The 230,686-nt window shown below is 62.9% G+C and carries 198 protein-coding genes, 1 pseudogene and 1 riboswitch (2 of these 200 running past the window's edge); of the genes and pseudogenes, 91 read left to right on the top strand and 108 right to left on the bottom strand.

The features are described 5' to 3' along the window. On the bottom strand, positions 1-92 hold the beginning of the coding sequence (locus E8L03_RS09965) for an Hsp20/alpha crystallin family protein (RefSeq protein ID WP_144305912.1). The gene continues 316 nt to the left of window position 1, outside the view; only the first 92 of its 408 coding nucleotides appear in the window; it begins with the start codon at positions 90-92; its stop codon lies beyond the left edge, outside the window. A gap of 368 nt (positions 93-460) precedes the next feature. Here E8L03_RS09965 and E8L03_RS09960 point away from each other — a divergent pair, with 368 nt between their 5' ends. The 9 genes from E8L03_RS09960 to E8L03_RS09920 all read left to right on the top strand — a co-directional run bounded on the left by E8L03_RS09960 (position 461) and on the right by E8L03_RS09920 (position 9,940). Next, a complete protein-coding gene (locus E8L03_RS09960) occupies positions 461-2,026 on the top strand; it encodes a PAS domain-containing sensor histidine kinase (protein ID WP_171267255.1) in 1,566 nt (521 codons plus the stop codon). 100 nt (positions 2,027-2,126) lie between these two features. Continuing rightward, positions 2,127-2,771 (top strand): hypothetical protein, encoded by a 645-nt coding sequence (locus E8L03_RS09955; RefSeq protein WP_171267254.1) that lies wholly within the window; start codon positions 2,127-2,129, stop codon positions 2,769-2,771. 2 nt (positions 2,772-2,773) lie between these two features. Beyond that, a complete protein-coding gene (locus E8L03_RS09950; protein WP_144305909.1) occupies positions 2,774-3,346 on the top strand; it encodes a DUF2764 family protein in 573 nt (190 codons plus the stop codon). Beyond that, the gene (locus E8L03_RS09945; RefSeq protein ID WP_244963714.1) at positions 3,343-5,343 is read left to right on the top strand and encodes a V-type ATP synthase subunit A; all 2,001 of its coding nucleotides are present in this window, start codon (positions 3,343-3,345) and stop codon (positions 5,341-5,343) included. Before E8L03_RS09950 ends, E8L03_RS09945 begins: the two co-directional genes overlap by 4 nt. Beyond that, complete coding sequence (locus E8L03_RS09940) at positions 5,336-6,640, top strand: V-type ATP synthase subunit B (protein ID WP_144305908.1); 1,305 nt, start codon at positions 5,336-5,338, stop codon at positions 6,638-6,640. Before E8L03_RS09945 ends, E8L03_RS09940 begins: the two co-directional genes overlap by 8 nt. Positions 6,641-6,657: 17 nt before the next feature. Then, positions 6,658-7,263: a V-type ATP synthase subunit D gene (locus E8L03_RS09935; RefSeq protein ID WP_171267253.1), complete on the top strand. Its 606-nt coding sequence runs from the start codon at positions 6,658-6,660 to the stop codon at positions 7,261-7,263. Next, the gene (locus tag E8L03_RS09930) at positions 7,260-9,092 is read left to right on the top strand and encodes a V-type ATP synthase subunit I (protein ID WP_171267252.1); all 1,833 of its coding nucleotides are present in this window, start codon (positions 7,260-7,262) and stop codon (positions 9,090-9,092) included. The genes E8L03_RS09935 and E8L03_RS09930 overlap by 4 nt, the downstream gene beginning before the upstream one ends. Before the next feature lie 49 nt (positions 9,093-9,141). Beyond that, on the top strand, positions 9,142-9,639 hold the full coding sequence (locus E8L03_RS09925) for a V-type ATP synthase subunit K (RefSeq protein ID WP_144305905.1): 498 nt from the start codon (positions 9,142-9,144) through the stop codon (positions 9,637-9,639). Positions 9,640-9,757: 118 nt separating this feature from the next. Further along, positions 9,758-9,940 (top strand): hypothetical protein, encoded by a 183-nt coding sequence (locus tag E8L03_RS09920; protein ID WP_144305904.1) that lies wholly within the window; start codon positions 9,758-9,760, stop codon positions 9,938-9,940. 104 nt (positions 9,941-10,044) lie between these two features. On the opposite strand, the gene E8L03_RS09915 is transcribed toward E8L03_RS09920, so the two are convergent. Both E8L03_RS09915 and E8L03_RS09910 read right to left on the bottom strand, forming a co-directional pair. Next, positions 10,045-11,097: a GDP-L-fucose synthase family protein gene (locus E8L03_RS09915; protein WP_171267251.1), complete on the bottom strand. Its 1,053-nt coding sequence runs from the start codon at positions 11,095-11,097 to the stop codon at positions 10,045-10,047. Positions 11,098-11,276: 179 nt separating this feature from the next. Next, complete coding sequence (locus E8L03_RS09910; RefSeq protein WP_171267250.1) at positions 11,277-11,693, bottom strand: secondary thiamine-phosphate synthase enzyme YjbQ; 417 nt, start codon at positions 11,691-11,693, stop codon at positions 11,277-11,279. 284 nt (positions 11,694-11,977) lie between these two features. Here E8L03_RS09910 and E8L03_RS09905 point away from each other — a divergent pair, with 284 nt between their 5' ends. Next, positions 11,978-12,679 (top strand): OmpH family outer membrane protein, encoded by a 702-nt coding sequence (locus tag E8L03_RS09905; RefSeq protein WP_171267249.1) that lies wholly within the window; start codon positions 11,978-11,980, stop codon positions 12,677-12,679. 175 nt (positions 12,680-12,854) lie between these two features. Here E8L03_RS09905 and E8L03_RS09900 read toward each other — a convergent pair whose 3' ends face one another. The 14 genes from E8L03_RS09900 to E8L03_RS09835 form a co-directional block, all read right to left on the bottom strand. Further along, positions 12,855-13,085: a FeoB-associated Cys-rich membrane protein gene (locus tag E8L03_RS09900; RefSeq protein ID WP_171267248.1), complete on the bottom strand. Its 231-nt coding sequence runs from the start codon at positions 13,083-13,085 to the stop codon at positions 12,855-12,857. A 156-nt stretch (positions 13,086-13,241) separates the two neighbouring features. After that, positions 13,242-13,724, bottom strand: coding sequence for an HAD family hydrolase (locus tag E8L03_RS09895; protein WP_144233386.1), 483 nt, complete (start codon positions 13,722-13,724; stop codon positions 13,242-13,244). Positions 13,725-13,897: 173 nt separating this feature from the next. Continuing rightward, positions 13,898-15,199 carry a phenylacetate--CoA ligase family protein gene (locus tag E8L03_RS09890; RefSeq protein ID WP_171267247.1) on the bottom strand — a complete coding sequence of 434 codons (1,302 nt, stop codon included), beginning with the start codon at positions 15,197-15,199 and terminating at the stop codon, positions 13,898-13,900. A gap of 12 nt (positions 15,200-15,211) precedes the next feature. After that, positions 15,212-15,952, bottom strand: a complete 741-nt coding sequence (locus E8L03_RS09885) for an ABC transporter ATP-binding protein (protein WP_144233388.1) — start codon at positions 15,950-15,952, stop codon at positions 15,212-15,214. After that, a complete protein-coding gene (locus tag E8L03_RS09880) occupies positions 15,949-16,761 on the bottom strand; it encodes an ABC transporter ATP-binding protein (protein ID WP_144233389.1) in 813 nt (270 codons plus the stop codon). Before E8L03_RS09880 ends, E8L03_RS09885 begins: the two co-directional genes overlap by 4 nt. Then, positions 16,754-17,722 (bottom strand): branched-chain amino acid ABC transporter permease, encoded by a 969-nt coding sequence (locus E8L03_RS09875; RefSeq protein WP_144233390.1) that lies wholly within the window; start codon positions 17,720-17,722, stop codon positions 16,754-16,756. The genes E8L03_RS09880 and E8L03_RS09875 overlap by 8 nt, the downstream gene beginning before the upstream one ends. Positions 17,723-17,726: 4 nt before the next feature. Next, a complete protein-coding gene (locus tag E8L03_RS09870; RefSeq protein WP_144233391.1) occupies positions 17,727-18,602 on the bottom strand; it encodes a branched-chain amino acid ABC transporter permease in 876 nt (291 codons plus the stop codon). Between the two features lie 265 nt (positions 18,603-18,867). Continuing rightward, positions 18,868-20,004: an ABC transporter substrate-binding protein gene (locus tag E8L03_RS09865; protein ID WP_171267246.1), complete on the bottom strand. Its 1,137-nt coding sequence runs from the start codon at positions 20,002-20,004 to the stop codon at positions 18,868-18,870. Between the two features lie 324 nt (positions 20,005-20,328). Then, positions 20,329-21,486 carry an ABC transporter substrate-binding protein gene (locus tag E8L03_RS09860; RefSeq protein ID WP_171267245.1) on the bottom strand — a complete coding sequence of 386 codons (1,158 nt, stop codon included), beginning with the start codon at positions 21,484-21,486 and terminating at the stop codon, positions 20,329-20,331. Positions 21,487-21,733: 247 nt separating this feature from the next. Beyond that, positions 21,734-22,204, bottom strand: a complete 471-nt coding sequence (gene rnhA / locus E8L03_RS09855) for a ribonuclease HI (RefSeq protein WP_144233394.1) — start codon at positions 22,202-22,204, stop codon at positions 21,734-21,736. A 61-nt stretch (positions 22,205-22,265) separates the two neighbouring features. After that, the gene (locus E8L03_RS09850; RefSeq protein WP_144233395.1) at positions 22,266-22,859 is read right to left on the bottom strand and encodes a TPM domain-containing protein; all 594 of its coding nucleotides are present in this window, start codon (positions 22,857-22,859) and stop codon (positions 22,266-22,268) included. A gap of 15 nt (positions 22,860-22,874) precedes the next feature. Beyond that, entirely contained in the window at positions 22,875-24,116 is a 1,242-nt protein-coding gene (locus tag E8L03_RS09845) for an ABC transporter permease (RefSeq protein WP_144233396.1), read from the bottom strand. 120 nt (positions 24,117-24,236) lie between these two features. Then, complete coding sequence (locus E8L03_RS09840; protein ID WP_235896468.1) at positions 24,237-24,989, bottom strand: ABC transporter ATP-binding protein; 753 nt, start codon at positions 24,987-24,989, stop codon at positions 24,237-24,239. Continuing rightward, complete coding sequence (locus E8L03_RS09835; RefSeq protein ID WP_171267244.1) at positions 24,986-26,101, bottom strand: efflux RND transporter periplasmic adaptor subunit; 1,116 nt, start codon at positions 26,099-26,101, stop codon at positions 24,986-24,988. The genes E8L03_RS09840 and E8L03_RS09835 overlap by 4 nt, the downstream gene beginning before the upstream one ends. 177 nt (positions 26,102-26,278) lie before the next feature. On the opposite strand from E8L03_RS09835, the gene ffh reads away from it, so the two are divergent. The 20 genes from ffh (at position 26,279) to E8L03_RS09735 (ending at position 45,256) form a co-directional block, all read left to right on the top strand. Next, on the top strand, positions 26,279-27,799 hold the full coding sequence (ffh, locus tag E8L03_RS09830) for a signal recognition particle protein (protein ID WP_144233398.1): 1,521 nt from the start codon (positions 26,279-26,281) through the stop codon (positions 27,797-27,799). A gap of 84 nt (positions 27,800-27,883) precedes the next feature. Then, on the top strand, positions 27,884-28,129 hold the full coding sequence (gene rpsP / locus E8L03_RS09825) for a 30S ribosomal protein S16 (RefSeq protein ID WP_144233399.1): 246 nt from the start codon (positions 27,884-27,886) through the stop codon (positions 28,127-28,129). 93 nt (positions 28,130-28,222) lie between these two features. Beyond that, a complete protein-coding gene (locus E8L03_RS09820; RefSeq protein WP_144233400.1) occupies positions 28,223-28,456 on the top strand; it encodes a KH domain-containing protein in 234 nt (77 codons plus the stop codon). A gap of 221 nt (positions 28,457-28,677) precedes the next feature. Continuing rightward, positions 28,678-29,310 carry a ribosome maturation factor RimM gene (rimM, locus tag E8L03_RS09815; protein ID WP_171267243.1) on the top strand — a complete coding sequence of 211 codons (633 nt, stop codon included), beginning with the start codon at positions 28,678-28,680 and terminating at the stop codon, positions 29,308-29,310. A 41-nt stretch (positions 29,311-29,351) separates the two neighbouring features. Continuing rightward, positions 29,352-30,710 carry a tRNA (guanosine(37)-N1)-methyltransferase TrmD gene (gene trmD, locus E8L03_RS09810; protein WP_171267242.1) on the top strand — a complete coding sequence of 453 codons (1,359 nt, stop codon included), beginning with the start codon at positions 29,352-29,354 and terminating at the stop codon, positions 30,708-30,710. A gap of 159 nt (positions 30,711-30,869) precedes the next feature. After that, positions 30,870-31,229 carry a 50S ribosomal protein L19 gene (gene rplS / locus E8L03_RS09805; protein WP_144233403.1) on the top strand — a complete coding sequence of 120 codons (360 nt, stop codon included), beginning with the start codon at positions 30,870-30,872 and terminating at the stop codon, positions 31,227-31,229. Positions 31,230-31,238: 9 nt separating this feature from the next. After that, on the top strand, positions 31,239-31,988 hold the full coding sequence (locus E8L03_RS09800) for a ribonuclease HII (protein WP_144233404.1): 750 nt from the start codon (positions 31,239-31,241) through the stop codon (positions 31,986-31,988). Beyond that, complete coding sequence (locus E8L03_RS09795) at positions 31,970-32,374, top strand: YraN family protein (RefSeq protein WP_144233405.1); 405 nt, start codon at positions 31,970-31,972, stop codon at positions 32,372-32,374. The genes E8L03_RS09800 and E8L03_RS09795 overlap by 19 nt, the downstream gene beginning before the upstream one ends. Further along, positions 32,316-33,143: a 16S rRNA (cytidine(1402)-2'-O)-methyltransferase gene (gene rsmI, locus E8L03_RS09790; protein WP_171267241.1), complete on the top strand. Its 828-nt coding sequence runs from the start codon at positions 32,316-32,318 to the stop codon at positions 33,141-33,143. The genes E8L03_RS09795 and rsmI overlap by 59 nt, the downstream gene beginning before the upstream one ends. After that, positions 33,121-33,906 (top strand): PTS system mannose/fructose/sorbose family transporter subunit IID, encoded by a 786-nt coding sequence (locus E8L03_RS09785; RefSeq protein ID WP_171267240.1) that lies wholly within the window; start codon positions 33,121-33,123, stop codon positions 33,904-33,906. Before rsmI ends, E8L03_RS09785 begins: the two co-directional genes overlap by 23 nt. 26 nt (positions 33,907-33,932) lie before the next feature. Then, positions 33,933-34,253: an HPr family phosphocarrier protein gene (locus tag E8L03_RS09780; protein ID WP_144233407.1), complete on the top strand. Its 321-nt coding sequence runs from the start codon at positions 33,933-33,935 to the stop codon at positions 34,251-34,253. A gap of 189 nt (positions 34,254-34,442) precedes the next feature. Further along, positions 34,443-36,236, top strand: a complete 1,794-nt coding sequence (gene ptsP, locus E8L03_RS09775; RefSeq protein ID WP_144233408.1) for a phosphoenolpyruvate--protein phosphotransferase — start codon at positions 34,443-34,445, stop codon at positions 36,234-36,236. A gap of 45 nt (positions 36,237-36,281) precedes the next feature. Beyond that, entirely contained in the window at positions 36,282-36,755 is a 474-nt protein-coding gene (gene smpB, locus E8L03_RS09770; protein WP_144233409.1) for an SsrA-binding protein SmpB, read from the top strand. Between the two features lie 84 nt (positions 36,756-36,839). Further along, positions 36,840-38,237 carry an FAD-binding oxidoreductase gene (locus tag E8L03_RS09765; RefSeq protein WP_144233410.1) on the top strand — a complete coding sequence of 466 codons (1,398 nt, stop codon included), beginning with the start codon at positions 36,840-36,842 and terminating at the stop codon, positions 38,235-38,237. 58 nt (positions 38,238-38,295) lie between these two features. After that, a complete protein-coding gene (locus E8L03_RS09760; protein WP_171267239.1) occupies positions 38,296-39,489 on the top strand; it encodes a (Fe-S)-binding protein in 1,194 nt (397 codons plus the stop codon). Between the two features lie 129 nt (positions 39,490-39,618). Beyond that, positions 39,619-42,138 (top strand): preprotein translocase subunit SecA, encoded by a 2,520-nt coding sequence (gene secA, locus E8L03_RS09755; protein WP_171267238.1) that lies wholly within the window; start codon positions 39,619-39,621, stop codon positions 42,136-42,138. A gap of 84 nt (positions 42,139-42,222) precedes the next feature. Next, a complete protein-coding gene (argJ, locus tag E8L03_RS09750; protein WP_171267237.1) occupies positions 42,223-43,419 on the top strand; it encodes a bifunctional glutamate N-acetyltransferase/amino-acid acetyltransferase ArgJ in 1,197 nt (398 codons plus the stop codon). Positions 43,420-43,447: 28 nt separating this feature from the next. Further along, complete coding sequence (locus E8L03_RS09745; RefSeq protein WP_144233908.1) at positions 43,448-44,074, top strand: HD domain-containing protein; 627 nt, start codon at positions 43,448-43,450, stop codon at positions 44,072-44,074. Positions 44,075-44,104: 30 nt separating this feature from the next. Beyond that, positions 44,105-44,596: a metallophosphoesterase family protein gene (locus E8L03_RS09740; protein ID WP_171267236.1), complete on the top strand. Its 492-nt coding sequence runs from the start codon at positions 44,105-44,107 to the stop codon at positions 44,594-44,596. 120 nt (positions 44,597-44,716) lie between these two features. Next, positions 44,717-45,256: an AAA family ATPase gene (locus E8L03_RS09735; RefSeq protein WP_171267235.1), complete on the top strand. Its 540-nt coding sequence runs from the start codon at positions 44,717-44,719 to the stop codon at positions 45,254-45,256. Positions 45,257-45,447: 191 nt separating this feature from the next. Here E8L03_RS09735 and E8L03_RS09730 read toward each other — a convergent pair whose 3' ends face one another. The 5 genes from E8L03_RS09730 to sat form a co-directional block, all read right to left on the bottom strand. Beyond that, positions 45,448-47,340, bottom strand: coding sequence for a SurA N-terminal domain-containing protein (locus tag E8L03_RS09730; protein ID WP_144233416.1), 1,893 nt, complete (start codon positions 47,338-47,340; stop codon positions 45,448-45,450). A gap of 22 nt (positions 47,341-47,362) precedes the next feature. After that, positions 47,363-49,312: an aconitate hydratase gene (locus tag E8L03_RS09725; protein WP_171267234.1), complete on the bottom strand. Its 1,950-nt coding sequence runs from the start codon at positions 49,310-49,312 to the stop codon at positions 47,363-47,365. 15 nt (positions 49,313-49,327) lie between these two features. Beyond that, positions 49,328-49,618: a hypothetical protein gene (locus E8L03_RS09720; RefSeq protein ID WP_144233418.1), complete on the bottom strand. Its 291-nt coding sequence runs from the start codon at positions 49,616-49,618 to the stop codon at positions 49,328-49,330. Next, entirely contained in the window at positions 49,572-51,260 is a 1,689-nt protein-coding gene (locus E8L03_RS09715; RefSeq protein WP_171267233.1) for a 3-phosphoshikimate 1-carboxyvinyltransferase, read from the bottom strand. Before E8L03_RS09715 ends, E8L03_RS09720 begins: the two co-directional genes overlap by 47 nt. 167 nt (positions 51,261-51,427) lie before the next feature. Then, positions 51,428-52,714, bottom strand: a complete 1,287-nt coding sequence (gene sat, locus E8L03_RS09710) for a sulfate adenylyltransferase (RefSeq protein WP_144233420.1) — start codon at positions 52,712-52,714, stop codon at positions 51,428-51,430. Positions 52,715-53,672: 958 nt separating this feature from the next. Here sat and aprB point away from each other — a divergent pair. From aprB to E8L03_RS09680, 6 genes are all read left to right on the top strand, one after another. Next, positions 53,673-54,176, top strand: a complete 504-nt coding sequence (aprB, locus tag E8L03_RS09705) for an adenylyl-sulfate reductase subunit beta (RefSeq protein WP_144233421.1) — start codon at positions 53,673-53,675, stop codon at positions 54,174-54,176. Positions 54,177-54,246: 70 nt separating this feature from the next. Further along, positions 54,247-56,241 carry an adenylyl-sulfate reductase subunit alpha gene (aprA, locus tag E8L03_RS09700; protein WP_144233422.1) on the top strand — a complete coding sequence of 665 codons (1,995 nt, stop codon included), beginning with the start codon at positions 54,247-54,249 and terminating at the stop codon, positions 56,239-56,241. 157 nt (positions 56,242-56,398) lie between these two features. After that, complete coding sequence (locus E8L03_RS09695) at positions 56,399-57,634, top strand: CoB--CoM heterodisulfide reductase iron-sulfur subunit A family protein (RefSeq protein ID WP_144233423.1); 1,236 nt, start codon at positions 56,399-56,401, stop codon at positions 57,632-57,634. Positions 57,635-57,640: 6 nt separating this feature from the next. Beyond that, a complete protein-coding gene (locus tag E8L03_RS09690; RefSeq protein WP_171267232.1) occupies positions 57,641-59,941 on the top strand; it encodes a hydrogenase iron-sulfur subunit in 2,301 nt (766 codons plus the stop codon). 12 nt (positions 59,942-59,953) lie between these two features. Next, a complete protein-coding gene (gene qmoC / locus E8L03_RS09685) occupies positions 59,954-61,132 on the top strand; it encodes a quinone-interacting membrane-bound oxidoreductase complex subunit QmoC (RefSeq protein ID WP_144233425.1) in 1,179 nt (392 codons plus the stop codon). A 47-nt stretch (positions 61,133-61,179) separates the two neighbouring features. After that, a complete protein-coding gene (locus tag E8L03_RS09680; protein ID WP_171267231.1) occupies positions 61,180-61,923 on the top strand; it encodes a hypothetical protein in 744 nt (247 codons plus the stop codon). A 315-nt stretch (positions 61,924-62,238) separates the two neighbouring features. Here E8L03_RS09680 and ahbA read toward each other — a convergent pair whose 3' ends face one another. The 27 genes and pseudogenes from ahbA to E8L03_RS09545 form a co-directional block, all read right to left on the bottom strand. Beyond that, the gene (gene ahbA / locus E8L03_RS09675) at positions 62,239-62,697 is read right to left on the bottom strand and encodes a siroheme decarboxylase subunit alpha (RefSeq protein ID WP_144233427.1); all 459 of its coding nucleotides are present in this window, start codon (positions 62,695-62,697) and stop codon (positions 62,239-62,241) included. Positions 62,698-62,780: 83 nt separating this feature from the next. Further along, complete coding sequence (gene ahbD / locus E8L03_RS09670) at positions 62,781-63,989, bottom strand: heme b synthase (RefSeq protein ID WP_171267230.1); 1,209 nt, start codon at positions 63,987-63,989, stop codon at positions 62,781-62,783. 3 nt (positions 63,990-63,992) lie between these two features. After that, positions 63,993-64,982, bottom strand: coding sequence for a porphobilinogen synthase (gene hemB, locus E8L03_RS09665; protein WP_144233429.1), 990 nt, complete (start codon positions 64,980-64,982; stop codon positions 63,993-63,995). Between the two features lie 2 nt (positions 64,983-64,984). Further along, positions 64,985-66,172, bottom strand: a complete 1,188-nt coding sequence (ahbC, locus tag E8L03_RS09660) for a 12,18-didecarboxysiroheme deacetylase (RefSeq protein WP_144233430.1) — start codon at positions 66,170-66,172, stop codon at positions 64,985-64,987. A gap of 445 nt (positions 66,173-66,617) precedes the next feature. Beyond that, entirely contained in the window at positions 66,618-67,409 is a 792-nt protein-coding gene (locus tag E8L03_RS09655) for a hypothetical protein (protein ID WP_216367959.1), read from the bottom strand. A gap of 127 nt (positions 67,410-67,536) precedes the next feature. After that, positions 67,537-67,872: a hypothetical protein gene (locus E8L03_RS09650; protein ID WP_144233432.1), complete on the bottom strand. Its 336-nt coding sequence runs from the start codon at positions 67,870-67,872 to the stop codon at positions 67,537-67,539. A 16-nt stretch (positions 67,873-67,888) separates the two neighbouring features. After that, entirely contained in the window at positions 67,889-69,004 is a 1,116-nt protein-coding gene (locus E8L03_RS09645; protein ID WP_144233433.1) for a zinc-ribbon domain-containing protein, read from the bottom strand. Between the two features lie 107 nt (positions 69,005-69,111). Then, positions 69,112-69,921: a nitrilase-related carbon-nitrogen hydrolase gene (locus tag E8L03_RS09640; RefSeq protein WP_171267228.1), complete on the bottom strand. Its 810-nt coding sequence runs from the start codon at positions 69,919-69,921 to the stop codon at positions 69,112-69,114. Positions 69,922-69,956: 35 nt separating this feature from the next. Next, a complete protein-coding gene (locus E8L03_RS09635) occupies positions 69,957-71,066 on the bottom strand; it encodes a glycosyl transferase family 2 (protein WP_171267227.1) in 1,110 nt (369 codons plus the stop codon). Positions 71,067-71,454: 388 nt separating this feature from the next. After that, positions 71,455-73,308, bottom strand: a complete 1,854-nt coding sequence (locus E8L03_RS09630) for an autotransporter outer membrane beta-barrel domain-containing protein (RefSeq protein ID WP_171267226.1) — start codon at positions 73,306-73,308, stop codon at positions 71,455-71,457. A 96-nt stretch (positions 73,309-73,404) separates the two neighbouring features. Then, entirely contained in the window at positions 73,405-74,220 is an 816-nt protein-coding gene (gene fliS / locus E8L03_RS09625; RefSeq protein WP_171267225.1) for a flagellar export chaperone FliS, read from the bottom strand. A 24-nt stretch (positions 74,221-74,244) separates the two neighbouring features. Beyond that, a complete protein-coding gene (gene fliD / locus E8L03_RS09620; RefSeq protein WP_171267224.1) occupies positions 74,245-75,960 on the bottom strand; it encodes a flagellar filament capping protein FliD in 1,716 nt (571 codons plus the stop codon). A 150-nt stretch (positions 75,961-76,110) separates the two neighbouring features. Further along, the gene (locus E8L03_RS09615) at positions 76,111-77,004 is read right to left on the bottom strand and encodes a flagellin N-terminal helical domain-containing protein (RefSeq protein WP_144233439.1); all 894 of its coding nucleotides are present in this window, start codon (positions 77,002-77,004) and stop codon (positions 76,111-76,113) included. Between the two features lie 187 nt (positions 77,005-77,191). Then, complete coding sequence (gene tsaB / locus E8L03_RS09610) at positions 77,192-78,028, bottom strand: tRNA (adenosine(37)-N6)-threonylcarbamoyltransferase complex dimerization subunit type 1 TsaB (protein ID WP_171267223.1); 837 nt, start codon at positions 78,026-78,028, stop codon at positions 77,192-77,194. Next, positions 77,997-79,067 carry an RIP metalloprotease RseP gene (rseP, locus tag E8L03_RS09605; RefSeq protein WP_144233441.1) on the bottom strand — a complete coding sequence of 357 codons (1,071 nt, stop codon included), beginning with the start codon at positions 79,065-79,067 and terminating at the stop codon, positions 77,997-77,999. Before rseP ends, tsaB begins: the two co-directional genes overlap by 32 nt. A gap of 51 nt (positions 79,068-79,118) precedes the next feature. Further along, positions 79,119-80,348, bottom strand: coding sequence for a 1-deoxy-D-xylulose-5-phosphate reductoisomerase (gene dxr / locus E8L03_RS09600; protein ID WP_171267222.1), 1,230 nt, complete (start codon positions 80,346-80,348; stop codon positions 79,119-79,121). 16 nt (positions 80,349-80,364) lie between these two features. After that, positions 80,365-81,216, bottom strand: coding sequence for a phosphatidate cytidylyltransferase (locus E8L03_RS09595; protein WP_171267221.1), 852 nt, complete (start codon positions 81,214-81,216; stop codon positions 80,365-80,367). Between the two features lie 3 nt (positions 81,217-81,219). Next, on the bottom strand, positions 81,220-81,900 hold the full coding sequence (gene uppS, locus E8L03_RS09590; RefSeq protein WP_244963712.1) for a polyprenyl diphosphate synthase: 681 nt from the start codon (positions 81,898-81,900) through the stop codon (positions 81,220-81,222). A gap of 43 nt (positions 81,901-81,943) precedes the next feature. Continuing rightward, positions 81,944-82,498 carry a ribosome recycling factor gene (gene frr / locus E8L03_RS21005; RefSeq protein ID WP_144233445.1) on the bottom strand — a complete coding sequence of 185 codons (555 nt, stop codon included), beginning with the start codon at positions 82,496-82,498 and terminating at the stop codon, positions 81,944-81,946. A gap of 3 nt (positions 82,499-82,501) precedes the next feature. Continuing rightward, the gene (pyrH, locus tag E8L03_RS09580) at positions 82,502-83,221 is read right to left on the bottom strand and encodes a UMP kinase (RefSeq protein ID WP_171267220.1); all 720 of its coding nucleotides are present in this window, start codon (positions 83,219-83,221) and stop codon (positions 82,502-82,504) included. A gap of 79 nt (positions 83,222-83,300) precedes the next feature. Continuing rightward, positions 83,301-84,212 (bottom strand): translation elongation factor Ts, encoded by a 912-nt coding sequence (gene tsf, locus E8L03_RS09575; protein WP_144233447.1) that lies wholly within the window; start codon positions 84,210-84,212, stop codon positions 83,301-83,303. 122 nt (positions 84,213-84,334) lie between these two features. Beyond that, positions 84,335-85,180 (bottom strand): annotated as a pseudogene (gene rpsB / locus E8L03_RS09570) (30S ribosomal protein S2); the annotation flags it as partial. A gap of 165 nt (positions 85,181-85,345) precedes the next feature. Next, a complete protein-coding gene (locus tag E8L03_RS09565) occupies positions 85,346-87,004 on the bottom strand; it encodes a ribonuclease J (RefSeq protein ID WP_171267219.1) in 1,659 nt (552 codons plus the stop codon). Next, a complete protein-coding gene (locus E8L03_RS09560) occupies positions 87,001-87,744 on the bottom strand; it encodes a lysophospholipid acyltransferase family protein (RefSeq protein WP_171267218.1) in 744 nt (247 codons plus the stop codon). The genes E8L03_RS09565 and E8L03_RS09560 overlap by 4 nt, the downstream gene beginning before the upstream one ends. A 292-nt stretch (positions 87,745-88,036) precedes the next feature. Beyond that, positions 88,037-90,097: an elongation factor G gene (fusA, locus tag E8L03_RS09555; RefSeq protein WP_144233451.1), complete on the bottom strand. Its 2,061-nt coding sequence runs from the start codon at positions 90,095-90,097 to the stop codon at positions 88,037-88,039. 675 nt (positions 90,098-90,772) lie between these two features. Next, positions 90,773-91,747, bottom strand: a complete 975-nt coding sequence (locus E8L03_RS09550) for a TraB/GumN family protein (RefSeq protein ID WP_171267217.1) — start codon at positions 91,745-91,747, stop codon at positions 90,773-90,775. Positions 91,748-91,762: 15 nt separating this feature from the next. Continuing rightward, the gene (locus tag E8L03_RS09545) at positions 91,763-92,224 is read right to left on the bottom strand and encodes a cyclic nucleotide-binding domain-containing protein (protein ID WP_144233453.1); all 462 of its coding nucleotides are present in this window, start codon (positions 92,222-92,224) and stop codon (positions 91,763-91,765) included. Positions 92,225-92,589: 365 nt separating this feature from the next. Here E8L03_RS09545 and E8L03_RS09540 point away from each other — a divergent pair, with 365 nt between their 5' ends. Continuing rightward, the gene (locus E8L03_RS09540) at positions 92,590-92,832 is read left to right on the top strand and encodes a hypothetical protein (protein WP_144233454.1); all 243 of its coding nucleotides are present in this window, start codon (positions 92,590-92,592) and stop codon (positions 92,830-92,832) included. 74 nt (positions 92,833-92,906) lie between these two features. Here the strand turns inward: E8L03_RS09540 and E8L03_RS09535 are convergent, their stop codons facing one another. Further along, positions 92,907-93,665, bottom strand: a complete 759-nt coding sequence (locus tag E8L03_RS09535; protein WP_171267216.1) for an SDR family NAD(P)-dependent oxidoreductase — start codon at positions 93,663-93,665, stop codon at positions 92,907-92,909. 97 nt (positions 93,666-93,762) lie between these two features. Between E8L03_RS09535 and E8L03_RS09530 the strand changes: the two genes are divergently transcribed. Genes E8L03_RS09530 through E8L03_RS09515 form a run of 4 tightly spaced genes read left to right on the top strand, consistent with a single transcriptional unit; the run spans position 93,763 to position 100,583 of the window. Further along, the gene (locus E8L03_RS09530; protein ID WP_171267215.1) at positions 93,763-96,720 is read left to right on the top strand and encodes an insulinase family protein; all 2,958 of its coding nucleotides are present in this window, start codon (positions 93,763-93,765) and stop codon (positions 96,718-96,720) included. 10 nt (positions 96,721-96,730) lie between these two features. Next, positions 96,731-97,528: a DUF362 domain-containing protein gene (locus E8L03_RS09525; protein ID WP_171267214.1), complete on the top strand. Its 798-nt coding sequence runs from the start codon at positions 96,731-96,733 to the stop codon at positions 97,526-97,528. Positions 97,529-97,572: 44 nt separating this feature from the next. Next, positions 97,573-99,720, top strand: coding sequence for a M1 family metallopeptidase (locus E8L03_RS09520; RefSeq protein ID WP_171267213.1), 2,148 nt, complete (start codon positions 97,573-97,575; stop codon positions 99,718-99,720). Between the two features lie 2 nt (positions 99,721-99,722). Beyond that, entirely contained in the window at positions 99,723-100,583 is an 861-nt protein-coding gene (locus tag E8L03_RS09515; RefSeq protein ID WP_171267212.1) for a ChaN family lipoprotein, read from the top strand. A gap of 6 nt (positions 100,584-100,589) precedes the next feature. On the opposite strand, the gene E8L03_RS09510 is transcribed toward E8L03_RS09515, so the two are convergent. Continuing rightward, complete coding sequence (locus tag E8L03_RS09510; RefSeq protein ID WP_171267211.1) at positions 100,590-101,177, bottom strand: hypothetical protein; 588 nt, start codon at positions 101,175-101,177, stop codon at positions 100,590-100,592. 192 nt (positions 101,178-101,369) lie between these two features. On the opposite strand from E8L03_RS09510, the gene E8L03_RS09505 reads away from it, so the two are divergent. The 4 genes from E8L03_RS09505 (at position 101,370) to E8L03_RS09490 (ending at position 103,913) form a co-directional block, all read left to right on the top strand. After that, entirely contained in the window at positions 101,370-102,062 is a 693-nt protein-coding gene (locus E8L03_RS09505) for an outer membrane beta-barrel protein (RefSeq protein ID WP_144233461.1), read from the top strand. Positions 102,063-102,433: 371 nt separating this feature from the next. Continuing rightward, positions 102,434-102,775, top strand: a complete 342-nt coding sequence (locus tag E8L03_RS09500) for a TraR/DksA family transcriptional regulator (RefSeq protein ID WP_171267210.1) — start codon at positions 102,434-102,436, stop codon at positions 102,773-102,775. Positions 102,776-102,822: 47 nt separating this feature from the next. Continuing rightward, on the top strand, positions 102,823-103,011 hold the full coding sequence (locus E8L03_RS09495; protein WP_144233463.1) for a Nif11 family protein: 189 nt from the start codon (positions 102,823-102,825) through the stop codon (positions 103,009-103,011). 245 nt (positions 103,012-103,256) lie between these two features. Further along, on the top strand, positions 103,257-103,913 hold the full coding sequence (locus tag E8L03_RS09490) for an NAD(P)/FAD-dependent oxidoreductase (protein WP_171267209.1): 657 nt from the start codon (positions 103,257-103,259) through the stop codon (positions 103,911-103,913). 67 nt (positions 103,914-103,980) lie between these two features. Here the strand turns inward: E8L03_RS09490 and E8L03_RS09485 are convergent, their stop codons facing one another. The 5 genes from E8L03_RS09485 to alaC form a co-directional block, all read right to left on the bottom strand. After that, a complete protein-coding gene (locus E8L03_RS09485) occupies positions 103,981-104,928 on the bottom strand; it encodes an amidohydrolase family protein (protein WP_171267208.1) in 948 nt (315 codons plus the stop codon). Beyond that, positions 104,921-105,349 (bottom strand): acyl-CoA thioesterase, encoded by a 429-nt coding sequence (locus E8L03_RS09480; protein ID WP_144233466.1) that lies wholly within the window; start codon positions 105,347-105,349, stop codon positions 104,921-104,923. Before E8L03_RS09480 ends, E8L03_RS09485 begins: the two co-directional genes overlap by 8 nt. Next, the gene (locus tag E8L03_RS09475; protein WP_144233467.1) at positions 105,346-106,581 is read right to left on the bottom strand and encodes a cofactor-independent phosphoglycerate mutase; all 1,236 of its coding nucleotides are present in this window, start codon (positions 106,579-106,581) and stop codon (positions 105,346-105,348) included. Before E8L03_RS09475 ends, E8L03_RS09480 begins: the two co-directional genes overlap by 4 nt. Positions 106,582-106,758: 177 nt before the next feature. After that, positions 106,759-108,021, bottom strand: a complete 1,263-nt coding sequence (locus E8L03_RS09470; protein WP_412973794.1) for a homoserine dehydrogenase — start codon at positions 108,019-108,021, stop codon at positions 106,759-106,761. Between the two features lie 16 nt (positions 108,022-108,037). After that, positions 108,038-109,234 carry an alanine transaminase gene (gene alaC / locus E8L03_RS09465; RefSeq protein WP_144233469.1) on the bottom strand — a complete coding sequence of 399 codons (1,197 nt, stop codon included), beginning with the start codon at positions 109,232-109,234 and terminating at the stop codon, positions 108,038-108,040. Between the two features lie 365 nt (positions 109,235-109,599). Between alaC and groES the strand changes: the two genes are divergently transcribed. Next, the gene (groES, locus tag E8L03_RS09460) at positions 109,600-109,887 is read left to right on the top strand and encodes a co-chaperone GroES (protein WP_144233470.1); all 288 of its coding nucleotides are present in this window, start codon (positions 109,600-109,602) and stop codon (positions 109,885-109,887) included. A gap of 72 nt (positions 109,888-109,959) precedes the next feature. Beyond that, entirely contained in the window at positions 109,960-111,606 is a 1,647-nt protein-coding gene (gene groL / locus E8L03_RS09455) for a chaperonin GroEL (protein ID WP_144233471.1), read from the top strand. Positions 111,607-111,703: 97 nt separating this feature from the next. Here groL and E8L03_RS09450 read toward each other — a convergent pair whose 3' ends face one another. Next, positions 111,704-112,981, bottom strand: a complete 1,278-nt coding sequence (locus E8L03_RS09450; RefSeq protein ID WP_171267206.1) for a RelA/SpoT domain-containing protein — start codon at positions 112,979-112,981, stop codon at positions 111,704-111,706. Positions 112,982-113,234: 253 nt separating this feature from the next. Further along, on the bottom strand, positions 113,235-114,119 hold the full coding sequence (locus E8L03_RS09445; protein ID WP_171267205.1) for a LysR substrate-binding domain-containing protein: 885 nt from the start codon (positions 114,117-114,119) through the stop codon (positions 113,235-113,237). Between the two features lie 115 nt (positions 114,120-114,234). Between E8L03_RS09445 and E8L03_RS09440 the strand changes: the two genes are divergently transcribed. Then, a complete protein-coding gene (locus tag E8L03_RS09440) occupies positions 114,235-115,314 on the top strand; it encodes a YeiH family protein (protein ID WP_171267204.1) in 1,080 nt (359 codons plus the stop codon). A gap of 175 nt (positions 115,315-115,489) precedes the next feature. On the opposite strand, the gene E8L03_RS09435 is transcribed toward E8L03_RS09440, so the two are convergent. Further along, positions 115,490-116,284: a DNA translocase FtsK 4TM domain-containing protein gene (locus E8L03_RS09435; protein ID WP_171267203.1), complete on the bottom strand. Its 795-nt coding sequence runs from the start codon at positions 116,282-116,284 to the stop codon at positions 115,490-115,492. 95 nt (positions 116,285-116,379) lie between these two features. Further along, positions 116,380-117,786: a mechanosensitive ion channel family protein gene (locus E8L03_RS09430; protein ID WP_171267202.1), complete on the bottom strand. Its 1,407-nt coding sequence runs from the start codon at positions 117,784-117,786 to the stop codon at positions 116,380-116,382. A gap of 155 nt (positions 117,787-117,941) precedes the next feature. On the opposite strand from E8L03_RS09430, the gene purU reads away from it, so the two are divergent. After that, positions 117,942-118,799: a formyltetrahydrofolate deformylase gene (purU, locus tag E8L03_RS09425; RefSeq protein WP_144233477.1), complete on the top strand. Its 858-nt coding sequence runs from the start codon at positions 117,942-117,944 to the stop codon at positions 118,797-118,799. A gap of 137 nt (positions 118,800-118,936) precedes the next feature. On the opposite strand, the gene E8L03_RS09420 is transcribed toward purU, so the two are convergent. The 3 genes from E8L03_RS09420 to E8L03_RS09410 form a co-directional block, all read right to left on the bottom strand. Beyond that, positions 118,937-121,117 carry a PAS domain-containing sensor histidine kinase gene (locus E8L03_RS09420; RefSeq protein ID WP_171267201.1) on the bottom strand — a complete coding sequence of 727 codons (2,181 nt, stop codon included), beginning with the start codon at positions 121,115-121,117 and terminating at the stop codon, positions 118,937-118,939. Between the two features lie 159 nt (positions 121,118-121,276). Next, positions 121,277-121,438 carry a YqaE/Pmp3 family membrane protein gene (locus E8L03_RS09415; RefSeq protein WP_144233479.1) on the bottom strand — a complete coding sequence of 54 codons (162 nt, stop codon included), beginning with the start codon at positions 121,436-121,438 and terminating at the stop codon, positions 121,277-121,279. 133 nt (positions 121,439-121,571) lie between these two features. After that, complete coding sequence (locus E8L03_RS09410) at positions 121,572-123,689, bottom strand: methyl-accepting chemotaxis protein (protein ID WP_171267200.1); 2,118 nt, start codon at positions 123,687-123,689, stop codon at positions 121,572-121,574. A gap of 195 nt (positions 123,690-123,884) precedes the next feature. Here E8L03_RS09410 and E8L03_RS09405 point away from each other — a divergent pair, with 195 nt between their 5' ends. Next, positions 123,885-124,379 (top strand): hypothetical protein, encoded by a 495-nt coding sequence (locus E8L03_RS09405; protein ID WP_171267199.1) that lies wholly within the window; start codon positions 123,885-123,887, stop codon positions 124,377-124,379. Positions 124,380-124,489: 110 nt separating this feature from the next. Then, complete coding sequence (gene ilvB, locus E8L03_RS09400) at positions 124,490-126,229, top strand: biosynthetic-type acetolactate synthase large subunit (RefSeq protein WP_244963710.1); 1,740 nt, start codon at positions 124,490-124,492, stop codon at positions 126,227-126,229. Between the two features lie 15 nt (positions 126,230-126,244). On the opposite strand, the gene E8L03_RS09395 is transcribed toward ilvB, so the two are convergent. The 3 genes from E8L03_RS09395 to E8L03_RS09385 all read right to left on the bottom strand — a co-directional run bounded on the left by E8L03_RS09395 (position 126,245) and on the right by E8L03_RS09385 (position 128,040). Beyond that, a complete protein-coding gene (locus E8L03_RS09395; protein WP_171267198.1) occupies positions 126,245-126,781 on the bottom strand; it encodes a YeeE/YedE thiosulfate transporter family protein in 537 nt (178 codons plus the stop codon). A gap of 2 nt (positions 126,782-126,783) precedes the next feature. Further along, entirely contained in the window at positions 126,784-127,293 is a 510-nt protein-coding gene (locus tag E8L03_RS09390) for a YeeE/YedE thiosulfate transporter family protein (protein ID WP_144233482.1), read from the bottom strand. Between the two features lie 96 nt (positions 127,294-127,389). Further along, complete coding sequence (locus tag E8L03_RS09385) at positions 127,390-128,040, bottom strand: peroxiredoxin (RefSeq protein ID WP_144233483.1); 651 nt, start codon at positions 128,038-128,040, stop codon at positions 127,390-127,392. Between the two features lie 184 nt (positions 128,041-128,224). Here E8L03_RS09385 and murJ point away from each other — a divergent pair, with 184 nt between their 5' ends. Next, positions 128,225-129,817, top strand: a complete 1,593-nt coding sequence (gene murJ, locus E8L03_RS09380; RefSeq protein ID WP_171267197.1) for a murein biosynthesis integral membrane protein MurJ — start codon at positions 128,225-128,227, stop codon at positions 129,815-129,817. Between the two features lie 286 nt (positions 129,818-130,103). Here murJ and E8L03_RS09375 read toward each other — a convergent pair whose 3' ends face one another. From E8L03_RS09375 to E8L03_RS09350, 6 genes are all read right to left on the bottom strand, one after another. Continuing rightward, positions 130,104-131,348, bottom strand: a complete 1,245-nt coding sequence (locus E8L03_RS09375) for an EAL and HDOD domain-containing protein (protein WP_144233485.1) — start codon at positions 131,346-131,348, stop codon at positions 130,104-130,106. Positions 131,349-131,506: 158 nt separating this feature from the next. Then, positions 131,507-131,581, bottom strand: a riboswitch (cyclic di-GMP riboswitch). 143 nt (positions 131,582-131,724) lie between these two features. Then, on the bottom strand, positions 131,725-133,131 hold the full coding sequence (gltX, locus tag E8L03_RS09370) for a glutamate--tRNA ligase (protein WP_171267196.1): 1,407 nt from the start codon (positions 133,129-133,131) through the stop codon (positions 131,725-131,727). Between the two features lie 68 nt (positions 133,132-133,199). Next, positions 133,200-133,421: a NifU family protein gene (locus E8L03_RS09365; RefSeq protein ID WP_144233487.1), complete on the bottom strand. Its 222-nt coding sequence runs from the start codon at positions 133,419-133,421 to the stop codon at positions 133,200-133,202. 147 nt (positions 133,422-133,568) lie between these two features. Next, positions 133,569-134,681, bottom strand: a complete 1,113-nt coding sequence (locus E8L03_RS09360; protein WP_171267195.1) for a glycosyltransferase — start codon at positions 134,679-134,681, stop codon at positions 133,569-133,571. Between the two features lie 4 nt (positions 134,682-134,685). Beyond that, entirely contained in the window at positions 134,686-135,600 is a 915-nt protein-coding gene (locus E8L03_RS09355) for a DUF2156 domain-containing protein (protein WP_144233489.1), read from the bottom strand. A gap of 2 nt (positions 135,601-135,602) precedes the next feature. Continuing rightward, a complete protein-coding gene (locus E8L03_RS09350; protein WP_144233490.1) occupies positions 135,603-136,991 on the bottom strand; it encodes an MATE family efflux transporter in 1,389 nt (462 codons plus the stop codon). Between the two features lie 394 nt (positions 136,992-137,385). Between E8L03_RS09350 and E8L03_RS09345 the strand changes: the two genes are divergently transcribed. After that, on the top strand, positions 137,386-137,682 hold the full coding sequence (locus tag E8L03_RS09345; RefSeq protein ID WP_144233491.1) for a hypothetical protein: 297 nt from the start codon (positions 137,386-137,388) through the stop codon (positions 137,680-137,682). 54 nt (positions 137,683-137,736) lie between these two features. After that, entirely contained in the window at positions 137,737-138,168 is a 432-nt protein-coding gene (locus tag E8L03_RS09340; RefSeq protein WP_144233492.1) for an amphi-Trp domain-containing protein, read from the top strand. Positions 138,169-138,262: 94 nt separating this feature from the next. On the opposite strand, the gene E8L03_RS09335 is transcribed toward E8L03_RS09340, so the two are convergent. Beyond that, the gene (locus E8L03_RS09335) at positions 138,263-140,575 is read right to left on the bottom strand and encodes a cysteine synthase (protein WP_171267194.1); all 2,313 of its coding nucleotides are present in this window, start codon (positions 140,573-140,575) and stop codon (positions 138,263-138,265) included. Between the two features lie 143 nt (positions 140,576-140,718). Between E8L03_RS09335 and E8L03_RS09330 the strand changes: the two genes are divergently transcribed. Further along, positions 140,719-142,506, top strand: a complete 1,788-nt coding sequence (locus E8L03_RS09330) for a motility associated factor glycosyltransferase family protein (protein ID WP_171267193.1) — start codon at positions 140,719-140,721, stop codon at positions 142,504-142,506. 185 nt (positions 142,507-142,691) lie between these two features. On the opposite strand, the gene E8L03_RS09325 is transcribed toward E8L03_RS09330, so the two are convergent. The 3 genes from E8L03_RS09325 to E8L03_RS09315 all read right to left on the bottom strand — a co-directional run bounded on the left by E8L03_RS09325 (position 142,692) and on the right by E8L03_RS09315 (position 145,422). Further along, a complete protein-coding gene (locus tag E8L03_RS09325) occupies positions 142,692-143,087 on the bottom strand; it encodes an Hsp20/alpha crystallin family protein (protein ID WP_235896470.1) in 396 nt (131 codons plus the stop codon). A gap of 293 nt (positions 143,088-143,380) precedes the next feature. Next, the gene (locus tag E8L03_RS09320; RefSeq protein WP_171267192.1) at positions 143,381-144,133 is read right to left on the bottom strand and encodes a hypothetical protein; all 753 of its coding nucleotides are present in this window, start codon (positions 144,131-144,133) and stop codon (positions 143,381-143,383) included. 74 nt (positions 144,134-144,207) lie between these two features. Then, the gene (locus E8L03_RS09315; RefSeq protein ID WP_171267191.1) at positions 144,208-145,422 is read right to left on the bottom strand and encodes an ABC transporter permease; all 1,215 of its coding nucleotides are present in this window, start codon (positions 145,420-145,422) and stop codon (positions 144,208-144,210) included. Between the two features lie 154 nt (positions 145,423-145,576). On the opposite strand from E8L03_RS09315, the gene E8L03_RS09310 reads away from it, so the two are divergent. From E8L03_RS09310 to E8L03_RS09285, 6 genes are read left to right on the top strand one after another with little or no spacing between them, the layout of a single operon-like run. Next, positions 145,577-146,158 (top strand): RNA polymerase sigma factor, encoded by a 582-nt coding sequence (locus E8L03_RS09310; protein ID WP_171267190.1) that lies wholly within the window; start codon positions 145,577-145,579, stop codon positions 146,156-146,158. 55 nt (positions 146,159-146,213) lie between these two features. After that, positions 146,214-146,864 (top strand): hypothetical protein, encoded by a 651-nt coding sequence (locus E8L03_RS09305; RefSeq protein WP_144233499.1) that lies wholly within the window; start codon positions 146,214-146,216, stop codon positions 146,862-146,864. Next, complete coding sequence (locus E8L03_RS09300) at positions 146,861-147,355, top strand: pilus assembly FimT family protein (RefSeq protein ID WP_167512285.1); 495 nt, start codon at positions 146,861-146,863, stop codon at positions 147,353-147,355. Before E8L03_RS09305 ends, E8L03_RS09300 begins: the two co-directional genes overlap by 4 nt. After that, complete coding sequence (locus E8L03_RS09295) at positions 147,352-147,891, top strand: type IV pilin protein (RefSeq protein ID WP_144233501.1); 540 nt, start codon at positions 147,352-147,354, stop codon at positions 147,889-147,891. Before E8L03_RS09300 ends, E8L03_RS09295 begins: the two co-directional genes overlap by 4 nt. 20 nt (positions 147,892-147,911) lie before the next feature. Beyond that, positions 147,912-148,445 carry a prepilin-type N-terminal cleavage/methylation domain-containing protein gene (locus E8L03_RS09290; RefSeq protein ID WP_235896496.1) on the top strand — a complete coding sequence of 178 codons (534 nt, stop codon included), beginning with the start codon at positions 147,912-147,914 and terminating at the stop codon, positions 148,443-148,445. Positions 148,446-148,491: 46 nt separating this feature from the next. Next, on the top strand, positions 148,492-150,822 hold the full coding sequence (locus tag E8L03_RS09285) for a type IV pilus modification PilV family protein (protein ID WP_171267189.1): 2,331 nt from the start codon (positions 148,492-148,494) through the stop codon (positions 150,820-150,822). A gap of 325 nt (positions 150,823-151,147) precedes the next feature. Here E8L03_RS09285 and E8L03_RS09280 read toward each other — a convergent pair whose 3' ends face one another. The 5 genes from E8L03_RS09280 to E8L03_RS09260 all read right to left on the bottom strand — a co-directional run bounded on the left by E8L03_RS09280 (position 151,148) and on the right by E8L03_RS09260 (position 155,934). Next, complete coding sequence (locus E8L03_RS09280; protein ID WP_144233504.1) at positions 151,148-152,080, bottom strand: formylglycine-generating enzyme family protein; 933 nt, start codon at positions 152,078-152,080, stop codon at positions 151,148-151,150. A gap of 354 nt (positions 152,081-152,434) precedes the next feature. Then, complete coding sequence (locus E8L03_RS09275) at positions 152,435-154,492, bottom strand: IPT/TIG domain-containing protein (RefSeq protein ID WP_144233505.1); 2,058 nt, start codon at positions 154,490-154,492, stop codon at positions 152,435-152,437. A 9-nt stretch (positions 154,493-154,501) separates the two neighbouring features. After that, the gene (locus tag E8L03_RS09270; RefSeq protein WP_171267188.1) at positions 154,502-155,023 is read right to left on the bottom strand and encodes a type II secretion system protein; all 522 of its coding nucleotides are present in this window, start codon (positions 155,021-155,023) and stop codon (positions 154,502-154,504) included. Between the two features lie 9 nt (positions 155,024-155,032). Then, positions 155,033-155,470 carry a type II secretion system protein gene (locus E8L03_RS09265; protein WP_171267187.1) on the bottom strand — a complete coding sequence of 146 codons (438 nt, stop codon included), beginning with the start codon at positions 155,468-155,470 and terminating at the stop codon, positions 155,033-155,035. Beyond that, entirely contained in the window at positions 155,467-155,934 is a 468-nt protein-coding gene (locus E8L03_RS09260; RefSeq protein ID WP_144233508.1) for a prepilin-type N-terminal cleavage/methylation domain-containing protein, read from the bottom strand. Before E8L03_RS09260 ends, E8L03_RS09265 begins: the two co-directional genes overlap by 4 nt. A gap of 346 nt (positions 155,935-156,280) precedes the next feature. On the opposite strand from E8L03_RS09260, the gene E8L03_RS09255 reads away from it, so the two are divergent. Next, on the top strand, positions 156,281-157,048 hold the full coding sequence (locus E8L03_RS09255; protein ID WP_171267186.1) for a hypothetical protein: 768 nt from the start codon (positions 156,281-156,283) through the stop codon (positions 157,046-157,048). Between the two features lie 20 nt (positions 157,049-157,068). After that, positions 157,069-159,606: a DUF3859 domain-containing protein gene (locus E8L03_RS09250; RefSeq protein ID WP_171267185.1), complete on the top strand. Its 2,538-nt coding sequence runs from the start codon at positions 157,069-157,071 to the stop codon at positions 159,604-159,606. 201 nt (positions 159,607-159,807) lie between these two features. Here the strand turns inward: E8L03_RS09250 and E8L03_RS09245 are convergent, their stop codons facing one another. From E8L03_RS09245 to E8L03_RS09235, 3 genes are read right to left on the bottom strand one after another with little or no spacing between them, the layout of a single operon-like run. After that, positions 159,808-160,179, bottom strand: a complete 372-nt coding sequence (locus E8L03_RS09245) for a response regulator (protein ID WP_171267184.1) — start codon at positions 160,177-160,179, stop codon at positions 159,808-159,810. An 11-nt stretch (positions 160,180-160,190) separates the two neighbouring features. Next, positions 160,191-160,559 carry a response regulator gene (locus tag E8L03_RS09240; protein ID WP_144233512.1) on the bottom strand — a complete coding sequence of 123 codons (369 nt, stop codon included), beginning with the start codon at positions 160,557-160,559 and terminating at the stop codon, positions 160,191-160,193. Positions 160,560-160,570: 11 nt separating this feature from the next. After that, positions 160,571-163,483, bottom strand: a complete 2,913-nt coding sequence (locus tag E8L03_RS09235) for a hybrid sensor histidine kinase/response regulator (RefSeq protein ID WP_144233513.1) — start codon at positions 163,481-163,483, stop codon at positions 160,571-160,573. Positions 163,484-163,685: 202 nt separating this feature from the next. Between E8L03_RS09235 and E8L03_RS09230 the strand changes: the two genes are divergently transcribed. The 3 genes from E8L03_RS09230 to E8L03_RS09220 all read left to right on the top strand — a co-directional run bounded on the left by E8L03_RS09230 (position 163,686) and on the right by E8L03_RS09220 (position 166,171). After that, complete coding sequence (locus tag E8L03_RS09230) at positions 163,686-164,474, top strand: tetratricopeptide repeat protein (protein WP_144233514.1); 789 nt, start codon at positions 163,686-163,688, stop codon at positions 164,472-164,474. A gap of 12 nt (positions 164,475-164,486) precedes the next feature. Continuing rightward, entirely contained in the window at positions 164,487-165,359 is an 873-nt protein-coding gene (locus tag E8L03_RS09225; protein ID WP_171267183.1) for a hypothetical protein, read from the top strand. A gap of 62 nt (positions 165,360-165,421) precedes the next feature. Beyond that, on the top strand, positions 165,422-166,171 hold the full coding sequence (locus E8L03_RS09220; RefSeq protein ID WP_171267182.1) for a tetratricopeptide repeat protein: 750 nt from the start codon (positions 165,422-165,424) through the stop codon (positions 166,169-166,171). A 94-nt stretch (positions 166,172-166,265) separates the two neighbouring features. Here E8L03_RS09220 and trmFO read toward each other — a convergent pair whose 3' ends face one another. After that, a complete protein-coding gene (gene trmFO, locus E8L03_RS09215) occupies positions 166,266-167,642 on the bottom strand; it encodes a methylenetetrahydrofolate--tRNA-(uracil(54)-C(5))-methyltransferase (FADH(2)-oxidizing) TrmFO (RefSeq protein WP_171267181.1) in 1,377 nt (458 codons plus the stop codon). 620 nt (positions 167,643-168,262) lie between these two features. Between trmFO and E8L03_RS09210 the strand changes: the two genes are divergently transcribed. Both E8L03_RS09210 and E8L03_RS09205 read left to right on the top strand, forming a co-directional pair. Then, positions 168,263-170,794 carry a glycogen/starch/alpha-glucan phosphorylase gene (locus E8L03_RS09210; RefSeq protein WP_144233519.1) on the top strand — a complete coding sequence of 844 codons (2,532 nt, stop codon included), beginning with the start codon at positions 168,263-168,265 and terminating at the stop codon, positions 170,792-170,794. A gap of 171 nt (positions 170,795-170,965) precedes the next feature. Then, positions 170,966-172,594, top strand: coding sequence for an alginate O-acetyltransferase AlgX-related protein (locus E8L03_RS09205; protein WP_171267180.1), 1,629 nt, complete (start codon positions 170,966-170,968; stop codon positions 172,592-172,594). 45 nt (positions 172,595-172,639) lie between these two features. Here the strand turns inward: E8L03_RS09205 and E8L03_RS09200 are convergent, their stop codons facing one another. After that, on the bottom strand, positions 172,640-173,425 hold the full coding sequence (locus E8L03_RS09200) for an MBL fold metallo-hydrolase (protein ID WP_171267179.1): 786 nt from the start codon (positions 173,423-173,425) through the stop codon (positions 172,640-172,642). Between the two features lie 161 nt (positions 173,426-173,586). Here E8L03_RS09200 and E8L03_RS09195 point away from each other — a divergent pair, with 161 nt between their 5' ends. From E8L03_RS09195 to E8L03_RS09185, 3 genes are all read left to right on the top strand, one after another. Further along, positions 173,587-176,673 (top strand): EAL domain-containing protein, encoded by a 3,087-nt coding sequence (locus E8L03_RS09195; protein WP_144233522.1) that lies wholly within the window; start codon positions 173,587-173,589, stop codon positions 176,671-176,673. A 23-nt stretch (positions 176,674-176,696) separates the two neighbouring features. Continuing rightward, complete coding sequence (locus E8L03_RS09190) at positions 176,697-177,350, top strand: response regulator (RefSeq protein WP_144233523.1); 654 nt, start codon at positions 176,697-176,699, stop codon at positions 177,348-177,350. Between the two features lie 61 nt (positions 177,351-177,411). Further along, entirely contained in the window at positions 177,412-180,732 is a 3,321-nt protein-coding gene (locus tag E8L03_RS09185; protein WP_171267178.1) for an AsmA family protein, read from the top strand. Positions 180,733-180,896: 164 nt separating this feature from the next. Here the strand turns inward: E8L03_RS09185 and E8L03_RS09180 are convergent, their stop codons facing one another. Next, on the bottom strand, positions 180,897-182,132 hold the full coding sequence (locus E8L03_RS09180) for a quaternary amine ABC transporter ATP-binding protein (RefSeq protein WP_144233525.1): 1,236 nt from the start codon (positions 182,130-182,132) through the stop codon (positions 180,897-180,899). 620 nt (positions 182,133-182,752) lie between these two features. Between E8L03_RS09180 and E8L03_RS09175 the strand changes: the two genes are divergently transcribed. Genes E8L03_RS09175 through E8L03_RS09135 form a run of 9 tightly spaced genes read left to right on the top strand, consistent with a single transcriptional unit; the run spans position 182,753 to position 194,754 of the window. Beyond that, a complete protein-coding gene (locus E8L03_RS09175; RefSeq protein ID WP_171267177.1) occupies positions 182,753-183,289 on the top strand; it encodes a chemotaxis protein CheW in 537 nt (178 codons plus the stop codon). Further along, positions 183,286-184,830 (top strand): CheR family methyltransferase, encoded by a 1,545-nt coding sequence (locus E8L03_RS09170; RefSeq protein ID WP_171267176.1) that lies wholly within the window; start codon positions 183,286-183,288, stop codon positions 184,828-184,830. The genes E8L03_RS09175 and E8L03_RS09170 overlap by 4 nt, the downstream gene beginning before the upstream one ends. Positions 184,831-184,875: 45 nt before the next feature. After that, a complete protein-coding gene (locus E8L03_RS09165) occupies positions 184,876-185,472 on the top strand; it encodes a chemotaxis protein CheW (RefSeq protein ID WP_171267175.1) in 597 nt (198 codons plus the stop codon). Between the two features lie 47 nt (positions 185,473-185,519). Further along, positions 185,520-187,268 carry a methyl-accepting chemotaxis protein gene (locus tag E8L03_RS09160; protein ID WP_171267174.1) on the top strand — a complete coding sequence of 583 codons (1,749 nt, stop codon included), beginning with the start codon at positions 185,520-185,522 and terminating at the stop codon, positions 187,266-187,268. 9 nt (positions 187,269-187,277) lie between these two features. Continuing rightward, entirely contained in the window at positions 187,278-189,773 is a 2,496-nt protein-coding gene (locus E8L03_RS09155; RefSeq protein WP_171267173.1) for a hybrid sensor histidine kinase/response regulator, read from the top strand. A gap of 14 nt (positions 189,774-189,787) precedes the next feature. Continuing rightward, positions 189,788-190,876 carry a chemotaxis-specific protein-glutamate methyltransferase CheB gene (gene cheB / locus E8L03_RS09150; protein WP_171267172.1) on the top strand — a complete coding sequence of 363 codons (1,089 nt, stop codon included), beginning with the start codon at positions 189,788-189,790 and terminating at the stop codon, positions 190,874-190,876. Between the two features lies 1 nt (position 190,877). Further along, entirely contained in the window at positions 190,878-193,904 is a 3,027-nt protein-coding gene (locus tag E8L03_RS09145; RefSeq protein ID WP_171267171.1) for a response regulator, read from the top strand. 10 nt (positions 193,905-193,914) lie between these two features. After that, the gene (locus E8L03_RS09140; protein WP_171267170.1) at positions 193,915-194,214 is read left to right on the top strand and encodes an STAS domain-containing protein; all 300 of its coding nucleotides are present in this window, start codon (positions 193,915-193,917) and stop codon (positions 194,212-194,214) included. Positions 194,215-194,220: 6 nt separating this feature from the next. Further along, positions 194,221-194,754, top strand: coding sequence for a chemotaxis protein CheD (locus tag E8L03_RS09135; protein ID WP_144233534.1), 534 nt, complete (start codon positions 194,221-194,223; stop codon positions 194,752-194,754). Between the two features lie 89 nt (positions 194,755-194,843). Here the strand turns inward: E8L03_RS09135 and E8L03_RS09130 are convergent, their stop codons facing one another. From E8L03_RS09130 to E8L03_RS09115, 4 genes are all read right to left on the bottom strand, one after another. Continuing rightward, positions 194,844-195,701 carry a zinc metalloprotease HtpX gene (locus E8L03_RS09130; protein ID WP_171267169.1) on the bottom strand — a complete coding sequence of 286 codons (858 nt, stop codon included), beginning with the start codon at positions 195,699-195,701 and terminating at the stop codon, positions 194,844-194,846. A 190-nt stretch (positions 195,702-195,891) separates the two neighbouring features. Further along, on the bottom strand, positions 195,892-197,073 hold the full coding sequence (locus E8L03_RS09125) for an ABC transporter substrate-binding protein (protein ID WP_144233536.1): 1,182 nt from the start codon (positions 197,071-197,073) through the stop codon (positions 195,892-195,894). Positions 197,074-197,209: 136 nt separating this feature from the next. Further along, positions 197,210-198,295 (bottom strand): alanine racemase, encoded by a 1,086-nt coding sequence (locus E8L03_RS09120; protein ID WP_171267168.1) that lies wholly within the window; start codon positions 198,293-198,295, stop codon positions 197,210-197,212. A 7-nt stretch (positions 198,296-198,302) separates the two neighbouring features. Beyond that, positions 198,303-200,354: a SpoIIE family protein phosphatase gene (locus E8L03_RS09115; RefSeq protein WP_171267167.1), complete on the bottom strand. Its 2,052-nt coding sequence runs from the start codon at positions 200,352-200,354 to the stop codon at positions 198,303-198,305. A 196-nt stretch (positions 200,355-200,550) separates the two neighbouring features. On the opposite strand from E8L03_RS09115, the gene E8L03_RS09110 reads away from it, so the two are divergent. Beyond that, positions 200,551-201,276 (top strand): PP2C family protein-serine/threonine phosphatase, encoded by a 726-nt coding sequence (locus E8L03_RS09110; RefSeq protein WP_171267166.1) that lies wholly within the window; start codon positions 200,551-200,553, stop codon positions 201,274-201,276. Positions 201,277-201,343: 67 nt separating this feature from the next. Here E8L03_RS09110 and E8L03_RS09105 read toward each other — a convergent pair whose 3' ends face one another. Together E8L03_RS09105 and E8L03_RS09100 are read right to left on the bottom strand one after the other, a co-directional pair. Then, positions 201,344-202,168 (bottom strand): alpha/beta fold hydrolase, encoded by an 825-nt coding sequence (locus tag E8L03_RS09105; protein WP_171267165.1) that lies wholly within the window; start codon positions 202,166-202,168, stop codon positions 201,344-201,346. 319 nt (positions 202,169-202,487) lie between these two features. Further along, a complete protein-coding gene (locus E8L03_RS09100; protein ID WP_144233541.1) occupies positions 202,488-202,922 on the bottom strand; it encodes a hypothetical protein in 435 nt (144 codons plus the stop codon). A gap of 293 nt (positions 202,923-203,215) precedes the next feature. Here E8L03_RS09100 and E8L03_RS09095 point away from each other — a divergent pair, with 293 nt between their 5' ends. After that, positions 203,216-203,620: a response regulator gene (locus tag E8L03_RS09095; protein ID WP_144233542.1), complete on the top strand. Its 405-nt coding sequence runs from the start codon at positions 203,216-203,218 to the stop codon at positions 203,618-203,620. A 40-nt stretch (positions 203,621-203,660) separates the two neighbouring features. Here the strand turns inward: E8L03_RS09095 and E8L03_RS09090 are convergent, their stop codons facing one another. Next, on the bottom strand, positions 203,661-204,752 hold the full coding sequence (locus E8L03_RS09090; RefSeq protein ID WP_171267164.1) for a two-component system sensor histidine kinase NtrB: 1,092 nt from the start codon (positions 204,750-204,752) through the stop codon (positions 203,661-203,663). Positions 204,753-204,970: 218 nt separating this feature from the next. Between E8L03_RS09090 and E8L03_RS09085 the strand changes: the two genes are divergently transcribed. From E8L03_RS09085 to E8L03_RS09070, 4 genes are all read left to right on the top strand, one after another. Further along, on the top strand, positions 204,971-205,795 hold the full coding sequence (locus E8L03_RS09085; protein ID WP_167512289.1) for a histidinol-phosphatase: 825 nt from the start codon (positions 204,971-204,973) through the stop codon (positions 205,793-205,795). Positions 205,796-205,997: 202 nt separating this feature from the next. Beyond that, positions 205,998-207,869, top strand: coding sequence for a bifunctional lysophospholipid acyltransferase family protein/GNAT family N-acetyltransferase (locus tag E8L03_RS09080; protein ID WP_171267163.1), 1,872 nt, complete (start codon positions 205,998-206,000; stop codon positions 207,867-207,869). 119 nt (positions 207,870-207,988) lie between these two features. Continuing rightward, positions 207,989-209,569 carry an ATP-binding cassette domain-containing protein gene (locus E8L03_RS09075; RefSeq protein WP_171267162.1) on the top strand — a complete coding sequence of 527 codons (1,581 nt, stop codon included), beginning with the start codon at positions 207,989-207,991 and terminating at the stop codon, positions 209,567-209,569. Between the two features lie 185 nt (positions 209,570-209,754). Further along, a complete protein-coding gene (locus E8L03_RS09070) occupies positions 209,755-210,447 on the top strand; it encodes a phosphoribosylanthranilate isomerase (RefSeq protein ID WP_244963707.1) in 693 nt (230 codons plus the stop codon). Positions 210,448-210,892: 445 nt separating this feature from the next. Here the strand turns inward: E8L03_RS09070 and E8L03_RS09065 are convergent, their stop codons facing one another. The 4 genes from E8L03_RS09065 to E8L03_RS09050 form a co-directional block, all read right to left on the bottom strand. Then, entirely contained in the window at positions 210,893-211,282 is a 390-nt protein-coding gene (locus E8L03_RS09065) for a hypothetical protein (protein WP_171267160.1), read from the bottom strand. Between the two features lie 203 nt (positions 211,283-211,485). Continuing rightward, positions 211,486-211,923 (bottom strand): sll1863 family stress response protein, encoded by a 438-nt coding sequence (locus tag E8L03_RS09060; RefSeq protein WP_171267159.1) that lies wholly within the window; start codon positions 211,921-211,923, stop codon positions 211,486-211,488. A gap of 469 nt (positions 211,924-212,392) precedes the next feature. Beyond that, positions 212,393-213,184 carry a 6-hydroxymethylpterin diphosphokinase MptE-like protein gene (locus E8L03_RS09055; RefSeq protein WP_171267158.1) on the bottom strand — a complete coding sequence of 264 codons (792 nt, stop codon included), beginning with the start codon at positions 213,182-213,184 and terminating at the stop codon, positions 212,393-212,395. Next, positions 213,181-213,864 carry an acylneuraminate cytidylyltransferase family protein gene (locus tag E8L03_RS09050; RefSeq protein WP_171267157.1) on the bottom strand — a complete coding sequence of 228 codons (684 nt, stop codon included), beginning with the start codon at positions 213,862-213,864 and terminating at the stop codon, positions 213,181-213,183. Before E8L03_RS09050 ends, E8L03_RS09055 begins: the two co-directional genes overlap by 4 nt. Before the next feature lie 156 nt (positions 213,865-214,020). Here E8L03_RS09050 and E8L03_RS09045 point away from each other — a divergent pair, with 156 nt between their 5' ends. After that, the gene (locus E8L03_RS09045) at positions 214,021-214,803 is read left to right on the top strand and encodes an HpcH/HpaI aldolase family protein (RefSeq protein ID WP_171267156.1); all 783 of its coding nucleotides are present in this window, start codon (positions 214,021-214,023) and stop codon (positions 214,801-214,803) included. A gap of 116 nt (positions 214,804-214,919) precedes the next feature. On the opposite strand, the gene E8L03_RS09040 is transcribed toward E8L03_RS09045, so the two are convergent. Genes E8L03_RS09040 through cysC form a run of 4 tightly spaced genes read right to left on the bottom strand, consistent with a single transcriptional unit; the run spans position 214,920 to position 218,075 of the window. Then, on the bottom strand, positions 214,920-215,570 hold the full coding sequence (locus E8L03_RS09040) for an HAD family hydrolase (protein ID WP_171267155.1): 651 nt from the start codon (positions 215,568-215,570) through the stop codon (positions 214,920-214,922). Beyond that, a complete protein-coding gene (locus E8L03_RS09035; protein ID WP_244963705.1) occupies positions 215,567-216,490 on the bottom strand; it encodes an NAD-dependent epimerase/dehydratase family protein in 924 nt (307 codons plus the stop codon). The genes E8L03_RS09040 and E8L03_RS09035 overlap by 4 nt, the downstream gene beginning before the upstream one ends. Further along, positions 216,480-217,406, bottom strand: coding sequence for a phosphoglycerate dehydrogenase (locus E8L03_RS09030; RefSeq protein WP_171267154.1), 927 nt, complete (start codon positions 217,404-217,406; stop codon positions 216,480-216,482). Before E8L03_RS09030 ends, E8L03_RS09035 begins: the two co-directional genes overlap by 11 nt. A 21-nt stretch (positions 217,407-217,427) precedes the next feature. Beyond that, positions 217,428-218,075, bottom strand: a complete 648-nt coding sequence (cysC, locus tag E8L03_RS09025; protein ID WP_208738180.1) for an adenylyl-sulfate kinase — start codon at positions 218,073-218,075, stop codon at positions 217,428-217,430. 297 nt (positions 218,076-218,372) lie between these two features. On the opposite strand from cysC, the gene E8L03_RS09020 reads away from it, so the two are divergent. From E8L03_RS09020 to E8L03_RS09010, 3 genes are read left to right on the top strand one after another with little or no spacing between them, the layout of a single operon-like run. After that, positions 218,373-219,062, top strand: a complete 690-nt coding sequence (locus E8L03_RS09020; protein WP_171267152.1) for a DUF3426 domain-containing protein — start codon at positions 218,373-218,375, stop codon at positions 219,060-219,062. A gap of 15 nt (positions 219,063-219,077) precedes the next feature. Continuing rightward, on the top strand, positions 219,078-220,055 hold the full coding sequence (locus E8L03_RS09015; RefSeq protein ID WP_244963703.1) for a nitroreductase family protein: 978 nt from the start codon (positions 219,078-219,080) through the stop codon (positions 220,053-220,055). A 2-nt stretch (positions 220,056-220,057) separates the two neighbouring features. Continuing rightward, a complete protein-coding gene (locus E8L03_RS09010) occupies positions 220,058-220,507 on the top strand; it encodes a DUF1499 domain-containing protein (RefSeq protein ID WP_144233556.1) in 450 nt (149 codons plus the stop codon). A gap of 66 nt (positions 220,508-220,573) precedes the next feature. On the opposite strand, the gene E8L03_RS09005 is transcribed toward E8L03_RS09010, so the two are convergent. From E8L03_RS09005 to uvrC, 6 genes are all read right to left on the bottom strand, one after another. Continuing rightward, a complete protein-coding gene (locus tag E8L03_RS09005) occupies positions 220,574-221,953 on the bottom strand; it encodes a glycosyltransferase family 4 protein (RefSeq protein ID WP_167512291.1) in 1,380 nt (459 codons plus the stop codon). Between the two features lie 501 nt (positions 221,954-222,454). Further along, entirely contained in the window at positions 222,455-225,220 is a 2,766-nt protein-coding gene (locus E8L03_RS09000) for a hypothetical protein (protein WP_171267151.1), read from the bottom strand. A 230-nt stretch (positions 225,221-225,450) separates the two neighbouring features. Next, positions 225,451-226,005, bottom strand: a complete 555-nt coding sequence (locus E8L03_RS08995; RefSeq protein WP_171267150.1) for a hypothetical protein — start codon at positions 226,003-226,005, stop codon at positions 225,451-225,453. After that, a complete protein-coding gene (locus E8L03_RS08990; RefSeq protein WP_144233560.1) occupies positions 226,002-226,394 on the bottom strand; it encodes a hypothetical protein in 393 nt (130 codons plus the stop codon). Before E8L03_RS08990 ends, E8L03_RS08995 begins: the two co-directional genes overlap by 4 nt. Continuing rightward, positions 226,394-227,944, bottom strand: a complete 1,551-nt coding sequence (locus E8L03_RS08985; RefSeq protein ID WP_167512292.1) for a glycosyltransferase family 39 protein — start codon at positions 227,942-227,944, stop codon at positions 226,394-226,396. The genes E8L03_RS08990 and E8L03_RS08985 overlap by 1 nt, the downstream gene beginning before the upstream one ends. 260 nt (positions 227,945-228,204) lie before the next feature. Next, the gene (gene uvrC / locus E8L03_RS08980) at positions 228,205-230,286 is read right to left on the bottom strand and encodes an excinuclease ABC subunit UvrC (protein WP_171267149.1); all 2,082 of its coding nucleotides are present in this window, start codon (positions 230,284-230,286) and stop codon (positions 228,205-228,207) included. Positions 230,287-230,610: 324 nt separating this feature from the next. On the opposite strand from uvrC, the gene E8L03_RS08975 reads away from it, so the two are divergent. Next, positions 230,611-230,686, top strand: the beginning of a protein-coding gene (locus tag E8L03_RS08975; RefSeq protein WP_144233563.1) for an outer membrane homotrimeric porin. 1,529 nt of this gene lie beyond the right edge of the window; only the first 76 of its 1,605 coding nucleotides appear in the window; its start codon is at positions 230,611-230,613; its stop codon lies beyond the right edge, outside the window.

Below are 230,686 nucleotides of genomic sequence, written 5' to 3'. Positions count from 1 at the left end.
CCGCGAGACCCGCCGGCAGGACTCCATACATCGCTCAGCAACTTGTCGATGTTCTTGTGAAAATCGTAGAAGGGGCTGAAATCGATGACCATCGTCGGACCTCCTGCAAAAAATGGAATGATACGGTGTATTGTATATTCAGATAAAAATCAGTCAATAACCTTATTCAGTCTTTTCCATGGACCGGGACAACGGCTTGCAGCATGTGTTGAGAGTAGATACATAGGAGATAGTGGAGGAAGCGCCTGGTGTTAACAACCGGGGCCGCGTTTCTGTGGACCGCTCGGTGTGGCAGAAGGCGCTCCGTCCGGATGGTGGCCAGCCCGGATGGTGCTCCACCGGTTTGCACAGACGCCGTGGGCCGTGTGGAACGAGCCGGGCGTCCGCGCCGATGCGTAACGAGCAAGCACGACGTTCCGGCCGGACCGCATCCCGGCAGCATATCGTCGGATTGAATAGAATGACCATGAACGGCTTCGAACCCTCGATGATGGATCAGGTAGCGGCGGCGCTGGAAGCGATGCAGAGCGGCGCCGAGCCCGAATCGCTGGAAGAACCCGCAGACGCCGACACGGCGACGGTTCGCGCCATCCGCGCGATCAACAAGCTGTGCGATGAGCTGGCGGGCATGCGCCTGTGCGCGCAGAATCTTTCCCGCGGCGAGCTCGGCGTGGCGTACCCGGCCGGCTGTGGGCCGAGCGTTCCCCTCAAGGGGCTTGACGCCGTGATCCGGGAGTTTGCGCAGCAGCTTGACAGCATCGCGTCCGGCAACGGGTTCACCCCGGGCGAAGTGGAGGGCGAGTACGGCCGGCTGCTGTGCGCCCTGGACGAAACGCTCAACGAGCGCCAGAGCTGCAGCGATGAGGCCCACCGCCGGCTCGACGCCCTGTTCGATACCATTCCCGGCTTCATCATCACCCTGGACCGCGATCTCATTATCACGGATATCAACGGAAACATGCTCTCTGCGTACGGCCTGAGCGATCGTCCCGAGCTCATCGGCCGTCCGTGCCACGAGGTCATCTACGGCCGGGATACACCATGCGACATGTGCATCGTCGAAGAAATGTTCCGCACGGAACGGCCTACCGAGCGTTACTCCACGGCCGAGGAAGAGGCGCGCACCGGCAAGTCGTACAGGTTCCGTGCAGGGCCTGTTCGTGACGGGTCCGGTGCGGTTGTCGGCGCCATCAAGATCGGCCTGGACATTACGGATCTCAAGGAAACGCAGCAGGCCCTGAGTGCTGCGCGTGACGAGGCCGAAAGCGCCAACCGCGTCAAAAGCGAGTTCCTGGCGAACATGAGCCACGAAATCCGCACGCCCATGAACGGCATCCTGGGCATGACAGAGCTGGTGCTCGACATGGAGCTGACCGACGAGCAGCGGGAGTATCTGGGGGCGGCGCGCGACTCCGCCGTCAACCTCATGCGCATCATCGATGACATTCTCGCACTCTCCAAGATTGAGGCGGGGAGCGCGCCCGCAATCGCCGAACCGTTCAGTCTGTCGAGCCTGCTCCGTCTGGTGTGCGATTCTTACTCCGATAAGGCCTGCGAGCGAGGAAACAGCCTGAGCTTCACCATCCACTCCAGCGTGCCGGGTCTGGTGGTCGGCGATCCGGACCATCTGCGACAGGTGCTCTCCCGGATCATCTCCAACGCCATCAAGTTCACCCGCAATGGCCGGGTGGAGGTGGAGGTACGCGCTTACGGTATTGTGGATGGCGAGCACAACCACAACGCCGAGGGCATCCACCTTCTCTTCATCGTCAGGGACACGGGCATCGGCATCGCGCCGGACAAGGTTGCCTCGATATTCGACACCTTTTCACAGGTGGACGGCTCCTTCACCCGCGAGTACAGCGGCACCGGCCTGGGGCTCTCCATTGCCCGCCGGCTGGTGCAACGCATGGGCGGGAACATCTGGGTGGAGTCGGTGGAAAACGAGGGCAGCTCTTTCTACTTCACGGTGCCCTTCGCCTCCTATTTCGACGATTCCCCGGCTTGCAATTTCAACGAGCCGTAGACTTTTTTTCGGCTCGCCATTCCCATTTGTTGCGGAAGCGGGTAGCGTAGGATTTTGAAAGTGAACGTACGTTATCAAAGCGCCGCAAGGAGCTGGCTTTATGTCAGAATCGTTAGAACATCTCATATCGCGACTGCAGCAGGAGGCTGTGCAGGAGGCCGAGTCCAAGGCCCGGGTCATTGTCTCCAACGCGCAGGAAAAAGCCGCCGCAATACTGGAGCAGGCCGAGCAGGAAAAGGCTGCGATAATTCAGAACGGCCAGGAAGAAGCCGCCGCCTATGCCGAGCGGGCCGATGCCCAGCTCCAGCAGTCGGCGCGCGATGTGCTCATCTCCGTACGCCGGGGTATTGAAAACATTTTGAAGCAGCTCGTGGCCGAGGCCGTGGATGAGGCCATGACCATCGACGTGCTCCAGCAGATGCTGGCCGGCATGGCGCAGTCCTGTGCGGATCGCTCCGGCGACCACCGCCTGGAGTTTCTGCTGAGCCCACGGGACAAGGAAAAGCTCGTGGCCTTCTTTGCCTCGCGCTACCGCGAGAAGATGGCCTCGGGCGTGAAGATTCGCGTGGACCGGGATATCGAGCAGGGCTTCAAGGTCGCGTTCAAGGAAGGCGAGGTCTACCTGGACTTCACCAACGACGCGGTGGCCGAGGCCCTCTCCCTGTACCTGCGACCGCGTCTGGCCGAGATCGTCAAGACCGCGGCAACGGGCAAAGGCGAGTCCGGCTCGTCCGGGAGCGCGTGACCATGGCCGATTACTACTATCTGCTCGCCTCCATGCCGCTGCTCACACCGGGCAAGACGCCGGCCGTGACGTCCGGGGGCTTTCTCGCTGCGGCGGTCACGGCGCTGCCGCAGCGTCTGTACGAGGTTGTGGAGCGGGTCATGCGCGAAGAAGAGAGCGCCGGGGATCATCCCTTTCTGGCCGCCGTGGCCGACACCGAGGCGCAGATCAGGAACGCGGAGGCCGAGCGCCGCGCTGAAAAGCGGGGCACTGAGCCGGGACCGCACCTGCCGTTCGCACATGTGGACCTCTCCGTAGCGCACGGCGTGGAGCAGGCGTTCCAGGCGGACAGCCCTCTGCACAGGCAACGCGAGCTCGTGGCCCTGCGCTTCGGCGCTCTCGATGACATGCTCGTGGTCAGACCATACGGCGAGGAAGCCGTGCTCGCATACGCCCTCAAGCTGCGGCTGGCGCTGCGTCTGGCGAACATCGATCCGGAAGAGGGCCGGGAAACATTTCGGGATCTGGCCGACCGCGCCGTGCGCGCCGCCATGGACGGACGGCCGAACGACGATCAGCCAAGGAGTGACGCGTGAACGGCAATGGCCCCAACGAACCACACGCCGGCAAGCCGAGCGACGAGACCGGCGAGATGAACGACCAGAGCACGGCGCCGGAGGAACCCGCCGCGCAGTCGGCCGATGCGGCGGACAACGAGGTCCTGCCCGAGGCGGAGCAGGGAGGTCCCTCGCGCTGGGAGGGCGTGCCTTCCGACGACCTTTACGCCAACGAGGCCCGCGTAGTGGGCGTCAACGGCAACCTGCTCACCGTGGAGTTCGAGCTCCCCGTGATCCAGAACGAGGTGGCCTACGCCATCCTGCGCACGCCAGAGGGTGAGCTCGACCTCAAGGCCGAGGTCATCCGGGTGCGCGGCCGCTACGCCGATCTCCAGGTCTTCGAGGACACCGGCGGTCTGGCCGTGGGCGACCGCGTGCGCTTCACGGGAGAGCTGCTTTCCGTGGAGCTGGGACCCGGCCTGCTTGCACGCATCTTTGACGGGCTCCAGAACCCCCTGGAGGACATGGCCGCGGAGCTGGGATTCTTCCTGGGCCGGGGGCGCTACTTCAAGCCGTTGGACCGGCAGAAGCTGTGGGACTTTACGCCCGTGGCCAAACCCGGTGACATGCTGCGGCCCGGCGACACCATCGGCACCGTGCCGGAGTCCGTGTTCGACCACCGCATCATGGTGCCGTTCTCCTTCGAGGCAGGCGAGGACGACGGCAACTACCGCCTGGTGGAGATCAAGCCCGCCGGTTCCTACACCGTAAACCAGAACATGGCCGTGCTGGAGGACGAACACGGCGAGCGCCGCACTATATCCATGATTCAGACGTGGCCGGTGAAGATTCCCCTGCGCGGCTACACCGAGCGGCTCAAGCCGGCCGAGCCCATGGTCACCAAGGTCCGCATCATCGACACCTTCTTCCCCGTGGCCCTGGGCGGCACGTACTGCGTGCCCGGCCCCTTTGGCGCGGGCAAGACCGTGATCCAGCAGATAACCAGCCGCCACGCCCGGGTGGACGTGGTGGTCCTGGCCGCCTGCGGCGAACGCGCCGGCGAGGTGGTGGAAACCATCCGCACCTTCCCGGAGCTGGAAGACCCGCGCACCGGCCGCTCGCTCATGGAGCGCACCTGCATCATCTGCAACACCTCCTCCATGCCCGTGGCGGCGCGCGAAGCCTCGGTCTACACGGCCGTGACCATTGCCGAGTACTACCGCCAGATGGGGCTCAACGTGCTGCTCCTGGCCGACTCCACCTCCCGCTGGGCCCAGGCACTGCGCGAGATGTCCGGCCGACTCGAAGAGATCCCCGGCGAGGAGGCGTTCCCTGCCTACCTGGAATCGGTCATCGCGTCCTTCTATGAACGCGGCGGCGTGGTCCGCCTGCGCGACGGCTCCAGAGGCTCCGTAACCATCGGCGGCACGGTCAGCCCGGCTGGCGGCAACTTCGAGGAACCAGTGACCCAGTCCACGCTCAAGGTCGTGGGCGCGTTTCACGGCCTCTCGCGGGAGCGCTCCGACGCCCGGCGCTACCCGGCCATCGAGCCCCTGGAGAGCTGGTCCAAGTATACGAGCGTGGTGGACGACAAGCAGCTGCGCACGGCCCGACAGGTGCTCGCAAAGGGCCGCGAGGTGGGCCAGATGATGAAGGTGCTGGGCGAGGAGGGCACGCCCATCGAGGACTTCATCATCTACCTCAAGTCCGAGTTTCTGGACTCGGCCTACCTGCAACAGGACGCTTACGACAAGGTGGACGGCGCCTCCGACGAGGAGCGCCAGCGCCGGATGTTCGCCTGTATGACCGAGCTTCTGGAGCGCGATTACGGCTTCGACTCCAAGGATCGGGCCCGGCGCTTCTTCCAGCGGCTCACGCAGTCCTACCGCGACTGGAACCGTGTGCCCATGGACAGGCCGGAGTTCACGAGCCTGGAGGAGAAGCTGCTGAATCGCGAGGAATTGCGAGAGGAAAAGCTCTCCGGGGAGCGGGAGCCACGTCCGGCGCAGCAGGTGGAGGAGGTGGGCGATGTTTAAGGTCTACCACCGCATCCACCAGATCGTGGGCAACGTGATCATGGTCCAGGCCGACGACGTGGCCTATGGCGAGCTCGCGCGGGTGACCTCCCGCCGGGGCGAGTCCCTGGCCCAGGTTATCCGGCTGGAGCGCGGCCGGGTCTATCTGCAGGTATTCGCCGGCTCCCGCGGCATCGCCACAGACGCCAAAGTGCGATTTCTGGGCAAGCCGTTGCAGGTGCCGTTTACCGAGAACCTGCTGGGCCGGGCCTTCACCGGCAGCGGTGTGCCGCGCGACCGCGGCCCGGAGCTGGAAGAGGAGATGATCGACATCGGCGGACCGTCCGTGAACCCGGCCAAGCGCGTCATCCCCAGCCGCATGGTGCGCACCGGCATCCCCATGATCGACATCTTCAACACCCTGGTGGAGTCGCAGAAGCTGCCCATCTTCTCCTCGGCCGGCGAGCCGTACAACCCGCTGCTGGCGCGTATCGCCCTGCAGGCCGAGGTGGACGTCATCGTGCTCGGCGGCATGGGCCTCAAGTACGACGACTACCTCTACTTCCGCGACGCCCTGGACGAGCAAGGCGCGCTCACCCGATCGGTTCTCTATGTGCATACGGCGGCCGATCCTACAGTAGAGTGTCTGCTGGTGCCGGACGTGAGCCTGGCCGTGGCCGAGCGGTTTGCCCTGGAGGGCAAGCGCGTGCTCGTGCTGCTCACGGACATGACCAACTTTGCCGACGCGCTCAAGGAGATCGCCATCACCATGGAGCAGATTCCCTCCACGCGCGGCTACCCCGGCGACCTCTACAGCCAGCTGGCCCGGCGCTATGAAAAGGCCGTGGACTTCGAAGGCGCGGGCAGCGTGACCATTCTGGCCGTGACGACCATGCCCGGCGACGACGTGACCCACCCCGTGCCGGACAACACGGGCTACATCACGGAAGGGCAGTTCTACCTCAAGAACGGCCGCATCGAGCCCTTCGGCTCTCTCTCGCGGCTCAAGCAGCAGGTGAACAGCAAGACGCGCGAGGACCACCGCACGGTGATGGACTCCATGATCCAGCTCTACGCCCAGTACAAGGAGGTGCTGGAGAAGCAGGCCATGGGCTTCCGCCTTTCGGACTGGGACCGCAAGCTCCTGAAGTACGGCGGCCGCTTCGAAAACGAGATGATGGACCTTACCGTGAACCTGCCCCTGGAAAAGGCGCTGGATCTGGGTTGGGAGATCATGGCCGACTGCTTTGACAGCGAGGAGACCGGCATCCCCACCTCCATGATCGAAAAGTTCTGGCCCGGCAGGCGCAGCGTTTGATTGGCGGACGGTAAACCATGGCCAAGATCAAGTTCACAAAAAACGAGCTCAAGAACCAGCGCGACGCCCTGGGCCGATATGAGCGATTCCTGCCTACGCTGCGGCTCAAGAAGGAGCAGCTCCAGGGCGAGGTGCGCCGGCTCTCCCGCGAGCTGCGCGATGTCCGCACCAGGATAGATGCCCTGGAGGACGAGGTGCGGCCGTGGATTGCGCTGTTCGACGATCCATATGATCTGGCGCCGTTCGCCGCCGTGGAGCGTCTGGACAAGGAAGTCGTGAACGTGGTGGGCGTGAATGTGACCGAGCTGCGGGGGGTGGTCTTTGCCGGAGCGCTGCCCGATCTGCACGACTCCCCGGCCTGGGTGGACGAGGCCGTGCAGGCCCTGCGCACACGAGTGGAGCTGGGGCTGGCCGAACGGTTCCTGACCGCCGAACGCGCGACCCTGGCCGAGGAGCTCCGCACCACCACGCAGCGCGTGAACCTTTTCGAGAAGGTCAAGATTCCAGAGACATTGGACAATATCCGGCGCATCCGCATCTTTCTGGGTGACCAGCAGACCGCGGCCGTGGCGCGCGCCAAGCTCACCAAGCGCAAAACGTCCGAGCAGTGGAGGTCCGCATGATCGTCCCCATGCGAAAGCTGGAGCTGGTGGCCACGAGCAAGAGCCGCGACGAGGCCCTGGGCGCGTTGCGCGGCCTGGGCGTGGTGCACATCGTAGCGGACAGGCCGCCTTCAAGCGAGGAGCTGGAAAAGGCGCGCGATCGTCTGGCCGGCATGCTCCAGGTGCGGGACCTGTTGCCGAAAGAGACGCAGGCGCCGCCTTCGGGAACCTCTGCCGCAGTCATAGTGGACACGCTGCTGCCGCGTATCGCCCGGCGCCGCAAGCTCATGGAGCGGCTGGATGCGTTCTATGCGGAGCGCGCGGCCCTGGCTCCGTGGGGCGAAGCCTCCCCCCAGGACATCCAGGCCCTGGAGGAAAAGGGGCTCTACGTGGGGCTGTTCTGGCGCAGCAAACGCCAGGAGCTCCAACCGCCGGAAGGCGCGGCCATGGTGGACCTCACCTCCTGCGAGCTGGGCAAGCGAAAGCAGCGAAGCTGTCCTGTGGCCATGGTCTCGCAAAAGCCCTTTACGCCCGGCAACCTGCCCAGGGACAGGAAGGGCAACGAGGTGAAGCCGCTGCCCCTGCCGCAGCGCTCGCTCCGGCAGGTAGAGGATGCAATCCACGACCTGGAGCGCAACATCGAGGCCATCGACGCGCGCACGCGCGGCTTCGAGGGCGACCGCGCCGTGCTGGAAAAGGCTGAGGTCGAGATGCGCGCGAGGGTGGAGTATCTGGAGGCGCGCCAGTCCATGGGCCGGATGGGCGATGCGCGCCGGTTGGTCTGGCTGCGCGGCTGGGTTCCGGCCGAGAGCGAGGAGTCCCTGCTCCAGGCAGCGGCGCGGCACGGCTGGGCCATACGGCTGCTGGACCCGGAGCCGGACGAGGAGCCGCCCACCTACATCCGCAACCCGCGCTGGGTGCGGCCCATCAAGACGGTATTCGAGATGATCGGCGTGGTGCCTGGTTACCGCGAGACGGACATCAGCCCGATCTTCCTGATCTTTCTTTCCATATTTTTCGCCATGCTGGTGGGCGACGCCGGGTACGGCGTGCTGTTTATCGCCATGACCATCGCCGTGCAACGGCTCGTGCGCACCGCGCCGCGACAGGTCACCAGCCTGTTGTACATCATGAGCGGGGCCACGGTGCTTTGGGGCGCGCTTACCGGCACGTGGTTCGGCATCACAAACCTGCCGGCCCCGTTGGCTGCCATGCGCGTGGATTGGCTCACCGGGCCTGAGGCGCAGGACAACGTCATTTTGTTAAGCTTCTTGCTGGGCGCGATCCATCTGACCATCGCGCACCTCTGGCGAGCCGTGCGCTACTTCCCGTCACCGCAGTTTCTGGCGCAGCTTGGCTGGGCTGGCACCACCTGGGTGATGTTCTTTGCGGCGCGCTCCATGGTGCTGCTGCGGGGCTTCCCGCCGATCATGTTCTGGGTGCTGGGCGCAGGCGCGCTGCTGGTGGTGGCGTTCATGACGCCGCTCTCCAGGATCAAGAACAACTGGTTCGAGCACGCCATGCTGCCGCTCAAGTTCATCAACAACTTTGTGGACGTGGTTTCGTACGTCCGGCTCTTCGCCGTGGGCGCTGCGTCGTTGGCCATGGCCAGGGCGTTCAACGAGATGGCGGTGGGCGGCGGTCTGGATGGCGTGTTGTCCGTGCTGCTGGCCGCGGTTGTGCTCTTCCTGGGCCACGGGCTGAACATTCTGCTGGCGGCCATGGGCGTGCTGGTGCACGGCGTGCGTCTGAACACGCTGGAGTTCGCGCAGCACATGGATCTCACCTGGTCGGGCACGCCGTACCGCCCGTTTTCAGAGCCGCGGCAGTCAGGCGGCGGCAAGGGATAATCGCGCAGGCGACAGCCCGCGCATGAGATGGTATTTTAAGGAGAAGATGATGGATATTCAACTTATGGCAGCGTTGGGCAAGGCGGGTGCGGCGGCCGCACTCGGGCTTTCCGCGGCGGGCTCGGCCCTGGGCACGGGCACAGCCGGCATGGCCGCCATCGGGGCGTGGAAAAAACGCTACGCCCAGAACAAAGCCGCGCCCTTCATTCTCATCACCTTCATCGGCGCGCCGCTGTCGCAGACCATTTACGGCATGATTCTGATGAACGCGATGGTGGGCCTCTGCAACGATGCTCTGGCAGCCGCAGCGCAGGGAGGCGCCGCGGCCATGATCAACTGGCCGGCCATGCTGGTGGCCGGGTTCATCGGCGGGCTTGCCATGGGCGCTTCCGCCTACTTCCAGGGCAAGGCCGGAGCGGCGGCGTCCGACGCGTTGGGCGAGACCGGCCAGGGCTTCGGCAACTATCTGATGACACTCGGCGTTGTGGAGACCGTGGCGCTCTTTGTCATGGTCTTTATCCAGGGGACACTCGCAGCAGGGGGATAGCGGGATGGCACTGGTTGTTTGCGCGGATTGCGGAAACAGTGTTTCGGACGCGGCACCGGCGTGCCCGCATTGCGGCCGTCCGGCGCCTGTGGAAGTAGATGCTCCGCCAGGGGCAAAGGTGAATATACCGCGGGGGGATTCCTCGCTCCTGCTCATGGCCGCGGCCGGCATCCTGCTGGCCGCCGGGTTGGGCATGCTGCTGCTTGGCAAGGCGGCCTGGGCCTCGGCCTGCCTGCTCACGGGCATTGTGCTGGGCGTGGCCGGGCGGTTCACGGCGCTTATCCGGCGGCGCAAGGGCTAGCACGCGCACATCAGGCCGCGCCGGCAGCCCCGAAATAACCCCGACGTCTACTTCTATTTGAGTGATGGATCTGAGAAACGCCGCTGTGGTGCGGCGTTTTCCGGCTACCTTCCTTCGAGCTGCGCCTGATACCAGGCGTAGCTGCCCGCCACGCCGTCCTCCAGAGTGATGGAGGGCGCGAACCCCATGGCTGTGAGCCTGGACACGTCCAGCACCTTGCGCGGCGTACCGCCCGGCTTAGTGTCGTCCCAGACGATCGGCCCCTCGAACCCCACCACGCGCCGTACCGTGTCGGCCAGCTCGGCAATGGTCATGTCCTGGCCGGTGCCCACGTTGACCAGCTGCGGGGGCAGCTCCTCGCCGCGTTCCAGCACATGCACGCAGGCGCGGGCCAGATCGTCCACGTGCATCATCTCCCGGCGCGGCGTGCCCGTACCCCACAGCCGCACGGCCACGGCGGCGGGGTCCTGCACTTCCAGCGTATCGTCCAGGGTCAGGCTCTCGCGCACGTCTTGCGGGATGGAGCCCCAGCGCTCCACGTCCCTGCGGATGGCGTCCGCATCGCCGGCCGCGGCCAGTTTGGCCAGGTGGAACTTGCGGATCATGGCCGGGAGCACGTGGCTGCCTTCCAGGCCGAAGTGGTCGTTCTCGCCGTACAAGTTGGTGGGCATGAGCGCCCAGAACTTTGTGCCGTACTGCCCGTTGTAGTGCTCGCACATCTTCACGCCGGCGATCTTGGCGATGGCGTAAGCCTCGTTGGTCTTTTCCAGATCGGAGGTCAGTAGATATTCTTCGCTGATGGGCTGCGGGCAGAACTTGGGGTAGATGCATGACGAGCCCAGGAAGACGAGGCTGCGCACGCCCTGCCTGTACGCCGCGTGCAGGATGTTGGTCTGGATGGCAATGTTTGTGTAAATGAACTCGGCCGGATGGGTGGCGTTGGCCAGGATGCCGCCCACCTTGGCCGCGGCCAGGATCACGTGGTCCGGCCTGGTCTCGGCAAAGAACGCCTCCACATCGGCCTGGCGGGTGAGGTCCAGCTCCCTGGAGGTGCGGAAGACGAGGTTGGCGTAGCCCCGGGACTCCAGCTGACGGCGGCAGGCCGAGCCCACCATGCCGCGGTGGCCGGCGATGTATATGGTGTCCGTCTTGTTCATGGCGATGTCCTTGCCGGTGGATTGTAAGTAATTCCGCACAGCCTAGCCGTTGTGCGGCAGCAGGGGCAAGGTGAAATCCAATGAGAGAACAAGTCGGTGCAGGACCGCGCCCGGAGAGGCGCACAGGCCGCCACGTCATACTGCCCGAACGTCGCAATGCCGCCGGTCGCCGGTCCGAACTACTCCCCGATGATCTTGACGAGCACGCGCTTGTTACGGCGGCCGTCGAACTCGCCGTAGAAGATGCGCTCCCAGGTGCCCAGGTCCAGCTTGCCATTGGTGATGGCGACCACGACCTCGCGGCCCATGATCTGGCGCTTCATGTGCGCGTCGGCATTGTCCTCGCCCACGTTGTGCTGGTAGCCGGCAACAGGCTCGTGCGGGGCCAGCTTCTCCAGCCACTTCTTGTAGTCGTGATGCAGGCCGGACTCGTTGTCATTGATGAACACGGAGGCCGTGATGTGCATGGCGTTGACCAGCACCAATCCTTCCTGGATGCCGGACTCGCGCAGGCACTCTTCCACGTCCGGAGTGATGTGCACGAAGTCCATGCGCGCCGGGACATTGAACCAGAGCTCTTTACGGTATGATTTCATGGAGTTCTCCTGAGAATGAAGGCAGTGTTGCATTTTCCGGGAACGGTAGCGCATGGGGTCGGCTGTGACAATTCGCGCCGCGCTCTGCCCAAAAGTGGTGCAAAAGGATATAATTCGGGTGAATTTTGTGCAATAATATGGCGTTTACCAAGCAACCCCCTTGCCAGGGCGGTGCTGCACAGGTAGGAAGTGTTTCTTTCGGCAGGCCTCACAGCCCACCAGTCGTGCGGCAGGGCTGCCGCGCCACAGTCACGACCAGCATAGAAATTAAGGAGCTGATTGCCATGAACCGTATTTTTTCTCGTCCCCTGCGCCTTGCCACGGGTCTTTTCCTTTGTGTCCTCGTCCTTGCCGCCGGCTGCTCGCAGGAGCCGGCCACGAAGAGCGATACCGGCGACAAGTCCGAACCCGCGATGCATGTGGCCGTGGTTGACGAGTCCCGCGTGTTCAACGAGTCCAACGCCGGCCTCGAGGGCGTGAAGATGCTCAACGAGCTGAACAAGTCCCTGCGCGAGCAGCTGACCGCGATGCAGACCAAGGCCCAGAATGGCACTGACCAGGATGTGGCCGGCTTCCGCGGCGCCGTGCAACAGTACCAGGACATCATGAACAACCAGCAGCGCGCCCTGTACGACGCCGTGCAGGAGAAGTACGTGAGCGTGCTTACCAAGTACCGCGAGGACCACGGCATCGCTGTCGTCTTCGGCCAGGAGAACGCGGTTTCCTTCGATCCTGACGTGGACATCACGACCCAGGTCATCGAAGCGCTGAACGCCGCCAAGGTCGAGCTGCCCGAGATCGACCCGGCGACCTTTGACCTGACGCCCAAGCCGGCTGCCGAAGAAGCCCCGGCCGCGCAGGAGTCCTCAATGGAAAAGACCGCTCCGGAGAACGCCACGGCGGCTCCTGCCACTGAGGCCCCCGAAGCGCCTGCCGCCGAGAATGCCTCTGGCGCCAACGCTACAGGTGCCAACGCCACCGAGTAGCGCGCAGCGTTTCTGACGCACCATTCGAAGAGCGGTCCCTGCATGGGGGCCGCTCTTTTTTGTTGGTCAGACAAGATCAGGACGGTGGGGCAGCAGGGATACGCGCCGGGAAAGACGGATACTCGGGCAGGATGCGCCCGGAAAGTTGAAACAGGAAAGCCGCGGGCGTTTCAGATCAGCGCTCGGGCCTGTCGCCTATGGGCGCGCCGGTAGAGTGGGACGCACAGCCGCAGCACGCGCTCTGGCCGGCGGCCTGTCTGTTGGGCTCGCGTTCGTCTGGCGTGGGGCAGCAACCGCCGCAGGAGCCGCACGTTTCCCTGTGCATGGCCTGGCGGTAGAGCTTGCGGCCGGCGTAAATCGCCGCGAGCAGGACGATGATGGCGACGATGGCAGTATCAAGGCTCATGGAGCACTCCGGATGGTTTTTTGTGTTCATTGAGAAGTATTCTCAACAAAAGAATCATACCAAATCGGTGCGCTGTCAACCGGAAGCGTGAGAAACTTTCTCAAGCAACCGTGAGCAAGCCGGGTGACTGAACGAGCGGAAGAGGCGACGGCGGGATCAGACCCGCAGGTCGGCGATCAGGCGTTTGGGCTTGATGAAGAGGTCCAGCACATTCGTGATGTCGGTGGCGACGATATCCGCGGCGACCAGTGCGGCGGTTGCTGCGCACTCGGCCTGGATGATGGCGATGCCCAGGGCAGCGGCGCGCAGAGCCGGGGCGTCGTTGCGGCCGTTGCCCACAAACACGACGTCGTGCTGCAGCGCGCGTACAAGGCGGGCCTTGGCCTCGTCCTCGTCCACCGAACGGTCCTGCCGCATGGCCAAGTTGTGAACCGTGGCGGGCAACCCGTCCATGGCGTGCTCCACCGTGCCGCAGGTATCGGCCGTCGCCACCACGATGTCCAGGGATTTGGACAGCTCCCGCAGCCGTTCGGACACGCCGGGCAGCAACGCGCCGTCGCAGGCCAGGGTGCCGTTGTAGTCCAAAACCAGCGTCCGCACACGCAACACGCGGAGCCCGGGTATCTGAATCTCGATCATGCGCGTCTCCTTACCGAAGCGAGCAACTGTCGCAGTCCGAGGGGCCTTGCCCCTCGGGCACCCCACCAGGGAGCATTGCTCCCTGAACCCATTTCTGGAGTCCAGGGGAACTGAGTTCCTCTGGCAGGGAGGCTGAGGGACAGCGTCCCTCAGTACGCCTTTGGAATCAAGCCCTAGAACGATCGTTTGTCGATGACGCGTTTCATTTTTTCTTCGCCGCGGGGCAGGGTGCGTTTACCGACCAGGGAGACTTCGAAGCCCACGCCGAGCTCGGAGGCGAGGCGCTTTTTGAGCGAGGCGAGGAACTCCTGGCTTTCGCGCATCTGGTCGAAGAGGATAGACTCCGAGACTTCCAGGTGGATGGTGGCGCGGTCCAGGTGTCCGGCGTCGCGTTCCACCACGATCTGGAAGCGGGGCACGGCGCCTTGGGCGTCCATGAGGATCTGCTCCACCTGCGAGGGGAAGACATTGACGCCTTTGATGGTGATCATGTCGTCCACGCGGCCCAGGATGCGGCTGATGCGGTGGTGGGTGCGGCCGCAGGGGCAGGGCTCCACGATGCGGCGGGTGAGGTCCCCGGTGCGGAAGCGGACCATGGGGAAGGCTTCCTTGGTGAGCGTGGTGATGACAAGCTCGCCCACCTCGCCGTCGGGCACGGGCTCGCCGGTGTCTGGGTTGACGATCTCGAAAAGGAAGGCGTCTTCGTTGACGTGCAGGCCGCCTTGCTCCAGACACTCGCCGGCAACGCCGGGCCCCATGATTTCGGACAGGCCGTAGTTGTCCGTGGCTGTGATCTTGAGCCGGGACTCGATCTCCCGGCGCATGTTCTCGGACCAGGCCTCGGCCCCGAACAGGCCCCAGCGCAGGGTCAGGGCGTTGGGGTTGATGCCTTCCTCCTCCATGACGTCGGCCAGGTGCAGGGCGTAGCTGGGCGTGCAGGCCAGGGCGGTGGTGCGGTAGTCCTGCATGATCGCGAGCTGCTTCTTGGTGTTGCCGCTGGAGCTGGGGATAACGGACGCGCCCAGGCGCTCGGCGCCGTAGTGGTGGCCGAAGCCGCCGGTGAACAGGCCGTAGCTGAAGGCGATCTGCAGGACGTCGTCCTGGTCGAGCCCGGCCATGCAGAGGATGCGCGCGTCCAGATCGGACCACTGCTTCACGTCGTTCCTGGTGTAGCCGACCACAACGGGCCGGCCCGAGGTGCCGGAGGAGGAGTGCAGCCGGACCACCTCGCGCAGAGGCACGGCAAAGAGGCCGTAAGGGTAGTTCTCGCGGATATCGGCCTTGGTGGTGAAGGGGATGCGGGTCAGGTCGTCCACGCTCAGGAAAGAGTCGGGGTCGATGTCGTGCTCCTCGAAGCGCGCGCGGTAGAGGGGCACGTTTCTGGAGACGCGGAAGAGGGTGGCCTGGAGGCGTTCGAGCTGGAGCTGGGTCAGCTCCTCGCGGTCCATGCATTCGATGTCTTTTTGCCAATACATGCGTGTACCCCTTTACATTTCCCGGGCTACATCGCGCCCCAGGTAGGCGCGTTGGACGTCGCGGTTGGCCAGGAGGTCGTCGGCCGGTCCCTGGAGCACCACGCGGCCGGTCTCCAGCACGTAGCCGCGGTCGGCGATGCGCAGGGCGTTCTTGGCGTTCTGCTCCACCAGCAGCACAGTGAGGCCGAAGCGCTCCTTGAGCTCCACGACGTGGCTGAAGATGTCGCGGGCGATACGCGGCGCAAGGCCCATGGACGGCTCGTCCAGAAGCAGCAGGCGCGGCTTGGCCATGAGCGCCCGGCCGATGGCGAGCATCTGCTGCTCGCCGCCGGAGAGCGTGCCGGCCAACTGGCGGCGGCGCTCGGCCAGCACCGGGAACATGGCGTAAATCTGATCGATGTCGCGGCGGGTTTCTTCCTTGCTCTTTCGTACGTACCCGCCCAGGGCCAGGTTGTCGGCCACGCTCATGGGGCCGAACACCAGCCGGCCTTCCGGCACGTGGGAGACGCCCATGCGCACGATGCGCTCGGCGCGGGCCTTGTGGATGTCCTTGCCCTCGTAGGAAACACTGCCGGACGCGGGCCGCACCAGGCCGGAGATGGCCGTGAGCAGGCTGGTCTTGCCGGCGCCGTTGCCGCCGATAAGGGCGACGATCTCGCCGGCATTCACGTGCATGGAGACGCGCTTCACGGCGTGGATGCGGCCGTAGAAGATGTCCACGTTGCGCAGGGTGAGGAGGGAAGATTTACTCATGCGCCTGCCTCCTCGTGGGTGGTTTCAGGAAGATCATCCTCATCGTCCTCGCCCAGGTAGGCGGCGATGACGCGCTCGTCCTGCTGGATTTCGGCCGGCGTGCCCGTGGCCAGCACCTGGCCAAAGGAGAGCACGGTGATCTCGTCGCTCACGGACATGACCAGGTCCATGTCGTGCTCCACCAGGGCGATGGTCAGGCCAAGCTCGCTGCGCATGCGGGCGATGAGCTGGCCGAGGTTCTTGGTTTCGCGCATGTTCAGGCCGGCGGCCGGCTCGTCCAGCAGCACCACGGAGGGGCTGGCGGCAATGGCGCGGGCCAGCTCCAGGGCGCGTTGCCCGCCAAAGGGCAGGTCTCCGGCCGGGCGGTCCAGCGGGCCGTCGTACCCCACGAACTCCAGGGCGCGGCGCGCCGTGTCCTCGTGCTCGCGCTCCTGCCGGGTGTAGCGCGGCGTCTTGAACAGCGCGTCCAGGAAACCATACTCGATGGTCCGGTGGCAGCCGGTGAGCACGTTGTCCAGCACGCTCATATTCGTGAAAATTTCGAGGTTCTGGAAGGTCCGCACCAGACCGGCTGCGGCGCGTTTGTGCGGGGCCTGGTCGTTGATGGGTGCTCCATTGAAGCGTATTTCGCCGCCGGACGGTGTGACCAGCCCGGTGACGGCGTTGAAGAGCGTGGTCTTGCCGGCGCCGTTGGGGCCGATGACCGCGGTGATGGAGCCTGCGGCCACATCGAAGTCCACGGCGCTCAGCGCTACCACACCGCCGAAGCGCACGCCCAGATCCCGGCAGGAGAGCACTGTCTCAGCCATCGCTCTCCTCCTTGCGCGATTTGAGCCGGCCGGCCAGGCTTGTGATTCCGCCCACAATGCCCTGGGGCAGGAACATCATGCAGACCACGAGGATGGCGCCGAAGAGCAGGATCTCGATGTTCTCGAACACGCGCAGGAACTCGGGCAGGGAAGTGAGGAAAAACGCGCCGACCACCGAGCCCCAGAGCGTGGCCATGCCGCCCAGCACCACCATGGTCAGGAGCTCCACGGAGTAGAGGAAGCCGAAGCTCGAAGGCGCGATGAAAGTAAGGTAGTGCGCGTACAGGAACCCGGCCAGGCCGGCAAAGGCGGCCGAGAGCACGAAGACCATGAGCTTGTAGCGGGCAATGTCCACCCCGGCTATCTGCGCGGCCTTTTCGCTGGTGTGCAGGGCCTTGAGCGCGCGGCCGAAGCGGGAGTCGATGAGGTTGCGCGAGATGAAGATGACCAGGGCCAGGGCCGTGGCCACCAGGTAGTAGTAGGACAGGTCCGACTGCACGGTGACGCCGAAGAGTGAGAGCCGCGGGATGCCCACAAAGCCGGAGGGGCCGCCGGTAAGGGAGATGGTTTCGTTGAAGAAGATGAAGACCACGAGACCGAAGCCCAGGGTGGCCATGGCCAGGTAGTGGCCGGTGAGCTTGAGCGTGGGGATGCCGATGATCAGCGCCACCAGGGCGGAGCCGCCCACGGCGATGACCAGGCCCAGCTCCATGGGCAGGCCGAACGTGGCCGTGGCCACGGCTGTTGCGTAGGCGCCCAGGCCGTAGAAGGCGGCGTGGCCCAGGGATATCTGGCCGGCGTAGCCCATCAGCAGGTTCAGCCCGGCCGCGATGATCGCGTTGATGCAGCAGAGGATGAGCACGCTCACGTAGTACTCGTTGGAGAGCAGGAACGGCAGCACCAGCAGCAGGCCGAGGAACACTGCCGGGACCAGCAGGCTTTTGGAGATGGCGCGCAGCATGGCCCTAGACCCGCTTGACCTGCGCCCGGCCGAACAGGCCCGAGGGTTTGACGAAGAGCAGGAGCAGCAGCACGATGAAGGCGAAGGCGTCCTTGTAGCCGGAGGAAATGAGCCCGGCGCCGAAGGACTCCAGCACGCCGATGATCAGCCCGCCGGCCGCCGCACCGAAGGGGTTGCCCAGCCCACCCAGAATGCATGCGGCAAAGCCTTTGAGCCCCAGCATGATGCCCCGGTCGTAGGAGGTGAGAGTGAGCGGCGCAAGGATGATGCCGCCCACGGCCCCCACGAAAGCCGAAAGCATGAATGAGAACAGCACCATGCGCTCCACGCTGACGCCCACCAGGTAGGCGGCCTTGCGATCAAAGGAGCAGGCGAGCATGGCCTTGCCGAACAGCGTCCGTTTGAAGAAGTAGCGCAGCGCCGCGAGGATCAGCCCGGTGATGGCCAGAATCCAGACGCTCTGCGGCATGAAGGACGCGCCGGCCAGGGCGATGGGCGTCTCGCCGGAAAAGTGCGGCAGGGCGAAGGTGTCCTTGCCCAGTGTGAGCATGACAATGCCGCGGATGACGATGGAGACGCCGATGGTGATGATGATCAGCTGGATGGAGGAGCCGCCCTTGACCGGTCGGATGGTGAGGCGCTCCATGAGCGCGCCCACGATGGTGGTGGCGACGATAGCGCCCAGCAGGGCCAGGGGCAGCGGAATGCCCGAGGCGTACAGGAACACGGCGAGCATGCCGCCCAGCATCACGAACTCGCCCTGGGCGAAGTTGATGATGCCGGTGGTGTTGAAAATAATGGTGAAGCCAAGCCCGGTGAGGCCGTAGGTGGCGCCGACCGTGAGGCCGGAGATGAGGTATTGCAGGTAGCTTGAGAACATGTGTGTGTCTGTGGGCTTGGTCCGGTGCGTTTACGAGGCCGCCATATTTGTTGCGGCAGCGGGTCCTTGTCAAGAAGAAGGGCGCTTTCCGCGGCATTTGGCCGAGGCAGCGCCCTTCCCTTCAAAAATGCTCTTCTGGGCCGTGGCAGCGTCAGGCTCGCCCCGCCCGGAGGTCAAATATTTTTTGGATATACGCCCTCCGCGCAGAGCTCGCCGTCCTTGCCCCCAAGCCAAATTTCTCTTGTCGAGAAGGCGATTCGCCGAATTATTCCACGATCTTCCAGTCGCCGTTCTCGATAATGACCATCTCGAAGGCCGAGGCGTCCAGGCCGTTGTGGTCCTCGGCCGAGAAGTTGAAGACGCCGCCGGTGGCCACGAAGTTGTCGATCTTCTCGATGTTGTCGCGGATGGACGTGGGATCGGCGGTGCCGCCCATCTCGATGGCCTTGGTCACGAGCATCAGGGCGTCGTAGGCGTAGCCGCCAAAGGAGGAGATGGGCTGGTTGAACTCGGCCTCGTACTCCTCGATGTACTCGGTAACCACGGGCTTCTGCGGGTTGTCGTCGGATATCTGGTTCGCCACGATGAGCCGTCCGGCCGGCAGCAGCAGGCCTTCGGAGGCGGAGCCGGCGAGCTCGATGAACTTCTTGGAGGCCACGCCGTGGCTCATGTACAGGGGCGTGTCCATGCCGAGCTGTACGCGGTTCTTGGCGATGACGGCCGGGCCGGGGTTGGTGCCCCAGCAGATGATCGCGTCGGGGTTCTTGCCCTTGATGGAGGTGAGCTGCGCGGTCATGTCCGTATCCTTGGGACCGTACACCTCGTCGGCCACCAGGGTGAAGCCCATTTCGGGAACCAGCTCCTGCAGCACGGCGCGGCCGGCCTGGCCAAAGCCGTTGGACACGGTGATGATGGCGATGTTCTTGTAGCCCTGCTCCTTGGCGTGCTCCAGGATGCGCGTTACGGCGTGACGGTCGGACTGCGGCGTCTTGAAGACCCAAGGGTTCACCGGGTTCACGATTTTCTCGGCAGCGGCGCAGGAGATGAGCGGCACCTTGGCGGCCGGGAACTTGTTCATCACGGCCAGGGTGTTGCCGGAGACCGAGGGCCCGATCACCGCGACCACATGGTCCTTCTTCAGCAGTTTGTCCACGGCAAGCACGCACTTGTTCACGTCGGTCTCGTCGTCGTAGACGATCATCTCGATCTGACGGCCGAGCACGCCGCCGTTCTCGTTGATCATGTCGGCCAGCATGAGCGCCGTGTTCTTTTCAGGCTCGCCTAGAAACGACGCCGGACCGGTGACGGAAAAGACGGCGCCGATCTTGATGGGCTCTTCGGCCTTTGCGGAGAGCGGCACCAGCAAAAGGGCGAGGGTGAGAAGGAGACGACGGATGGTCATGGCTGACTCCTTTAAAAAGGTGTGGGCGATCCGCGCGATCAAAATTATACGCATGCGCGTAGGGTCCGGGGCATATACCGCCGCTCAACTATTTTGGCGATTCTGTCAAGTGCAGAACATGAATTCACAAGCCAGGATTCCCAGCAAAATTGACCAGAAAGCCTGCGGGAAGGGTGATCCGCGAAGTATCGATTCGCCTTCGGGCACATGACAAGACAGCAGGCGATACCGGCGCAGGTTCACTCCTGCGCATAAGAAAACGCCCTGCCCGGAGCGATCCGGGCAGGGCGTTGCAGAGTCAGTTTGTTTGCGCGAACTGCAGAGCTACTCCATGACCTTCCAGTCGCCGTTCACGATTTCGACCATCACGAAGGCCGAGGCGTCCAGCCCGTTATGGTCCTCCGGGCTCAGATGGAAGACGCCGGCCGTACCGATGAAGCCGTCGACCTTCTCCAGGTTGTCGCGCAGGGCCTGGGGCGAGGTGTCGCCGCCGGAGAGGCTGGTGGCCGCCGTGAGCAGGCCGATGGCGTCGTAGGCGTGTCCGCCGAAGGTGGAGACCGGGCTCTTGAAGGTCTCTTCATAGACGTTCTTGTACATCATGAGCACGGGCTTCTGCGGGTTGTCGTCGGCAATCTGGTCGGCCACGATGAGCCGGCCGGCCGGCAGCATCAGGCCCTCGGCAGCGTCGCCGGCGAGCTCGATGAACTTCTTGGAGGCCACACCGTGGCTCATGTACAGCGGGGTCTCGATGCCGAGCTGCATGCGGTTCTTGGCGATGACGGCCGGGCCGGGGTTGGTGCCCCAGCAGATGATCGCATCAGGGTTCTGCTCTTTGATGGAGGTGAGCTGCGCGGTCATGTCCGTGTCCTTGGGGCCATAGACCTCGTCGGCCACGATCTCCATGCCGAAGTCCGGGATGAGCTTCTGCAGGAAGTCACGGCCGGACTGGCCGAAGCCGTCAGACACGGTGATGATGGCGATGCGCTTGTAGCCCTGCTGTTTGGCGTGCTCCAGGATGCAGCCCACGGCGTGGCTGTCCGAAGGCGTGACCTTGAAGACCCAGGGGTCCTGCGGGTTCACGATCTTTTCCGAGGAGGCCATGGACAGGAGGGGGATGCCGGCCGAGGAGGCGATGCGCGTCACGGCCAGGGTGTTGCCGGAGGTGGTGGGGCCGATGATCGCGTCCACCTTGTCCTTGCGCACAAGCTTCTGCACAGCCAGGACGCATTTGTTCACGTCGGTCTCGTCGTCGTAGAAGAAGAGCTCCACGGGCTTGCCGTCCAGGCCGCCGCCGGCGTTGAGCTTCTTCACGATCATGATCATGGTCTGCTTTTCCGGCTGCCCCAGGAAGGAGGCCGGACCGGAAGCCGAGGCCACGGCGCCTATGCGCAGGGTGTCCTGCTCCGCCGCCTGTACGGACGCGGGCATCAGGAATGCCGCAAAAACAAGGAAGACGACGAGCTTATGCAAGGTGGATGACATGGTCTGCTCCTGGCTCGGGGTTCTTGGCTGTTGATATGTGTCAGTGATGTGGCGTGTTTCTGCGTCGGAGTCAAGGCAAGGGGCGTACGCCGCTGATTCCGGGAGGCTGTTCAAAAACCACGCTGGCTGCGTTGCTTCTAAAAGTTCAAACCCTCACGTATTCCTGATACGCATCGGCCTTGAACTTTTCTGGCTCCTTGCCAGCGTGGTTTTTGAACAGCCTGTTTGTCGTTTTAGCTCCGCCGGTTCAAGGATATCCCGGATCGGGCGCCAGCCCGCCGGACCCTGCCTGGGCGTTGGCCAGGGCGTCGCAGCGCTCGTTCTCCGGGTGGCCGCTGTGGCCGCGCACCCAGTGGAACGAGACGTTGTGCGTGTCCAGCAGCGCGGACAGCTGCGTCCAGAGGTCCTGGTTTTTCACAGGCTTGTTGCCGGCAGTCTTCCAGCCTTTCTTTTTCCAGCCTTTGAGCCAGCCCTTCTCGATGGCGTTGCGCACGTAGAGCGAGTCCGTATAGACCTGCACGGTGCACGGCCGGGTCAGCGCCTCCAGGGCGCGGATCACGGCGAGCAGCTCCATGCGGTTGTTGGTGGTCAAAGAGTGGCCGCCCACCAAGGTTTTCTCGTTGCCGTCCCAGTCCATGATGGCGCACCAGCCGCCGGGGCCAGGGTTGCCAAGGCACGAGCCGTCCGTGTGTATGGTCACGGTTTTTTCGGATGTCATGATTGCTCGCAGGCGCCGCGGCCTTATGCGGCCCGGCGCGGTAAAAGGATACGAAAAAAGGTCAGCCGTGGGTTGCGTTGGCGTTCTGAACCGGAGCGCGGTGCTCCAGGCTGCTCGACGCGTCGCCGTTCGGGACAGCCTCGTGCTCTTCCGGCTTCATGAGCGCGTCCCAGATGTCGGCCAGGGCGAGCACCAATCCTTTGGGCCAGTCCCCGCTTTCGAAGTACGGCGGGAAGTGCTCGTCCTCCAGACGCTTGCGAAACGCGTCGCCCACGGCCCGTTCCACGAGCGGCGGAAAGACAACGATAGCCTTCTTGTCCGCCAGGTTCAGCCCGATGAAGAGCGTCTTGGTATCGAGCTCGGGCATGTCCAGCTCGCCGTCGGCGATCTGGAGCTTGACGGTAATGCCCAGCTCGTCATCGAACATGTCCGTAAAGCGGGAGAGGGCCTTGGTCTGGCCAGAGTTCAGGGTCCCGGTGCGGTCCCATACGGCCCCGCGGGCCTTGAGCTTCTTCACCGTCATCTGGGTATTCAGCCAGAACAGCCAGCCGCACACGGCGAAAACGGCGATGAGCAGCATGAAGCGCAGAAACTGCTCGCCGAAGGTTTGGCCGCGGACCAGCGGTGTGCGTTTGCGTCCGAAGAAAAGTCCCATGGGTAAAGGGTGATATCATCCGCCGCGCAAGGCTTCAATGGGATTCATGGCCGCTGCGCGCCGGGCTGGCCTGAGGCCGAAGAGCACGCCGATGACCAGGGCCGCGAGCAGGGAGTAGATGAGCACGCGGCTGGAGAGCTCGATCTTGAGCACGCCGAGGCTGGTGAGCGCCTGGCCGATGCCCACGCCCAGGGCCACGCCGAGCACCGCGCCGGCCAGGGTGAGGATGACCGACTCGGCCAGGAACTGGATCATGATGTCCCGGCTTTTCGCGCCGCATGCTTTTTTCAGGCCGATCTCCTGGGTGCGCTCGGAAACGCTCAGGTAGAAGAGGTTGGCCAGGACAAAACCGCCCACCAGGATGGCCACCGTGGCTGTGACGCCCAGAAAGGCCACCAGGCTGCCGGTGAGCATGGACAGGAACTTGAGGATGGTCTCGGGCGTGAGGATGGTGAAGTCGTCCGGCTCGCCGGGCTTTAAGTTGTGCAGATGGCGCAACAGGGACTTGAGGTTCTCGGCGTAGGCGTCCATGTACTGGGGATCGTAGAACTTCACGCGCAGGGCGCGGAAGTACTTGCGGTCCATGTTGAAGCGTTGGGTCAGCGTGGTCAGGGGGATGATGAGGCGGTCGTCCAGGTCGCCGCCCCCGCCGGTGGAGCCGCCGCGATAGGAGAGCAGGCCCACGATCTGGATGGGCACGTCGTTGATGAAGACTGTCCGGCCCAGGGGAGACTTGTCGCCGAAGAGCTTATGCGCCGGGGTGTTGCCGATGAGCCCGACCTTGGCGCCCAGATCCACGTCGCGCCTGGTCAGGTCGCGGCCCTCGGCCAGGGGCCAGTCCCAGGCGTCGGCGTAGTTCTGCGTAGCTCCCACCACCACGGGCAGGTCCACGCTCTCGCTCTGGTACTTCAGCTTTACGTCGCGCTTGGCGCGCATGGGCACCACCATGTATGCGCCGGGCAGGGACTGGCGCAAGGTCTCGGCGTCCTGCCAGGAGAGGGTCAGCGTGCGCTGGCCCACGGCGCGGCTCTGAATGTCCCCGCCCAGGATGAACGCGGCCTCCGGTCCGAAGCGGTCCACCACCTCCCGGGCGCGTTGCTGCGCGCCGTCCACCGCGGCCACGATGAGCGTGAGCGAGGCGATGCCCAGCCCCACGGCGGAGATGACGAAGAGGGCGCGCAAACGGAAGGTGAGCACGGCGCGCACCGCCATGTCCACCACGCGCATGGTGACCAGTACGGGTTTGAACAGGGACATCGCTACCTAATAATACATGGGCGGCGCGATCCGCCGGTTACGATCATTGTGAGCAGGGCCAAACCGGAATGGCCGGAATGGCCGACGCTCCAGATGATGACAAAGGTGTCGCGATCCATGTCACGCCGAGAGCCTGTCGGTTATGCGGCCGTCTTCCATGAGCAGCCGGTGGTGGGCGTGGGCGGCCGTGGCCTCGTCGTGGGTGACGAGGATGACCGTGGCCCCCTGCTCGTGCACCTGGTTGAGCAGGGCCATGATCTCGGTGCTCGTATTGGAGTCGAGCTGGCCCGTGGGCTCGTCGGCGAGGAGCAGGGACGGGTTGTTGACCAGGGCCCGCGCCAGGGCCACGCGCTGCTGTTGTCCACCGGAGAGCTGCGAGGGCTTGTAGCCCATGCGGTCCGAGAGGCCCACCATGGCCATCAGGTCCTTGGCCCGCTTGACCAGGACCGAGTGGGATACGCCGCCGTAGAGACCCGGCATCATGACATTATCCAGAGCCGTGATGTACGGGACCAGGAAGAAGGACTGGAACACGAAGCCGATCTTGTGGTTGCGCACCTCGGAGGTCTCGTTGTCCGGCAGGCTGGAGACGTCGCGTCCTTCCAGGGCGTAGCGGCCGGCGCTGGGCCGGTCCAGCAGGCCGATGATGTGCAGCAGGGTGGACTTGCCCGAGCCCGAGGTGCCCTGCAGGGCCAGGAACTCCCCGGCATTCACCGTGAGGTCGATGGAGTGCAGCACCGTGGTCTCGCCGCTGGGTTCATCGTCTTTTGCGCCCTCCATCCGCGGGTAGCTCTTCCGGATGCCTTCAAGCACGATGAGCGGCGCGCCGGTTGCAGTGGGTGTGGGGGGCGCGGCTGTTTTCCTGGCGCTCATCGGCTGCCTCCGCCGGCCGGGGCGGGTTGCTGTTGCGGCAGCACAAGCTGCGTGGCCACGCGATCCCCGGCTGACAACCCGGACGTCACCTCGCTGTGGGTCAGGCCCTTGAGCCCCAGCTTCAGCCCGTTCCTCTCGGTGATCTTCTCCACCGTGGCGTTCTCGCCCAGGCCGGTGGTGCGGAACACGGCCTGCTCGCCGGCCACCCACTTCAGCGCGGTGTTGGGCAGGGCCAGCACGTGGTCCTTTGTGGTCACGATGACGCGGCACTGGGTGGTCATCTCGGGCCGCAGCAGCTCGGCCTGCTCCTTGGAGATGTGGCAGAGCACCTGGTAGTAGACGATGTTGTCGCGAATCTCGGGCTCGGGGTAGATCTGGTCCACCTCGCTCTCAAAGGTCCTGTCCGGGTAGGCGTCCACGGTGAACTCCACCTTCTGGCCGGGCTTAACGCGGCCCACGTCGGTCTCGTCCATGTATATCCACATCTCCAGGCGGGTGGGGTCCAGCACGGTGATCAGGTTGGCGACCTGCAGGCCGGTGACCACGGTCTCGCCCTCCTGGGCCGAAACTTGACTGACCACGCCGTCGATGGGGCTGTATATTCTGGTGTACGAGATGCGCACGCGGAGGGCCTCGATCTCGGCCTCGCGGCGGTCCACCTCGGCCTGGGCGGTATCGGCGGTCTGGATGGCGTTCTCCAGCGTGTCGCGGTCCACGAGCTTCTTGTTGTAGAGCTCGCGCTGGCGCTCCATGTTGCGCTGGGTGTACTGCGCCTTGGCCTTGGCCATATCCAGGTCGGCCTGGGTCTGCTTGAGCTGGGCCTGAAGCTCGCGGTCGTCGATGGCGGCGATGAGCTGGCCCTTGTCCACATGGTCGCCCACGCGGAAGGGCAGGTTCACGATCTCGCCGGTGGCGCGCACGCCAATCTTGACCACGGCGCCCACCTGGGACTTGATGATGCCTGTGGCCTCCAGCACCTCGCGCACTTCTCCGTAATCAAGGGTCGCGGTGTCGAGAACGCGTATGTCGCCGGCTACGTCGCGGTGTTGATACCACCACCAGCCGCCGCCGGCGAGGGCGGCCAGGAGAATGAGAACGAGCAGGGTGCGCATGTTGCGAAGTAACCTCCAAGGGGGTTGGGATATGGAAGATAACTGTATAAGATGGGGCAAAGAACGTCCATGCGGTCAATTTTTTTTCATATTGTCTTCAGGCCGCGTACATCTTGACTTGCGTCGTGGCCTCGGGTAACTAGCTGCCTCTTTATGTGCTGACCCTGGGAGAATTGCGTGTTTGAAAGCCTTTCCGATCGCCTGAACGGCGTCTTCAAGAAGTTCCGCGGGCAGGGACGCCTGGATGAGGAAAACATCCGGGCGGGGCTGCGCGAGGTTCGGCTTGCGCTTTTGGAAGCGGACGTCAACTACAAGGTGGTCAAGGACTTCGTGGACCGTGTGCGCGAGCGCGCCATGGGCCAGGACGTCCTCAAGAGCCTGACGCCCGGCCAGCAGGTGGTGAAGATCGTCCATGACGAGCTCGTGGAGCTCCTGGGCGGCGAGCAGCAGGACCTGGAGCTCCGGGCCAAGGGTCCGGCGGTCATCATGATGGTCGGCCTGCAGGGCTCCGGTAAGACCACCACCACGGGCAAGCTCGCGCTGCATCTGCGCAAGGACCGCAAGATGAGTCCGCTCATGGTCCCGGCGGACGTCTACCGTCCCGCGGCCATCCAGCAGCTCACCTCCCTGGGCAAGCAGCTCGACATGCCGGTGTTCGCATCCTCCACCGAGATGAATCCGGTGGACATCGCCAAGAACGCCGTGGCCCAGGCAGAGGCCGAGGGCCAGGACGTGGTGATCCTGGACACCGCCGGCCGGCTGCACATAGACGAACATCTCATGGAGGAGCTCGCGAACATCAAGGCCGCGGTCTCCCCCAACGAAATACTTTTCGTGGCCGACGCCATGACCGGTCAGGACGCGGTCAACGTGGCGGATCGCTTCAACGATCTTCTCGACGTTTCCGGTATCGTGCTGACCAAGATGGACGGCGACGCCCGCGGCGGTGCCGCGCTTTCCATCAAGAGCGTCACGGACAAGCCCATCAAGTTCGTGGGCGTGGGCGAGAAGCTCTCCGAGCTGGAGATCTTCCACCCGGATCGCATCGCCGGCCGCATTCTCGGCATGGGCGACGTGATGACGCTCATCGAGAAGGCCCAGACCGAGATCGACGAGGAAGAAGCCGAGGCCATCGGCAAGAAGATGCAGCGCGCGGAGTTCGACTTCGAGGACTTCCGCAAGCAAATGCGCCGGCTCAAGAAGCTCGGCTCGCTCGATTCGCTCATGAAGCTCATTCCCGGCATGGGGTCTGTCCGCGAGAAGCTGGGCGACCTGAACGTGCACGAGAAGGAGCTTGGCCGCGTGGAGGCCATGATCAACTCCATGACGGCTCAGGAGCGCCGCCAGCCCAAGGTCATCAACCCCAGCCGCCGCGAGCGCATCGCCAAGGGCTCCGGGGTGGACGTCCAGGACGTCAACCAGCTCATCAAGAACTTCGACAACATGCAGAAGATGATGAAGAAGATGATGGGCGGCGGTAGCAAGGGCAAGAAAAAGCGCATGCCCCAGATGCCCGGCATGGGCGGCGGAATGCCCGGCATGCCCGGTATGGGTGGCATGGGCGGCATGGGTGGACTGCCCGGCATGGAAGGCATGCCCGGCATGGAGGAGGGCCCGGCGCCCAAGCGCACCGGCTCCACCAAGGCCGACCGCAAGAAGAAGAAGCAGAAGCGCCAACAGCGCAAAAAGAAGAAATAACCAGGGATTCCCAAAAGTTCGGGACACCCTGACTGCCGATCCGGATCGATCGGACAAGACCACTCAACAAGGAGTACTCCGGCTATGTCTCTCAAAATCCGTTTGACCCGCATGGGTTCCAAGAAGCGTCCCTTCTACCGCATCGTTGCGCTGGACAGCGCTACCCGCCGCGACGGCCGCCCGCTCGACTACCTGGGACATTACAATCCCATGGTTGACCCGGCCGAGATTAATGTGGATAACGATAAAGTGAAGCTGTGGATGGATCGGGGCGCCACGCCTTCGGACACGGTCAAGTCGCTGCTGAAGAAAGCCGCCACTGCCGAGTAAGTCCGGAAGACGGGCCGTCTCAACGGGGATGGGTCCACGGCCTCTGCTGCATCGATTCTCATTGCACATGCACTAGCGGAAGCGGAGGTTACCATCATGAAGGAACTCATCGAGTACATTGCGAAGTCTCTCGTGGACGACCCTGACAGTGTGCAAGTGACCGAGGTAGAGGGCGAACAGACGTCCGTTCTGGAGCTCAAGGTGGCCAAGGAAGACCTTGGCAAGGTGATAGGCAAGCAGGGCCGTACGGCCCGCGCCATGCGCACCATCCTGGGAGCAGCCTCCACGAAAGCCAGAAAGCGGGCTGTTCTCGAGATCCTCGAATAAGATTCCTCGCGTTGCCGGCGACGTGACTGGTCCAGAAGGCCCCGAAAGGGCGGATGGATTGATGCGCGCTCAAGGCAGCCGGGGATTTTTCGGCTTGTAAGGGCACGGGGCGGCTTCGGAATGCGAAGGCGCCAGGAAGGTTCCGCCGCGAGGGATTCCCCCGCCGGATTCCGCCCCGCCTGCATACCCCCACCTTCGACCAACCCGCGTGGCACAAGACCATGGCCGACAAGGCTTCTCCTCTTTTTGTGCTCATCGGCCGCGTGGCCAAGGCGCACGGCATCTACGGCGACATCGTAGCGGATCTCTACGCCGAGTCGCCCGCGATCCTGGACCACGTGGGTGAGCTCTACCTGCGTAGCGAGCCGGCCGGCTCCTATCCGGACGAGGACACCACCGATGTGGAACCGCCCAGGCGCGTGCGCGTGCATGCTTGGCGCGAGCATCAGGGCCGGGCGCTCCTCTCTCTGAAGGGCCTGCGCGACCGCAACGGGGCCGACGCCCTGCGCGGCTCCACCATCTGGGTCCGCGCCGACGAGCTGCCCGAGCCGGACGAGGACGATGTCTTCCTGTACGAGCTCGACGGGCTGGAGGTCTTTACCGAGGACGGCGCGCGCATCGGCACGGTGGAGGACCTCATGGAGACGGGCCACTCCGGCCAGGAGGTCTGGGTCATCCGCGGCGACGGCGGCGAGGAGATACTTTTCCCGGCCGAGCCCGAGTTCGTGCTGGAGCTCGATCCCGATGCCAGACGCGTGGTCATTGCGCCGCCGCCTGGTCTGCTGGAGCTGTACCGCGAGCCGGAGGACACCGCCGGCAAGCAACCGGACGCGGACAAGCCGCAGGACGCCTAGAGCGCCGGCCGGTAGTTCGCTTTCCACAGGGTTTCACCGCCATGCACTTCTCCATCTGCACGCTCTTTCCCGAGTTTTTCGACAGCCCGCTTGCCGTGGGGCTGTTGGGTCGTGCCGTGGAGGAGGGCGTGCTCAGCGTGGAGCGGGTCAACCCCCGGGACTTCACCGAGGACAACCACCGCACTGTGGACGACCGTCCATACGGCGGCGGCCCCGGCATGGTCATGCTGCTGGACCCCATGCTCAAGGCGCTGGGCCACGTGGAGCAGCGCGGCGGCCGCGGCCGGACCATTCTGCTCACACCGCGGGGCCGGCCCCTGGACCAGAATCTGGCGCGAGAGCTGGCAGGCGAGGAGCGGCTTACCGTGATCTGCGGCCGGTACGAGGGCATGGACGCACGCCTGGGCGATCTCGTGGAGATCGAGGAAATTTCCGTGGGCGACTTCGTGCTCAGCGGGGGCGAGTCCGCAGCGTGCTGCCTGCTGGAGTCCGTGGGGCGGCTGCTGCCCGGCTTCATGGGGCACGAGGAATCCGGGGACGAGGAAAGCTTTGCCCTGGGCCTGCTGGAGTACCCGCATTACACCCGGCCCGAGGTGGTGCACGACGAGAAGGGCAGAGAGCTGCGCGTGCCCGAGGTGCTGCTCTCCGGCGACCACAAGCGCATTGCCGCGTATCGGCGGGAGCTGGCCCTGGCCACCACATGGGAGCGCCGGCCCGAGCTTTTGGCCACGGCGCCGCTCACGCAGCAGGACGTGGAATCTCTGCAGGAGCGGCGCGCGCACTCGCCAAAACCGGCGCGCGGGCGTAATCTATACCTTGTTCTGGCGCACCATCCGGTGCTGAACAAAGAGGGTGAAGAGGTGGCGGTTTCGTTGACGAACCTCGACATCCATGATATTGGCCGCGTTTCCCGTTGTTACGGGCTCGGTGGATTTTTTATCACGACCCCTCTGGAAGATCAGCGCCGTCTGGCAGCGACTCTTTTGGAGCACTGGACCGGCGGAGCCGGCTCCGTAGCCAATCCGGACCGCGCCGAGGCGCTATCCGGGGTGGGTGTGGTCGCGAGCATTCCCGAGGCTCTGGACGCGATACGGGACCGCGCCGGACGCGATCCGCTGGTGTACGCCACCAGCGCACGGATTGCACTGGAGCGGCGCCGCGGCGGCAAGCGGAAAAAGACGGCGATGCCAGAGTCCGTCACCATTCCGCAGGTTGGCGAGGCGTTGGATGATCGACCAGTCGCGCTGCTTATGGGCACCGGCTCCGGGTTGGCCCCCGGCGTCGTGCGCGCGGTCGATGCGGTCGTAAGGCCGCTCAGGCCCTTTGCGGATTACAATCACCTCTCGGTCCGTTCCGCCACGTCCATTCTGGTGGACCGGATCCTGGGGGACACCGAGTAGTGTCGCGCTCCGCAATACGGAATCGGCGTTGCGACACGAAGCCCGCCGCGTGCGGGCGCAGGCCGGGAGCGCGTTTCCCGGCGTAGCGGAATTTCACATCAGACGGCGGCGACGTCCTGCACAACAGGCCGGACCGACCCGCGACGAGGAGAAACGGTCATGGAAGCCATCAAGAAACTCGAGCGCGAACACCTTCGTTTGGATCTCCCGGATTTCAACCCGGGCGACACCGTCAAGGTCCACTTGCGCATCATCGAGGGTGAGAAAGAGCGTATCCAGGTCTTCCAGGGCACGGTTATGCGCATCCGCCGCGGCACCACCAACGCCACCTTCACCGTGCGCAAGATTTCCGACGGCATCGGCGTCGAGCGCGTCTTCCCCTTCCACACGCCCTTCATCGAGCGCGTCGAGGTGGTGACGGAAGGCAAGGTCCGCCGTGCGAAGCTGTACTACCTGCGTGGCCTGAAGGGTAAAGCCGCCCGGATCAAGACCAAGAATCTCTGGGAAAAGAAGAAGTAAGAGCGCTTCATGGCCGATGGCGAATCGAGCCGGATCCAATGCAGATTGCTGGATCTGCCGACGCGCGGCTACTTCTGGGAGCGATTCCCACAGCCGCATGCAGGCGTGGACGAGGTGGGCCGGGGCTGTCTGGCCGGTCCTGTCGTCGCCGCCGCCGTGATTCTGCCGCCTGAGCTCAAGGCGTATAAGCCGCGGCTGACCGATGCGTCCGCCGCGGCGAAAAAGCGCGCCCGGAAGCAGTTCGGTCTGCCCGGCCTGGACGGTCTTGCCGACTCCAAGACGCTGGACGCCGCCAGGCGCGAGGATCTTGCCGCGCGCATCAAGGGCTGCTGTCTGGCCTGGGCAATCGGCGTGTGCTGGCCGCGCGAGATAGAGCGGATCAACATCCACCAGGCCAGCCTGCGCGCCATGGAGCGCGCGCTGAGCCGTCTCTGCTCGGTTCCGGCGTTCGTGGCCGTGGACGGGACGCACCCCGTGCCCGTGGCCCTGCCGCAGCAGCCATTTGTGGACGGCGACGCCCTGGTGCCTTCCATCGCCGCCGCATCCATTGTGGCCAAGACGGTGCGCGACCGGATGATGGTCGCCCTGGACAAGCGCTTTCCCGGCTACGGCTTTGCCAACCACAAGGGCTACGCCACGGAAGAGCACCGCGAGGCCATCTGCCGGCTGGGCGCTTCCATCATGCACCGGCGCAGCTTCAAGGGCGTGGACGAGAAGTACCTCAAGGAGCGCGACTCGCTGTGCCTGCCCGGCATCTGAAGCGCGGCGCCCGCGGCGAGGAGGCGGCAGCCAGGCATCTGGCCGCCAAAGGATACGCCCTGAAGCACCGGAACTGGCGCCACGCGCAGCTGGAGCTGGACATTGTCTGCATGGACGGTCCGACCCTCGTCTTTGTGGAAGTGAAAACCCGCGACGCGGGCGGCATGGCCACGCCGGCAGACGGCCTGACCCATGCCAAGCAGGAGCGCCTGTGCCGCGCAGCAGCGGCGTATCTTTCCGAACACGGCCTCTGGGAGACGCCCTGCCGGTTCGATCTTGTAGCGGTCACCGCTGCCGAAGACGGTTTTGAAGTGGAGCACGTACCCGATGCATTCCAATGGTCCCCGTCTCTTCGTGGTGGCGACGCCTCTTGGCAACCTTGGTGACATTGCGCCGCGGGCCAGGGAAGTCCTCGCATCCGCAGACCTCGTCCTTGCAGAGGACACCCGCCGCGCCGGACTGTTGTTCCAGCACCTGGGCCTAGCTTCCCCCTCCTTTCTGAGCCTGCACGAACATAACGAGACTGCGCGTATTCCCGAGGTGCTCACCCACCTGGAGGAGGGCGCGACCATCGCCCTGGTTTCGGACGCCGGCACCCCGCTCATCGCCGACCCCGGCTACCGCCTGGTGCGCGCCTGCCGCGAGGCCGGCTACCAGGTCAGCCCCGTGCCCGGGCCATCAGCCGTTGCCACCGCGCTCAGCGCCTCGGGCCTGCCGCCGTATCCGTATGTTTTTCTGGGATTTCTGCCGCGCAGCAGCGGGGAACGCCGCCGCACTCTGGAGCCGTATGCCGGGCTCAAGGCCACGCTGGTGTTCTTCGAGCGGCTTTCGCGATTGCCGGCCACTTTGGAGGACGTGCAGGCAGTTTTGGGAGAACGCGAGGCGTGTGTGGCTCGGGAATTGACCAAGCTTCACGAGGAGTTTATCCTTTTCCGGCTAGGGGATTGGAGTGATCCCGAAGGGACCCTGAAGGGCGAGGCGACTGTCCTCATCGGCCCGCCCGAGGTCCGCGAGGCCTCCGCGAAAGAGGTGGACGGGATCATCGTGGAGGAACGCGCCCTGGGCGGCGGCACCAAGGAGGTGGCGCGCAGGGTTCATGCCCGAGTCGAAGGGTGGACGGTCAAGGAGATATATGAGCGCATCGGCCGGCGATGATAGAACGCTTCTGGGACACGCCCGGCCGCTGATGTCGTGCTTCCTGCGGACGTACTTCGTGGGTGCGGCCTTCAACACGCGCGGCATGCAGAACGTCGGGCTCGTCTTCTCCATGGAGCCGGGGCTCGAGGTCATCTACCCCGATCCTGCCAAGCGCGCTGTCGCCAGGCAGCGGTATCTGAGCCATTACAACACCCATTACTTCTGGACGCCGCTGCTGGTGGGCGTGTTCTTGTCCCTGGAGGACAAAATATCGAAGGGGCTGTTCCCGGCCAATGTCCTCGAGTCCGTCAAGGACACGACGGTCTATACGCTGTCCGCTATCGGCGACTCTGTTCTGACTGGCAGCCTGCTCATGTTCTGGTCGCTGACCACGGCCTTGTTTCTGGCGGCAGGGGCGGGCTGGGCCGCTCTGGTCTGGGGGCTGTTCTGGTTCGTCTCGTTACAGCTTTTTAAGCTGAGCACCTTCCTCATGGGGTATAAGGAAGGGCTCCGGCTCATATCCCGATTGCGCCAATGGAACCTCATCAACTGGGGACGCCGGCTCAAGGTGATCAACGCGCTGATCCTGGTGCTGCTGCTCTACCTGCTGTGGCCGGAGGGCAAGAGCTCGTGGCAATGGCTCGCCGGCGCAGTGGCCCTGGGCCTGTTCGCCTGGCTGGTCAGCCGGCGGCACGTCTCGCGCGAGATTATGGTGCTGGTCCTGCTCGCCTTCTGGTGGTGCTTGCCATGGCTGCAGGAATCGTTGGGCGTTGCGTTTTGAGCAGCACAGGACACGGTGACGGCCGCATGGCCGAGAGGAAAGACACCATGGAGAACGCCGAAAACGGCGATGTACTGACAGCCCGTACCGAGGTGCGCGTCATGAACGAGCAGGGCCTGCACGCCAGACCGGCGGCCAAGCTCGCTCAGGAAGCACAGAAGTACGGCTGCGAGGTCTACCTGGTGGCCGGCGACGAACGGGTGGACGCGAAGAGCGTGGTCGATATACTAACCCTGGCGGCCGCTCATGGAACGGATCTGGTGCTGGAGACACAGGGCGAAGGCGCTTCCGAAGCCGCCGACCGCCTGGCGCTTTTTTTCCGCAACCGTTTCGAAGATACGGTCTGAGAGGTTGCAGAGTTTCCCGGTATGGTAGCGTTGCTCCGAAAATTTCAACCTCACGCGTGTTTCTATCCACGCACTGGCCCTGGACTTTTTTTGACCCTTGCCAGCGTGGTGTTTGAGCAGCATGTAGGAAGCAGTCTTTTCCAACAGTCAGCCAACCCGGTTTTGGTCCAGGCCTAGGGAGTCAATGCGTTGAGCCGAGTCATATTGCAGGGCATCCCTGTCTCCGCGGGCATCTCCGTCGGCAAGGCGTTCTTCATGAACCGCCGGAGCTTTGCGAACGTGCCGCGCCACACCGTGCCGGAATCGCTGATCAGCGCGGAGCAGGCCCGCCTGGACCGTGCGTTCCAGCTGGTGAACGACGAGCTGACCCAGGCCCGCGACCGGCTGCCTGTGGAGCTGGCCGACCACGCCTCCATCATCGACTCCCACGTGATGATAAGCCGCGACCGCAAGCTGCTGGCCCGGTCCCGGGAGATCGTGCACGACATGGCCATCACCGCCGAGTGGGCGCTGGAAAAGGCCGTGCGCGAAGTGGAGCGCAAGTTCGAGGTCATCGAGGACCCCTATCTGCGCGAGCGCATCGCCGACGTCCGGCTGGTGGCGCAGCGCATCATCAAGAAGCTTCTGGGACAGCACACCGGCACCGAGGTGGAGGCCGGCGTGTCCAACCGCGTGGTGCTCATGGCCCACGACCTCTCCCCGGCGGACACCATCGGCCTGGACATCTCCAAGATCATGTCCCTGGCCACCACCGAAGGCGGCAAGACCTCGCACACGGGCATCCTCGCGCGCTCGCTGCAGATTCCCGCACTGGTGGGCGTCACGGATCTGGAGACGTACGTCAACGACGGTGATCTCGTGATCATCGACGGGCTCAAGGGCAAGCTCATAGTCAACCCGGAGGAGGCCGAGCTCGAGTTCTACTCAGACCTCAAGTACCAGTTCGAGAACTACCACAAGTCCATCATGCAGGAGTGCCATCTGCCCGGCGAGACCATCGACGGCTACCGCATCAACGTCTTCGCCAATGTGGAGCTCTTCGACGAGCTTTCCTCGGTCAACGAGAACGGGGCCGAAGGGGTGGGGCTCTACCGCACGGAGTACACCTTCCTCTCGCGCAACGAGCTACCCACCGAGGAGGAGCTGACCGACGAGTACATGCAGATGGCGCAGATACTGGGCAAACGCAAGGTGGTGTTCCGCAGCCTGGACCTGGGCGCGGACAAGCTGGCCAGAGTCTTCGGCACGCTGCAGGAGCCCAACCCGGCCCTGGGGCTGCGGGCCATCCGTTTCTCCATGCGCCACCGCGATCTGTTCCGGCGCCAGCTCAAGGCCGTTCTGCGTGCCAGCGTAAAGGGCAATGTGGCCCTGATGTTTCCCATGATCTCCGGCCTCAACGAGATTCACGAGGCCAAGGCCGTGCTGCGCGAGGCCCAGCGGGAGCTGGAGGCCGAAGGCCGCGAGTACGATCCGGATATGCCGGTGGGCATCATGGTGGAGCTGCCCTCCACCGTGTTCATCGCCGACGCCCTGGCCCACGAGGTGGACTTTTTCTCCGTGGGCACCAACGACCTCATCCAGTACTCCCTGGGCATCGACCGGCTCAACAGGCACGTATCCTACCTGTACCAGCCGCTGCATCCGGCGGTCATCCGCTCCATCAAGTACGTGGTGGACGCCGGGCACCATGCCGGCATCGAGGTCTCGGTGTGCGGTGAGCTGGCCTCGGACCCCTACTGCGTGCCCATCCTTCTGGGCATGGGCGTGGACACCATCTCCATCACGCCCCAGGCCATACCGGGCATCAAGCGGATCATCCGCCAGACCACCATGGAAGACTGCAAGAAGCTGCTCAAGGATGTGCAGGAGCACTTCCAGGTCTCGGCCATCAACCACACCGTGCGCGAGAGCATCTTCCGGCAGTTCCCGGAGGAGCTGACCTTTTACGCCTCCATCCTCGACAACGAGGAACTCCCGGCGTAACACACGAGCGATTCCACGCCGGCGTGCGCCGGCGGTGTTCTATCTATGGCAAAGAAAAAGAAAACAAGCCCCAACCAGATTGCCTACAACCGGCAGGCGCGGCACAACTACGAGATACTGGAGACCTTCGAGGCGGGGCTTTCCCTTCGGGGCTCCGAGGTCAAGAGCCTGCGCGAAGGCCATGTAAGCTTCAAGGACGGCTACGTGGATGTCCGCGGTGGCGAGGCCTGGCTGAAGGGCGTGCACATAGCGCCGTACGAGAACGCGGCCGGGCCGGAAGGATTTGGCGGCCACGACCCCGAACGTCCCCGCCGGCTGCTCTTGCACAGCCACGAGATTGATGAGCTGGAGGCCAAGGTTTCCCAGAAGGGCCTTACGGTCATTCCGCTGAAGTTCTACTTTGCGCGGGGCAAGATCAAGCTGGAGATTGGCCTGGGCCGTGGCCTGAAGCACCACGACCAGCGCCAGCAGCTCAAGGACCGCGCCATAAAGCGCGAAATGGAGCGGGATCTCCGCTGATTCCGCCCCGGGAACGCGGTCCGGTCTGCGACGACGCATAGACGCCAATTGCGCGCCGCGCCTGCGCCGGACCCAATTCGCACCATGCCTGATCCACACGACACACGGACACTGGCCAAGGACGAGCGCCGTTTCCTCCGGACCACCTTTGGCGACGAGGACGCGCTCTTCGACGCCGAGTCGACCTGCGTTTTCGGGGCCGACGCCTACCGCAACTTTGCGCCGCCCCTGGCCGTGGTCCGGCCCACATCGCTGGAGCAGGTGCAGGAGCTCATGGCCTGGGCCCAGAAGGTGCGCATGCCCATCTACGTGCGCGCCCGCGGGACTAACGTGGTCGGCTCCTGCGTGCCGCGTCCGGCCGGCATCGTGGTCTCCACCCTCAAGCTGAACCGCATCATCGAGGTGAGTACGCAGGACTTCGTGGCCGTGGTGGAGCCCGGCGTGGTCACCGGCGAGCTCCAGAAACGCGTGGAGCAGGACAGGCTCTTCTACCCGCCGGACCCGGCCTCGATGAAGATCTCCACCATCGGCGGCAACGTCTCCACCTGCGCCGGGGGCATGCGCGCGCTCAAGTACGGCGTCACCCGCGAGTACGTTCTGGGCCTCACCGCGGTGCTGCCCGGCGGCGAGATCATCCGGCCTGGCGGCCGCACGCACAAGAATGTTGTCGGGCTCGACCTGGTGCGGACCATCGTGGGCTCGGAAGGCTCCCTTGCCTTTATCACGGACATCACGCTCAAGCTTTTGCCCAAGCCGGAGTCTACGGCCTCGCTTCTGGTGGGCTACCCCACGCTGGAGGACGCCCTGGCCGCGGCCAAGCAGGTGTTCGACGCCGGCATCCTGCCCACGGCGCTGGAGTTCATGACCCGCGAGACCCTGGACGCCGTGGCCAAGGTGCAGGCCGTTCCCTGGCCGGAGGATACGGAGGCCGCGTTGCTCTTCCGGTTGGACGGCTCCAGGGATGCTCTGGCCGCCGACCTCAAGGGCCTGACCGGCGTGCTGGAATCCACACGGCCCGCCTCCCTGGATACCGGTCTGGGACCGGACGAGGAGGAGCCCCTCTGGGAGATACGGCGGATGATCAACCCCGCGTCCTTCCAGGTCGCGCCGGACAAGATCTCGGACGACATCACCCTGCCGCGGGGCAAGCTGCGCGAAGCGCTGGTCAAAATTCGCGCGATCGGCCGCGAGGCCGGGCTGACCATCCTCACCTTCGGCCACCTGGGCGACGGCAACATCCACGTGAACATCATGCACAATGCGAGCGATGTGGAAGAGCACCGCCGTGCCGTATCCGCCAAGGAGCAGGTCCTGGCGCTTACGCTCTCCCTGGGCGGCAGCCTTTCCGGCGAGCACGGCGTGGGCCTGGCCAAGGCCGCCTTCGTACACAAGCAGCTCGGCCCGGTGGAGCGCCGGGTGATGGCCGGCGTGAAGCACGCCTTCGACCCCCACAACATCATGAATCCCGGCAAGGGCTGGTAACGCCCGGCGGGAATCGCCCCGCGCCTCTTTTCAAGTCCCGAGAAATGATTAGTTCACAATGATGCGCCCATTGCACGCCAAGGAGATCGACCACGCGGTCAAGGAATGCATCCTGTGCGGCAGGTGTCTGGAGGTCTGTCCTTTGGTCTCCGCCACGGGCCGCGAGGAGCTTTCGCCCAAGGCCAAGCACACCCTGGCGCGGGTGCTGCGACAGGAGCCGGAGCGGCTGGAGGGCAAGCACGTGGCCGAGCTCGCCGGGCTCTGCCTGGCCTGCGGCCGGTGCGAGAAAGCCTGCCCCCAGGGACTGTGCACGCCGGAGGCCGTGGCCGATCTCAGACACGCCCACCCGGACCTCAAGCAGTGGCTCTGGAAGCAGTGGATCGAGAAGGGCGGGGCCCTGTGGCCTGCCCTGGCCTGGCTTTCCAGAAGACTGCCCGAGGGTAGGGCCGAGCCATCGCCGCGCTACGATGCGTTCAAGACCATGGGCTCCGGCCCTGGGGTAACGCCGTTTCTGCGCGTATCGAACTTTTCGGATGCAGGCCTGGGCCGGGAGGCTGTGCTTTTTCCCGGCTGCACAGCGCGCCGCCTGTTTCCCGCATGGACCGACCGCGCCGCCGAGCTGCTGGCCGGGCTCGGATTTTCCCTGCCCAAAAAACAACCGGACTGGGCGTGCTGCGGCAGCACCCTGGGCCATGCCGGCTGCACAGAGGCCCAGCACGAAGCGCGACAGGCCAACCTGGATGCCTGGCGTAAGGCAGGGCGGCCGCTTATTGTGACGTTCTGCGCCACATGCCGCTGCGGGCTGCGCGGTTATCCGGACGCGGACCTCGGCTGGGAGCCGGGGGAGGCTCTGCGCTGGAACCAATCTGTAACGTCACTGGCACACTTCATGGCCGATGTTACGATAGAGAGCACAGGCGAGCCGCCGGCAGCCGTGTACTACCACAAACCCTGCCACGGCAGCGGCCTGGCCGGAGCCGGAGCGGACGAGGCTTTGCTTGCCCGCGCTCTGGGCGATCGGTACGCCGGCACAACCGGCGATGTGTGCTGCGGCATGGGCGGCATCATGCAGCTCGGCGCACCGCAGCTTTCGCGGCAGGTGGCGGACACCCTGTGGACCCGGCTCAATCCGTCGGCAGGCAGCCTGGTGCTCACCGGCTGCTCGGGCTGTGTGTTGCAGCTCAAGGCCACGGCCCCGGAGGGCGTTGCCGTGGGCCACTGGTTGGAGGCCTTCTCGCCCCAAAATGGTTGACATTGCGCCATATCTCGCTTTGAAATAAAGAGTTCTCCGAAACCCTTTCGGAACCATCGCCGCGCCGCGCTCCCTGCGGAACATTAGGGAAAACCACGGCGGCCGGCGCCCCCAAGGAGCTTACCTCCCATGATTTCTTCCCTCGTCAACAAGGTCATTGGCTCGAAGAACGAGCGGTATCTCAAGACTCTGGCCACGCGAATCAAGAAGATCAACGACCTCGAACCGCAGATGAAAGAGCTGGCGGACGAGGATTTCCCCAAGCGAATCGCCGAGTTCAAGGAGCAGGTGGCCGGCGGGACCAGTCTGGACGACCTCCTGCCCGAGGTCTTCGCCCTGGTGCGCGAGGCGTCGGTGCGCAGCATGGGCATGCGCCACTTCGACGTCCAGCTCATCGGCGGCATCGTGCTCCACGAAGGCAAGATCGCGGAGATGAAGACCGGTGAGGGTAAAACCCTCGTGGCCACGCTGCCCGTGGTGCTCAATGCGCTGGAAGGCCGTGGCGTGCACGTCATCACCGTGAACGACTACCTGGCCCGCCGCGACGCCGAGTGGATGGGAACCATCTACAACTTTCTCGGCCTCACTGTGGACGTGGTCGTGCATGGCATCGACGAGCAGCAGCGCCAGGAGGCGTACCGCGCGGACATCACCTACGGTACGAACAACGAGTTCGGCTTCGACTATCTGCGCGATAACATGAAGTTCTACAAGGAGCAGCTTGTCCAGCGGGAGCTCCGCTACTGCATCGTTGACGAGGTGGACTCCATTCTCATCGACGAGGCGCGTACCCCGCTCATCATCTCCGGCCCGTCGGACGACTCCACGCCGCTGTACGCGCGCATCAACGCGTACATTCCCGGCCTGAAGAACGAGGACCATTACACCGTGGACGAAAAGGCCCGCACCGTGGCCCTCACCGACGACGGCGTGGCCAGGATCGAGCAGATGCTGGACATCGAAAACCTCTACGATCCCAACAACATCACGCTGCAGCACCACGTGCTCCAGGGCCTCAAGGCCCACGCCCTGTTCGAGCGCGACGTGGACTACATCGTCAAGGACGGCCAGGTGGTCATCGTGGACGAGTTCACGGGCCGGCTCATGCCGGGCCGCCGCTTCTCCGACGGTCTGCACCAGGCCCTGGAGGCCAAGGAAGGCGTGAAAGTCGAGGCCGAGAACCAGACGCTGGCCTCCATCACCTTCCAGAACTACTTCCGCATGTACGACAAGCTGGCGGGCATGACCGGTACGGCCGATACCGAGGCTGTGGAGTTCAAGGAGATCTACAACCTCGACGTCGTGGTTATCCCCACCAACGTGCCCATGATCCGCAAGGACTACCCGGACGCGATCTACCGCTCGCAGGAGGAGAAGTTCAACGCTATCGTGGAGGACATCCGCGAGCTGCACAGGAACGGCCAGCCCGTGCTGGTGGGCACTATCTCTATCGAGAAATCGGAGCTCATCTCCCGGTTGCTCAAAAAGCGCGGCGTGCCGCACGACGTGCTCAACGCCAAGCAGCATGAGCGCGAGGCAGAGATCGTGGCCAACGCCGGCGAGCAGGGCAAGGTGACCATCGCCACCAACATGGCCGGTCGTGGTACGGACATCAAGCTGGGCGAGGGCGTGCGCGAGCTCGGCGGCCTGCACATCCTGGGCACGGAGCGCCATGAGAGCCGGCGCATCGACAACCAGCTGCGCGGCCGCGCCGGTCGCCAGGGCGACGCCGGTTCCTCGCGGTTCTACCTGGCCCTGGATGACGACCTGCTGCGCCTCTTCGGCTCGGACCGCATCTCCGGACTCATGGAGCGTCTGGGCATGGAGGAGGGCCAGGCCATCGAGAACAAGATGGTCTCCAAGGCCATCGAAAACGCCCAGCGCCGGGTGGAGGCCCACAACTTCGACATCCGCAAGCAGCTGCTGGAGTTCGACAACGTCATGAACCAGCAGCGCGAGGTCATCTACTCGCTGCGGCGCGAGATGATGGTGAACCAGGATCTGGAAGACCTGGCCCACGAGTATGTGGACGACCTGCTCGAAGAGATCTACGCGCCGATCGAGGACGCCAAAGGCGCGCCGGACGAGGAGACCGTGGAGTCGCTCAAGGCCAGGCTCGAAGAGCTCTTTGCCCTGTCGCGCGTCTGGCCGCTGATGGAAAAGCTGCCCACGCGCGATGAGGCGGCCGAGGCCGTGCGCGGCCTGCTGGAACGGCTCAAGGGCGAGGCCGGCGAGCAGTACCAGGAGGTGCTGCGTTTCTTCATGCTGGAGTCCCTGGACCGACACTGGAAGGAGCACCTGGCCAACATGGACCACCTGCGCGACGGCATCGGCCTGCGCGGCTACGGCCAGAAGGACCCCAAGCAGGAGTACAAGATTGAGGGTTTCGAGATCTTCCAGTACATGCTCTTCCTCATCCGCGAGAGCGCCCTGAAAGCCTTGACGCGCGTGCGCTTCCAGCGCGCAGCCGAGCAGGACCTGGTGCACAAGGAACAGCCCGAGAACCTGAACTACGCCGGCTCGTCCGACGGGGAGGCGCCCAAGAAACAGCCCAAGCGACGAGCGCAGCCCAAGGTTGGGCGAAACGAGCCGTGCCCCTGCGGCTCCGGCAAGAAGTACAAGAAGTGCTGCGGCAGCAACGTCGCGTAGTGGTGTGGGCAAGAGTCTTATTCTTTAGACAGCATGCGTCCATAAATTTGGACGCTGGGCAATACAGGTAAGGAGTGCATGGCCATGATCCCGATTCCCAAAGGATTCGCCTTCGGCGCTGTGTGCGCAGGCTTCAAGAACTCGCAGAAGCTCGATCTCGGCGCCGTGGTCTGCGAAAAGGATGCGTCCGCGGCCGGCGTTTTCACCAAGAATGCCTTCCCGGCCGCGCCGGTGCTGGTGGCGCAGGAAGCGCTGGAGAAGAGCGGCACGGCCCGAGCCGTGTGCATCAACTCCGGCCAGGCCAACGCCGCCACGGGCGAGCGCGGCATGGTGGACTGCAAGCTCTCCATGGAGATGATGGGCGGGGCCCTGGGCGTGTCCGAGGAGAGCATTCTGCCGTGCTCCACGGGCGTCATCGGCGTGCCCATGGACATGGGCAAGTGGCGCGACGCCGCGCCGAAGCTGGCTGAGAGCGTCGGCTCGTGCTCGGCCATGGACTTCACCCGCGCGATCATGACCACCGACGCCTTCCCCAAGCTGGCCTGGGCGCGAGTCACCGGCCTGCCCGGCAATGGCGACGGCGGCCCGGTTCACGTGCTGGGCATTGCCAAGGGCGCGGGCATGATCTGCCCGAACATGGCCACCATGCTTTCCGTGGTGATGACCGACGCCGAGGTGGAGCCGGAGCTACTGCGCGAGATCCTCAAGGAGTCCGTGGACATCTCCTTCAACCGCATCGTGGTTGACGGCGACACCTCCACCAACGACACGGTCTTTCTCCTGGCCAGCGGCGCCGCCGGAGCCAGGGTGGAGCGCGAGAACAAGGCCGTGCTGGCCGAGGCCGTTGCCGAGGTCTGCCAGGCCCTGGCCTATATGATTGCCGAGGACGGCGAAGGCGCCACCAAGGTGATCCGCATCAGCGTGACCGGCGCCAAGGACACGGACGACGCGGAAAAGGTGGCCCGCACCATAGCCAAGTCCCCGCTGGTGAAGACCGCCGTGTACGGCAAGGACCCCAACTGGGGCCGTATCCTCTGCGCCGTGGGCTACAGCGGAGCGACCTTCAACCCGGACCACGTGTCCATAACCATGGGCAACATCCCGCTGTTCCGCAACGGCCAGCCGGTGGAAGGGCAGGCCAAGCTGCTGCTCGCGCCGCACATGCGCCGGCAGGACGTGGAGATCGGCGTGGACCTGGGCGCCGGCAACGGCGTGTACGAGGTGCTGGCCTCGGACCTGGGCCACGAGTACATTCGCATCAACGCCGAGTACACGAGCTAGGATCGCCACTGCAATGACCAAGGACGCCATGACTGCGGATTTCAAGAAGAACCTTCAGGGCCGGGAGCGCATGACGCGCGTGGCCGACTTCCTCTACGAAGTCGGCATGCTGCGCAAGACGCCGCGCACCGGGTATCAGTTTCTGGGCACAGGGACCGAGAACGTGGCCGAGCATTCGTTCCGCACAGCCGTTATCGGCTATGCCCTGGCCGAGATCGCCGGGGCCGATTCCTCGCGCACGGCCATGCTCTGCCTGTTCCACGACCTGCACGAGGCCCGCACGGGCGACTTCAACTACGTGGCCCGGCGCTACAACTCCAGCAAGCGCACCGAGGCGCTGGAGGACGCCCTGGACGGCACCGGTCTGGCCGAGGCCGTGCTGCCCCTGTGGGAGGAGCTGGAATCGGTGGAGAGCCTGGAGTCGCAATTGGCGCAGGACGCCGACCAGATCGACCTGATTCTGAACCTCAAGGAGCAGCTCGACCTGGGCAACGCGTACGCCGCCAAGTGGATAGAGGGCGCGCTGCCACGCCTGCGCACCGAGGTGGGCAAGGAGCTGGCCAAGGTCGCGGCAACCACCGACCACACGGACTGGTGGTTCAAGGGACCGGACAAGTCCTGGTGGGAGAAGAAGAACGGAAAAGGGAAGGGCTAGCGTCCGTCCTTATGATTGGACGAGTGTTTCATGCTACTTGCTGTTTTGTCTGATACCCACCTGGGTAAGACCAACTCACGTTTCGAGCGAATCTACGACGAGTTTCTGGCGCCTGCGGACACCGTGCTCCACTGCGGAGACATCGTCTCGCCGTCCGTGCTGCACCACCTGATGATGCATCCGGATTTGAAGGCCGTGGCCGGGAACATGGACTCCTGGACCACGCGCGAGATGCTGACCGACACCATTTCTTTTGAAGCCGAGGGGTTCACCATTGGCGCGGCGCACGGCTGGGGCTCTGCGCGCGGACTAGCCGAGCGCGTGGCTGCCGCCTTCGGGCCGGGGTACGACCTCATCTGTTTTGGCCACTCGCACATTTTTCAGCACACGGTGGTGAACGGCGTGCACGTGGTCAATCCTGGCTCGGCGTGCCAGTCCCGCAGCGGCCCACCTTCCCTTGCCCATATCACCCTGGAGCGGAGCGAGCCCATTCGCGTGAAAAAGATAGAGCTGGGAACTTAGTTCCAGTATCTGCGCGCACCATAATGAGTCCATGGCGCTGCCCTGCCACACCTGTGGCGTTGGAGCCATGGCCGGTTCGCTCATCCAATCTGCGTCGGTTCCCACCAATCAGCATATCCCATGGCTGACCATCTGTTTGTCATCACCGGCGGGCCGGGCTCAGGAAAAAGCAGCCTGATAGACGCACTGGCCCACACGGGTCTTCAGCATATGCCCGAGGCCGGGCGCGCCATTATCCAGGAGCAGGTCGAGATCGGAGGCCGGGCGTTGCCATGGGCTGACCGCGCTGCTTTTGCGGAATTGATGCTGGGTTGGGAGCTGCGTTCGTATCGCGAGGCGCAGGCGATGCCAGGTCCGATTCTGCTGGATCGGGGAGTTCCGGATGTGCTTGGCTACCTGACCCTGTGCGGACTTCCTGTTCCGGCGCATGTGCGCACGGCTGCGGCGCTGTACAGGTATAACCGCAAGGTCTTCATCGCCCCGCACTGGCCGGGAATCTTCGTGCAGGATGCGGAGCGCAAACAGGGTACGGCGGAGGCGGAGGCCACATGCCGCGTGATGGCTGAAACATACTCGAACCTCGGGTACACGTTGATTCCGCTTCCATTCACAAGCATTGCCGAGCGCGTTGACTTCGTTCGAACACAAATCGCCGGTTGATTCTTAAAAGGTATCCTCGATATTGGTGTTTCTCAGGCTCAACAGGGAGCAAGGGGCCGATCTGTGGTTAGACATTGGGGCAGTACCTCTGTCGCCTCTTGCTCGATTCCATTCGAGCTTCCACATACAAGAAAGCGCCGGCCCCTTGATGCAGGGACCGGCGCTTTTTCATGGTCGTATCTCGTGCCAGCCTACTTGAACAGGTCGGGCTGGTAGACGTTGATCTCGGCGTGCTCCTGCAGGTCCTTAAGGAAGGACTGGAAGAGCTCTTCCTTCTTGGTCTCGGCGATGAAGTCCACCCACATGGACTTCTCGGTCTCCCACTGCTCGTCCGTGGGGCTCTGGATGTCGTCCAGCCGGACCACGACCCAGCCGTCCTGCACGGGCCAGGCGCCGGGAATCCAGTCGCCTTTCTCGGCGTTGAAAGCCTTGCTGGTCAGCTCGGGGTTCACGCCCAGCTCCTGGATCAGCCCCTGGCGATCGAACGCGCTGGTGACGGAGAGTTCGCTCTCGCGGTCAGCGGGCAGGCCGTTTTCCTGGATGGTTTTGGAAAGGGCCTCGGCCTCCTCCTTGGCCAGCTTGGAGGCCTTGGTCTCCTTGATGGTCGTGACGATGGAGTCGCGCACCTCGTCCAGGGGTTGGAAGTCCGGCGGCAGGCGCTTGCCGATGGTGGCCAGCACGTAGCCGTCCTCGGTCTCCAGCGGCGTGTCGGTGATCATGCCCTCTTCAAGGCCGAAGAGACGGTTCAGGGAGTCCTGCTTGAGAAGCAGCAGGCTCTGCACCTGGTCGCGGTCCAGCGGCTCGTCGGTCTTGAGCACCTCCAGGTTCAGATCGCCGGCCACCTTGTCCAGGGAATCCCCGGCGTAGACCTGCTCCAGGGCGACGTCCAGCAGGTTGGAGACCAGGTCCGTGGCGCGGTCCTCGGCGATCTCCTGCTTGAGCTGGTCCTTGACCTCGTCAAAGGGCGCCACCTGGGCGTCCTCGCGCTCTTCCACCAGGATAAGGTGGTAGCCGAAAGGCGTGCGCACGGGCTCGCTCACAGTGCCGGGAGTCAGGGAGAAGGCGGCTTCCTCGAAGGCGGGGACCATCTGGCCCTGGGAGAACCAGCCCAGGTCGCCGCCGTTGGGGGCGGAGGGGCCGTCCGAGGTTTCTTCGGCCACGGTGGCGAAGTCCTCGCCGTCATCCACGATGCGCTTGCGGATGGCCTCGATCTTCTCCAGGGCGGCTTGGTCTTCGGCCTCGGTGGCGTTCTGTTCGAGCTGGATAAGGATGTGCCGCGCCTTGACGCGCTCAGGCTGGGTGAACTCGTCCTTGCGCGCCTCGTACTCCTGCTGCAGCGTCTCGTCGGAGACCTCGACCTTGGAGGCCAGGGATGCCGGCGTGAAGGGCAGGTAGGAGAAGGAGATGCGCGCGGGCACGCTGAAGTCATCCTTGTGCTCGTCGTAATACGCCTGCACCTCGTCATCGGTGGCGTTCACCTGGTCCATGTACTTGGCGTCGTCGACGCTCAGGTACTGGAGGGTGCGTTTCTCGCGCGAGTAGTCAAAGAGGTCGCGGGCTTCCCACTCGGGCACCTGGATGGAGTCGGTCACGTAGCGCTGCAGCTTCTCCGTGACGATGGCCCGGCGCATGTCGTCCTCGAACTCGGCAATCTGGATGTGCTGGCTGTTGAGGATGCGGCGGTAGAGCTCGGGATCGAACTGGCCGGACTGGCTCTGGAAGTACGGCAGGCTGGCGATCTTGTTGCGAACCTCCACGTCGGAAGCGCGGATGCCGAGCGCATTGCCCTGATCCGCAAGCAGCTCGTCCGCCACAAGGCGCTGGAGCACCTGGGTGCTGATGCCCTGGGCCTTGAGGTCCTCGACCGAGACATCGGGGTTGCGCTGGCGGATGTTCTCGATGGCGCGTTCCTGGGCGCGGCGGAAGGTCTGCACCAGGATGGGCCGTTCGTTGACTGTGGCGACCACCTGGGTCTTGGACCCGGTGAATGAACCCACGCCCCAGAAAACGAAGACGAGGATGATGACGCCGAATAGGATCTTGACGCCCCACGATGAGGCGCTTTGACGGATCAGGTCGAGCATTGTCTCTCCTTGGCGGAATCGATCAGGCTTTTTGCTCTCGTTTTGCGCGGACGTAGTTGAGCAGTCCGCCTGCCTGGATAATGGCCAGCTCTGTGGCCGTCAAATCGTTTATGACCTCTATCGGACCGACGCCCTTGGCCTCGATGGCGATGGTTCCGCCGGGCGTGAGGTCGGTTGCGGCAATGGTCAGCTCCGTGCCTTGGCTCAGGCGGTCGTAGTCCGCGGGATTCTTCAGCAGCAGCGGCAGGATGCCGAAGTTGACCAGGTTCGCGCGGTGGATGCGCGCCAGCGACTTGGTGATCACGGCGCAGACGCCCAGATGGCGGGGGCCAAGCGCCGCGTGTTCGCGGCTGGAGCCCTGGCCGTAGTTCTCGCCGCCCAGGATGACGCCGCGGCAGGGGGCGCCCTCGGCGCTCTTCATGCGGCTCACGAACTCGGCGTCCACCCGGCTGAAGATGTACTCGCTGATGGCCGGGATGTTGGAGCGCAGGGCAGTGATCTGTGCGCCGGCCGGCAGGATATGGTCCGTGGTGATGTCGTCGCCGGTCTTGAGCAGGATGCGCGTGCCGATGGTCTCGGGCAGCTCGGAGAAGGTCTCCAGAGGCACGATGTTCGGTCCGCGCAGCACCTCCACGCCGGAGCCGTCCTCGGGCGGGAAGATGAACAGGTGGCGGATGGACGGCGTGGTGGCGGGCAGCTCCGGGAACGCCGGGGGCTCGCCCCAGCCGGCCGGATCGGTGAACGCGCCGTCCAGTGCGACCCGCGCGGCCACGAGGGGGCTGGTCAGGTAGACCTTGGCGTCCTGGGTGCCGCTGCGGCCTTCGAAGTTGCGGTTGAAGGTGCGCACGCTGACGCCCTCGGAGATGGGCGAGCCGCCCATGCCGATGCACGGGCCGCAGGAGGCTTCCAGCATGCGTGCGCCGGCGTCCAGCAGAGGCTCGATGAGGTTCTCGTGGGCGAGCATCTTCATCACCTGCTTGGAACCGGGGGAGACGAGCAGGTCCGTGGTCTCGGAAATGCGTTTGCCGGTCAGCATCTGGGCCACGGACTTGAGGTCCGCGTAGGACGAGTTGGTGCAGGAGCCGATGGCGGACTGGCTGACGGCCATGCCGGCCAGCTCGCGCACGGGCACCACGCGGTCCGGCATGTGCGGCTGCGCGGCCAGGGGCTCCAGCTTGGACAGGTCGATCTCGATGGTCTCGTCGTACTCCGCGCCCTCGTCGGCCACCCACTCTTCATAATCGTCGGCGCGGCCCATGGAGGTAAGGAAGTCCCTGGCCCGCTCGTCCGCCGGGAAGAGGGAGGTGGTGGCGCCGAGTTCCGCGCCCATGTTGGTGATGGTGGCGCGCTCCGGCACGGTGAGGGTCTTCACGCCGGGGCCGGCGTACTCAAAGACTTTGCCCACGCCGCCCTTGACGGTGAGCATGCCCAGAAGGTGCAGGATGATGTCCTTGCCCGTGGCCCAGCCCGTAAGCTTGCCGGTCAGGTTGACACGCACGACCTTGGGCATGGCGATGCGGTAAGGCTCTCCGGCCATGGCCAGCGCGACGGAAAGGCCGCCCGCGCCCATGGCGATCATGCCCAGGCCGCCGGCCGTGGGGGTGTGGCTGTCGGAGCCGATGAGCGTCTTGCCGGGTTTGGCGAAGTTCTCCAGGTGCAGCTGGTGGCAGATTCCGGTGCCGGGGGGCGAGTAGACCAGGCCGTAGCGCTTGGCCACGGTGCGCAGGTAGCGATGGTCGTCCGGGTTGCGGAAGCCCATCTGCAGCGTGTTGTGATCCACGTAGCTCACGGAGAGCTCGGTCTGCACGCGGTCCAGGCCCAGGGCCTCGAACTGGAGGTAGGCCATGGTGCCAGTGGCGTCCTGGGTCAGGGTCTGGTCGATACGCAGGGAAATTTCAGAGCCGGGGGCGCCGAGGGACGCACCGTCGACAAGGTGAGCGGCAAGTATCTTGTGTGTCAGGTTCTGGGGCATGGGGGTCGTCCTTCTCTACTGGAGTGCGGATAAGGGTGGGGGAGCCATGTTGCCGTCATCGATTCCGAGCCGGAGACGGTTGATCTTCTTGCGGCGCAGCTCCACTTCCACCTCGAGCCGAAGCTTCTCCTGCTGGAAGGCAAAGATCTCCTGGGCAAACCAGATGCTGCGCGCCGGGTCTTCGGCCTCGCGCAGCTCCTTCACCTTTGCCTCGGCGTTTTGCTTTTCAAGAGTCAGCGTTTCGATCTCTTTTTCGAGGTCAGCTATTTGGGATGCGAATGCGTCGTCCTTTTCGTTCGGGCTCATTGGTCTCGTTTCCTGCCTCGCGCTTGGGCATGTAGAACACGCCGCTCTGCGGCGAGGGCAACGTATTGTAGAAGTTCCAGAAACGGGGCAACAGATCTGTGGCGGCCGAGGGGTCGGCAAGGACCAGCCCCGGACGCCGGAAAGACATGGCCGCGTAGGCCACGGCCCACCAGGCATTGGGAGCGACCCACGGCTCCACGTAGGAGTCGTCCTGGCGGCCGATATTTTCGATGCGCAGCACGCCGTCGCCTTCCTCGATGCGCAGGCCGAGGGAGTCGGCCAGCTCGCGGCAGGTGAACAGGTCCTCGTTCGAGTCGGGCTTGTCGATGATGGAGGCGGGCATGGAGGCGGCCAGAGCAAAGGAGAGCGGGAAGAGCTCGGCCACGCCGGCGCAGTCCAGACGAGGCGCTTCGGGAGGCAGCTGTCCGGTGCTGGAGCGGAGGCTGGACGCGTCGGACTCCACCACAACCCCGGCGGCGCGGAGCATCTCCAGGGCAGTGGCGTAGGCGCCGGTCTCTTCAGGCCAGCTCCCTTCCAGGGTCACAGTGCTTTCGCCCGAAGGGTCCAGCCTGGGCATGGCCAGAAGGAACGCGCCAAGGCCTGCGTCCACGGGTAGAGACTTCGGTATGACCGGTGTGCCGGGTTTGACGCCGATGGCGTACCCGTCGCCACTGGTCCGGACATCAACTTTTATGGAGCATGCCGTGAGGATGCTTGCGGCGAAATCGAAGGTGGCGCGGAGGGCCGGGGAGGGGTTCTCGCTGCGCAGGGTGAGCCCCTCGGGGTAGAAGGGCGTGGCCATGAGCAGGCCCAGCACGGCCTCCGATGGCAGCTCCTCGGGGATCAGCACCTCATCCGGGAGCTGGCCGGAGGCCTCCACGCGGACCGGCAGGCCCTTGGAGCCGGGAATGATGTTTACAAGCCGACCGCCCAGACGCGGCAGCAGCCTGGCGAGCAGGGTGAGGTCCGCGGTCTTGAGCAGATGGCCGCCGGTGAACTTGACCGAGCCGGGCTCGGCAAGGCAGCGCGCCAGGATAAGATGGAACGCCAGGGAGTCGTCCCCGACAAAGACGGACTTGTCGCGGTAGGAGAGCTCTTCCGCGCCGCGGCCGGAGAGCTGGTCCGACTCCCAGTACAGACCGGCGCCGGTCTGGTTGAAAGCCTTGACCGTCTGGACGAGGCGCTCGTTGACCACGGCCGGTGCAATGGAGAACTCTTCGCACGCGCCCAGGGCGGCCAGGCATTGCATGCCGGCCAGGGTGCGCGGTGGATCGAGCTTCAGGACGTAGGGTCCGCGGCGTGGCGCGAGCAGGAAGCCGTCGCTGGCGCGGTTGTCCTCTTCGGGCTCGGGCTCCAGGTCCTGCAGCAGGAAGAACAGCTTGCGCCAGATGGAGGCGCCGCCGCGCGTCTTTGGCAGGGCGCGCTGCCAGATGGACCAGATGGATTTCTCGTCGACAGAGTCCATACCGCCCTTGCTGCGGATTTTGGCGAGGTGCGCACTGCGCTCCTTGATCAAAGCGACAATCTTGGTATCGAGCGCGGCGAGCTCGTCGAACATGGGCTTTCTGCCGGCGGTGGAGCGTTCGGAACGCCTGGTGCGCTCGCGGCGGAACCCTCTTTTGGGCGCGGGTCGTTGCGGCATGGGAAACTGGGACCTCGAAGTTCGTTGGGGGAGGTTTATAGGTTGATTGTGGAATCCGAGTACGTAGCCCGAATCCTACCATCCCGCAAGGGGCGTATGCAGCGAAAAAAAGGGGAGGCGTGCTGCACGCCTCCCCCTGTACGGGTACGTATCAGATCAGCAGGCGCTTACTTCATGTTTTCGCCGGAAGCGGCGCTCTGCATCTTGATCTCGACCTTCTCGGTCAGACCCTCGTAGTACTCACGCAGGATGGTGAGGACTTCTTCGCGACCGAAGTGATCCGGAACCTCAGCGCCTTCGGACAGGGCCTTGCGGAGCTTGGTGCCGGAGAGGATGACGCGATCTTCCTTGGTGTGGGGGCAGGTCTTCATGGAGGCCATGCCGTCACACTTGAAGCAGTAGAAGGTCCAGTCGATCTTCATCGGACGGGTTTCCAGAGCCTTGCCGGGGACCTTGCAGGCCTCTTCGGGGTTGGCGTAGGGGATCTTGTCAAAGATTTCCTGAGCCTCGAAGAGGGTGTAGAAGTCGCCGACGCCAGCGTGGTCGCGGCCGATCAGCATCTCGGACACGCCGTAGTTCTGGCGGAAGGTGGCGTGGAGCAGAGCCTCGCGGGGACCGGCGTAGCGCATGTCGAGCGGGTAGCCGGCGTTGATCACGAAGTCCTTCACGAAGTAGCCGTCGATCAGGGTCTGAATGCACTTGATGCGGACATCAGCGGGGATGTCGCCGGGCTTCAGGTTGCCGATCAGGGAGTGGATAACCACGCCGTCGCAGGTCTCGACGCCGAGCTTGGCGAGGTACTCGTGGGAGCGGTGCATGGGGTTGCGGAGCTGCAGAGCGGCAACCTTGCCCCAGTTGCGCTTGTCCATCTCGGCGCGGATCTGAGCCGGGGTCATGTAGACGCCGGGGAAACGCTCGGCGTAGTCGCCTTCAGAGAGGACTTTGACCGGGCCGGCCAGGTTGTACTTGCCCTGCTTCATGACCATCTGCACGCCGGGGTGATCTTCGAGAGCGACATCCCAGAACTTCTCGGAGTCTTCGCCGTTGCCCTTGAAGACTTTCTCGCATTCCCACTTCTTGCGCTCGTCGGTGAGCTCGTACTTCTCTTCGACCTTCATGGTGGCGTAGATAACGCCATCCTTACCCACGAGAGCAACCTCTTCGCCGGCCTTCACGTCCTCGTCGTTGGTGTCGCACACCACGGGAACGGGCCAGAAGGTGCCGTCGGAAAGGAGCATCTTTTCGCAGACGCTTTCCCAGTCAGCCTTGGTCATGAAGCCGCTCAGCGGGCTGAAACCGCCGATGCCCATCATGATGGTGTCGCCCTTGACGCGGTCGGAAATTTCGATCTTCTTGAGACCCTCGGCCTTCTTCTGCTCGGCTTCGAGTTCGGCGCCTTCGAGCTTGCAGATCACGAGCCCTTTGCCACCATGAGGGGGAACGAGTTTGGACATGCCTTGACTCCTTTTCAAATTAATCTTTAACCCAGATAACGGTTCGGATCCCCAGCCTTTATTTAAGACGCGTGCTGCACGCGCGCGGATGAGGCCGGGGAAAAGGGACCTCACCAGCGTGGCTGCGTCGGAGTTCGATGGATAATGAAATTTTTCACAAAATGTCAAGCATAGGAAAAGGGGCACAACAAAAAAATAGCAAAAAGAATCGTGGTCCGGCCGGGACATGGTCGGATTCTCGCCGGTCGAGGTTCTCCGACGAAATATTGGGGTTAATTTTCGGGAAGTCTTGCGCCATAACGCCGGAGGCCGTTGCAACTCCCCCTGAGACGGGTTAGGTGGTAAAAACCTGCTCGTCGATGTCACACCCCTGACAACCGGAATCGGCACTGGCGAAGTATGGGCTTTCAGCCCTTTTATCCAATAAATATATACAGGACCCCGCACCGGTCCGGCGCCTGCTGGCCGCACGGGGGAGGAGAGAAGACGCTGCCGTGTGCAATGCGCGCCAACCGGCGGTTGCGGGTGTCCGAAAAGGCGTCGACAGCCATGCCGGACGGAGCGCGCGTGGATTTTGCTTGACAGTTCGCGGGGGGGCTTGTTAATTATCTCACAATCGAACGCGAGGAATATTACAATACACTGCAATGCTTGATATTTTTGGTACAAGAAACACGAAAGAGGCCTCGTTGTGCTCACGGGCTTCGGCTGCTTGCTTCAGCCGGAGGGTTGAGCGCGGCGGGGTCTTTTTGTCGCCGGCTGCGCCCATGGCGGAGCAGGGCGGCGCTGCGTGCCCGGGCAGTGTCGAGGGTATGTAGGTTGAACGCGGCAAGGGAGTAGGCGGCGCATGGCGCTGCCTGCTTTTTGCTCCTCCGGGGAACCGGAGGAATATAGGCATCGAGATTAAATTGGCTGTGGTTTTCAACCTTAACGACATCACTGATGTGGAGGATTGAGTATGCCTACCTATGTTGATCCGGCAAAATGCGATGGCTGCAAGGGTGGCGAAAAGACCGCCTGCATGTACATCTGCCCCAACGATCTGATGATTCTCGACCCCGACGAGATGCGTGCATTCAACCAGGAGCCCGACGCTTGCTGGGAATGCTACTCCTGCATCAAGATCTGCCCCCAGGGCGCCATCACCGCCCGCCCCTACGCTGACTTCGCCCCCATGGGCGGCACCTCGATTCCGCTGCGCGGTTCCGAGGACATCATGTGGACCATCAAGTTCCGCAACGGCTCCGTGAAGCGCTTCAAGTTCCCCATCCGCACCACCGCTGAAGGTTCCATCAAGCCCTTCGAGGGCAAGCCCGAAGCCGGCGATCTGGACAGCGAGCTGCTCTTCACCGAGACCGAGCTGGTCAAGCCTGCCGAGGTTGTTGGCAAGAAGTTCGACATCGAAGCCGCCGACACCACCCAGTGCTGGATGGACATCCCCTGCGAGGGCGGCAATCGGTAGATCCGATTCTTTCAGAAGAATCGTGCGTAGTTCCTACGAATTCAACGAATTCTAATTGAGGAGATACACAATGCCTAGGATTCCCGTGAAGGAAGCACCTCGCGGTTTGGCTCTCGCCGAGCCCGAAGTCAAAGAGCATGACGTTGATATTCTGATGGTCGGTGGCGGCATGGGTAACTGCGGCGCCGCTTTCGAGACCGTGCGCTGGGCTGACAAGTACGCCCCTGATGCCAAGATCATGCTGCTGGACAAGGCCGCTCTCGAGCGTTCCGGCGCCGTTGCGCAGGGCCTGTCCGCCATCAATACCTACATCGGCGATAACGTGCCGGACGACTACGTCCGCATGGTCCGCACCGACCTCATGGGCCTGGTCCGCGAAGACCTGATCTTCGACCTCGGCCGCCACGTTGACGATTCCGTTCACCTCTTTGAAGAGTGGGGCCTGCCCTGCTGGATCAAGGACGAGAACAACAAGAACCTGGACGGCGCCGCCGCCAAGGCCGCCGGCAAGAGCCTGCGCAACGGCGACAAGCCTGTCCGTTCCGGCCGCTGGCAGATGATGATCAACGGTGAGTCCTACAAGGTCATCGTTGCCGAGGCTGCCAAGAACGCCCTGGGCGAAGAGCGCATCATGGAGCGCATGTTCATCGTGAAGCTGCTCCTGGACGCCAACGAGCCCAACCGCATCGCCGGCGCCGTCGGCTTCAACCTGCGCGCCAACGAAGTGCACATCTTCAAGACCAACGCCATGGTCGTCGCCTGCGGCGGCGCCGTGAACGTGTACCGCCCCCGCTCCACCGGTGAGGGTATGGGCCGCGCCTGGTACCCCGTCTGGAACGCCGGTTCGACCTACACCATGTGTGCCCAGGTCGGCGCCGAGATGACCATGATGGAAAACCGCTTCGTCCCCGCCCGCTTCAAGGACGGTTACGGCCCGGTCGGCGCCTGGTTCCTGCTCTTCAAGGCCAAAGCCACCAACTTCCGCGGCGAAGACTACTGCGTGACCAACCGTGCCATGCTGAAGCCTTACGAGGAGCGCGGCTACGCCAAGGGCAACATCATCCCCACCTGCCTGCGTAACCACATGATGCTCCGCGAGATGCGCGAAGGTCGCGGTCCCATCTACATGGACACCAAGACCGCCCTGCAGGAGTCCTTCAAGTCCATGTCCCCGGCCGAGCAGAAGCACCTCGAGGCCGAGGCCTGGGAAGACTTCCTCGACATGTGCGTTGGTCAGGCCAACCTGTGGGCCGCCACCAACTGCGCTCCCGAGGAGCGCGGCTCCGAGATCATGCCCACCGAGCCCTACCTGCTCGGTTCCCACTCCGGTTGCTGCGGCATCTGGGTTTCCGGTCCGGACGAGGACTGGGTTCCTGACGACTACAAGGTCAAGGCTGACAACGGCAAGATCTACAACCGCATGACCACCGTGAACGGCCTGTTCACCTGCGCTGACGGCGTTGGCGCTTCCGGCCACAAGTTCTCCTCCGGTTCCCATGCTGAAGGCCGTATCGTCGGTAAGCAGATGGTGCGTTGGATTGTGGACCACAAGGACTTCAAGCCCACCCTGAAGGACAGCGCTGACGATCTCAAGAAGCTCATCTATCGTCCGTACTACAACTTCGAGGCTGGCAAGTCCGCGTCCACCGACCCGGTCGTCAACCCCGAGTACATCTCGCCGAAGAACTTCATGATGCGTCTGGTCAAGCACACCGACGAGTACGGTGGCGGTGTTTCCACCTACTACACCACCTCGTCTGCTGCTCTGGACACCGGCTTCTGGCTCCTCGACATGCTCGAGGAAGACTCCCTGAAGCTGGCTGCCCGCGACCTGCACGAGCTGCTGCGCTGCTGGGAGAACTACCACCGCCTGTGGACCGTTCGCCTCCACATGCAGCACATCCGCTTCCGTGAGGAAACCCGTTACCCGGGCTTCTACTATCGCGCGGACTTCATGGCTCTGGATGATGCCAAGTGGAAGTGCTTCGTGAACTCCGTGTACGATCCCGAGAAGGGTGAGACCAAGGTGTTCAAGAAGCCTTACTACCAGATCATTCCTGAGTAAGGATGAACTATATTGCGGCTGCAGGTCCTTCTGGACCTGCGGCCGCTCTTTTCCTTTCGCCAAAAATGGTCTAAGCCCAAGCCCTGACGAACCTGCGTCCAAGGTCTGGGCTTAGGCCATTTTCAAGACAGGCCGCGAAAAACCACGGAGGAAAATGATGTCCAAACCGATACTCGTGATAGGTGGCGGATTCAGCGGCATTACCGCCGCCCTTGAAGCCGCCGAAGTGGGCTATGAAGTCTACATCGTCGAGAAGACGCCCTACCTTGGAGGTCGTGTCGCGCAGCTGAATAAGTATTTCCCGAAGCTTTGTCCTCCGTCCTGCGGTCTGGAGATCCAGTTTCAAAGGATCAAAAAGAATCCCAGGGTCAAATTTTTCACCATGGCCGAGGTGACCAAGGTCTCCGGCCAGGCTGGCGATTACAACGTCTCCATCCGCATCAATCCCCGGCACACTGCTCCTGCCAACGCGGATCTCTCGGCCATCGCCGAAACTCTCGACGGCGAGACCTCTAACGAGTTCAACTTCGGCCTCGACAAGCGCAAGGGCCTTTATAAGGATATGCCCTTCGCGTTCCCTGCCCGCTACGTGGTGGACAAGACGGCCTGTACCGAGGACGACCTGAACAAGGTCGCCGCCAGCCAGTATGTGGACCTCAACGAAGAGGCCAAGAATATCGAGCTCAGCGTGGGCAGCATCGTTCTCGCCACCGGCTGGAAGCCGTATGACGTGACCAAGCTCACCAACCTGGGCGCCGGCGAGGTTCCCAACTGCGTCACCAACATGCAGATGGAGCGCATCGCCGCCCCCAACGGCCCCACCAAGGGCCAGATCGTGCGTCCCTCCGACGGCAAGGCGCCCAAGAAAATCTGCTTCGTACAGTGCGCCGGCTCCCGCGACCAGAACCATCTGAACTACTGCTCCTACATCTGCTGCATGGCCTCCCTGAAGCAGGCCCTGTACGTGCGCGAGCAGTACCCGGACGCCGAGTGCACCGTCTACTATATCGATATGCGCACCCCCGAGCGCTACGACAAGTTCCGCCGCCGGGCCCTGGAGGATGAGAAGATCAACCTCGTCAAGGGCAAGGTCGCCGGCGTCGAGGCCGATCCCTCCGGTGATGTCATCGTGGAGGTCGAAGACGCTGTGCGCGGCATCAAGAAGAAAGTCCGCTACGACATGGTGGTGCTCGCTACCGGTATGCAGCCGAGCCTCGCCGGCGCCAAGCTGCCCTTCGACGTCCCCGTGGACGAGGAAGGATTCATCACGGGAGGCGAGGAAAAGGGAATATTCACAGCCGGCTGCGCCAAAAAGCCCCTGGACGTGATGAAGTCCGCCCAGTCCGGCACCGGCGCGGCGCTCAAGGCGATCCAAACGGTGAGAGGGAGGTAACGACCAATGGCCGAGAAGATAGGAGTCTACTTCGACAAGTCCTGCTTGAGCCCGGTCCTCGATGCCGAGACGCTCGAGGAGTACGTGCAGAACAAGTGGGGTGATCTCTGCCCCGTGGTCAAGAGCCACACCATGCTGCCCAGCGAAGACGGCCAGAAGATGATCCAGGCCGACATCGACGCCGGCGAGATCGACGCCGTGCTGGTATGCGGCAGCTCTCCCCGGCTGGACTGGGAGTTTTTCACCTTTGACGGCGTGCTGGTGGAGCGGGTCAACCTCCGCGAGCAGTGTATCCTTTCCTACGAGGATGCTGACGGCAACCCCATCGACCTGGACGAGGAAGCCCCCGAGGAGCTCGTGGGCATCGCGCAGGACTACATCAACATGGGCGTGGCCAAGCTGAAGTCCGGCAAGTATCCCCACCTGGACGTCGAGGAGCTCAACCGCACCATCCTCGTGCTGGGCGGCGGCTGGACCGGTCTGAATGCGGCGCTCAACACCGCCAAGGCCGGCTACGAAACCATTCTGGTGGAGCGCGAGGCCGAGCTCGGCGGCGCGGCCAAGAACTTCTACAAGACCGTGCCCCTGGGCCATCCCTACACGGAAGCCCACGAAACCGGCTTGGACAAGCTCATCGCCGAGGTGGAAGGCCACGAGAAGATCACGGTGAAGAAGTCCAGCACGCTGAGCAAACTCAAGGGCCAGCCCGGCCAGTACACCGCCAGCATCAAGAGCAGCGGCGGCGAAGAAGAGCTGCCCATCGGCTCCGTGGTTATGGCCACCGGCTGGCAGGCGCAGGACACCAAGTACCTGGCGCCCCTGGGCTACGGCTCCATCAAGGACGTGGTCACAGCCAAGGAGTTCGAGCTCATGGCCAAGGAAGGCCGCGTCAACAAGCCTTCCGACGGCAGCCCGGCCAAGAAGGTCGCCTTTGTGCTCGATCTGTCCGCCCTTGATCCGGGCGGCCGCATCTACAAGGACCTGGCCGAGTGCGAGCTCACCGAGGAAGTGGAAGGCGAGGGCGATCCCCACTCCGAGGTCGAGGTCGAGGAAATCACGCAGCGGGACTGGGAGGGCTATCAGCACCTGCCCATGTCCAACTCGGTCTCCTCTCTGGTTGCGCTGAAGCAGGCCAACTACGTGCTCGAAAAGTCCGACGACGCCATCTCGTATATCTTCTACGACTCCATGGTCGTGCAGGGCGTGTTCGAGAAGTACTACAAGGCCGCGCAGGACAAACCCGGCATGATGCTCTCCAAGGGCCGCGTCACGGCTGTGGAGGAAGCTGACGGCAGCCTCGTCGTCAAGGTTTCCGACTCCCTGTTCGGCGGCGACATCGAAGTGGCCGTGGACATGGTCGTGCTGCCCACCGGCATCGTGCCCACCTCGGCCAAGGAAGCGGTCATGCACTTCGACTACCGCCAGGGCCCGGCCTTCCCGGATCTGGCGCTGTTCGAGGGCTTTGCCGACTCCAACTACATCTGCTTCCCCTACGAAACCCGCCGCACCGGTGTGTACGCCGCCGGCGCTGTGCGCCAGCCCATGCTTCTGGACTACGCCACCGAGGACGCTGCCGGCGCGGCCCTCAAGGCCATCCAGTGCCTGGAGTCGGTCAACCGCGGCGTGTCGGTTCACCCCCGCTCGGGCGATCCGTCCTACCCGGTATTCAACTTCGTGCGCTGCACCCAGTGCAAACGCTGCACCGAGGAATGTCCCTTCGGCGCCCTGGACGATGACGAAAAGGGCACGCCGCTGCCCAACTGGAACCGCTGCCGCCGCTGCGGTACCTGCATGGGCGCCTGCCCGGAGCGCGTCATCTCCTTCGACAACTACGGGATCGGCATGATGAGCGATGTGGTCCGCCAGTACACCGTGCCGGACAGCATCGAGGAAGGCGGCCCGCGCATCCTGATCATGGCGTGCGAGAACGACGCCTACCCGGCCCTGGACATGGCCGCCATGCGCGGCAAGCACTGGAGCCCCTTTGTCCGCATCATGCCTGTGCGCTGCCTGGGCTCGGTCAACGCCATCTGGATCAAGGATGCCATGAGCCGCGGTACCGACGGCGTCATGCTCCTGGGCTGCAAGTATGGCGACGACTACCAGTGCCACTTCGTCAAGGGTTCCGAGATCTGCAACCGCCGCAAGGAGAACATCGCCGAGACGCTCAACCAGCTCGGCATCGAGCCCGAGCGCGTGGAGCAGTATGAAGTCGCCATCGACGAGTACGACAAGGTGCCGGAGCTGATCGACCAGTTCATCAAGGACGTCCTCAAGATGGGCCCCAACCCGTTCAAGGGATACTAGGAGGTCATTCGAATGCAGCGACTCAATCCCGACCCGCAATTCGTCCGGGAGCTGCAGGGGGTGGGCGGAGACGCCCTCACCAAGTGCTATCAATGCGCGACCTGCAGCGTGGCTTGTCCCATTTCGCCCTCCAGTCAGCCGTATCCCCGCAAGGAGATGATCTGGGCGCAGTGGGGTCTCAAGGACAAACTCATGTCGGATGTCGACGTCTGGCTGTGCCACAACTGCGGCACGTGCTCGGACCTGTGTCCGCGCGGCGCCCGGCCTGGTGATCTGCTGGCGGCCATCCGCAACATGACCTACCGTTCCCTGGTCGGTCCGTCCGTATTTGCCAAATGGATGAGCTCTCCGAAGTACCTGCCCATGCTCGCCGTCATCCCGGCCATCCTGTTCCTGGTGATCTGGGGCATCATGGCCGGCGTCAACGGGACGCTGTTCCCCCTCACCGAGGATGGGCACGTGGTCTACGGTCTGATCTTCCCGGGCGACTACACCATCGACCCCATCTTCATACTCGTAACGATCTATGTGCTGGTGGCGTTCTACACCGGTGTCACAAGGCTCCTCAAGCGCTTCAAACCAGAGGGCGAGGTCATCTATGTGGGCGGCAAGAAGCCCAGCGTGATCCGTTGCCTGTGGGACACCATTGTCGGCGAGATCGTCACCCATAAGAAGTTTGCTGACTGCGGCGAGGACAAGGCGCCCCGCAAGATCGGCCATCTGGCCATCTTCTACGCCTTCATCGCCTTGGCGATAGTCACGTCAATCGTGGCCTGGGGACACTGGCTGCCGGTGTTCCTCGGCTGGGGCGGTATCGAAATCCACGGCATCCACACGCCCATGCCGCAGGCCTTCCCGGTCAAGGTTCTGGCCAACTTCGGCGCCATCCTGGGTCTCGTGGGACTCACCGTGCTGACCGCGAACCGCGTGGCCAAGGATCCCAAGAAGACCGAGAGCAACTACTACGACTGGTATCTGCTCGGCGTCATCTGGGCCATCTTCCTGACCGGTATTGCCTGTGAGCTCCTGCGGCTGGCGAACTTCAAGTACCTGGCCTACCCCACCTACTTCGTGCACCTGGTGGCGGTGTTCATGCTCATCGGCTACCTGCCTTGGTCCAAGCTCGGCCACCTCGTCTACCGGACGGCCGCGCTGACGTATGCCCGCTATCTGGGCCGCAAGGTCATGTAGTGTTCTGGATTAACAGGGAACAATCTTTACGATAAATGGAGGCCGTTATGTCTGACGAAGGACGCAGGGTGATCAAGATGGAGTCCATCCTGGCCCTCATGGCTGGCAAGAGCGGCGGCGAAGTGTCCGACCTGCTCGCCTTCCTGACCCAGCGTGATCTGAACGCCGAGGAAGAAAGCGTGGTCCAGCCGCTGGCCAAAGCCTGGCTCATGAGCAAGCTCCCCGGACTCATCGATGTCGAGTTCGAAGAGAGCGAGATCTACGAGAAGTGGATCGCCAGCCAGTCCAAGAAGCTGGGCGGCGACAACGTGTCCATCGCTCCCATCCCCGAGAGCGAAATGGCGCCCATCAATGTGGTGCTCGATACGCTGCGCAGCAACGATGCGACCGTCAAGGAGCAGGCTGCCAGGGTGGCCGAGCTCGAAGCCAAGGTGGAAGAGCTGGAGCCCTACGTGGGCAAGGCCGAGAAGCTTGAGAAGGAAGTGGAGCAGCTGAACTCCAAGATCGAAGCCCTTGAGGCCGAAAAGGCCGAGCAGGCCGGGCAGATCGCCGAGTTCGCCGGCAAGCTCCCGGTCGCCGAGGATGAGCTCAACGACACCATCAAGGACATCGTCACCAAGGCGCTCAAAGACGCCGTGGCGTCCGTGCCTGTCGGCGCTGCCGCCGGTGCCGCTGCCGAGGCTGGCGAGGCCAATGCCGCCGTGGAACCCGAGGCGGAAGAAGAAGCCGGCGTGCCGGACGACTTCGGCTTCGGCTCCTCCGGCGCCGATGGCGGTGGTTTCGGCTTCTAGAGCATATTAACCTTGAAAAGGTTTAGATGCTCTTATGCATTTATCTGAAACAATAGGAATTGTTTCAGATGGGAGTCTTGCTTCAAGACGAAAATGCGCTAGGGCATACTCACCTTCGCTCTCTTAAAAAATAAAAACGCCCCGATGCCGGCTCGGCATCGGGGCGTTTTTTCTGTGGGGTTGGCGATGCGAGGGCTTAGCCCTCGCGCTCCCACCAGGGAGCATTGCTCCCTGGACCCAAAATTGGGGTCCGGGGACCAGTGGTCCCCGGCAGGGGGCGTGGGGGACAGCGTCCCCCGGTATGGTGGAGAATCGCTACTCCTCGTCGTCCTCCATCTTGAACTCGACCTTGATCTTGTAGAGCCGCTCGGCAGGCATGTTGAGCACCTCGATGCCGGTCTTTGCGCTGATCTCGGCCAGGGTGTCGCACACGGCGTCCCAGGACGGGCCGATGAAGGTGAACCAGACGTTGTAGTAGTGGTCGCGCTGATAGTTGTGCGTCACGCCGACGTACGCGTTGACGGTGTCCACAAAGGACTCCAGCTTTTCCTGGGGCACGTGGGCGGCGCAGAGGGTGGAGCGGAAGCCCAGCTTCTTGGACTGGAAGTTGGCGCCGATGCGGCGGATGATGCCTCGGCCGCGCAGGGCGCGCACCCGAGCCAGCACCTCGGCCTCGGTCATGCCGATCTCGTCGCCGAGGACCTGGTAGGGCCGCGGCGCCAGGGGGAAGCCAGACTGGATGCGGTCGAGGATCTTCTTGTCGTAGGAGTCCATAGCGTGATCCAAGTGGGTTCGTGTTCAGATGACCTGAAAGCTGTCGCGAGTGGCGCGTCAAATCCGGGCAGTGGTTCGGCGCGTTACTCGCTGTCGTGGCGGAGCTTCTTGGGCGTGTAGGAGCAGAGGGGCTCCTCGGCCATGTAGTTGCCGCGCATGGTCTGGGCGCGGGCGCGGCAGCCGCCACACACGCGGTGGAACTCGCACGGGCCGCACTTGCCCTCGTAGTCCTTGGGGTTGCGGAACTTCTTGAACGGTACGGAGTTCTTCCAGATCTCGGGGAAAGGCGTCTCCTTGATCTGGCCGCAGTCCAGGTCCAGGTAGCCGCAGGGCTGCACCTGGCCGGTGTGGGAGATGAAGCAGAAGCCGGTGCCGCCCAGGCAACCGCGGGTCATGGCGTCCATGCCGAAGTTCTCGCGCGAGACGGAGACGCCTTCCTCGGACGCGCGCTGGCGCATGATGCGGTAGTAATGGGGCGCGCAGGTGGCCTTCAGGTGCATTTTCGTGGTCTTGCGGAAGTCGTAGAACCAGTTGAGCACCTGCTCATATTCTTCGGCGCCGATGACCTCCTCGCGGATGGAGGCGGCGCGGCCCGTGGGCACCAGCATGAAGATATGCCACGCTGCAGCGCCGAGGTCCTCGGCCAGGTGGAATATCTCCTTGAAGTTGTGCATGTTGTTGCGAGTGACCGTGGTGTTGATCTGGAACTCCATGCCGGCATCCTTGAGATACTGGATGCCGCGCAGAGCGGCGTCGAAAGCGCCCTCGCCCCCACGGAAGGGGTCGTGGCTGGCGGCATTTGGGCCGTCGATGGAGATGGAGCAGCGCTGGATGCCCGATTCCCTGATTTGGCGCGCGTTCTCCGGCGTGATCAGGGTGCCGTTGGGCGCCATGACGCAGCGCAGGCCCTTGTTGTTGGCGTAGGACACGAGCTCGAAGATGTCCTCGCGTAGCAGGGGCTCGCCACCGGTGAAGATGATGATGGGGTCGCCCACCTGGGGGAAGGTGTCGATGAGCGCCTTGCATTCCTCGGTGGAGAGCTCGCCCGGATACGGCTCCATGTGCGCCTCGGCGCGGCAGTGCACGCAGGCCAGGTTGCAGGAGCGCGTGACCTCCCAGGCGATGAGCCGGCAGGCAGGCGTGCCTTCGTCGTCAATGGCGGCGGGTGGTCCGCCCTTGCCGTGGGGATGGCCCTGGAGCTTCGAACCGGGATGCTCTCCGGCGTGGCCGCCGGGATGTCCGGCGGCGTGGGCATGCGTCTGTTGTGCGGAATCCTTTGTGTCGGGAGCCATGTGTTACCGTAAGGGTATGAGCTCCTTTTCCAGAAGCTCGGTGGTAAAGTAGCTGAAGATGAGGTCGGCGCCGGCGCGCTTGATGGCCGTGAGCGATTCCAGGGCGGTGGCGATGGGATCGAGCCAGCCTTCCTTGGCTGCGGCCTTGATCATGGAGAACTCGCCGCTGACCTGGTAGGCGGCCAGGGGGCAGTCGAAACGCTCGCGCAGGTCGCGCAGGATGTCCAGGTAGGGCAGGGCCGGCTTGACCATCAGGGCGTCTGCGCCCTCGTCCAGGTCGGCAGTTGCCTCGCGCAGACCCTCGCGCGCATTGGCCACGTCCATCTGGTAGCTGCGGCGGTCGCCGAACGAGGGGGTGGACTCGGCAGCCTCGCGGAACGGGCCGTAGAAGGACGAGGCGTACTTGACCGCGTAGGAGATGATGGGCACGTGGCTGTAGCCGTCCTTGTCCAGGATATCGCGGATGGCCGCCACGCGGCCGTCCATCATATCGGAGGGCGCCACGATGTCCGCGCCGGAGCGGGCATGGGAAAGCGCCGTGCGGGCGATCAGCTCCAGGGTGGGGTCGTTCTGCACCTCGCCGTTGCGGATGAGGCCGCAGTGGCCGTGGGAGGTGTACTCGCACAGGCAGACGTCGGTGACGACCACGAGCTCGGGGAAGGTCTCCTTGAGCTCGCGCACGGCCTGCTGGACAATGCCTTCCTCGGCATAGGCCTGGGAGCCGCGCTCATCCTTTTCCTTGGGAATGCCGAAGAGCAGGACGGACTGCAGACCCGTGTCCACGGCCTTGCGCACGGTCTCCACAAGCGCCGAGAGGCCGAGCTGGTACTGCCCCGGCATGGAGCCGATGGGCTTTTCGACCTCGGGGTTTTCGTGCTCAAGCACGAAGTACGGCTGAACCAGGTCGCTGGCGGTAAGCCGCGTTTCCCGGAACATGGCGCGGAGCGTCTCGGTACGGCGGAGGCGGCGCCCACGATGGAATTGGCATTCCATGGCTACTCTCCTCGGCTGATTTCCTCGTCGGTCAGATAGCAGGCCGGATCCTCGGCCCAGACGTCACCGTAGTAAGCCTCGGCGCGGGCGCGGAAGTTGCCGCCGCAGATGTCCAGGAAGCGGCACTCGCGGCAGCGTCCCTTCACATGCTGGCGCTTGTCCTTGAGCTGGGGCAGGAGCTCCAGGTTCTCGTCCATCCAGATTTCTGAGAAAGGCCGCTCCAGCACGTTGCCGAAGGTGTGGTTGCGCCAGAACTGGTCGGCGTGCACCTGGCCGTCCCAGGAGATGCAGCCGATGCCGCGGCCAGAGTTGTTGCCCTCGTTGAAGGACAGAAGCTCCATGACCTCCGCGGCGCGCTCGGGGTCCTCGCGCAGCAGGCGGAAGTAGACGTGGGGGCCGTCGGCGTGGTTGTCCACGGTGAGCACTTCCTTGGGCATGCCGGCGTCGTGCAGCTCGCGGGTCTTGTCCATGATCAGGTCGACCACGTCGCGGGTTTCCTTGTGGCCCAGGTCTTCCTTGATGAGCTCGGAGCCGCGGCCGGAGTAGACGAGGTGGTAGAAGCAGATGCGGGGAATCTCGCGCTCGCGGATAAGGTCGAAGAGCAGCGGAATTTCCTGGGCGTTGCGCTTGTTGATGGTGAAGCGCAGGCCCACCTTGAGGCCCTCGTTCTGGCAGTTCTCGATACCTTCCATGGCCTTGTCAAAGGAGCCGGCCACGCCGCGGAATTTGTCGTGGATCTCGCGGCCGCCGTCCATGGAGATGCCCACGTAGGAAAGGCCGACTTCCTTGAGCTCGCGGGCCTTTTCCTTGGTGATCAGCGTACCGTTGGTGGAGATGACCGCGCGCATGCCTTTCTCGACCGCGTAGTTGGCCAGCTCGGTGAGGTCCTTGCGCACCAGGGGCTCGCCGCCGGAGAAGAGCATGACCGGCGCGCCGAACTGGGCGAGGTCGCGGATGATCTCCTTGCCCTGCTCGGTGGAAATGGCGTCGCGGCCGTCTTCTTCCAGGGCCTTGGCGTAGCAGTGCACGCACTTCAGGTTGCAGCGGCGGGTCATGTTCCACACGACCACGGGCTTCTTGTCCTTGGAGAACTGGAGCAGATGGGAAGGGAGATTGCCGGAGTCGCGGCCGTAGCGGAGCGCGTCCGAGGGCTCGACCTGGCCGCAATAGAGCTTGGAAATACCTATCATGAGTCTACCTTGCGTTTGGGTGTGGCTTCGCCGGGCGAATCTATGCGTCGACGAGGTCAGTCCTGTACCAGAAACGGCGGCTCAAGGACAGGAAAAAGGATTGCACCGGAATCTGGCATGGATACAGGGTTTGCGCCATTGTGTTTTGCACAACCAATATAAGGACTGGGGCCGGCATGGCAAGGCCGGCTTCTGGCAGGCTGTCGAGAACCTTCCGCGGGCTGCGCTGCTGTCAAAAGTTCAGGCCCCGCGTATCTTTTCTGCGCGTCAGTCTTGAACGTTTCTTGCGCCTTGCCGGCGAGATGATTAAGCCGCCTGCCGTGAGAACTTTTTCGACAGCGTTCTGGCAGGACTGGAAAGGAAAACGGTGGGGATGTCAGCTTTCCAACACCCGGCGGACCGTAGCGCGCCGGGTGTTGGAAAAAGAGGGTTCTTTGCAGCGGGATCAGAGCAGGCTTTCGGTCACGGGAATGCGGCCCGTGTCGCCGCTCTGGAAGTCCTGTCCCTGCGGCTCCTGCCCGTTCTCACTCTGGGAGGGCGCATCGTCCAGCGTGGAGCCTTCCTTGCGCTCCATGGCGAGCTGCTTCTCCAGGCCTTTTTGTATCCACTTTTTGACGGGGTGGCTCATGGAGTACGCCAGGGAGGCGCTGACGGCGTAGAGCGGATCGTTGGGCATGGAGGACCGCTTGAGGAAGAGCACGAAATCCTTGGTGGCCTCGGGCTGCATGGAGCCGGCGTCGGAAATGGACCAGAGCAGCTGGCCGTTGTAGGCGTCGTAGATCTCCAGGCGCATGGAAAGCTCGCTCCTGCCGGCCGAACCGCCGGCCATGAGCTGCTGGACGGAGCCTGTCACGGCAAGATCAGCGCCCTTGGCCCGCGCCAGGGCAATGGCGTTGGCCTGGCCCGTGAAACGCTGGTTTTCCAGGAACTCGAAGACCGGGAAGATGCGCTCGCGCGCCCAGATTTCGAAGACGTAGCGGGAGACCTCGCGCGCATAATACGGGCCGTTGTTCATGGCCTGCTGCATGCGGAAGGGGATGAAGACTGCGGTGAGGGGCCGCGTAGGAAGCTCGGCCGGCTGGACGTATATGGCTGGCTCGTAGGGCCGTTGCACCCATTCCTCGGTGGTCAAAATCGGGGTGCTGGCGATATCGTAGTCGGCGGAAACGCCGCAGCCGGAAACGAGCAGCGCGGCGAAAAGGGCGAGGAGCGTGATGGTGACGCGCGCCGGAAACATGACGGGTGCCTCCTTGGTATACAGCATGAACAGTCCGGAACATCCGGCTAGCAATGCCCGGAGCCGAAATGGCCCTGGGCGCACGCCGTAATGGAAGCAATTTCCGCGCCAGCGGAAAGCGATGCGTCTACTGGAGCATGGACGTGGGCGAGGGAGCGGTCTGCACCGTTTCGATGAGCTGGTCGCGCGACTGGATGAGGCTCTGGCGGAGCTGCATTCGCTTTTGCGGGGAAAGGCGGCGGAACTCCGGCTTGGAGGCGAGTTTGTCCAGCTGCTCCATTTCCGCCTGGATGCGTTTGATCTTGGCGTAGAACTTGTGCTGGCGGGGCCAAAGGCGTTGGGCGATGACAGCCAGGTCGCGCAGCTCGCGAGCAAGGGAGCGGAAGGACTCGGGCTCTATCTCGCGAGCGATGCGCCGGCGTTCGCTGTGTTCTTTGAGCTTTGTTTTCAACCACTTGAACATGTACGAATCCTCCACATCATACCTGAACCATTATGCCGGTGGAGACAAGAATGACGGCCAGCATGAATAGCAGCACCAGAGGTGTGACCAGGGCGAGGATGACGCGGGGGTACGTCGTTTGGTGGACGTTCTTGTATCCAATGATAGTGATCACAAGACTCCAGACCATGGACACGCCGGGACCAACCACCGGAATGACCGCGAGAACGAGGGGGGCGGAGCCGTAGGTGGCTGCGCGGAACGTGCCCTCGAACCCCGAGGATGCGGCGCGGAAAAGGGTCAGAAACACGTGGGTGAGACCGGACGACAGCAGGATCATCAGGGCGAAGATTGCCGGATAGAGCAGTAGTGTGAGCGCAGGTGTGATGCCGAGGGAGTCCAGCCCGCCCATGGGGTTGGAGCCCATCTGCCCGAGCTGCTGATCCAGTCCGCCACCCATCTGGTCGCTGTACAGGCCGAGCATGTCCCACATGTACTGGATGATGGCATAGAACTCCGAAAGCAGCAGGTAGAAGATCATGGGCTTCATGATGCCACTGCCCACCTTCATGCTGGAGAAGAACTTGGGCGCCTTGAACATTGCCAGCCGGACGGTCTTTGCCAGACCGCCGAAAAAGCCGTGCTCCTGGAGGTTCTCCCACGGCGGGGTCACTCTCTCGCTGGATTGCCCTGCGGCGCGGCGGATGCGTCCGGACGTAGCCGGGCGGAAGTCGCCCATGCTTTCCAGGCGGTTCCAGATGTCGCCGTCGGACTTGCCGCCTTCGCCGGAGCCAGTCTGACCGTGGAGCTCCGGATCTTCGGGCTCCGGAGTAGGTATCTCGCGGGCTTCCTGTCCGGCAGGCTGCTCGTCGGGCTCCGGGTAGTAGATATCGTCGTCCTCGCCGTCGTCCGGCGTGAGCGGCGCATCCTCAGGCTGCCGGTCAGAATCTTCGTACAGCGGCGGAGGCGTTTCCCTGGGGCTGTCGGGCGCGGTGGGGGGCTCGTCCTCGAAGTGTATGGGCTGCTCCTGCGGCAGCTCGCGGAATTTGAACTTGTGGCGGCACTTGGGACACGTGGCCACCTGCGCCGTCGGTGGAATTTTATCTTCAGGGAGCTCCCGGGCAAAACCGCATTCGGGGCATACTATCTTCATGAGTTGAGTATCCTCGAGGTAGCGTTGCGACACTCGGGTGTCGAGACACCCGGCATTCGCATCGTTGCATCGTTATTCCAGTATACTACGTCTTCCGTCCCTGGTGATCAAGAAACTATGGAGGAATTCTCCACCGGGTAGAACGGAGAACGTCTGGTGTTGAACAATCGGCGAGCGCGCTCCAGCAAGGCGCTGTCGTACGGCGCGGCCCGCAGGTCTTCCTCGTCATGGCAGCCGAAGAGCAGCTCGCCCCACGGTGAGATCAGGCAGGAGTGGCCGGCCAGCTCTCCCAGGGGCGTCCAGCCGCAGCCGTTGCAGGAGAGCACGAAGCACTGGTTCTCGATGGCCCGCGAGCGCAACAGGGGGCTGATGTGCATCAGCCGCTTGAGCGGCCACTGGGAGGAGACCACGAAGCAGTCCACGCCGCGTTCGTTCTGGTGGCGGAAGAGCTCCGGAAAGCGGATCTCGAAGCAGATGGCGAAGCCGAAGCGGATGCCCTCGATCTCGTAGACTGTAGGCGGAATCGGGCCGGGAATGAAGTGATCCTCTTCCTTGGTCTGCGGAAACAAATGTTGCTTGCGGTGGACGCAGACCGGCGCCTCGGCCTTGGGGTCGAGCACGTACATGGCGTTGTACAGGCCGCCGTTGCCTTTATCCCACAGGCTGCCGGCCAGGGCCACGCGGTTCTCGCGGGAGAAGGCGTGGAGATCGGCGAGCAGGGAAGGCGTCTCTGCCGCCAGCTCCTCGCTGTTGGCGTAGTCGAAGCCGCCGTAAAATATCTCGGGCAGGGCGAGCAGGCCGCGCGTGCCGCCGTTCTCGTTTTCAGGCAGGTGCTTCAGCGCCTTGGCGAGCTGGGCCAGAAGGGGCGCGCGTTTCTGGTAGACGGGTATCTGGCAAACGCCAAGATGAAAAGCCACGGATAGCGTCTCCTTGCTGGGGGTTGGCGCTCGTTCTAGGCGTGATCGGAGCCCAGGACAAGCACAGCATCATGCCATGAAGCGGCGATATCGTCGAGCAGAGAGCAGGACAGGGTGGGGTACTCCTTGGCCAGACGGTGGCGCACACCGCTGCCGGCCCGGTCGAAGACCGCCAGCTTGGCGCTCAGCAGCTCCGGGCTCTTGAGCAGCCGGGACAGATGGATGATGGACACGGCCGGGGCGATGGCCGTGGGGCCGGTGAGCCCGGCCGCGCGCTCGTGCACGGGCCGCTCGAAGCGCACGCCAGGGTCGACGCGGAGGAGGCGAAGCTGCATGTCCGGCCAGAGGCCGTAGCCTACCTTGCAGTGGTCGGCGTCCGGGTAGAGCGTGCGCCGCGGCAGATGCCAGCCGGCGATGTCCATGGCCGCCAGGCGGGGGATGAGCGCCCAGGACGCCGCATCGAGCCGTTCGTCGCCGTCCAGGAACAGCACATGGCCGCCATCTACGGCGTCGAGGCAGGCGTTGCGCTGGGCCGCAAAGTCACCGTTCAGGGGCCGGGCGATGTGGCGTATCAGAGCGCACGAGTGCGCATCGGCCAGCCGCGCAGCCTCCTCGGGAATCTCGGGAGCATCCCAGGTCACCACCCACTGCCGGGCCCACGCCGGTGTCTGGGCGAAGAACTCGTCCAGGGCCGGCTCCTGCGGATGGAGGATGGCGGCCAGCACAGGCGGTGCGGGCGCCGGCTTTTCTGGAATGGGCTGGCGGCGCGCAGAGGCCAGCAGCCGGCGCAGGTCGCGCAGGGCGTTCGATGAAGGCCCTGGAGATTGATGCGCGGTCGGGTTCTGCATGATCACGGCCGTGTCCGTGCCGTAGCCGGACAGAGCCAGGAGCAGGAACAGAGCGTGGGGCGAAGCGTCCACCAGCAGGTGGCGGCGTCCGTCCGGATCGGCCCAGTCGGGCAGGCACGGCTGGCCATTTGGGTCCGTATCGAGCACGGCGCGGACGCGGTCCGGGTCGGCGTCGCAGACCGTGAACTCGGCGCCCGGCGGCAGGACTCCAGGCGCGGCCAGCTCCCGCGCAAGGCTGCCGTCGCCAAAACCCAGCACCAGCAGGCGGGAACGCCCGGTCTGCGTAAGCATGCGCATCGCGCGATCCGCCGTGGTACGAGGAGCGGCAGAGGTTGCTAACTGTGCGGATGGAGCCACCTGACCGGAGCCTAGGCGGAACGCAAGCACCTGGCGGGTGTACTCGCGGAATAGTTGCGCGCGCCGCGCGGCATGCACCATGGCCGTGATGGTGCCCTCAAAACGCAGGGAAGCGCAACCTTTTGCGCATACTGGACATGCCAGGAGGGCAGGAAAGAGAGGGCACTACTGGACAGGACTGTGGCGGGGTGAGGGAAAGGCGCTTGCGCAGACGGTTACCGCAGAATGCAGCATTGGCCGCTCAAGAGCGCGCCCACTGGATGTCGCATGCCGAGCCGGCGTATCCGCGGCGCTTCAGAATGCGTGGCAAGACGACAGCGTGTGGCAGCTACGCGGCGATATCCGTCCCCGTCTTTTGCGCTGCTGCTTCGTCGCCGGCATCGGCACTGGCTTTTGCGTACATCTGCGCGACATGCTTGGAGTCAGATCCCGCCCCCATGTTGATGGAGAACCCTGACTCGCCGCGTGATTCCCTGCCAAGCTCGCCAAAAGCCAGCTGGTCGTTGCCATTCCCCATGTCCACATGCAACCGGGCATTGCCGAGCAGTTGGTTGCCAACAACAGAAGCATACAACCGGTCGTCGCCGTCGCCGGTATCGATATTCACCGAGGAATTTTCGATCAGGTCGGTTGCAATGTGGGTCGCGGACAGGGAATCGTTGCCAGTCCCAGTCGTTATGTTCACCTGGGAGTTGCCCGCCAGAAAGGTACCGATCCAATCAGCGTACACCGAGTCGTCCCCGGCGCCGGTGTCCAGGTTCACCTTGGCATTGCCGGCAAGCTCCGTGCCGAGCCAGTGGATGCGCACGAAGTCGTTGCCGTCCCCGGTGGAGACGTTGACCTGGGCATTGCCGCTCATGCCGAACCCGACCCACGAGCTGGTGAATCTGTCGTTACCGTTGCCCAAGCTCAGATTCACTTGCGCGTTTCCGCCTGTTATTGCGCTCACCCAACTGCTGTCGACGGAATCATCCCCGTCGCCCATGTCGACGTTCACGCTTGCATTGTCCGAGAGTCCGGCCCCAATCCATGATGCGGACAGCTTGTCGTTGTCCCTGCCCATGCTCAGGTTGACTTCCGAGTTTCCACCGGACAGTGAGCCGAGCCAGCTGATGTCTGCCGAATCCCGGCCCGCGCCGGTGTCTGCATCGACCAGGACGTTTCCTTCGTTCATGACGCCCAGATAGGAGCTGGAAATGCGGTCGTCGCCCGATCCGGTATGCAGTCGGAATATGGCGTTTCCGCTGGAGAAGCCGCCCATGTAGCTGGCGCTGATGGTATCGTTGCCCTCGCCCATATCGATGTCCACCTCGGCGTTGCCGCCCATGGTGGTGGCGATGGTGTTTGCCTGGATCGTGTCGTTGCCGGAGCCGGTATCAACAGTGAGGGAGGTATTGCCGCTTATGCCGTTGCCCAGGCTGTCGGCGGTAATGACATCGTTGCCGGCGCCTGTCTGGATGTTTCCATTCCGGATCGTCTTGGCTTTGATGTAGTCGTCGCCGCTTCCCGTGTCGATTGATCCGTTATACGCCGAGGTGAGTATGACGGTGTCGTTGCCGGCGCCTGTGCTGATGTTCTGGGAGGTGCCTTCGAGAGCCACGACAACGTCATCTCCGTCGCCGCTTTCAATGGATCTGTAATAATCGTTGAGGAGGACGATGAAATCGTCCCCGGAAGTCGCGCTTGAACTTCCAAATGCTTCTATGTGCAGCGCTCCGGATTCATCCTCGTTGACGATCGTGCTGCTGGAGACAAGATAGCGCTGCTCTGCTTCTCCCTCGGCCCCTGCAATGGAAAGCATGAACTTGGCTGACTGGGATTCGTCGCCCGCACTCCCATTGATGCCGTGTATGGTCACGCGTCGTCCGGAGCGTGTCGTCATCTCGGCAATGGAATCCCCGAGTTCGAACTCCTGATCAGCTCCAACGGCGACGGGTCCGGTGTCCTCTAGATGCTCAACACCGAGCGGGATGTCGGTGACGGGCTCGTGAGCGTTCTCAGGGACCGGAGCGGCTGCAAGCAGTTCGCGTCCTGCATTGGATATTTCAACGGTATCGCCGCCGGGCGCGGAAGCACTCGACTCCTTCCCGCTCTTTTGGGGGAAATCACCGACAGGGGCAGGTTGCGCAACGTGAGCTTCTATCGGCAGGGTGCCGGGCCCGACCTCGAATATCCCATCCATGGTTCGCTCCTGGACCAGGTTCGTAGTTCTAATAAACTACTCGGTCAGAAGCGGGGAATTCTTTAACTGCTGAAGCCCGGCTTTTTCAGCTCGGCTCTAGTTGGATTGCGAGGCCATCTTCTTGTAGATGGACGCCCCGGCCAGCAGGCGGCCTCTGTTGGGGCTCGGCGCGGCCGGTTGGGGCTGCTCTTCCGGCTGCTGGGCCTGCTGCGGCGCTGCGGCGGCTCCCTGTCCGTTGACTTCGGCGACCTGCGCAGGCGCGGCGTCCTGGTTGACGTCCGGGGCGGCCGATTTTGCCGGTGCATCCGGGGCGGCCTGCTTTGCAGGAGCCTGTTTCGGCGCTGACGGAGCGGCAGGGGCCTTGGCCGGAGCTGGGTTGCGGGCGATGTGCGTGGCCAGGGATTCCAGAGGCGATTGGCCGCGCTGGGGCTGAGCTTGCTCCGAGGCCGGAGCGGCGTCATTGTCGGCGCCGTCCTTGTTGAGCAGCACTGGAGGCCGCGGACCAGACTGCCTGGGTGCCGCCTGGGGCGCAGGCTGCGCGCCGCCCTGCTTTTCGATGATCTCCGAGTAGGCGGAGCGCAGGCCGGAGAGGATGTCGATAACCTCGTCGACGAGTGCGGTGTCCATGTTCATGTTGGCCAGCAGCAGGCGGGTGTTGCAGTAGAAGTAGAGGTTGTGCAGGTTCTGCGCGATTTCCCCGCCCTTCTGGGCGTTGAGGCTGCCGTCCAGCTCGGCGATGATGTCCAGCGCCTTGGAGATGAGGATGCCCTTTTGGGCGTAATCCTTTTCGAGGATCTTCGCCTGTGCCTGGCGCAGAAACTTGACGGCTCCGTCGTAGAGCATGAGCAGAAGCTCGCCCTGGGAGGTCGTGGAGACTTGCGTCTGTAAGTAGGCTTGCGCTGCCTTCTGCATGGATGAGGACTCCGTACGTAATGCTTATTTCTGGCTGAGCTGGCCGATCTGGCTGGCGAGCGAGGTGTTTATCTGATCGTATTGGCCGAGAGTGGCTTCGAGGCGGGCGAACCTGTTGCGCAGGTCGCGGGCCATCCGGTCCAGCCGGACCGTCTCGTAGTCGATTTTCTTGTCGATGCTCTGGATGATGTCGTCGTAGTTATCCTCCAGAATGTGCATGGGGCCGGATTCCTGGCTGGTGAGCTGCTTGAGCAGATTGGCCAGCTCGCCGGTCTTGCCCTGCTTGATCTGGATGACACCAGATCCCGAAGAATCGTTGGGAAAGTCGTTGATCTTGATTACCAGACCCTTGGCCGGGCCGTCCATGGCGGTGATGGTGCCTGCCGAGTTGTCCACCTTGGCCGTGCTGCCGGCAATGGAGGCGGAGGTGATAGCCCCCCCCGAAACCTCGTACTTCACATCATAGGCGCCGGGTTCGGTCACGAGCAGATGGGAGTAGTAGCTGAAGTTGCCGGAATCGACCTTCTGGTCGCCAATGCTGTCCGCGGCAAAGAGGGCGGCGACCGCATCCACATTCGAGGCCAGGGTGTCGGCGAGCAGCTCTTCATCGATGACGAGCAGGCCTTCCGTGGCGGAGCCTTTTTCCGCATCCGTGAGAATGCCGACCTGGGACAGGGTGGAGTAGAAGTCGCCAGTCGGAGGCGGCCCTTCGTCGTAATGGATAAAACCCTTGGCAAGACCGGCAGATGCCTGCTTCAGCTGGCTGTCCACAAGCTGGAAGGCATAGTTGCCCGTCATGATGGAGCCTCGCTGCTCCACATCGTCAAACTTGGTGAGCTCCATCATCATGCTGCGGACTTCGTTAACCTTTTCAACGAAGGTGTGCACGTTTTCGCTGACGCCCTCCAGGTCGGTGGCGACGGATATCTGGACTTCGGTGGGCGGCGAGTCGCCCGTGCTTTTGAAGTTCAGAGTGATGCCTTCGATGACGTCGGACACGGTGTTGGAGTCGGTTTGTATCCAGGCGTCAGAGGCAGAAGGCCAGCCGTCCACCTTGAACATGGCGTTCTGGTTGACCTGTGTGGTCTCAAAGTCAGAGGCGTCGTCAAAGCCGGGGTCGGTCATGGTGGACGCGGTGGCGTTGAAGGACAACGAGGCGTTGGAGCCGAGATCCAGCCCGCGAATCTGCAGGTGGTAGTTGCTGCCGTCGCTGACCAGGCTGGCGCGCACGCCGGGGTTGTCCGGATCACTGTTGATCAGGTTGACGAGCCCTTCGAGCGTGGTGCCCGCGGCGACGTCCAGGGCGTATTCCTCGCCAGCGTAGGAGTATGCAAACTGCTCGCTGGAGGACCCGACGACCTTGTCATCTTTGTTGGCGTACCCTGTCTTGGAAACGATGATGGCGTTTTTGGCGAGTTGCTTTATCTGGACGGAGTGGGTCGCCACCTCGGCGTCGGCGTCGGCCGAAGCCGTGAGCACACCTTCGTTGGTGCTGGCCACGTTCTTGGTGAGGAACGAGTTCATGGTGTCCATGCTGGAGAGCGTGGTGCGTAGCTCGAGCATGGCGGAGTTGATATGCGTGATGGCCTCGTTCTTGAGCTCCCACTCCTGCTTCCAGTTCTCGAGCTTACGCTTGTGCGTCCCCTCGATCTCGATGAGCTTATCGATCATGGTCTGGAAGTCGGTTCCAGAGCCAAGACCGGTGAAGTTTATTTGTCCTGAAAGAAGATCGTCAGCCATGGCTGTATGCTCCTACTGGGTAGAATATTCCCTTGAGAAAGGGATTCCCGGTATGTTTTGCAAACTCAGTGCCATGGAACGAGTACAGCCGGACCGCCACGAAAGGCGGTCCGGCCAGGATTTATTGTGTTATGAAGCGCGGGCCATGGCCTAGCCACCGCCCAGCAGCTGCATCGCCATCCGCGGCAGGGAGTTGGCCTGCGAGAGCATGGCCACTGCGGACTGGGTGAGGATCTGGTTGCGCACGAAGTTCGTCATCTCCGAGGAAACGTCCACGTCGGAGATGCGGGACTCGGCGGCCTGCAGGTTCTCGGACTGGATCTCCAGGTTGGTGATGGTGTTCTGCAGGCGGTTCTGCATAGCGCCCAGGTTCGCGCGGATCTTGTCCTTGGAGACAATGGCGTTTTCCAGGGCCACGAGAGCCTTCTGCGCGCCTTCCTGCGTGGAGATGGAGAAGCCGTCGCCCTCGGCGGACTGGTTGCCCACACCCAGGCTCGACGCGGTCGCGCTGTTGATCTGGATGTAGTAGTAGTCCTCGGCGGAGTCGTTGGCCGTGCCGAAGTGGACCTTCATCTTGCCGGTGGACTGCAGACCGGAGCCGTCGTGGCTGCTCGAAGACAGGTTGCCGTTGAGCAGGTAGACGCCGTTGAAGTCCGTGGCGTTGGCGATACGGGTGATTTCCGAAGCCATGGCCTGATACTCGGAGTCGATGATCAGACGCTGATCCGAGTTGTAGGTACCGGTGGAGGCCTGCTCGGCCAGTTCCTTCATGCGGATCAGCTTTTCATCGATAACGCCCAGGGCGCCGTCGGCCGTCTGGATCAGGCTGATCGCGTCGTTGGCGTTGCGCACGCCTTGGTTGAGGGCGGAGATGTCCGCGCGCATGAGCTCGCGAATTGCCAGACCGGCGGCATCGTCAGCTGCCGTGCCGACCCGGAGGCCGGAGGAGAGACGGCGGACAGAGGTGCCAAGGTCGCCATACGAAGAGCGCAGGTTGCGCGCTGCATTCGTGGCCATCAGGTTGTGATTGATAACCAGAGACATGATTGCTTCCTCCTTGAAGAGTGTACGTCTCGGCGTCCATGCCGAGCTGCGGGGCAAAAAACACAGGCCAATTCCGTTTGGCCTATTTCCCCGGCGTGTTACTCTAAAAGATCGACTGTCCCTGGAAAGTCTTTAGGGGGGCTTAAGAAAGATTTAGTGCAGGTGTTGATCGAATAAATACAGTTGGTTACTCGGAATCGGCGCGGGCGCGCAGAATTTTTTCCCGCGCTTCTTCCGCAGAAAGGCCGCGCAGGGCGGCAATGGCGGGCAGGTTTTCCTCGGCGTCGGAGCCGCGCAGATAGAGCGGCTCGATGGGCTGCCGGGAGAAGGTGAGATTCGCGGCCTCGGTGATGAACGCCTTGGGCGTGGGGTGGGCCATGTCCACGGGCAGCACGGCTACGTCCACCTGCGCCTGGGCAAAGAGCTCCTCCAGCGGCTCGCGGTTGCGCTCCATACCAGTGCCGACCAGCAGGCGGATACCGGGATGCGCGGCCACCAAAGCCGGAACATCCTCCAGCATCAGCACGTCCGGCGCGGTCACGGGCTCGCCGTCAGGCAGGGAGAAGCCCTGGCAGTAGACCTGCCGTCTGCGGGCGTGGGTGACCATGAACAGCGTGCCAGGGCCCATCTTTTTCGGTGGGATGGCCTGGATCACGGCGCGTGCGGCCAGGGGCAGGTAGTCCATGCCGGCCAGGGGAAGCTCCAGCGCTTCGGCCAGACCCAGACAGGCGGACAGGGTGAGCCGGAGCCCGGTGAAGCTGCCCGGTCCGCGTACGCAGGCCAGGCGCAAACCGCCGCGCTCCAGCGGGATGGATGCCTCCTCCAGCACGCGCTGCATGGCCGGCACGAGCACCGGGTTGGCGCGTCCGGCCACGGCGTGTTCCTCGAAGCGTAGCAGCCGGTACGCCCCCCCGCCGCCGGCCTGAGCCGGGGCGAGGAGGCAGAGCTGGATATGCATCTCGGCCCCGTTGAGGCAGAGCACGGGGCTGGAATCAGGAGCCGCCGAATATTCGGGCGATGTCATTGTATGTAGCCAGAAGCATGAGCGTGATGAGCAGGACGAAGCCGACCCGGAAGGTCATCTCCTGAACCCGTGGGCTGACCGGCTTGCGGCGGATCATCTCTATAATCAGAAAGAGGATGTGCCCGCCGTCCAGCACGGGAATGGGCAAAAGGTTGATGATGGCCAGGTTGACGCTGATAAGCGCCGTGAGTGCGAGCAGGTTGCCGAAGCCCTGCTGGGCCTGCTGGCTCACCAGCTGGGCGATCATGATGGGACCGCCCACGGTGTCCAGCGGGATGGCGCGCTCGATGAGCTTGGCAAAGCCCTGCACGGTGAGGGATATGTAGTCCCAGGTGCGTTCGATGGACAGGACCGCCGCGGAACCGCCGCTCACGGGCACCACGCGGTGGTCGCCTGAGCCCACGATGCCGATGAGGTAGCTCTTCTCGTCCTCGCCAAAGAGGTTGGGGCGGGTCATCAGCTTGGGCTTCAGGGCCTTGGTGATGGTCTCGTCGCCGCGCTCGATGGTCAGGGTCACTTCCGTGCCATTGCTGGCCGAGATGGTGTTGGAGAGGTCGCTCCAGGTGTCGATCTCCTTGCCGTTCACCGTAAGGATGCGGTCGCCCTTCATGATGCCGGCTGCGGCGGCCGGGGACTCTTCCTGCACCTGTCCGATTACGGGCAGGGGCTCGTACATGCCCTGGGCCCAGAACAGACCCCAGAAGATGAGCCAGGCCAGGATGACGTTGAAGACCGGGCCGGCCAGGATCACGAGGGTGCGCTGCCAGGCGGGCCGGCGGTTGAAGTGCTCGCGGGCGGTAAATCCTTCCTCAAGCTGGTCGTCCTCGCGCTCGCCCACCAGGGAGACATAGCCGCCCAGGGGAATCCAGGAGAGGCGGTACTCGGTCTGGCCGTAGCGCTTGCCGAATACCTTGGGGCCGAAGCCGAGGGAGTATGTTTTCACGCCCATGCCCATGAGCTTGGCAACGAGGAAGTGGCCGAGCTCGTGGAAGGCGATGAGCACGCCTAGAACAATGATGAATGCCGCGACGCTTTGCATGGCGGTATGTGGAACCTCCTGAAGGATGGGGGCCGGAAAAACAGGGCCGTTTTACAGTGTTGCGGCCCACTCCCTCACTTTATGGCGGGTCTCGGTGTCTATGTCCAGTATGGCGGGAAGATCGAGACGCGCGTCCGCGGCGGCGTGGATGGCGTTCACAGCCTGTTCGCACAGCCGCGGTATGGCGCCGAAGGCGATGGATTCCCCGAGAAAGAGCGACACGGCTTCCTCGTTGGCGGCGTTCAGGGCCACGCGGGCGGCCTGGGACCCGGTGCGCGGGTCCAGGGCCTCGAAGGCCAGGCGCAGACAGGGAAAGGTAGTAAGGTCGGGCTCCTCGAAGGTCAAGGTGCCGGCCTTGATAAGGTCCAGAGGTTCGAGCTGCAGGGGCAGCCGCCGGGGCCAGCACAGGCAGTAGGCGATGGGGATGCGCATGTCCGCCGGGCCGAGATGGGCGAGCAGGGAGCCGTCCTCGTACTCCACCAGGGAGTGGACGATGGACTGCGGATGCACGACCACGTCGATATGCTTCGGGGACAGGCCGTAGAGCTGGTGCGCCTCGATGACCTCCAGCCCCTTGTTCATCAGGGTGGCGGAGTCGATGCTGATCTTGGCGCCCATGGACCAGGTGGGATGGGCCAGCGCCTGCTTAGGCGTGACTTTCTCCAGAAAGGCGGCGTCCCTGCCGCGGAAGGGACCGCCCGAGGCGGTGATGATGATCCGCCGCAGGCCGTGGCCTGCGTGGCCGGCCATGGCCTGGAACAGGGCGTTGTGCTCGGAGTCCACAGGCAGGACCACGGCGTTGGTCTCGCGGCATGCCTCGCGGATAAGCTCGCCGGCCAGGACCAGGGCTTCCTTGTTGGCCAGGGCCACGATCTTGCCGGCGCGGACGGCGGCCAGGGTGGGGCGCAGTCCGGCGGCGCCCACCACCGAGGAGAGCACCACGTCAGCCTCGTCCAGAGAGGCCAGGGTCTCGTACCCCTCAGGTCCAGTCAGAATCTGCGGTCTGTAGTTGGAGGGCAGGAGCGTGGCCAGCTCCCTAGCCAGAGCCTCGTTGAGCACGCAGAGGTAGTCTGGCCGGAACTGCTCCGCCTGCACGGCCAACCGGGCGATGTTGCGGCCGCCGGCCAGGGCGACCACGCAGAAGGAGTCCGGATGCTCCGCCGCCACGGCCAGGGCGTTGCAGCCTATGGAGCCGGTGGAGCCGATGACGGACAGCCGCCTGGGAAAGGGAGGCAGCGCGTCCGGCTCTGGCAGGGCGGATATGTAATTGGCCGTGGTCATGTGGCGCAGGATGCGGCTAGGCCGCGGAGCCGAAGAGGGCGAAAACCTTGGGCAGGGCGTAGCACAGGATTACGTACACGGGCGCGGCCAGCAACAGGCCGTCGATGCGGTCCAGCAGGCCGCCGTGGCCCGGCAGGAGGTTGCCGGCGTCCTTGACGCCCACGGTGCGCTTGATGGCCGACTCGAAGAAGTCGCCGAGCTGCGCGGCAATGGCCAGGGCGGCGCCGAGCACCGGCAGGAGTGACCAGTGCAGCCCGGCCATGCCCGGCAGAAGCTTGCCGAAAACCATGCCCGCCACGAGTGCAGCCAGGGCCGTGCCGACCACCGAGGCCAGGGAGCCGGCCCAGGTCTTCTTGGGGCTGATGGAAGGCCATATCTTGGGGCCGCCGATGTACGAGCCGGCATAGTACGCCGCCGTATCGGACACGGCCGCAAGCGCGACGACCAGCGCGGCCTCGGCCGGGGTCATGATCAGAAAGGTCAGAATGGAGCAGCCCACGTAGACCAGACCGGTGGGCATGACCAGGTGCGTGGAGTAGCGCGAGGGCACGTCCGGCTGGAGCTCCTCGCCGCAGATGAACGTGTAGGCGACGTTCACCACCCAAAAGCTGGACAACGCCACGATGAAGCCGGCCATGGGCGTGAAGAAGTAGGTGACGGCGAGCATCAGGACGTAGAGGACTATGCCGCCCAGGCGCGCATGCAGCGGCAGGGAGAACAGGCCGTAGAACTCCCAGAGGCCGATGAGTGTAGCCGCGCCCACGAGCGCGTAGTAGGCGATCCCGCCGATGACGAGACAGACGGCGAGGACAGCAATGAGCACGCCGGCCGTGGCAAGTCGTTTGATGTGACTTGCGGAGAGAGCCATGTATTACTCCTTGGTTCCGACCTGCTCGCTGGTGGAGCCGAAGCGGCGTTGGCGCGAGGCGTAGTTCGCCAGGGCGATGTCCAGCTCGGCCTCGTCGAAGTCCGGCCAGAGCTTGTCCGTAAAGTAGAACTCGCTGTAGGCGGCCTGGAAGAGCAGGTAGTTGGAAAGCCGGAGCTCGCCGCTGGTGCGGATGATGAGGTCCGGATCGGGTTGGCCGGCGGTGTAGAGGCGCTGGCTGAAGGCTTCCTCGGTGATCTCTTCCGGCGATACGCCGTCGGTCATGAGGCGCCGGCAGGCTCGCAGGATCTCATCGCGTCCCGAGTAGTTGAGGGCGAGGTTGAGGATCATGGATTGGCCGCCGCGCGTCTTGTTGATGGCCAGACGCAGAGCTTGGCGTGTGGCGAAGGGCAGCTCCTCCAGCTCGCCGAGCACGCGCAGCTGCACGGATTTTTCCACGAGCTTGCCGAGCTCGCGCTTGATGAACGACTGGAGCAGGTCGAAGAGGAACGAAACCTCGTCCTTGGGCCTGCTCCAGTTCTCGCGCGAGAAGGTGTAGAGCGTCAGATGGCGGATGCCGCGCGCATGGCAGGCGTCGAGGATGCGCTTGGCCGTCTCACTGCCGGCCTTGTGCCCCTCGCTTCGGGGCAATCCACGCTGCTTTGCCCAGCGGCCGTTGCCGTCCATGATGACGGCCAGATGTGCGGGTACGATATCCTGGGCAGGCAGCTTAGATCTCCATGATGTCCTTTTCTTTGTTCTCAAGGACCTTGTCGATGTTGGCCACGTAGTCGTCCGTGAGCTTCTGCACGTCTTCCTGGCCCTTGTGCATCTCGTCCTCGGAAATCTCTTTCTCGTTCTTTTTCTTCTTGAACGCGTCGTTGGCGTCGCGGCGGATGTTGCGCACGGCGATCTTGGCGTCTTCCGAGTACTTGCGAGCGATCTTGGCCAGCTCTTTGCGGCGCTCCTCGGTGAGGGGCGGGATGTTGATGCGGATGAGCTTGCCATCGTTGACCGGGTTGAGCCCGAGGTCGGATTTCTGGATGGCCTTCTCGATCTCGCCGAACGCGTTGCGGTCCCACGGCTGGATGGCGATGCTACGGCTGTCCGGGACAGAGATGGAAGCCAGCTGGTTCATGGGTGTGGGCGTACCGTAGTAGTCCACCTTGAGCTCATCCACCAGCGTGGTTGAGGCACGGCCGGTACGCAGCTTGCTGAAATCACGCTCCAGGCTCTCAATGGCCTTTTCCATGCGTTCCATTGCGTCGTCGAGTATTGTCTGCATTGCTCACTCTCCTTGGACCAGCGTGCCGACGTTTTCTCCATGGACGACACGCTTGATGTTTCCTTGCGTGAAGAGGTTGAATACGACGATGGGCAGGTTGTTGTCCATAGCGAGAGACAGGGCCGTGGCATCCATCACCCTGAGCTGGTCCTTGAGGGCGTCCATGTGGGTGAGGTTCTCGTAGCGCACGGCGTCGGGGTTCTTGACCGGGTCCTTGTCGTACACGCCGTCCACCTTGGTGCCCTTGAGGATCGCGTCGGCCTTGATCTCCATGGCGCGCAGCGCAGCGGCGGTGTCCGTGGTGAAGAAGGGGTTGCCCGTGCCGGCGGCAAAGATGACCACGCGGCTTTTTTCCAGATGGCGGATGGCCCGGCGGCGGATGTACGGCTCGGCCACCTCGCGCATGGTAATGGCGGAGAGCACGCGCGTCTCCAGGCCCTGCTTTTCCAGCGAGTCCTGCAGCGCCAGGGAGTTCATGGCCGTGGCGAGCATGCCCATGTAGTCGGCGTTGGCGCGGTCCATGCCCTGCTCGGAAGCGGCCATGCCGCGGAAGATGTTGCCCCCGCCGATGACCAGGGCTACCTCGACGCCTTCGGCCACGACCTCGGCGATCTCCTTGCTGATGGCGTTGACCGTTCCGGGATCGATGCCGAAGGAAAGATCGCCTGCCAGGGCCTCGCCAGAGAGCTTGAGCAGGATGCGCGAGTAACGGATTGAACCCATGTGTGTCCTCGTCCTGTAGGTTTCGAATTGGCTAAAAAAAACGGGCCGCTTGGCCCGTTTTCTCATGATATGCGGTTTCTTACTCCGCGTCCTCGCCGACTTGGAGTCGGGCGAAACGCCCGATCTCGATAGTGTCGTTGAGTGACTTGGAGACCTCCTTGATCAGCTGGGAGATAGACTTCTTGTCTTCCTTGATGAAGGGCTGATCGAGCAGGCAGATTTCCTTGAAGTACTTGTTGACGCGGCCTTCGACGATCTTCTCGACCACGTTCTCGGGCTTGCCTTCGCCCAGGGCCTGGTCGCGGTAGATGGCGCGCTCGCGGTCCAGCAGGTCCTGCGGAACCTCGGTGGAAGCGACGCAGACCGGGCTGGAGGCGGCGATCTGCATGGCGATGTCCTTGGCCAGGGCCTGGAACTCGGCGGACTCGGCGCTCTCGGCCTTGAGGGTTTTGAGCTCGACGATGACGCCGATCTTGCTGTTCATGTGCACGTAGCTGCCGATGGCGCCGTGGCCATCCAGCTCGATGCGGGCGTAGCGGCCGGCCTGCATGTTCTCGCCGAGCACGGCGATGAGGTCCTTGACCTTGTCGGCCACGGTCTTGCCGCCGCCGACTTCATGGTTCAGCCAGCACTCGTCGCAGGGGGAGTGCACAACGCCGTGGTCGGCGCCGCAGGCAGGCGCAGCAGCCGCCACGGACTCGGCCATGGCGGTCAGGGTTGCCTGGAACTGCTCGTTGCGGGCGACGAAGTCGGTCTCGCACAGAAGCTCCACAATGGCGGCGGACTTGTCGCCTTCCTGGGCCAGAGCGATGAGGCCCTCGCTGGTGGAGCGGCCGGCCTTCTTGGCGGCCTTGGACAGGCCCTTTTTGCGGAGTTCCTCGATGGCCTTCTGCTCGTCGCCGTCGGCCTCTACGAGAGCTTTTTTGCAGTCCATCATCCCGGCTCCGGTTTTCTCCCGGAGCTCCTTGACCATTTGAGCGGTAATAGCCATGGCTATGCCTTCTCCTCTTCTTGGGCTTATTCGGGTTTGGCGGTCTCGTCTGCGGCCTTGGCTGCGGGGGCGCTGGCCTCGGGGGTCTGGGAGGCTTCGGCGGCGGCCTCTGCCTTCTTCTCCTCGGCCTTGGTCTCGGATTCGGTCACGTTGGCAACCGCTTCCTCGGTTTTGGGCGCCGGGGTCTCAGCGGTGGAAGCGGAAGCTTCGGGCGCCGGGGCGGCCTTGGCGGCTGCAGCCTTTTCGGCAGCGGCCTCTTCCTTCTGTTTGGCGGCCTCGTCCTTGCGGCGGGCGGCGCCTTCCAGACAGGCGTCGGCAATGTGCGAGACAAAGAGCTTGATGGCGCGGATGGCGTCATCGTTGCCGGGAACGACGTAGTCGATCACGTCGGGATCGCAGTTGGTGTCGGTGACTGCCGCGATGGGGATGTTCAGCTTGCGGCATTCCTTGACGGCGATCTCCTCGCGCTTGGGGTCGATGATGAACGCCATGTCGGGCAGGCGTTCCATATTCTTGATGCCGCCCAGCACGGCGTTGAGCTTCTCGGCCTCGCGGGAGAAGGTCAGCGCTTCCTTCTTGGTGAAGCGGCTGATGGAGCCGTCCTCGAACATGGCCTCGATCTTCTTGAGGCGGTCGATGGACTGGCGGATGGTGGCGAAGTTGGTGAGCGTGCCGCCCATCCAACGGTTGGTCACGAAGAACTGATCCGCGCGAGCGGCTTCCTTCTCAACGGTTTCCTGTGCCTGGCGCTTGGTGCCGATGAAGATGACGCGGCCGCCGCGGGCCACGGTGTCCACAATGGCGTCGTGGGCGGTCTGGAACAGCTTCACAGTCTGCTGGAGGTCGACAATGTGGATGCCGTTGCGTGCGCCGAAGATGTAGGGGCGCATCTTGGGGTTCCAGCGACGGGTCTGGTGGCCGAAGTGGACACCCGTCTCAAGCAGCTGCTTCATGGAAACGTAAGCCATGGGTTATACTCCTTGGTTTGGGTTGCACCGCCACCCCGGCGAACGGTTCCTCCACCCGCGCGATGCGGGACCCGGGAGGGACGCCGGAGTGTGTGTGATTTAACAAAAGCAGAGTTCAATACAGAAATTGGACAGGCATTGCAACCCCTGTCCTGCACCTTTATATCAGATGACGACCACCAGTGGAACCACCACGGGGTCGCGCTCCAGTATCTTTCGGAAAAAGCGCCGCAGGGACGAGCGGATGCGCTCCTTCAGCTTGGTCTCCTCGCCCGGAGGAATGGCCTCGAAGATGTCCAGGACAATGCACTTGGCGTCGTCCAGCAGGTGGGAGTAGTGCTGCTCGAAGACAAAGCCCTTGGACTCCACGTTGGGGCCCACGAGGATCTCCCAGCCCTCGCCGTCCACCACCATAAAGACGATGACCAGACCTTCGCCGCCCAGAAGCTGGCGCTCCTTGATCACGGTGGCGCCCACATCGCCCACGCCCTTGCCGTCCACGTAGATCTTGTCCACGGGCGTGCTTTCCTCGAAGCGGATGCCGCCTTCCGGCTGGAAGGTGATGGGTTGGCCGTCCTCCAGGACCATGGTGCGCTCCCGCGCCACGCCGCAGGCCTGCGCCAGGCGCGAGTGCTTGACCAGATGGCGGTACTCGCCGTGTACGGGCACGAAGAACTTGGGCCGCACCGTCTCCAGCATCAGCCGCAGCTCTTCCTTGAAGGCGTGGCCCGAGGCGTGGATGGAGGCGATGCGCTCGTACAGCACCTCCGCGCCGAGCCTGTAGAGGTTGTTGATGACGCGGGTGATGGCGCGGACATTGCCCGGAATGAAGCGCGAGGAAAGGATGACCATGTCGCCCTTTTGGATCTTGAGCTGGCGATGCTCGCCGGAGGCGATGCGTGTGAGCGCGGACAGAGGCTCGCCCTGGGAGCCGGTGACCAGAAGCACGCACTCTTCGTCGGGCAGGTCCACGAGCTGGTCCATATCCACGTACACGCCCTCGGCAATGGAGAGAAAGCCCAGCCGCCGGGCGGTCTCGATGTTGGCCATGATGGAGCGGCCGCTCACCGCGACCTTGCGGCCGGTCTGCCAGGCGAGGTCGAAGACCTCCTGCATGCGCTGGATGTGGCTGGAGAAGAGGGTGATGATGATGCGGCCCTTGGCGTCCCTGAAGATCTCGGACAGGGCGGACATGATCTCGCGCTCGTTGGGGGCGTGGCCCTCGCGCTCCACGTTGGTGGAGTCGGAAAGCAGCAGCAGGGCGCCTTCGCGGGAGAACTCGCGGAAGGAGTCCAGGTCGGTGGAGTTGCCGTGCAGGGGGTTGGGGTCGATCTTGAAATCGCCGGTGTGCACCAGCCTGCCGGCCGGGGTCTCGATGCCCAGGCCGAAGCCCTGGATGATGGAGTGGCAGACCGGAAAGAAGTTCACGGCGATGTCGCCGAGCTCGATGCGGTCGCCGGCGGCCACCTCGCGCAGCTCCACAAAGCGGTCCAGGTTGTGCTCGCGCAGCTTGCCCTCCACCAGGGCGAGGGTGAAGGTGGAGCCGTAGACCGGCACATCCACGTAAGGCAGGAGCCAGGGCAGGGCGCCGATGTGGTCCTCGTGGCCGTGGGTGAGCACGATGCCGCGCAGCCTGTCTTTGTTCTCAAGGATATGGTCGAAACGCGGGATCACCACGTCGATGCCGAGCATGTAGTCGTCGGGAAACATCAGGCCGCAATCAACCACGATCATGTGGTCGTCGCTGGCCACGGTCATGCAGTTCATGCCGATCTCGCCCAGGCCTCCCAGGGGGGTAATCGTAACGGGGCTTGTCGAGCTCATGGTGTGGGGTCTCCGGTATGTTTGGAAGCGAGGTCCCGATATGCCCCGCTCATTATGTCATGCAGGTCGCTGCTCAACTGGTCGCGCTGCTTGAGGGTGTACGCTCCGGGGGAGATGGGCTCCAGCGCGCGGACAGTGACCCGGCGGTTCTTGCCGAGCATGAAGCCGTTGGCCGGCAGGATGCCGCCCGAGCCGTGGATGATCACCGGGGCGATGGGCGCGCCGGTCTTGATGGCCAGAATGGAGCCGCCTGTCTTGAACTCGCCCAGCCGGGACGTGTCGGTCTGGCGGGTGCCTTCGGGGAAGACAACGGGGCAGAAACCCTGCTGCGCGCGCTCGGCGGCTACGTTCATGGCCTTCATTGCCTCGCGGTTGTTGGCGCGGTCGATGGGCACGTGGCCGGCGGCCAGCATGGCCGGTCCCAGCAGCGGAATGCGGAACAGGCTCTTCTTGGCCACAAAGCTCAGGGGATAGCGGGCCAGCACGTAGAAGAGCAGGAAGATGTCGAACTGGCTCTGGTGGTTGGCGATAACGACCAGCGGCCCCTTCTCGGGCAGGGCGGCAAGATCGGCCTCCACGCGGACGCCCACGGTCCACAGGGTGAAGGCGCTCCAGTTGCGCTCCACCCACTTGCACACGGCGCGGCTCTTGAGCACGCCGCCGCAGATGGCGATGAAGGAGAAGACCATGGTGGACGGCACGAGGAGTGCGTAAAACCAGAGCGTTCGAATCAGGGTCATGGGTCAGGGGTGGGGAGCAGGCGGCGTTCGGGCGGCCGGATCGGGCAGGCTGCGCCGCGCGTCTCCATCGTGTTTTGTACGCCATAAGGCGTCATGACAATAACAGTGGCGGCCGGAATCGAGGTATGGCGAAGGCCGCCGGAGGCCGTGGCCGTGAGGGCAGTGGAGAAACGAACGTATTCCTACAGCATTCCGTGCCAAAAGGGAATGGCGTGCATTTGCCGGGAGTGAAAGAAAAAGCCGGCCGGGAAGGTCCCGGCCGGCGTGGATGCATGGTTTGAGGCGTTGGCGGTTATTCCTCGGCCGCCTTGCTCTCCTCGATGACCTTGTCGGCCACTGGCGGCGGCGCCTCCTCGTAGTGGTCGAACTCCATGGCGAAGGTGCCCTGGCCGCCGGTCATGGACCGCAGGTCCGGGGCGTAGCGCAGGATCTCGCTCATGGGCACGTGGGCCTTGATCTCGGTGATGCCGGTCTGGGAGTCGGAGCCGAGCACCTTGCCACGTCGGCTGGAGAGGTCGCCGATGACGTCGCCCATGTAGCTGTCCGGCACGGAGACCGTGACGAGCATGATGGGCTCCAGGAGCACGGGCTGGGCCGTCTCCATGGCTTTTTTGAAGGCCAGCGAGCCGGCCACCTTGAAGGCCATCTCCGAGGAGTCCACGGAGTGGTAGGAGCCGTCGTAGAGGGTGACCTTGAAGTCCACCACCGGGAAACCGGCCAGGTAGCCGCGCGCGGACGCTTCCTGGATGCCCTTGTCCACGGCCGGGATGTACTGCCGCGGAATGGCGCCTCCCACGATGGCGTCCTCGAAGGTGTAGCCTTCGCCACGGGAGGTGGGCTCCATGCGGATGAAGCAGTCGCCGAACTGGCCGCGTCCGCCGGACTGCTTCTTGTGCCGGCCCTGCACGTCAGCCTTGCCGCGGATGGTCTCGCGGTAGGGGACCTTGGGGGTCTTCAGCACGATGTCCACCTTGTAGCGGCGCTTGGCGCGCTCCACGGCGGTTTCGATGTGCAGCTGGCCCATGCCGGAGATGAGTACGTCGCTCGATTCCTCATCGCGGGAAAGGGAGAGGGTGATATCCTCCACCTGGAGCTTCTGCATGGCCTGGTAGACCTTGTCCTCGTCGCCCTTTTCCTTGGGCGCCAGGGCGTAGGTAATGAGCGGGGGCGTGACCGCCGGCGGCTCCAGCATGAAGGAGTCCTTCTCGGCCACGAGGGTGTCGCCCGTGCTGGTGACCTTGAGCTTGGACACGCCGACGATGGCGCCGGGGCCCGCGGCCTCCTTGCTTGGGGTGTGGGTCTTGCCGGTGATGTGGATGAGCTGGCCCACGCGTTCGGACTCGCCCTTGCGCGGGTTGCCGTACACGGTGTCGGCCGTCATATTGCCGGAAAGCACGCGGAAGAGAGTGACCTGGCCGGCAAAGGGGTCTGCCAGCGTCTTGAAGGCGAATGCCGCGACCTTCTCGTCTGGAGAAGAGGCGCGCTCGGAACCGTCAGCGCCGGTCCAGGGTGCGCGCTCCAGCGGGCTGGGCAGAAGGTCGGCGATGGCGTCCAGCAGGCGTTGGCCACCCTTGTTCTCCAGGGCGCTGCCGGCGATGACTGGTACGACCTCGCCGCTGAGCACGCCCTTGTGCAGACCCTTCTGGATGTTCTCCGGGGAGAGCCCGCCCTCCTCGAAGTAGATCTCCATGAGCTCTTCATCGCTCTCGGCGATGTTCTCGATGGTGGTCTCGCGCAGGGTCTGCGCCTCTTCGGCCATGTCCGCGGGGATGTCGCCCTTGGTCACGGCGCCGTCTTCTCCGAAGATCCAGGCGGTGTTGTCCAGGACGTCCACGATGCCGGAGAACTCCGACTGCGCGCCTATGGGCAGGCCCAGCATCACGGGCTTGATGCCCAGGATGGAGGTCAGGCCGTCCATGACGGTGTTGAAGTCGGCGCGGTCGCGGTCCATCTTGTTGATGAACACGATGGCGGGCAGGCCGGCTTCGCGGGCCTGGTCCCAGAACTTCTTGGCGAGGGGGCGGACGCCGTCAACAGCGTCCACGGTGAAGATCACGGCGTCGGCGGCCGTGAGCAGGTGGGCCATGTCGCCGACAAAGTTGTTGTCGCCAGGGACATCAACAAGGTAGTGGAGGCCGCCCTTCCATTCGAAGTTGGCAAAGCCCGGCTGAACGGAGCCGCCGCGCTTGGTCTCTTCGGGCTCGTAATCCAGGGAAGTGGAACCTTCCTCGATTCTGCCGAGCCTGTTGATGGACTTCGACTGGAAGAGCAGCATTTCGGCAAGGGACGTCTTGCCGGTTCCTCCTGTGCCGATCAGAGCATATGTTCTCTGAGTTTCCAAGGATTTGGCCATGTCCTCTCCCTTGTGCTGGTGTGATGTCGCGAAAACAGGGGGCGCGAACCGTCGCTGCTGAGCCCTGCTCGGAAATCGTCCCCCTGGAGCGATGATCGAACAGTCATAGGGATTGGCGAAGAAAGTTGTCAAGCCCTCGACGCTTTACTGCCTTCAAACGGTAACAGCATGAATATTCAACGCTTCACAATGATGGAAATTGGTGCGCAAGGGACGCAAACCCCCAGGTGGGGCGGGTTCGCAGAGGCGTGCCCCGCGCCGGGCACGCGGAATCAGGCGCGCGATTGGGAGGCTGAAATCTGTACGAGAGGCGCTGAGGCCGTGTGTATGGGAAAGGGACAATCCCTGCGCACATCGAAAGAGGCGGGATCACGTGGTATCAATAAGACAGTAACGCCAAATAGGAGGCGTGCGAGGATGACCTGGAACGAGGACGGTCCGGAACAAGAGTGCTCCGGACCGGGGGGGGAAGCAGGCTGCCACCTGCGCTGCTGGCCGAGGCGTCGCCCGACGACGGGTCAAGGGGGGCTTAGGCGGCATGACGCCGGGCGACGGAGCCTCGTCAGATGGAGTTTTCCATCTGACTGCCTTATACAAGAAGATGGAGGGAGAGACAACAAAAAATAACGAATATCCGATAACTACCCGGTCCGGTAAAGATCCAGGGCGTATCGATCAGCTCTCGGGGGCAGGCGCGTCGAGTCCACGGGAATCGAGCCGCCGGATGCGGACGCCGGCGTTTTGCAGCAAGGCCAGGATGCCCGTGTCTCCGGCCAGATGCGCCGCGCCGACCAGCACGAGGGTGTCGCCGCCGCGGTGCAGATAGTCCAGGACCTTTTTCGCCATGTGCGGATTGCGGCCTTCGAGGATGGCGTCGTAGAACGGTCCCAGCGCCGGGTCGGAGCCACGCTCCATGCGCACGTACTCGGCCAGGGTATCCAGGTCCCCGGCTTTCCAGGCATCGGCCATGGTGATGAAGTTCTCGCCAAGCTCTTCCACGCCGTGGTCCAGGATCATGGCCAGGTAGCTGGTCTGCTGCTCCAGCGGGATGGAGGCGAAGAGCTCGACCTGGAAGAGCATGCCCTCCAGCTCGCCCACGGGCAGGTCTTTCTCCAGTGCGCGTTCCAGAAAGTACGCCTCGATACCCAGGCCACGCTGGCCCTGCACCTTGGCCAGAGACTCCGTGAGCAGCATGAAGGCCACGGGCAGCGGTTGCAGCGAGCTGACGCGCTCCGGCGTGAGGCCGGGGCGTTGCATCCCGGCGAGCCGTTCCGTGAGCAACTGCCAGAGCTCCGGGCCGATGACCTCCGCCAGGGTGACGCCGTCGGGCAGCATGGAGAGCTTGCGCACCTTATTCCCCACGGTAGCCATGTCCACGGCCGCGATGTTCACTTCCACCACAAGGGTGTCGGCTTTGTCGAACGCCTCCTCGTACCCTGAGTCCAGCGGGTAGAGGTCCGGCGGGGCCTCGTGGATGGTGCCCAGCAAATGGACCGTGGCATTGCTCTCCGGGAGGGTAGCCTCCCAGAGCATGAGCGGGTGGCCGGCCGGCTCCTGGCCGATGGCCGGCGCAGGCCAGACGAGAACGGCGAGCAAGCAGAGGATGGGCGCGAGACGTCGTACCTCGGGGGATGAGGCGTGGCGGAGCACGGTGTATGTTCCCGACTACACGCGGGTGTAGACGAGCTTGCCCGTGGTCATGCGCAGCCGCTGGCTGATCATTCGGGCGATGTTCCGCAGCATTTTGATGCCGATGGGCGGGTACTGCTCCAGGATGCGCTCGAAGTTGTCCACCGAAAGCACCAGCAGGGTCACGTCGTCGCGCGCCGTGGCCGAGGCGGAGCGGGGCTCGTCGTCTACAAAGGCCATCTCGCCGAAGTGGGTGCGCGGGTTCAGGGTGACCACGATCTGCTCCAGGTCGTCCAGGCTTTCCTTGAGGATGTCCACCCGGCCATCCACGATAAAGGCCATGTAGCTCTGGCGTTCGCCTTGCTTGAAGATGTTCTGGCCCTTGTCGTAGTGGTGGATGGACATGAAGCGGGCGATGGCTTCCACTTCAGGCCGCGTGAAGTCCTTGCCCCACTTGGTCTCGTCGAACATGTTGGCGATATCTTTGATGGAATGCACAGCGGCTCTCCTTGAATCTCGGGTTCGTCCATACCCGGAAAATACACCTTCTCCGGTGAGCCCCACAATAGCACCACTCCCTGATTTCGCAAACTCTCAAAACTGGGGGGCGACTATGCCTCTAGTGTACCACGAGTAAAGTTTTGTGAGAGAGTCGTTTGGTCTAGCGGTGTCCCCGAGCTGGAGATAAGCTAGTTGTTGTTTGAAGTAGTAAAGCTATACAATAAGTTTTTTGCAACACCATCACCCCTAGTTGTGAAAATAAGACGTTGGGATAAAGAAGGTAGATTGGGAGGTAAAAAAAGAGGACCCCATTGGCATGATTGGCGTCACCCGCAAATACATCGATCCTACGAGGTAGTAGTATGAGAGCTGAGATAGAGGACTTTGGAACAGGATGGTATGAGATAAGTATTGGCATTAATAAAGAAGAAATACAAAGTTTAATTAATTATTTGAATGAGTTACAAAAAGACGACACCCAACATTTCCACTTGTCCAGTGATCTTTCTGGCGATGGCGTGGTGTGCGATATAGAAATATACGTCAACGAAGAAGGAGAAGATAACTTGTCCCTATCAGGTCTGGCTATTAAACCAACACGTTGAACTCTTGCCTTAGTTGTCCATAGCGGCCATCCAACTACATTACTCTAGTTGATTTAGAACGGCTTCGAGTAAACCTACACCGCCTCTCCGATCCGTATGGACCGGCCGTGCAGCCGGTCGGCCTGCTCTATGAACTTCAGGAGCCCCTGCGCCGACTCTTCGGGCTCGATGAGCCGGCCCTCGTCCTTCCAGCTCTGGAAGGTCTTGCGCAAGGTGTCCGCGGCCCCGCCCTCGGCGCTCCGCGCCTGTTGCTGCATGCGTGTTTCCACCACGCCGGGCCTGTAGGCAAAGGTGTAGACGCCGTCGCTTTCCGCCGCGAGCTGACGCATGAGGTGCTCCTCCGCTGCTTTGGCGATGCAGTAGGCGGCGATGCCGGGCTGGGCGATCTCTGCCGCGCCGGAGCCGAAGAACACGGCGATGCCGCGTTCGGCCCCGTAGTGGGCTGTGCCTTCCAGCACGGGCACGGCAAAGCGGACAAGCTGGTAGGCGGCGGTCAGGCTGGCGTCCAGCACCTCGCGGAAGGCGTGCTCCTCGATCTCGTTGAGCAGGGGGCCGGGGTGGAGCACGCCGGCGGCGTGGATAAAGCCGGCGAAGCTGCCCATGTCCCGCGCCTCGTCCACTAGCTTCTGGGCTATGGAGGCCGAGGCGGCGTTGCCCGCCACGATGCGCGCATCCGCCCCGGTGCAGCCCTCGGCCGTTTCGCGCAGCCTGTCTTCCCCGCGAGCGTTGAGGACCAGGCGCACCCCACGCTGGGACAGAGCATGCGCCACGGCGCGGCCGATGCCACGCGATGCGCCTGTGAGGATCACGGTTTTATTCGATGGTACACTCATGTATAGTCGCTCCTTCACAGTGACGCCCCCGCTTTGGGGGGCCTCCATTTTACCCCATGAATAAAGCATCTTCGACGATATCGTTATAGGAGGAATCATGTCCGGTGTCCACGTCCACGGTTTCGAACTCGTCCAGGAGCAGGAGCTGCCCGAGCTGCACTCTCGCGTCCGACTGTACCGCCATCTAAAGACCGGCGCCCGTTACCTCTCGCTGACCAACGACGACGAGAACAAGGTCTTCGGCGTCAGCTTCCGCACGCCGCCGTCGGACTCCACGGGCGTGGCTCACATCCTGGAGCACTCGGTGCTGTGCGGTTCGCGCAAGTACCCGGTCAAGGAGCCGTTCGTGGAGCTGCTCAAGGGCTCGATGAAGACATTCCTCAACGCCTTCACCTTTCCGGACAAGACCTGCTACCCCGTAGCCTCCACTAACCTGCGCGACTTCTACAACCTCATGGACGTCTACCTGGACGCCGTGTTCTTCCCCAGGCTGACGGAGGAGATCTTCAAGCAGGAGGGCTGGCACTTCGAGGCCGAGTCGGCAGAGGGGCCGCTTTCCTACAAGGGCGTGGTCTACAACGAAATGCGCGGGGCGTACTCCTCTCCCGACAGCCTGCTGCACGAGCACTCGCAGCACTCCATCTTTCCGGACATGACCTACGGGCTGGACTCCGGCGGCGATCCGCGCGTCATCCCACAGCTCACTTTCGAGCAGTTCATGGACTTCCACCGCACGTACTACCACCCCTCCAACGCGTGGTTCTACGCCTACGGCGACGATCCGGAGGAGGATCGCCTGGCCAAGGCGGCCGAGTACATCGAGGAGTTCCAGGCCATCGAGCCGGGCTCCGACGTGCCGCTGCAAGCGAAGTTCAGCGCGCCCAAGGAGATTACAGAGTACTACGCCGCGTCCGAGGACTCCGAATCCAAGGCCATGGTCACGGTCAACTGGCTGCTGCCCGAGACCTTCCCAGAGGGCGAGAAGGCCGGCGAGGTGAACCTGTCTTTCAACATGCTGGAGCACCTGCTCATCGGTCTGCCGGCTTCGCCCCTGCGCAAGGCGCTCATCGAGTCCGGCCTGGGCGACGACGTGGCCGGCGTGGGCCTGGAGGCCGACCTTCGGCAGATGTACTTCTCCACCGGCCTCAAGGGCGTGAAACCCGAGGACGGGGATGCGGTGCAGGCCGTCATCGAAGGCGTGTTCAAGGACATCGTGGAGAACGGCGCGCCCAGGAACGCCGTGGAGGCGGCCTTCAACTCCGTGGAGTTCGAGCTGCGCGAGCAGAACACCGGCAGCTTCCCCCGCGGGCTGTACATCATGGTGCGTACGCTTTCCGGTTGGCTGTACGACAAGGACCCGGTTGAGGCCATGGCCTTTGAGGACGACCTGGCCTCGCTCAGGAGGCGCATCGACAGCGGCGAGCGCGTGTTCGAGGACCTCATCCGCACGCACTTCCTGGAGAACCCCCACCGCACACGCGTTACGCTGCTGCCGGACGCCACCTTGGGTGAAAAACTCCAGACCGAGGATGCCGGCAAGCTGGAGGTCATACGGCAGAGCGTGGGCGCAGAGGGCATGGAGCGCATTGTAGAAGAAGCCAAGGAGCTGGAGCGGCTGCAGGGCACGCCGGACTCGGCCAAGGATCTGGCCACCATCCCTCGGCTGCAGCTTGAGGATCTGGACAAGGAAAATCGCACCATCCCCGTGACCGAGAAGTCCCACGCCGGCGCCAAAATTCTGGAGCACGCTCTGGATGCGCGCGGCATCGTCTATCTCGATCTGGGCTTCGATATGCTCTCCATCCCGGACGAGTACGCGCCGTTCATTCCGTTGTATGGCCGGGCTCTGCTGGAGATGGGCACGCAGCGCCGCGACTTCGTGGACCTGGGCATGCAGATCGCCTCGCGCACCGGCGGCATCGATCCCGGATTCTTCACCGCCACCATCCGCGGCACCGGCCGCCCCACGGCGTGGTTCCTGCTGCGCGGCAAGGCCACCCGGGACAAGGGCCACTACCTGGCCGACATCCTGGGTGAGGTGCTGACCGAGCCCAACTTCGACAACCAGAGCCGCTTCAAGCAGATTGTGCTGGAGGAAAAGGCGCGGCTGGAGCATCGCCTGGTGCCTGCCGGCCACATGATGGTGGCCAATCGGCTGATGGCGCGATTCAGCCAGGCCGGGCAGCTGGATGAGCGCATGTCCGGCGTGAGCCAGCTCTTCTTCCTGCGCGAGCTTGCGCAGAAGGTGGACAACGCCTGGGACGAGGTGCGCTGCAGTCTGGAGACCATCCACGCCAGCCTGGTGCGCCGCACCAACTGCCTGGCCAACGTCACGGCCGAGGAGGCAGGCCTGGCGGCCTTCGAGCTGCCGCTTACCTCCATGCTGGACGCCTTGTCCGACGAGAAGATGGCTGTCGAAGAAACGCTGCCGGAGTGGCTGCACGCCTTTGCCGCCAACGAGCTCGTGGTGCCGGATACTGAAGGGCTCTCCATTCCCGCGCAGGTGAACTACGTGGGCAAGGCCCTGGACCTGGCCGCCCTGGGCTACACCTTTCACGGCTCTGCCAGCGTGGCCGCCAAGTACCTGCGCAACGGCTTCCTCTGGGACCGTATCCGCGTGCAGGGCGGGGCGTACGGCGCGTTCACCATGCTGGATCGCATGCGCGGCGTGCTGGCGTTCTGCTCCTATCGCGACCCCAACCTGGAAAGGACGCTGGAGGTCTACGACGAGTCGGCGAAGCATCTGGCCGAGCTGGAGATGGACGAGGACGCGCGCTCCAAGGCGATTATCGGCTCCATCAGCGACCTCGACGCCTACATGTTGCCGGACGCCAAGGGCTACGCCTCCATGGCGCGGTACCTCACTGCCGATACCGATGCCCTGCGCCAGCGGATGCGCGAGGAAATACTCGCCACTACGGTGGAGGACATGCGGCGCTTCGGCCAGGTGGTGAACCAGGGCATGGCCCAGGCCAAGATCACCGTGCTGGGCGACAAAAACGCCATCGACGACTACTGCATGCGCCAGGGCGCGCAGGCCACCAAGCTGCTGTAGGAGGCCGGCCATGACAGTTGTACAGCAGGACGGACGCGTGGCCGCCGTGGAGAGCCGCGCCTTGAGCGATGATCCGGAAGCGTATGAGAATGCCGTGGCCGCGGCGCTGGGCGCCGTGGATGCGGCGGCCTTCTTTGCCGCGCAGGAGCGCGTGCTGCTCAAGCCCAACCTGGTGAACGACTCGCCTTTCCCTGTGACTACTCCCGTGGCCATGGTCCGCGCCGTGCTGCGCTATGCGCGGCAGGCAGGGGCCGGCGAGGTGGTGGTGGCCGAAGGCTGCGGCCAGGCCGGCATGGAGACAGGCGAGATATTCGCCCGGCTGGGGTACGAGGCCATGGCGCGCGAGGAGGACGTGCGACTCATCGACCTGAACCATGAGCCCTGCACCATGCTGACCGACGACTCCCGCACCGTGCATCGGACCATGGAGCTTCCCGAGATCGCCTTCACCCACGCCGTGGTCTCCCTGCCCGTGCTCAAGGCGCACTCGTTGTCCAAGGTTACCGGCAGTCTGAAGAACATGATGGGGCTGCTGCCGCCCACGCGGTACGGTGCTGGCGCTGGCGGGTACAAAAAGTCGCAATTCCACGGCCAGCTGCAGGAGTGCATAGCCGACCTCATCACCTATCGCAGTCCGGACCTGGCCGTGATGGACGGTACCGTGGGGCTACGCGACTACCACCTGGGCGGAGCGAGGTGCGATCCGCCGGTGGGCAAAATCCTCGCCTCCTTCGACGCCAAAGCGCTGGACCGCGAGGCCGCCGGCCTCCTGGGTCTGGACTGGCGCGCCATCGCCCACTTGCGCTGACTTTTCCGTTTCTGCCGAGTCCTCTTTCGAGTATATTGGAGGGTATGATTCGACTCATACCCTCCATGCGTGTCCGGCTCCTGGTATTGCCCCTCATCCTTTTCGTCGCGTTGCTGCTCGTTCCGGCGGTGGCTATCGAGGTGCGGGCGGAGGCGCCGTCCCATACGCTTGAAATTGCGCTCCGTCCCGACGAGGCGATGCTGACCGGCGTGGCCGATCTCGACGTCTCGCGCTATGCCGGGGCGCGGGCCACGGTGCTGCTGGCGCAGAAGGCCGCGATCTCGGTCATGCGGGTGGATGGTAACAACGCGCAGTACGAGCGCGACGGCCGCAGCCTCTCCGTGGACATCCCCAAGGGCGCGTCCTCCCTGTACATCGAGTACGCCTGCCGCTTTGACGATCCGGTGGAGGAGCAGCCCGCCTCCATGGACAACCCCGGCTTCGGCGTCATGGGCTCCATCACGGACAAGGGCGCCTTTCTGCTGCCCGGCAGCGACTGGTATCCCTGGCTACCGGAGCACGGCGCGCACTACGCGCTCACGGTCCGCGCACCGCTGGGCATGTACGCCGTGACCACAGGCGGCCTGATGGGCCATGCGGATCTGCAGGATGAGAGCCTCTCCCGCTGGGACGCATGGTCGCCGGAGGACCGCCTGCCTCTCGCTGCCGGCTGGTGGACCATGCGGCGCAACGACGACGGCCCGGTCCCGGTGCTCACGTATTTCACCCGGCAGAACGAGCCCTTGTCCGCGCGCTATCTGGAGGCCACCTCGCGGCACGTCGCCTTCTTCAGCAAGCTCCACGGCGCGTACCCCTTCCCGCAGTTTTCCGTGGTGGAGAACTACTTCCCCACCGGGTACGGCTTCCCCGGCTTCACTCTGCTGGGTGGCCGCGTGCTGGCGCTGCCGTTCATTCCGGAAACGAGCCTGCGGCATGAGGTGGCGCACTGCTGGTGGGGCAACGGCGTGCTTGTGGATTGGGAACGCGGCAACTGGTGCGAGGGTTTGACCACCTACGTGGCCGACTACCTGAGCAAGGAGCTCGAAAGCCAGGCGGCCGCGCTGGAGTATCGCATCAAGAACCTGCGGAACTACGCCCTGGTGGTGCCGCCGGATAAGGATTTCGCCCTGGATGCGTTCACCTCGCGCACCAGCCCGGCCACCCAGGCCGTGGGCTACGGCAAGGCCATGTATGTGTTCCACATGCTGCGCCGCCGCGTGGGGGACGAAGCGTTCTGGCAGACATTGCGGCAGTTCTACGCCGACCATCTGTTTCAGCTCACCTCGTGGTCGGACTTCCAGCAGGCTTTTGCCGCGCCGGAGCTTCTTGGGCCGGACGGGGCGGCGCGGTTCTTTGCCCAGTGGGTGGACCGGCCGGGTGCGGCCAGGCTCGCGCTGAGTGCAAAGAGCGCCAAGAGTGACGGAGGCTGGCGCGTGGAAACGGGCGTCTCACAGCAGAAACCGGGCTACGATCTGACCGTGCCCGTGGTGGTGGAGACGGCGGATGGGAAGACGAACGCGACCATCACCCTGCCTGCGGATGGTGACCGCGGCGAGGCCGTGCTTGAAACCAAAGCCGAGCCTCTGCGCGCGGAGGCCGATCCCGAGGCGAACATCTTCCGCCGTCTTGCGCCGGAGGAGGTGCCGGCCACGGTGAATCGGCTCAAGGGCTCGGAAAATCTCGTGGCGATCTTGGCCGAATCGCTGCCGCCGGAGGCCCGAAAGCTGGCCCAGTGGGTGCTTGTCTCCCTCAGCCAGGGCAGGGCCGTGATTCTGGCGGAGGACGAGGCGGTGCAGGACATGCAAAAGACCGCTGGAGAGGACGTGCTCTTTTTCGGCATGCCTGAGTCCCCGGAGCTCCGGGCGCTCATTTCGCAGACCCATGCCGGGGCCGTGTACCTGATGGGCGAGGGCCTGCCCGGCGCGGCCGTACCGGCCGAGGCGGACACTGTGTTCTTCGTGGACAAGCGCGATGGAGCCGACAACGCAACGGTAAACGCAGCCGGCGAGCTGCCCGTCACGGCAATGCTCGCAGCCGGCGGCGAGCTCATTCCGGACGCCTTCACCACGGCGGCGCGGAAGATCACCCACTACGGCACATACAGCTACCTCGTATTCGCGGGCGGCGATAATCTGGGCAAGGGCGTCTGGCCGGTACGCATATCGCCCATGACCGTCCAACTGAAGGAGTGATCATGCGACGGCTGATCGTATGCCTTTTCACGCTGGTTGCGACGTTCGTTCTGGCGGGCGCCGCGCTGGCCCAGGATATCGACGATTGGGACTTCTCGCTGTGGGATGTGGCGAACGGTCGCGAGCTCTCCATCGAGGCGGCCGTGCCCGATCTTGCCAAGGCGGAGTTCGTGTACGTGGGCGAGGTGCACGACGAGTACGCTACCCACCTGGCTCAGCTTGCCGTTATCCGCGCGCTCCGGGAGGCCGGCCACGAGGTGGTGGTGGGGCTGGAGATGTTCGAGCGGCGGGACCAGGAGACGCTGGACCGCTGGCTGGCCGGGAAACTGCCGGAACGCGAGTTCATAGAGGCATTCCGCCGCAACTGGGGCCGGCTGTGGCCGCAGTACCGGGACATCTTTCTCTACTGCCGGGAGAACGGCGTGCCCATGGCCGGGCTGAACGTACCGCGCAGCGTGACGCGCAAGGTGGCCAGCCAGGGCTTCGAGTCCCTGACCGAAGAGGAGCGGGGCATGCTGCCGCCCATCGCCTGCGACGTGAGCCCGGCGTATGCAGAGTTCCTGCACCGCATCACCGGCGCGCATGGCCACGGCGAAGCGGAGTTCCAGAAGTTCTGCGAGGCCCAGCTTGTGTGGGATACGGCCATGGCCGTGCACGCCCTGGACGACATGAAGGAGTATCCGGGCGCGATCATGGTGGTGCTTGCAGGCTCCGTGCATGCCTGGAAGGCGGCCATGCCCGCGCAGATGCGCAAGCAGGACCCGGACGTGACGCAACGTATCATCCTGCCGCAAGAGAAGGGGCGGCTGGACAAGGATGCGGTCACAACGGCCGACTGCGACTATCTGATGCTCAATCTGTAGGGCGGATCAGCGATTCAGGCAGATGGTCTCGTCGAGCTCCGCGATATCGATGGGCGCCTGATACGTCTTGATCCAGACATCCCAGCGGAGCTTTGCAACCAGGCCGTTGCAGTAGAGTGCTTTTGATTTGAGACGGCCCACGGCCTGCGGGTCGCGCTGGCCCTCGATCATGTTGCGGGAGACGCGGCTGACCCCCTCCATGGCGTCGATGCGCTGCTGCACGCCGGGCGGGATGACCAGGTGCGGAGCCTTGGACGGGATGTAGTTTTTGAAGGGGACGAGCCGGACCGAGAGGGCGGAGGTGTAATCCTCCTGGCGGATGAGGGCGGCGATCTTCTGCAGCTCGTCCGTGCCGCGTTTGTACACGCGGTGGAACTCGTCCACGTTTGTGCCGGCGGGCATGGGCCTGGTCTGGATGCTCTCGTCCGTGACGATGAGCCCGGGCTTTTCGTGGGGCGTACGCCGGCTGTCGAGGATGAGCACGCCTTCCTCATCTTCCCACATGTTGATCTGGGCGCGGGCCGGCAGGACGAAACTGGTCAGAATCAGCAGGGCGAGAAGAACGGGCAGGAGCCGCAGCATGGCGCGCGACAAGGAAGCATCATTGAGAAAAGAATCAGCTTTGTAGGGCACTTCATTAAAATAACCCAGCTTGGGACGATAGGCAACACGAGTCTGGACAAGGGGCTCGGAAGGCAATATGGTGCCGTGTGGTATGACACGCAGATACGCAATCCAAATGACAAGGGAAGGGTGATGGTGGTGTTCCGTCGAAGCGCGGCAGTAATGATCGCGACGGCAATTCTGCTGGCAGGGCTTCTTGCGCCCGGCCAGGCGCTTGCCGAGAAGAAGTATCATATTTCGAACGATCTCGAAGCCTCGGCAAGTGTCGGCGGCGTCTGGGTCTTCCATGATGATGTGGACGCCTACATGACGTACGGCGTCACGCTCGACTACTTCATCAACGAGTTCTGGAGCGTGGAGGCGGAGTTCCTGGCGTACGAGTTCTTCATGAACGCGGATCTCGACAGCGACCAGAAGAACTTCTTCAGGAATTACGAGGTCATCCCCTCTGCGTACGTCACACAGCTCCTCGCGTCCATGGGCTACACAGCCTCGCAGCAGGACGTCGCCGCCGAGTACATCGAAGCGGTCAATCGCTCGGCCATGCCGGTTCCTACCCGCGATGAGAATATCTCCGGTTACGGCTTCACTGTCGGGCCGCGGTTCAACTTCTTCCCCACGGAGATGGGGGGGCTGTTCCTCGCCATGGGCGTGGGCGCCGCCGTGACAGACGAGGAAGTGCCCTACAGCGGCAACACGAATTTCTTCTCCTTCAAGACGGAGATCGGCCAGGACCTGCGGGTCACCGACAACTTCTCGTTCCTCATCCGTATGGGCTTCCGGCACCTGGGCGGGTTCAACCCCCAACAGCTGGACGGCGTGGGCGGCTCCGTGGGCGTCGGCTACACCTTCTAATTGTCCGCGTACACAGCGCTTTTTCAAGGCCCGGTTCTTTGCCGGGCCTTTTTCTTAGGTGGGCCCGAGTCAACTCCCGTTTTCTCGGCCCTTCGTTTTTTCGACCCCACGTTGACGCGGGCGTGCAGGCCATTGTCCCGGCGTCCAGCGTTCTGACCGTCTGTCTCTGGGCTCATGCCGCGTCTTCTGCGCGTATCGTTTGAATCCGGTGTGATTCTTTTGCCGAAGTATGGTAGAAGAAAGTAGGGGCGAGTGCTGCCTTCGGTGCAATACCCGAGGTTTCCCCGGCCACGTCATTGGTGTCTTTGGTGCGGAGCCTCTATTCTGTGCAGGTGACACTAGGTGAAGCCAGCTACAGCAAGGAGTACGTCTTGGTTACACAAAGTATTATTCATACCATCAAGGAGCGCTTCAAAGAGGTGCGCCAGGATGAGCAGCGGTTGCACGCCTTGCGCAACGCACTGCAGGATAAGCTCACGGAGCCGGCGGAACGCGGCCAGAAGGAACAGGAACTCTCGCAGATCGACAGGGAGATCGAGAGCCTGGAGGAAGAGAGCGGCAATATCCGCAAGGCGCTGGCCCGCGTGGATTCCGGGAACTTCGGCGTCTGCTCCTCCTGTGGCAGGCTTATAGAGCCCAGGCGGCTGGAGGCCATGCCGTGGACCGAGCTGTGCATCGTCTGCGCGCGGCAGCAGGAGGCGCAGGCCACGTGATCCGGCCGGGCCGCTGGGCCCGGCAAACCGAGTGAAGGAGTGAAAGCATGAGTCAGAATGAACTCGAGCGTTTCCTGGTCGATCTCGGCAACTACCCGCATCTGCAGAGGGAGCTGGTGGACGCCGGCGCCGACGCCTTCCATCTGGCGCGGATCGCTGAAGAGAACGGCTACGACCTGAGCGAGGACGAGATATCGGAGCTGCAGCAGCGCTCCCGCGATGAGGAAGGGCAGTAGTCAGGCGCGGGGCGAGGGCTCGTACAAGAGTGCCGCGGCGGAAGGCGGCGTGATGCTGTGCGTCTGGAAGAAGGCGGCGTTGCGGCAGGATATCGCATGCCTCGCCGTGTTCCCCCATTCAGAAAATCTCCGGAATTGATCTATGGCAAGGCAACGGATCGCATTGTGCGGCATGCACCGGGTGGTGTACATGCAACGGGCCGTGCAGCGGCGCGGCCCACACGATACGACACCAAGGAGGAACCGTGAGCGATCCGAAGGCAGGCGCCATCCTGCAGCGAGACAAGACCACCTACGCCATCAAACCCCGCACGCCCCTGGGCGTGATCGACCCTGATACACTGGAGCGCATCGCCCACGTGGTGCGCGAGTACAAGATACCCGCGGTCAAGATCACTTCGGCGCAGCGGCTCATGCTTCTCGGCATCCGCGAGGAGGACCTGGGCCCCATCAAGGAAGCGCTGGGCCCGGTTGGCGAGCTGTGCAAGAACTACGTGCAGGCCTGCCCGGGCACGGACTGGTGCAGCTTCGGCATGATGGACGCCATGGGCATGGGCGCGCGCCTGGACAGGCTGGTCTTTGGCCGCGCCTTCCCGGCCAAGGTCAAGGTCGGGGTCTCGGGCTGCAACTTCAACTGCGGCGAGAGCCGCTACCGCGACGTGGGCCTGGTGGGCGGTCCCCACGGCTGGACCGTACTCGTGGGCGGCAACGGCGGCAGGCGGCCGCGACTGGGCGATGTCCTGGTCAAAGGCCTGAATGACGACGAGGCCGAGGGCATGGTGGCCGCGTTCCTGGATCTCTACGCCAGCGAAGCATCGGTGAAGCACCGCACCGCCCTGTTCGTGCAGAAGCGCAGCATCGAGTCGATCCGCGAAGCCCTGGGCGTGCCCGCAATTGATTAGCCGCCGGAAGCCATCCAAATGATAAGGAAGCGGCCGCCGCCTGGAGAGGGTGACGGCCGCTGTTCTATTATATGGACCGGTCGGGGGATGTGTCGTGCCGGGTAGGATCTGGCGAAAAGGCAGGTTGCTGCTCCGGCTTATGTCCGGCGTGCGCCGGCAGCAGCCTGGAGCCGTTGGCCAGTATCTCCGAGATCTCGGCGTCCGTCAGCCCCAGCCGGGAGCGCAGCAAGCCTATCTCCGTCTTGGGGTCTTGCAGGGGCCAGTCGCTGCCAAAGAGGATGTACTCGCGCGGATGGCGCTCGAAAATGGCCTCCAGCGTGGGCTGGTCGATGTAGGAAAGTGAGCTGGAGGTGTCGATGTACACATTGCGGCCCAGGATGGTCTCCAGCACCCACTGCCAGTGGAGATAGCCGCCCAGATGCGCGGCGATGATCTTGGCCTGGGGCAGGGCCTCGTGGATGGCCAGCAGCTTGTACGGGCAGGAGGGATTCTCGGCCGGGGGCAGCCTGTCGCCCACGTGGATCATGTACACGAACCGGTCGGCCGCTGCCTCCAAGATGGTGAAGAGCTGCGGATCATCCAGCCGGAAGCCCTGGAAGTCGGGGTGGATCTTCAGGCCGCGGATGCCGGCGCGCTCCAGGCGGTCCAGCTCGGACTCCCACTTTTCGAACTCCGGATGCACGGTGCCAAAGGGCTCGATCCGGCCAGTGTCCTTCTTGAGCAGCTCCAGCGCCCAGTTGTTGGCGGGGATAACCTGCGCCGGGGTGGTGGCCGCGCTGTGCACCATCATGCGGCCTATGCCGGCCGCTGTCTCCACCTGCAGCAAATCCTCCAGCAGGCCGGAGCCCACGGGCTGGATGCGGTAGTGGCCCTCCAGTTGTTTCAGGACTTTGTGTGCAATCTTGGGGTGGAAGGAGTGGGTGTGGACGTCGATGTAGCCGTTCCCCGGAGCGGCGGTTGCAGCGGTCTGGGCGGACGCCGATGGGGAGCCGGCGTCGCGCGGTTCGTCAATCATTTTGGAACATCTCCTTGAGCCATTCCGGGACCCGGATGAGCTTGAAGTCCGGGCCGACGCAGGCGTGCTGAGTGTGGCCCGTGGTGAGCAGCTCTGTCCTGTCCTCGTTCCACACCTCATAGATGAAGGTCATTGCAACGCGGGACCACTCGTTGATGCCCGCGCGAATCCAGATAAGATCGTCATAGCGCGACGGGTGGCGGTAGCGGCAGCACGCCTCGCGCACGGGCAGGAGCACGCCTTTTTCCTCCACCCCGGCGTAGCTCATGCCGCGCTCGCGGATGAAGGCGCTGCGCGCCCGCTCGAAAAAGTGAAGATACTCGCCGTAGTAGGCCAGGCCCATGGTGTCTGTCTCGCCGTAGGAGACGCGGTGCGGATACCAGCACTCGGGCTTTGGAAAGGTATCCTTCTCATTGCTCATTTTTTCTTCTCCCGCAGGCCGGATTCGGTCAGGGCCCAGCCTATGAGCTCAAAGCCGGGGTCGATCATCAGGCCCGTAGAGGCGGCGGCCGCTTCGGAGTACTCGGCCACGCCGGATGGATTTTCGCAGCCCTTCCAGGCCAGGACGAACGGAATGGGGTCCTTGGTGTGCGTGCGCTCGGCAATGGGCGTGAAGTGGTCGCAGCCCAGGAGGAACGCGGCGTTGCTCTCCCACAGCGCGTCCATCAGCGGTCCTACGATGCGTTTGTCGAAGCGCTCGATGGACTCCACCTTTTCCGAAGCTACGCCGCCGTGGCCGCACTCGTCCGGCGCTTCCACATGCAGGAACACGAGCTCGCCGCCGCCGTTGATGAAGTCGAGGGCGGCCTGGACCTTGCCCTCGTAGTTGGTGTCCAGCAGACCGGTGGCGCCTTCGATGTCCATTACCCGCATGCCGGCCGCGCGGCCCAGGCCCTTGACCAGGTCCACGGCCGAGATCACCGCGCCGCGCATGCCGTAGGTCTGCACGAAGGGCGGCAGGATGAGCGGGCGGCCCTGCCCCCACGGCCACAGGGCGTTGGCCTTGGTGGGGTTGTCCGGGGAGGCCAGAATCTCCGCCGCCTTCTTGAGCACGGCGTGCAGCTCGGGGTACTCCTCGAACTCCGTGATGTCGTTGACGATGGGCTGGTCCAGGATGTCGTGGGGCGGGTTGGTGAAGAGGTCGGACAAGGGGCCGTCGGCCGCGTCCCTGGCAACCAGCAGGTGGCGGTACTGGACGCCGGGGTAGAACTCGAAGTCGTCGCCCATGAGATCGGCCAGCTCGGTGGAGAGCTTCTCCAGCAGGGCCGTGGCGTCCTCGGTCTTGATGTGGCCGGAGGAGTAGTCGCGCATCACGCCGTCGGCCGAGAACTCCGAGACCGTGACCAGGTTGAGCCGGAACACGAGGTCGTTCTCGCCGAGCTCCAGGCCCTGGGCGGCGGCCTCGATGGGGCCGCGGCCGGTGTGGTGTACGATGGGATCGAAGCCCATCAGGGCCATGTTGGCCACGTCGGAGCCAGGAGGCATGGTGTCCGGCACGGTGCGGCACAGGCCGGTCAGGCCAAGGCCGGCCAAGCGGTCCATATTGGGGGTGTGGGCTGCCTGGAGCGCCGTCTTGCCGCCGAGCTCGTCCATGGGCCAGTCGCCCATGCCGTCGCCTACGAGAAACAGAAACGTGCGGGAAGCATCGGACATCATTATTTCCTTGAGTGATTCAAAATGTGTGCGAAGAGGTGCCGATTGGCTCCGGATACCACCTGCGCGTCGTGATGTCAGCCGCGCAAACCACACACGGCGGCAACTGCCGCCGTGTGTGGTGGAATCCTGATGTACGCGCAGGTCGGAGGCTGCGCTGGATCGCGATATGTCTCTCTAGAGAATGCGGTAGTGCATGGTCCTGTCGAGGGTGATGTCAAGTTTTTCGACCTCTCGCATGGCCGCGTGGATCTCTCTGGCCGGTGCGTCGTGCGTCTGGAGCACCAGCGGCACGGCAGAGCCCGTGACCTCGCTCTTTTCCTTCTGGATGACCTGGGCGATGGAGATATCGTGCGCAGCCAGCACACCGGCGATGTCGCGCAGCACGCCGGGCTTGTCCGGCACGAGGAAGCGCAGAAAGTGCTCGGACACGGCCTCGTCCAGGTCCAGGATATCGGCGTCCGGCGGGAAAGGCATGTCCGCAAAGCCCAGGTTGTTGGGCTCGCAGCCGCGCGCCACGGCTATGACGTCGGCCAGCACGGCCGAGGCCGTGGGCAGATCGCCCGCGCCGTAGCCGTAGAGCATCACCGGGCCGGCGTTGCCTTCCAGCCGCACGGCATTGTAGGAGCCCTCCACCTTTGCCAGCAGGTAGTGCGCCGGCACCAGGGCCGGATAGACGCCGGCCGTGACCTTGCCATTCACCTTGCGCGCCGTGCCAAGGAGCTTGATGCCGTAGCCCATCTGCCGGGCAAAGGCGATGTCCATGGGCGTAACGCGCGAGATGCCCCAGACGCGCAGCTTGTCCAGCGGGTAGTTGGCCCCGAAGGCGAGCTGGATAAGCAGCACGAGCTTGTGCGCGGCGTCGATGCCCTCGATGTCCAGGGTGGGGTCGGCCTCGGCGTAGCCTTTCTCCTGAGCCAGGGCCAGGGCCTTGTCAAAGGGCATGCCGTCCTGCGACATCTGCGTAAGGATGAAGTTGGCCGTGCCGTTGAGGATGCCCATGACCGAGAAGAGCTCGTTGGCGGCCAGGGTCTCCTTGATGGACTGGAGAATGGGGATGCCCCCGGCCACGCTGGCCTCGAAGCCCAGGTGGCAGCTCTTGCTCCGGGCCAGCGGAAAGAGCTCGTGGCCGTACTCGGCGAGCAGGGCCTTGTTGGCCGTGACCACGTGCTTGCCGTTCTCCAGAGCTTTGGTGATGAGCTCCCGCGCGGCAGTGGTGCCGCCGATGAGCTCCAGGACAACATCCACCTCGGGATCGTTGGCCGGTGCGAGCAGGTCGTTCGTGAACTCGGCGTCCTTGGCCGCGCCTACGCGCTCCTTGGGACTCCGAATGACGACGGTCTTGAGGGTGACGGGTCTGCCGGCGCGTTTGGCGATGGACTCTGCGTTTTCCTCCAGCAGACGCGCTACACCCGAGCCGACCGTACCCATGCCGGCCATGGCGATGACGAGGGGCTTAGCCTGTTTCACACGGACCTCCGGAAAGGAACTTCTTGATGCCGCGAACGGCCTGCTTGATGCGGTGCGGGTTCTCGATGAGCGCGAAGCGGACGTGGTCGTCACCATAGTTGCCGAAGCCCAGGCCCGGGGAGACGGCCACGTGGCCCTCCTTGAGCATCATCTTGGAGAACTCCACGGAGCCCATGGGCTTGAACTCGTCGGGGATCTCGGCCCAGACGAACATGGTGGCCTTGGGCGGGGGCACTTCCCAGCCGATGCGATTGAGGCCGTCGATGAGCACGTCGCGGCGCTCCTGGTGCACCTTGGCTATCTCTGTCACGCAGTCCTGCGGGCCGTTCAGGGCCACGATGGCCGCGATCTGGATGGGCTGGAAGATACCGTAGTCCAGATAGCTCTTGATACGCGTCAGGGCGTGGACCATCTCGCGGTTGCCGCAGCAGAAGCCCACGCGCCAGCCGGCCATGGAGTAGGACTTGGTGAGGGAGAAGAACTCCACGCCAACATCCTTGGCGCCGTCGGCCTGCAGGAAGGACGGCGGCTTGTAACCGTCATAGACCAGGTCGGCGTAGGCCAGATCGTGGATGACCCAGACGTTGTGCTCCTTGGCCCAGTCCACGATACGCTGGAAGAAGTCCACCTCCACGCACTTGGTGGTGGGGTTGTGCGGGTAGCAGATGACCAGCACCTTGGGCTTGGGCCAGGTCTGCTTGGTGGCGAGCATGAGGTCGTCGAAAAAGTCGCGGTCCTTGCCGATGGGTATGCGCCGCACGTCTGCCCCGGCGATGATGGATGCATAGGGGTGGATGGGGTAGGCGGGGTCGGTCGCGAAGACCACGTCGCCCGGGCTGAGCATGGCCATGGCGAGGTGGGAGAGTCCTTCCTTGGCGCCCATGGTGACCACGGCTTCCTTGTCCGGGTCGACGTAGACGTCGAAGCGGCGCTGGTACCAGTCGGAGATTGCGCGGCGCAGGTTGGGGATGCCTCGGGATGCGGAGTAGCGATGGTTTTTGGGGTTCTGGGCTGCCTCGCAGAGCTTGTCCACAATGTGCTGCGGCGTGGGCAGGTCGGGGTTGCCCATACCCAGGTCGATGATGTCGATGTTCTGGCGCCTGAGCTGCATCTTCAGTTCGTTGACGATGGCGAAGACGTAGGGAGGCAGCCGGTCAATGCGGGGAAATGTCGATGATTCCATAATGTTTCAAGGTCTCCGTCGCGTTCCGGGGGGCGCCCGGTACACGGTTTCAAGGCTGGGGTCTTGGCTGCATGGCGGGAGTATAGTCACGAAGGGCACCATCCACAAGAGGCAGAAGGTACAAGGAATTTTTTGAGTATATTCCGCCGCGACGCAGGCGCGGAAAGGGATGGCGGCCAAATTTCCCTCATTATTGGAGTGTGAAAAAAGTGAAAAAAAATACCCCCGTACCCCTTGCCAAACGGGATAGCATACGTATAGTTGCACGTTGTCGGTGTTAGCACTCCTCGCTGATGAGTGCCAGCGCCGGAATGATCAAGGCGTATCCGCCATTTATCAACCATATCGTATTGTGGAGGAAAACAATGAAACTCAAGCCGTTGCACGATCGCGTTCTCGTCAAGCGCCTCGAGGAAGAGGAAAAGACCAAAGGCGGCATCATCATCCCCGACACCGCCAAGGAAAAGCCCATCAAGGGTGAAGTCGTCGCCGTGGGACCCGGCAAGACCAATGACAAGGGCGACAAGATCAAGCTGACCGTCGACAAGGGCGACAAGGTTCTGTTCAACAAGTACGCGGGCACCGAGATCAAGGTGGACGGCGATGAGTTCCTCGTCATGCGCGAGGACGACATCCTGGCCATCATCGGCTAGTTACTGCGCCCCCGATTTCTTTTTTTCCCAATTCAATTCATTACGTGAAGCATATTCAGGAGGCATAGCAATATGGCCAAAGATATCAAGTTCGACGTCAAAGCCCGCGAGCAGCTCCAGCGCGGCGTGGACAAGCTCGCCAATGCCGTAAAGGTCACTCTCGGACCCAAGGGCCGCAACGTGGTCATCGAGAAGTCCTTCGGCTCCCCGATCATCACCAAGGACGGCGTGACCGTGGCCAAGGAGATCGAGCTCGAGGACAAGTTCGAGAACATGGGCGCCCAGATGGTCAAGGAAGTCGCTTCCAAGACCTCCGACATCGCCGGTGACGGCACCACCACCGCCACCATCCTGGCCCAGGCCGTGTTCCGCGAAGGCGTCAAGCTCGTTGCCGCCGGCCGCAACCCCATGGCCATCAAGCGCGGCATTGACAAGGCTGTTGAAGCCATCGTCGCCGAGCTGGCCAACTTCGCCAAGCCCACCCGCGATCAGAAAGAGATCGCCCAGGTCGGCACCATTTCCGCCAACAACGACGCCACCATCGGCAACATCATCGCCGAGGCCATGAACAAGGTCGGCAAGGAAGGCGTCATCACCGTGGAAGAGGCCAAGGGCCTTGAGACCACCCTGGACGTGGTCGAGGGCATGCAGTTCGACCGCGGCTACCTCTCCCCCTACTTCGTGACCGACTCCGAGAAGATGGTCTGCGAGCTGGATGACCCGCTGATCCTCATCTACGACAAGAAGATCTCCACCATGAAGGATCTTCTCCCGGCTCTGGAGCAGGTCGCCAAGATGAGCCGTCCGCTGCTCATCATCTCCGAGGACATCGAGGGCGAAGCCCTGGCCACCCTCGTGGTGAACAAGCTCCGCGGCACCCTGCAGGTATCCGCCGTCAAGGCCCCCGGCTTTGGCGAGCGCCGCAAGGCCATGCTGCAGGACATCGCCGTGCTGACCGGCGGCAAGGTCATCTCCGAGGACATCGGCCTCAAGCTGGAGAACGTCACGGTCAACGACCTTGGTAACGCCAAGCGCATCGTGATCGACAAAGAGAACTCCACCATCGTTGACGGCGCCGGCTCTGCCGAGGACATCAAGGCCCGCATCGGCCAGATCCGCGCCCAGATCGACGAGACCACCTCGGACTACGACCGCGAGAAGCTCCAGGAGCGCCTGGCCAAGATCGTGGGCGGCGTTGCCGTGATCAACGTTGGCGCAGCCACCGAGACCGAGATGAAGGAGAAGAAGGCCCGCGTGGAAGACGCCCTGAACGCCACCCGCGCAGCTGTCGAGGAAGGCATTGTTCCTGGCGGTGGCGTGGCCCTGGTCCGCTGCCTCAAGGCTGTCGAGAGCGTGAAGCCTGCCGATGACGATGAGCTGGCCGGCGTGGGCATTGTCCGCCGCGCCGCCGAGGAGCCGCTCCGCCAGATCGCCGGCAACGCCGGCCTGGAAGGCGCCATCGTTCTGGAGAAGGTGCTGGAAGGCAAGGGCGACGGCTTCGGCTTCAACGCCGGCTCCGGCGAGTACGAGGACCTGATCAAGTCCGGCGTCATCGATCCCAAGAAGGTGACCCGCATTGCCCTGCAGAACGCTGCTTCCGTGGCCGGCCTGCTGCTGACCACCGAGGCTGCCATTGCCGAGAAGCCCAAGGAAGAAGGCGCTGCCCCGGCCATGCCTGGCGGCATGGGTGGTATGGGCGGCATGGGCGGCATGTATTAGAGCATGCGCTAAGCCGCTCGGGCCTAACGGCCTAGCTTCTCAAGCTATAGATGTAATGAACCCGGTCTCTCCGTGTGGAGGGGCCGGGTTTTTTTGGCTATTCATCCTCATCACGGTCTTTTTTGGGGTGGGAATTTCGCCGCATGATGTCTCTGGCTCTATTATATTCTTCGAGAATGTCTTTGACGCGATTATATTCTTGAAGGGGATCGTTGATACGCCTGAACGAATCGAGTGTTTCTTTTGCCTGATTGTGTGTATGTAGAATTTCTTCAATATCTTGAGAGTTAGTGGGTGTGAGAGTTTTAGGATATAGCACGTCATTGTATTTATTTTCGAATGTACTTTGTATTAAGAGATCCAGTTCAGTAGGTTTCAAAATATCTGCATAGTAATCGTTATAATATTTAATATCTGCCAAAGCATCAGCTATTTCAGTAGAAGAAAATTCAGGTGCACGCACGTCACTTAGGTATCGTATAAAACTTTTAATATCTGATGCGGATATTCCTGGTGGATTTAAGAATTGTTCATAATCTATATATGGTGGTATTGGCGGAGAATATAACGTGCTAGCGTTGTCGGCTGTGTCTGCCGCACCATGAACCTCATCCGGCTCTTCAGGGAATGAATCTTCAGTTTTCTTGGTGATATGATAGGTTTGGATGTTTTGAGCTAATTCACCTACTGCACCAACCTGCTGACTTAAATTTTGGATTAAACCCGAAGTGATTTTGTCAGCTCTATTGATGGGATAGCGAATTTGATGGTCTATCTCACTCCAGCCTTCTTCAAAAATTGTACGGACTTGTATTTCGACATTGAAAGATCGTTTGGTTGGCGATGATATGATTACATAATGGATGGATCGGTAGCCACTTTCATTGATCTTGATTCCGGGTTTAGGATCAGAAAACAAATGTAAATGCTCAGTATCATCGCCTTTGCGAATATTCGCTTCAGGTGGTTCTTCTTCACAGAGAGGCCATGTGTCGACAATGAAAGTATGTATATTAATACAATCATGTTTGTGTATATGGAGAGCCCGGACTCCTATCAAGTCTTTGACGATATCTTTGTAGTTGTGGAGGTTCAGTTCACCCCAGTCTTTTTGAGCTTTTTTGCGTAAGATCTTTTCGACAAGGTGATACGCATCTTTAATACGCATCCTAGTTGAATGTACATCTTTTGCTCCACGCAATATGTCCACGACATTTTTACCGACTGACTCCAAAGATTGAATGTCACTAATGTAAGAGTAGTAAATTTCTGTTAACTCTTCCCAAGTAATAGCAGCCTTCTCGAAATCGTCTTCTGTTTTGTTGTAGCGATTGCAGAATGCGCTTTTGGAGATCATTTTTTCTTTAAAGGGCATAGCAAAACATCCCGATATTGTTATAGAAATTACTATGATGAGTATATAGTACTAGATTTGTTGTGCAATTGCAATATACATATGCACTGAAGAAATAAGGGATGTGTCGATCTATGCGGCGTTGGTTCGCTATAATCAGAAACCAGCGCGCTCAATGCAACAGCACATCTTGTTACCACGCCCCACAACCTCGGCCTGCAGCGGGTTCTGCGGGTTGACCCACTCCTGATCTCCACTTTTGTCCTTCTCCCCCTCACTCCCCCCCGCCCAACTGCTCGGCCAGCGCATCACTGAACCGTTCCAGCAGCGGGGTCAGAGAGCGCTCGATGTGCAGCACCCGCATGAACGTGCGTGAGAAGGTGACGTCGGCGACGGGCACCTCGAAGAGCTCGCCGTGCTTGATCTCCGTGGCCACCACAAGCGGTGAGATGCAGGCCAGGGTGTCCTTGTTCTTCAGCACCGCTTTGATGGCGTCGTTGTTGCTGAACTCCAGGAACACGTGGGGCGAGAGGCCCATGCGCAGGACATAGGTCAGGAAGGTCTCCCGCGTGCCCGAGCCGTCCTGGCGCAGCAGCCAGTTGCCGCCCATCAGCTCGGCCAGGGGATACGGTCCGGCATGGGCGAACTTCCGATCCGACGTCACCACCACGAGGCGCTCCTCCTTGAGCGGCGTTGTCCGCACCTTGAGGCTGTGCACGTCGCCTTCCACAAAGCCCATGTCCAGCACGCCGTCCTCGACGCGCTGCACGATGTCCTTGGTGCTGGCCGACTCGAAGGAGATGTTCACCCGGCCGTGCTGCTTCTTGAAGTCGTACAGGATGGGCGGGAGGACATGGTCGGCCAGGGTTGTGGACGCGCCCAGGTGCAGGTTGCCCACCATCTCGTCGGACACCACAAGGCTGAGGCTGTCGTAGAGCTGCCCGTAGAGCGGGGCCAGCCGGCTCGCCAGGAGGCGTCCCTTCTCGTTGAGGCGTATGCCACGGCCCACGCGGTCGAACAGTAGAATGCCCAGCTCGGATTCGAGCTCGCGCAATGCGCTGGAAACGCCGGCCTGGGAGATGTAGAGGCGCGATGCCACTTCCCGCATGTTGGGGGTGCGTGCAAGGGCCAGGAAGATTTCTATGTAGCGGAGGGTCATGTTTGGATTGATAAGAAATGGTTGTTGAACCTGACAGGTATTCCCGTTTGTTGCGACGGACCGTCGTGCGTACATTTGCAGACATCAACAACCCCGCAACACGGAAGTACTCACGATGAAACGCACCCTCTCTGTAGACGCTGATGCATTGAAAGTCATCAATGGCGTGTTGTTTGTCGCACTTTTCGCATCCGCCGCCTCGCATGTATCCAATTGGAACATTTTCGCGACCATCGGTGTCAGTCCGCTCATCATCGGCATCGTCATGGGCATTGGCTATGGGAACACCCTGCGCCAGCACCTGCCCAAGCAGTGGGTTCCCGGCATTCTGTTTTCCTCCAGCAACCTGCTGCGGCTGGCCGTCATCCTGTATGGCTTCAGGCTGACCGTGCAGGACGTGGCCTCGGTCGGCATGACCGGCATCCTGACAGACGTGGTCATGGTCTCCACCACGTTTGTGGGCGGAACCGTCCTGGGTATGAAGGTCTTTGGCCTGCCCAGGCGGTTGGCCATGTTGACCTCGGCCGGCAGCTCCGTGTGCGGCGCGGCCGCCGTCTTGGGCACGGAGCCTGTGGTCCGGGCCAAACCGTATGAGAGCAGCATTGCCGTGGGCACCGTGGTGGTTTTCGGCACCGTGGCCATGTTCCTGTATCCGCTGCTGTACAAGAGCGGCCTGCTGGGGCTGACGGACCAGACGTACGGCTTGTGGGTGGGCTCCACCATGCACGAGGTGGCCCATGCCGTGGCCGCGGGCAATGCCATATCCGCGGAGGCCGGGAACACTGCGGTCATTGTGAAGATGCTGCGGGTGGTGCTCATTGCGCCGCTGCTGGTGTGCGTAGGGTTCTGGCTGGCCAAATACCCCGAGAAAAAGGAAGAGGGCGAGAGCGAAGGCCGAGACGAGGCAGGCAGCAGAGGAAAACGCACCTTCCCCTGGTTCGCGCTGCTGTTCGTCCTGTGCATCGGGATCAACTCCCTCGGCATCATCCCCACACGGGTCGTCCACTTTATCAACGCTCTGGATATCTTCATGCTGACCATGGCCATGTGCGCCCTGGGCATGGAAACGAGCATGGAAAAGGCGCGCGTGGTGGGACCCAAGCCGTTCCTGCTGGCCGGCATCCTCGCCGTGTGGCTCATGGTGGGCGGCTTCTGGGTAACCAAGACGATGGCCGGGCTCGGCCTCTCGATATAAATAACAATGTTCGCCCGGTAACCAACCATACAGGGCAAACAGGGCACCTGGGCTAGGGGCCTTCACCCCGGTCTCTCGGCAAGGAGAGGCCGGGGTTTAATTTTTCTGGATTTCGTGGGGCGCTGTTTTTCAGGGAGAGGAGCAGCGCGCAGAGTCTGAGGAGTATGCTGTACACTCAGTGCAACAACACATCCTTTACATCACGCCCCACCAGCTCAGCCTGCAGCGGATTCTGCGGGTTGACCCACAGCGCGCAGCGCCCGTTGTTATCGATGGCCCTGGCCAGGAAGCGCTTCACGCCTGACTCCGTGCCGAAGGTGCGCCAGAAGCCGGGCGTAACTTGATAGGTCTCGCCGTTCAACTCGAACTCACAGAGAAGCTGGAAGCACCACGTCCTGGCCGTGTCCTCGCCGCCATCTGCATAGCTGATGTCCTTGTAGATTTCCTTATCCAGAACCCGCGCCTGGATGCGTTTCCAGCTCCGGCGGGTGCGGCGGCCGCCGTACCAGAGAGAGATCAGCGCCACCACGAGCCCGGCAGCCATTACCGCGACCCAGGCCATGGTGTGGTCCAGCAGAGGGGACTTGCGCGCGATGAGGATCTTCGTCTCGATGGCCGCGGCGATGAGCCCGACGGTAAAGACAAGCATGGGCCACGGCGTGTTTCCCGTGCGCCGTTTCTCCAGGATGATGGCGATGACGCCTACGCCGATAAGGATAATGAGCAGCAGGGGGAAGCCGAGCAGGAAGGGCATGCCGCCGGCCAGGAAGAGGAACGCGCCGGCCAGGGCGCCGGGGTTGGTGTTGGGCCGCCAGCGGTCCATGTACGGAATGTACGGGATGCGTTTGGGGCCGGTGTCGTCCTCACGGTCTTTCTTCATGAAAAACAGCACGTACACGAGAACCACGAGGCAGATGGCGACGAAGACGAGCCACGAGAGGTTGTCCAACACGAAAGCGGTCCAACCCATGCGTTGCCCTCCGGATCTGGATTGTACTATGGTTTCGGATGGATACCAGATGGAACGGCGCGGCACAAGCCGGGCCGCGGTGTGTAGCGGTCGCGTTACCCGGGCGTCTTCTTGTCCAGAACATTGGACTCCCCCTCGCGGGCGGCCTCGGCGCGATCTTCCTGAATCTGCTCGTCCAGGAAAGTGTCGCGGGCAACGTCGGCGCGTCTGGCCGAGGCCTCGATGTCCTTCCGCCGTCTGGGCGCTTCGTCTGCGGGCGGCTTGCGCAGCACCATGATGTCCTGGCGCGGGTAGGGCATGTCCACGCCGGCCGAGTCCAGCGCTTCCTTGACTATGCGGATGCCCTCGCTCTGCACCTTGAGGAACTCGTACTGCTTCTGGTCCACCCAGCCCTGGAAGCGCACGATCACCGCGAAGTCGCCGATGGACTGCACGCGCATGAAGGGGGCCGGATCGTCCATCACGCCGGGCAGCATTGCCAGGGCCTCGCAGCCGATGCGCTGGACCTCGGACAAGTCCTCGCCGCCGCCCACGCCCACGTCCACCTGGAACGCCCGCAGGGGGTTGCGCGTGTAGTTGGTGATGACGCTTTCGAAGACCATGGCGTTGGGCAGCCGCAGGTGGTTGCCCTCCAGGGTCATCAGGATCAGCTCGCGGGAGTTCATGCGCACCACGCTGCCGGCATGCTCGCCCACCTCCACGTAGTCGTCCACGGTGAACGGCGAGCGCAGGGAGAGCAGCATACCGGCCAGGTAGTTCTCCATGATGTCGCGCAGGGCAAAGCCCACGGTGAGGCCGAAGAGACCGGCCGCGCCGAGCACGGCCCCGGCCACGGAGGTGAGGCCCAGCACCTCCAGCGCGGCCAGCAGGCCCAGGGCGAACAGGGCCAGACCCAACAGCCGGTGCAGGGAGCTGGCCAGCAGGGGGTTGGCCGTGAAGCGCCGGCCCAGCCAGCGCGAACGCGAGAGCCACACCGCAGCCAGCACGAAGACGAGAAACACGACCACGGCAATGGCCAGCACCGGCAGCATGGCCAGGGTGTCGCTCCACAGCCTGCGGAACGTCTGCATGATAAAGGAGATACGCGTGGTGGGCGCGGTGCTCAGGGATATCTGGTCCACCACGTAGGCCACGCCGTCCAGCTTCTGCGCCACGTCCAGGGCGGTCTCGTGCGCGGCCTTGTTCTGGGCGTCGGCCGCGAGCCAGACCACGCCGTCCTGCACGCGCACCTGCACGTTCTCAATGCCTTCCAGGCTGGTGAGGATGCGCTGGAGCCGCTGGCGCAGGGCCTCGTCCCTGGCTGTGGCGGTCGCGTTCTGCGGGACGGCTACTGGGGCATTGCCTTCCGGCGCGGGCTGCATGGCGGCGGATTCGGATGCGGGCGCATCAGCCGCGGCGTTATTGGCTGGGGCGGCTCCGGCGGTCGGCGCCAGCACACAGGCTGCGACCAGGCAGGCGAGCAGCAATCGGACGTATCGAGCATGGTGTGGTCGGTGTCGCATGGTCGGCGCTCTCAAGTCGTGTCAACGGTTGGAGAATCCTGACAAGCATACCGCAATTCCGGCATCTGCGCGAGGGCCTTGCCCCATCCATGCGGTTCCGGCTATAGACCGGGTGCCGCCAACGCGGCGAAATTTTTCAATGGAGTTGACGGATCATGGATCTGAAAGACATCGCCAGGCTGCGAGTGACCTGCCCGGACAAGCCTGGCATCATTGCCGCCGTAACCTCGTTTCTGCACCACCACGGGGCGAACATCACCGCCCTGGACCAGCACGCCACCGAAGCCTACGGCGGCACGCTCTACCTGCGCCTGGAGTTCCAGACGCCGCACCTGGACGTCTCAGGCCCGGCGCTGGAGCGCGCCTTCCAGGACGTGGTGGCCGTTCCCTTCGACATGGCCTGGGAGATCACCTACGGCCGCAATATCAAGCGCACAGCCATACTTGTCTCACGGCAGGAGCACTGCCTGATGGAGCTGCTGTGGCGGTTCGCGCGGGGGGAGCTGCCGTGCGATATCACCATGGTGGTATCCAACCATCCGGACCAGCGCGAGGCTGTGGAAAACTTCGGCATTCCATACCACTACGTGCCGGTGGACGGCGACAAGGAAGCCTCCGAGGCGCGGATGCTGGAGCTGATGGAAGGCGAGATCGACCTCGTGGTGCTGGCGCGCTACATGCAAATTCTCTCGCCATCCTTTGTGGAGCGTTTTCCCAACCGGATAATCAACATCCACCACTCCTTTTTGCCCGCATTCGCCGGGGCCGATCCCTATCGCCAAGCGTACGAGCGCGGGGTCAAGCTCATCGGCGCCACGGCGCATTACGTGACGGCCGAGTTGGACGGCGGACCGATCATCGAGCAGGACGTGACCCGCGTTTCCCACCGCCACTCGGTGGAGAACCTGCGCGCCATCGGCCGCGACCTGGAGCGGCAGGTGCTGGCGCGGGCCGTGGCCAGCCACCTGAACGACCGGATCATCGTCAGCGGTAACAAGACCTGGGTGTTCTAGGGCTCAAGGATAGTCGCCGGCCGACTTCACAGGACCGGCGATGCTAGACGATGCTTCCCGAAACAGGGGAGCGGCTGGGCCGAATAACCGGAATGGAAGGTCGCCCCTTTGGGGGCAACCGTGCAGGGGACCAGTGCCTATGCTGGCTCGGCGATGCGTTTGGCTACGTTGTCCAACGCTTCGGCCAGGGCCTCGGCCTCCACGGGCTTGGCCAGGTAGTCGTCCATGCCCGCACTCTTGAACTCCTCCTCGTCGCCGGGCATGGCGTAGGCGGTCATGGCGATGATCGGGATATCTGGATCGAAATCCCCCGAGGTGTCCTCCCGGATGCGGCGGGTGGCGCTCACGCCGTCGAGCCTGGGCATCTGGATGTCCATGAGCACCACGTCGAACTTCTCCCGGGCAAGCTTCTCCAGCGCGCTTTCGCCGTCCGCGGCCTCGATGGTCTCGTGCCCGAGCTTCTCCAACATGCGCACGGCGTAGAAGCGGTTCACGGTCTCGTCCTCCACCACCAGCACTCGCAGTGGCCTGCAGGGTAGGGGCTCGGCACTCGCAGCCGGTGTTGGTTGCGCAGCCTCTGCCCTGGCCGAGGAGCGCAGGTACAGGGTCACGTGGGCGTCGGTGCCGCGGCCTGGTTCGCTGTCCATGGCCAGGGAGCCGTCCATCATGCCCACCAGCCGTTTGACGATGGCTAGGCCCAGCCCCACACCGCCGAAACGGCGGGAGTAGGAGCTGTCCACCTGGGTGAACGTCTCGAAGATCTCGTTCATCTTCTGGTCCGGTATGCCGATGCCCGTGTCGTGCACCACGAAATGCAGGGGGATGCGGGAAGGGTTCGCGGCGTGGGGCAGGGCGCTTACCTGCAGCAGGACCTCACCGGTTTCCGTGTACTTGACCGCGTTGCCCACGAGATTGAAGAGGATCTGGCGGAGCCGGACCGGGTCGCCCTCCAGCTCGGGGGGGACGTTGGGGGCCACCTCGCAGCGAAAGGCCAGTCCCTTGGCCGCGGCCTCCTTGCTGTACGTATCCACCACCGGCGCGATGACTTCGTCCATGCTGAAGGGCTCGTCGACCAGCTCGAACTTGCCGGCCTCGATGCGCGAGATGTCCAGGATATCGCTGAGGATTCGCAGCAGGTTCATACTGGAGTCCATGGCAGTGGCAATGTACTCGCGCTGCTCCTCGTCCAGCGAGGTGGATTCCATGAGCTGAAGCATGCCCATGACGCCGTTGAGGGGCGTTCGCACCTCGTGGCTCATGGTGGCCAGGAACTCACTCTTGGCCTGGTTGGCAATCTCGGCGGCCGTCTTGGCTGTTCGCAGGGCGTTCTCTGCGCGGACACGCTCCGTAAGATCCACGCCCACGCACGTAACCTCCACGATGCGGTCGTGAACGTCGCGGGTGAGCACGTTGGACCAGGCCACCTTGAGCCGGGCGCCGGAGCGGGTGAGTATCTCGTTCTCAAAGGTGGAGAGCTCGCCGAGCTTCTGGCGCTCCATGGTTTTCTCGTACACGGAGCGTACGATATTGCGTATGTCTTTGGGGATGAAGGTCTCGAACCAGTCCTTGCCCAGCGCTTCCTTGCGGCTGTAGCCGGTCAGCGCCAGGAAATGGTCGTTTGCGAACGTGAGCCTGCCCTGCATGTCCAGGGATATGCCGATGAGCGGAATGTTTTCCAGAACGTTACGGAACTTACTTTCAGAGCGGATGAGGGCCTGGGCCGATTGTTTGCTTTCCGTGATGTCGCGGAAGCTGGCCAGAAGATGCAGCGTACCGTCGTACATCATGGGCGTGGTGCGATACTCGAAGTGCACGGTGCGCTTGGGATGGATCTCCGGGCTCGAGTCCTCCCCGAAGAATGCCTCGCCGCGTTCGGCCAGCTCCCATGCCTTGCTGTAGAGATCGTACATGCCCGTGGGGATGAAGGCGCGAGGGTCCAGCGACTGGATCTCGTCCAGGGACTTGCCGAGCATCTCGCAGGCCATCGGGTTGGCGTAGGTCACGGTTCCCTTGCCGGAGAAGATGATCAGGGCGTCCGTGACGTTTTCGACAATGGTGCGGTAACGGCTCTCGGACTCCTCGTGGAGCTTGCGCGCTTCGAGAAGGCTGAGCATCTGCCGCGCGGAGAGTATGTAGATGAGCAGGGCGGAGAGGAAGACGAAGAGCAGCCCCTTGGACATCTGGTACCAGGCCACGGGCGAAGGCACCTCGGAGAGGTGCTTGGCGTAGAGATCGGAGAAAATGATCCATATCGCACCGGCGATAGCGTAGAATACCGCCACTTTAATGGCATTGATGCGATATGTCCGTGGGGCCATGGAGCAGGAGTCCTTTTCGCTTCCGATATGACAATCTGAAGTTTTAGTTCATTATATACACGGAAATCAGCCGCGTGCAATGAGCCGCGACCAGATTGCGAAGAAAAAGGAACGGCTGGGCGCCATGGCCAGGGCGCTCCAGCCGCTATGGGAAGAGTGCTACTTTTTAGCGATGATCCAGATGGCGTGGACCAGTCCGGGGATATAGCCGAGCAGCGTGAGCAGGATGTTGATCCAGAAGTCCTTGCCCAGGCCTACCTGCATGAAAACGCCGAGGGGCGGGATGATTACGGAAAGGACGATACGGATGAAATCAGCCATGGTGGCTCCTTGTCGGAAGACAAAAGTTCGCGGTCGCAAGGCAAAAGTTCACGAGAAGCCACATTCATAGCACATCCGTCGGGAAAAGGAAGCGCACCATCCCAGTTATAGGCGCCGTATCATCCGGTTCACATCAGCACGTGGCCACGAGCTCCTCGATGACGACCTCCAGCTTGCGTGCCTGCTCGGCCAGGGCCGTCACGTCGGCGGCTGCGCCGTTCATGCCCTGGCTGGTCTCGTCGCTGATCCCGTTGATCTCGTCGATGGCGTGGTTGATCTCGTCGCTGGCCGTGGACTGCTCCTCGGCCGCCGTGGCGATGGAGCGCACCTGGTCGGTGTTGGACTGCACCAGCGAGACGATAGCGGCCAACGCCTCTCCGGACCGGCCGGACAGGGTCTTGGCCTCCTCCACGGCCTCGGTCGCCTGCACCACGCTGTGCTCGTTCCGTTGCGCGCCGTTCTGGATGGACTCGATCGCGCTGCCCACCTCCTGGGTTGCCACCATGGTTTTTTCCGCCAGCTTCCGCACCTCGTCGGCGACCACGGCGAATCCCCGGCCGGCCTCGCCGGCCCGCGCCGCCTCGATGGCTGCGTTCAGCGCCAGCAGGTTGGTCTGGTCGGCGATGTCCGAGATAACGCCCATGATCCGGCCGATGGAGCTCACCTCGGTGCTCAGCTCCGCCATGTTATTTCGCAGCTCCTCGGAAAGCTCCGCCACTCGGCCGATGGCTGTGACGGACTGGTCGACAATGCTCCGTCCCTCCTGTGCGCGCTCCCGGGCGGACTCAGCTTGCTCGGCCGCAGAACCAGCGTTCTTCGCCACCTCCAGCACAGTGTAGTTCATCTGCTCCATGGCCGCAGCCGTCTCGGACGAGCGCGCCTTCTGTCTGCCGGCTCCTTCCGTGGCCTGGGTCACCTGGGCCGAAAGGCCCTCCACTGCCTGGATCACGGCGGCGGCGATGGAGCGGGCGCGTTCCGCCGCGCCGGAGATGATCGTGTTCTGCTCGCGCAGCCTGGCCTCCTGCTCCTTGATCCGGGTGAGCACGGTAAACTGGGCGAAAACGCCGAGCAAGGCGTTGTCCAGGTCGTAGACCGGGGTGACGGAGAGCAGGATGTCAAAGGGCTGCCCGTCCATGTCCTGCCCCTGGATCTCGTGGTCGAGCACAACAGTTTCCGAGCTCAGGCAACTCAGTATGGTCTCGGCGATACGTGGGTTGCGCGGGAAAAACGAGGCGAGCTCGCTGCCCAGGAAGCCCTCCGGGCTGCCTCCCTTGCGCATCAGGTCCAGGAGCTGGTTGTTGACGAAGGTGAGCTTCCTGTTCTGGTCGACCACGACGCAGGGCATGGTGATGCCGTCCAGAATGCCCTGGGAGAAGCCCAGCCGCTGCTTGAGCTCGTCGACCATGGCCTTGATGTTCCCGGCCAGGTCCCTGAGCTCCCCGGAGAAGCGGCCCGCGAGGACGGCGGTCAGATCGCCATGGGCCACCTTGTCCGTAAAGTTGTCCAGCTGGGCGACCGGCCTGGTTATGCTGCGGCCCACAAGCACGGTGAGGGTCAGGGCCACGAGAATGGAGATGCCGGCGAGCACCAGGGAGATGAGCCGGCGGCTCTTGTATGAGTCGATGCGCTTGCCCAGCAGGATATCCAGCTCCTGCGCCGTTGTGTCCCAGAGGTCGAAGGCGGACTGGCGCGCCGCAAGGCCTGCCTCGAAGAACTTGTCTCTGGACGGCTGGGGCAGCATCGGGTCCGCGATTTCCCCCAGCATACCCAGGAAGATCGCGTTCTTCTGTTTGTAGTCGTCCAGCGCCGGCTGGAGGTTTTTGGCCAGGGTCTCGGAGACGCCGTAGAAGTTCTGGTCTTCGTTGAGCGCGGTCTCGGCGCTGCCCAGGACGCGGGCGATGTCGGAGTCCTGGAGCTGCGCCGCATAGACGGCCATCTGCACGCGTTTCGCAGGCCCCATCGGGTTGCCCAGAATATTGGCGCCGGCGAGCATGATATCCCCAAGCCGGGCCTGCGTCTGGGGCAGGGCGAGTAGCGTCATGTCCATCAGGTAGTAGCTGTCGAGATCCGGGTCCAGGATGAGGTTGGAGGTGTCGCCCGCGTGGGTGATCATTTCCTGCACGTCGGCAATCACCGTATCGTACGCCGAAATATCCTCTGCCGATTTGGCGGCGTCCCAGCGCTCGGCAAGCCGCTCCGGTACAAGGCCGCCACGGCCGCGCTTGTCCAGGCCTTCCGGTGTGAACTGCAAATCGACTCCGATAGCATCGTGGATCGCCTGCAACTCCTGAAGTGAAGTGGCTATAGATTGTTCAAGATCGCCAAGGCTTTTGTCAAATTCGGTGACCTTGTAAAGGCGATGGTTCTGTACATCGGCAAGTAGTTTTTCCAAAGGCCGTTGATAAGTATTGCCGTAGACTTCGAGTGTTGAGAATCTGATGTCGTATTGAATTCCAGCGACCATCAGATAGAGGAGGACTGCAATGGGCAGAAAGAAAAAGATGCTCATTATGGCAAGCTTGTGCCCGATCCTGAGATGTTCAACGAATTTCTGGAACATCGCGTGCTCCCCTTTCGAACAAAGTTGTGGTTTGGTAGTTTGTCTGTGCGGTATCGATTGCTGATTTTGTATATATTATTTTTCATTTTCGTAACAGCAATAATCATAGTTCAGAAAAATATAAGTCCATTTGTTTTAAGTGTATTTCCATTATTGGAAAAAGATAACACGGTGCTGGGGTTTCAAAAAAGCAGGTTGCCGCTTGACAACCTGTGCAGGATTGGAGCATGGGGTAGGAAAGTGAGCGAACAGATGTTTATCCCGACCATGACCACGCACTCCAGCCGCCCTGCCGGCTTCGCGGCCGTCCTATCCGGCCAACAGCTCGTAGTAGTCGTAGTAGGTATTGGTGCGCCGCGCCGTCGGGATGCGTGTCCGTAAGTCGTATTTCATTGATCGGATTCAACGAGCCCCCGCCGGCAGCGCGCCGGTGGGGGCTTTTATTTTCTTCACCGGCGCATGCGGGAGCCACACCAGCCAGGAGGCGCCACATGCTGCAATCTTCAAAGACACGGCCGGAGGAGATGGCCGACGCCCACGCCATCTTCCATAAACCCACGGGTGCGGAGTGCATCGTCCGCACCCTGGAAGATCACGGCGTGCGTCAGGTGTTCGGTATTCCGGGAGGAGCCAACCTGCCGTTGTACGAGACGCTGGGCAAAAGCGAGATCCTGCGGCACGTGCTGGTCCGGCACGAGCAGGCCGCCGGTTTCATGGCCCAGGGCGCGGCGCGGCTCACCGGTCGTCCCGGGGTCTGCTTCGCCACATCCGGCCCTGGAGCCACCAACCTGCTCACCGCCCTGGCCGACGCCCATGCCGACGGCGTTCCTGTTGTCGCCATTACGGGCCAGGTGCCGCGTGCGCTGCTCGGCACCCGTGCCTTTCAGGAGGCGGACATCACGGCCATGAGCAAGCCGGCCGTCAAGGCGGCGTGGCGGGCGGAATCCGCCGACGAGCTGGAGGAGCTCCTGAACCTCGCCTTCGAGGTCGCGGCCTCGCCCCGGCCCGGGCCAGTGCTCATCGACGTTCCCAAGGACGTGCAGCTGGAGCGCACTGGCAACGGGCATGCGCGCTCCTTTCACTTTGAGCAGCACGTCGCTTCGGACCAGTGCGTCATGGACATGGCCGGTTTGTCCCGCGCCGCGGAGCAGCTTAAGCGGTGCGAGCGGCCGGTCATCCTGCTGGGCGCCGGGGCCGTGCGCTCGCCCCAGGCCGGTGCGTTGGCGGCGCGTCTGGCCAGGGAGATCGGCGCGCCCATGACGTCCACGCTGCTGGGCCTGGGCGCCGTGGCGCATGACCATCCGGATTATCTCGGCATGTGCGGCATGCATGGCACGCCGGCGGCCAACGCGGCCATTGCGGCCAGCGACGTGTTACTGTGCGTGGGTGCGCGCCTGGGCGACCGCACCACCGGACGCATGGAAGGCTTCTGTCCCGAGGCGCGCATCGTGCGCATCGACGCCGACCCCTCGGCCCGGCGCCACGACGGCGACATCTTCCTGACCGGCGACGCCGGCGAGGTGCTGGCCATTCTGCTGGTCATGCTGGAGGGTGCATGCCACGGGCGCACACGGCACGGGAGCTGCGCGGAGTCGGAATCGCAGGACGCGCCGTGCCACGATCCCGGCGACGGGCCACGCACGGTCATCCGCATGGCCGGCGAGATCATGGGACCGGACGCCGTCCTCGTCACCGACGTGGGACAGCATCAGATGTGGACGGCGCAGGCCTATCCCTTCCAGCGGCCGGGCAGGTGGCTCACCTCCGGCGGCCTGGGCACCATGGGCTTTGGCCTGCCGGCGGCCCTCGGCGCAGCAATGAGCGCACCGGGAGAGCGCGTTCTGCTCGTCACCGGCGACGGCAGCCTGCTGATGAACGTGCAGGAGCTGGCCACGCTGCGCGAGACCGGCGCGGACATCGCCATTTTGCTCATGGACAACGGCGGGTTGGGACTGGTCCGGCAGCAGCAGGACCTCTTCCATGGTGGCCGCGACGGCTCCTCGGGCTTTTGCGCGGGGACGGACTACGCCGCCGTGGCGCGGGGCTTCGGCATCCAGGCGTGGGACCTGGCCACGGCCTGCGACGGCCCGGCCATGCTTGCCGAGGCGCTGGCGGCGCATGGCCCGCGGCTGATCCGCGTTCCCGTGGCCGAGCATGCCGCGGTCTGGCCCATGGTTCCTCCGGGAGAGGTGAACACCTGCATGCTCAGCGCGCGTGATGCAACGGCCTGAGCATGGGCGTGCGTTCTACAGCCCGCGCCGCTCGAAAAAGCGGAAGAGCAGGGCGGCGCACACGACGAGCACTGCGATGACCAGCCATGGGCTCACCCCCAGGGCCGTGGGGATGGTGATCTTCCCATAGTCGCCCCAGGTGAGCACCGTGGCTTGCATCGCAGGGTAGGCCTCGGCGTAGAGCGCGCCGCCCAGGACCATGCCGGCCATGGCCCAGAGTGCGTCGAGCCGGCCCTCGCCAAAGGCGGCGGCTGCGGTGCCGGGGCAGTAGCCCACCAGGCCCCAGCCCAGGCCGAATATCAGCCCGCCGGCAATGTTCGCGCCCAGGATGGCGGGCTTGATGGACAGGGTGACCGCGCCTGCCGCGACCAGGGCGTATATGCCGACGGCCGCGACCACGATGGTGGTGAGCATGAACTTGACGATGGTCATGTCCATGAGCCGCAGGGCGAGGAGCTGCTTGTCGTAGCGGGCCACGCGGGAGCGCTCCAGCAGCACGCCGAAGAGGATGCCGGTGATGAGGCCCCAGAAAAGTTGTATGTCGAGCTGCATGGCTACCTCCCCTTGTAGACGATGCGCGCCATGATCAGCCCGCCGATGAAAAAGCAGACGAGCGCGATGTAGCCGGAGACCGCGAGCTGCAGGCCGCCGGACAGGCCGTGGCCCGAGGGGCAGCCCCCGGCCAGGCGTGCGCCGAACAATGCTATTGCGCCGCCGAAGAAGGCGACGAGCCCCCGCTTGATCGGGCTGGGGCCGAAGCGCTCCCGCCACGTGGATGGCGTGCCGGTGAGCTCGAAGGCGCCCGAGGCGCGCGAGGCGATGAACGAGCCGATCATGATGCCGAGCACGAACATCCACTGCCACTCCACGATGGGCTGCTCTTTCTGGTAGTAACCCAGGGAGGCCACATGCTCCGGGGCCACGGTCTGCTCCAGCATGCCGGCCGTGCGCACGTAGCTGGTGGATGCGCCGAAGTACTTGCCGGCCACCAGCACGGACGCGATGATGAGCAACCCTGTGAGAAGCCCGCCGAGGTACGGGCTCATCGGCTTCCATCTGTCCATTGCTCAAGACTCCTGGTTGGAATGTATACGGCCGCGCCTCATGCAGAGAGACGCGGCCGTTTCGTTTCGTGCTCCTTGCATAGCAAGGCTCCGTACTTACTCCTCGAGCTTCTTGTGGCAGAACCACCAGTCGTAGCACTCGTACTGTTGGGGCCGCTCCTTGGCGGACTTCACGTCCTGGGCCGGCGGAATGATGACGCCGTTGCCGATGAGCTCGTTGTCAGGCCAATTGGCCGGCACGGCCACGCCGTTCTTGTCGGAGACCTGCAGGGCGCGGAGGGCGCGAAGCAGCTCGTCCATGTTCCGGCCGATCTCCTGCGGGTAGTAGAGAGTCAGACGGAGAATGCCTTCCGGGTCCACAATGAAAACGGCGCGCACCGTGGAAGCGCCCTTGCCGGGATGGATCATGCCGAGCTCCATGCCGATGCGGCCCTGGTCGTCAGCGATGATGGGGAAGGTGATCTCCTTGCCCAGCTTCTCCTCGATCCACTCGGTCCACTTGATGTGCGAGAAGACCTGGTCGATGGAGAGGCCGATGAGCTTGCAATTGAGCGCCTCGAAGTCGGCCACGCGGCTCTGGAAGGCGTAGAACTCCGTGGTGCAGACCGGCGTGAAGTCCGCCGGATGGCTGAACAGGATGAACCAGCTGCCTTTCAGGTCGTGGGGCAGCTTCATGTGGCCGCGGGTGGTGTTGACCTTGAGCTTGGGGAACTTGTCGCCGAGAAGCGGCATAGACGGATACTCCATGGAAATGCCTCCTTTCGAATAGTGCTGAGTAATACGTTTAATGAAAGATCATCAATAGAATGCATAGATAGTGTTACTATACCGCAGTTACGAGAAAGGTGGAAGACATAGGCGGGAAATTCTGTGCCGGATCAAAAATTTTTCCGACTTTACGCACCGGGCAGGGACGGTTAGGGAATTGCCCATGATAGCCGGACGCTCCCACTCTCTGGGGCTGGCCTCCATCATCATGGCCAGCTCCATCCTGCTCTCCAGGCTCATGGGCCTTGTGCGGGACAAGGTCATTGCCTACCACTTCGGCGCCACGCTGGAGTCGGACATCTATTTCGCGGCGTTCGTCGTGCCGGACTTCATCAACTATCTGCTTGCCGGCGGCTACTTCGCGATCACCCTCATCCCGCTGCTCTCCGAGCGCTTCACCCTGGACGAGCTGGACGGCTGGCGATTCTTCTCGGCCGCGCTCACCTGGATCACCATGGCCATCGTGCTGCTCACGCTGATTGGCGAGATCATCGCGCCACAGCTTGCCATGGTCGTGGCCCCGGGCTTTTCTGCCGAGGCGCAGATCCGTCTGGCCCACTTCCTGCGCATCATCCTGCCGGCCCAGGTCTTTTTCCTCATGGGATCGTGCTTCACCGCGCTTCTGTACCTGCGCAAGCAGTTCCTTGTGCCGGCGCTGACCCCGCTGGTCTACAACGGCGGCATCATTCTGGGCGGGTTGGTCATGCTGAACCACGGCATGGAGGGCTTCTGCTGGGGCGTGGTGGCCGGCTCCCTGGTGGGCAACCTGCTGCTGCCCATGCTGGCTGCGGCCAGCCGGAGCAAGAGTGAGCCGGGCGCGCCCGGCGGATTCCGCTTCCGGCCGCATTTCTACCACCCGGCGCTGAAGACCTTTGTGCTGCTGGCGCTGCCGTTGATGATCGGCCAGTCCGTGGTGGTGCTGGACGAGCAGCTGTTGCGCATTTTCGGCTCGCTGGCCGAGCATGGAGCCGTGAGTTGGCTGAATTACGCGCGGCGGATCATGCTGGTGCCCGTGGGCGTGGTGGCCCAGGCCGCGGGCGTGGCCTCGTACCCCTTCCTGGCCGGGCTGGCCGCCAAGGGCGCGGACCGCGAGTTCTCCGAAACACTGGCTACGGCGCTGCGCAACACCGCGGCGGTCATCGTGCCCATCTCTTTGTGGATGCTGCTCGTAGCGCCGGAGACCGTGGGGCTTATCTTCATGCAGGGCCGGTTCGGGGCCTCGGACCTGGCTGTCACCTCCATCTGCCTGCGGATCATGCTGCTGGGCGTGTTCCTGTGGGGCGTGCAGCAGGTGCTGGGACGGGCGTTCTACGCGCGCAAGGACACGCTGCGGCCGTCGCTGGCCGGCACCGGAGCCACACTGGTGGCGCTGCCGTTCTACTGGGTGCTGGGGTCGGCGTTCGGCGCGATTGGTCTTGCCGCGGCAAGCCTCACCTCGGTGGGCCTGTACACCGCGGCCATGACCATCATCTGGCGCAGGCGGCAGGGACCGGAGGCCTTCACCGGCCTGGTCCGCACACTGGGCGTCTCGGCCGGGGCGGCCGTGCTCAGCCTCGTTCCCTCGGGGCTGGTGCGCTATGGTGTGGAGCTGCTGTCGCTGCCGTACCACCTGATGGCGCTGTGCGGGCTGTGCGCCAGCGGACTGGTCTTCGTGGCCGCGTACATGGTGCTGACGCAGCGCATGGCGCCGGACGTGGCCGCGCCGTTCGTCAAGATGGTCTCGCGGACGCGCATTCTCGGGCGCTCTCAAAAGTAGCTTATTTTACAAGCGAAAGATGGAGATAAAGAGTCTCCATTGCGGCGGGGCTGTTCCTGACGGCAGCCACGGTGCGTTGTTGTGCGTGGGTGGTTGATTCAGAGAGTGTTCCGGTGTGATTCGTCGCAGGCCCCCAAAATAGGCAAAGGCCCCAGGGAGGGGCCGGTGCCTGTCGCCCGATGTGCGGGCGGCGGGGGAAGGGGGGGAATGGTGGGAACGCCGTGGTGGCCGGCGTATAGGGTATAGATGGTGGAGCCCTACCGAAGCAGGGCTCCGTTGGAGGGCACTAACTGTTTATGTCGAAGAAGGAGTTCGTGAGCACGTGCGAGTCGTAGTAGCTGCCGGTGACGGCCGGGCCTTCCAGGCCGAGCACAGCGATGGCGCGGTCCACGATCTCCCAGTTCGCTTCCTCGATAGCTTGGGCGAGAACGTTCCAGCCAGCCAGGGACGTATCCTTGCCGGTCAGGGCGTTCTTCACGTCCGGGTCGATGGGAAGGTTCTTGACGATCTTCTCCATGGGCATATCCAGAATGGGCTCCATGAGCGAGAAGAGGCCGAGCAGGAAAAGCTTGTCCTGTATCTCGGGCGAGTAGTTGTTGCGCATGGCCGCCAGCTCGAAGAACTTGGCCCGCTGCGCCGCGAGGCGGACGAGCTCAAGCGTCTTGGTGGGCGGGGTGAGGTCCGTAAGCACGGCCACGCGGAGCCAGTTCTTGATCTGGTCCCAGCCCAGCAGCACTACGGCGTGCTGGATAGACGTGATCTCCACCGGGAAGCTGAAGGCCGCCGAGTTGAGGAAGAGCAGCAGGCGGTAGCTGATGGAGGCGTCCATGGCGATGGCTTGGGACAGCTTGGAGAAGTCGGGGTGGCCGGAGATGATCTCGAACAGCTTGAGGCGGGTGGCCTCGCTGGAGGAGAGCTGGCGCTCTGTCTTGAACTCCGGCTTGCGAAAGAAGCTGCCCTGGAAGAGCTTGAAGCCGAGGGCCTTGGCCAGCTTGAGCAGCTCCGGCGAAGAGACGCCCGTGGCCACGAGCACGACCTTGTCGGCCGGGGCGCGGTTCATCAAATCAAGGATGATCTGCGGCCGCTTGCGGCGGATGTCTATCTTGATGATGTCGGCGCGTTCCACCAAGGGCTCGGAACCGGACTTGCCCTGGAAATCGGTGATGGCGATCAGATAGTCGTCGCTGCGAAGCTGGTCGATGGAATCCAGCAGCTCCTTGTCGGGCGCGCTCGATTCCTCGATCTCCACCACGGTGTGGCTGGCCGGCAGGGCGCTTGGCGCCTTGGAGATGATGGAGCGTTCAGAGAATGAGAGCAGGAGCTTCTGGGAGCCGACGTCGCCGCGCAGCTTGAGCGCATAGGCGTTGGCCGCGAGGTTCTTGAGCGCATTGCCCTTGCCGCCATTGCCGGTGAAAGGGCTGTCGCGGTAGGTGAGCTCGTAGCCCCAGACTCTGGGATTCTTGGTGAATATGGGCTGCTTGGCGAAGAAGAGATGCTCTTCCTTCCAATTGGCTTCTCTGTCGTACGTCATTTCTTGATCCTCCGTAAATCCAGACTCACGCCGGTAGAGCCCGGGGACAGGAACAACATCCAGGGACTTCACGAGCGCGCAGCAGAGCGCAATGTAGCCAAACGGAAAAAGGAGGAAAGCCTAGGAATACGACACGTGCTTTGGGAAGGTCATCCTTCAAAGGCAACCCGGCTGCCTCGAGGAGGCCCGTGGCTTTCCGTCCCCACCTCGCGGTGGGTTTGGCTTTTACGTGAAGCTTAAGAGGAGTGTATGCTTCGCATAGGAAAAGTCAAGAGAACATTTCTTCCTTTATACACAACATTTACAATGGCGCATGAGCGGCTTTTAAAAATGTGCGCAAACGCACATTGTGGTCGCTTTCGCACGACTCTCACGCTTAAAGCGAGAGAGCCGTGTCGATGCGATTCAGTGACTTATCTTTGCCCAGGATGGCCAGCGTCTCAAAAAGGCCAGGGCTGCGGGTGCGGCCGGTTACAGCAACACGAATAGGCTGGGCAATATGCTTGAAGCTAAGTTCATTGCGATCCATGTATGAATTCAAAGTATTTTCCAATGAAGATTCGTCAAAGGCTTCAAGCCCGGCCAGGAGCTCGCGAATCTCGGCCAGACGCGCCTTGGCCTCGTCCGTCAGCACCTTGCGCACGGCTTTCTCCTCGTACTCCACATCGGTGTCGTCGATAAGGAACACGGCGGCTTCGTCGGCCATCTCGGCCATGGTCTTGGCGCGGGGCTGGTACTGCGGCACGATTTTTTCCAGAACGGCGCGGTCGCAGTCCGTGATGCCGCGGGCGGCGAACTGCTCGGCCAGCAGGTCGGCAAGACGGGGGACAGGGGACTCCTTGATGTAGTGGCTGTTGAGCCAGAGCAGCTTCTCGGGGTCGAAGGCGGCCGCCGAGGTGGAGAGGCCGGACGCTTCGAACATGGCCACGAGCTCGTCGCGGCTGAAGATTTCCTGGTCGCCGTGGCTCCAGCCAAGACGCGCCAGGTAGTTGACCAGCGCCTCGGGCAGAATGCCCTCATTCCGGTACTCCAGGATGTTCTTGGCGCCGTGGCGCTTGGAGAGCTTCTTCTTGTCCGGGCCGTGGATGAGCGGCACGTGGGCAAAGGCCGGCACGTCGAAGCCCAGCGCCTCGTACAGGTGGATCTGGCGCAACGTGTTGTTGACATGGTCCTCGCCGCGCAGCACGTGGGTCACACCCATGTCGTGGTCGTCCACCACAACGGCCAGGTTGTAGGTGGGCGAACCGTCCGTGCGCCGCAGGATCATGTCGTCGAGCTCGGCGTTGTCCACGGCGATGGTGCCCTTGACCAGGTCGGTGTAGGCGATCTTACCGGTGAGAGGCGTCTTGAAGCGCACCACGCGATTGGGACCAGGGCCCAGGTTTTTTTCCCGGCAGGTCAGGTCATACTTGGGCTTTTTGCCCTCGGCGCGGGCCTTCTCGCGCATGGCCTCCACTTCCTCGGGCGTGCACTCGCACCAGTAGGCCTTGCCCTCTTCGAGCAGCCTGTCGATGCAGCGGTTGTGCGCATCTTCGCGCAGGGACTGGTGCACGGGCTCGTCGTCCCAGGCAATGCCCAACCAGGCCAGCGCCTCCAGGATGGCGGCGGTGATCTCGTTGCTGGAGCGGGCCTTGTCCGTGTCCTCGATGCGCAGGTGGAAACGGCCGCCGGCGTGGCGGGCCATAAGCCAGCTGAACAGTGCGGTGCGCGCGCCGCCGAGGTGGAGATGGCCGGTGGGGCTGGGAGCGAAACGTGTGACAATAGTGGATGTAGTATCGGTCATGGCGTGTATCTATAAGTAAAAAAGGCGGGCGTACGTGCCCGCCTGTATAAGCTGGTTGTGGCGCGGTGTTAGACGGCCTCGACTGCCTTGGCCTCCGGAACTTCCTTGAGTACGATCTTTTCCACACCCTTCTTCAAGGTGATCTGCGACATGGGGCAGCCCTTGCACGCGCCGGTCAGGCGAACTTTCACGATGCCGTCGTCGGTCACGTCCACGAGCTCGATGTCGCCGCCGTCGGCTTGGAGCTGCGGGCGGATTTTTGCCAGGGCTTGTTCAACTTGTTCTCTCATGGTGCATTCCTTATGAAAAGCGTTTTCGGGCCGCGGTAATTTCCGGGAAACGGACCGGCCCCGAACGGCTCTGCCGAGGAGATAGTGCAAGGGCAGTGGACTGTCAAACGGAAGACTTCGGTCACAGCAGGGAATCCCTGCGGTGCCTCACTCTATGAGCTTTTCGTGCGCGCGGCAAACAGCATCTTGGGCCCATGCCTCGATTCCCTTGGCCGTGTCCATTCGGCCGGGTCGGCAGTCCAGAGCGTCCAGGGCGTTGTCAAGAGTCGCGGCCAGGGCCTTGGCTTGTTGCTCCGAATCTGTGTGGAACGGCGCGAGAAAGCCATTAACGCCGTGCCGGATCATGTCCGGAATGCAGCCGGGCATGGCTGCGGAGACTACAGGCGTGCCCAGAGCCAGCGCTTCCTGGGCCACCAGGGGCTGGCCTTCCCGCAGGGAGGCGAGCACCAGCAGGTCCGCGCTCTGTATATATGGATACGGGTTGGACTGGTGGCCGGTGAAGAGCACGCGCTCCGCCACGCCCAACGCCTTGGCGCGTTCCCGGAGTGATTGCATCGCGTTCTCGTCCCCGCCGCCCACGATCATGAGCGAAGCGCGCCGCTGCATCCTCGCTAAAGCCTCCAGCACCACATCCACCCGCTTGACCGGCGCGAGCCGGCCCGCAAACACCAGCCGCGGCAAGGGTGGCAGCGCATCCTTATCCAAAGCATCATTCAAGGCGCGTGCGCGCACAGCATCTATGTCCACCGGGTTGGGGACGACCGCGACCTTGTCCTGCGGCACGCCGAACTGGCCGGTCAGCTCCGCCGCGGCGGCGTCGCACAACGCCAGCACGGCATGGGCCTTTGGGTAGAGCCGCCGGATCATCGCGCCGAACACCCGGGGCAGCGGGCTGTCCGCGCAGGTTCGCGAGGGCATGCTCTCCTCCCGCGCCACGATGCGCACTCCCCGCGGCAGAAACGGCCGGAGCAGCAGTAGTGCAAGATTCACATGCATCTGGAAGGAGATGATGGCCGCGGGACGGCGTTTGCGCGCCAGGCGTACGAACCGCGGCAAGGCGGCAAGGACGCGGCCTGCGTCCAGGTTGTGGCGGGTGATGCGCTCCGGAATCTCCTGGTCCAGCGGCCCGGCCGCGGCCAGCGTGACCACCTCCGGCTCGAAGCGCTCGGGGTCCAGCCCGGCGGCGAGGCGCACGAGCACCCGCTCCGACCCGCCCGGCGCCAGGCTGGGGATGACCAGGAAAACCCGCGTGGCAGCCAAGAGCTTATTCCGGAGCTACGGTTACCTTGTACTTCTTGAGGAATCCCGATGGATTGTAGGAAAGCTTCGCCTTGCGCAGGCCAGGGTCGCTGAGATCCTGCTCACGGTTCACGATGTCGCAGTCGGCGGCCTCGTTGGCCAGGAACATCTGGTTGATGGCCTGGTACACGCCCTCGAACTCCGTGTTGCCCTTCTCGAAATGGACCACCAGGGTGTCCGGCGTGATGGCCTCGGCCACGGTATAGGCCACCATGTTGCCGTCTACGGTGATGTACCCGCCCCGCATGCACGGCAGCTCCTCCCAGCTCTTGAGCACCCGCGCGATGGCGGCGTTTTCCATGAGCAGGGCCTCGGAGTCCCGGAACTCCCGCCACTCGATCCACTCGGCCTGCAGGTCCAGGGCGTACTCCACGCAGTCAGTCGTCATGGAGTGGTAGCGGAAGTCGTACTTGTCCTTGAACTTGTCCAGGAGCGCCTTTTTTTTGGCATAGCGCTTGCCTTCCAGCGTGATGAGCTCGTGGACGTCATAGACGTAGTCCCACTGGTCGCGCGACTCTTCTGCGGAAACGCGGTCGCCCAGGGCGGCTTTCCAGAGGGCGTACAGGGGCTGAGGCACGCGGATGAAGGTGCCGCCGTGGGCGAGCACCGCGCAGTTGGCCCAGTCCACCTCTTCCCAGGGGCCCACAGGAGCCCAGAACACGGGCTCGGGGTTGTTCTGGCGTATCCAAGCGCATTTGTTGGAAAAGGCCCACGTGAGGCCGTACTGCTCGGCCCAACCCCAGAGGTTGATGAAGCTGTAGTCCGACGCCTTCTGGAGACAGCGGGAGAAACGCTCGACGTACATGTCGCGCTGCTCCAGGGCGGGCGTGCAAAACTCGACAGAATGATCGCATATCGATTCTGCAAACAGGGGTGCCATGATTATGTCCGTATGGTTGGGAGCGCCTTCTGCCTGCGCATGGAAAAGCGGCTCCAGGGTTTGAACTGGAAAATGTACAGACCGGCGCCGGCTTGAACGACCTGGGATACGAGCATGGCCATCCAGACCCCGGATGAGTCCTGTAGTATCACATGGCCCATGAAATATGCCAGCGGAAGCCGAATAAACCAGGTGGCTATACCGAATACTGCGAGATTATAGAGGGTTGCCCCGGCGCCGGACATGATGCCCACCAGGATCATGCTCGCGGTGGTGAAGGGAATCGCGAGAATGTTCCAGAACAGATACTCCACCACCTGGGCCCGCACGGCCTCGGACGGCGTGAGCAGGCCGGCGATGGGCGCGGCGTAATGCCAGACCACCACGCCGAACAGGCTGATGGCGCCGCAACCGAAAAGGAGGATCTGCCAGCCCGTGCGCTTGGCCTCGGCCGGGTCGCCCGCTCCCAAAAAATGCCCGACAAGAACCGACGCCGTCATGTTGAAGGCAAAGGCCGGCAGGAAGAGCGCCGACTCCACGCGCATGCCCGCCGTAAGACCGGCCAGGGCGTTGACGTTGTCATACGGCAGGGAGGCCACGATGGCGAAGAGCACGAGATAGCCTGTCTGCCAGAGGATGTGCGTAAGTCCGGCCGGCCAGGCGACCTTGAAGAGGTAGCTCCACGCCGGCTTCATCCAGCGTAGCGGCGGAAACTCCGAGGGCCGCAGGATGCCCTGCTTTGTGAGCACGGCCAGGGTGAACAGCGCGCCCGTGAGATAGGAGAAGAAGGTGGCCCAGGCCAGCCCCTTGTAGCCGTACGCCGGCAACCCCCACATGCCCAGTCCCAGACCCAGGTCGGCCACGGTGTTCACCACGCTGACGATGGTCAGGGAGATGAGCGGGATGTCCACGCGTTTGTAGGCGCGGAACACCGCGTTGCCCACATTGAGGATGTAGTTGGCAGGCACCACCAGCAGGAAGACCGTGAGCATGTAGGCCGATTCCTTGTGGATGTCGGGAGGTGTCTGCAGCACGTTGAGGAATGGCCCGCGGAATGTGGTGCCCACGACGAAGATGAGCAGGCCGCCTGCCAGGGCCAGGGCCAGGGAGAACATGGTGTAGCGCTGCGCCCGGCTGATGAGGCCGGCGCCCAGGGACTGGCTTACCGCTGCGACCACGCCGTTGGAAACGCCGATGGCGATGATGAGGAAGAAAAAGAAGCTCTGGGTGATCAAGCCGAGGGCGGCCTGGACGTCGGTGCCCAGCTTGCCGGCCACCAGCACATCGACGAAGCCCACAAAGAAGTGGGCCACCATCATCAGCGTCTGGGGCCAAGCGAGCCGCCATATTTCGCGGCGCTTGGAGGTAGGGGCGGGTATTTTCAAGGGCATGTCGGTCCGGCCTCGCATCGAGCAAGAGGGGGAATGTGCGACAGCTTTCGGGGTTGGTCAATAGGGGCGGAAGCAGAAGTGTAGGAGCCGAATGTTACAAAAAGCGTACATTATTAGTACAATAGTAAAGTTTTATAGTATGCTAAACCAATATGTTATGAAGTTGTATAGGATGAATCAGCAACAATTTTTTAAAATGTCATTTGACAAAAAAACGGTGTGGTGGTCTATCCTTTTTCAAGGACGGAGAAGGAGCAGCAAAACAGAAGTGCCATGCTCTGATTTTTAATGATTTTAAGATGTTGCATGGACAAAACCAGCGAGTGAAGACAATCCGAACCGGTAACGACACGCAGGAAGCTTTGTACACAATTTGTACGACAAGGGGTTCAAAATGGGAGTGTTCAAGGAAGAGAAAGAGTTCAAACGGGTTATCTTCAATGTCGAGGTTTCCATTGCCGAGCGGCTTGAGCAGGCCAAGGAGCGTTCGCGCACGTTGGGCCGCAAGCTCGATGTGGACACGGCCGTGGACAAGGCCCTGGAGAAGTTCCTGAAGAAGGCTGAAAAGAAGCTGGAAGAGGTCGAAGAGGAACAGGAAAAGAAGCAGGGCAAGAAGTTGAAGCTGGCAGAGGACTGCACCGCGGAGCAGGAACCAGACGCCGGCAGCGATACGGATGGGCCCGCGCAGTAACTGGCGGGACATGGTGCAACCATCAACGAACTCTCAATACATGGAGGAGTAATCATGAGCGACAAAAGCGGTATCAGCGTCAAGGGCAGCATGGACTTCAAGTCCGTCACCAACTTCCTGGAAGATCTGGTCAAGAGCTTCAAGGAGAAGACAGTGGTGGTGCAGCGCGGGGCCGAGTTCGTCACCCTGAAGCCTGCCGAATCCATCGAGCTGGAGCTTGAGGCCGCGGTGAAAAAGGGCAAGCAGAAGCTTACCCTGGAGCTGGAGTGGCGCGAGGAGATTCAGGCCGAAGAGGAGCTGAGCTTCCGCGTGACCTCCACCGAGCCGGAGCCGGCCCCCGTGGTGCTTGGCGATGTTTCCTGCGCCACGGTCTGCGCCGATGGCCCCGAAGCCTCGCAGCAGGCCATGGAGAAGGCTGCCGAAGCTTCGGCCAAGGCTGCGGAGAAGAAGGCGGAAGAGAAGAAGCCCGCCGGCGCCAAGAAGTAACAAGCTCGCATCGAGCATGCGCCGTACGGCGCAACGAGAAAGGGGAGCCCGAATGGACTCCCCTTTTTTGCGTGGATATGTTGATTGACCCGTGTCAGCACTGTGTCGGGAAGAGGCGCGTGCCCTGCGGCGCGTCTTCCACCTCGTAGCCCTTGCTTCGCAGGATGTCGCGCAGCTCGTCGGCCTTGCCGAAGTCCTTGTCCTGACGGGCTTGCTCACGCTCCGCTACCAGGGCGGCCACCTCAGCCGGCCACTTGGTGGCAGGGAGCGGCAGGCTGTTCTCGCCCAGAACACCGAGCACGGCGTCCACATCGAGCAGCGCATTTTCCATGGACGCGGCCTCGGCCGGGTTCATGGCGCCATGTGCGCCGAGCTGGGCCGCGGTCCGGCAGAAAGAGAACAGCTCCGGCCAGAAGCGGTGCAGACTGAGATCGTCCTCCAGGCTCTCGCCGAGCGCTGCTTCCAAAGCCGCGGCGGCCTTGGGTGTATCGGCCAGCGGCTTGGCGCCGTCTGCCGCCAGATGGAGATCGCCGGCAGCGTGCAACACCTTGGCGTGGTTGCGCTTCCACATGGCGAAGCTCTTGTCGGAAAGGGAGAGCGGCTTTCTGTAGGACGTGGACAGATACCACATCCGCACCAGCCTGGCCGGGGCATCGCGCAGGAGATCGGCCAGCTCCGCGCCCCCGATCTCGGAGGTCACATGGTTAGCCACGAGCCATGCGCCGGGCTCCAGGCTGCGGCCAATGGCGAGGATGGCGCGGAAGTTCTCCAGATGCGGGAACACGTGCGCCTCCGAGGCCATGAACCCGGCGATCTCGCCCAGGGTGTCCGCTGCCACGGCGGCGTGCTGCAAGAACCACGAGGGCCGCACGTTGCCCCACTCGGTCTTGACGATGTCGTCGTGCTTGAGGTCCTCCAGGCTGGCCCGCTTGAGCAGGGTGAAGTCCTTGGGGTTGTCCTTGGCGTACTCGGCCAGGTCCACGGTTTTGCCCAGGGATATCTTCTCCAGGTCCATGGAGGTCATGCGGCCGTAGTCTGCGTAGCGCAGCACGTCGAAGTAGACGGAGCGCAGCTTCTCGTAGGCCGCGCCCTTGGCCAGCAGCTTGCGGCAGATGTCCAGGGCGGTTTCCTGGTGGTTGCCGGCCAGATGGAAGGAGACGGCGTCCGACACGCCGAGCCTGGCGGCGAGCTCCTTGACCTGGTCCAGGGCGCGGCCGGCGTGCTCCTTGCGGGAGAGTCCGGCGGCCCGCGCGGCCTTCAGCGCGCTGTCGTCCAGGTCGGCCAGGCTGACCACGGCCTTGGCCTTGCGTCCCTGCCCGTTCAGATAACGCGTCATCAGATCCAGGCTCAGGATGCGCCGCCAGGCGTCCAGATCGCCCAGGCGGTCCAGGGCAGGGCCCATGGTGAAGAAGCCGGCCGTGGGCGCTTCGCCCATGGTTTCCGTGGCCACGATGGTGGACTCGCCGCGGGCAAGGTCGAATACGCGCACGCCGCGCTCCGGCGGCGGGGCGAAGAGCGGAGTGGAGAGGTAGCGCTCGCCGCCGTCCGGGAAAAGCACAACGATGGTGCCGCTGTCCAGCTCTTTGGCCAGGCGCATGGCCCCAGCCATGGCCGCGCCGGAGCTCATGCCCACCAGAAGGCCCTCCTCTCGCGCCAGGCGGCGGCACGCCTCGAAAGACTCCTCGTCGTCCACCGGGCGAATTTCGTCCGGCACGTGGCGATCGAAGATGCCGGGCGGGTAGGAGGCGTGCATGTTCTTGAGGCCCTGGATCTTGTGGCCGGGGCGCGGTTCCAGGGCGATCATCTTGGTGGCCGGGTTCATCTCCTTGAGCCGCTTGGTGATGCCCATGACCGTGCCGGAGGTGCCCAGGGTGGCCACCACGTGGGTCACCTCGCCGCCGGTCTGCTCCCATATTTCCAGGCCGGTGCCGTAGTAGTGCGCGTCGATGGAGGCCCGATTGTTGAATTGGTCCATGAGCACGTACTTGTCCGGCTCCTCGCGGGCCATGCGGTACGCTTCCTCGATGGCGCCGTCCGTGGAGAGGTGGCCGGGGGTGAGCTGGATGGAGGCGCCGTAGGCGAGCAGAATCTGCTTGCGCTCCCTGGAGGCCGTGGAGGCCATGAGCAGGCGCAAGGGGTAGCCCTTGACGGCGCAGACCATGGCGAGGCCGATGCCGGTGTTGCCGGAGGTGGCCTCGATGACGATCTTGCCGGGAACGAGCTCGCCGGACTTCTCGGCCGCCTCGATGAGGGCGAGGCCAACGCGGTCCTTGATCGATCCCCCGGGGTTCTTGCCTTCGAGCTTGGCCAGAATCTTGACGCGGGGGTTGGGATTCATCCGGTTGATGGTGACAAGCGGCGTGTTGCCTATTGCTTGCAAAACATCGGCGTTGATAACGGGAGACATATTTCCATTCCTTTCGGAGGTCAGAATTGACAAGGGTTCAAGCCCTATTGGACTAGTCCAAATCAGCAGTGCTGACAAGGGCGGGAGCGTATATGGTCGGAAAGGTTCCAGGCGTGTGGCAAAGACTTTGCAAAACCGCGCGTATGGAACGCTTACCACACCTCACACGGAATCTGGAGGCCTTGGCCGGTCGCATGACCGCCACCCTGGAGTGGATCAAGTCGCAGATGGTCCAGCCGGAGGCAGTCGCGGAACGTATCGTCAACCATGCCGGACGCTTGGACTGGCGGATGGAGAACGGCGCCACCCTGTTCGCCGCGGCTGCTCCACCCGTGTTCTACAAGGACTGGGGCGCGATGGAGGAGCGCGACGCCAAAGGCCTGACGGTGCTGGTGGGCGTGAACCTTGGCTACGGGCTCAACGAAATTCTGAAGTCCGCGCCGCCTGCGCACACGGTGTTGGTCGTAGAGCCGCGCGCCGAGGTGCTGGTGGCGTGCCTGGGCCAGACCGATTACAGCCCCTTTATCGAGGCCGGCCGCCTGATCATTCTGCCGCCGGACGAGAACGCGATCTACGAGGCGTTGCGCCGGGTGGACGTGCACTTCGTGTTCGGCCGGATCATCTTCCGGGGCGACATGCCCAGCAGGCAGATGGGGCCGGAGTACGACCGCCTGGGTCGCATCATCCGCAACACCTTGGAAAACATGTCCGTGGAGTTCGCCACCCTGCGCAAAAAGCAGGACACCATGGTGGGCAACGAGCTTTCCAACTTCAAGCGCGCCTTCGAGGACGGCTCCGTGGCCCGGCTGCAAGGCGCTGCGGCCGGAGTCTCCGCCGTGATCCTGGGCGCCGGTCCTTCCCTGGAGATGTTCGCGGCGAATATGGCGCAATCGCCAGGACATGCCTGCTACGCCACGGCGTTGCAGACCCTGCCGGCGTTGCAGAAGTACGGGCTGGTCCCCCATTTCTGCATGGCCATCGACTACAGCCGCGGCATGCGCAAGGTCTTCAAGCGGCTGGACCCCGAGTTCGCGAAAGGCATTCCGCTGCTGTACTCCACCAAACTCGACCCCGAGGTGCTGGAAAACTATCCGGGCCCGGCCATTCCTTTCTGGACGCGTGGCGGCCTGGGCACCTACGCTCTGGCGGACCGCGAGCCGGTATTCAATGCCGGCACCAATGTCTCGGTAACGCTGTATCGCCTGCTGGCCTGGATGGGCGTGGGCCGCATCCTTCTGGCGGGCATGGACTTCGCCTGGAAGGGCGATCACAGCCACGCCGGCGGCCACCACAACAACGTCAAGGGAAGCGTGACCCTGGAAAACGCCGATGGCGAGACCCTGCACTCCACGCTTTCCTACACCACGGCACTGCGCGACCTCATTGGCGACATCAGACGCCTGGGGCTGCCCACGGGTTGCCTCTACGGCGGCGGCGCTGTGATCCAGGGTGCGCAGCAGCTCGACTTTTCCAAGGCGGTCATGGAAGGATTTTTCGCCTCGGAGCCCGGCAGCCTGGAACATTTTACGAACGCAGTGGGCGCAGCGCATGCGCCGCAGCAGGCGCCGGTATTCCCCAGCCGGTCGCAGCAGTGGAACACCCGGCTGCGGCAGATGGTCAAGGAGTTCGAAAAGCTCGCCAAAAAGCCGGAGCGCAACGCAGCACAGAGCTTCGAGGGCCTGAAGAGGCTCAACGCCTTTCTGCGCAGCGACCCGGTGTTCCTGCCATACCTGTACAACGAGTTCATGGACGTGGCCGGGCTGACCCTGGAGACGCGGCCGTTCGGACCACAGGAGCTGAGCAAGGTGCGGCAGATCGCCAAGCGCGTGCGCGAGAAGGTGCGGCGCATGGAAGAGGACATGGGCTTCGTGGCTGCAGAGGAGCGCAACGCGCCGCCGTCGCGTCGGGCCGGCAAACGCCGGGCGGCGTAGGCTGCTTCAGGGAGTTCCGTCTAAAAGACGGCGCGACGCCCATCCATATAATAGAGGGGTATGCACTTAACCGGCTTGAACCGGTCAACTCCGCTAACCTCACACAATACACAAGCGCCGAGGGCAATCGCCCTCGGCGCTTTTCGCTTCACAGGAATGGATGCGCCGTGTCCGGCGCTGTTTCATTACGCCCCGATCTCGATCTTGCGCTTCTTGGCCGCCGGCGACTTGGGCATGGACAGGGTCAGCACGCCGTCCTTGTAGTTGGCGGTCACCTTCTCATCGTCCACCTCGGTGGGCAGTTGCACCACCCGCTGGAACGAGCCGTAACTGCGTTCGATGCGGTGGAAGTTCTCGCCCTTGCGTTCGTCCTCGAACTTCTTTTCGCCCTTGATGGTCAGCACGCCGCGCTCCAGGGTCACGTCGATGTCCTCGGCCTTCATGCCGGGCACCTCGGCCGTCACGGTCACGGAGTCTTCGTTCTCGGCGATGTCCAAAGCCGGATATCCCATGGTCCTGGGTGAGGTCTCCGGGGAAAAGGAACCGCGCCAGAAGTCTTCCATCAAGTCAGCTATCGACATGGGAGAACCTTCCTCGCGGGCACGTCTGCGAATTTCGGGAAGAAAACGGGTGTACATGTCCAACCTCCTGAAATGGTTTAATAGTTCAAGGGAAAGACAAGATAATGATAAGACAAAAAAGGTCGCAGTCAACGGGTATGAAGTGGAGGAAGCAGGAGTTGTTCGCCACTTTTTGGGACAGGCAAAGACGCTGGCGATACCGCTCAGGAAGTGACGGGCGGGAGCGATAACCTCTGTCCGGAACGGACAGGATTATGGGGATGGACAGTCGCAGCCCGGATGCACCGGCGGAGCTACTCCACGCTGTGCTTTGACGGCCTGGTGAACACGATGTTGCGGCTGGAGCGGTTCCGCTTGGAGGAGATGGGCAGCTCGAAGACGATCTCGTCAAAAATGTGTCCGGCCTCGGGCTCGTAGCCGTCCACGCCCACCAGGGCGCAGTCGCCGAAGAGCAGGGTGTTGGGGTTGTGCTGTCCCATGAAGCCGGAGCACACGCCCTCGAAGGCAACAAGGGAGTAGTCGCTCAGGCCGGCGAGGGAGTCGCCGTCGGCGGAGAGGTCGATAAACGCCCTGGCCGCGGAGTTGGGGTTGGTGATGTTGGCCGTGGCAAAGCCCTCGAAGCTGCTCATGTCGTAAATCTGCCCGGTGGTGAGGATGCGTGTGCCGCCGAGGCGCTTGATGGTGGCTTCGTAATTGTTGGTGAATGCCTGGAGGAGGACCTGCAGGTCGATGGCAAGGGCGAAGGAGAGCTGGTCGCGGGGCCGCACCAGGCGGAAGACATAGGCGTTCTCCGGAACCACGGACGGCTTGGGGATGGCGGCGAGAGCCTTTTCAAAGACCTGCTGGATGGACAGCAGCGCGGCAGGCGGCAGTGGGTGCGCGCCGAAGAAGGTGTCGCACTTCTCGCAGACCAGGGTGACTGCCTTGTGCCGCGCGCGTACGGTGACCTCGGCCCCGCATTTGGGGCACGGATAGGCCAGCACCGGTTCCAGCCGGACCGGGGCCATGAGCGCCGAAGGCTTCTGTTTCTTTTTTTTGCCGGTCATAATCGTCGTGTATCGGAAAGGGGTTGCGCTCCTTGTAAACCGGAATCCGATGTTTTGTCACGACATGTCGCTGCTTATCGAAGCACGTCCAGAATTTCCAGCTGCGAGGCTTGCCAGGCGGGGTAGGCGCCGGCGGCCAGGCCGAGAGCTGCCGATCCGCCAATGGCCAGGGCCGTGAACACGGGCTCCAGCACAAAGGGGAAGCCGGTGGTCACGGAGACAATGGCGAGCACGCCCAGGGCCAGGCCCACGCCCAGGCCGCCGCCCACGGTGGCCATCATGCCGGATTCGAGCAGGAACTGGCGCACGATGTCCAGCCGCGTGGCGCCTACGGCGCGGCGCACGCCGATCTCCAGCCGGCGGGAGCGGACCAGCAGAATCATGATGGAAAGGATGCCGAGACCGCCCACGGCAAAGGAAATGCTGGAGCTGATGACGCCGAGGGTCTGCACCAGGTCCAGGGCCTGTTGCTGGAGCTGCACGGTGTCCTTGGCCGTGAGCACGCTGAAATCGTCCTTCTCGCTGGAGGTGAGGGTGTGACGGCGGCGCAGGATGGCCGATGCCGCCTCCTTGGCCCGCTCGGCGTCTTCGGACCGGCGCAGGTTGATGTACACGCCGTTGATGTAGTCCTGGTTGGACATGCGGCGCATGAAGGTGGTGATGGGCACGAAGACCTGCTCGTCCTGGTCGGTGCCCACGATATCCGCACCCATGGGCTCCAGCACGCCGATGATGCGCATGGGCGCTTGCGCATAGTAGACCAGCCGGCCCAGCGCCGTGGTCGGAGAGCCGAACAGCTTGGTGGCGATGGTGTTGCCGATCACGCAGACCATCTCGCGGTCGTCCACGTCGTGCTGGGTGAAGAACCGGCCGTAGGCCAGGCGCAGGCTGCGCACTTTTTCGTAGTTGGGCGTGGTGCCCACCACCACGGACGGCACCTTGATGGCCTGATAGCGCACAGCGAGCTGCTTTGTGACGTAGGGCGCGCCGTCCTCGGCCGAGGGGAGACTCTGGATGAGGGCGCGGGCGTCGGCCCGGGTGAAGGTGGCCGCGGCTCTGGAGGCGCTGGCCGAGCCGCTGGGGCGCATGTGCACCTGGCCGGACATGGCGATAAAGAGGTTGGGGCCGAGCTTCTCGATCTCGATCTCGGCCTGGCGCACCAGACCCAGGGAGACGTGCTGGACCCCGGTGAGGGCCAGGGCGCCGAGGAACACGCCGAGCATGGCGAGGATGGCGCGCAGCTTGTGCGCGGCAAGGGATGAGAGCGCGATCTTCAGGCTGAGAAACATGGCGAGGGCTCCGGCAAATAAGGCGGGCAATACAGGCGTTGCTGTTGCAGAATCATGAATATCGCGAGTATGACTCAAGCAGGATTTCGCTGCCAAGAAAAAAAATAAGGAAATATTGTTACCTTTGGTTTTGCCATGAGTATATGGGGGTGCAATGGAGCGTCTCCGGGAACGAGAGATAATCACGCGAGTGCTCGCCGGTGAGCGGGAGCAGTTCGCCTGCCTGGTAGACGCTTACAAGGGCCAGCTCTTTCATATCGCCTATATGATGACCGGCACGGCCGAGGAGGCCGACGACCTGGTGCAGGAGACTTTCGCCAAGGTCTACGAGAACCTCTACCGCTTCGACCTGGAGCGGCGGTTTTTCTCCTGGCTGTACACCATCTGCCTGAACACGGTGCGCCGGCATCTGAAGAGACGCTCCGGCCGGGAGCAGGTGGGCCGGACCATGCCCGTGGCCGCCCCCGGAGGTTCGGACCACACGGATGTGAGCGGAAACGGGCATGGGGCAGGGGACTCTGCCGAGGAGCACTACCACCGCCAGGAACGGCTCGCCAGGCTGGGCGACTCCCTGGCCATGCTGCCGGTGGACATGCGAGAGGCCGTGGCGCTACGCTTCCTCAACGAGCTTTCGTTCAAGGAGCTCGGCGATATTCTGGAGGTGACGCCGGAAGCCGCCAAGATGCGCGTGTACCGCGGTCTGGCACGGCTCAAGGAGCTGATGGGCGAAGAATGACGCTGCCGCGTTGTGCGCGGCTCAACCATACCATGGAGACGACAGGCGCCGTATCATGAAGCACGATTCCAACAACGACGAGACCCTGGACATGCGCATCGAGGAGCTGGATGGCCTTGACGATTTCGCCGGGGAGATGACGCAGCTTCTTTCCAAGGAAGCGCCGCGCCCTGACGAGACGTTGACAGGCCGGGTCATGGACCAGCTGCCGTGCGCGCGTTCCTGCGCCTCGGGCCGGATGCTCGGTTCGGTGTACGCGTTCTTCGACTCGGACCGCGTTTTGTCCCACTTGGTGCGCGGCATCACCCGGTCGAGCAGCTGCTCGTCCATATTCCTGGTCGCCGGGCTGTTCCACCTTGTCTACGGGCTGATCATCCGCACCGGTCTGACGCATGTGCCGTTCAGGCCCTCGCTGCTGCCGGAGTGGGTGATGCTTCAGCCTGTCCTGGCCTACATTGCCGGGGTGGGCTTCCTCGCGGCAGGCGTTCTCTTGCGCAAGCTGGGGCCGCGAGCCTACCGCGCCGCGCAGGTGGTTACCCTGGCCTACTTGTTGCTGGTGGTGGTCAACGGCACGGCCATTCTCGGCACCATGCGCATCTCCGCCATGCTCCTGGCGACCATCAGCCTGGTAGGCAGCGGACTTATCATCGGCCTCTTTCTGGGGGCCGTCCTTCTCAAATGCACGGAAGGGGGCAGGCAGGCATGAATCCACTTTCCAAATTAGTTAAACGCGACCGGAGCGCCGGCTTCACGGCCGTGGAGCTCATCGCAACGCTTCTGATTCTCGGTATCCTTGCCGCGTTCGTAATACCAAAAGCGGATTCGGAAGATTCTAAGATGCTCAATGATATGAACGTCCTTCGTGCTCATATACGGTTCGCCCAGCTCAGGGCCATGGGCGACGATGGAACGTGGGGTCTGAATATAGCTGGTAGCGGCAAGTCCTATACCTTGGAGCGTAACGGCACCACGTCGGCGATGGTCAATCTGCCGGGTGAAGATTCCGCAACGTATGATTTTCAATCCACTGCGCTTTCAGTGACCCCAGGCCGCATCGAATTTGATGACCGGGGTCGACCTGTAGGTCCTTCAGAAACTCCATTGACGACAGATACGACAATCACGCCTACGGTAAGTGGCGAACATGGCTCTGTTAAACCCATCATTATTACGCAGCAGACAGGATTTATCAAATGAGCATGAACGACACTATACACCACAGGGGCTTTACCCTCATCGAGTTGATTTTGACATTGGTTTTAGTCGGCTTTGTGGGAGCACTTATACTGCCATTCTTTTATTCAGGTATTTTAACAAGCGACACTCCGATGAAAAGGGTAGAGAAGAACCAAGAGCTGCAGGCTTTTTTGGATAATGCAATGGAAGTATTCTACGACTCGAATAATGGATACTATGGTTTCAACACGACGATTGGACTGCAACCTTTGCGATCAGATGATTTCTCTAATGGTACAGTGGGCCCCATGCCTGATTTTGCGAACTGGCTGGACGCAAATTGGAATAGTCTGGATGGTAAAGACGCTATTAAAAATCTCAGCGCAGACTATGTTACTGTCGAACCAACAGAGGCAAGCCCATACTATACAGAATTTCCTAGTGATAAAAAGGTTGTACGAGTGGTTGTCGAGGCTAAATCAGGTCTGAAGTTGGTTCTCTACCTCGGGCAAGACATTTATACACAGAACAAGGTTCGAAACACCCAAATTCAGTGAGACTGGAGTCAGGTGTGATTATGAATATGCAGAGCTATTCTCCAGGGGCTAAGGGCTTTACGATGATCGAGCTCATCGCGACCATGGTCATTCTGGGGTTGATCGGTGCGATCGGTGCCGTTGGCTTTTCCCAGGCGCTTCGTGGCTATACCTTGGCTGCGAGCAACGCTGAATTGGCACAAAAGGCACAAGTTGCGCTGACTAGGTTGAGCGTGGAGTTGATGCATATGACTCAGATATCGGCATCCAACTCCACATCGATTACGTATACCCCCGTCTTCGACCCACTTTCGAATGCTACGGGAACACACACGATTGGTTACGATAGCAGTGCCAAAGTCCTGACTTGGGATGGCAATACCTTGGTGGATGATGTGGATACTTTTTCTGTGGCATTTTACGATGATCAAGGTGGGACAGCATCATCCACGTTCATGCCGAACACTACAGATTTAATTGAAGTAACTCTCGGTTTAAGGAACGCTGCAGGGAATACCGTCACTTTTACCGATAGAATTTTCCCAGTGGTGTATAAGTCTGAGAATAGATTCTAGTCGGCTATTTTTCGGAGTGCGTACGGTCTAGAAAGCGAGGTCATGCATGTATTATCAAGAGAAGAGACAGAAAAAGAATATGGTGTTCTGGAGCTCCGCGAATAGCCAGGCCGGTTTTTCTTTAATCTACATGGTTGTAGCGCTTACGGTGCTTTCGGCTCTGGCTGCCGGTGTTATGGGGCTTACGACGAGCTCAAATTACTCCGAAGTCGCAGATCGCTATGCGATCCAGGCGCGGTATGCTGCTATCTCGGGGTTGAACTATATTTCGGGATGGAATGAGAACTATTTTGATCTCGAAGAGAAGACCATACAGCTTACTGATGACTCTGGAAATGTCGTCAGTCTCATACGCTTCCTCGATGTTAAGGAAGGACAGGAACCTCCGTATATAAACACGGCAGAAATCCTTGGTATCGCTGCGCCGGGCACACCGCATGAGTCTCGGTATAAGCTCCATGCGCGTTTTTTTGGTGCCGATGCGAACTACGTAGGCTTTCTTGAAGAGGGAACAACAAACGATGACGACAATTCAACAGATCTTAAAGACTTTGATGACTTCGAGGTCGTCGTTTCAGATCCGAACAAGGAGCCTATCGTAAAGGATTACGAGAAAGGACGATTTACAATTGGTGCGAACCAGAACAGTGCGTTTGCTGCAATGACCTATGCAGGAAACGCCACCATGAACTTTGGTGAGAACAACTGCACTGAAGGAGAATGCCAGTTCCGTTACGGCCTGCGAGCATTCATGACTGTCTGGTACAACAAGAACGATGCAGATGGTCTTGTGCTGACGTTTTTCAATGGCGAAAACAACGACTGGGATTCTGTTGGCGGCCACTCCACACATGGTGAGTTGATCGGGTATGCTGGTGACTCCAGGTATCAGGATGGTGGTTGGAAATTTTTGGACCCGGAGATGAACGGAATTCAGCCGCCAAAGATAGGTTTCGAAATTGACAACTGGGGTAACTACCATCCGAAAATCTGCAACGATATATCGGATGGTAATCGTTGGACTACTGATTACGATTATCCATTCAATGCCATGACCGGCGGACCCAACTCTGGCAGTCGTTTTGACCCAGGCGGCCATGGGGTGAACGGCGTTGACCACTTAGCTGTGGATTTATGGGGTCTCGACCAGAAATATATGTGCGCCTACAGGGAATTTGCAGCAACAACAGCAGAGGGTGCACAGACTTTTGACGACAATACACATGGTTTCACGAGCCATATGATGGATCCCATGCTCGCGTATACAGAGGATAAATATCCTGGGGGGGCAACAAACTATGTTCGTATGTACAACGGCGGTGTCACTCGTGTAGGTCAAGCTTTTAGATTGGAAGACCTTACCGGCATGCGTGATCCTCGGCTTGATACGAACCAGCGGGTCATCGCGGCGAGTTTCTATGTGCGGCCCCACGGACACCCCACCGGTACTATGCATGCCAAGCTGTATAACTCGGATGGCGGCGTGCTCGGCGCAACAGCATTGCCTGCGGGCGAGGTGAATAACGACTTTACCAGCCGTGGTGTAGCGACGGATATGGTCTTTTTTGATTCCAACTTGCATTCAGACTATGAGGACACCACGGAATGGCGATTGGTGACGTTCTATTTTAATGCTGATCATAGCGATTTTAAATACTCACCGAAGCAAGATTTGAATTCACCATATAAAACTCTTGCTGATATATATCCGAGTGATATGGTGGTTGCACCCAATCATAATTATGTGATTGTTCTTGAGTATGATGATGGCAGCAGCTACAATGCTGTCGATGTCGCAGTCGATAAGAGCTCAAGTTGGCCTGGGAACTACGTCCAATATGATGAGTCTACCCATAACTGGAGTGCAGATGGCACATGGACTCCTATCTATTATGTGCATCTGTATGAACAAATATTCAGGTTTATGGATAATGTTCCTTACTTCGACGAGGCTCCTCCTGCTGGTGGTGGCTTTGATAACTATGAACTGTATCATCATCGGAATGCATTACGTATCGAGATCGACAGAGCCCAAAATGCAACGGCGTTCGGTGATGAAATGCGGTATAAGTACAATATCCGTGCCTGGGTACGCCGTTGTAGCGACGAAACGATTGAGGAAGATTGCCCTGACTACGTCGGTACCTTCTTCTCCGACACCCGAAGGGATTTGAACGCAACGAAGAATCCTCCTGCAATCGATACGGATATTTTCCTGACGCAAGCCCAACACGATGCGTATGATCGTGTACTTATTGGATTTACAGAGGCAACAGGTGGATCAACGCAGATCGCTACGTTCGGGCATTTCATAGTACGTTTCAAGAGACCCAACGATAGTACCATTAATGAAGTTGCCTATCCCGGCAATCGTTAACGGAGGCAACCAACATGTTGTTCAAGCGAACTATTACTGTGTGTATAGCCACTTCGCTCCTGGTGAGCTCCCTTGTCTTGGAAAAGATTGCCAAGGCGGCCGATACCGATACCACTACAAAGAACTACCTGGAATCGTCAGACTTGGGGCCCATGCCTTCGAGCTCTTCAGGGGAAGCGCATTCCAAAGGATCTTCCAGCCTGTCCCAACAAAAGAACGACAATTCATCTGCCACGCCAACTCCGGAGCAGCTGAACAAACGACAGAAGATAATCGTTTACTAGCAATAGAAAACGGCCGGGATAGCTCTCATCCCGGCCGTTTTTTATTGTGAGGGACTCGGGGAGGCGGGGGGATTCCGGACCAGCCGCATCCCCAACTGACAACTCACGTAGCGACCGATAGCCCATTTTCTCGCGCCGCATCGCGTATTTCTTGCGGGAGCCAAAAAAGATCCGCCCTTGATGACTCGGGGGGAATCCCGCGTTTCGAACGTCGGCTCCTCTCCCGGGTGGGGGGTATAGAGGCTGGCCGTCCATTCCTCCACGTTTCCGTGCATGTCATAAACGCCGTAGGCATTAGGCGGGTAGCTCCCGACAGGGGCGACCGTGCGAGTTCGCTGGATGCCTCCACTTGGCTTGCGGCTTACTCTATATCGCGCATCATCCGGTGTGAGCTCCCACCCTGTCGAATACGGCGTATCCTGGCCGGCCCGGCAGGCGAACTCCCATTCCGCCTCAGTCGGTAGACGAAAGGAACTGGCATTGCCTTCGTAATGCTCTTGCTCCATCTCGGAAAGCTTGACTGCAAAGTCCCGGGCCTCTTCGTAGGTAATGAAGTTTGCCGGCAGGTCCGGCCCGAGGCCGGACTGCGTGCAGCCCTTGTCGGCGTCGCCTGTCACCTTTTCCCACTCTCCCTGCGAGACCTCGCGGCGGGCCAGCCAGAAAGGGTCGACACAGACTTCCTTGCGCGGCTCTTCATCCGCGTAATGGTGGTCCAGAAACCACTGGTCCACCTCCTCCAGCAGCTTTTCCGTTACGCCGGGCGCGCGGCCCATCTCGAAGCAGCCGCCAGGGATAAGCGCGAACTCCATGCCGGTGACGGGCTCGGTCCAGGCAGGAGCGGGCGATTCGCCCAGGGTGTCGGCGCCGCGGCTCAGGCCGGGCCATACACACAACCCGACAGCCAGAAGAACCGAAACGGCCGCCTGTGCAATGGATGGAACAGGGATACGCAAAGAGAAAACTGGACGGGACATATGGCGACTCCAGGACGTGAGGTGGGGGCGTTGGCCTTGCTTCCGCTACATGTCTACTTGTGTAGTATATTTCCCCTAAAATGCAAGGATGTTATGTGAGGAGTGGGGGGCATGGCGAAACCGTGGCCGTCGTGCGAAGCAAGGGCCATGCGTATGCCACGGTCCGGCTGCAATCGGCCTGTGACGGTGCGTTTCGAGAGCACGCACCAGTTCTTTATACACGGCCGGGAAAGGGCGTGGGCTTCAATCGAGGTACGTCGCAGGTGGGCAGGTCGTTCGTGCCGGCGATAAATAGGGCCCCCCGCCACAGACAAGGCCTGCGATCGGGGGGCCTTTTTCGGGGGGGGCGTAGTGCTACGGCGCCGTGTACAGATAGACCCACGGGTTGGAGTGGTCGCCGTTCTCGTCAGATATCCAGAAGTTCACGGGCTGCGCTGTGGCGTTCCAGGCCGGCGAGTCCACGGTGATGGTCGACCCGCCGCCGTTTACGGAGAGGTTTATGCCGGCGAGCTCGATGCGGTCCGGGTTGCCCGTATTCAGGTATGGTCGCGCCATGAACACGGCGTTGTAGGATCCGCTGGGTGAGACCTTGGCCGCGAAGTTCGTGGTGATGTTGGTGCCGCCGGCCGTGGTGCCTGTCTGCGGCGTGATGCTGGTTATGGTGGGCAGGTACGAGATCTCGTGGACATCGAAGTAGATGGCCACGCCGTAGTCGGTCACGCTGTCCGCCGGCGGGTTGGCCGCGTCCCAATCCAGGGCGATGTTGCCCGTCACCTTGGCAAAGGCCGATTCCTGGTTGCGTTGCGACACGATCCACTGGGCAAGGCCTTCCGTGGTGTTTTCCATGTTGCCAGCGCCAGTGCCGGCTGCGCCGAAATACTCCTCCGGGATCACGAGGTTGTCCACGGCAAGGTCTGTCAGGTGGATAGAGGCCGGGCCGGAGCCGTAGGGAATCTGGCTGACGATGTAGACGTTGCCCACCACATAGGACTTGCCAAGCGGCACGGGCAGGGGCAGCTGATACGTGAGCACATCGGAGGTTCCCACCTGCCAGGAGATGGTGAACCCGTTGAGCGGCGAGAGGTTGTAGGTCAGGGTAAACGGTTCGACCACGTTGTCCTGCCAGGCGAAGGTGGTCTGCGCCGCGATGTCTGCGGCGCCGTGCATGATGGCGAGCTGCCAGTCGGAGCCGCCGTAGCGGGCAACGGCGCGCAGGGCGTTGTTGTCGAAACGGTTATAGCGGTCGAGCCCTTCTATGCCCTCGTAAAACGAGCTGGGCGCGCTGGGGTTGGGGTTCTCGTACTTGCCGTAGCGCATGTCCTCGGAAGGGAAGTCCTCGGGCGTGACGCCGTACTCCTCTAAAAGTCCGGAGCTCATCCACTCGTGCGGGTAGGAGCCCAGTGTGGGGGCGTTCTGCACCACGTTGATCGCCACGGCCTCGGCCGCGGTCCAACCCGGACCGGAGTAGCCCGTGCTCTTGATGAAGTAGTTCTTCATCTTGTCGGAGTTGAGCACCACGATTTTGCCGTTGTTGACGCGGAACGGCGGCACCGAAGGATAGCTGTCCGTGTCGTACTGGCTCAGGTCGATGCCTTCGGAGGTCCTGCTGATGTGCACGACGCAGTTCTCATACCCGGTGGCCGGGCAATCGATGCGGTCGTAGTAGATGCCGACGGGCTGGCCGTTCTGGTCCTTCACCCACAGGTAGCCATTGAACTCCGGGAAGAAGCGTGCGGCCGATGAGACCTCGAAGGAGCTGCCCGCGTAGAGGTCCTTGTTAGCCTTGTCCAGATACTTCACGCCAAGAAAGGCGGCCTCGTCCTTGCCTATGGTCACGGCATCGGAGAGCTCCAGCCGGATGAGCCCGCCGGCCGTTACCGTGCAGTTGTCCACGGTGATCTCGTTGAGCGCCTGGTCGTACTCCTGCTTGGTCTCGGAAGCGCGTACCAGCACGATCTGGTCGTTGGTGGTGGCGGAGTCCTTGCCCTGGATATTGTCGCAGAAGGATTGCGGCGTGTAGCCGAGATCTGTGTAGAAGTAGCCTACCTTGTCGCCGGTGGAGACCGGGCTGTCGGCAAAGATGGTGGACCAGCCGCCCACGGAAAGATTGAAGAAGTCGTTGCCCAGGGTGTAGTTGCCCGTGTCGTTGAGACGCTGGACCGTCCCCAGGATCTCGGATGCGCCGGCTGCCTCCAGCTCGCCCTGTGCATAGCGCAGGCCGCCCTCGGCCATGTACCTGGCGCGCGTGGCGTGGTTCTCCGTGGAGACGTTGACCGAAGACTCGCTGTAGAGCTGGCTCATGGCCGCGCCCAGAACGCCGAGCGCGACGATGCCGATGATGATGTGGATGAGGATGCTGCCGCGTTGACCGAGGGAGCGTGCGCAGGTGCGGGGGCTTGTGGGGGAACGCATGAGCCCTCCTTAGGGTGAGAGCGTGACGAGTCCTCGTGGATGGATCTCCTTGGTGAAAACCATGGACGGCAGGGCGGCCAGGGAGAAGTTGAGCACGATGGACTCGATGTCGTTGGTGGCGCCGTCACCGCTCACGTCGGTGGCGTAGGTGTTCACCGTGAGTGTCGGCGTGGGATTGGATGTCGCGATACCGTCCAGGAGCAGATTGCCGTCCAGTGTGATGCGGCCGTTGGCCGCATCGAGCGCCAGTGTTCGCGTCGCTGGGATGTTCGGATTTCCGCTGGTCTCGTAAGTGATTTGGTTTGTCGCCGCACTCACCGTGGTGCGTGGCACGATTGCCTTGATTTCGAAGGAGAGCCGCTCCAGCGCGATCTGCGCGGCCAGGCTGCCCTGGGTGGACTCGCGCGAGGTGACGTACCCCTGCGCGCCCCAGGCCAGATAGTAGGCGAAGGCGGAGCCGACGAGCCCGAGAATGACCAGACTGACGATGGATTCGAGGAGGGTAAAACCGCGTGGGGCAATGCGCTTCATGGCGCCCTCCTAATACATCTGCCGCAGCACGTCCGTGGTGGAGCGCGTTTTGGAGAAATAGGTTTCCAGCACCTTGCCGTTCACGTTGACCCGCACGGCCAGGGCGTCGGAAGCCAGAGTGTTGGAATCTGTCCACAGGGTGAAACCGGGCATGACCTCGGCACCCTGGTAATCGCCATTGTTGATCCTGCCCTGCATGGTGGTGATGGTGGTGGAGGTGTCGCCTGAGGTGTTGATGAGCTGGATGAAGTCAGCCTGGATCTGCTCCAGCACCTGCTCGGCGGTCACCTCGGAGTCTACGATCGCCACGGTGTCATAGCTGCGCGTGAGCGAGGCGCCCATCATGGAGGTAAGCAGGGCCGCAGCCGAGCCGAGGACGACGACCGCGATGATGACTTCGATGAGTGTCAGGCCGCGCTGGCGCATGTCAGTGATGGGAGGTCTCATTGCACATACCCCGTGTCGGGCACGAGCGAGATGGATTCGCTTGCGGAGCCGGCGGTTACGGTGAACGTGGTGGCGGCGGTCAGCGGCGTGGCAGTGGCGTTGTCGCTGCAGGGAATGCCGTAGGTGTCGAAGTAGATGGCGCCGTTACGATCCGGGGTGACGCTCACGGCCGACTGGATAGGAGTCTCGGTGCCCGGCAGGGCGCGCTGGCCTGCGGAGTCCGACACCCAGAAGGAGGAGCCGGTGTAGTGGAACGACCAGATGGTGCGCTCCTTCATGGCCATGGACTGGGCGTAGCGGATGTGATTGCGCAACAGGTCGAGTTGGGTCGCCACGTCGCGGCCGTCGCCGCCGGTATCTGCGAGCATCAGACCGAGACCCGCCAGGATACTGAGCAACAGCAGCGTGGCGATTATCTCGATGAGGGTGAATCCTCTATGGTAAGTGTCAGATTGTATTACCATGGATAATAATTTAAGCGCGGCCCGGAGCTCGGTCAATGCTTTTTGGTCATATCTGCAAACATTTTTTAATATATGCCAAGGTTGTCATATACAGTAAAGATTAGCCGCATCACCGATAAGTACTCAGACATATACCCGATAGCGGAAGACGACGAAGCCGGATGCGGCTTTCCGAAGCGAGTTCTGATTTATGAAACTTTGGACAGAATGACGCGCAACAGGCCGTCTCAAGGAACCGGAAAGCCGGAAAAGTCCGGCCAGTCGTTGCTTCTTCCGTCGCTGAACGCAATGATGTATGATGTTTGTGTTCGATTTTTCCGCCTGCTATCCAGACAGGAGAAACACCATGCAGAGAACCCCTCGCATCGTCTTCATCGCTTTGGCCTTTGTCGGCGCGCTGCTCCTGTTCGCCAAGCTTCCCGCGGCCGCCCAGGAAAAGGCCTTTGCGCCCCAGGAGTTCAACCTTGTGGACAACTACCTGGAAGGCAACATCATGAATGTATCCAATACGGTACAGAAAGATGTCGTCGTCACCGTCAAGTCCTTGTCCCGCTACGGTCAGACAACCTACTGGCAGGGCACGGCGCGTCTGGGCGATATCGAGCCCGGCGCCGTAGGGTTTGTACGTCTGCGCTATGGCATCAATGCGCCGGCTCCAGAGAAGTTGAGCTTCGATTTCAAAACGGCCAAGGACGCGCAGCCGCCGCAACGCAAAGCGCTGTTCGGTTTCAAGGGGGACGGCCAGGGCTATAGCGAGTGGTTCACCCTGCCGGCCGGTGTCATCTCCCTGGAGTACACCTATACGGCGTCCTGGAACGGCACGGCGCAGATCGGGCTGGAAAACCGCCAGGGCAAGCTGGTCAAGGTGATCTTTGATGAAACCCTGGCCGAGAACGCCACACGCGAGGGCATCAAGACCCTGAAGGCGGCGGAATCGGCCTCCTACCGGCTCAACGTGGTCTCTCCGGGCTCCTGGACCGTGGATATCTTCCAAGAGAACGCCCCGGCCGAAGAAACAAAGGCGGTCAACGGCACGTCTGAAGAGGCGGCCACGCGACCCGCACCGATCAAGATCCGCCAGGAAGACTCGGGTGTGACCGTCATCACGCACTGACCAACGAGCAATCCATACGTATGAATCCTTTCGCCGATACACGGCCGGCCTGTCTGCGCTTTCGGGCGCGGCAGGACCGGGCCGTCTCTTTGCCGCAGCCGTCATTCCGGTTGTGGATGCTTTTTGCGCTGCCGCTAGCCGTGCTCCTGATTCTGCCGGCCGCGGCGGCCCACGCACAGCAACCAGATGGAAACGCTTCTCAGAGCGTCAATGCAACGCAGCCCGGCTTGCTGGAGACGGATGCAGTTAATACGGAGCAGTCGGCGGCCGTGAACGCGACCCAGACTGAAGAGCCGGGCCCTGTAGATTCGCAAGAGCCGGGGGCTGAGAACGCAACGCAGAGCGGCGCACCGGCTCCAAAAGCTGCGGAGCAACCGGCGGAGTCGCCCGGCAAGCTGTCCGCCCAGATGCTCGAAGCCGGCGTTTTCGAGAGCACCTGGACTGGCGACAGTCCCGGCGAGGGCGTCTGCATGCCGCCGGCGCTGCGCCTGGAGGAAAGCACGGACAGCGTGACAGCCACGCTGCTGTCGCGTTTCGGCTTCACCTACTTGCTTTCCGGCGGGCCGGCGCGCGAGCACAGATTGCAGATCGTCGTGACCCATCCGCCCATAGAGGACCCGGAAACAGGCGAAAACGCCACGATGCAGACCATGGAGGTGGCGGCGTGCCCCGGCACACCGGCCTTTGCCGGGTGGACGTTCACCACCAGCCAGGAGCTTGTGCCCGGTACGTGGAGCGTGGAGCTGCGACAGGAAGGGCGGATGCTGCTGCGCCGGGATTTCCAGGTGACGCGTGGCCTGGAGTACCCGCAGATGCAGCTCGGCTACTCGCTTTCCGGGGACGACAACGCCACGGACGAGTTTCTGCTCACCAGGCAGCAGGTGTGGCAGGTGCTGACCGAGGCCGGCCTGGGCGTGGAGGAGACCGCCGGAGTCTTTGTGGACAAGGCCGCCGCCGAGGAGCGAGCCGGGCAATGCCGCCGCCAGGGCAAGGGGGCCGAGGTTCTGAATGCCGGCGGCGTCGGGGCTGGCGCGTTCCTGGTGCAATGTACGGACTTCACCCGCTTGAGCGGAGCCGCCGCTTCCGCGGCGAACGCTACGGGCGCAAACGAAACGCTGGTGGACGACGCCTCCGCAGGCTGGGGCGAAACGGAATCGGACGTGGCCGCAGCCCTGGCCGGTGCCCAGAGTCAAGCTTCGGAAAGCGGGCAAAATCCGGGCATGGGCGATATGCCGGGCGGTCAGGATATGGCCGCCGCCCGGAACGCCGGGGCGTTCGACCTTCCCAGCGATCCCAGCCTGGACGAGGTGCCGGCGTTGCCCGAGGAGCTCCGTCAGCCCGCTACAAAGAGCCCTGCGGTCCAGGATGACAAGGTATCGGATAGCGCCGCCGTGGATGACGCGGCAGTGGATAAGACAATGGATAGCGCCACTGATACTACGGGCGTTGTTCCGGCGGCAAAGCCCGTGGGCGGATACGGCGTTCTGCTGGCGCTGTTGAGCTCCGGCCACGCTGCGACCAGGCATGCCGGAGCCGTGCAGGAAAAGACCGGCATCCAGGCCGAGGTGCACCGTTTCCGTCTAGGCAAGGATTGGCTCTTTGCCGTGATCGGGCCGCCAGTAACGCTGGCCGGGGCGCAGGAGATGCTCGCCGGGATCGATGCGCCGGAGAACCCGCCGTTCCTTATCAAGCTCGCGCCGCTGCAGGCGCTGGCGCGTGGGGGGAGCGCCGCCGCGGCCGCTGCGGCGGGCTACGATCCATCTCTCGCGGCCATGTCCCACGACGTGGACTCCCTGGCGCTGGATGCGTTGCAGCAATCCGAACAGACGCTGGCGGACGTGCCCACCATCGATGAGGTGGCCAAGATGCCGGAGGGCATGTTCGGTCCACCGGATGACGAGGAGCTGGACCAGCCTGCCGACGGCCGTGGCTGGAGAGCCCGGGGAGAGGGCGCGCCCAGGCCGCGCATGGCGCCTTCCCAGCCGGTGCGCATGCCCGAGAAGACGGGCGTCCATGTGCTGGCGGCCAACACACGCAGGCGGTCCGAGGCGCAGGAAATCGCGGATACGCTGACGGCCGCGGATCTGAACGCCGTGGTCCATCGTCTGGACAAGGGCGGATACGAGGTGCGCATCGACAACGTGGCCGACACCCGCACGGCGCGAGAGCTGGCCGCCAGGGCCGAGGCCCTGACCGGACACAACGCCACGGTGGTGCTCGTGCAGGAGGAGCCGGACTCCGGGGTGGAGCCGCTGCCCCCCCTGTTTGGCGAGAACGACGAGCAGGGCGATGGCGGCGCGGCCGCCGGCCAGGCGGAACGTGTGACCTATGCGGTGCAGATCGCGTCCACGCGGGTGCACAGCGAGGCCGAACGCTACGTGGAGACGCTACGACGCAAGGGCTACGACCCGGTCATCGTGGATGTCGAGGACGCCATGGGCGGCTGGTACTCCGTGCGCATGGGCCGGTACGAGAGCCTTGACGAGGCCGAGCAGGCGTCCCGGAAGTTCAGCAAGGCCGAGGGCTTTGCCTCCCTGGTGGTGGAAGAGGCCGAGTGAGCGCGCCGGCCTGGCTTCGAAATATGCAGGACAGGCTCGCCCCGCAATAGCATCTGCAACCACCGCAATAAGCCGTAGCGCATGCGACGTCGGAGGCGGACGACGCAAAGCATGCCGTCGCCGCGACCAGTGCCAGGCCGCGGCGGCGGTCAATTCAGGATAGGTGGGGTGTACGCGGCGTCTTGATGATACGGCGAACGGCTAGGCTGCTTCAAAGCCGCGGATCATCATCAACAGCGCGTCGATGTCCACGGGTTTGGCGCAGGTGATATGCGCGCCGAACATGGAAGCGAGCTCCAGGTTGCAACCCGACTTGATCCCCGGCGCGCCGCCGGAGATGGCTACGATCTTGGTCTCCGGGTAACGCTGCCGCAGATCCTTGATGAACTGCAAACCTTCCTGCTCCGGCATGTGGATGTCGGTGACGACCACATCGGCCGGCCTGGTTTCCATGGCGGCCAGGCCTTCTCTGCCGTTAGCCGCCTCATCCACCTCGTACCCTTCCATCGCAAGTGATTCGCGCAGCATGGCTCGCACGGACGTTTCATCTTCAACGATAAGGATGTGTGCCATGGGTGTGTTCTCTAGCTCATCAGGCTGTCGATGGCGTCGAGCAGCTCGCCCACATCGACAGGCTTGCTGAAGGTCTTCAAGGCGCCGAGCGCGTCGGCGGTGCCCAGCAGATACTCGCCGCGGATGTTCGCGCTGCCGCCCGAGATGGCGATGATCTTGGCGTTCGGGAACTCGCGCCGGATGGTGTGGATGGTCTCCACGCCGTCCTGTCCGGGCATGATGATGTCCGTGATGACGATATCCGGCGGATTGGCGCGATAGGCGGCCACGGCTTCCTTGCCGTTGCTCGCCTCTGTCACGTCGTGCCCTTCCTGCTTCAGGGTTTCGAGCAGCATTTCGCGAACTTGCGAATCGTCTTCTACAAGCAGCACGTGTGCCATGGCGTCTCCTTTTACGGTGCTCTGTCGAGCACGTGGCGTATTGTTTGGGCCAGCTCCTCTTCCACCACGGGCTTCATGAGGTACTCTGCCAGGCCGGATTGGCGGGCGATGTCCGAGGTGACGGACTCCGAGTAGCCGGTCATGAGCACGATGGGGAGGTCGGGCTTTGCGGCAAGCATCGTCCGCGCCAGCTCCATGCCGGTCATGCCGGGCATGGTCTGGTCGGTGATGACGATGTCGTATTTGTCGGGCGCCTGGGAGAACATCTCCAGGGCCTTGGTGGGCGATGTGGTGGCCGTGACGGTGTATCCAAGCTGGGAGAGGGTCTCCTCGGCCATCTGCACCAGCAGCGCCTCGTCGTCCACAAAGAGGATGTGCTCGTCGCCGCGGGGGCAGTTGATGACGCCGTTGGCGCTGAGCTCTTCCTCGGTACGGACCAGCCTGGGCAGCAGGATGGTGAAGGTGGTGCCCACGCCTACCTCGCTTTCCACATGCACGGTGCCGCCGTGGCTCTTGACGATGCCGTGGACCACGGACAGGCCCATGCCGGTGCCCTCGCCGGGCTCCTTTGTGGTGAAGAACGGGTCGTAGATCTGCTCCATGATGGAGGGATCGATGCCGTGGCCGGTGTCGGAAACAACAAGTTCCACAAAGGAGCCGGGGTTTTGCTCCAGCACGTTGCGGGCCGTTTCCGGGGTAACCTCGCGCAGGCCGAGATGCACCCGGAGGTCGCCGCCGCGCATGCGCATGGAGTGCCCGGCGTTGGTGCACAGGTTCATGATGACCTGGTGGATCTGCGTGGGGTCGCCGAGAATAGAGGAGCTCTCGCCCTCGGCCTCTGGCTCGATCTCCACGTGGATGTCGATGGTGGAGGGCAGGGTGGCGCGCAGGAGCTTGGTGGTCTCCTTCACCAGGCTGGCCACGGCCACTGGTTTCTTCTCCTGCTCGGTCTGGCGGCTGAAGGTGAGGATCTGCCGCACCAGGTCCGAGGCGCGCATGGAGGCGGAATGGACCTGCTTCAGGTACTCCTCGATCTTGGAGTCCGGCTCCACGGCGCGCATGGCCAGACGGACAAAGCCGAGGATGGCGAAGATCATGTTGTTGAAGTCGTGGGCGATGCCGCCGGCCAGGGTTCCCAGAGCCTGCATCTTCTGGGCCTGGCGGAAGTGCTTCTCCAGCCGGGTGCGTTCGGCCTCGGCCTCCTTGCGCTCGGTGATGTCCACGGCCACGCCGAGCACCTGGTCCTTGTCCTTGAGCGGGAGCTTGGTGGTGGAGTACCAGCGCGCCTCGCCGGATGTGGAGGTGATGACCCGCTGGGGAATGAAGAGCGGCTGGCCGGAATCGAGCACCTCCAGGTCCTCGATGCGGAAGAGGGAGGTCTCGTCCTCGTTGGGGTTGAAGTCGGCTCCGGTTTTGCCAATGAGCTCCTGCGGAGAGGCGCCGTAGAGATCGGCCATGGCCTTGTTGACCATGATGAAGCGTCCCTCTCGATCCTTGACGAAGATGGGCGACGGCACCGTGTCCATGATGCGGTGGAGGAAGTTGCGATTGTCGTCCAGCTCGTTCTCCATGTGCTTGCGCTGGGTAACGTCCAGCAGGGAGACGAGAACGGTGTCCAGCTTGGACTCGGCACCCGGGGCCACGCTCAGGTGGATGATGACGTCGCGCAGGCCGCCGTCCATGGTGCGGTGGCGCGTCTCGCAGGTGAAGGTGCGCTGCCCCTCGGCCAGGGCCACGAGCTCGTCCTTGAAGCGGTCGAGGGTCTCGTCCACAAAGACGTTTCCCAGGTTGCCCAGGAGCTGATCCTTGCTCGATGCGTTGAAGAGATTGACCGTGGCCTTGTTGACGTCGCGCACCGAGACCAGGCCGGCGCAGTGTGCCACCATCAGCGGATTTTCGTCGAAGTGCCTGCGGAAGTCGGTGACGCCCTGGGCGCGTTGCGAGTCCAGGTACTCCTTGACCAGGGAGAAGTCCTCCACCCAGAGGGAGATGGGCGAGTCCTCAAACAGGCTGCGGTAGCGGGCCTCGCTCTCCTGCAGGGCTATCTGGGCCTTCTTGCGGTTGGTCACGGAGCGGCCCACGGCCTGATACTCCACGAGCTCGTCCTGGGCATTGTAGATGGCGCGGTGGGTCCAGTGCTGCCAATGGACCTCGCCGTTGTCCATGATGACCCGGTGCTCGAAGGAGGTCACGGGCCGTTCCGGGCTCAGGCCGCCGGTGCGCTCGCGGATGAGCCGGACGTCATCTTCCGGAATGTGGGGGATGAAATTCGTGTTGATGAGCTCGCGCGTGGTCTTGCCAAAGTGGCGGGCGTAGGCCTCGTTGACGTAGGAGAGCCGGCCATCCGGCAGGTAGCGGCAGATGAGCTCTGTCTGGTCTTCGAGGATGCCGCGGTAGCGGGCCTCGCTTTCGCGCAGGGCCTGCAGGGCGCGCTCGTTCTCGGAGATATCGCGGATGAGCAGGGCGACGCGCACGGCGTTGGTACCGGGCTCCGTGGCCGGGGTCAGCCGGTAGCCGTAGGTGGCGTAGTCCGTGCCCACCTTGAACTGCACTGTCTTCTGCGTTTCCACGGCTTCCTTGAGCCAGTGGCGCATGTGCTCGTGCGTTTCACCGTCGAGGAAGTCGAAGATGTTCCGGCCGTGGATGTCGTCCACGTTGCCGCCGAAACGGCGCACGCCGGCGTCGTTGATGGAAAGAACGGTGCCCAGGGGATCGAGGATGGCGAGGCTGTCCGAAGAGGCGCTGAGCAGGGCGTTGGTGGCGATGCGTTGCTCGCGCAACTCGTCGCGTACATGGACGAGGTCGTTGTAGTCGCGCTCCAGCTCTGCGACGCGCTTGCGCAGCGATTCGATCTCGCCGGACTCTGCGTCGTTGTCCGCGACGCTCTCCGTGTTGTTTTTGGATAGTGGCGAGGGCTCGCTCATGCTATGCTCGCAGCCGCTCCGTAGGGGCTGTGTCGTAGTGTCGGGTCGATGGACATCGTGTACGTTATCCCCCGGACGCCATGTAAAGTCAACGCCGCCCACATGTTGAGGCGTAATCGCAGAATAGGGCAACGGCTGGACGAGCGGACAGGATTCAAGCTAAATAAAAGCATCGGATGAACAGCACGATCCACCCCCTGCCATGACCAAAGACCTTTCGGAATTCGATAGCGAAGGCGTAATTCGCGGCGTGTTCTCCACGCAGGCCAAGGCGCGGATCGGCTTTGGAGCTACGCGGAAAAACACTGCGCAGACCGTCTATATGTACGTGGAGGAGCAGGAGGACGGCCGCTTTTCCATCCAACCTCTGAACAACCACCACATACCCACCGGCGAAAAGCAGACCATCACCCGCGAAGAGCTGCTGGAGCAATATCTTCCCGAACCGGAAGTCTACACGAAACGGTTCCTGCCCGCAGTCCGGGAGCTGGAAAAGACCGTGGCGCGGGGAGAGCGGCATTTCGAGAACAACGAGCTGTTCAGCGCCGAGTACGAGTTCAAGAACGCGCTGCGCATCGATGAAGAAAATATCCGGGCCACCTTCGGCCTGGGCCTCACCTATCTGGAACGCGGGGAAAAGGACAAGGGCGAGCTGGTCTTCAAGCGCCTTGGCCACATCGAAGGCGCCTTCGAGGAATCGCACAAGCACCTCTTCAACGAGTTCGGAATCCTGCTCCGGAAGCAGGGCCTGCTGGACCAGGCGTTGATGCACTACAACCGTGCCTTCCGGCTGTGCAAGACGGACGAGCACCTGCTCTACAACATGGGCCGCGTGCTCCACCTGAAGGGCCGGTACAAGGCCGGCATCTGGGTGGTGCGGCGCGCTCTGCAACTCAATCCCGAATTCCCGGAAGGCAAAGAGCTGCTGGACGTGTTGCAGGCGGCGGCGGACAAGCCTGTTTCGGTGGAAGACCTGACGTTCCTTGGATAAGGCGATGACATCGTGACGTTGCCCAAGAAAATGACCGAATTTTTTGCCAGATACCTGCTGGAACGGGGAATCGTCGACGAGACCGTGCTTGAGCAGGCGCGGGCCGAGCAGAGCCACTCCGAGACCCTGCTGGGTGAGCTGGCCTGCTCCAGGGAGTACCTGCGGCCAGAGGATGCGGAGCGGATCTTCGAGACGCAGAAGAGCTCCGACAAACCCTTTGGTGAGATTGCGGTGGAGCTGGAGCTGTTGACCACGGTGCAGCTTGATGATCTGCTGTTCCTGCAGGACGTGCGTACATGCCACCTGGGCGAGGCCCTGCTGGCCATGGGCGCCATCGACGACAAGCAGTTCGAGGCCGCGCTGGAGGCCTTTGCCGCCGAGCAGGAGCGCAGCCGCAAGTCCGTGGATTCTGCTCTGGCGGACCATCCCCAGCAGAGTCTGCTCCGGGGGATCATCAAGGCTCTGGAGACGGCCTCCTCCCGTTTCATGAAGGAGCGGGTCAAGGTCCTCGGCGTCTGCATGCTGGAATCCCTGGACGATTTCGAGCTGCAGTTCAGCTTCTTTCTCCGCAGCGGGGACGGCCGGAGCACGGTATGCACCGTGCTGCTGGACAACGCCTTCGCCGTGGAGATCGCCGGCCACCTGTCCGGCCAGTACGACGGTTCTTGCCGTGAGGCCTGTCTGGCCCAATGCCTGCGCTTTATGGAGATTGTGGAGCGCTACTTTGTGGAATCCATGGCCAGGCAGGGCGCGGAGCCGGTGCAGCACAGCGTGGATGCCGCTCTTCTGGCCGATCGGCCAGGCTTGGCCGTGCCTGTGCTGTCCGTGATAATGGGCACGCCGGGCTGGCCCATGAAGCTCGCCGTGGTCGTACACGAAGAATGACCGCCAGCATACGCCCGCCAAAAGGCCGGGCTTCTGAAGAAAGAAAAAGATGGGATAGATAGATGAGCAACGAAAGCAGCCACGAGGACGGCGTACGCGGCGTCTTCAGCACCATGAAGAAAAGCTGGATCGGAACTGGCACCACGAGGCGCAAGGTGGATGTCCAGGTGTACGTCTACGCCGAGCAGGACGGCGATTCGGTCCGCGTGCAGGAGCTCAACGAAAACTACCTGCCCTCCGGCGAGGAGAGCGAGGTCTCACTGGAGGAGTTCCTGGCTGGTTATACGCCGGATCCCGAGGTGTACGAGAAGAAGATGCAGCCGGCCGTGCGCAAGCTGACCAAGACCCTGGCCAAGGCGGAACGGCAGCGCCAGCAGGGCGAGGTGTACAGCGCGGAGTTCGAGTTCAAGAACGCTCTGGACATGGACGGCGAGAACGTGCGCGCCAACTTCGGCCTGGGGCTCACCTACCTGGACCGCGGCGATACCAAAGAGGCCGAGCGCGTGCTCAAAAAGCTGGTGAACCTGGCCCAGACCTTCTCCCACGACAACAAGCACCTGTTCAACGAGTTCGGCATCAAGCTGCGCAAGTCCGGCATGTATGACCAGGCCCTGGCCTACTATGGCCGGGCCATGCAGATAGCCAGCCAGGACGAGAACCTGTTCTACAACATCGCCCGCACCCTGTACGACAAGGGCGACATGGAGAAGGGCCTGGTGTTCGTGGACAAGGCTTTGGCCCTGCGCTCAGGCTTCAATGAAGCCGAGCAGCTCAAACAGGTGATGGAAAAGAAGCGCGCCGAAAGGGCCTGATCCGACCGTCTTCTACGTACTGCTCCTGGCACAAGCCTCGACAGACCATTCTGGCTGTGGACCGGCCGGGCCAACGCCGCACGCCTGCCGTGGCCTACTCCGGCAACCGCAGCACTCCGGCGGCTGTTTCCAGCCACGCGGCAAAGTCCTCGCGAGCGCGGTTGGCGTAGATCTCCTTGCGCATCCGCTTGGGAGCCTTCCTGTTCAGGGCCGGCGTGAGCCCGAAGTTGCCGTTGGAGGGCTGGAAGTGCTTGGCCTCTCTGTGCAGATGGCCGAGCAGGGCGCCCAGCACCGACGTCTCCGGCGGCTCTGCCGCCTCGCCCAGAGCGGACAGGCGCGCGCCCAGGCTGTGCCCCACCCACAGGCCGTGCGCCGCGGACTCCACATACCCTTCCACGCCCGTAATCTGGCCGGCCAGATACACGCCGGGCCGGGCGATGAGGTCTCCTTGTTGTGACAGCACCCGCGGCGAGTCCACAAAGGTGTTGCGGTGCACAGAGCCCATGCGCTCGAACTCCGCGTTCTCCAGGCCGGGCACCAGTCGGAAGATGCGTTTCTGCTCCGGGTAGGTGAGCTTGGTCTGGCAGCCCACGAGGTTGTAGCTGCCGCCCTCGCGGTTCTCGGCGCGCAGCTGGATCACGGCGAATGGCCGCTCTCCGGTGCGTGGGTCCACCAGCCCCACGGGTTTGAAGGAGCCGTAGGCCAGGGTCAGCCGGCCGCGTTCGGCCAGCGCCTCCACCGGCATGCAGCCCTCGAAGTGGATCTCCTTCTCGAACTCCCGGCACGGCACGGTCTCTCCGGCCAGCAGCGCCTCCAGGAAGCGGTCGTACTCGGCCTCGTTCATGGGGCAGTTCAAGTAGTCGCCGCCCTCGGTCTCGCCTTCATCCGCGCCGTAGCGGGAGGCGCGGAAGCAGATGTTCATGTCCAGGGAGTCGGCCGTGACGATGGGCGCGATAGCGTCGTAGAAGTAGAGGTGCTCGGCTCCCAGGGCGGCGGCGATGCTCTCGCTCAGGGGCTCCGAGGCCAGCGGACCGGCGGCGATGACCACGGCGCCGCCTTCGTCCAGGGCGCGTTGCAGGACCTCGTCATCCAGGGATGGGACGTGGCGCCGTTCCAGGCTGACGCCGGGCGCCGTCTCGATGCGTCGGGTCATGGCCGCGGCAAAAGCGTCGCGGTCCACGGCCAGGGCCTTGCCGGCCGGCACGCGGGTCTCCATGGCCGCGTCGATGACCGCGCTGCCCAGCTCGGCCATCTCGCTCTTGAGCACGCCCACGGCGGCTGTGGGGTCGGCCGAGCGCAGGGAATTGGAGCACACGAGCTCCGCGAGGTTCGCGTTGCGGTGCGCCGGAGAGTAGCTCTGCGGCTTCTGCTCCAGAATGGTGACGGGGATATCGTAGCGGGACAGGGCCAGGGCGCATTCACAGCCGGCCAGTCCGCCGCCCACGATGACGACTCGGGGATGGTTGGGCATCGTATTCCAGAAGGTGTTGTCGCCTGGTGACAGGCATGTGGTTCCTGATGCATGCCGCGCCGGTTTTCCACAGGGGCGGCGCGGGCCGGTGCAACCTAACGGCTCGGCCGAACAGAGTCCAGCCCCTTGACGCTGCGCCGTGCATGCCTGATGAGTTGTGCTGGTACGCGGGACACGACGGCATCAGCTCTGTGCTCCCGATGGTACCAGAACCATTGCCCCAGAGAAACAACCACAGCGGAGATGCGCCTATGACCATCCAGACCCTGGCAGCCGTGGCGGGCATCGCCGCCGGCGTGGGGACCTTCGCCCTGGCTCTGTACCTGCTCCGCGGCAGCGCGTTCTGCCGGCCGTGAGTGCTCAGCCTTCCGTCATTCGGGGTCGGGTACCTCGTCCACTTCATTATCCTCAAGTTGCTGCACTGACCGTACAGGTGCAGGCCTCTGCGTTTATTGAGGCATCATACGACGCGGCGGCGTGTGCGCCGTTTTTTTTCTTACAGTTTTGAGAATCTTTCGCGGATATCCGATGAACGTTTGCCAAGGACAGGGCGGACGCGATAAAGGGAGGATTGATTCGAGAACCTCGCAGCCTCGGCCATACCGCAAGGAGCCGCCGCCATGTCTGAATGGAAACAAAGAGTCGATCTTCCCATACACCCCGATATTTCGGCGGAAAGCTTTCAATGGCGATACTGCCCCCCGTCCGAGGATGATCCTGAAGCGTTAAAGGCGGACGTCATCCGCCATATCGTCTCCACCCTGGGCAGCGACTACGCCCGGAAGAACCACTACAACTACTACTACGGCCTGGCCCTGGCCCTGCGCGACCGCCTGGTGGAGCAGTGGCTGACCACGCAGCGCAGCTACTACGACGAGGAAACCAAGCGGGTGTACTACCTCTCGCTGGAGTACCTGCCCGGCAAGTCGCTGGTGAACAACCTCATCTGTCTGGGGCTGTACCACGCGGCGTACCGCGCCATGGCCGACTTCGGGCTGAACCTCGAAGAGCTGACCGAGGTGGAGTGGGACGCCGGTCTGGGCAACGGCGGCCTGGGACGTCTGGCCTCCTGCTATCTCGACTCCATGGCCACCCTGGGCGTGCCCGGCTATGGCTACGGCATCCGCTACGATTACGGCATGTTCAACCAGGTGATCGAGAACGGGGCCCAGGTGGAAAAGGCCGACAACTGGATGCGCACCTTCAACCCCTGGGAGTTCGACCGCGGCATCAACCTCGTGGAGGTCAAGTTCGGCGGCCGCGTGAAGCGCTGGGTGGACGAGAAGGGCCGGATGCGCAACGAGTGGATTCCGGAAAATCGGGTACGGGCCATGCCGTGCGACACCCTGGTGCCCGGCTACCGCAACCGCCGGACCATCAACATGCGGCTGTGGTCCGCGCGTAGCGACCGCGAGTTCGACCTCTCCTACTTCAACACCGGCGATTACGTGGGCGCCGTGGAGGAAAAGGTCCGCGACGAGAACATCTCCAAGGTGCTCTACCCCAGCGAGGACGTCATCCAGGGCAAGGAGCTGCGGCTCAAGCAGCAGTACTTTTTCGTGGCCGCCTCCCTGCACGACATCGTGCGGCGGTTCAAAAAGAAGAACGACGACTTCAAGGACTTCCCGGACAAGGTGGCCATTCAGCTCAACGACACCCATCCGGCCGTGGCCATTCCGGAGCTGATGCGCCTGCTGGTGGACGTAGAGCTGGTGGACTGGGACACGGCCTGGTCCGTGTGCGAGAAGACCTTTGCCTACACGAACCACACCATTCTGCCGGAAGCGCTGGAAACGTGGCCCGTGGAGCTTTTCGGCCAGGTGCTGCCACGCCATCTGGAGATCATCTACGAGATCAACCGCCGCTTCCTCGAAACCGTGGAGGCGAAGTATGCGAACCTTTCCCGAGCCGAGCTGGACGAGCGCAAGCAGAGGCTCTCGCTCATCGGCGAAGGCAAGCAGAAGCATGTGCGCATGGCCAACCTGGCCATTGTGGGCTCCCACTCCGTGAACGGCGTGGCCGCCCTGCATACCCAGATCCTCAAGGACTCCGTGTTCAAGGACTTTCACGAGCTGTACCCGGACAAGATCAACAACAAGACCAACGGCGTGACTCCCCGGCGCTGGCTGCGGCAGTCCAACCCGCGGCTCACGGGTCTCATCGGCGAGACCCTGAACTCCGAGGCGTTCCTCCGCGATCTCGACCTGATCAAGGAGATCGAGCCCTACGCCGACGACAGCGAGTTCCGCAAACGCTGGGCCGATGTGAAGCGCGCCAACAAGGCGCACCTGCGCGACTATCTGGAACGGCAGATGGGCGTGTCCATCAATCTGGACAGTGTGTTTGACGTCCAGGTGAAGCGCATCCACGAGTACAAGCGCCAGCTGCTCAATGTCCTCCACGTGGTCACGCTGTTCAACCGGATCATCGACAACCCCAATATAGACGTCACGCCGCGCACGGTGCTCTTCGGCGGCAAGGCTGCGCCGGGCTACTTCATGGCCAAGCGCATCATCCGGCTTATCAACGCCGTGGCCGACGTGGTCAACTCCGAGCCGCGGGTGGCGGGCAAGCTCGAAGTGCACTTCATGCCCAACTACCGCGTCTCTCAGGCCGAGGTGGTCATCCCGGCCACGGAGCTCTCGGAGCAGATATCCATGGCCGGCATGGAGGCCTCCGGCACGGGCAACATGAAGTTCGCCATCAACGGCGCCCTGACCATCGGCACCCTGGACGGCGCGACCATCGAGATGGCCGAGCGCATCGGCAAGGAGAACATGTTCCTCTTCGGCAACACGGCCGACGAGATCGTGACGCTCAAGCGCGAGGGCTACAACCCCTGGGCCTATTACGAGAAGGACCTGGAGCTTAAACGGACCCTGGACATGATTGCCGGCGACTTTTTCAGCCGCAACGATCCCGGCCTCTTCCAGCCGCTGGTGGACTCCCTGCTCAGCGGGGGCGACCGCTACTGCCTGCTGGCCGACTACCGCTCCTACATAGAGACACAGGAGCAGGTCACGACGCTGTATCGCGACCAGGATGAGTGGACCCGCCGATCCATTCTGAACACGGCGCGCATGGGCTTCTTCTCCAGCGACCGTTCCATTGCTGAATACGCCAGGAACATCTGGGGCTTACAGGTGCTGTAGCCCATGCCGGAACTTGCCTTGTCAGCAAAGGCGTAACGCGCTATATCTCACCCCCTTCGCCTGTGAAGGGGGCGGAATGCCGCGTGCCTCCTTTCCCTCCCCTTGAAGCATCTCACTATGGTGGCGCCTTCCCTTGCGGATGGCGCCGCATGATTTTCAGGATACCCTTGCATGCTCCGTTCGATTTTCCACCCGAGAACCATATCCATAGCTCTTCTTGCGCTGCTGCCTGTAGCGTTCGTCATCGCCGCGCTGACCGTGTTCGGCCAGTTCTTCACCCAGAACCTCGTGTTCATGCCGCATGTGCGCCCGACGTTCTACGCGGGCATGGCAGGCCTGACCGTGGGCTCTGTGGCCCTCGTGCTTGCCGCGATCCGGCTGATACGCGACTGGCGTTCGTGGTGGGCGGCCGTCAGCCGGCTGGAGAGCTGGTGGCTGTTGCATTTATGGGCGTATGGTTTTCTCGCGGCCGCGATCGTGGCCGGTCTGTGTTTCGAAGCCCTGTTCCAGAACGTCGTGCTCACGGGCACGGTGTTCATGGGACTCTACCTGGCCATACACGGCGTTCTGGCGCTGACGCTCGTCTATGCGCCGGGGTCTCTGTCCAGGCCGCCGCGTCTTCTGCGCCCCGTGGACCGCGTGCTGTCCATAGTCGTAGGCGTCATTTTCGTGGTGGAGTTCGGCATGACACTGCACAGCCAGCTCTTCTTTACCATGGTGTACTGGAACGAGTCGCAGGCGTCGCAGCAGTACATCGAGCAGCAGATGCTCCTCGACAACGTCTACCTGGGCCACAAGTTCAATAAGAACCACTTCTACGACAAGGAGTTCGTGGCCAACTCCGACGGCGACTTCATTATCAACTCCATCACCGGCTCCTTCGGACTGGGCATGGTGCCGCTGCCGTACAACTTCACCTCTGTGGCGGAGCGCGAGCTGCGTGCCGCGTTGAAGAATGACCCGGCAGTGGGACGGGTGGAAGTGCAGAACATGGGTCTTCCCTCGGCAGAGCTGCACGACCTGATCCGTGTCTACAACAACGTGTCCAAGCCCCTGCATCCGGACTTGACGATATACGCCGCGTTCCTCACCAACGACCTCCACGTGGTCGAGCCGGAGGCCCTGCGGCACTCCTATTACCAGAACTGGCGCCTGTATAAGTTCATCGACAAGCTCGTCTCCCCGTACCAGCAGGCGACACCCCGCATTAAGATTGAGCATCCTTTGCGGCTCAACTCTCTGCGGGACGTGCGGATGGACGGCGAGGGAGCGCCCGCGGTTCCGGACTACGTGCTCGATCCCTCCAAGGAGAAGCCCTCGCTGCCGGAGGACATATTTATCCGCCGGGAACTGCAGCGGCTTGTTATCTGCCAGCCGGAGCGGAACAACATTCAGGACATCTACGACATGTACCTGGGCGCGCTCAAGCAGCTCTGGACGGAGGCGCGGCCTAACTTCATCGTTGTGTTCATCCCGGACGAGCTGCAGGTCAACGACGAGTTGTGGAACAAGCTCATGTCCATGGTCGACGACCCGTCCCAGTTTGTGCGGGATTATCCACAGAAGCGTGTGGGCGAGTTCTGCAAGCGGAACGGCATCCCCTATCTGGACCTGCTGCCCGCGCTGCAGGAGGCGCAGAAAAAGCAGCACGTCTACCACCTGCGCGACACCCACTGGAACGCCTGGGGCAACGAGGTGGCCGGCAAGGCCATTGCCAAAAAGGTCCTGGAGTTCGAAGGGTGGAAAGAAGCGCCTCCGAGCGAGACGCGGAACGGCGCCAGCGCGTCGGCCACCCAGTAGGCATCTGAAGACGCCGTCGCTTTTCTGCGGCGGCGTTTTTTCATCTCAGATTCTGCACATGCAGCCGGGCTGCGGCGCAAAGGCGTGCACGTCGCCGGCGGTGTTGAGCATACGCTCGATCTCGTCGTACCTGCCGTGGCGAACGCTGCGCGCGATATGGACCAGCGCCAGGCGGTGGGCCCCGGCCTGCCTGGCCAGCTCGATGCTTCGCTCCACAGAGCCGTGCCCGGTCACGCCGTCGGGATCGCTTCCGATGTCCAGAAAATAAGACTCCTGCGCCAGCAGGTCCGCGCCTTTAGCCAGGGTGGCGCTCTCCGGGCTTGGAGCGCCGTCGCCGCTGTAGCATAAGACCTTGCCCTCGCGCTCCAGACGGATAGCGAGGTTGAGCAGGCCGTGCCGGCTGGGTGCGAAGCGGAAGCGCCACTGGTCCATGTCAAGCTGCACGCCGGGCGCGCTCCGGGTGTAGACGATGGGGAAAGGCAGCTTGGCGTAGGAGCCGGGGTAGGCCAGCTCATAGGCGGCAGGAACGGCGTCGGCCGCGCCGTCCGGTCCCAGGATAGTCAGACGGGTGGTTCGGCCGTCCTCGCCCAGTCTGTGCAGCAGCCAGGGCAGGCCCAGAAAGTGATCACCGTGCAGATGGGTGATGGCGATGGCGGAAAGGCCGTCGGCGCGCAGACCGGCCGGAGCGTGGAGATAAAACGCGGCTGCCGCCGTAAAACCGCAGTCCAGCAGCACTGCGTCGGAATCGAGGCTGTCCGGCATGGCAAGCAGGGAGGTGTTGGCCAGATGTTCGTCGAACGCCTCGCCCACGCCAAGGAAGATGACCCGCATGGCAGCTGCCTCCATGACGCCGGCCGGCGTCCACTAATTTGTACACGAGCCGGAGAGTGGCCTGGTCATGTATTTGCCATACCAGCGTGGTTTCCGCTACCATGCGACGGCCCGCCGTAATGCGTGACAGAGCAGCGCTATCGCGGTAACACGGAGCGGCAATGGATCCGGAATTCAGACAATCCAAAAATATGGACAACTCCGAAGCCGGCGGTCCGGGATGGCAGGCTGCTCCGGCGGTGCGAGGGCAGCGCGAATCCATGGACGAAGATCCATGGACAAGCCGTTCGCGCTTGTTCCACAAGACGCTGCTTTTCATGATTGTCGTGTTCGGGGTCATTGCCACCGTCAGCTCGTTGTTGACGGCGTTCCTGCTGGATTCCAGGCTGACGGACGAGTACGAGAGCAAGGCCATCGCCCTGGCTGGCAGCCTCGCGGAATCGGACATCGACAAGATCCTGGCGCGCGACGCCGCCATGGTGCAGGCGCGTATCGACCAGTATCTTCACATCGAGGGCGTTTCCTACGTCCTGGTTACCGACAACAAGGGCGAGGTCCTCGCCCACACCTTTGCGCCAAAGGTGCCGCAGCCCATCGTGGAGCTGTACACCTCCCTGACTCAGCGCAAGGATCTGGCCCTGGAGCCCCACTTGGAGATAATCAAGGTGGGCGATTCCTCGTACATACACGCCGCCTATCCCATTCTCGCCGGCGTGGGAGGTTGGGTCCATATCGGCATGGACCACAGCCGAATAACCGACTACATCCGCAGCGGCATCTACCGCTATCAGATAGCCACGCTCCTTGTTTTCCTGTCCAGCGTGGCCGTGGCCTTCCTGTTCACGCGCAACATCTCCAAGCCTCTTATCCGTCTGGCGGAGTACGCAAAACGCGTGGCCGCCCACGACTTCAACTCGCGCATCGAGATCCGCTCCAACGACGAGGTCGGCATGCTCTCGCGGTCCATGCAGTCCATGGCCGACGATCTTGCGGAGCTTTTCGACGAGCTCGAGGCTCGGGTGGAGCACGCCACCAACGAGCTCCAGGAAACGCTCACCTATCTGTCCGCAATCATGAACAACATGGCCAACGGCCTGCTCGTGTGCGACCAGGAAGGCAACATCACCCGCTACAACCCCGTGCTGCTCAATATGTTCGGGCTCTCGTCAGCGGACATCGAAAGCCGCACCGTGAGCAAGCTTTTGGGTGAGGACTTCGGCCGTCTCGTGGCCTGCCAGGACGCGGACAGCAGCAGGGGGCCGCAGCGCGGCAACAGGGAGATCGAGGTCGTGCGCAGCGATGGCGAGCTGATCCCCGTAGAGGTGACCATCTCCACGGTGAGCATCGGCGCAACCATGAGCGTTATCTGCATCGTGCGCGATATCACGGACCGCCGCCAGGCCGAGGAGACCACCCGCCGCACCCACGAGCTGCTGGAGCAGAAGGTGGAGGAACGAACCATCGAGCTGCGCCGCGCCAATGTCCAGCTCAAGCTGGAGGCGGCGGAACGCTCCGTGGTGGGCGAGGCCCTGCGCAAGGCCGAGGCCAAGTACCGCGCCATCTTCGAGAACGCCATCGAGGGCATCTACCAGACCACGCCCGAGGGCTGCATCCTCAGTGCAAACCCGGCCCTGGGGCGCATTTTCGGCTATGAGAGCCCGGACGAGTTCATCGGCTCGGTCTCGGACATCCACAGCCAGCTTTACGTGGAGCCCAAGGCCCGGGGCAAGTTCCTGGAGGCAATCGAACGCGACGGCGAGATCAAGGACTTCGTCTCCGAGGTTCGCAGAAAGGACGGCAGCATCATCTGGGTCTCGGAGAATGCGCGCAAGGTTGTGGATAAGAATGGTGAGACGCTCTACTATGAGGGCTCGTTGGAAGACATTACCCTGCGCAAGGCAACGGAAAGCGAGCTCAAGCACCAGGCCTTCCACGACCAGCTCACCAATCTGCCGAACAGGATGCTCTTTCTCGACCATCTGCACATGGCCCTGGAACGCTCCAAACGACGGAAAGGCTATCTGTTCGCGGTGCTCTACCTCGACCTTGACCGCTTCAAGATCATCAACGACAGCCTGGGCCACGACATTGGCGACGATCTCCTGGCCTCGGTGGCGGCCATTCTGCAGGAAAGCATCCGGGGCATGGATACTGTGGCGCGTTTTGGCGGCGACGAGTTCGCCATCCTGCTGGAAGACATCGACGCCCCCAGGGAGGCTGTGAAGATCGCCCGCCGGATTCTCAAGGACATCTCCACGCCGTTCCACCTCAAGGGGCACGAGGTCTTCACCTCCGCCTCCATCGGCATCGTCCTGGTCACGGAAGGGTACGAGCGGGCGGAGTCCATTCTGCGCGATGCGGACACGGCCATGTACCGCGCCAAGGAGCATGGAAAGTCCCGCTTCAAGGTGTTCAACCAGCGCATGCATGAGGAAGCCCTGCGTACGCTGGAGCTGGAGACCGATCTGCGCAAGGCCTCGGACTCCCGCGAGTTGTTCGTCTACTACCAGCCCATCGTGGACCTGGAGAACGAAACCATCGCCGGGTTCGAGGCGTTGCTGCGCTGGAAGCATTCGCGGCTTGGCTTCATCGGCCCGGATGAGTTCATTCCGCTGGCCGAAGACACGGGGCTTATCTTCTCCATCGGCCGGGATGTCCTGGCCAACGCCTGCGCCGACGCCATCCGCTGGGGTCAGCTCATCGCTTCCAGATACGGACGCGACGCCAGGGCACCCCATGTGAGCGTGAATATCTCGGGCAAGCAGCTCATGCAGCCGCTGCTCATCGGTGAGGTGGAGTCCATCCTGGAAGAGTCCGGGCTGGAGCCCGGCCGGCTCAAGCTGGAGATCACCGAGAACGTGCTCATGGAGCACATCACCCTGGCCGAGGGCATGCTCGCGCGGCTCAGGCGCATCGGCATCGGCCTTTCCATGGACGACTTCGGAACAGGCTACTCATCGCTGTCCTATCTGCGGCAGTTCCCCATAGACACCATCAAAATCGACAAGGACTTCATCTCCGCGGCCATCACCGACAAGGAGAGCGAAGCCATCGTCTCGACGGTCGTCACCCTGGGTCGATCCCTGGGGCTCGATGTCATTGCCGAGGGGGTGGAGACGCCGGAGCATCTTGCCCTGCTGCGGATGCACGGCTGCCGGTATGCGCAGGGCTACCTCTTCTCCAAGCCGGTACCGCCGGCGGAGGCGGAAGCCATGCTGCTTGAGGGATTCGCCTCCCTCACCGTTTGAAGCACTGCGAATAAGGAGGAAATATGGCCAACATTCTCGTGGTGGACGATAAATTCATGGACGGTCGTGCACTTGTGCGTCAACTGGACGAGCTGGGGCACGGCACGAACCACGTGGTCTCCCAGGGGCAGGCGCTGGACGCGGTTGCGGACGGCGGGTTCGACTACGTGTTTCTGGATCTGACCCTGCCCGACGGCGACGGCGTGGAGGCTGTCCCGGAGATTCGCGGCAGCGGCGCCGCCGTGATCATACTGCTGGAAGGGCCCCTGGAGGAGCTGGACGCCGAGGCCGCCGGCCGCTTGGAGAGTCTGGGCGAGATGGCCTATGTCCTGAAGCCTCTGGATCAGGATGAGATCGCCGCCGCCCTGGAGAAAGCGGATGCGTGCCGCGGCAACAGCACTCCCCAGCCTGAGGTCGCACCGGCGCCGGCTGCCGAGGAAAAGACGGCCGCACCCCGGCCGCAGGCCGAAGGGACGGAAGCTGCGGAATCAGCCATTGGCGAGAGAAAGCTTCCCAAACGTTTGCCCAAGCTGAAGAGCTACCGCGATCAGACGGAGAAGCGGTATCTTAAGCGCCTGCTTAAGGATTCTAAAGGCAATGTTAAGAAGGCCGTGGCCATTGCCGGAATCTCTCGCGCCAGCTATTACAATCTTTTGAAGAAGCACGGCTTGAACTAGCCGCCATCTTAACAACTCACCTGGACTGCGGACCCGCCGCAGTCCCGTATCGGCGTCGTGGATGATTCGTAGAATACTTTTGGGTCTGTGCCTGAGCTTCGCCTTACTGGTCACGCTCGCCGCCCTCGTTCTCGTGCTGCAGGATGGCAACGAGTACCGGGACAAGGTGGAGGGCTGGCTCTCTACTCAGGTGGGCAGCGACGTACGCATCCAGGGCGACCTCAACCTTTCCATTTATCCGTGGCTGGGCTTGCGCGTGGAGGCCGTGAAGGTGGCGAACCCCCAGGGCTTCGGCGCCGGGTCCTTCATCCGCGCCAGAAGCGCCGTGGTGCGCATGCGGCTGGGGCCGCTCCTGCGGCGCAGGGAGATCGTGCTCGACCGGCTGGTGCTTGACCATCCTGTCATCGAGCTGCGGCGCAAGGCCGACGGGCGGAGCAACTGGCTGCCGCTCATGAAGCGCCTGGGCATGGCGGTGGAGGAGTCGCCGCCGTCGCTGGTGCAGGGTGAGCCGGGCAGACCGCACCGGGCCATGCCGGAGCGTGGCTGGACCCTGCGCGCCGAGCGCATGCGCGGCATCAGCATTATGGGCGGAACCGTGGGATACCTTGACGAGGCCACCGGCGAGACCCTGCTCCTGGACCGATTCTCGCTGGAGACCGGCCCGGGCATCGAGTTTGATTACAAGGTGCGCTTCAGGGTGGAGGAATCGACCAGCGGGCTGTCCGGCGAGATCGCTTTGAAAGGCGAGTGCGCGCTCGATCCGGCCAAGCCTTCGCTCAAGACCACGGGAGCCACGTTCACCTTTGATGGCTCCGTGCCCATTGGTGAGGAGCGCCTGGCCGGCAAGGTCTCCGGCGTATTCAATTTTGATACCGCCGCAGGCCTGGTATCGCTGGAAAACGGCGTGGTGGACACCGGGCTGGCCCATGTGGAGTTCTCCGTGCACGCCCCCTTGCCCGTGGGCATGTTGCCCGTCAGCGGGCAGGTGAACATCGCGGTGCGTGATACCGGCATTCTCAGCCGGCTGTGGCGCGATATGATTACGGACGGCGAGCTGCAGTACGTGCAGGGGCTCAAGCTGCGCGCTCAATACCGATTCGACGAGAAGCGCGTGCAGCTGGAAGAGCTGCAGGTCGAGCTGGCGGACATGGCTGCCCACGGGCGCGGCGAGCTGCTGCTGGGCGATGTGCCGTCGGCGTCGTTGCTGCTCTCCACGGGTACCTTGGCGCTGGAGGATCTCTTCGGCGGTGAAAGCGGCATGCCCGAGTGGCTGCAGGCGTTGCTGGACAAGGGGACCGCGCCGGCCATAGCTCCGCTCGGCGCTGTGCGGCTGAACATCGGCGCCGACAAGGTCTCCGGTTATGGGCTGGACCTGAACGACGTGTCCATGGATGTGGACATGGATGGGAAAGATGTGCGGCTGGAGGCTGATGCGAAGAACGTTTTCGGCGGATCGGTTCACGCCAAATGGGATGTGCGGCCGGGCGAGGCGGCGCTGGAGGGCTCGGTGGAGTCCCTCAGCCTGGCGCAGCTTGGCGGCAATCTGCGTGAAAACAAGCTTCTGACCGGAGCAGAACCGTTCCCGACCGGAACCCTGAGCTGCGGAGTCCACGCCAAGGGAGCCTCGGTTCGGGACCTGCTGGAATCGGGCGGCGTAGAGCTTTCCGGCCGGATCGTGAACGGCGGCATGGCTGTTGCGAACGGCGCGTGGCAGTCCGCCTGGTCGGCCCTGGAGCTCACCTTGAGCCGCGGCCGAAGCAATGGCAAGGCGGGTGCTTTCTCGCTGCTGGCCACGGCGAACGGGGTCAAGGCGTGGCCCATCGGTGAGGTGGATGACGCCGGCAACGGACCGTCGCCGTACCGCGTGCAGACGATGCGGCTGGATGTCGACGGCGTGTTGCAGAAGGAGAAGGGCGGCCGCCTGGGCCTTGGCGACACCAAGTACGAGCTCACGGCCAAGGGCGAGAAGGGCGAGTGGTCCCTGCCGGGCACCAAGCGCCTGCTCCAGGGATTGGGTACGCTCAACCTAAAAAGTTACGGCCAGATCCGGCTCGACACGGCGGCAAGGCGGCTCACGGTATCCGCCATGACCACGGAAGGCTTTGGCCTGCTTCTGAAGAGCCGCGGAACCCTGGACTACGGCGAGGCGTGGAAGCTCCAGGCCTCGCTGAACCTACCGGAGTTCGCGCCGCGCGTGTGCATGACCTATCTCGGCGTGGAGCCTCCCGCCAACCTGGAGCCCGGGGTCCTTTCGGCGTGCCTGGTGCAGGCCAAGGTGGAGGCCAAGCCGGGCTGGCTCCGCTTCAAGGACCTCAACCTGCGCCTCGACGAGAGCGTGGCCAACGGCGAGTTCACCCTGTCCGAAAGCGGCGAGGTCGGCTCGAAATGGGCGCTTAGCTTCGATCTGAGCCTCGACGCCGTGGACGCGGACAGCTACCTCTTCGGCCATCCGCACCCGCAGCAGAAGGCGGCTCCCAGCAAGCCCACCCAATGGGACCTCGACTGGCTCAAGAAGCTGCGCAGCCGCGGCCGGTTGCGCATCCGGGAGCTGGAGCTCTTCGACCTCTACTACCAGGACGTGGATCTGATCCTGGAGACGCACAACGCCAGCTTCTCGCTGGAGCCGTTTACCGCCAGCTTCTACAACGGCAAGCTCCGCCTGGGCATCCACGGCGAGGTCGCCGACACCCTGGCCATGGTCGTGGACCTGGAGCTGGAGAAGTTCGATCTGTTCCAGGTGTTGATGAAGCTGGGCGATGTGGACCAGATGGGCGGCGAGACCAGCATTGTCATGCACATGACGAGCACCGGGCTCTCCTCGGCGCAGCACCTGCGCACCCTCTCGGGCGGGGGCGACGTCATGGTCAGGAACGGGTTCTACGCCTACTTCCGCGAGACGACTCCGGATACGAGCAACGCGGCGCAGAGGAGCCCGTTGAAAAGCCTTTCCGAAAAGAAGTCGGAACCTGTGAAGCCGAAAAGGGAGCGGGTGGTCATCCCGGTGAGCTCGGCGCACGCTACCATCCAGATACAGGACGGCATCTTCCGCAACAGCGACTTCATCGCCAAAGGCGACTCCATGACGGCCAAGGGCTCGGGAACCATGAACATCCCCCTGGCCCTGCTGGACTACACCATCATGGTGGACGCCAAGGTGATCCCGGAGTTTCCCATCATCATCCAGGGCCCCCTGGACGACCCGGCCGTGGAGCAGGGCGGGGTGGGGTTTGTGGAGACCATCTTCACCACCTTCCGCAATATCCTGACCCTTCCGTTTTCGGCAATGGACGCCATATCGAAGCAGGCGCGCCAGCTCAAGCAGGGGCTGAGAACCCCGAAGACGGAGCAGGCCCCGGCCGGGAGCACGCCGGCGGATCAATAGCCGAAACGGCCGTGCCTTTTTCGGACGATCCGGGCCGGCTTATGCCGCGTGATTCCTGTGATCTGACCGCGGGCGGAGCGCCGGCCCTTCTTCCCTATGAAAAAGCGCCCGCCGGGCCGGAGCCTGACGGGCGCATGTAGTAGAATGGTGCTGCAAGGAAGCGGCTATGCGGCCGACTCCTCTTTTTCCTCTTCCTCGCCCACTTTCTCCACGGCGCGGCCGCGTTCGGCAATGGCGCCAAGCAGGGTGCCGCGGACGATGACGCCCTTGAGGTAGCCGTCGTCGTCCACAACGGGCAGGGGATGCGGCAGGTCGTAGATGATCTGGATGAGGTCCTGAGCCGGCAGGTCCGGGGGCACGGTCTTGCAGTCCGTGCAGATGACGCTCTTGATGTCGCGTGCTCCGAGCTCCACCTGCCGTGCGCATTCCTCCGCGGAAACGATGCCGGCGTACTTGTGTTCGTTGTCTAGCACGAAGAGTGAGGAGAGGCCTGCCTTCTTCATCTTGCGCAGAGCGGTGCGCGGGCCGTCCTGGCCCAGGTAGACCACGTCGTGCACTTTCTTCATCACCGACTCGGCGTAGAGCACCTTGGTGATGTCCACCTCTTCCACAAAGCGGGCCACGTACTCGGTGGACGGGTTGGTGAGGATGTCCTCCGGAGCGCCGACCTGGACGATGGCGCCGTCCTTCATGAGCACGATGCGGTCGCCAAGCTTGAGCGCCTCGTCGAGGTCGTGGCTGATGAAAACGATGGTCTTGCGCATCTTCTGCTGCAGGTCCACCAGCTCGTCCTGCATGTCGCGGCGGATCAGCGGGTCCAGGGCGGAGAACGCCTCGTCCATCAGCAGGATGTCGGGGTCCAGGGCCAGGGCGCGGGCCAGGCCCACGCGCTGCTGCATGCCGCCGGAGAGCTGCCGCGGCAGGGCGTCTTCCCAGCCGGCCAGGCCCACCTGGGCCAGGGAGTTGTCCGCGCGCTCGTTGCGCTCATCCAGGGATACGTTCTGGATCTCGAGGCCGTAGGCGGCGTTCTGCCGCACGGTGCGGTGCGGGAAGAGGGCGAAGTTCTGGAAGACCATGCCGAGCTTCTTCTGGCGCATGAGCCGCAGGGACTCGCCGTCAAGGGCGGTGACATCCTCGCCGTCGATGTAGACTTTGCCGGACGTGGGCTCGATAAGCCGGTTGATGCAGCGGACCAGGGTGGACTTGCCGCTGCCGGAAAGGCCCATGACCACGACGATCTCGCCCTGCTTGACGTCAAAAGAGGCGTTGTTCACGCCTACGCTCAGTTTGGCTTCCTTGAAGATTTCATCCTTGCCTTTCCCTTTCTGAAGCATGGGAATAGCACGTTCGGGCGCATGCCCGAAGATCTTGTACAGGTTCTCGATCCGTATTTTCGTCATAAATGTTCTACTCGCTGGTAAAGGCGTATTCGGCGGGGATGTGTTCAACGCGGCGACTCGCCGGTTCCTCCGGGGACCAGCTTCCCGCCCGTGAGATATGGCAGGCGTGTTCGATGTCGCAATTCAACTACCCTAACACACCCCAAATATCTGTCAAATCAACGCGTTTTCAGGGGCATGCAGGGGAATTCCTCGTATTATACATGAAAATTGAAGGCGTTTGGAGGCAATATACAAGAAGTACCCGAACATTCTCCATTTGCGCTATTCCACATTGCTTCGCACGCAGTCGCCGGAAGATTCGTAGCGCCATCACCCCGGGGAAGGTGGCAACCCCATACGCGTCATGACGATTGTCTATGAATAAGCAACGAAAAATGGTAGGAAATAGCCGGAATGCCAGCATGACGGCCCTGCCCGTCTGCCATGCGCTCGCGGAAGACAACCGCATAATGCTGTCAAAGCCGCGGCTGATACGGCGTCGGCGGTCCGGGCAAGCCCTCCCCGGAGCACCATCGCCCAGTGCCCGGCCGGGCGGAAAAGCTTGACCGCCCCGGAAAAATCACATGATAAGAGAATGTGTTGGGGGGAGTGGAGCCTCGGTTCCACGACACTGCGGAATGAAGCACACATATCTTTCCATATCCTTTGGCGAACATACCCTGGCGCTGCCGCTCGTGGAGGTGCACAAGGTGGCGCGCATGGTTTCCATAACGCCCGTGGGCGAAGCAGCGCCCCGCGGCATGCTGGGCGTGGTCAACCTGGGCGGACGGGTCGTCCCGGTGTTCGATCCCCGCAGTCGTCTCGGGCTCCCTTCCAAGGCCATGGACGCCTCGGACCAGCTTGTTTTCGTCTCGGCGGGTGATCGCCTGATAGCCCTCTGGGTGGACGAGGCGGGCGACGTGTTCCGCGCCGTGATTCCTGAAGATTCCGAAGCGCAGGGCTCTGCCCCGGAACCACGCATCGCCCCCGGCGAATCCGTGTGGAAGGAGCTGCACGGCGTGGCCGGCATTGTTACCCTGGAGGACGGCCTGGTGGTCATTCAGGATATGGACGCCTTTCTCAGCCAGGAGGAGGCGCAACTGCTGGACGCCGCGCTGGATGCTCTCGACATGGGAGATGCCGGACATGGCGCCGACAACGAAGTGAGCCGGTGACGAACGTTCAATCATCCGACGCAATAGCCAGGCTAGCCAACCTGGTGCTGGACCGATGGGGCCTCCTGTACCCCAGGGAACGGCACAGGGATCTGAGTCGCGGCGTGGACGCCGCGGCCAAGGCCCTCGGCCTTCCCACCGCAACCTTCCTGAAAATGATTCTGGGCGATCCGGCCAACCGGAGCCGCGACAAGCTGCTGTCCATTCTTGTGGATAAGCTGACCGTGGGCGAGAGCTACTTTTTCCGGGAGCCGCGCAGCATGCAGGCCCTGGACGAAAGCATCCTGCCGGAACTTCTGCGCGAAAAGTCGCTGCGCGGCGACAACAGCCTGCGACTCTGGAGCGCGGGCTGCGCCACCGGCGAGGAGCCGTATACGCTGTCCATTCTGTTGGACAGGTTGTTCGCCCGTCTTGGCGAGTCCCCGGAAGCCTGGAGCGTGGAGATTATCGCCACGGACATCAACAGGGATTTTCTGCGGCGCGCACGCGAAGGCGTGTACCGGGAGTGGTCGTTCCGCGCGGCCCCGCCGTGGCTCAAGGACCAGTACTTCGAGAAGACCGAGGACAACCGCTGGCGGGTTGTGGACACCGTCCGCGACAGGATACGCTTCTCCACGTTCAACCTATGTGGGAACGACAGCGCTCCGGCCTCCGGCGACCGCATGGACGTGATCCTCTGCCGCAACGTGCTCATCTACCTTGCGCCGGATAAGATGCAGCAGGTCCTGCGGCGCATCCGCGGCAATCTCACGGCCGAGGGCTGGTTCATCACCAGCCCCACCGAATCCTCCCACGTGCTGGAGACCAGAATTTTCACGCCGTGCCGCGCGCTGGATATGCTGGCGTTCTGCAAGTTCGAACGGGATGGGGCCGGCCTGGACTCGTCCACGGAGGAGCGTTCCCTTTCTGGCTCCGCTCCGCGGGAGTACGCCGAGCCCCAGACCCTGGCGTATGATGACGTCGGCCAGGCGCCTCTGTCGTACGACGATGAGGAGCCGGTGGCGGTCATACCGGAACCGGCCGAGCTGGAGCCGGAGCAACTGCTCATAGAGGCGGGAGTGGCCATTGCCCAGGGCGACCCGGAGCAGGCCGAGGCGTATGGCCGCGAGTATCTGGAGCGGTACGGCGGGGCGCGGTTCGAATCCCGGGCCCGGGCCAAGTCGATCGTTGCGCAGTCTCTTGCCAGCCGTGGCCGGCTGGAGGAGGCGCAGGAGTGGGCCTCGGCCGCCGTGGAGGACGAGCCCATGAACCCGGAGCTGCGCTACCACCATGCGCTGGTGCTGCAGGAGCTGGGGCGGAACGACGAGGCCGTCGCGAACATGGAGCGCGCCCTGTACCTGAACCAGTCCCTGGCCATGGCGCACTTCTCCCTGGGGCTCATGGCGCGTAGTCAGGGCGATACGGCCAGCGCCCAGCGCCACTTCAGCAGGTTGCTCGGCGTGCTGGGAGATATGGGCGAGGACGCGGTGGTCCCCCTTTCCGAAGGCATGTCTGCAGCGCGATTGCGGGAACTCGTTGAAAGCTTGCTCCTAAGCCGTTAAGAAGAAATATGAAACGTGGGAATAGTGCAACAGGATAGACAGGACGTGGCGGAAGCAAACACCATTATATGCGTCGGGGGCAGCGACGAGGACGCGCTGCGGCGCCGGGCCACGGAGCTTGCCAAGCCGGCGGCCACGAACGTTGCCGATTTGCGCGACGAGTGGGGCGATGTCCTGCTTGTCCGTGTGGGCATGGACAACCTCTGTCTGCCCACCCACTACGTGCAGGAGGTGGCGGTGCTCGACAACCCGCTGCCGCTGCCGGGGCTTCCGGACTTCTACACCGGCGTGGCCAGCCTGCGCAGCCGCATCTACGCCGTCATCGACGCCGCGCGGCTCTTCGGCCTGAGCCGGTCCAGAGACGCATCGGCGCCGGCAGGCGTCGTGCAGGGCGTGATCGTACAGGGACCGGACCCCGAGTCCCCGGCCACGGAGTTTGCCCTGGCCGTGGATGCGGTGGAGGGCGTCTTCAGCGTCAAGGCGAGAAACGTCTCGGCGGTGCCGGAGGGCGTGGCGGATCGGCTGGCGCCCTATGCCTACGCCCTGGTAGAGGTCACCGCGGGCCACGGCCTGGTGCTCGACATGCCGACGCTGCTTGCCGACAAGACATTGCGCGCGGACATCGCGCAGAAAGGCGCCTGAGCCTGGAGCTCCGTGCGCGGACATACGTTATAGGGAGAACAGCACCCATGCAGTGGAGAGATATTTCAGTAGGCGGCAAGCTCGCCCTGGGATTCGGTCTGGTAATCCTGCTCCTTGTACTCGTCAGCGTGCGCTCGGAGATGGGGTTGGACCATTCCGGCAAAGCCTACGAGAACGCCTTGGACAGACTTTCGCATCGATATAACCTCAAGGCCAAGGAAAACGACCATCTGGAGTGGACGGCCGCTCTGATGCAGGGGCTGATGGCGCGGGACTTCTCCAGCGTGCATGTGGAGGAGGACTATCACCAGTGCGCCTTCGGCCAATGGTACTACAGCCCTGAGCGCATGGAGCTGGAGACGGATCTGCCGGCCTTGCGCCAGCCTCTGGAGGCCATCGAGGCGCCGCACATCGCCCTGCACAAAAGCTACGCCAGGATGCGAGCCCTGTATGCGCAGCTCGGCGACGCCGCCTACGACGACATGCGGATGGTCTATCTACAGGACACCACGGAGCATCTGCGGCAGTTCCGGCTGGCCCTGGACAATGTGCTGGACATCCTGCAACGCGCGTCCGCGCGTACGGAAAATATCGCCAAAGAAGATTCCCTGCAGAACCGCATCATCATCTGGATCGCCACGGGCGTGGCTATCCTCCTGGCCATTATCATGGCCTACATCATCACGGTTTCCATCACCAGGCCGCTGGGCCGCGTGGTGCGTGCCGCGGACGAGATAGCCGGCGGCGATCTCGACGTCACCCTGCCCAAAGGAAGCAAGGACGAGCTGGGCGTGCTGTCCAACGCCTTCCAGCGCATGGTGGCCTCGCTACGCACGCTTTCATTAGGCATGGACTCCGTGGCCCAGGGCAATCTGCGCGTGGAGATAACGCCGCAATCGGACAGCGACACCATGAGCCGGGCCATGCACACCATGGTCAACAACCTGCGGGAGCTTACCCAGCAGAGCAGGGAGGCCATCGACACCCTGGCCGCCTCCATCGGCGAGATCTCCGCCTCCTCGGCCGAGTTCTCCTCCAGCGCAGCGGAGACCGCCACCTCCGTAACCGAGACCTCCACCACCGTGGATGAGGTCAAGCAGACGGCGAACCTGGCCAACAAGAAGGCCAAGCAGGTGATGGACAACGCCCAGGAGGCCCTGCGGCGCGCGGGCGACGGCAAACGCTATACCGAGGACATCATCCAGGGCATGTCCCAGATTCGCGAGCGCATGGACTTCATTGCCCAGAACATCATCAAACTTTCGGACAAGAGCCGGATGATCGCCGAGATCATCGAGGCAGTGAACGACATTGCGGACAAGTCCAACATCCTGGCTGTGAACGCCTCCATCGAGGCCTCCAAGGCCGGCGAGGAGGGCAAGGGATTCGCCGTGGTCGCGCGGGAAATTCGCAACCTCTCGGAGCAGTCCAAGGAGTCCACGGCCCGTATCCGCAGCATTCTGGAAGACATCAGCAAGGCGACCTCCACGGCCGTGCTGGCCACCGAGGAGGGCACCAAGGCTGTGGCACGCGGCGAGGAGCTCTCCTCCCACGCCGGCGAGGTTATTCTGCAGCTGGTGAACAACGCCAACAAGGACGCGCAAGCCGCCTCGCAGATCGCCGCCTCCAGCCAGGAGGAGCTTCTGGGCATGGAGCAGGTGTCTCAGGCTATGACCGCCATCAAGGAGGCCACGGAGCAGAACGTGGAAAGCGCCAGCCAGCTCGAAAAATCGCTCGGCATCCTGGAAAATCTGGTGCAGGGACTCACCAGAATCGTGCAACGCTACAAGTACTGATCAGGGCACATGAACACAGGCGACAGCGCACTGCACAAAAAGCTTTTGCAGGCCTTTCATCTGGAGGCCGGTGAGCGTTTGCAACGGCTGGGGACGCAGCTCCTGGCCCTGGAGGAAAAGGTGCGCGAAGGCGCGCCGGACCCGGAAGAGCCCATCTACGCCCGGCTTGTGGAGGATATCCATCGCGAGCTGCACAGTCTCAAGGGAGCCAGCCGCACCGTGGGGCTGCTGGACATAGAGCAGCTCTGCCAGCACGCCGAGTCCGTGATGAGCGCGGCGAAACGCGGCGAAATCTCGCTGGCCGCCTCGTCCTTCGATGTTCTGCACGCAGCCACCGCTTTGGTGGAGCAGCTTGTGGAGAAGCCGGACGCCGCCGGCGCGGAGGCCGAGAAGCGCCTCCATCAGCTCGTGTCCATGCTCCAGGCGCTGGCCGCCGGCCAGGATATCGGACCGAGGCCGGTTCAGTCCTGGGAGACAGGCGCTCCGAAGCAGGAATCTCCGGAGGTGGCGGAATCCCTTCCGGAGGAGCCGCAGCCGCAACAGGACAGGAGCGAGGAGCCCTCCATCCAGTCACCTGTTCAGCCGCCCGCGCAATCGCATGGGACTGACGGTGAACGCCGTACCGCAGAGTACGGCAGGCTGCCCGGCACCATCCGCCTTGCCACCGAGGATATCGGCGCAATCCGCGCCATGGCCGAAGACCTCCAGTCCACCCGCATCTCACTCTCACGCCGGGTCCGCGGCATGCGCGAGGCCGTGGAGTCCCTCCAGGTTCTCGAAGGGCTGTGGTCTGAGGCGCAGTACGAGCAGAGCTCGCGCATCGACAACCCGTCGGCGTTTGCTGCCCAGGAGGCGGCCGGCCCGAATGGTGTTGCCCACGCTCCGGTGTATGCACTGCGGCAGGCGGACGCTCCGGGGGCCCCCGTCCTAGCCGTTTCCGCGGTGAAGGCCGGCGGACAGCAGGGCGAAGCCATGGAGGCTTTTCTGGAGGCGTGCCGCACCGATTTTTCCGGCCTGCGCGACCAGCTCAGCACGCTCTGGCGCGGACTGGAAAGCGACCGCCGGGAGCTGGAGAAGCAGGTGTCAGAGCTGAACGAGGCCATGAAGCAGGTGCTGCTCATGCCCATCGAGGCGCTGACGGCCCAGTTTCCACGCATGGTGCGCGACCTGGCCAGGCAACAGGGCAAGGAAGCCATCTGCGAGGTGGACGGCGCGGACATCGCCATGGATCGCCGCATCCTGGAGCTTCTGAGCGACCCCTTCCTCCATGTGCTGCGCAACGCCCTGGACCACGGTATCGAGACTCCCGGTAAGCGCCGGGCCGCCGGCAAACCGGAGGCTGGCGTGGTGCGCATCCATGTGGAGCGCCAGGGCGCCGGCCACGTGCGCATCGACGTCAGCGACGACGGTCGGGGCATGGATGTGGAGGCGCTGCGCAAGCAGGCCATCCAGGCCGGCAAGATCGACGAGAAGCACGCACGCGAGATGAGCCGCGAGGAAACACTGGGTCTGGCTTTTCTTTCGGATCTGTCCACGGCCAGGGAGGTGACCACCATCTCCGGCCGCGGCCTGGGCATGGCCATTGTGCGCGGCCAGGTGGAGCAGGCGGGCGGCCATGTGGGCCTCTCCAGCCGGGAGGGCACTGGTTCAACCGTGACCTTCGTGGTCCCGGTCACGCTCACCTCCTTCAGCGGCGTGGTGGTGGCTGCCGGAGGCAGGCGATTCGTCGCGCCCAAAAACAACGTGCTCCGGCTGGTGCGCGCGGACCCCTCCATGATGCGCGTCTCCGGCGGGCGCAAGCTCTTTTTCAACGACGGCGAGATGGTTCCCATGGCCAACCTCACCGAGGTTCTCTCCATTCCGGAACGCGACGCCGGGGAGCAGGAAGCGCGCGACGTGCTCATTGCCAGCGCCGGCGGCGAGCTGGCCGCCGTGGCCGTGGATGAGGTGCTGGAGGAGCAGGATGTGATGCTCAAGGACCTGGGGCCGCAGCTCAAACGCGTGCGACATATCGCCGGAGTCACCATGCTGGGTACGGGCGAGCTGGCCCCGGTCTTGCAAATGAGTGACGTGATCGCGGCGGTGGCGCGGCCCGGCGCGCGGCTCTGGGCTCCGCCCAAACCGGCCCCCGAGATCAAGCCCGCATCGCGCATCCTGGTAGTGGAGGACTCCATCACATCGCGCATGCTGCTCAAGAACGTGCTGGAGGCCGCCGGCTACGAGGTGACCACGGCCGTGGACGGCATGGAGGGCTTTGCCACGCTGAACACCGTCCCGGTGGACCTCGTGGTGTCCGACGTGGAGATGCCGAGGCTGGACGGCTTCGGCCTGACCGAGAAGATTCGCGCCGAGGCGCGGCATGCAGGCCTACCCGTGGTGCTTGTGACCTCTCTGGAGTCCAGGGAGCACAAGGAGCGGGGTTTGAACGCAGGAGCAAACGCCTATATTGTGAAGAGCAAGTTTGATCAGAGCAATCTGCTTGAAGTCATTCATTCTTTGCTGTGAAGGATTGATCGGACGTGGCAAGGACAGGCAAAGACAAAGACAGTCGTATCGGGGTGCTCATCGTCGATGATTCCACCGTGGTCCGGGAAGCCATGCGCTACGCCGTGGAGTCGGACCCGGAACTCTTCGTCGCCGGGTTGGCCGCCAACGGCCGGGAAGCCATCGAAAAGACGCGTTCCCTGGAGCCGGACGTCATCGCCATGGATTTCCATATGCCGGACATGAACGGCATCCAGGCGACCCGGCAGATCATGCAGGAGACGCCCACCCCCATAGTCATCGTCTCCGGTCTGCTGGACCCCAAGGAGGCGTCGGCCAACTTCATGGCCCTGGACGCCGGGGCCCTGGCCCTGCTCGAAAAGCCGCGCTTTATCGGCGCGGAGCAGCAGCAAGCCCTGGGCGAGATCGTCAAAACGCTCAAGCTCATGAGCGAGGTCACGGTGATCCGCCGTCGTCCGGGCAAGGAAGAGCAGCCAAAAATCCAGCCGGGACCTGCGCGAAGGGATATCCACGCCGGCAAACGGGGCCCGTTCTCGCTGGTGGCCATAGGTGCCTCCACGGGCGGCCCCCAGGCCATATCGCGCATCCTCTCTCTGCTGCCGGCAGACTTCAGCCTGCCCATTCTCATCGTACAGCACATCGCCCCGGGGTTTCTGCAGGGGCTCATCCACTGGCTCAACGCGCAGACCCCGCTCGAAGTGGAGACTGCGCTACACGGGAAGCGGCCTCTGCCCGGCCATGTCTACTTCGCTCCGGACGGCGCCCATCTCGGTGTCGGCCGCGGGAATGTGATGCTGCTTTCGGATGCGGCTCCGGAGAACAACCTCAGACCGTCGGTCTCCCACCTGTTCCGTTCCGTCGCCAATGTGCTGGGCGACAAGGGGGTCGGCGTGCTGCTGACCGGCATGGGCAGCGACGGCGCGGCAGAGCTGGGCGCCATGCATGGCAAAGGCGCGCTCACAGTGGGCCAGTCGGAGGAGTCGTGCATCGTGTTCGGCATGCCCCGCGCAGCCCGAGACGCCGGCGCCGCGGACCTGATGCTCTCTTTGGATGATATAGCGACTATGTTGATAACTGCCCATAACAACACAAAAAGTAGCTGACATGAATACACCCGAAGATTCGGAACATACTAAGAGCGCGCGCAGTGTTCTTGTTGCGGAGGACAGCCCGACCCAGGCGCTCCGGCTGCAGTTTTTTCTGGAAGAGCAGGGCTACGAAGTCACGGTTGCCGGAGACGGCAGGGATGCGCTGGAGTCCATCCGCAACAACATGCCGGACGCCGTGATCAGCGACATCATCATGCCGGAGATGGACGGCTACGAGCTCTGCCGGCGCATCCGATCCATGCCGGACAGCGACGACCTGCCCGTTATCCTCCTCACCAGCCTTTCCAACCCCCAGGACGTGCTCAAGGGACTGCAGTGCGGGGCCAGCGCCTTTGTCACCAAGCCCTACGACGAGTACTTTCTGGCAGATAAGCTCGAATACTTTCTGGAAAACCGCGGCGCGGCGCAGCAGGAGGACAAGAACGGCTCCTTCGAGGTGCACTATCAGGGCGGCATCCACACCATCGCCTCCACCCGGCGGCAGATGTTCGACCTGCTTCTCTCCACCTATGAAAACGCCGTGGACCAGAGCAAGCGGCTGGACCAGGCCAACGTCCGGCTCAAGGAGCAGCAGGAGCTGTTGCAGGAGGTGCTGTTCTCCCTTTCCTCGGACATTGCCGTGCTGGACAAGAATGGCTCCGTGGTGGCGGGCAACTCCCGCGCCGACACGTTGCAGAGCTCCTGCGTGGGCAGATACGCCCCTTGCGCCGTCGGCGGAAACTACCTGGAGCATCTCGAAAAAACCATCGAGCAGACCTCCGACGGCGACCCCGAGCTAGGCATGGAGCTGGCTCAGGGCATCCACTCGGTGCTCGACGGCGGGTCCGACCACTTCGCACGCGAGTTCATGGCCAGGGACGGCGACGGTACACGCTGGTCCTACATGGACGTGACCTCGCTGCGCGGACGGCAAGGCGGCGCTGTGGTCTCGGTGCTTGACGTTTCCGACCTCAAGCGCGCCGAGGAAAACCTGCGCGATCAGCGCAATCTGCTGTCCACCATCCTGGCGGTGAACCCCGATCTCATCGTGCTCAAGGATGCGGAGTTCCGCTACCGCGCGGCCAACCCGGCGTTCTGCGCGTTTATGGGCGTGGCCGAAGACGAGGTGGCCGGCAAGACCGATTTGGACCTCTTCCCCCTGGATGTGTTCACTCGTTTCGACGAGGCGGACGCCGCCGTGATGCGCTTGCAGTCGCCCCAGTCCGAGGATGTGCAGCTCACCCGGCCGGGCACGAACGAGAAGGTCTGGCTGCAGATCGTGCGCACGCCTGTGCGGGATTCCGAAGGCGCCATCAATGGCGTGCTCTGCTCCATGCGCGACATCACCTCACGCAAGAAGATGGAGCACGAGGTGGTCAAGGCCAAGGAGGCGGCGGAACAGGCGACCCAGGCCAAGAGCGAGTTCCTGGCCAACATGAGCCATGAGATCCGCACGCCCATGAGCGGCATCCTGGGTATGATCGAGCTCATCGACTCTACGGAGCTCACGGATGAGCAGCGGCAGTACATGAACATGGTCCGCCGCTCCGCGGACAGCCTGCTGGCTCTGCTCAACGATATCCTCGACTTCTCCAAAATCGAGGCCGGCAAGATGGAGCTGCGCGAGGAGGACTTCAGCATCAGCGACATCCTCCAGTTCGTGGAAAAATCATTCGCCGTGCAGGTGGCGCACAAAGGGCTGGATCTGTCCATCCAGATTGCTCCAGGCACCACGGACAGCGTGCGCACCGACCCGGCCCGTTTGCGGCAGGTGCTCTTCAACCTCATGAGCAACGCCGTGAAGTTTACCCAGGAAGGCGGCATCAGCCTGACGGTGACGCCTCTCGGGCCCGGCGAGTGCCCGCGCCCGGATGCGCCCGTCTGCCTGCGGTTCGATGTGAGCGACACGGGCATAGGCATTCCCGAAGAGCAGCAGGAAAAGCTCTTCCAGAGCTTCACTCAGGTGGACGGCTCGTTTCGCCGTGTGGCTCAGGGCACCGGTCTCGGCCTCTCCATCTCCAAGCATCTGGTCCAGCTCATGGGCGGCCGCATCTGGCTTGATTCGGAGCCGGGCAAGGGCAGCACCTTTTCGTTTACCATGGGATTCGACAAGGCGCAGTCGGAGCCTACGCGTATGGATTTCGGCGACGAGGCGGCGCTCAGCCCCGGACAATCCGCCGGGACCACGGTGCAGGTGGCGCAGCCGGCGCAGGATGCCGGCGAGCTGCATATCCTGCTGGCCGAGGACAACCAGGTGAATCAGCTTTTCTCGGTGCGTATCCTGCAACGCCAGGGACATACCGTCACGGCCGTGAATAACGGCCGCGAAGCCGTGCGGGCTCTGGCCGAGGACACGTATGATGTTGTGCTCATGGATGTGCAGATGCCGGAGATGGACGGCGTGGAGGCCACGCGGCACATCCGCGCCGGCGGTTTGGAGGAGAATGGCGAGCTCATCAAGGTCACGGATTCCGGCATCCCCATTATCGCGCTGACCGCCCACGCCATGAAGGGAGATCGCGAACGTTTCATGGAGTGCGGCATGGACGAGCATGTCTCCAAACCGTTGAACCTCGCCGCCCTCAACGATGCCATTGCCCGCGTCGTCGGGGATAAGAAAGGGGCGGCCGGCGGCGCGCCCAGGCCGGAAGTGTCCCCGGCACCGGAGCAAGACGCCGTGGACGATGCGAATGTTTTGAATACGGAAAAGACATTGGCCAGGATTCAGGGGGACATGGAGTTCCTGGTGCTGCTCTACACGACATTCACCAGCGACCTGGAGGAGCGGCTGGCCAAGTTCGAGCGCGCCTTGGCCGAAGGCAACACCGCAGCCTTGCAGAAGTACGCCCACTCCCTCAAGGGAGCCTCTGCCACCATCGACGCGCCCGGTCTGCACGAAAGCTCCTTTGCGCTGGAAATGGCGGCAAAAGAAGGCAAAGATGACGCGGAGCTACGCAAAGCGTTCGAGTCGGTTCGCTCCGAGCTGGAGCGCGTAACCAAGGCCATAAACCGCAAGATTGAGGAATCCGGCGGAAAAAGCTGAGGAGATGGACGTGGAGAGCAACGACCTGCCCACCCGCAGGGTCCATTGGCGCGGCGATCTGGTGGGAAACGCTTCCGGGCAGATAGCGCAGATTCTGGATGAGGCGGCTGAAAACGGCCTCTGCGAGCTGGTGCTGGACATCGCCGGCGTGGAGATGGTCGATTCCCGCGGATTGAGCCAGCTGATCGGCCTGGGGCTGGCCCTGCAACGCGAAGGCGGCAGGCTGACCATTGCGAACCCGAAACCGGAGATCGCGGCCCTGCTTGCAGAAATGCGGCTCGACAGCCAGTTCGAGGTGCAGGAGCCCTGAACTTCCGTGAATGAAATCCGCGCATTTCCGCTACGGCACCTCGAGCCTCGTGAGTGCTTTATTTCCCGGACGCCTACGCTGATCAGCACTGTTCTGGGGTCGTGCGTGGCCATCACCGTGTTCGACAAGCGGACCAAAATCGGGGGCATGGCGCACGCCTTCCTCCCCTACGCCAAGGACTACGTGTCCGATCCCGGGTACCCCTGCAAGTTCGTGGACGCCAGCGTAGACTATCTGATGCGGGTGTTCTCGCGGCTGCGCGTGGAGCATTCGCGGCTGGAAGTCAAGGTGTTCGGCGGGGGCGACGCCTTGAGCCAGTGCCAAGTGCATCGGGGCACGGCGGGCTGTAGCCGCTCCTGGGCAGGCGTCGGCCCACGCAACGTGGAGGCGGCGCGGGAGGTCCTGGCAAAGCGCGGCCTGCGCATCGCGGCCGAGGACGTGGGCGGCGTGCTGGGCCGCAAGGTCCTCTTCCTCACTCATACCGGCGGCGTGTGGGTGAAGAAGCTCGACAACGGATACGCAAAGAACAACTGCCGCTGAGAGCGGCGGCGGTTTCCAAGGTTCCCAAAAAGAACGGCCGGCAGGGCGAATACCCGTGCCGGCCGTTTTTCATTGCAATGCTCTGATGTTTACGCGGTCTGGCCCGCCATCCGGCGCAGACGCGCAATGCGTTCCTGGATGGGCGGGTGGGTGGAGAAGAGGGACATGGCCCGCTTGCCGCTGAAGGGGTGGACGATGAACATGTGCGAGGTCGCCTCGTTGCCCAGGCGCATGGGCCGGCGTTTGCCGTAGGCATCCAGCTTTTCCAGGGCGCTGGCCAGGTACAGGGGGTGGCCAGAGAGCTTGGCCCCGGTGTCGTCCGCCAGATACTCCCGCGAGCGGGAGATGCCCATCTGCACCAGCATGGCGGCTATGGGCGCGACAAGGGCCAGGATAAGCGCGGCAAAGGGGTTGCCGCCTTCGCCGTCACGTCCGCCGATCCCACCGAAGAAAAAGGCGAATCGTGCGAACATCGCCAGGGACATGACCACGGAGGCGAGCACGCCCGCAATTGTGGAAACCAGGATGTCGCGGTTTTTGATGTGGCCCATCTCATGCGCCAGCACGCCGCGCAGCTCCTCGGTGGAGAGGATTTCCAGAAGGCCCTGGGTCACGGCGACCACGCCGTGCTCCGGATTGCGGCCTGTGGCAAAGGCGTTGGGGCTGTCTTGCGGCACGATGACCACGCGCGGCTTGGGAATGTTCGCCTCGCGCGCCAGATCCGACACAATGGCGTGCAGGGCCGGGGCGTCCTGGGGGGCCACCTCCCTGGCGCGGTACATGGCAAGCACGATCTTGTCCGAGTACCAGTAGCTGCCCACGTTCATAACCAGGGCAAAGGCGAAAGCGAAGAACAGACCGACGCGGCCGCCAAGGGCGCCGCCGAGAAACAGGATGATGCCCGTGAGCAGACCGAGCAGGAGCACTGTCTTTATTTGACTCGTCATAGCTTGTTTTCCTCTTTGATTCCGCGGGGATTCATGCGGCATGAAAGGGCGCGGGAAACAGCACCGCGGGGATTCATCGCGAGATAGTAAGCACGCTGCGCCGCAAGTCAATGCAAAACGCCGCGCCAAACCCGATGCGAACGGGCCGGCGCGGCGTGAAAAGAGCGTGCGCTCCACAGTGGGGCGGGGCCTATTTGGCAGGCGGCGCTTCCTCGATGTTTTCGTAGATCTCGTCCGCGGCCATGAGGATGTCCACAGGCGGGTCGAAGCCGATGCGCTCCGCCGTCTTCAGGTTGATGGCGATCTTGGGCGGCGCTTCGAACACCTGGGTGAGCAGCCGGGGGGTGGCGCCGTTGAGGATCTTGGCGATGGTCTTGGCGTGGAAGTCGCCCACGTACTTGAAGCCGGCCTGGGCTATGGAGAGCAGCACGCCGTGGCGCACCTCGTCGGACCCGGCCATGGAAAAGGTGGGGACGTCGTTGGCGAAGAGCGGGGCCAGCAGCTCCGGGAACTTGTCCAGCTGCATGCCGTTGTTCTCAGTCAGGTACATGGCGTCCACCTTGGGAGCCAGCTCATCGAGGCAGGTCTGCAGGTTGCGGAAGGCCTCGCCCGAGTGCACGTCCAGCATGGTGGTGCAGGGCACGACCTCGAACCCGCGCTCCGCCGCCACGGTTTTCACGTCGTCCAGCGCGGCGTAGGTCCGGCCGGCCATGGTGTCTTCATAGACAATGCCGAGGCGCTTGAAGCCGATGATGTCGTGGAAGAGCCGCACCTGGCGCAGATAGCGGGTAGGATCGAGCCGCGCGTTGAGGTGGTCTAATCCGGAGTCGTCCGCGCTCTTTACGATACCAGAGCCCAGGGGGTCGGAGGAGGAGAGGACCACGGTGGGCGTGCTCACCTCGGAGGTCGCCAGGTCCTGGCCGGCCCAGGTGCCCATGGCGATCATCAGGTCGATGTCGCCTTTGTTGAGCCGCTCGATGACCTCGGCGCGAAGCTGCTCCCGCGGCGGGGCCTCGTCCCAGTTGCCGGACCAGAAGGCGTCCGGCGCAAACTCGATGTACTCGCTGTCGGCGTTCTTGGCGAGGTACTCCCAGAGCTTGTGGGCGTCTTCCGGGCTGATGTCCTCGGGAAAAGTCAGCGGTTTCAGCCAGTCCAGATCGACGAGCCCCTTGACCGTGGCGATGAGCGTGGCCGGGTACTGGCTGTAGGGGCCGCCCTCCAGATAGCCGAGGCGCCACTTGGAGCCGTCGGGCTTGGCAGCGGGTGTGGTGGGGAAATCGTCGTTAGGAGCGGCGCTTGCGCCGGGGGCAAGGCCCGGCGCCAGAACAAGGACCAGCAGAACGATGCAGAGTCGAGCGAGCGTGCGTATCATACGATGTTTCCTTTACGATTCGTCCATGTGTTTCTACTCGAAACAGTACGGCTCGAAAAAGTGAGGATCGCCGTCGCGCGGCTGTCGCAGCTCCGCGGGGGCTCGAAAAAGCAGCATAGACGGCTTCGGTACGAGGTCAAGAAATACCTGCCAGTGCGGCGGTATGGCGACGTTCCAGGTAGCGCGAGTGGAAGGCCCGCGCCAGGGCCTCGTAGCCCATGCTGAATAGCAGGCGGTCCCCCGGTTTCGGGACAGGATCGGCCGACTCCACGTCGAACACGGCGTAGTTGGACGTGGCCCCCACGTACTCCACGCCTGGCGTGCGGCAGCTGAGCTCCCACGGCTTGGTGTCCAGCACGCCGAAGTCCAGCAGGGCGCGCAGGCGCTCGCCGCGGTCCTGCGGCCGGGTCAGCTCGCCTAGGGCGTTGGGGCCGTAGGCGCCGTCTCTGCTGGTGGGCTTGCGCGCAACCTCCAGCACCTCGCCTTCCAGCAGCACCGGGTCGGGCGTGAGACCGGCGACCGGCACGTGCTCGTCCTGGAAATGGCCCAGCAGCAGGGTTTCGCCCAGGCGCAGCTCGGTGGCGTAGGCGGGCAGCTCGTGCTCCGCCATCCAGGGGAGCAGGATAGAGCCGCCGAGGGAGAGCACATCCGGCGTCCGGCCCAGAACTCTCGCAGCCTCGGCCGCGAGGAGGTCCATGCACTCCATGGCCTCGTGCGACGGCCGCAGCCCGGTAAGACAGCCGAAGTTGGTGGCCAGCCCGGCCACGCGGAAAAGGTCGTGCTCCAGGGAGACGGCCTCGCGCAGGATGCCGGAGAGCTGCGCAGGAAGGCAGCCTTCGCGCAGGTCGCCCACATCCACGAACAGCACCACCTCGTGGGGTATGCCGGCCCGTTGCGCGGCCAGGGAAAGGGCGCGGATGGCCGCAGGCTCCGACACGAAGGAGCGGTATGCATGCGCCACGATGGCCTCTGCCCGGGAGCAGGGTGGCATGGTCAGCAGCACGGCGCGTTCGCCCAGGGCCTCGTGCACGGCTTGCACGCCGAAGGGATGCGCCGCGGCAGGGACTGCGCCGCCGGCGTCTCTGGCAACGCGAGCCACCTCGGCGTCGAAGCCGGCGCCCTTGAGTACGGGCAGCATGGTGAGGCCACGGCCCTCGCAATAGTCGCGGAGCCGCCGGGCGTTGTTTGCAAGGCCGTCCAGATCGATAACGAGCCGGGCCATGTGTTTCCTACGCCTCCGGTCCCTTGTATCGCACGCAGAGCATGGTGATGTCGTCGGACTGCACGGCTCCTGCGGCGTGCTCGTGCACCTTGTCCATCACGCCCTCGATGATCTCCCGTGCGCTGGCGTCTGGCATGGCGCGCACCGTCTCTTCCAGCCTGTTCTCGCCGAACAGCTCCAGCCCGGCATTCATGGCTTCGGTGACGCCGTCCGTGTACAGGAGGATGGCCTCGCCCGGAGCCAGGGTGGTGGCCAGGTGCTTGTACTGGATACCGTCCATGGCCCCGGCCATGGGGCCGCTCACGCCGGTGACCCAGCGGATGTCCGGTCCGATGATAATGGGCGGGTTGTGGCCGCCGTTGACGTAGTCGAAACGCCCGGTCTCCAGGTCCAGGATGCCGATGATGATGGTCACGAACATGGTGTTCGGGTTGTCTTCGCTGAGCAGATCGTTGACCAGGTTGAGCATCACGGCCGGGTCGTCGTGGCGCTCGGCAGCGACCTTCACCAGGGTCTTGGTGATGGCCATGAACAGCGCCGCGGGCACGCCCTTGTCCGAGACGTCGCCCACCACGAGGCAGAGCCGCCTGTCATCGAGGAAGAAGAAGTCGTAGAGGTCGCCGCCCACCTCCTTGGCCGAGACGAGCACGGCGTGCAGGTCGAACTCGTTGCGGTCCGGGAAGGGCGGGAAGATCTTGGGCAGCAGGCCCAGCTGGATGTCGCGGGCAATGGAGAGCTCGCTCTCGATGCGGTTCTTGGTGGCCGTCACTTCCATGAGGTTGGAGATGTTCTCGCGCAGGGAGCGCTCCATGAAGACAAAGGAGGAGGCCAGACGGCCGACCTCGTCATCGTGGTGCTTCGGCAAGTCGCCGATGGGCGAGGGCCCTTCGGCCGGCTTGGAGAAGTCCTGCTCCGGCAGGGTCATGGCGTGCCGGGCCAACAGCCGGAGCGGTCTGGCGATGTGGCGCGAGAAGGCCAGGGCCAGCAGCAGGCTGACCAGGAAGACGCCGAGGATGGAGGCGGAGATGTGTGCCAGGAGCTGCCGGGCCGGGGCCTCGATCTCGTCTACGGGGGCTACGGCCGCGATGTACCAATCCAGCGGCTTGAAGTAGGCCACGTCCGCTTCCAAAGAGATTGTACCGCCGTCCTTGCCGGTCACGGAAAAGGAGAAGGGCCCGGCTTTCTTGTCCTTCTCGGCCCAGGCCATGAAATCTTCGAGCACCGGGCGGTTGCTTTCGGTGTTCACGAGCTCGCCCATGGTGTCGGCGCCGCCTTCCAGCAGCCGGCGGATGCGGTCCGGCGCCGCGATGATGTTCTTGGAGCTGTCGAAAAGGAAGACGAAGCCTGTCATGGCGAACTCGACCTGCGGAATGTTCTGGTCGAGTACGTTCACGATCTGCTGGAGCTGCTTTTTCAGCGCGCGCTCCACGTCACCGATGTCCACGCTGACGGCGTAGACCCAGTCCCACTGCGGGAAGTAGCCGAAGAGGGCGAACCGCTTGGCCGTGCCTGTGCCGTTCAGGGTGGGCCAGGTGTAGGTGGAGAACGCCTCGCCCAGCTCCATAGCCTCGGCGCGGGCCGCCTCCAGCACGTGGCGGCCTTCAATGTCCATGAAATCCGTGGCCCTCTTGCCGCCGAGGTTCGTGCCCGGATAGGCCAGCAGGTTGTAGTCGCCGTCATAGACGAAAAAGTACTTTGTGCTGTTGGCGGGCATGGACAGCACCCAGTCGAGAGCGGCGGTCTGGGTGCGTTCCATGGAGACGTCGCCGTCCTCGGCCATCTGTGCAAAGTGGTCCAGGCCGCTTTCAAAGGTGGCGGAAAGGTCCGTGAGGTAGCGCTTGATCTCCTGGGTCTTGCCCACCTTGTCCAGCAGCAGGCCCTTGTACCGGCCGGCAACGTTGAGCTCCATGAGCTTGAGCACGTTGGCGATGGAGCGCTCCTCGGCGCTGTACATTGCGCGTCCCACATCGCGGTTGGTTATGTAGAAGACGGCGACGGCAATGAGAGCGAGAATGAAAAAGACCAGCAAAAAAATCTTTGTATTGAGCGAACGGAGCATTGTGTCTCCTGTCACAGAGCCTGTGGTGCGCGGTGGGAACGATGCCTTTGGAATAGGTGGTCGTGCGCAAAAAGGCAAGAGTTCGGAGTGCTAAGGGGTTTACAGCATTACACCTGAGCAGTAGTGAAATTGAATATGGCAGGGCTGATTCATCTCGCCGTTCATAGAAGAACTTTGCAGCAGAGGGGGCATCTGCATGCGATATACGGCTGCAACCCATGTAGGAGAGGTCCGCGCCGTCAATGAGGACCGATATCTGGTGCGCGAGGTGGACGACGGACGCTCGCTGCTGCTGGCCGTCTCGGACGGCATGGGCGGCGAGGCGGCCGGCGATCTCGCGGCCGAGACGATAGTGGATTTTCTGGAAGACGTGCCGGCAGAGGGCCTGGGCGACCCGGCTGTCCTTGTGCGGCACGTCCATGAGGTGAACGAGCTCATCCACAAGCTGGTACGGGACAACCCGGACTTGGCCGGCATGGGCGCCACGCTTACCGCGGCGTACGTTTCCGGCAAGAAGGCCGCCTGGGTCCATGTGGGCGATTCGCGGCTCTATCTATTGCGTGGCGGCGAGCTCAAACGCATTACCCGCGACCAGCGCTTCATCCAGGAGTTCATTGACCATGGCGAACTCACCGAGGAGCAGGCCAGGGATCATCCGCTGCGGAGCATGCTGAACCAGAGCGTGGGCTCCCCGGATGTGGAGCCGGTCACCGGCACGCTCGATCTCGCCGCGGGCGACGTGCTGCTCATCTGCAGCGACGGCCTGCACGACATGGTGCAAGAGGAGGCCATCGCGGAACGGCTCTCCGCCATGGCCGGCCAGGACCAGCCGGACCTGGAGACGTGCGCCGGCGATCTTGTGGAGGCGGCGCGGGAGGCCGGCGGCCACGACAACATCACCCTCGTGCTCGCCATGATCTGACGCGCCTCCGGGTGCTTATGTCCCGGAAGCGCGCCGTATTCCGCCACGGCTCTTTGCGCCGCGCCGGTCAGGACTTGATGAACGCCAGCACGTCCTCGTGCAGCCTGTCCGGCATGGTCGCGAAAAGCCCGTGGGGCGCGCCTTCGTATATCTTCAGGGTCGCGTCGGGCACGATCTTCGCGGTTTTCAGGCTGGCCGCCTGGATGGGCACGACCTGGTCGTCGTCGCCCTGCAGCACCAGGGTAGGCACGTCGAACTTCTTCAGATCCTCGGTGCAATCCGTCTCCGAAAACGCCTTGATGCAGTCATAGGTATTCTTGTGGCCGGCGCGCATGCCCATGAGCCAGAACCAGTCGATGAGCCCCTCCGACGGATTGGCGTTCGGCCTGTTGAAGCCGAAGAACGGGCCGCTCGCCAGGTCTTTGTAGAACTGCGGGCGGTTCTGCAGCGACTGCTTGCGTAAATCGTCGAACACCTCGATGGGCGTGCCCTCCGGGTTGTCCGGCGTCTTCAGCATCAGCGGCGGCACAGAGGAAAGGAGCGCGGCCTTGGCCAAGCGTCCGGTCCCATGCCGGCCTATGTAGCGGGCAACCTCGCCACCGCCTGTGGAGAAGCCCATGAGTACGGCGTTCTTCAGATCCAGAGCGTTCATGAGCTCCGCCAGGTCGTCGGCGTAGTGGTCCATGTCGTTGCCGTCCCAGGGCTGGCTGGAACGGCCGTGGCCCCGCCTGTCGTGGGCGATGCAGCGGTAGCCCCTGGAGGCCAGGAAGATCATCATCGCCCCCCAACTGTCGCTGTCCAGCGGCCAGCCGTGGCACATGACAACCGGCTGTCCCGAGCCCCAGTCTTTGTAATAAATTTCCGTACCGTCTTTTACAGTGATCCTGCCCATGGGGTGTTCTCCTTGTTGCGTATGTTGGCGTGCAATCGGGGGAGTGCACAATCTTAAGGAAAATACGCCATAGGGAAGGAAAGTTCGCGGCAAATCCGAAAGATGACCGGGTAGATGGCGGTTGGATGGCGCGTTGTATACTTCTGAACCCAATAGCGCCGGGCTCCCGGACAGGTTCGGGTAAAAAAAGACGCGGGAGTTGTATACCCGCGTCTTTTCTGGCTGCCCGTGCATCATGCAGACAATCTGGCCGCTCCATGGGGCGAGACGTATGCCCGAGGCCGGCCGGAGGGGAGAGTCCTGCTCGCTATGGAAGCGTTTACGAGAGCTTGCCGCCGCATGCCGGCGCGCTTCGCACATAGCGCCGCGCAATGAGGTCGAGGATGAGCATGGCGATGTCCATCTCCTTCCTGTTGACCGGCGTAGTGTCCTCGGCCAGATACCCTTTGAGCGGCGCCGCTTCTTGCACCAGATCGCCGGTCGCCGCGCCCGTCTGCAGGTCGAAGGCCCGGGCCAGCAGCGCAAGCAGGTAGTGCTTCCACTCCTCGTTGAAGTGCAAATGGTAGTCGCAGACGGCGCGGATGGTGAGCAGCCCGGCCACCACGCCCTCGAACGTCGTATAATCCAGACTCCATATGGCCGCGTCGTTGATGCGCGGCGGCCTGTCCGTGCGTTGCGACGGTTCGCATGGAATCTGCGCCGGCTGGGGATGCTTTCGCTCCCTGTATGCGGCCATATCCAAAATGTTCGGCATGTGCCCACCTCCCTGTGCGCTATCGCCATTGTGCGTCGCTGCCGCCAGTCCCTGGCGCAAGCTGGCGAATCGTTGCTTCCTGCCCGGCGTGTCCACGCCGGAACCGTATTCAGTGCGTCTGGTTTTTGTATCGGCGGCTTCGAAAAAAACCTTATGCTTTTGATGCAGGATAGGTTGAAAGTGTTAAATTTCTGGTGGTTGGAAATTATTACAATAATATGGGGCACTACTATTGCATGCCATAATGGAGGGGGGCCGCAATATCCGGCAACTCCATACATTTGGAGATCTTCATGACGACGGATGTGCTTATAGTGGACGATTCGCGGGCCATTTGCATGCTGATGCGGAGAATTCTGGAAAACGCGGACATGAGCGTGCTCGAAGCCGCGGACGGCAGGCATGCCCTGAGCGTGCTCCAGCGTATCGACCCGCCGGCGTGCATCGTCACGGAGATTGACCTGCCGGTGATGGACGGCGTCCAGCTCATCCGTGAGGTGCGTGAGAACCCGATCCACGCGCACGTCCCGATCGTGGTGCTTACACGGGAGAGCGATGACCGCCGCATAGACCAGGCAAAGGCCGCGGGCGCGAGCTGCATCATGAGCAAGCCCTTCGACATCGACGAGTTCCTCGATTTGATAACACCCATGGTGGAGTCGGCCAGGCAGGCCAGCGCATACCGTTCCGCCTGCTGACGGTGGTGTTGTCCGGAAAAACCGGAAAAAGGGCGGCGCGTCACAGGTGGCAGGGCGCCACGGGAAAGTTCAGATGGAAGGTGGCGCCTTGGCCCGGCGGGGATTCGGCGATGATATCGCCCTGGTTGTCCAGAATGATGTGCCGAGCTTCCGTGAGCCCCATGCCCACGGCGTGGGGTTTTGTCGTGTAAAAGGGATCAAAGATATAGGGCAGCTCGTCGTGGCCGATGCCCGGACCGTTGTCTGTGATGTTGATGAAGATGTCGCCATCCGCCGTTTCGGAGACGTGTATCTTCAGCCCGTCGGCGCCGGCCTCCACGGCGTTGTCCACGATGTGCATGGCGGCGCGGATGAGCTGGGTCCTGTCTCCGGCAATGCAGAGGGCCAGCAGGGCGGCGTTGCTATCCACACCGGGTGAGAGGTCGTACCGTTCCTGCGTGGCCCGGCGGATGTCGTCGATCATCCCACCCACCTCGACCCGCCCCTTTACAGGCGGCGCCAGGGAGGCGTAGTCGGCCACGGTCTTCACCGTCTTCTCCAGCTTGCCGCTTTCTTCGATGATGATCTCCAGCTTCTCGCGCGCATTCTCGCTGAGCTGTTCCGACTTGAGCAGCCGTTGGGTGAAACCGGCGATGGACATGATGGGGTTGCGCACCTGGTGGGCCACGGAGAGGGCGAGCTTCTTGAGGCCGTCGGCGCGTTCACGTTGCAGGATGTTCCGTTCCCACAAGAGGCGACGCTCCCGCTGCAAACGTTGGTGGGCTTCCGTGACGTCCTCCACCAGCAGGACAACGCCGGTCAGCTCCTCGCCCTCCCGCAGGAAGGATGAGACCAGAGAGAGCATCATCTGGCTGTTGGTGCGTGGGTTGGTGTACGGCACGCGGCGGTGGAAGTTCACCAGCTCAAGGCTGATGACCTCCATGAGCGCGTCGTTGAACTCGCGGTTTTCATCGCGGGAGAAGAAGAGCCCGCCCCAGGACGACGTGGTGAGCTCCTCCATGGTGTAGCCGAGGATGGAGGTCAGCGCCGGGTTGACGACAACGACCTCGCCGTCATGGCCCACAACCATAAGCCCCAGGGCCATGGACTCCAGGATGTTTCGGGTGACGGCCTGTTTGAGACTCTCGTCCATGATGGGTTGCCTGATGTTGAGAGATTACCGATTACCTAGTTTTTTTGCATGGATCGGGTAGCGGGTCAAGAAGTCGGCCTGCAGGGGCCTTTTCCTGGCATCTTGCGTATGGCGGCAAAGGTACCTATAGAGACACCTCGACGCACGGGCTGCGTATGAACCTTTTTCCCGAAGCGTGGAGCGGCTTCGGCCCCCCGTGCATGAAGGACATTGATTTCGTGATTATCTCTGATCTGCATCTGCATACAAGCCATTCCCACGGACGACACTCTGCACGCGCCATGGTCGAGGCCGTATTGGCCAAGGACCTCTCGATAATGGCCTTTACGGAGCACGCGCCCAGACCAGATGGATACATCTACCCGGAAGACTATCAGGACAAGCTGGAACGCGAGTTTATGATCTACTGCGACGAGGTCCGGTCGTTGCGCGAGGAGTTCGCCGACCGTGTGGAGATCATCCTCGGCGCCGAAGTGGACTTCATCCCAGACGCGGCGGAGCAGATGCGCTCCCTGCTGCAGAGCGCCAAGCTGGACTACGTGCTGGGCGGCGTGCACTTTATAGGCACGTGGGGCTTCGACTTCACCCTGCAGGACTGGAAGATCCTGGACGACGAGGAGTGCTTCTCCAAGTATCGCGCTTACTACGGCATCATCCGCAAGATGGCGGAGTTCGGCGTGTTCAAGACTGCCGCGCACGTAGACCTGGTGAAGCTCTTTTCCATAGAGCGCTACCGCGTGTGGGAAGCCACGAGCGAGGGCGAGGCCGCCGTAGCGGACGCCCTGGACGCCCTGGCCGAAGCGGGCATGGCCATGGAGGTTTCCTCGGCCGGGCTGCGCAAGCCGTGCAAGGAGATCTACCCCGGTCCGCGCATCATGCGTATGGCCAGGGAGCGCGATCTGGAGATCACCTTTGGCTCGGACGCGCACGCCCGCGAGCAGGTGGGCTGGGCCTTCGATAACCTGGCCAGCTACGCCGCCGAGCACGGCTTCGACCACTCGGTCTGTTTCTCGCGACAGGGCAAGCGATGTCTGGAGTTCTGAAAACCCAGCATTGACGGCTTTTTCCCAAGGTTGAGCGGCCAACCCGACTATGGTAGAGAATCAAAGATTATCGGCACTGGCGCATCCACGGCGAATATGCGCGAATACCCCTCTCGATTATAACCCTGGTGTGGTCAGAACGTCGCGGCCGAGTTCCGCCGCAGGCCAGTAACTTTTTTCGTTTACGGATACCTTACGGATTATGGCCCACGAGGACATCTTTACCCTGGACCTCGCCAAGGAAAAAAGCGCCCTGCACAAGGTGCTTCTTTCGGCGTTCGGCAGACCCCTGGAACGGTTGATCGGGCTCGATAAGCTCAACGAGATCCATCGGAACTCGGCTGCGCTCAAGCCTGACGAGGAATTCATGTCGCGCGTCCTGGAGTCCATGGGCGCGGCGTACACGGTTCCCGACTCAGACATGCTCCGCATCCCCAAAAAGGGGCCGGTGGTCGTGGTGGCCAACCATCCGTTCGGCGCCATCGAGGGCGTCATCCTGGGCGCCATGCTCAAGCGCGCCCGCGAGGACGTGAAGATCATGGGCAACTACCTGCTGGGGCTCATCCCCGAGCTGCAGGACATGATCATCACCGTGGACAACTTCGGCAGCGCCGACTCCCTGAAGAAGAATATCCGGCCGCTCAAGGAGTCCATCCGCTGGCTGCGCGGGGACCACGTGCTCGCCATATTCCCCTCCGGCGAGGTCTCCCACCTGGACCTGCACAAGCGCAGGATCATGGACCCCGCGTGGAACCGCACCGTGGGCCGCATCATCCATCGCACCGAGGCTCCGGTGCTGCCGGTCTTTTTCCCCGGCGCGAACAGCCCCATTTTCCATGTTGCCGGGCTCATCAATCCCCGGCTGCGCACGGCCCTGCTGCCGCGGCAGTTCATCAAGCGCAAGGGCGGCACCTTCCCGGTGCGCATCGGCAACCTCATTCCCTACAAGAAGATCGAGCGCCTGGACCGCGATGAAGAGCTCATGGCCTACCTCCGGCTGCGCACCTACATGCTCAAACGGCGTGTGGAGGAGGATGGCGCGACCGCGCGGCGTCTCAAGCTGCGCCTGCCGCTGCTCAAGCGCGGCGCCGGAAAGTCCGGCAAGAAGAAGACGGAACCGCGCTCCCTGGAGCCAGTGGTGGAGGGCAAGGACCCCAAGCTGCTGATCGCCGAGATGGAGAGCCTGCCCCCGGACAACCTGCTCGTGGAGATGAACACCTTCCGGGTCTACAAAGCCAAGGCCCAGTCTATCCCCAACATTCTTGAGGAGATAGGCCGGCTGCGTGAGCACACCTTCCGCCAGGTGGGCGAGGGCACGGGCAAAGGCATCGACCTGGACCGCTACGACGAGTACTACGACCATCTCTTTGTCTGGGAGGCTGAGAAGCAGGAGCTGGTGGGCGCGTACCGCATCGGCCGTACCGACAGGATCGTTCCGAAGCACGGCATCGAGGGCCTCTATACGAGCTCGCTCTTCTCCTTCAAGCAGGCGCTTTTCGACCACATGGGCCCGGGCCTGGAGATGGGCCGCTCCTTTGTCCGGCCGGAGTACCAGCGCAACTTTGCGCCGCTGCTCCTTTTGTGGAAGGGCATTGCCCAGTACGTGCTGCTCTCGCCGGACTACAAGGTTCTGTTCGGGCCGGTCTCCATCTCCAGCGACTACTCGCCCATCTCGCGCGAGATGATCGTGCGCTACATGCGCGAGAACAACTGGATCTCCGAGCTCTCCAAGATGGTGAAGCCCAAGATGCCTCCCAAGTTCCGCAAGATGCGCCGCCACGAGATCCGCGAGTTCCGCAACATCTTCACCTCCGAGGATGACGTCTCCGGCGTCATCACGGACATCGAGCCCGTGGTGAAAGGCATTCCCGTGCTGCTCAAGCAGTACCTCAAGCTGGGCGGCAAGATCCTCGCCTTCAACGTGGACCCGGACTTCAACAACTGCCTGGATGGGCTGATCTACGTGGACCTCACCCAGGCCTCGCCCAAGGTTCTGTCCAACTACATGGGCAAGGACAACTACATCAACTTCATCGAATACCATATGACCAAGAGCGGGGAGCTGGAGCAGTAGACCGCCGGCGTTACGCAGCCATTCGGCGCACTCGCGGCCATTGACCTCGGTGCAGAGCAGTACCGGATGATCGGCAACGCCCGACGAGCTCCCCATGAGCTCTTGCCGGATACGCCACCATGAACCCCACGCCATTAGTCGCTTTCGACGACGCCCGCATCATCCGCGGCGGCGCCACAATTCTGCACATCGATTCCTTTGCCTGGATGCCCGGGCAGCACTGGACCATTCTGGGCCGCAACGGGGCCGGCAAGTCCACGTTCCTGGAGCTTCTCCGCGGCGATATCGCCCCGGTGCAGGACCCGGACGACCCCATGCGCGCCGCACGCACCTACTGCCTGGACGGGGTTGTGCGCACCGCGCCGGGGCCGGTCAAGCCGCGCATCGGCCTTGTCTCCCCGGACATGCAGGAGCGTTACCGCCGGCTGGAGAACCCCATCCGCGGCAGAGAGCTCGCCGCCTCCGGCCTGGATGGCGGCCCCTTCCTCTACCGTCGTCCTTCCGCAAAGGAGTGGGCGCGGGTGGACGCCGTGCTGGAAGAGCTCGGCATTACCTCCTTGGCCAGCGTATCGGCCGTGAACATGTCCCAGGGCCAGCTCCGGGCCGTGCTTCTGGCGCGGGCCGTGCTTGCCCTGCGCCAGGCCGCGGCCGGCGGTCATTCTCTGTTGCTGCTCGACGAGGTCACGCAAGGGCTGGACAGGACCGCCCGCCGCCGGGTGCTCGACCTGATAGAGCGCATCGCCGCCTCGCAGGACGAAGGCAGCCCGCGGCTGATGATGGCCACCCACCGGCCGGACGAGATACCCGCCGGTGTGGGCCACGCCCTGGTGTTCGAGCATGGCCGCATCACCGCGCGCACCACGCCGCAGGAAGCAGCGGCGCTTTACGCGGCGCAGGCTCCGCGAGTAGACTCCTGCCCGCAAGGGGTGAAGCTGGGCGACTCCCAGGCGACCGGCAAGGACCTCGTCCAGGTGGAGAACGCCACCGTGCTGCTGGAGGGCGCGCCTGTGCTGCACGGCGTGAGCTGGCGGATGACGACGGATACCAAGGAGAACTGGGCCGTGCTCGGCCGCAACGGCGCCGGCAAGTCCACATTTCTACGGCTGCTGTTGGGAGAGCTCCCGGCCGCGCCGGGCGGCAGCGTGCGCATGCCGGCCGCCGAGGCCAGCCCGCCGCCGTGGCCGCTGCCGGAGCAGGAACGGCCCGGTCTGTGGCGGCGCAAGCGCCGGCTGGGTTTTGTCTCCACCGAGCTGCAATCCCGCATCGAGCAGGAGCTCACGGTCTTCGATCTCGTCTCCACGGGGTTCTTCGCCAGCCTCGCGCCCTTTGACGTGCTCTCTCGCGACATGCTGGACCGTGTGTCCGCCTGGCTCGAACACTTCGGGCTGGACGAGATTTCGGACAAGGAGTTCGGCGCACTCTCCACAGGGCTGGCCAGGCGTGTGCTGCTGGCCCGCGCCCTGGTGCACGACCCGCTCCTTCTGCTGCTGGACGAGCCGTGCGGCGGGCTGGACTCCGGCTCCCGCGAGGCCTTCCTTGCCGCGCTGGATGCTGCGGTGCGTTGCGGCGCCCGGTACATCTACGTTACTCACTACCCGGAAGAGCTGCCCGAGACCGCGACTCACGTGCTGGTCATGGAGCATGGCCGCATCGTGTACGCCGGACCGCGGGAGGGCTCGCCGGTGCGGATGGAGCCGTAGCGGCGCAGTACGCTGTGGCGCAGACGGGCTATCGTCTAAATTTTTGGACAACTCCTAAAGTATGGCCTTAGATGTAGCGGTCTATTTTACTGGACAGAACTGTCGGCAGTTGCGGCCGTCTAATCACCCGCAAAAGCAGGCATGAAGGGGCAGGGATGACGCGAGGGTTTGTGCAGGCAGCCGGAGTGCATGACATTTCGGAAATGCTGCTGCTGGCTCAGTGCGGTGTGGATGCGGCCGGGTTCCCGTTGCGGCTGCCCGTGCACGCCGAGGACTGTGGCGAGGACGAGGCCGCGGCGATCATCCGGGAGGCTCGGCAGCAAGGCATAGCCATGGCGGCAACCTGCATCACCTACGAGAACGACCCGGCCGAGGCCGTTGGCCTGACGCGTCGCATCGGCGCATCCATCCTGCAGCTGCACGGCGACATCCTGCCTGCCGGGCTGGCCCGGCTGCGGACCCTGGGCCCGGAGCTCTTCATCATCAAGAGCCTCATCGTGGGCCGCTCCAGCGAAGGCCAGCTGCTGGGCGAGGCCAGGGCGGCAGCGCCGTATGTCGATGCATTCATTACCGATACCTTCGACCCGGCGAGCGGGGCCACAGGGGCCACTGGCCGGGTGCATAACTGGGAAACGAGCCGGCGTATCGCCCGGGAGACGGGCATTCCGTTGATGCTTGCCGGCGGTCTGGGGCTGGAGAACGTGGCCGAGGCAATCCGCCAGGTAGGCCCGGCAGCCGTGGATGCGCACACTGGCCTGGAAGGTCCGGATGGCCGCAAGGACGCCGTACTGGTAGAGGCGTTTGTGCGGGAGGCGCGGCACGCCTTTGCCGGGCTGAACCATGCTGCAGCGGGCACGGCGCCGTGGCCGGTTGGGTGATGGCGGCTTCGCATCAGCGCAGTACGCCTTGCCAGGGGGAGGGCGGCCGCGTGAGGTCGTTAGGGCATAGCGTGTCAAATCGCAGTGAACCGAAAGGGCTGGAGCGACCGCCGGCCCAGCTTCCGCTGCGGGCGGACGCTTGTCAGGCCGGCACAAATGCGCTAGGGAAAAGTCACCTTGTGCGTTATTACGCAAAGGGGAGCTGTCCGGAGTCTCGACGATAAATTTCCCGGTCCCAAACGGCCGGTAGAACAAAGGAGCACGCAATGGCACTGTTCTGGGTTGCTTTGGGTCTGATCAGCGTACTCTCCGTACTGTACTACTTCAAAAAGACCATCAAGTAGCGCCCGTTCGCGGCGTTCTTGCTGTCGTTTCAGATTGAAAAAGCCCGCTCCGGCTGATGCGCCGGTGCGGGCTTTTGCTGTCTCAACGGGCCGTGCGGCCGTCAGATATCTGTTGTGGTATTGGAGCTGTTCTGCCCTCCGGCGCCGCTCTGGCCGCCTTGCTCCTCGTGCATCATACCGCCGCCGTCGTTGCCCATCATTCCCCCGCCTTCAGTCATATTGCCTTCGTGCATCATGCCGCCTTCGGTCATGTTGCCTTCAGACATGTTCTGCTCGCCGGTCGTGCCGGGTTTCACGGGGGTCACCTCCTGCTTCATGGGCTCGGACGCATTCTCCTGGGTCGTGTCCGTGCCGTTGGGCTGGTCCGCGTAGTACTCGGTCTCGCTTTTTGTGGTGTACTCCTCGGCAGGCTTCTTATCCTCGTCCGAGCACCCGGCGGCAAGCAGCGCCGCAAGCATGACGAGAACGGAAAGAAAAATTGTAATGCGCATGGGCAGACTCCTGTCTCGGTTCGTCTGTTGCTGGGGCACAAAGAAATGAACGATATCGTACCGAGATTAGGACGCAGTGCGTCATGTCGCTATAGGAGTACGGCCTAAGGTGATGTCGGAATGGGGCCGACACCGGGAGCCGTCGCGCATGTTGCGAGGCTCCCGGGTGGCCGGGAAGAGTCAAAGCAAAGAGCGACGGGAGCTTAGGAGGAGCTCATTTCCTTCTTCAGGTTTTCGGTCATCTCGTCGATGGATTTGCTCAGCTTGTCGAGATTGTCCTTCATCTCGGTCTTCAGGGATTCATACGACTCCGCGGCAGAGGTCTTGAGCTCTTCGAGCTTGGACTTGGTGCTGTTGAGGGATTCCTCCAGCTCGGCGACCTGCTCCTCGTAGGTGGCGGAAACCTGTTCGGAAGCGTCTTTCATCTCTTCTTTGATGTTCTTCAGCTTCTCTTCCATCGCGGCCAGTTGCTCGTGGTATTCTTTTTCCACGTCGGCGCGGTCCACCTGGACGTCCTCGGACTTGAAGAGAACCTTGCCCTCGGTTGCGTTCTCCGCGGGCTCCTTGTCTCCGCCGCCGCAGCCGGCCGCGAGGAGAAGAGTCAACGCGGCAACAATCAAAAGAACATAGCGCATACGCATGGTAGTGCCTCCGGATATGGGTTCAAAAAAACAGATCGTGAACGCCTGCATTGCCTGGGCGAGGAGGACGCCGGAAGACAGGAAACCGCACTCCGAACGGACACGCTCTGCAACGATCCGGGTGCGGTTTCGCGGCGAGGCGAAACTCCTCATTTCACGGGTAGTATATCCAAATAAATCGGCATCACAAGGGGAACGGATAAAAAACAGCGGATAATTACACAATATGTACAGAAGGGGGGGAGGCGGAAAGGGCGGATTTGGTGTGTCCGATTTGACGTTGAAAAACCGGACGGAACGCCACGCAAGCTGCTGGATGTGAGCAAGCTTACATCCATCGGCTGGAAGGCCGGTATTGATCTGCGGGAGGGACTGGCCCAAGCGTATGCGTGGTATACGGAAAACGAGGTTCGGCAATCCGGTCCGGATATGTGAACCGCGCATCGACGATGTACTATAGGGCAAAGTACTACACCCCTCCACCAAGAAACACATCGAGGGGCATGCGCTCGAACACCTCAAGGCGACCGCCGTCTGTGCAATTCACGATGCGTCGTCCTGCGTCCGCATAGGTGGTGCGCGCGATTTCGTAATGATACTCCGAGGCTGCGAGGTCCGGCAGGTTCCAGCGCAGACCGGCGCCGAAGTAGTGCGGATCGAAATGGTTGGTGTCCGGTTTGTTGGAGAGGACTTCCTGATTGGGCCGTCCCTGCGCTGAGAAGCTGTGGTCGCAGCCGACGAGCGCAACATCTTGAAATCCCATGTGGAAAGCAAGCTGCAACGCCACGTACGTCACCGTGTACCCCTGGTTGATGGACAGGCGGCAGTCCTGTGCAAAGAGCCCTTGTTCCGGGCAGGAGTGCAGATAGACCACGCCCTGGCGCGGGCGCACCCACTGCCTGCCGGCCCGATCCAGAAACAGGGGGATGGACGTCTCGTTGAAGAATGGCGCGTTCTGCTCCATCACCAACGGGTTGACCGAGACAATGGCGTGCGGTCGGAAATCCGTGCGGGAAAACAGCAGGTTGATCTTGTTGAGGCCGAAGGCGAACACGCCGCTCTCGCGCACCGCGTCAAAGTCCACAGCGTTGAGGCTGGGGCCGTTGCAGAGCACCAGGGCCTTGCGGCCGGCATGGGTGTTCCGCAGCCGGCCGAGACAAGCACGGCTCTTCCATGACAGCGGGTTGATGTCCCATGCGAGCCGGCGCCGGACCAGACGCCATGCGATGCGGTAGGGGTTGATGGTTCCGGCGGTGCTCATGCGATATCGCCCCGCCGCCGCATTTCCAGAAGCGTCTCGGCCAGTATCCAGTCAGCCTCATCATCGATGTCCACGGCCTCGATTCTGCCCACCTCGAACATGGCCGCACTCGTGCCGATGCGATTGTCGTTGGCGCGGCGGAATCCTTCCGCGGAAAACAGGTAGAGTGAGGAGTTCTCCTCGAACACCGGCTCCAGATCCTGGGTCCGCAGCAATGTGGCGGGATCGTGGTTCATGGGGCTGCCGCCGGCGCTGTAGAGCCGTGTCTGCAGCCGCGTGACGCCGAACAGGCTGTCGTGTCCGGACAAAGCTGCGAAGTACTGCGCCACGGCGCGGCTGATGGTCTCCGGCGTGAGAAGCGGCGAGGTTGCGTGGGCCTGCAGATAGTGCCCCTCGCCGAGAAGCGCGACGTCATGGGCGATGATCCGGTTCATGGATACATCATCGCCGCACAGCTCTGCTGGGCGTACATGTATGTGCACGTGTTCAGATATACCTGCGGCGTCTTGCGCAATGGGTTCACTATCCGTATTGATGACGACTCGGGAGATATGCGGCGACGCCAGCAGGGCGGAAAGGACCCAATGGAACAGGGGGCGGCCCACAATGACGCGGGTGTTCTTGCCGGGCACGCGTTCGGAGTGCGCCTTCATGGGCAGCAGGGCGGTGACTGTGGTCATGGGGTGGCTCGTGTGCTTGCGAAACATTCAAGGACGCTGGTACGATACATTCAACAAAAACGAGGCATGATACGATGCGGCGGCAGGGCAGTCAAAGCATCGTATGGCTCTTCTGTCCATACACGGAGTGTCGTCATCAGCCTCACAGGGAGAATCATGGAATCGCTCAAGGCAGGTATTGCATCACGTGGCCATGTCGTAGGCTCCTTTGTGAACACAGGCAGCCCGGTATGCGCTGAGATCATGGCCCGCGTCGGGTTCGACTTCCTGGCCGTCGATGCCGAGCACTCGCCGGTGGACGTGCCCCAGACCTTCTCGCTGATCCAGGCCATCGCCTCGGGCAACCCGGCCTGCGCGCCGCTGGTGCGCCTGCCGCATACAGGCTACGCCGAGATCAAGCGCTATATGGACGCCGGAGCCGTCGGCGTGATCGCGCCCATGGTCAACACCCGCGCCCAGGCAGAGGAAGTGGTCGCGGCGGTGAAGTACCCGCCGTTCGGCCGCCGCGGTGTGGGCTACTGCCGCGCCAACGGCTATGGCACGGCCATTGCCGAGGGCGTGGCCGCGGACAACGACGCCACCTTTGTCTGCGTGCAGGCGGAGCATGTGGACGCCGTGACCAATCTCGATGAAATCATTGCCGTTCCCGGCGTGGACGCCGTGTTCATCGGCCCGTACGACCTGAGCGCGTCCATGGGGCTGACGGCGCAGTTCGACCACCCGGACGTGATTGCGGCTATCAGCCGCATCCATACCACCTGCCGGGCGAAAGGCATTGTCTCCGGCATCCACGTGGTGCAGCCGGACCCGGCCGCCGTGGCCAGGTACATCAGGGACGGCTATGGCTTCATCGCCTGCGGTCTGGACATCACCTTCCTGGCCAACGCCTGTTCAGACGGGATGACGCGCATTCGTCAGGGCATCGCGGACGCGGAGTAGAACGCCGTAGCAAGAATTGGTGGGTTGTCGGCTGTCCAAAATTCTGGACGCATGGGCGCGCCGTAAGGCGATGGGCCTCCCCGCGGTTGCCCTTGATTGTGGACAGGCGGCAGGCGTCAGCCCGCCGTGCGGATAGCCACACGCGGTGAAATGGCCGTGCTTTGCGGAAAGGGCGAAGGGGCGCCCGCCGGTACAATGCCCAGGAAGGGCATGGCCACGGCGCGGGCCGTGTCGTAATCCGTGCTGGCGTCTCCCACAAAGAGGCTGCGGGCGGCTGTGAATCCCGCGCGAGTCAGCTCGTCCATCACGATCTCCGGCTTGGGCCTGGGCGAGCCGAGCACCGCGGCAAAGTATCCATCCAGCTTGCGCGCCCGCACGATGCGCAGGAGCTCCTCTTCCGGAGTGCCAGAGACTACGTACATTGGCAGCGCGCCGTGCAGGGCGTCCAGCGTCTCCTTGGCGCCGGGCATGAACGAGGCCTCCAGCACGGAGTCGTAGACGAGGTCGGCGAACTGTTGGCCCAGCTCGGCCAGCCGTTCCTCTGTGGCTGTCTCGCCCAGGATGTTCTCAATGGCGTGGCGGAACTTAATGAAGCGCGACAATCCGCCGTGCTCCATCTGGAAGTGCACCACCTCGCGCTCCACGTCCGGCCCGTACGGGCGGAAGAGAGTGGCGAAGGCCTCGGTTTTCACATGAACGGTGTCGAGAATGACGCCGTCGAAATCGAAAAAAACGGCTTGGGCGTCCGGAGGAAGAATATAGGTCATGAACCGCCGTTCTCCTTGAGCAGATTTTCATATATTTCGGCCATGCATTGCAACAGGCCCTGGCCCATGTCTATGTGCGGGTTGGCCGTGAGCTTTTTCCCGGGCTTGGGGCTGAAGTTGTACGGGGTGAGCGTGTAGTGCGCCTTGCGGTTGGAGGGCTGCATGTCGATGGCCACATCGCCGTGCAGCATCTCGCGAACCATGTGCAGGAGCTCGGCGTAGCGCATCTTCTCCGTGCCGGTGAGCATGACGCGTTCGTTCTCGAAAGCCGCATCAAGGATCTGCACGCTGATGCGCGCCGCGTCCTCCACGTGGATGTACTCGCGCACTTCCTCGCCCGTGCCGCGGTAGCTGATGCACTTGTCGCGCAGGGCATGTCGCAGCAGACGGTGGATGGAGTTCCGTTCGTCGGCGCGGGTTCCGTATAGTGAGCCGTAGCGCAGGATGGTGTAGGGCAGGCCGCGCTGCTCGTGAAAGTCCTCGATGAACAGCTCGCACGCCTGCTTGCTGGAGCGGTAGAAGGAGCCGGCAGCACTGTACACATAGGCCGAGCTGGCAAAGACGAAGCGCTTGATCCGCGTGCACGCCTCCAGCAGCCGGACCGTGCCCAGAATGTTGATCTCGGCGACCTGGGACGGCTTGGTCTCGCACTCGTCGATGTCGGCTATTCCGGCGAAATGATAGACGTAGTCCATGTCCTGGGCGATGGAGCCCACGAGCTCGGCGTCGAGGATGTCGCCCGTGGCCATGCGCTGATCCGGCCGCAGGTAGGGGGACTCCACGGCGTCGAAGATGGTGACTTCGTGCCCGGCCTCGCTCAGGGCGTCGGCCACGTGGCTGCCCAGAAAGCCGGCCCCGCCCGTGACCAGGGTGCGCGGGCGGTCCTGGTGTCCAGAATCCTGGACAGAATCAGAGGGCACCGGCGATCTCCAACGCTTCAATGAGGTTGTCCACGGCTTGGTGCTCCATGAGGATGCGGGCCTCCTGCGCGTAGGAGCCGATATGGCCGGTGAGCAGGGTATTGGGCAGGTCGCGCAGCGGTCCGTCGTAGGGCTCGGACTCGTAGCAGTCGATGCCGGCTCCGGCGATGCGTTCTTCCGAAAGCGCTTGAGCCAGGGCCTGCTCGTCCACCAGGCCGCCGCGGGATGTGTTTATCAGAATGGCGTCCGAGCGCATGCGCGCCAGGGCCGGTGCGTCGATAAGGTGGTGGACGTCGGCCGAGTAGGGCAGATGCAGCGAGACGATGTGCGAGCGCTCCAGCAGCTCGGAAAGCGGTGTGAGCGGGAAACACGCAGAGTCGGACGGGCATGGATCGGTGCCAATGATCGCGCATCCGAACGGTTCGAGGAGCGCGGAAAGACGCATTCCGACGCGGCCGCACCCCACCAGCCCCACGGTCCTGCCGGCCAGCAGGTTGCCCATGGGCCGCACCCACTCCCCGCGTCGGATGCCGGCGTCGGAAAGGCTCACCTTGCGCAGCAGGGTCAGGATCATGCACAGGGTCAGCTCGGCCACGGCCTGGGTTGGGGCGTCCGGCGTGTTGCGCACGGCAATGCCCAGCTCGGCCGCGGCGGCCACGTCCACGGAGTCCATACCGATGCCGGCGCGGGAGATCACCTTCAGCTGCCCGGCGGCGGCCATGACGTCGTGGGTCAGGGGCTCCACCCCGGCGATGATGCCGACAGGATCGTGCTCCCGGATGAGTTCGAGCGCCTCCGCCTCGATGAGCTTCCTGCCGTATGGGTTGAGCACGACCTCGAAGCCGCGTTTGCGCAGGCGGTTCAAGGGGGCGCTGTCTGCCGCGCCAAAGCTGGACGTTGTAATCAGGATATTCACACAGTCACCTTTCTGGCGGCGTCAGTCTTTGTCGTTTTCAAACACGAAGCATTCGTCGAGTCGGGAAAGAAAGCCCAGGCTGTGCAGTCGCTTGCGCCAGGCCAGCTCCTCCTCCATAAAGCGCTTTGCGTCTTCGGAGTTGCAGTGATCCGGCTGTACGCCCAGGCTCTGGAGGTGCTCCTCGATGACCCTGGTGCTTTGGGCTACTGTCTCCGTGTCCGTATGCACGTGGATGTCGGGCGGGTCCGGCGGTTCGTACGGGTCGGAGACGCCAGTGAAGTTCTGGATCTCGCCGGCGAATGCGCGCTTGTACAGCCCCTTTGGGTCCCTCTGGGCAACGACATCCAGGGGGCAGTCGCAGTAGACCTCCACATAGTTCTCGATGAGCCGGCGATTGAGCGCGCGGATCTCGGCATAGGGCGAAATGGCCGCGACCACGCTGATGACGCCGTTTTTGTTGAGCATATGGGAGAGGAAGCCGATGCGCTTGACGTTGATGTCGCGATCGCGTTTGGAGAATGAAAGCTCCTGGCTGAAGTTGGAGCGCACGATGTCCCCATCGATGAGCTCCGCCTTGAGGCCGGCGCTTTTGAGCGACATGAAGATGTTTCGTGAAAGGGTGGTCTTGCCGGAGCCGGAAAGACCTGTAAACCAGATGGTGTAGCTCATAGTGGGATGAAGTTTCTTTGTTGCCGGGATCGCACATGGTAGAGGCTGTTCTGAATGCCTAGCCCGATGACGGCATGGTTGCAAGAGGGGGGTATAATTTCGGCATGAAAAACGCATAGTATTTCGCGCTGGATATTTTGGCGCGGAGTTGATTGAATGACGCGGAGCGGTCACCCCGTTGGTGTTTCTGCCCATGATACGAAGGAAGTCCAGGAGATACATGCAATGTCCATGTCAAAGTCGATGCGGCCGGCTTGTTTTTTGATGATGAGGTTACTGGCATGCGCCGTAGCGTTGATGCTCGTCGCCTCGTGCGCCGCCAGAAAAGAAGGACCGGCCTGGGAAGAGCCTGAAAAGCCCACGGCCGAAGCGCCGGCCCAGGAGCAACCCGCCGTGCAGCAGCCGGAGACCCCGGCCGCGCCGGGTGAAGCTCCGGCCCAGACTCCTCCGGAGGAGGCGGAAGCCCAGCCGGCCATTCCGCAGCAAGATGAAGAATCCCAGAACTACAAGGACTTTACGTTCCGAAACGTGCGCCAGTACTTCGTGATGAACGACCAGGAAGGGCGCATTCTGGCCGTAGAAGGCTTTGCGGTGAACCACTCCACCGCGCCCAAGGACTTCATCACGGTGGAGGCGTCCCTCTTTGACGACGCCGGCACCAAGATCGCCAGTAAGCGATCCGTGGCCGGGGTCACGGTGCCTGTCTCGCAGTTGGAGACCTTTTCCAGCGAGAATCTGGAGAGCCTGCTCCACGACGAGGTCGGCATCTTCATGACCAATGTGAACATCGCGCCCGGCGGAGAGGTGCCGTTCATGGTATTGTTCTACAACCCGCCGGACGGCGTCAGCGAGTTCGGCGTAAAGGTTGTGGACGCTCAGGATACAGAGGCCGACCAGGGCGAGCCCTCGCAGCCGGCCGATGACGGCGATCCCATGCAGCCTGCAGCCACCGGTATGCCCGGCGCAAGCTCGCCCGTGGTGCAGTAGGACGGAGCCAGGTTCATGATACGCACCGCAAGATCCGCCAATCCGATGACGGCGACGATCGCGCGCAAGCAGTCCGACCTGCCCGGCGCAGTGACCACGGTCATCGACCAGGATGCGTGCATCGGCTGCGGCATGTGCGTTCGCGTCTGTCCGTCCAAAACTTTGACCATGGTTGACGGCAAGGCCGCCGTCACCGGGGAAACGTCGCTGCAGTGCGGCCATTGCGAAGCCATCTGCCCGGTAGGCGCCGTGCGGGTGGGGGCGCTGGACCGCGAGCTCGAGTCCTTTGCCGCGTTCCAGGCGGAGCGCCAATGGTTGAAGCCCGGCACAGGCGGCCCGGAGGAGGCCAAGCGGCTGGTGCGGCTCATGGCCTCGCGGCGTTCCTGCCGCAACTACACGGATGAGCCTGTTTCCCGCGAGACCCTGGACGATCTCATCAAGATCGCCGTCACCGCGCCGTCCGGCACCAACAGCCAGCGCTGGACCTTTACCGTACTGCCCACGCGCGACGCCGTGTTCAAGCTGGGGGATCGCCTGGCGCAGTTTTTCGCCAAGCTGAACGCCATGGCCGAAAAGCCGTGGATGCGCGCCGGGCTCAAGCTGGTGGGCCAGGGCGAGCTGGACGAGTACTACCACTCCTACTACCACGCGGTGGAGGGTGCCCTGGAGGAGTGGAACGAGCAGGGCGTTGACAGGCTGTTCCACGGCGCGCCGGCCGCCATCCTCGTGGGTGTTTCACCCGGAGCGAGCTGCCCGCAGGAGGACTGCTTGCTGGCTACGCAGAACATGATTCTCGGCGCGCACGCCCTGGGGCTCGGCACCTGCCTCATTGGCTACGCCGTGGCGGCGATGAAGGAAGATCCCGGCATCGCACGCGATCTGGGCCTGCCCAAGGGCGAGGTCGTGCACGCTGTGGTGGCTGTGGGCCATCCGGATGAGAAGTACCGCACCGTATCCGGCCGGCGCACGCCGCTGGTGAGGATGGTGGAGTAGCCATGCGAGGCGCGCGGCTGCTTATCGGCGTGGGGTTCGCGGCTGCGGCCGTGCTCCTGGCCGTTGCGCCGGTCTACGCCGCATCGTTGGACCCCTGCCCGCAGAGCCCCAACTGCGTCTCCAGCGTGGAGCCGCCGGACCGGGAGAATTACATCGCGCCGCTGGCCTTTCAGGGGCCGCCGGACGTAGCCTGGAAAGTGCTCCAGGAGACCCTGCCCACCATCGAAGGGTTCTACGAAATCCGCTGGGCCGGAGTGGAGATGCTCCACGCCGTGTTCAAGACTTCCTTCTTCGGCTTCAAGGACGACGTTCAGTTTCTGGTGGACGCGAAGCGCTCCGTGATTCAGGTCCGTTCGGAGTCACGCATCGGTTGGTTCGATTTCGGCGTGAACAGGGACCGGCTGGAGCGGATCAGACGCGCTCTGCCTCCGCCATTTGTCCACGTGCCGTAGCGGCCGTTCCTGCTTGCTGGCCGTTTTCGTGAAGAGGGAAGGTCTCGGAAAGGATCGCGCGCGTTGTCAGCAGCCTCCGCGCAATTTTGGCAGTCGCCGCGACAGTGATTTGAGCAGCTGGTTCCACGTAAGCAGCAGATAGTTCTGGTACGATTCGCTCTCGTGCTTGGGCATTGTCCAGCGAACGATGACTCCGTTGCCCAGAGACCACTCCCGTTCGCTGCGCGGGGCATCCGGGTGCAGCGGTTGCTCTCTGGTCCATTCCAGGTAGATGCTGCCGTATTTCTCCACGCGGACCGTGTCGAAGTCCAGGTCGCATACCCCTCGTTGCAAAAGAGTCAGCGCCTCATACTCGGTTGATACCCGTTGCAGCCGCCGGCACATGAAGTCCGAGAAGCTTGCCAGGTATTTCATGTGCGCGCGGTTGCCCAGAATCCGCGGCAAGCTTTCGCGCGTGTACAGCCTGAGCAGCAGAATAACGAGCCCGAGGGCCAGGATACCGATCAGGATTATGTATATTCTATATAGCTCATGCCGGGGGCCAAGCACCATGGCCAGGGTGAGGGCGGAGAGCAGGGCGCTGAAAAGGTAGAGCAAGGCGACAACACGCCGTGGTCTGCCCAGTGCTTCCATGAGTCGGTGATGGATATGGTCTGTGTCCGGCTGGAAGATGCGCCTGCCGCTGATACTGCGGCGGATGATGGCGAAGGAGACATCGAGCAGTGCTATGCCGAAGGGCATGAAAGGCACCAGAATCATCGTCATCATGCCGGAGCGCTGGCCAGGGCTGGTGGCTGCCGAGCTGGTGGCGAGTGTGCTCAGCAGGAAGCCGAGCATCAGGCTGCCGCCATCTCCCATGAAGACTGATGCCGGCGGGAAGTTGTACCGCAGAAAGGCCAGCAGTCCTCCGGAGACGCCGAAGCCAATGACGGCCATGAAGATGTCCCCCTTGAGCAGGCCGATAATGCCGCTGACCAGAGCGGCGAAGAAGCAGATGCCTCCGGCAAGACCGTCGAGGCCGTCGATGAGGTTGACGGCGTTGGTAATGGTCAGCACGGACAGGGCGAAGAAAATTTGCCCGAACCAGCCAAAGTGTACGACGCCGACAAAAGGCAGGGTGGCGTTCTGGATGGTGTGGCCGCCGATCAACAGAATGGCGATGCCGACCAGCTCTCCCAGCAGTTTGGAGTGCCAGTCCATGTGGCGTCTGTCGTCCAGGGTTCCCAGAGCGGCAATCCATGTCGTCCCGATAAGCAGAGAGAACAATGCCTTGTAGTCCGGATGCATGAATCCGGGCGGCCATTCACTGAACACGAGGAAGAACAGCAGAAAAGAGAGCAGGACTGCGCAGTATATAGCTGCGCCTCCGAGCAATGGGACAGAGCCGTTGTGGCAACTGTGTCCGCCCGGCTGGCACATGAATCCCCAGCCCGGAGCCTTGCGCATGACGCATTTCAAAGAGACGTAGCTGGCGGCAAAGCCCGCAACGCCGACGCAAAGCATTATGGAAAACAACGAAAGCAGGCTCATGAATATGCGGGGCTAAAGAGAGTTGCGCGTCTGGGGAAATGCATTCGCCAAGGAATTTCCCAGCAACGGCGCCCCGTAGGGGGGGTGCATCGCAGAGAGCCCGATTTCCCTGTCGGCATAATGTGGCGCAGGTCTTCCCGCAGCAGAAAATTCCAGTGCATTTGTGTGCATAGTTCGCTTGATCGGGTTTCCGTACGCTCGCAAGAGTATTCCTTGGGCGGAACACCTGAAAATCAGTTAATCATTAGCCCGGGATGTTGTCCAGAAGGAGGCGAGCAGCACAGGCAGCTCTCCAATCAATGACCGTGCTCCTTTTTCAATACGCAGGAGTGAGGCTTTCATGCAAGACTCTTTTGCTCTGTGAAGGTGCTTTTACTTTATCTTGACCTTCACGGAGATATATCACGGAAATGTGAATTATCCGAAGTAGCGAAGAACAAGCAGATATAGGCTGGCAACGTGTATAATTGCCCCAAAGGCAAGAGCCGCCGGTTTGGTCCAGCGTCGAAGCATGGCAATGGAGGGGGGGGCAAGCCACAGCAGCAGTGCAGCGGTTATAGCGGACGGCAGAACCACATAAAATCCCGGATTATAGACGGCGGCTTTGGGTAGACCAACCAGCAGTTCGGCGGCCACGAGTGCGAAAAAAATGCAGGCGGCCAAGGCGAGAATGTAGGCCGGCCGGGGCGCAATATCCCTGATGGTCCAGCCGGGTCCGGCAAAGAAGCGCGCCCACAATGCAAGGATGCCGGCGCAGATCACCGGCGCCAACAGCGTGAATGCGGCATATGGCACGAGCAGGGGCACGGGCAGGGTCGGGAAAATCCACGTCCAGCCGGCCATGTACAGGCAAAATCCGCCTGCGGCCAGAGCGCTCCAGGTGATGAGCAACTCCAGAGCGGTGCGCAGACGGCGGCTCTGCAATGTAGGAATGTGAGGAGCGGGCTGGCGCCCGGTCCATATGGCCGGGGAGAAGCCTGCCCAGGCAACGCTGAGGAGAAGCATATAGACGCCGGTGAGGTAGCGTCCATGGACATTGGGGATGTTGCCCCGGACGCCAATGGAAATCATGACAATGATCAGGATGCCGGCCAGCAATGCGCCCGCAATGGTGCACAGCAGACGGATGGCCCGAGACGGTTGCGAGAGAACGCTGACCAGGGCCGCCAGAAGACCAATGCCGGAGACCCCGGCCAGAAGGCGCACCACCCACGAAGCAAAGAAGCAGTCATGCCAGCCGAAACCGGACCAGAAAGTTTGCGAGAGCATGATGTCGGGCTGGCGGAAGGTGAGCAATGAGAAGAGGCCGCGGATGGCGATATCCATGTACTCACGGATGCCTATCGAAGAGATTACATTGGGAACAGAAGTATACAGCTGGAAGGCAGTATGCAGCAACAAGGCTGCCAGGAAGGCTGCGGCGAGGCCAGCGGCCCAGATAGCCGCCGTGTCCGCGGCCTTGCGCATCCAGGCTCCCCCGCGGCTTATCCCATACTCGATTGCGATGCACACAGCGGCAATGACGACGCAGATTATGATCAACACAGTGGGATCGTTGAGCTCGCCGGCCAGCGATTGGGGCATGCCCATGCCTCCCCCCACCTTGACCATGGCCTGACCGATGAACTTGAGCTCCGGGGAATCGGGGAAGAGCAACAGCGGTGAAAATCCGGCCAACAGCCCGATCCAGTACGTGGCGGCTGCGCCAACCGAATCGCTTCTGTCTCCGGCGGCGATAAGCAAACGGCCGGCGGCCATGAAGGCAATCCAGGCGAACATGGTCGCGCCATTCGTGGAGGCAAGCAGCATGAACGCACCGGTGAGCCCGATCAGGATACCGCTCCACTCGCACCGTCTGCCGCGAAGGAACAGCCCGAGAGAGAGTGACCCCGCCACGGTCAGTCCCTGCATGTAGAACGCATAGTTCGAGACATGCATGGCAAAGAACGGCAGCGTAGGCACGACGAACAGAAAGAGTGGGAAGAGACGCCTGCCGGACGGCGCCAGGGCACCTATGAGCAACGCGCCGAGGGCGCACGCAAGAGACCAGAGCACACCGTTGAGAAGGCGCAGGCACAGCAGGGCGTTCGCCGCGTCCATCTTTCGGAGCAATGGGCCGAGGAGCTTCCAGTAGATTGTAGTCAGCGCCGATCGCTGCTCCATGCCGGATTCAGATACATGGTAGCCCTCCATGGAAGCCGGCTTCCACGGCATGGGGTATGGAGCGTCCATGTGTTCCGGGAGAAACCGCGCATTTGGGTGGAAGTGGATACGTTCAAAATGGCTGTATCTGGCAAGATCACGGGCGCTCTGCGCCAGCTCGGGCGTGTCCAGCACCTTCGCGACCGCCAGAAAGTGATCGGGCTCGTCAGGCGCCTGGAAGGGCGGAACGAGCACCGCATAGCTTATGGAAAGGGCCAGGGATAACGCGCCGGCTGCAATGGCGTTCCGTTGACGGTATGTGGTGCAGAGCACTAATCCACCCAGGCAGAACAGGGCTATTGCGCACCCAGCTGTCAGGGGGGCTATCCATTTCAATGACGGCAGCGTCCAGATGGCTGCAATCTGATCCACAAGGCGGATAGTGTCGGGCGTCGGCCTTGTGACAAAACAGCCCAAGGGCGAGGTCGTCTGGGTGCCTGTCAGGGGGGGCAGCCCTATCGTATGGGGCTGTTCATTCGGGGTCTTCGGGGCAACCAGCCCGATGGTGCCAGGTGCATTGAGTGCAATGGTCAGCGTGGCGTTGTACGTTGTGTCTGCATCCAGCTCCTCGTTACAGGAGGAAGTATCCAGAACGAGATTGCCGTCATCGCGCAAGACACTCTGGTGCGACTTGAACTGGCAAAGCGTGCCCTCCAATGAGAGCGTTGCCGTGTCCAGGGGCAACATGCTTTTACTCAGGGTTATGGGGAGGATGATGCTGCGTACCCGGCTCCAAGGGGCGGGAAGCGAGAGAGTCAGAGGCGTCGAGAAGCTTCGAGGCCCGGAGCTTTGCAGCAGGTATGGTTGACGCTCCGTTGTGAACGGACTCGTTTCGACAAGCTTGCACACTGTGCGTGTGCTCAGGAGAAGGAAGCAGGATGCCGCCAGCACAAAAGCGGTCAGGACGATGGTCGTCAGACCGAGAGGGGAGGTGATCAGAGCACGAAGATTTTTGAGACTGGTTGAGTTATTCTGCAACATCCTGAACTCTTATAAAAAAGGCTCGACTGGGGCCGCGCCGGACAATCCGGCTCGTCCCAAACCGGAAATACGAAAGCGGTGCATGCCAGCGAGCACTCAGATATAAATTATACCACTTGGCGTGCAGAAATGCCATGGTGGTGTTTACGATGGTCGAATCGGTTGTTCTCCTTCGCCATCGTTAAGGAATTTCAAAAAAGCCGCTGGCGAATGCATCACTAGCGGATAGCCTAACCGTCTGATCCATAGACTTCACGAAACCGGCGTTTCTGTTCCCGCCAGAGGCGCTTGGCTTCCATGCGGAGCTTGACAAAGTTGGGCAGGGTGAGCGGGCTGAAGAACAGCTCGTAACTGGGGTCCAGCAGCAGGCTCACGGATGCTGTATCCGGGAAGATGTTCGTGTCCGAGCGCATCCAGGGGCCGCCCTGGCGCTTCAGGGAGACCCAGAGCCGCTGCTCCAGGCCGGTGTTCTCGCCGGTTCCTTCCATGCGCACGATGCCCCAGCAGTAGGAGCCGCCCAGGGGCGCGAGGTCGCGGAGCTCCGTGGACATGACCTCCTCGGCACGGTAGCCGATGGTCTTGCCGTACAGGTCGGCGGCCTTGAGCATGGCCTGGGGGTACTGATCCGGAGCAAAGGATTCGAGCCCGTTTAAAGGGTAGATGTAGCCGTTGAAGAACAGCGTACCCACGAACGGAACGAGGATGGCGAGAAGGACCAGGACACCGGCGATGCGGGCGATGCGGACGCCTGTGCGGGAACGAGGAGTGTTGCTGGATCGGCTCATTGCTGCTTCCGCTCCATGACTTTGTTGTACTCGCGTTGCATACGCTCGAACTTGTACGTCATAAACCGCATCTTTTCTTTGGCGAGCTCCATCCGCGCGATTTCTTTGCCTTCAGCAGTGTTCAATTGTTCAAGCGTAATGCCCAGGCGGCGCAGGGTTTCCGGCTGCTGCCTGAGCTCGTCGATGTAGGCCATGGTGGCGTTGACCATGGTGGCGGTGCGTTCGGAGTATACAAGCTGGCGGTGCGAACTATACGTCTGTCCCCCCCAGAATGTCTCGGGGATGACGCGCTTGGCCATCTTGGGGGAGTTGACCATGCCCAGGAAGAAGACCGTGAGCAGAAAAATGATGACGCCGGCCTTGAGAAGGATGGTTCGCCGTTTACTCATCAGCTTCCCTCCTTCGCGGATTCCTTGCGCTTGTACACGACAAGGTGCTGGTACGGCTCTCCGTAGGGGATGAAGCGATGGTAATAGGGGTCGGGCCTGTCACCGAACTCCTCATCCGCGCCGTCCAGCACGATCTTCTCATAGTCGTGCTCCAGATCGAGGCCAAAGAGTGCTACCTGATCGGAGCTTACCAACGTGCCGGCGCGGCCCGTGCGGGAGATGGCGCGTTTCAGCACCCAGTCCGGGTCGTGGGCGAACTCCGGGTTCGCCTTCTGCAGGCCGCCCATCACGTGGAAATCGGTATAGAACTGCAAAGGCAAATCGCCATAGGTGATCAGAATAGTGTCGCCCTTCTTGGCGTTTTTCTGGAAGAAATCGATGATGTTGGCGTTGACGTCCGGATAGCCGTGCATCAGCTCCGTCAGGAACAGGCGGATGGGCGGGTTGCTGTACGTAAGCATTGTGGTGTCGGAATGCCATCTCCGGTTGGACATGCCGAGCCAGTCCAGCGGCTGAATGTAGAGCCAGTTGGTGAAGATGAGCAGGAAACCGAGCAGCACGCCGGCCACTCGCTGCCACTTCCAGAGCCGGATGATTGTCCACGCGAAGAGGAAGGTCACCAGCGGGAAGAGGTGCACGATGTAGCGGAAGAAGCGCTGCGGAATGAGCGTGAGCATGGCCACGTTGATGAGAATGACGATGAAGCTGAACGCGGCCCACCACTCCTTGCGGTCGTCCAGCTGCGGGGTGCGCAGAGAGATCGTCTTGCGGAAGCGCCACACGTAGGCCGCGAACAGCGGCAACGGCAGCATGAAGTGGGTGAGGTGGTAGAAGTACTCCTCGGTGTTGGATGGAATGCGCGTGAAGTCGAGCATGCCGCCCTGCTTGCCTATGCCGTAGATGGCGAAGCCGGGGAGGATGATCACGGCGCCGGAAATCGCCATGGCCAGGAGCACCCGGAACGGCGGCAGCTTGCGGTCCAGCAGAAATTTGGCGCCGAATACGGCAGGGCCGTAGCTGAACAGCAAGAGATAGTTCGAGTGGAACATGAGGCCGAACGAAAGGCCGGCCACCAGGCCCTGGATTGTGTTCGGCTTTCGGGAGACAAAGGCCGGCAGACTGGTGAGCATGAACAGCGTGCCCAGCGAGTAGTAGCGGTTCTGCCGCATGTACAGGAGATATGGAATGCACACCGCCAGTAACAGTGTGGCGAGTATGGCAAGCCATCGGTCCTCTGGCTCCGGGAAGTAGTGTCGTATCAGCAGGTACGTGAGCACCAGGACGAGCACGGCCACGATGGCGAAGGGCATACGGCCGGCCGTGGTGGTGCTGCCGCCCAGCCACTGTCCAAAGGCGGAGACGTAGATCTGCAGCCACGGCGACCATGTCCAGATCATGTTCTCGCCGTATTCGCGGCCCTCTTCCTGGGAGATGATGTTGACGCCGTCCGTGACCTTGGGAACGGAGTACTTGAGCACGTTCTTGGCCAGGCAGGCCGTCTCGGCCTCGTCCTGCCAGAACGGGCGCGCGCCCAATTGGTACAGAAGCATGAATGCGCCGAGGACAAGGATCGCCAGGAATATGGGATCCTTTAAAAAGCGCAGGGGCGTAGACGATGTTTTAGGCTGCATATCGGGGGTCATGGCGTGGGTTCGGAAAAAAGGTTCCGCCGCTATGTATGAGGCGAATCGGACGCCTGCCTCTAGCACCTCCGGTGCACAATGTCGAGCCTCGGACCATTACTCCTTGGTCAGGGCGCTTGAACGCCTGGCCTGCGATAATTCGGCAGAAGATGCGGACGCGGCGGTTGCTACACCAGGCCCTGGAGCTGCTCGTGGATTTGCTTTGCGCGCTTGGCTCCCAATCCGGGAATGGCCTCCAGGTCGGCCAGGTCGGCCTCGGCCATGGCCTGGACCGAAGGGAAGGCGTCCCACAGCAGCCGGGCCGTCTTGGGGCCCACGCCGGGAATCTGCAGCAGCTCGCTCTGCAGCAGCTTTTTGCGGCGGGAGCGGCGGTGCCGGCCAATGGAGTAGCGGTGCACGGCATCGCGAATCTGCTGCAGGAAGAGGAGCTCCTGGGAGCCGGGGGCCAGCGGCGCCGGGTTCTTGCGGCCCGGCAGATAGATGACGTCCTCCAGCGCGTGGTTCACGCGGCGGGTGAACCGGCCGTCCGGGTCGGCGTCCTTGGCCTTGGCGATGGAGGCCAGGGGCCAGAGGCCGGGCTGACCAGCCTCTTCCAGGGCTCGCTCCACGGCGCGGAGCTGCCCCTTGCCGCCGTCTATGAGCAAGAGGTCCGGCCATGGCGGACCAGACTCGATGCGCCGTTTTGTCCAGGCGGCGAGCACGGCGTAATCGTCGCCGCCGCCTTCCTCGTCACTGAAGGCGTAGACGCGGTAGGCGTCCTTGTGCGGCTTGCCGTCCTCGTAGACCACCACGCCGGCGCGGGTCTCCTGACCGCGGTGGTGGGAGACGTCCACGGCCTCAATGCGTTCCGGCGGACGGGGCAGGCGCAGGGCCTTTGCCAGGCCGGGCAGCAGGGGAGGGCGCCGCTCGATCAGGGTGTCCTCGCGGGCGTTGGCGCGGGCCATGGCCAGGAGCTTTTTCTCCGTGGCATTGCGCGGACCGGTGATGCGGACGTGCTTGCCCCGGCGCTCGGCCAGCACATCGGCCAGGGCAACGCTGTTGCGCGTGGCATCAGGCTGGAGCAACTCCTGTGCATCGGCGGACAGGGCGCCTTCATCGGGTACTACAAGGTGTTCTTCGGGAAGCAGGGGGCTTTCGTCCGCAGCCTGCTCCGTGAGCGGCGGTTCCTGGGGAGCGGGCTCGCCGGGCTGGTGCGGTTCTTCGCCCTCCGGCGCATCATTATATAAAGGGATGGCCGCGCTCCGCTCCTCGTCGCCGCCTCGCAGCAAGGCAGGGTCCCACGGCAGCAGCAGCGTCTCGGGCACGAAGCTGCCCGGCGCGTAGAACTGGGTCAGGAAGTTCTCCAGCACCTCGGGGCCGTCCTCCAGCGAGAGACCGGGGAAAAAGAAGTTCTTCTTGTCCAGCAGCCTGCCCTGGCGCACAAAGAGCAGGCCCAGGCCCAGCCCTTCCTCCACGCCGGCCAGGTTGACCACGTCCATGTCCTGCTCGCCGGGCAGTACGGCCACCTGCTTCTCCAGAGTGCGCAGCACGGCGCGTATCTGGTCGCGCAGCTCGGCGGCGCGCTCGAAGTCCAGTGCCTCGGACGCGGCGGTCATTTCCTTTTCCAGGGAGCGGACCAGCTCGCCGGAGCGGCCGCCCAGCAGCATCTCCACCTTGCTCACCAAAGCGGCGTACTCGGCCGGGTCCACAGGCCGGGCGCAGGGCCCCAGGCACTGCCCCATGTCGTAGTACAGACACGGCCGCACCCGGTTCTTGAACACGGACTCCTTACAGCGGCGCAGGGGAAAGACAGAGTGGATGGCCTTCCAGGCGTCGCGGGCGGACAGGGCCGAAGTGAAGGGACCGTAGTACACGGCGTTGTCCTTTTCCACGCGCCGGGTGAGGTAGAGCCGGGGGTACTCGTTGCTCTTGTCGAGCTTGAAGAGAACGTAGGATTTGTCGTCGCGCAGGACGATGTTGTAGCGGGGCCGGTGCTTCTTGATGAGGCTGGCCTCCAGGAGCAGGGCTTCCTTCTCCGTATCGGTGACCAGGAAATCAAGGGACCGCGCCTGGGCCAGCATGGCGCGCGTCTTGGGCGTGTGCGCGGCGACTGCGCGGAAGTAGGAGGCCACGCGGGAGCGCAGCCGTTTGGCCTTGCCCACGTAGAGGATGCGCCCGCGGGAATCCTTGTAGATATAGACGCCTGGGGCCGTGGGCACGCGGGAAAGATCAATGCCGTCGGGTGAGGTGGTGTCGATGGAGAGGGCCATGGCGAGATGTATATAAGGACTGAGTCCGGAGTGGTCAAAAGAATTGAACCGGCGGGCGTCAGAAAATTTAATCTAGAAAGAGTGTAGAGTTTGCCGAGAGTTCTTGCGAGATGTCATGCGTATAACAATCTGAAAAGATTGATGGTGTCTGCATTGTGGTTGGGGCGGGCCAAGAATTTGTACCGTAAAAAATTTTAAACCCACGTCAAAAAAACGCCAAAAACACCTTGCAAAGAGAAATGCAGGCGCGTAAAAGGGGTCTCGGAAGGTAGTTATGGATGATGTGTCAGGTCCTTTAACAGCAAAAGCAATAGGAGAAGAGCTGTGAAAAAAATCATTGCTCTGGCCCTCGTGGCCGCCTTCATCTTCTCTGGTGCTCTGTCTGCGAGCGCTACCGAGA

Origin of the sequence: Oceanidesulfovibrio marinus, from assembly GCF_013085545.1 — a bacterium.
Taxonomy (GTDB): Bacteria; Desulfobacterota; Desulfovibrionia; order Desulfovibrionales; family Desulfovibrionaceae; genus Oceanidesulfovibrio; species Oceanidesulfovibrio marinus.
This window is presented reverse-complemented; position numbering and strand designations above follow the sequence as displayed.

Excerpts from the sequence above, each read along its gene's own strand:
- E8L03_RS09845 (WP_144233396.1), bottom strand. The coding sequence starts at position 24,116 with ATGTCCCTGTTCAAACCCGTACTGGTCACCATGCGCGTGGTGGACATG.
- E8L03_RS09345 (WP_144233491.1), top strand. The coding sequence starts at position 137,386 with ATGGGAGTGTTCAAGGAAGAGAAAGAGTTCAAACGGGTTATCTTCAAT.
- gltX (WP_171267196.1), bottom strand. The coding sequence starts at position 133,131 with ATGACCGATACTACATCCACTATTGTCACACGTTTCGCTCCCAGCCCC.
- secA (WP_171267238.1), top strand. The coding sequence starts at position 39,619 with ATGATTTCTTCCCTCGTCAACAAGGTCATTGGCTCGAAGAACGAGCGG.
- E8L03_RS09525 (WP_171267214.1), top strand. The coding sequence starts at position 96,731 with ATGACAGTTGTACAGCAGGACGGACGCGTGGCCGCCGTGGAGAGCCGC.
- aprA (WP_144233422.1), top strand. The coding sequence starts at position 54,247 with ATGCCTAGGATTCCCGTGAAGGAAGCACCTCGCGGTTTGGCTCTCGCC.
- E8L03_RS09295 (WP_144233501.1), top strand. The coding sequence starts at position 147,352 with ATGAGCATGAACGACACTATACACCACAGGGGCTTTACCCTCATCGAG.
- E8L03_RS09520 (WP_171267213.1), top strand. The coding sequence starts at position 97,573 with ATGATTCGACTCATACCCTCCATGCGTGTCCGGCTCCTGGTATTGCCC.
- E8L03_RS09335 (WP_171267194.1), bottom strand. The coding sequence starts at position 140,575 with ATGTCTCCCGTTATCAACGCCGATGTTTTGCAAGCAATAGGCAACACG.
- E8L03_RS09885 (WP_144233388.1), bottom strand. The coding sequence starts at position 15,952 with ATGAGTAAATCTTCCCTCCTCACCCTGCGCAACGTGGACATCTTCTAC.
- E8L03_RS09860 (WP_171267245.1), bottom strand. The coding sequence starts at position 21,486 with ATGTCATCCACCTTGCATAAGCTCGTCGTCTTCCTTGTTTTTGCGGCA.
- E8L03_RS09560 (WP_171267218.1), bottom strand. The coding sequence starts at position 87,744 with ATGACCCTGATTCGAACGCTCTGGTTTTACGCACTCCTCGTGCCGTCC.
- ahbA (WP_144233427.1), bottom strand. The coding sequence starts at position 62,697 with ATGGACTCCTACGACAAGAAGATCCTCGACCGCATCCAGTCTGGCTTC.
- E8L03_RS09090 (WP_171267164.1), bottom strand. The coding sequence starts at position 204,752 with ATGGACGAGAGTCTCAAACAGGCCGTCACCCGAAACATCCTGGAGTCC.
- murJ (WP_171267197.1), top strand. The coding sequence starts at position 128,225 with ATGATAGCCGGACGCTCCCACTCTCTGGGGCTGGCCTCCATCATCATG.
- E8L03_RS09115 (WP_171267167.1), bottom strand. The coding sequence starts at position 200,354 with ATGCTCCGTTCGCTCAATACAAAGATTTTTTTGCTGGTCTTTTTCATT.
- E8L03_RS09835 (WP_171267244.1), bottom strand. The coding sequence starts at position 26,101 with ATGCGCACCCTGCTCGTTCTCATTCTCCTGGCCGCCCTCGCCGGCGGC.
- E8L03_RS09075 (WP_171267162.1), top strand. The coding sequence starts at position 207,989 with ATGAACCCCACGCCATTAGTCGCTTTCGACGACGCCCGCATCATCCGC.
- E8L03_RS09480 (WP_144233466.1), bottom strand. The coding sequence starts at position 105,349 with ATGAGCAATGAGAAGGATACCTTTCCAAAGCCCGAGTGCTGGTATCCG.
- E8L03_RS09065 (WP_171267160.1), bottom strand. The coding sequence starts at position 211,282 with ATGCGCATTACAATTTTTCTTTCCGTTCTCGTCATGCTTGCGGCGCTG.
- E8L03_RS09880 (WP_144233389.1), bottom strand. The coding sequence starts at position 16,761 with ATGGCTGAGACAGTGCTCTCCTGCCGGGATCTGGGCGTGCGCTTCGGC.
- E8L03_RS09850 (WP_144233395.1), bottom strand. The coding sequence starts at position 22,859 with ATGGGACTTTTCTTCGGACGCAAACGCACACCGCTGGTCCGCGGCCAA.
- fliS (WP_171267225.1), bottom strand. The coding sequence starts at position 74,220 with ATGCAGAAGGCAGCGCAAGCCTACTTACAGACGCAAGTCTCCACGACC.
- E8L03_RS09905 (WP_171267249.1), top strand. The coding sequence starts at position 11,978 with ATGAACCGTATTTTTTCTCGTCCCCTGCGCCTTGCCACGGGTCTTTTC.
- uppS (WP_244963712.1), bottom strand. The coding sequence starts at position 81,900 with ATGGACGGCAACGGCCGCTGGGCAAAGCAGCGTGGATTGCCCCGAAGC.
- tsf (WP_144233447.1), bottom strand. The coding sequence starts at position 84,212 with ATGGCTATTACCGCTCAAATGGTCAAGGAGCTCCGGGAGAAAACCGGA.
- purU (WP_144233477.1), top strand. The coding sequence starts at position 117,942 with ATGGATCTGAAAGACATCGCCAGGCTGCGAGTGACCTGCCCGGACAAG.
- hemB (WP_144233429.1), bottom strand. The coding sequence starts at position 64,982 with ATGGAATGCCAATTCCATCGTGGGCGCCGCCTCCGCCGTACCGAGACG.
- groES (WP_144233470.1), top strand. The coding sequence starts at position 109,600 with ATGAAACTCAAGCCGTTGCACGATCGCGTTCTCGTCAAGCGCCTCGAG.
- E8L03_RS09320 (WP_171267192.1), bottom strand. The coding sequence starts at position 144,133 with ATGACCGGCAAAAAAAAGAAACAGAAGCCTTCGGCGCTCATGGCCCCG.
- E8L03_RS09875 (WP_144233390.1), bottom strand. The coding sequence starts at position 17,722 with ATGCTGCGCGCCATCTCCAAAAGCCTGCTGGTCCCGGCAGTGTTCCTC.
- E8L03_RS09740 (WP_171267236.1), top strand. The coding sequence starts at position 44,105 with ATGCTACTTGCTGTTTTGTCTGATACCCACCTGGGTAAGACCAACTCA.
- E8L03_RS09715 (WP_171267233.1), bottom strand. The coding sequence starts at position 51,260 with ATGCCGCAACGACCCGCGCCCAAAAGAGGGTTCCGCCGCGAGCGCACC.
- E8L03_RS09745 (WP_144233908.1), top strand. The coding sequence starts at position 43,448 with ATGACTGCGGATTTCAAGAAGAACCTTCAGGGCCGGGAGCGCATGACG.
- E8L03_RS09725 (WP_171267234.1), bottom strand. The coding sequence starts at position 49,312 with ATGCCCCAGAACCTGACACACAAGATACTTGCCGCTCACCTTGTCGAC.
- E8L03_RS09955 (WP_171267254.1), top strand. The coding sequence starts at position 2,127 with ATGTCAGAATCGTTAGAACATCTCATATCGCGACTGCAGCAGGAGGCT.
- argJ (WP_171267237.1), top strand. The coding sequence starts at position 42,223 with ATGATCCCGATTCCCAAAGGATTCGCCTTCGGCGCTGTGTGCGCAGGC.
- E8L03_RS09650 (WP_144233432.1), bottom strand. The coding sequence starts at position 67,872 with ATGTTCAAGTGGTTGAAAACAAAGCTCAAAGAACACAGCGAACGCCGG.
- E8L03_RS09690 (WP_171267232.1), top strand. The coding sequence starts at position 57,641 with ATGGCCGAGAAGATAGGAGTCTACTTCGACAAGTCCTGCTTGAGCCCG.
- E8L03_RS09185 (WP_171267178.1), top strand. The coding sequence starts at position 177,412 with ATGATTCGTAGAATACTTTTGGGTCTGTGCCTGAGCTTCGCCTTACTG.
- cysC (WP_208738180.1), bottom strand. The coding sequence starts at position 218,075 with ATGAGCTACACCATCTGGTTTACAGGTCTTTCCGGCTCCGGCAAGACC.
- E8L03_RS09800 (WP_144233404.1), top strand. The coding sequence starts at position 31,239 with ATGGCCGATGGCGAATCGAGCCGGATCCAATGCAGATTGCTGGATCTG.
- rseP (WP_144233441.1), bottom strand. The coding sequence starts at position 79,067 with ATGCAAAGCGTCGCGGCATTCATCATTGTTCTAGGCGTGCTCATCGCC.
- E8L03_RS09160 (WP_171267174.1), top strand. The coding sequence starts at position 185,520 with ATGCAGTGGAGAGATATTTCAGTAGGCGGCAAGCTCGCCCTGGGATTC.
- E8L03_RS09045 (WP_171267156.1), top strand. The coding sequence starts at position 214,021 with ATGGAATCGCTCAAGGCAGGTATTGCATCACGTGGCCATGTCGTAGGC.
- E8L03_RS09000 (WP_171267151.1), bottom strand. The coding sequence starts at position 225,220 with ATGTTGCAGAATAACTCAACCAGTCTCAAAAATCTTCGTGCTCTGATC.
- E8L03_RS09250 (WP_171267185.1), top strand. The coding sequence starts at position 157,069 with ATGAATCCTTTCGCCGATACACGGCCGGCCTGTCTGCGCTTTCGGGCG.
- E8L03_RS09330 (WP_171267193.1), top strand. The coding sequence starts at position 140,719 with ATGGAACGCTTACCACACCTCACACGGAATCTGGAGGCCTTGGCCGGT.
- E8L03_RS09895 (WP_144233386.1), bottom strand. The coding sequence starts at position 13,724 with ATGATCGAGATTCAGATACCCGGGCTCCGCGTGTTGCGTGTGCGGACG.
- E8L03_RS09765 (WP_144233410.1), top strand. The coding sequence starts at position 36,840 with ATGCCTGATCCACACGACACACGGACACTGGCCAAGGACGAGCGCCGT.
- E8L03_RS09015 (WP_244963703.1), top strand. The coding sequence starts at position 219,078 with ATGATACGCACCGCAAGATCCGCCAATCCGATGACGGCGACGATCGCG.
- E8L03_RS09265 (WP_171267187.1), bottom strand. The coding sequence starts at position 155,470 with ATGAGACCTCCCATCACTGACATGCGCCAGCGCGGCCTGACACTCATC.
- E8L03_RS09950 (WP_144305909.1), top strand. The coding sequence starts at position 2,774 with ATGGCCGATTACTACTATCTGCTCGCCTCCATGCCGCTGCTCACACCG.
- E8L03_RS09630 (WP_171267226.1), bottom strand. The coding sequence starts at position 73,308 with ATGGATGGGATATTCGAGGTCGGGCCCGGCACCCTGCCGATAGAAGCT.
- E8L03_RS09040 (WP_171267155.1), bottom strand. The coding sequence starts at position 215,570 with ATGACCTATATTCTTCCTCCGGACGCCCAAGCCGTTTTTTTCGATTTC.
- alaC (WP_144233469.1), bottom strand. The coding sequence starts at position 109,234 with ATGGAATCATCGACATTTCCCCGCATTGACCGGCTGCCTCCCTACGTC.
- E8L03_RS09230 (WP_144233514.1), top strand. The coding sequence starts at position 163,686 with ATGACCAAAGACCTTTCGGAATTCGATAGCGAAGGCGTAATTCGCGGC.
- E8L03_RS09210 (WP_144233519.1), top strand. The coding sequence starts at position 168,263 with ATGTCTGAATGGAAACAAAGAGTCGATCTTCCCATACACCCCGATATT.
- E8L03_RS09245 (WP_171267184.1), bottom strand. The coding sequence starts at position 160,179 with ATGGCACACATCCTTATCGTTGAAGATGAAACGTCCGTGCGAGCCATG.
- E8L03_RS09340 (WP_144233492.1), top strand. The coding sequence starts at position 137,737 with ATGAGCGACAAAAGCGGTATCAGCGTCAAGGGCAGCATGGACTTCAAG.
- E8L03_RS09785 (WP_171267240.1), top strand. The coding sequence starts at position 33,121 with ATGAGCGCATCGGCCGGCGATGATAGAACGCTTCTGGGACACGCCCGG.
- E8L03_RS09730 (WP_144233416.1), bottom strand. The coding sequence starts at position 47,340 with ATGCTCGACCTGATCCGTCAAAGCGCCTCATCGTGGGGCGTCAAGATC.
- E8L03_RS09125 (WP_144233536.1), bottom strand. The coding sequence starts at position 197,073 with ATGATACGCACGCTCGCTCGACTCTGCATCGTTCTGCTGGTCCTTGTT.
- frr (WP_144233445.1), bottom strand. The coding sequence starts at position 82,498 with ATGCAGACAATACTCGACGACGCAATGGAACGCATGGAAAAGGCCATT.
- E8L03_RS09865 (WP_171267246.1), bottom strand. The coding sequence starts at position 20,004 with ATGACCATCCGTCGTCTCCTTCTCACCCTCGCCCTTTTGCTGGTGCCG.
- E8L03_RS09505 (WP_144233461.1), top strand. The coding sequence starts at position 101,370 with ATGATCGCGACGGCAATTCTGCTGGCAGGGCTTCTTGCGCCCGGCCAG.
- E8L03_RS09900 (WP_171267248.1), bottom strand. The coding sequence starts at position 13,085 with ATGAGCCTTGATACTGCCATCGTCGCCATCATCGTCCTGCTCGCGGCG.
- E8L03_RS09645 (WP_144233433.1), bottom strand. The coding sequence starts at position 69,004 with ATGAAGATAGTATGCCCCGAATGCGGTTTTGCCCGGGAGCTCCCTGAA.
- E8L03_RS09275 (WP_144233505.1), bottom strand. The coding sequence starts at position 154,492 with ATGCGTTCCCCCACAAGCCCCCGCACCTGCGCACGCTCCCTCGGTCAA.
- E8L03_RS09565 (WP_171267219.1), bottom strand. The coding sequence starts at position 87,004 with ATGAGCTCGACAAGCCCCGTTACGATTACCCCCCTGGGAGGCCTGGGC.
- E8L03_RS09440 (WP_171267204.1), top strand. The coding sequence starts at position 114,235 with ATGAAACGCACCCTCTCTGTAGACGCTGATGCATTGAAAGTCATCAAT.
- E8L03_RS09915 (WP_171267251.1), bottom strand. The coding sequence starts at position 11,097 with ATGAACAAGACGGACACCATATACATCGCCGGCCACCGCGGCATGGTG.
- E8L03_RS09200 (WP_171267179.1), bottom strand. The coding sequence starts at position 173,425 with ATGCGGGTCATCTTCCTTGGCGTGGGCGAGGCGTTCGACGAACATCTG.
- E8L03_RS09120 (WP_171267168.1), bottom strand. The coding sequence starts at position 198,295 with ATGGCCCGGCTCGTTATCGATCTGGACGGCCTTGCAAACAACGCCCGG.
- E8L03_RS09485 (WP_171267208.1), bottom strand. The coding sequence starts at position 104,928 with ATGATTGACGAACCGCGCGACGCCGGCTCCCCATCGGCGTCCGCCCAG.
- uvrC (WP_171267149.1), bottom strand. The coding sequence starts at position 230,286 with ATGGCCCTCTCCATCGACACCACCTCACCCGACGGCATTGATCTTTCC.
- E8L03_RS09325 (WP_235896470.1), bottom strand. The coding sequence starts at position 143,087 with ATGTCGATAGCTGACTTGATGGAAGACTTCTGGCGCGGTTCCTTTTCC.
- E8L03_RS09635 (WP_171267227.1), bottom strand. The coding sequence starts at position 71,066 with ATGCGCATGCTTACGCAGACCGGGCGTTCCCGCCTGCTGGTGCTGGGT.
- E8L03_RS09940 (WP_144305908.1), top strand. The coding sequence starts at position 5,336 with ATGTTTAAGGTCTACCACCGCATCCACCAGATCGTGGGCAACGTGATC.
- E8L03_RS09365 (WP_144233487.1), bottom strand. The coding sequence starts at position 133,421 with ATGAGAGAACAAGTTGAACAAGCCCTGGCAAAAATCCGCCCGCAGCTC.
- E8L03_RS09840 (WP_235896468.1), bottom strand. The coding sequence starts at position 24,989 with ATGAGCGCCAGGAAAACAGCCGCGCCCCCCACACCCACTGCAACCGGC.
- sat (WP_144233420.1), bottom strand. The coding sequence starts at position 52,714 with ATGTCCAAACTCGTTCCCCCTCATGGTGGCAAAGGGCTCGTGATCTGC.
- E8L03_RS09960 (WP_171267255.1), top strand. The coding sequence starts at position 461 with ATGACCATGAACGGCTTCGAACCCTCGATGATGGATCAGGTAGCGGCG.
- E8L03_RS09240 (WP_144233512.1), bottom strand. The coding sequence starts at position 160,559 with ATGGCACACGTGCTGCTTGTAGAAGACGATTCGCAAGTTCGCGAAATG.
- E8L03_RS09350 (WP_144233490.1), bottom strand. The coding sequence starts at position 136,991 with ATGCCCTTGAAAATACCCGCCCCTACCTCCAAGCGCCGCGAAATATGG.
- ilvB (WP_244963710.1), top strand. The coding sequence starts at position 124,490 with ATGCTGCAATCTTCAAAGACACGGCCGGAGGAGATGGCCGACGCCCAC.
- E8L03_RS09390 (WP_144233482.1), bottom strand. The coding sequence starts at position 127,293 with ATGGACAGATGGAAGCCGATGAGCCCGTACCTCGGCGGGCTTCTCACA.
- E8L03_RS09470 (WP_412973794.1), bottom strand. The coding sequence starts at position 108,021 with ATGGCCGGCATGGGTACGGTCGGCTCGGGTGTAGCGCGTCTGCTGGAG.
- fliD (WP_171267224.1), bottom strand. The coding sequence starts at position 75,960 with ATGGCTGACGATCTTCTTTCAGGACAAATAAACTTCACCGGTCTTGGC.
- fusA (WP_144233451.1), bottom strand. The coding sequence starts at position 90,097 with ATGGCCAAATCCTTGGAAACTCAGAGAACATATGCTCTGATCGGCACA.
- tsaB (WP_171267223.1), bottom strand. The coding sequence starts at position 78,028 with ATGACATCGCCCGAATATTCGGCGGCTCCTGATTCCAGCCCCGTGCTC.
- E8L03_RS09220 (WP_171267182.1), top strand. The coding sequence starts at position 165,422 with ATGAGCAACGAAAGCAGCCACGAGGACGGCGTACGCGGCGTCTTCAGC.
- rpsP (WP_144233399.1), top strand. The coding sequence starts at position 27,884 with ATGTCTCTCAAAATCCGTTTGACCCGCATGGGTTCCAAGAAGCGTCCC.
- E8L03_RS09910 (WP_171267250.1), bottom strand. The coding sequence starts at position 11,693 with ATGAAATCATACCGTAAAGAGCTCTGGTTCAATGTCCCGGCGCGCATG.
- E8L03_RS09020 (WP_171267152.1), top strand. The coding sequence starts at position 218,373 with ATGCTCGTCGCCTCGTGCGCCGCCAGAAAAGAAGGACCGGCCTGGGAA.
- dxr (WP_171267222.1), bottom strand. The coding sequence starts at position 80,348 with ATGACCACGGCCAATTACATATCCGCCCTGCCAGAGCCGGACGCGCTG.
- trmFO (WP_171267181.1), bottom strand. The coding sequence starts at position 167,642 with ATGCCCAACCATCCCCGAGTCGTCATCGTGGGCGGCGGACTGGCCGGC.
- E8L03_RS09495 (WP_144233463.1), top strand. The coding sequence starts at position 102,823 with ATGAGTCAGAATGAACTCGAGCGTTTCCTGGTCGATCTCGGCAACTAC.
- E8L03_RS09060 (WP_171267159.1), bottom strand. The coding sequence starts at position 211,923 with ATGCGTATGCGCTATGTTCTTTTGATTGTTGCCGCGTTGACTCTTCTC.
- E8L03_RS09890 (WP_171267247.1), bottom strand. The coding sequence starts at position 15,199 with ATGTATTGGCAAAAAGACATCGAATGCATGGACCGCGAGGAGCTGACC.
- E8L03_RS09780 (WP_144233407.1), top strand. The coding sequence starts at position 33,933 with ATGGCCGAGAGGAAAGACACCATGGAGAACGCCGAAAACGGCGATGTA.
- E8L03_RS09435 (WP_171267203.1), bottom strand. The coding sequence starts at position 116,284 with ATGGGTTGGACCGCTTTCGTGTTGGACAACCTCTCGTGGCTCGTCTTC.
- E8L03_RS09930 (WP_171267252.1), top strand. The coding sequence starts at position 7,260 with ATGATCGTCCCCATGCGAAAGCTGGAGCTGGTGGCCACGAGCAAGAGC.
- E8L03_RS09385 (WP_144233483.1), bottom strand. The coding sequence starts at position 128,040 with ATGGAGTATCCGTCTATGCCGCTTCTCGGCGACAAGTTCCCCAAGCTC.
- E8L03_RS09130 (WP_171267169.1), bottom strand. The coding sequence starts at position 195,701 with ATGACGAGTCAAATAAAGACAGTGCTCCTGCTCGGTCTGCTCACGGGC.
- E8L03_RS09280 (WP_144233504.1), bottom strand. The coding sequence starts at position 152,080 with ATGTCCCGTCCAGTTTTCTCTTTGCGTATCCCTGTTCCATCCATTGCA.
- E8L03_RS09355 (WP_144233489.1), bottom strand. The coding sequence starts at position 135,600 with ATGGCACCCCTGTTTGCAGAATCGATATGCGATCATTCTGTCGAGTTT.
- pyrH (WP_171267220.1), bottom strand. The coding sequence starts at position 83,221 with ATGGGTTCAATCCGTTACTCGCGCATCCTGCTCAAGCTCTCTGGCGAG.
- E8L03_RS09310 (WP_171267190.1), top strand. The coding sequence starts at position 145,577 with ATGGAGCGTCTCCGGGAACGAGAGATAATCACGCGAGTGCTCGCCGGT.
- E8L03_RS09205 (WP_171267180.1), top strand. The coding sequence starts at position 170,966 with ATGCTCCGTTCGATTTTCCACCCGAGAACCATATCCATAGCTCTTCTT.
- E8L03_RS09290 (WP_235896496.1), top strand. The coding sequence starts at position 147,912 with ATGAATATGCAGAGCTATTCTCCAGGGGCTAAGGGCTTTACGATGATC.
- E8L03_RS08995 (WP_171267150.1), bottom strand. The coding sequence starts at position 226,005 with ATGAGCCGATCCAGCAACACTCCTCGTTCCCGCACAGGCGTCCGCATC.
- E8L03_RS09005 (WP_167512291.1), bottom strand. The coding sequence starts at position 221,953 with ATGCGCAAGGCTCCGGGCTGGGGATTCATGTGCCAGCCGGGCGGACAC.
- E8L03_RS09155 (WP_171267173.1), top strand. The coding sequence starts at position 187,278 with ATGAACACAGGCGACAGCGCACTGCACAAAAAGCTTTTGCAGGCCTTT.
- E8L03_RS09175 (WP_171267177.1), top strand. The coding sequence starts at position 182,753 with ATGAAGCACACATATCTTTCCATATCCTTTGGCGAACATACCCTGGCG.
- E8L03_RS09680 (WP_171267231.1), top strand. The coding sequence starts at position 61,180 with ATGTCTGACGAAGGACGCAGGGTGATCAAGATGGAGTCCATCCTGGCC.
- ahbC (WP_144233430.1), bottom strand. The coding sequence starts at position 66,172 with ATGATAGGTATTTCCAAGCTCTATTGCGGCCAGGTCGAGCCCTCGGAC.
- E8L03_RS09260 (WP_144233508.1), bottom strand. The coding sequence starts at position 155,934 with ATGGTAATACAATCTGACACTTACCATAGAGGATTCACCCTCATCGAG.
- E8L03_RS09110 (WP_171267166.1), top strand. The coding sequence starts at position 200,551 with ATGCGATATACGGCTGCAACCCATGTAGGAGAGGTCCGCGCCGTCAAT.
- E8L03_RS09375 (WP_144233485.1), bottom strand. The coding sequence starts at position 131,348 with ATGACGTACGACAGAGAAGCCAATTGGAAGGAAGAGCATCTCTTCTTC.
- E8L03_RS09010 (WP_144233556.1), top strand. The coding sequence starts at position 220,058 with ATGCGAGGCGCGCGGCTGCTTATCGGCGTGGGGTTCGCGGCTGCGGCC.
- trmD (WP_171267242.1), top strand. The coding sequence starts at position 29,352 with ATGCACTTCTCCATCTGCACGCTCTTTCCCGAGTTTTTCGACAGCCCG.
- E8L03_RS09305 (WP_144233499.1), top strand. The coding sequence starts at position 146,214 with ATGAAGCACGATTCCAACAACGACGAGACCCTGGACATGCGCATCGAG.
- qmoC (WP_144233425.1), top strand. The coding sequence starts at position 59,954 with ATGCAGCGACTCAATCCCGACCCGCAATTCGTCCGGGAGCTGCAGGGG.
- E8L03_RS09445 (WP_171267205.1), bottom strand. The coding sequence starts at position 114,119 with ATGACCCTCCGCTACATAGAAATCTTCCTGGCCCTTGCACGCACCCCC.
- E8L03_RS09530 (WP_171267215.1), top strand. The coding sequence starts at position 93,763 with ATGTCCGGTGTCCACGTCCACGGTTTCGAACTCGTCCAGGAGCAGGAG.
- E8L03_RS09925 (WP_144305905.1), top strand. The coding sequence starts at position 9,142 with ATGGATATTCAACTTATGGCAGCGTTGGGCAAGGCGGGTGCGGCGGCC.
- E8L03_RS09315 (WP_171267191.1), bottom strand. The coding sequence starts at position 145,422 with ATGTTTCTCAGCCTGAAGATCGCGCTCTCATCCCTTGCCGCGCACAAG.
- E8L03_RS09450 (WP_171267206.1), bottom strand. The coding sequence starts at position 112,981 with ATGCCCTTTAAAGAAAAAATGATCTCCAAAAGCGCATTCTGCAATCGC.
- E8L03_RS09395 (WP_171267198.1), bottom strand. The coding sequence starts at position 126,781 with ATGCAGCTCGACATACAACTTTTCTGGGGCCTCATCACCGGCATCCTC.
- rplS (WP_144233403.1), top strand. The coding sequence starts at position 30,870 with ATGGAAGCCATCAAGAAACTCGAGCGCGAACACCTTCGTTTGGATCTC.
- E8L03_RS09540 (WP_144233454.1), top strand. The coding sequence starts at position 92,590 with ATGAGAGCTGAGATAGAGGACTTTGGAACAGGATGGTATGAGATAAGT.
- E8L03_RS09095 (WP_144233542.1), top strand. The coding sequence starts at position 203,216 with ATGACGACGGATGTGCTTATAGTGGACGATTCGCGGGCCATTTGCATG.
- E8L03_RS09615 (WP_144233439.1), bottom strand. The coding sequence starts at position 77,004 with ATGTCTCTGGTTATCAATCACAACCTGATGGCCACGAATGCAGCGCGC.
- rnhA (WP_144233394.1), bottom strand. The coding sequence starts at position 22,204 with ATGACATCCGAAAAAACCGTGACCATACACACGGACGGCTCGTGCCTT.
- E8L03_RS09420 (WP_171267201.1), bottom strand. The coding sequence starts at position 121,117 with ATGGCCCCACGGACATATCGCATCAATGCCATTAAAGTGGCGGTATTC.
- E8L03_RS09100 (WP_144233541.1), bottom strand. The coding sequence starts at position 202,922 with ATGCCGAACATTTTGGATATGGCCGCATACAGGGAGCGAAAGCATCCC.
- E8L03_RS09595 (WP_171267221.1), bottom strand. The coding sequence starts at position 81,216 with ATGGCTCTCTCCGCAAGTCACATCAAACGACTTGCCACGGCCGGCGTG.
- E8L03_RS09300 (WP_167512285.1), top strand. The coding sequence starts at position 146,861 with ATGAATCCACTTTCCAAATTAGTTAAACGCGACCGGAGCGCCGGCTTC.
- E8L03_RS09255 (WP_171267186.1), top strand. The coding sequence starts at position 156,281 with ATGCAGAGAACCCCTCGCATCGTCTTCATCGCTTTGGCCTTTGTCGGC.
- E8L03_RS09415 (WP_144233479.1), bottom strand. The coding sequence starts at position 121,438 with ATGGCTGATTTCATCCGTATCGTCCTTTCCGTAATCATCCCGCCCCTC.
- E8L03_RS09180 (WP_144233525.1), bottom strand. The coding sequence starts at position 182,132 with ATGACGAAAATACGGATCGAGAACCTGTACAAGATCTTCGGGCATGCG.
- E8L03_RS09735 (WP_171267235.1), top strand. The coding sequence starts at position 44,717 with ATGGCTGACCATCTGTTTGTCATCACCGGCGGGCCGGGCTCAGGAAAA.
- E8L03_RS09145 (WP_171267171.1), top strand. The coding sequence starts at position 190,878 with ATGAATACACCCGAAGATTCGGAACATACTAAGAGCGCGCGCAGTGTT.
- E8L03_RS09055 (WP_171267158.1), bottom strand. The coding sequence starts at position 213,184 with ATGAGCACCGCCGGAACCATCAACCCCTACCGCATCGCATGGCGTCTG.
- E8L03_RS09105 (WP_171267165.1), bottom strand. The coding sequence starts at position 202,168 with ATGGGCAGGATCACTGTAAAAGACGGTACGGAAATTTATTACAAAGAC.
- E8L03_RS09285 (WP_171267189.1), top strand. The coding sequence starts at position 148,492 with ATGTATTATCAAGAGAAGAGACAGAAAAAGAATATGGTGTTCTGGAGC.
- E8L03_RS08985 (WP_167512292.1), bottom strand. The coding sequence starts at position 227,944 with ATGCTTCTGTACCAATTGGGCGCGCGCCCGTTCTGGCAGGACGAGGCC.
- aprB (WP_144233421.1), top strand. The coding sequence starts at position 53,673 with ATGCCTACCTATGTTGATCCGGCAAAATGCGATGGCTGCAAGGGTGGC.
- E8L03_RS09050 (WP_171267157.1), bottom strand. The coding sequence starts at position 213,864 with ATGACCACAGTCACCGCCCTGCTGCCCATGAAGGCGCACTCCGAACGC.
- E8L03_RS09655 (WP_216367959.1), bottom strand. The coding sequence starts at position 67,409 with ATGTTTCCGGCGCGCGTCACCATCACGCTCCTCGCCCTTTTCGCCGCG.
- E8L03_RS09235 (WP_144233513.1), bottom strand. The coding sequence starts at position 163,483 with ATGAGCGAGCCCTCGCCACTATCCAAAAACAACACGGAGAGCGTCGCG.
- E8L03_RS09870 (WP_144233391.1), bottom strand. The coding sequence starts at position 18,602 with ATGTTCTCAAGCTACCTGCAATACCTCATCTCCGGCCTCACGGTCGGC.
- rimM (WP_171267243.1), top strand. The coding sequence starts at position 28,678 with ATGGCCGACAAGGCTTCTCCTCTTTTTGTGCTCATCGGCCGCGTGGCC.
- ahbD (WP_171267230.1), bottom strand. The coding sequence starts at position 63,989 with ATGGCTCCCGACACAAAGGATTCCGCACAACAGACGCATGCCCACGCC.
- E8L03_RS09695 (WP_144233423.1), top strand. The coding sequence starts at position 56,399 with ATGTCCAAACCGATACTCGTGATAGGTGGCGGATTCAGCGGCATTACC.
- smpB (WP_144233409.1), top strand. The coding sequence starts at position 36,282 with ATGGCAAAGAAAAAGAAAACAAGCCCCAACCAGATTGCCTACAACCGG.
- E8L03_RS09430 (WP_171267202.1), bottom strand. The coding sequence starts at position 117,786 with ATGCGACACCGACCACACCATGCTCGATACGTCCGATTGCTGCTCGCC.
- E8L03_RS09270 (WP_171267188.1), bottom strand. The coding sequence starts at position 155,023 with ATGAAGCGCATTGCCCCACGCGGTTTTACCCTCCTCGAATCCATCGTC.
- E8L03_RS09515 (WP_171267212.1), top strand. The coding sequence starts at position 99,723 with ATGCGACGGCTGATCGTATGCCTTTTCACGCTGGTTGCGACGTTCGTT.
- E8L03_RS09080 (WP_171267163.1), top strand. The coding sequence starts at position 205,998 with ATGGCCCACGAGGACATCTTTACCCTGGACCTCGCCAAGGAAAAAAGC.
- E8L03_RS09190 (WP_144233523.1), top strand. The coding sequence starts at position 176,697 with ATGGCCAACATTCTCGTGGTGGACGATAAATTCATGGACGGTCGTGCA.
- rsmI (WP_171267241.1), top strand. The coding sequence starts at position 32,316 with ATGCATTCCAATGGTCCCCGTCTCTTCGTGGTGGCGACGCCTCTTGGC.
- E8L03_RS09720 (WP_144233418.1), bottom strand. The coding sequence starts at position 49,618 with ATGAGCCCGAACGAAAAGGACGACGCATTCGCATCCCAAATAGCTGAC.
- E8L03_RS08990 (WP_144233560.1), bottom strand. The coding sequence starts at position 226,394 with ATGAGTAAACGGCGAACCATCCTTCTCAAGGCCGGCGTCATCATTTTT.
- E8L03_RS09760 (WP_171267239.1), top strand. The coding sequence starts at position 38,296 with ATGATGCGCCCATTGCACGCCAAGGAGATCGACCACGCGGTCAAGGAA.
- E8L03_RS09535 (WP_171267216.1), bottom strand. The coding sequence starts at position 93,665 with ATGAGTGTACCATCGAATAAAACCGTGATCCTCACAGGCGCATCGCGT.
- groL (WP_144233471.1), top strand. The coding sequence starts at position 109,960 with ATGGCCAAAGATATCAAGTTCGACGTCAAAGCCCGCGAGCAGCTCCAG.
- E8L03_RS09475 (WP_144233467.1), bottom strand. The coding sequence starts at position 106,581 with ATGTCCGATGCTTCCCGCACGTTTCTGTTTCTCGTAGGCGACGGCATG.
- E8L03_RS09935 (WP_171267253.1), top strand. The coding sequence starts at position 6,658 with ATGGCCAAGATCAAGTTCACAAAAAACGAGCTCAAGAACCAGCGCGAC.
- E8L03_RS09195 (WP_144233522.1), top strand. The coding sequence starts at position 173,587 with ATGGATCCGGAATTCAGACAATCCAAAAATATGGACAACTCCGAAGCC.